Here is a 217,167-nt window from a genome sequence, read left to right on the forward strand (position 1 = left end):
AGAATTTTCTAGAGAAATGATAGGAGCAATGCCAACAGAAATGTTTTTTCATTTTTTTAAATCATTTACAGATGGAGCCAAAGCAAACCTTAATATAAAAGCAGAAGGAGTTAATGAGCATCATAAGATCGAAGCAATTTTTAAGGCTTTTGCCAAAGCAATAAAGGTAGCAGTAAAACGAGATCCTGAAAAAATGATTTTGCCTACTACAAAAGGGGTATTATAGATCTGCTTTTGATTAAAATTAAGATTAGAATAAGAGTAAAAAAATAATTAATACATCCCTAAATTAGTTGGGAATATGATAAAATGAAAATAGTAATTATTGATTATGGGGCAGGAAATATCCAATCCATAAAATTTGCAATAGAAAGGCTGGGATATACAGCAATTCTCAGTTGTGATCCAGAAGAAATTATGAGAGCAGATAAAGTTATTTTTCCTGGAGTAGGAGAAGCAAGTAGTGCTATGTATAAGCTAAAAGAATCGGGTTTAGATCTTATTGTTCCTAAGCTAAAACAACCAGTTCTGGGAATTTGTCTGGGAATGCAACTTATGTGTAATCATACAGAAGAAGGAAATACCAAAGGGTTGGGGATATTTGATGTAAATATCACTCGTTTTGGTACAAATGTCAAAGTGCCACAAATAGGGTGGAATCAAATAGAATCATTAAAATCACCATTATTTGATGGAGTAGAAGAAAAAGAATATATCTATTTGGTACATAGTTATTATGCTCCTATTATAGATGATACAATTGCACAAACAAATTATGGAGTAACCTATAGTACGGCCTTACATAAAGATAATTTTTATGGAACCCAATTTCATCCAGAAAAAAGTAGTGATATAGGTTCTAAAATAGTAAAGAATTTTTTGACATTATAAAAATAACAACAATTAAGACTCTGAAAATAAATTAACCAATGAGAATAATACCAGCAATAGACATTATCGAGGGGAAATGTGTACGACTTTCCAAAGGAGATTACGCCACCAAGAAAATATATAACGAAAACCCATTGGAGGTAGCTAAAGAATTTGAAGCACATGGAATAGAGTATCTTCATTTGGTAGATCTAGATGGGGCAAAATCTAAACATATAGTAAATCATAAGGTTTTGGAACAAATAGCTTCAAAAACAAATTTAAAAATAGATTTTGGAGGAGGGTTAAAAACAGATGAGGACCTTAGGATTGCTTTTGAGAGTGGTGCTAATCAAGTAACAGGAGGAAGTATTGCTGTAAAAAATCCAGATACTTTTATAGCATGGATACAGAAATATGGAGCAGGTAAGATTATTTTGGGAGCAGATGCTACCAATGAAAAAGTAGCTGTAAGCGGGTGGCAAGAAGAAAGTGATAAAGAATTGATACCGTTTATCAAAGAATATATAGAACAAGGGGTTTCTTATGTAATTAGTACAGATATAAGTAAGGATGGGATGCTATCTGGTCCTTCATTTGATTTGTACCAAAGAATATTAAGTGAAACAAAGAGTCTTAACTTGATTGCTTCAGGAGGTATCTCAGAATTTGATGAATTACCTAAACTAGAAGAAATAGGTTGCGAAGGGACAATAATAGGTAAAGCGATTTATGAAAATAGGATTACCCCGAAGCAGTTAGAAAATTATATTGTAAATCAAAAGCAGTAAAGCTTTTGTAACCCCCTTGACTAATTAAAAAGTAGGGGTAAAAGATAAAATAAAGCATATGTTAACAAAGAGAATTATACCTTGTTTAGATATCAAAAATGGGCGAACAGTAAAAGGAGTGAAATTTGTAGGGCTACAAGATGCTGGAGATCCAGTAGAGCTTGCAGAGGTGTACTCAAAAGCGGGGGCAGATGAATTGGTTTTTTTAGATATTTCGGCCACCGAGGAAAAGCGCAGAACCTTGGCTAATCTAGTACTTAGAGTGGCAGAAAAAGTAAATATACCTTTTACAGTAGGTGGTGGGATTTCTTCTATTAAAGATGTTGATGTTTTGTTGCAAAACGGTGCAGATAAAATATCCATAAACTCCTCAGCCGTCAAAAATCCTAAATTAATTAATGATCTGGCAGGGAAATATGGTTCACAATGTACTACTGTTGCTATTGATGCAAAGCAGATCAATAATAAATGGAAAGTACATTTGGTAGGAGGAAAAGAACAGACAGAACTGGATTTATTTATTTGGGCAAAAGAGGTGCAAGAAAGAGGGGCTGGAGAAATATTATTCACTTCAATGGATCATGATGGCACCAAAGATGGTTTTGCTAATAAAGCATTATCTAAGTTGTCAGAAGAGCTTACTATTCCAATAATAGCCTCTGGAGGAGCTGGAAATATGCAACATTTTGTAGATACATTCAAGAAAGGGAAATCTGATGCGGCATTGGCAGCAAGTGTTTTTCATTTTAAAGAAATAAAAATAATGGATTTAAAAAAAGAATTGAAAGACAACAAAATTCCTGTAAGATTATAAATCAAGAACATCTTATTCAAAAAATGAATGAGTTGACTAATAAAACTATAGTACAAAAACCATCAAGATAATTTTATAACTATTATGAAGATAAATTTCAACAAAAATAATGATGGATTAATTCCTGCAATTATTCAGGATGCATCTACCAAGAATGTACTTATGCTTGGGTATATGAATCAAGAAGCATATGATAAGACAGTAGAAACTAAAAAAGTCACTTTTTTTAGTCGAACCAAGAATAGATTATGGACCAAAGGAGAAGAAAGTGGTAATGTTTTGAATTTGGTGACTATAAAAAATGATTGTGATCATGACACACTATTAATTACTGTAAATCCCAATGGACCAACCTGTCATAAAGGTTCAGACACTTGTTGGAGTGAGGAGAATAAATCTTCATATGGATTTTTATCAACGCTTGAAGAGGTAATAAAATCAAGAAAAGAAAATTCGGATGATTCAACATCTTATGTAGCCTCATTGTTTAAGAAAGGAATAAATAAAGTAGCGCAAAAAGTAGGAGAAGAAGCAGTAGAAGTGGTTATAGAAGCAAAGGATGATAATGAAGACTTATTTTTGAATGAAAGTGCAGATTTGTTATTTCATTATTTAATACTTCTACAAGCAAAAGGCTATACATTAGAAGATGTTGTTAAGGTGTTAAAATCAAGATCGTAACTTTTGTATTTGCAGAAACGTTAAAAAAAAGTTAATGCATTATGAAGGTAGAATGTAATATATATATTTGCGGCCATATTATCCCACCCTAATTATACATCTTACAAGTATACTGTAAAATGTAAGAATGTATCTGTATGTCATTTTTTTTATAATTTAAAATAAAGTACACAACGTTGAAATATTTTGTAAAACTGCTACTGGCCATACTAGTTCTATGTCTTGTTACCCAATTGGGATATGCTCAATGTAATCTTGGTTTGATTACTATAGAACAATGTGATATGGAAAATGTTGATTTTGATACTGATGGATCTCCAGACGGTATTATTAATTTGTATCAAAAATCAGGAGTTACTCCTCAAGCAGGAGATGAATGGGAGTCTACTGGTATGGAATCAGCCTCTTTTGCCCTTGATAATATATCTGGAGAAGTCCGATTATGGAAGCTTAGAAATGCTTCCGATCAATATTTCTTCACTTTAAAAAATAATTCTTGTGTATCAGGAGAAAGAGTTGTTGTACAACTTTTTTTAGGACCGTATGCAGGGATTCCTGCCACCACTGGTTTTTTTCCTGTTTGTGATACCAATGACGATTGTTCTGTAGGAATTGAAATCGATTTGGATTTATTTGACACCTTAGAATCTAGGCAAGGAGAGGCGTTACCTCATTTGAATGGAGTATGGGAGTATACAGGTAGTTTACCTGCTTCTGAGTATATCTTAGATGGTTCTAGTTTTGGAGCTACTATAGCAAAGAATAATGGTTTTCCTATAGATAGTAAGGATTTTACTTTTAGATATACTGTTGGTGGTGTGGGTACTTGTGCTACAGAAGTAGTAAATGTAAAAATAACCATAGTAAGACCTGTGTCTGCAGGTTATGCTTCTGAATATAATATTTGTGAAAGTGATATAAGTACTTGGGATCAAGTAATTGATCTTAGAGATGATCAATATCTTAATCAAGAAGATGATGGAGGAGAATGGGATCAAGATGGTCAACAAATTACAAGCCCAACAGATTCGCAAATTAATGTAAAAGAGGTGTATGATGCTTTTTTGGCCTCACCACAAAATACGCCAGGCTATGGGTGTGTAGCTTTTTTATATACTTATAGAGTAGGTAGTAGGTCTCCAGTTTGTCTAAGTTCAGAAGCAACAGTAGTATTCAGAATATTTGAAGAATTAAAACCATTTCAACAAAAATCTCCTCCTGAGGAGGTTTGTCCAGCTTCAGATACAAGAGAACAAATGGACTTGTTTGATTTACTTGAGTTTACTCCTAATTATATATATACGAATTATTCTGCTTGGACCTTAGAAAGTAGGCCTGTAGGAGCTACAGATTTAAATCTTCAGCTTAATACAGATGGCGCTCTAAGTACTGAAGAACATTTAGGTAAGATAGACCTTAATGATGCTATTCCAGGAAGGTATGAATTTAGATATACTGTTACTCCTGATAAAGATTGTAGTGCATACGGGATTCAAACGCTATACGGAGGTTCGGTATGTAGTCCTTCGCTAAATGATTCTAACCCGTGCTCTAGCTTGTCTACATTGGTAATCTTAGATGTTCTTGATTTTAATTATGCAGGAGAAGATACTTCTGGAGTTCATTTGTGCGAAACATTTAATAATGGCGAGGTTAGTTTACGAAGTCTATTGAGAGATAATGGAAGTTCAATCGCAACAGGTGTTTGGACTGATACTAGTAATGGAGGAGTAGTGGTAAATGATATTTTCACTCTTCCTTCTGGTATGATTACTCCTCAGAATTTTTCGTTTACACATACAACAACTCACCCTTCAGGATGTTCTGATAGTGCAATACTTGAGTTTTCTGTATATAAAGAACCTGATGCAGGAGAAGATGCAACTGGAGTTGTGTGTTCTGATAATCGTAAGGTAACTCTTTTTAGTCTTTTAGAGGGAACCCCTGATCCTACGGGAATATGGACAGGTCCATTCGGGTATGTTTCTACAGATCATTTAGGTGTTTTTGATATAAATGACTATACACTTCCTATTCTAGGAGAAGGAGATTATATTTATACTGTATCTGGTAATTTAGGGTGTAATACACCAGATGAATCTGTTGTCTCGATTTCTATTGTAGAACCTGTTGTGATAGGTAATGATAGAAGTGAAACTTTTTGTAAAATTGATGGTAGTGTGAATCTATATTCTTTGTTGGATAGAGATACGCCAAGAACTGGAGTATTTGAAGATACAGATAATACAGGAGCTCTTAGCCAAGACGGGATAGTTAATTTTGAAACGCTTACCAATAATATTTATAATTACAGATATGTGCTTGAAAATGCATTACCATGCGATCAATCATCGTTGAATGTTGCAGTTCAGATTGTTGATCTACCAATGCCCGTTGTACCAACGCAAGAATTTTGTATTCTAGATGCGGCAAAATTAGAAGATATAGAAGTAGATGTTCTAAATTATAACTGGTATGAAACGCAAGAAAGTGAAATGCCTATAGTAGATAATCCGATACTTTTGGATAATCAAAAATATTATATAGCTACGGTTGATACTGATAATTGTGAATCAGAACGTCTCGAAGTTTGGATAAAAATCCTCAATACAGGAGAAAGATTTACAAATGGAGAGTTATGTACCTTAGATTTTCAAGATGGAGTCTCTCCTAATGGAGATAATCAAAATGATACGTTTGATTTATTGATAGAAGGGGTGTATAATATTCCAGAAGCATTTCCAGAGTATGATCTTAAAATTTACAACCGATATGGTAGCCTTGTCTATGAAGGAAACAATAATACAGATGAATTTAGAGGAGAAAGTAATGTGTCTGTGCGATTAGGAGATGACTTACCATCTGGAATATACTTCTATATATTCACTCCCAATTTTGAAAATAATTTACCAATACAAGGAAGTTTCTATTTAAGTAGATAAAACCAATGAATTTAAAAAGAATTTTTATTATGTGTATGGTTTTCTGTTCAATAACCTATGCACAGCAAGACCCACAATACTCACAGTATATGTATAATATGAGTACTGTAAACCCAGCTTATGCTACTGGTCAGAGTGGTTTGATTTCAACAGGACTTTTGTTTCGTAAGCAATGGACAGGTATAGAAGGGTCACCGCAAACAGCAAATGTGTTTGCTAATATTCCTATGAGTGAGAATATTGAGTTAAGTGTAAATTATGTGAATGATCGAATAGGTGATGCGATACCAGTAAATAACAATTATGTAAATGTTGATTTTGCTTATATAACAAGAATTTCTGAGCAAACTAGATTATCATATGGATTAAAAGCAGGGATTAATAATTTGAAAATAGATCCTTCTGGTTCTGATGTTGCATCAGATCCTGCATTTATTGATAACACATCCACTACGCAATTAAATATAGGGGCAGGATTGTATTTGTTTACACATAATTTTTATGCTGGGATTTCCTCTCCAAACTTGCTTCCTAGTGATATCGATATTGATGGTGTTGGAGTGGCTCAGACCAAAACACATATATACGGTGTAGCGGGGTATGTTTTTGATTTTGTAGATGAGGTAAAATTAAAACCATCTGTAGTAATTAAACAGGTAGTAGATTCTCCTCTAACTTTTGATCTCTCTCTTAATTCATTGATTTATGATAAATTTGAATTAGGAGTGTCTTACAGGTATACAGATTCTTTTATTGCCTTGGCGGGTTTTAATATTACACAAAATCTTAAAATTGGCTATTCTTATGATTTTAGTGTTAGTGAGTTAAGTGGATATAATAATGGTAGTCATGAAGTTGCACTACTATTTAATTTTGATCTCCTTAACCTTAGTAATAAATATTCTTCACCAAGATTTTTCTAGACGATGAAAACCAAAATAATATTCACACTAACCGTATTACTTGCTCAGGTTGTTTTTTCACAAGGAAAAAGTAGGGCAGATCGTTTTTTTGAAAAAGGAGATTATATCAATGCTGCGATGCAGTATGAAGAGGAGTTAAATCAACAAGGATATACAAAGCATATTCTTAATCATATAACGACCTCATATTATAATACATATCAGTTTAGAAAAGCATATAGATACTTAAAGGTGCTTACTTCTGGTAAATTTTATGATAAAGATAAATCATATGATAACTCTTATAATTTTATGATGTTTCATGTGCTCTCTGCACTAGGTGAATATGAAAAATCTATAAATTATCTTTCTCTATATAAAACTAATCTAGGAATACAAGAGTATAATACCTCTAGTGCTATTTCTGTAATAGAAGATTTCAAGTTAAAAGAAGATGATTATACAATAAAAAGAACTCGTTTTAATTCTGAAGCTTCAGAGTTTGGAGCTGTAAAAAAAGGAGATACATTATATTTTACGACAGATAGAAACCCTAATAGTCTTCTGGATAAAAACTATAAATGGACTCATCGTCCTTTTTTAGATATATATAAAGTTGGTGTAGGAAAGGATAATATTTCTACTTCTGAGGTAGAAGCTCTTTCAAAAGAAATCAACTCCAAATTACATGAAGGTAATTTTTGTTTTACTGCAGATGGTAATACGATGTATTTGTCTAGAAGTAATTCTGAAAAAGGAAAAAAGAAATTTGATAGTATTAGACATAATGCCATTCATTTATATAAAACTACAAAAGAGAATGGAAAATGGAGTTCACCACAAAAGTTAGCATTTAATAATGTGAATTACTCTATAGAGCACCCAGCACTGAGCGAAGATGGTTCTAAGTTATATTTTAGTTCAGATATGCCTGGAGGCTATGGTAGTTTTGATATTTATTATGTTGATGTGAATGAAGATGATACGTATGGCGAACCTGTAAACCTTGGTTCTGTTATTAATACAGAGAATAGAGAACAATTTCCATTTATATCTACAGCTGGTAATTTGTTTTTTTCTTCAAATGGTCATCTTGGTTTAGGGATGATGGATATTTTTGTATCAGAAAAACAAGAGACAGATTTTGCTACCCCTATCAATTTAGGGGCTCCAATTAATTCTAGTTACGATGATTTTTCTCTTACGTACTATAATGAAACAGATGGTTTTTTTGCCTCTAATCGTAAGAAGATGTCAGACGATATTTATTCGTTTTCTCAAGTAGGTAATATTTTCCCTCGTGAATATCGAGCACGATTTGAAATCAAAGACTATGCGACAGATAATTATATAGCAAACTCTAATGCTGTTTTATATGATAATGATAACAAAAAAATATATGAGAGTCAATTGGATACAATAGCATCTTTTGATTTACAGATTTTTCCAGGGAGGTATAATTTTAAAGCCTCGGCAGAAGGGTATAAAACAAGAACTAAGCCTTTGGTGATAAAAGAAAAAGAAGAGGAAACTTATGTGATTTATTTGGATAGAGAAATAAATAAAGAAAAAGAAGAAGATGTGTCAATTACTGAAGAGGATAGAAGGGTTTATGATCGGGTAAAGGTAAATGACAGTGTGCGTATAAAAGAAATAACGAGAATTAATGATTCTGATTCTAGTAGTAAAAAGAAAGAGATTGAAAAAATCAAATTAAGAGATGTTCTTTTGGCGGATAAAGATGGGCCACCAGTTATAGAAAAGAATGGAAAGCTTTATTTTGATATGCCACCTATTTATTTTGATTATGATAAATGGAATATTCGAGCTGATTCTAAAAAAGTACTGGATAAATTAGCATTAAAATTAGAACGTTATAAAACGGTTTATATAAAAATAGCATCACATACAGATAGTAGGGGTACAGATTCATATAATCAGGTTTTATCTACAAAAAGAGCAGAGTCTACGCGTAATTATCTCGCTTTGGTAGGGTATGTAAATGCTAGAAGGATGCAATTTGTTGGTTTTGGAGAATCAGAACCTCTTATAGATTGTGATAGTAAGGTCTGTACAGAAGAAGATCATCAAACTAATAGAAGAAGTGAGTTTGAAATTATTAAGTATTAAAAACAACTGAATATAGATGTATATAATCTTTTGTTTTCTAATAAATTAAATTGTATTTTTGCACTCCTTTTTAGCGGATAAGAGGATTAAAAAGGGTGTAGACAAAACTTTAATTAATACTTCTGTATAGTTTTCGTGTTGATCCTCAATAATGTACAGAATACAAACTTTATCTTCAATGTCTGAAGAAACAAAAAACACAGACGTTCAGGAAGTAGAGAAAAAAGCAGAAGCTCAATCTCAACAACAAGCAAATCCTGAGCAATTTTTAAAAGAATTTAACTGGCACAATTATGAGGAAGGGATTGATCCAATCGCAGACTCTAAACTTGAAGAGTTTGAAAAGCTAGTTGCAGAGAACTTCGTAGATACACTAAATGATGAAGTAGTAGACGGAACAGTAATTAATATAACTGATCGTGATGCTATTATTGATATCAATGCCAAAAGTGAAGGTGTTATCTCATTAAACGAATTTCGTTATAACCCAGACTTAAAAGTAGGGGATAAGGTAGAGGTGTTAATTGATGTGCGTGAAGATGCTACTGGTCAATTAATTTTATCTCACCGTAAAGCTCGTGTAATCAAAGCATGGGATAGAGTAAATGGTGCACATGATACAGGTGAAATCGTAAACGGTTTTGTAAAGTGTAGAACCAAAGGAGGTATGATCGTTGATGTATTTGGTATAGAAGCATTCTTGCCAGGTTCTCAGATCGATGTGAAGCCAATTAGAGATTATGATGCGTATGTAGGTAAAACTATGGAATTCAAAGTGGTAAAAATTAACCATGAATTCAAAAACGTTGTTGTATCTCATAAAGCGCTTATCGAAGCAGATATCGAAGAGCAGAAGAAAGAAATTATTGGTCAATTAGAAAAAGGTCAGGTATTAGAAGGTACGGTTAAGAATGTTACTTCTTACGGTGTATTTGTTGATCTTGGAGGAGTTGATGGATTAGTTCATATTACAGATCTTTCTTGGTCTAGAATCAACCACCCTAATGAGATTGTTGAGCTAGATCAGAAATTGAATGTTGTAATCTTAGACTTTGATGAGGCTAAGACTAGAATTCAATTAGGTCTTAAGCAATTGAAGCCACACCCATGGGAAGCTCTTGATAAAGAACTTAAAGTAGGTGATAAAGTAAATGGTAAAGTTGTTGTAATCGCTGATTACGGAGCATTTATCGAAGTAGAAGAAGGAGTAGAAGGATTAATTCACGTATCAGAAATGTCTTGGTCAACTCACTTGAGATCTGCACAAGATTTTGTGAAAGTTGGAGATCAAGTAGAAGCTGTAATTCTTACTTTGGATAGAGAAGAGCGTAAAATGTCTCTTGGTATCAAGCAATTGACTCCAGATCCTTGGACTGATATTACTACTAAGTACCCTGTAGGTTCTAAGCATAGTGGTATTGTACGTAACTTTACTAATTTTGGTGTATTTGTTGAACTAGAAGAAGGTATTGATGGTTTAATTTATATCTCAGACCTTTCTTGGACTAAGAAAATTAAGCACCCATCAGACTTTACAAATGTTGGAGATACACTAGATGTAGTAGTTCTTGAATTAGATGTTGAAGGACGTAAGTTAAGTCTAGGACATAAGCAGACAGAGGATAATCCTTGGGATAAATATGAAGCAGAATTTGCTGTAGGAACTAAGCATACTGCTCAAATTGGAGAGATTGTAGACAAAGGTGCTACAATTGATTTTAACGAGGATATCATTGCATTTGTACCGTCACGTCATCTTGAAAAAGAAGATGGTAGCAAATTGAAAAAAGGTGATGAGGCAGAATTCCAAATTATTGAATTCAATAAAGAATTCAAAAGAGTGGTAGCTTCTCATACAGCTTTATTTAAAGAAGAAGAGGCTAAGATCGTAAAACAAGCGGCTAAGAAAGCTTCTGCTAGTTCAGCAGAAAAGACTACGCTTGGAGATATTGATGCTCTAGCTGACCTTAAAGCTAAAATGGAAAAAGGAGGGAACTAGTTCTCACACTATTTTTAATATACTAAAAAGACCGTTTTTATAACGGTCTTTTTTTTGCTTTAATGTGTAATAAAAAGGTATGTTTTGTAAATTACCAAGTAGGATTAATAGGTATAGAAGAATGTCTTTGGAATGATGTTGATTTTTCAGGTAAAATTTTAAATAGAGAACAATCTCTAAAACACAAATGGATTAAAGAAGTTTTTCATATTACCAGATCATATTGTAATTGATGATAAAAAAGCTATTGAGTTTTTTAAAATTAAAAAGTGAATGGGAATATTTGATAAACTATTTAATAAAAAAAGGAAGCAATTAACTTTCCATCCAAACCGAAATGGAAACCGAATCTATCAATTGATTTGAATCTCATTATGGGAAGCGAAATATTGGTAAAACATTTAATAAATCTAAAATCAGTAACTTAACGCAACAAATATGAACAAACATATTAAATCAAAAACTTTATTATTAGTTTTTTTTTATGGTTACTTATTCTGTTACGGCCAAAAAGAAATAAAAGCAGATTATATAAAAAAAACTATAACTGATTCTCTTTATAATGGTAATGTAATTCTTTTCGAACATAATAGAGGTAAGTTGCATTTGCGCTTTTCAGATTATTTAAAACAAAAAAAATATAAAATTTCTGACATTAAGTTTAATAAAAATACAATTGGAGATTTTAATGATAATGGCATAACTGATTTCTTTGGTACTATACGTATAAAACGTTGGGCTAGAAATGAATTATATATATGTTTATTTGAGTTAAATGATGATACTATTACAATTTACAATTATTTTGAAATGGGTCCATATAGCAAATTATCCATAAAAGGTTATAAGAATGATACTCTAAATATCCATACACAAAAATGGGGAAGAGAAGGCCAGGTATACATAGATAGACTTGTATCTATTGTTCATGATGAAAAAAATATAATAAAGATTGTAACTCCTAGTAAGTTTGACGAAATGAAAAACATAAACATTTTTAAAGACTCAATCAAAAATATAAAAAGAGAATCTTTTATCAATAATTCCATTATTAGAAGTCAATATGAATCATACTTTAAAAAAAATATCTCTATAGAGTCAGAGTTAAGTGGATTTGATAATTTTAACTTAAGATTTACTGTTCTCAATAAGGACATAGTAAAAGATTTTGAGAAAACTAAATTTATTTTACAAACACTTGAATTTCTTGAATCTAATACTCGATTCCCTACTATTTTAACTAAAATTGAAAAGAAAATATTGACAAAAAAAGAAGATAAATTGAGCATCTCTGATAAAATGAGATATAATATTAAAAATTACATTAATTCAAATACTTATTTTATTGTTGGAGAATATAGACTTGCAAATGATTATCTTTTTGACATTATATATGTAGAAGAAAATTGATAATAGAAAAATATTACCCAGCTCCAGTTATCCTATTAAATTTATATGAGCAATTTTTTTTTTTGATTTTTTTAGGTAATATTTATACTATTTCTTGTCTTTTATTTGTGCTTTTTAATTTTAACTAACTGATAATCATTATATGATTTTTTCTTTTACAGTAAATTCAAAGTATAACTGGTATTGTTTCTATTTGAGTTCTGTTGTTATTCTTTAGTGGTGTTGAAGAAATTGTTTTCTTCTTCTGTTAGTAGTCTGGATTTTATCAAAAATCGTAAACCTAATGGGATTTCTAACGAAAAGCTGGCGCCTCTACCTTCTGTTATATCAATGGTAAGATGGGTATGTTTCCAGTATTCAAACTGATCTTGATTCATATAGAATTCTACACCTTCAATTTCGCCCAAGAAGATATCGCTGTCATCCAAATACATTTCTCCTTTTTGAAAAACCATAGGAGAAGAACCGTCACAACATCCTCCACTTTGATGAAATATTAAGTCACCGTATTGTGATTTTAAATGTTGAACTATCTCTGTAGCTTTTTTGGTAATTGAAATTCGTTGCATAAAGTGTTGATATTTAATGAAAAAGGGTCAAAAAATAAGTTTTGACCCTAATTGAAATCAAGTTATTAAAAGAAACCAAGTTTATTTTTGTCGTAAGAAATTAGCATGTTTTTGGTTTGGCGATAATGACCAAGCATCATAGCGTGATTTTCTCTTCCAAATCCAGACTTTTTATATCCTCCAAAAGGAGCATGTGCAGGGTATGCATGATAACAGTTTACCCATACTCTACCTGCTTTTATGGCACGAGGAATTTTATATAGTTGATGAGCGTCTCTGGTCCAGACTCCAGCTCCTAAACCATAAAGAGTGTCATTGGCTATCTCTAACGCTTCAGCTTCATCTTTAAATTTTGTAACGCACAGTACGGGGCCAAAAATTTCTTCTTGAAAAATGCGCATTTTATTATGCCCTTCTAAGATGGTTGGTTTTATATAGTATCCTTTAGATAAATCACCATCTAATATAGAAGCCTCTCCACCAGTTAATATTTTTGCTCCTTCTTGTTTACCGATATCAAAATAAGATTTAATTTTTTCGTATTGATCATTAGAAGCTTGTGCTCCTATCATTGTATTGATATCATATGGGCTTCCTTGTATAATTGCTTCTGTTCTAGCAATTACACGTTTTATAAAATCATCGTATATGTCTTCCTGTACCAATAATCTTGAAGGGCAGGTGCAAACTTCTCCTTGATTAAAAGCAAAGAGTACAGCGCCTTCGATTGCTTTATCAAGATAGTTGTCATCATGATCCATAACACTATTAAAGAAGATATTTGGTGATTTTCCACCTAGCTCCATAGTTACAGGGTTAAGGTTTTTAGATGAATATTGCATGATTAGTTGCCCTGTTGTGGTTTCTCCTGTAAAAGCAACTTTATCAATCATCGAATGAGAAGCTAATGGTTTTCCTGCCTCTGGACCAAAACCATGTACAATATTTATGACTCCTGGAGGAAAAACATCTGCTATTTTTTCCATTAATAATGTAGCAGAAGAAGGGGTCTGTTCTGCTGGTTTTAGTACGACGCAATTACCGGTTGCTAGTGCAGGTGGCAATTTCCATGATAACATTAGGAGTGGGAAATTCCAAGGAATTATTTGCCCTATTACCCCCAGAGGTTCTTTTATATTCATTGATAATGTATTCGCGTCTAATTCTGTAGCAGAACCTTCTTCAGCTCTAATGCAAGAAGCAAAATAACGCCAATGATCTACGCAGAGTGGTATGTCTGCATTGATTGTTTCTCTAATAGGTTTACCATTGTCACAGGTTTCTACCAAGGCAAATTCTTCTAGATTTGCTTCAATGATATCGGCTACTTTATTAAGTAATGTTGCTCTTTCTGTAGCAGAGGTGTGTTCCCATGCCTCTTTTGCATTGTTTGCAGCCTCAACAGCTAAATCAACATCTTCTTTTTTTGATCTAGGGTATTTGGAAATATGACTTGCATCTATAGGAGATGTGTTTTCAAAGTATTCACCATCTAGGGGTGCAACAAATTTTCCGTTAATAAAATTTTCGTATTTTTCTTTAAATATGGGTTTTGAATAACTCATTATTTTTAATTTTTAGTATTAATAATAGTACCAATGGTTAAAAGGATTCTGAGTTTTTTTAGAAAAAAGAATCCAAACGCTTATGAGGTAAGAAGTGTTTTGTATAGATTGTAAACCTATCTTAGTTTACTAGAGGTTTGTCTCTTAGGTATAAACTGTTTTTGTAGAGAGAAATGGCACTATTGTTTTTGTAGTTAATTTTTTCATGACTGTTTAGTTAATTTATTAACGATTTGATAATTTCGTATAAACAAAATTATCATATAATCAAATTAAGCGATTGAACAGTTCTATATAATTATATAACAATCCTATCTATTCATGGTACATTTCTATTATTAACTTGCACAAAAATATCAATTAAACAAATACTCTTGATTTTTTTGTACATTTAGGTTATGTCACAATTACTAAAAAAACATATAACAAAAAGAAAACTAACTACACTTGTAGAAAATAGAACAACATATAGTGCAGATTATACAGAGCTTAATATATATGAGACACATGCTTATGCACAAGAGGTGTCTTTAAAGTTTGATTTTCCAATTATTGCCAGCATGCTTTGTGGTAAAAAAATAATGCATATTGAGGGGATGCCGTCTTTTGATTTTTTTCCTGGAGAATCCGTTGTGATGCCTACAAATATGGAAATGGTCATAGATTTTCCGTTGGCTACACAGAATGCTCCTACCAGATGTTTAGCTCTTGGTATAGATTCAGATAAAATAAAAGAAGTTGCTAGTAGGTTTAATCAAAGAGTTGCAATTGAAGCTGAAAATAATGATTGGAGTATTGATACAAGTGCTTCGCACTTAACCAATAACAAAGAGGTTAGTGTTTTGATAGAACGATTGGTGTATACTTTTTTAGATAACTGTCAATCAAAAGATGTTTTGTTAGATTTAATGATTCAGGAATTGATTGTAAGGTTGTTGCAGACAAAAGCTAAAAACAGTATTCTAAATGATTGTAATGGAGTGTTTACAGATACTAGAATAGGAATGGTTGTTAAGTATATAAAAGATAATTTGACAAATAAGAATATAACGGTAGATTTTCTTGCGAATAAAGCATATATGAGTACGTCAAACTTTCATAAAAAATTTAAAAATACACTTGGGGTATCTCCTATAGACTATTTGAATGCAGAGAAAATTAAATTTGCAAAAAGGCTGATAAAGCAAAATAAAAAACTTTTGATCTCAGAAATAGCTTTTAAGTCAGGATTTAATAATGTTAGTTATTTTAATCGTCAGTTTAAGAAATTAGAAATGATGACTCCGCAACAATTTAAATTATCTATTTAATTCCTTATCCAAGGAATTTCTTCTTACTCACTTTCAGAAAGAAAGTACATTGGATAAATTTGTTTTAGAGTTTAAATATCAACTTAATTTTCTAATGACATTGTGAATACCTATTTATTTGCGATAAACCATACTTTCTTTGTGGTAAATTTTACATTTCATTTTTGTGTATTTGATTCTTTAAGAGTAATTGATTGGTTTTCAGTTGTTTTTGAGTTGATGGTTGCGTGATAACGATAAAAAATAACCGTTTATCAGATTTTGTGATAGTACCCTTCACTGAAAAAAGGGGGTAGAATTTTCACTGGTATTGGTATGTTAGAAAGAGAGAAGCCTTCTGATATTTGCACTGTAGAAAAAATCTTAATTATTTTTTTAAAATGAAAAATATAAACAAGAAAATAGTATTGGTGCTTAGTTTTTTAATAGCTGTTCAAGCGAATGCCAGAGAAAATAATCTGGTAACTGTTTTGAAAAACATAAAAACAATGTCATCTGTGAATGGAGATGATGAAACAGAACCACAAAATAAAAAAACAAAAAAGATAGCTGAAACTAGAAGTTTTCATTCTGTAAGAAAATGGAAAATAACAGTTGAGTTTGTTGATGGAGGGTTTATGTCTAAGACTATTTCTGTAAAAGAGAATTCAGGTAGAAGTGCTATGGAAACTGCTTTTTCTGAAGCAGAAAAATATCTGGAAACAATAGATGGAATAAGAGAATATAACGTTTCTCCTGTGTCTAATAACTCATTTGTGTTATTGGTAGGCGGAAAATAAGAAGTTATAGATACGATATGAAAGAGCGATTTATAATTATAAACCGCTCTTTTTTTATAGAACAATAATTTGTAGTCTAAGTTTTTTAAATTATTGATTTTATGTAGTATGAAGGATTGATTGATTTTTTAGCACTTAGGTTATTTAAAAATTGGATTGTATAGTTGCAAAATTTCACTACTTTTGTACTCCAGATATCCATTTGGAGATTATGAGTCAAAAACTACTACTTAGTGCAAAAGAGATTGATATAATCCTGCATCGTTTGGCTTGTCAATTAATAGAAAATCATACTCATTTTGAAGATACTGTATTAATTGGGATTCAACCGAGAGGTGTTTTCTTAGCAGATCGTATCAAGAAAATTTTAATTGATGATTATCATGTTAATGATATACAATTAGGTTATCTTGATATAACATTTTATAGAGATGATTTTAGGAGAGGAGAAAAGACTCTTGAAGCTAATAAGACCCATATTGATTTTGTAGTCGAAGATAAGCGAATTGTATTTATCGATGATGTATTGTATACAGGACGAAGTATTAGATCAGCTCTTACTGCGGTACAATCTTTTGGTAGGCCGCAAGAAATAGAACTGCTAACACTTATAGATAGACGTTTTAGTAGGCATTTACCAATACAACCTAATTATAGAGGTCGTCAGGTAGATGCAATAAATCAAGAAAAAGTAAAGGTGCATTGGCAGGAGAATGAAGGAGAAGATGCTATATATTTGATTAATGATTAAAGTTTCTCGAAATGGTTCTTTATTTCAAATTATAAATTTAAACGAATGAGCGAATTAAGTGTAAATCACTTATTAGGAATAAAATATCTGAATAATGATGATATTAATCTGATCTTTGAAACTGCCGATCACTTTAAAGAAGTAATAAATCGTCCAATTAAAAAGGTTCCTTCGCTTAGAGATATAACCATTGCGAATCTTTTTTTTGAGAATAGTACAAGAACAAGATTATCTTTTGAATTGGCAGAGAAACGTCTTTCTGCAGATGTGGTTAATTTTTCTGCAGCGTCGTCTTCTGTAAAAAAAGGAGAAACTCTTATTGATACCGTAAACAATATTCTTTCTATGAAAGTTGATATGGTAGTTATGAGACATCCTAATCCAGGAGCAGGAGTTTTTCTTTCTAGGCATGTAGATGCTAGTATTGTAAATGCAGGAGATGGAGCACATGAGCACCCAACACAGGCATTGCTAGATTCTTATTCTATTAGAGAACGATTGGGAGACGTAGGCGGAAAGAAGGTTGTAATAGTAGGAGATATTTTGCATTCAAGAGTGGCGCTTTCTAATATATTCGCATTAAAACTGCAAGGAGCAGAAGTAAGAGTTTGTGGGCCAAAAACATTACTACCTACTTATATAGAAAAGTTAGGTGTTAAGGTAGAAACAAACCTCAAGAAAGCCTTAGAATGGTGTGATGTCGCAAATATGTTGCGAGTACAAAATGAAAGAATGGAAATCAGTTATTTTCCTTCGACTAGAGAGTATACCCAACAATTTGGGGTGAATAAAAAGTTATTGGAAAGTTTAGATAAAGAAATTGTAATCATGCACCCAGGACCAATCAATCGTGGAGTAGAAATCACGAGCGATGTTGCTGATTCTGATCAAGCCATTATATTGGATCAGGTACAAAATGGGGTAGCAGTGCGAATGGCTGTAATATATCTTTTAGCGTCAAAAATTAAACGATAACGTATGATATTTAATAAAGAAGGTACTACCACAATAGTAACACAAGAGAAAACCACAATTATTGATTTTGTAAAAGGTCTTGAAAACAAGTATGAATCTCTTAAGAATGATAATATTATTATTAATTTATTTACATTAAAACAGATTTCTATCGATGATGTTAATGAGTTTTTGCTATTGTCAAATAAACATAAGAATACTAAACATTCATTTGTGATAGTTACCGATAAGATCTCTTATGATGATGTTTCAAACGATATGACTATTGTTCCCACACTACAAGAAGCATATGATCTAGTTGAAATGGAGGAAATAGAAAGAGATTTAGGGTTTTAAAAAAACATTTACTTTGTAATCATTGTTAATGTTTTTCGTCTGATATACTATGAATAAATTCGCCCCGATTATTATAGTATTATTTTTAGTTCTTTTTTGTAATCATACCAATGCTCAAGATTGGAAATATGATTTTGAAGAAGCGACTACACTTGCCAAAGAAAAAGATCAGAATATTGTATTGCTTTTTACAGGATCAGACTGGTGTCCTCCTTGTATGAGGTTAGAAAAATATATTTTATCTGATAAAGAATTTATAGAATATGCTGGTAAGAATTTTGTTTGGGTAAAAGCAGATTTTCCAAAACGAAGAAAAAATAAGCTGACAGCAATTCAACGAAGTAAAAATAAAGCCTTAGCCAGAAAATATAATAAAAGAATGTCTTTTCCTGTTATTTTGGTTCTAAATAATGATGGTACTGTCTTGGGAGCAACTGGGTATAGAAGAAACCTTGATGTAAAAGGCTATATATCTTTGTTGACATCTTTTGATTCTTTTGGTCGCTAGATAGGTTTATAACTACGATTAGAGTATATTCACGACTTATTTAATAAAGAGGAAAAACAATTTTGAAACTTACGATTTTAGGTTGCTATTCTGCAACTCCCAGAACATTTACAAACCCTACTTCTCAGGTTTTAGATATAAACAATCATATTTTTTTGATTGATTGTGGAGAAGGAACTCAAGTAGAATTACGACGTAATAAAATTAAATTTTCTAGAATAAAGCATATTTTTATCTCTCACTTGCACGGAGATCATTTTTTTGGATTGATAGGTCTGGTGTCTACCTTTAGATTGCTTAAAAGAGATACTCCACTTCATATTCATGGACCAAAAGGAATCAAAGAAATAATTACTTTGCAGTTAAAACTTTCTAACTCTTGGACTGATTTTCCATTACGTTTTCATGAGTTGGATAATCCTGAGTCTGAAATTGTTTTTGAAGATGAAAAAGTAGTAGTGCGTACCATACCATTACAACATAGAGTATATTGCAATGGTTTTTTGTTTCAGGAAAAAGAAGGAGATAGAGTTTTATTGATTGATAAAGTATCTGATTATAATATCCATACAGCATATTACAGATCTATAAAAAAAGGAAATGATGTGGTTTTAGATGATGGTACTGTTATCTCTAATAAAGAGCTTACGGAGCCTCCTAAGGCTACTAAGAGTTATGCGTATTGTAGTGATACTAAATATGATGAAGAAAAGATTTCTTTGATTAAAAATGCTACTGCTTTATATCATGAATCTACATTTTTAGAAAGTCATAAACATTTATGTGCAAAAACAGGGCATAGTTCTGCTATTGAGGCTGCTACAATTGCAAAAAAAGCAAATGTAAAAAAGCTGATTTTAGGACATTATTCTACACGATATGAAAATATTGAGCTTTTTAAAGAAGAAGCGAAAACAGTATTTGATCAAGTTGAAGTTGCTGATGATGGAAAGGTTTTTGAGATTTGAATTTAATTATAGTTTAAAATAGTGTTACTATTGTTGTCTAAAAAATATAAAAGCTTCTTTATTAAGGGGTATTGATTACTTTCTTTTCTTAATAAAGACAATCTTTTAGGTATATCTTCCGTTTTAATTATAAGAGAATGTAAAGACTTATTAATAAATTAATTTATAAATTGCCAAAAAAAATATAACTATATTTTACCATATAAAAAGTTTATAAATGAATAGAGATCTCACTTCATATAGAAAATCATACGAGAAGAGTTTTTTGGAAGAAAAAAATATCCCAACATCTCCTTTTACTTTATTTGCTGACTGGTTTAAAGAAGTAGAAGCGGCAGGAGGAGTTGATGAAGCCAATGCTATGACGGTTACTACTACAGGATTAGATGGTTATCCAAAAGCCAGAATTGTATTATTGAAACAATTTGATGTAGATGGGTTTGTTTTTTACACGAATTATACTTCAGAAAAAGGGAAAGCTATAGCGAATAATAATAAAGTGTGTATTTCATTTTTTTGGCCCAATTTAGAACGACAAGTTATAATTAAAGGAGTAGCAGCAAAAGTAGAAGAAGAATTGAGCTTGCGTTACTTTTTATCGCGTCCAAGAGGAAGTCAACTAGGAGCTTTAGTTTCTGATCAGAGCCAGGTCATAGGTTCTAGAGAAGTACTAGAAACAAGATTACAGACACTTGAAGAAGAATATAAAGATAAAGAAATACAAAAACCAACATCATGGGGAGGGTATTGTGTATCTCCTGTTGAGTTTGAGTTTTGGCAAGGTAGAGCAAATAGGCTACACGATCGTATTCGGTTTTCTTCTGATCAAGAAACAAATAATTGGCTTATTGAGCGATTAGCACCTTAGTAGATATAACTAACTAAAATTTTAAGGTTAAATAAATAATTACATAATTACAAAACTAGATCTCCTATTCTTTTTATACTGATCTTCAGAGCAATCTTGTCCATCTTTGCAATCATTTACGGGTCTAGTTTCTCCAAAACCTACGTAAGAAAGAATTCTATTTTTAGAAATATTTTTGCTCAATAAATAATTGTAGATTGATTCAGCTCTTTTTTGTGATAATGTAAGATTGTAGTTTTTTTCACCACGGCTATCAGAGTGTGTCTCTATTTTGATAACCATATTCGGGTAATCATTATTCATAATATCAACAACCTTATCCAATTCTACTTCAGCTTTGTTGGTAATGTCCCATTTATCAAACTCAAAGTATATTTCATTTAGGTTTATCAAATCGTTAATGGTTTTACTCAATTTCATATCTGATTTTAAATCAGATTCTGGAGTTGTGTTTGTTTGAACAATATCTCCAGGAGTAATCCCACCACTTTCTGTATTATTAGATTTATTTAAATTGTCTATATCTCCTGGTATTACTGCGGTAAATTCACTATTCATTCTTTTTTTAGGAATAGAAGCTAATCTACTAGCATTTGGGCAATTCATTTCACTGATATCAATAGCTAATTTGAACTTATAGTAATCGGGTAATCCACAAGAGTTAATATGATTGTATCCTTTTGAGTATTTTATAGTTTCATTAAGAGTACCATTAAACTCAGCACTAACAGGTTGGTCTACGATCATAATATCATCAATGACATTAATAGATTCGCAACTAGTATCTACAAGTACGTTGTAGCTGATTTTGAAAGGTTCACTATCAGTCTTTACCATTTTATTTGGTACAATAAAATTTAAAGTTCTAGACCCCTTATCATATTTTACTTTAATCTTCTTGGTTGGAAGCACGAGTGATTTTTCTGAAAAAACAACATTTTTTGGTAAAACATCTTTTATAATGGTGTTTTTGGCATTGTCATTACCATCATTATATATGGTTAAACTATATGTTATTTCTTGTTTAGGAGCTAAAACATCATTAGGGTGTATATATGCGTTGTTATCTGCATATCTAGATCTTTTTATAATATTGATTGCAGGCTCATATATTTCTACACTAAAGGCAACACCCATTACAGAATATCCATCATTATTGGTAGATAATCTAAATTTGGCAGCAGTTTGATTATTACCGATAATGCTATTTCGTATATTCTTTATATCAAATAAATCAGCATCATACCCTAAAGTATTTTGACTAGCAGGCACCCTAGTAGTTACATTCTTACCATTTTCGGTAATATTTGCATTAAAGAAATTATTCATAGGGTTCACTCCATCAGCAAGACTTTTGTATTTATTAGTCTCATTAGACATAACCTGAAAGCGGTCTCCTATAATTCCTTTGTCTCCTTCATAAGCGATTACACCAATTTTACCATGTACAGCTCCATTAGGTATAGTTTGAAAATTATTAAAAGAAAAAGCAACAGGTTTAGCTTTGGAGTCAATGTTTACAAATCCATCATATACATAGAATCTTTTTCTAGGTTTTGCATCATCTTCATAGATGACTACCATAGTCCATCCACCAGCAAGACCATTTCCTAAAGTTTGATCGTCATTAATCTCAGTAGTTGTAGCTGGAATATTAGCAACTGTATATGTGCCCAAAGGACTTTTTAAGCGTAAGACATCTTGAGTAATATCTTTGTAGCAAGAATACTGTTTAAACATTGATTCAGCATCTTTGTAATAATCATGTATAATTTCTCCATCAGTAATAGATGTGTATTCTTCTTGCCCAGGATATTTTATTTTTATAGAGGTTATATCATGTTTTCTATCATGATCTGCATATGCAGCAGTCCAGTATAACCCTACATGCTTTATTGCACTACAATCAGAATCAATAGCAAGATCAGCACTACTAGAATTAAAAGTTGTTTGATCTGTATCAATATCAATGAATCCCATCTTGAATTGATTATTCAAACCACCATTGTTGTAGCTTTTATTTGGATCAAATATCTGTGATCCGTCATCATTGCTGACTTTACCTAAAATAGTATTTGAAACAAATTTGAAATCTCCTTTAAGCGTTAACTCGGTTCGTTTTTTAAGAGGTACTTCTACCTGACCATATATAATGGAACATCCAAAGCAATATATGAAGGCAAATAGCCAAAAGCTTTGTAACAACGAATAATCTCTATGTATAGTAATCACTTTTTCCACTTTTTTTGTTTTTTTATAACCCTAACTTGATATTATGATTAGTTTGTGTACATAATGTTTGGGGGAAAACATTCTGATTTAAGGGAAAACCGTACGTAAATTTATATTTTAACATTTAATTACATAAGGAAAAAGTAATGTTTTCGATGTAAATACTGTTTTTATCGATTAAAACCAGTTCTTTATGGTCTTCATTTTCATTATTTTAGATGATATTTTGATAATTATATAATTTCTTTATTAAAAATATAGGATATCAAAATTCTTTACTTGTGTATTGAACTAAAAATAATTTTGTACTCTTATTAGTAAGATTTGTAAAATCGAATTCTTAAACTTGTATAAAATAACTTGATTTTTACAAAAGGTATAAGCTTCATGAAAACTTTATATTTAATAAGACATGCTAAATCTTCTTGGGAGTTTGATGTATCAGATGATAAGAGGCCATTGAATAATAGAGGAATGAATGATGCAGAATTGATAGGAAAAGAATTAAAATCATTGATAAAACCTATAGACAAAGTTTTATGTAGCCCTGCAAAGAGAACACGAATGACAGCAGATATAATCTTAAAACATTTAGAAATCCCTGAAACTAAATTTTTTATTGCACCTGATTTATACGATTTTTCTGGAAATCAGGTAATGGACGAAGTAAAGAAATGCGAGGCTTCTATTGATACATTAATGGTATTTGGACATAATCACGGATTTACTTCAATTGTAAATTTTTTTGGGAATAAACGTATAGATAATCTGCCAACTGCAGGAGTGGTTGCTATAGAATTTGACGTAAAAGAATGGCAAGATATATCTGTCGGAAATACCTTATTAACACTTTTTCCTAAATCTTTGCGATAATGAAGGAAAATGAAAGCAATCAATATATTAATAGAGAGTTAAGTTGGCTACAGTTTAATGCCAGAGTATTACAAGAGGCTGCAGATGATAAAGTACCTTTATTAGAGCGACTACGCTTTATTGGGATATTCTCTAATAATCTGGATGAATTCTTTAAAGTACGATATGCTACCATAAAAAGAATCGATCAAGCAGGCAAAGATGGAAAAAATGTACTTAAGGGGTCTACAGCAAGTGAATTATTGGAAAAAATTACCAATATTGTTATCAAACAGCAAGCTACTAGCCTGAAAACAATTAATAGTATAAAAAATGAGCTAGAGAAACATTATATATATATAATTGACGAAAATCAGGTAACCGAAGATCAAGATGCTTTTATTCGTAATTATTTTGTCACCAAAGTAAGTCCCGCATTAGTTACTTATATTCTTAATGATCTAGAGAAGTTTCCCCACCTCAAAGATAGCGTAGCTTATTTGGCTGTAAAACTTGTACTAAAAGAAAAAGTACCTAAAGAAGGCAGAATATCCAAAATATTACAACAAACTACCAAAGAGAAAATTTATGCACTTATAGAGATTCCTAAAAATACAGAACGATTTGTTGTATTACCAGAAAAAGATGGGAAACAATTTATCATCATGTTAGATGATTTGATACGATACTGTATGCATATTAACTTTAGCATTTTTGATTATATAAAAGCCTCTGCTCATATGATCAAAATTACAAGAGACGCACAGTTAGATGTTGATAATGATCTAAGCAAAAGTTTTATTCAAAAAATATCAAGTAGTGTAAAATCTAGAAGAGATGGTGAACCAGTACGATTTGTATATGATAAAACGATAGAGAAAGATACCCTTAGTTTTTTGATGGAAAAAATGGGAATAGATAATACAGATAGTATTATTCCTGGAGGAAGATATCATAATCGTAGAGATTATATGAATTTTCCTGATCTAGGAAATACAAACTTGGTATATCAACCCATAAAACCGCTGGCGATACCAGGACTTGTTTTACAAGGAAGTTTATTGGATAAAATTGCAAAAAAAGACTTTTTGCAATATACTCCTTATCATACATTCTCTTATGTAGTAAAATTTCTTAGAGAAGCTGCGATAGATCCTAAAGTTAAGAGTATAAAAATCACAATATATAGATTAGCAAATATTTCTCATATTGCTAGTTCGTTGATAAATGCTACCAAAAATGGTAAAAATGTAACCGTTCAAATTGAATTACAAGCTCGTTTTGATGAAGCTGCTAATATAAGATATGCAGAAAAAATGCAAAGAGAAGGAGTGCACCTTATTTTTGGGGTTACTGGTCTCAAGGTTCATTGTAAAGCATGTGTGATTGAGCGAGAAGAAAAAGGAAAATTAAAAAGGTATGGGTTTATAAGCACTGGTAATTTTAATGAATCTACCGCAAAAATCTATACCGATTATACATTATTCACAACCAATGAAGCGATTTTGAAAGAAACCAATAAGGTGTTTAAGTTTTTTGAAATCAATTATAAGATAAATAGATATAAGCATTTATTGGTCTCTCCTCATTATACACGATCTTCACTAGTTAAACTCATTGACAAGGAAATAAAAAATGTCAAAGAAGGAAAAGAAGCTGGTATCAAATTAAAACTAAATAGTTTGAGTGATTATGAAATGATAGATAAATTATATGAGGCAAGTAGAGCAGGAGTAAAGGTAGATTTGATTATTAGAGGGATTTGTTGTTTAATACCTGGTATTCCTGGAATGAGTGAAAATATCAGAGCAATTAGTGTGATTGATAAATTTTTGGAACACCCTCGATTGTTTATATTTCAGAATGGAGGAGAACCAAAAGTATACATTTCTTCTGCTGATTGGATGACACGTAATCTGGATAGGCGAGTAGAAATATCATGCCCTATATATGATAATGATATCAAATTAGAGTTAATGGAGACTTTTGATATTTGTTGGAATGATAATGTAAAAGCTAGAAAATTATCTAAAAACCAAGATAATGCATACATACTTAATGATCAGAAAAAAGTAAGATCTCAAATAGCTACGTATGAATATTATCTAAAAAAACTAGGAAATTAATTATTTTGTTAACTATAGAAAAATATGGAGCTATTGATATTGGTTCTAATGCTGTAAGGCTATTAATCAGTAGTATTCACGAAGAAGAAGGAAAAAAAACAAGGTTCAAAAAAACGAGCTTAGTCAGGGTTCCTATTCGTTTGGGAGCAGACGTTTTTAAGAGCAATAAAGTATCGCAAGAGAATATTATAAGAATGGTTGATACCATGCAAGCTTATCAACTTTTGATGAAAACACATAAAGTTGTACGATATAAAGCTTGTGCTACCTCTGCAATGAGAGAAGCCAAAAATGGTAATGAAATAGTAGAACTTGTCAAAGAAAAAACAGGAATTCAGATAGATATCATTGATGGTAAGGATGAAGCTGCTATAATCGCAATGACAGATCTCAATCAATTAGTTAATACAGATGCAACGTATTTATATGTAGATGTTGGAGGAGGGAGTACAGAATTTACTTTATACCATAATGGTAATACGATAGTGTCTAAATCTTTTAAGTTAGGAACGGTAAGGCTTTTAAATAATTTGGTAGCAGACACAATTTGGAAAGATGTAGAAAATTGGATTAAGGAAAATACCAAAAATTATAATAGAATCTCACTCATAGGATCAGGAGGGAATATCAATAATATTTTTAAAAATAGTGGTAAAAAAATAGGTAAATCTTTGTCTTTCTTGTATTTAAGCTCTTATTATAAACTACTGAATTCTTTGACATATGAAGAAAGAATATGGCAACTTAATTTAAACCAAGATAGGGCAGATGTTATTCTACCCGCGGTTAGAATATATCTTTCTGCAATGAAATGGAGTAGTTCTAGAGAGATATATGTCCCAAAAATAGGGCTGTCTGATGGTATTATAAAATCTTTATATAACGAGAAATTAAATAATCGATAAAAAGTCATAATTCATACAATTCATCGATTTGTAAAGTAATAATTTTTACAGATAGAGATAGTTTAGGCAAAAATCTATTACTTTGCGTCCTTAATAAAAGACAAAAAAACAGGAATTATGAGTAAGGTTATACTATACACTACAATTTTTTTAATGTTTGTAACATTCAATTCTGAGGCTCAAGAAGCATCTTATGGAGTTAGAATTGGTGCAAACTTAAGCTCAATTAGTTCTGATGATATACCAGAAAATTTAGAAGACAGTAGATTGGGAATAGTTGCAGGGTTTTTGGCAGAATTTCCAATTACAGAAAAATGGAGCTTTCAACCTGAATTTCAATATTCAGCTATTGGTAATGATGATGAATCTTTACGTGTAGATTATCTGCAAGTACCTGTATTTATAAAATATAATATTTCAGATCGTTTTAATGTACATATTGGACCTCAAGCAGGAATCAAAATATGGGAATGGGAGGATAACACCTCTACAGAAACTAATTTTAATACATTTAATTTAGCGGCAGTTGCAGGTATTGGGGTTAATATAACAGAGAATTTCTTTGCAGATTTACGATATGGTTTTGGGATATCAAATATGATAGATGATAGCAATATACCTGGAGGAGCAAAAGGAAATACTAGAAATATACAACTTTCTCTAGGTTATAAATTATAAGCAATAGATTTATAGTGCTCAAAAAAATCGTTTTTTAAAACGATTTTTTGTTTTTCATATTCTATTAATGAAGCATACTTGAGTTGGTGTATAATTGTATTAACACTAACTCTAGTTGTTCTTATATAATTAGCAATTCCTTCCTGGTCCAAAGGAGAATTGATTATTATTTCATTCGTATCAGGACATGAATAACCAAATTTCTCTTTGAACTCCAGTAGTACTTCTATAAACCTTAATAAAGTAGATTTAATATTTAAAACCCTGATTCTTTGCTCTAGCATCGTATACTTCTCTCCCCAGATTCTAAATAAATCCCTTTGCAGGTTATGATTTTTTTTGATCATCTCATAGATATCATCCATGCAATAGATTTCAATAACAGTTGGTTCAATAACAGATTTGAAAATATAATTTGTGTCCAAATCACGAAATGCTCCATTGCCACCAAATGTTTGATTTTGATTTAATAAAACCAATATAACCTCTTGCCCATTTCTATGTAAATAACTGATTTTTACACTACCACTTATAATAACATATAAATGTGTGGCAATATCTCCTTTATGTATGATCGCTTCATTTTTAGTATAGCTTGTACTCTTATATGCTCCATTGCTTTTTAGAATGTTCAATAATTCCAAACTCATCAGCCCGTTCTAGTATGTTTTTTTTAGATCATTCGTCAATAAACTGGTCGGTTTGTTAAAATATTGTTATAAAATAATGTAATTTTTTACGAATAACACTCATTTGTTTTGTTATAAAACCATAAAATGAGCATTCTCTTATAAAATATATTGAAGATTTTGTGTTAGATTTTTTATACGAGTATTTTTCCTGTTGCTCTAATTTCGATATTCAAATCAATGTAAATATTTAATAATCTTTTAATTACACACAATCATGAAAAGAATTAATTTGAACAAATCGATTTTTGTTACAGCGTTGGTCATCGGAGCCCTAGTTGTAATTTCGTTCTCTAACTCTTCAAAGTCTAAGAAAGTTACCATAGACTATAAAAGTTCAGTAGTGAGTTATTTTGGAACTAATAGTGTTACCAAAGCAGACTTAGTAAAGCAGGCAAAATTGATAGATATTGCTGATAGACGGTTTGAGACCAAATGGAAGAATAAAAATCCTAAAGGAATATCAGAAGAATATATCGTAGAAGGAGCTGTATTTATGAAACCTGGAGTAAAGCCTAGATTAGGAAGAGCAGATATAGAAAAAGAATTTACAGAAAGTGTAAAAGGAGTAGATCGTGTAGAATTCTATCAGGATGAATTAGAGTTTTATGGTGAGATGGATGTTGCTTTTCAGAGATGTCATATGTTAGGTTTTGTAGATACTAAAAAGGAGCACACTTTTGAGGGGTCTTATATCATTTTATGGAAAAAAGAAAATGGAAAATGGCTTATTCATTATGATATGTTTAATTCTGATAAGTAATCATATCAAATAATTAAACCTGGCTTCTTTTATAAAACAGCGTAGTTTCCTTGTGCTGGAAAATCACAACTTTATAAAAGAGAGAATACTAAAAACTATAGGTGTACATAAAAATGTACTTAATGTAGATGCTTGAAGAGTTGTGAGATAGCACCAAACATCCATCCTTAAAAAAGGATAGCCAATCAAACTATTTATAAAAAGTTGAAAAATATGCCAGATGCGGTAGTATAGCTGCTACCATAAAGAAAAAGAAAAATTATTAACAACAATTTAAAGCTATTATGCAAACACACAAATCAAAAATTATTGCAGCAGTAAAAGAACACGGCACCCCATCTTATATATACGATGGAGAAAAGTTAGTGTCAAATTATCAAAGGTTGGTCAATGCGTTGCCCGACTGTGTAGACGTTTTTTATGCCCTAAAAGTCAATCCAAACGTTTCATTAGTAAAATTATTAAGATCTAAAGGAGCTTGTACAGAAGTTTGTTCTATTACAGAAATGGAGATCGCATTAAAAGCAGGTTCAACACCGCAAGATATTGTGTACCTCGGTCCATGTAAAAAAGATTATGAACTTAAAAGAGCAATTTCGCTAGGCGTTTTTGCTATAGTTATAGAATCAGAAACAGAGCTCAAAAGAGTATCTAGGTTTGCTAATGAAGCGGGAGTAGTGGTAGATGTTGCTATCAGAATAAACCCTGATTTTTCTGCAAAAGGTTCTCCATGGAAAATGGGAGGTAGACCTACTCAATTTGGTATCGATGAAAAACATGCAATAGCCAATTTTGGAACATATCTCAACGTGCCTAATATTAATATTAAAGGAATTCATGTGTATAATGGAACCAATATATTAGATGCACAATCTGTATATGAAAATTCAAAATATATATTAGGGCTATATGAACAGATAAGTCAAAAATATAACACCACCTTTTCTATGGTTGATGTTGGTGGGGGAATGGGAATACCATATTTCCCTAATCAAGAAGAATTAGATATTGTAGAATTCAAAAATTTGATGACACCTCTGTTTAGTGATTTCCATAAAAAATATCCTGATACAAGAATTATTATGGAGTCAGGAAGATTTATTATTGGTACAGCAGGATATTTTGCTGTAGGAGTAAATAACATAAAAATAAATCACGGAAAAACATTTGTAGTGACAGATGGTGGAACGAATTGCCATTCTGCTTCCGCAGGTTCTGGGCGTGTGGTTAAAAGAAATTTCCCTATGGAAAATATTTCGGCTACAGACAATTTAGAAGAGTTTGAATACCAGGTTGCTGGACCATTATGTAGTCCAGATGATATTATCGGTAGAAATATAAAGCTAAAAGAAGTTAAAGAAGGAGATATTCTAGTAATCAATGCCTCTGGTGCATATGGATCGACATCTTCTCCTGGACTTTTTCATAGTCATGGATTTCCCGTAGAAGCGTTGGTTTATGATGATCAGGTACACCTTATTAGACATAAAGATACCTCAGATGATATCATAAGCAGACAAGTAGTAGTAGATTTTAAAAAAGAACCTGTATTAAACTAAAAAAGATGAACACAAATAAAATTTTAGACCTTATAAAAGATGGATTAGTAGACAGTATAGCTAATCTAAAGAAAGAACAAATTCAATTAGATTCACATCTCAAAAACGATTTAGGAATAGATTCTCTTTCATCTATGTTTTTTTTAACATTTCTAGAAGATAATATAGAAGGTTTTGAGGTAAACCCTGATACAATAGAGGCAAGGCATTTCAATACCTTGCAAGCAATTTATGACTATGTACTGTCTGAGTTACAAGTAGCAGTATAGTTAATAATTAAACGTTGATAGTGACTATAGATCTTCTCGGTTAGTGAATAAATAACGCTAAGATTGTGTAGTAATATTAGCTCAATGTGTAAGAGGTGTTCTTAGTAACAAAAAGGGCACTTCTTACTCTTATTATATCAATTCAATTTCTATGTTTTGTAGAATTTAGAATTAGGTATGTGTAAAACATATTCAATCACATTATTTGATAAGAGTATGTGCCTATAGTGTGTCATTTTGTGATCAAAAATGACATAAAATTCTTTCTGATTTTTCATCTTCCTTTTTGCAAGCATCGCAAGGCTTTATTGTTGATAGCATAGCTGTCGCATAAGGAGCTTTTGTGCTTTGTTTTAAGCGTAATGTAAGGATGTAAAGAAAGAATATAAAAAAATAGTAATGATTTAAAAGCAAAAGAAAAATGATTCCCTTACTTCAAAATTTTTTAACCCGAAACTCACAAATATATCCTGATAAAATTGCTGTGTCTATGGCAAAGAATACATATACATTCAAGGATTTGGATGTGTTATCCGATAAACTGGCTAACTATCTTCAAAGTATACAAGTACAAAGAGGAGATAGGGTAGTTATCTTATTGGGAAATACAATAGATACTGTAATCTCATTTTGGGGGATACTCAAAGCAGGAGCTGTAGTTATACCTGTAGGAATAGAGTTGAAATCTGAAAAAATAAAATACATACTGAATGATTCTGGAGCAGTAGCATTGATTACAAATCATGAGATTGTAAGCCAAAATATGGTAATGCTAGAAAGCTCACAATTGCATAAAGTAATTCTGTCAGGCAGCAAAGAAACACCCTCTAAGCAGTTATATACTAATATGGGTACTATACTATCTCAGAAAAAACAAGAGGTGATACCTGTAGAAACAATAAGTATTGATTTATCTGCTATCATATATACATCAGGTTCTACAGGAGAACCTAAAGGAGTGATGCTTACACATCAAAATATGATTGCAGCAACAAATTCATTAAACGGATATTTAGGATATACCAAAGATGATAAAGTACTGTGCGCATTACCATTATCTTTTGATTATGGATTATATCAAATGATTATGTGTGTATCAACAGGAGCAACATTATTGCTAGAAAAGGAATTTACCTGGCCTATCTTTTTATTAAAAACAATAAGAGAACAACAGGCAACAATTCTTCCTGCAGTACCTACTATGGTTATGATGTTGCATGAGCAAAATAAAAAATCTCAATTGGATTTATCCAGTATACGTGCTGTAACCAATACAGGAGCAGCCCTCACAGAAACCAACATTGCTATGGTGAAAGCATTGTTTCCTAATGTAAGTATTTTTTCTATGTATGGTCTTACAGAATGTAAAAGATGTACTTATCTGCCCCCTGCTGATATTGATAAAAAACCAAATAGCGTAGGGATCGCCATCCCGAATACAGAATTATGGTTGGTTGATGATGATAACAATAAAATAGAAGAACCTAATCAAATAGGTCAACTAGTTATTCGTGGAGCTACTGTAATGCGAGGATATTGGAATAAACCAGAGAAGACAGCAGAGAAACTAAAAGAAGGAAATTTTCCTGGAGAAAAAGTACTGTATACAGGAGATTATTGCTCGCTAGATGAAGATGGGTATCTCTATTTTAAAGGAAGAATGGATCATATGATAAAATCCAGAGGAATAAAGGTAAGTCCAAAAGAAGTAGAAGATTATATAAGCGCAATACCAGAAATCAATGCTGTACTGGTAACAGGAGTACCAGATGAGGATTATGGGGAGGCATTGTTTGCTTTTGTAGTGCTTACCGATGGGCAAGTAACTACAGAAGAAGCCATTATTACCTTATGCAAAAGGGATCTGGAGAACTATAAAGTACCAGAATATATAAGGATTATAAAATCCATGCCCAAAACGCCAAATGGAAAATTTAATGTAATTAAGTTAAAAGACATGGCGCTAGAAGAAGTAAAAACCAAAGCAACTGTATAAGTATGGAAACAGTAGCATATACCGAAAAAATTATCGAAATCGATGGTTTTAGAATTGCTATAAAAATATGGGGGGACCAAAGTGGTACCCCTGTATTAGCAATACACGGATGGTTAGATAATGCAAACTCTTTTGATAAATTAATACCACTGTTATCAAATGATATATGCATTGTTGCTATAGATCTGGCAGGACATGGTTGGTCAGATCACAGAACTCAGGATACATCTTATTATTTATGGGATTATGCCGTAGATGCACTCAAGGTTATAGAAAAACTAGGATGGAAAAAGTGTATTATTCTGGCGCATTCTATGGGAACAGGAGTAGCATCTATTATTGCAGGAGCAATGCCAAATAAAGTTACCAAGCTAATATTTATAGATGGATTGGGGGCACCTTTTGTGGTAGAAGAGGAAAATATTGTTACAGAATTCAGAAAATCTGTACAACAGCTAAAAATGGCAAGAAAAACAAAATTATATGGTTTTTCTGACCCCGATGTTGGGTACTTCAAAACAAAAGAAGAAGCTGTGCATGATAGAATGGATAATGTAATAGGTAAAATATCTTATGATGCTTCTCTGTGTTTGGTAGAACGATCATTAATAAAAGTATCACAGGGGTACAGATGGCGATTTGACCCTAGGATTGTATTGTCTGAGTGTTATAGAATGACAGAGCAACAGGCACAATTGTTTATCAAGAATATACAATGTGAAACTCTTATCGTATTGGGTAAACAAGGATTGTTTGCTGATGGAATGTATACTTCGCGAATCAAGCAGTTCAAAAATGCAACAGTGCATCAAATAGATGGAGGACACCATTTACACCTAGAAGAAGCTTATAGGCCAATATCAACATATATAAATCAATTTTTAAAAATATAAACTTCGGTCATGAAAAAAATCATAATCACACTATGTATACTAGTATTGTCTACATATGTTATAGAAGCACAAGAAAAAGAAAAGAAGAAAGCAACTTTTGCTACTCAGATTCTGCATAATAGTGTTGCAGGATTTTACCCTATCTTCTTTGGTAATTTTGAAACCAATAAAAGCTATGATATTACTATATATAGCATCTTTTGGACAAACCCTTCTTTTGGAAATTTAGATTCAGGAAGCGACCTGTTGCTAGAAACAGGAGTAGGTTTAGGGTTTAAAATGTTTAATAAGAAATTGTATCTCAATCCATCTATGGGAATTTCTCATGGTAAGTTTTCATCCAATAGCGAAGGAACAAAAATAGCAGAAGGGTTAGTACCTAATCTATTTGTAGCTTACAATGATGGCCTTTTTGATTTTGAAGGATATATCGCTTATTATAAATCATTGCGAGAAGATGATGATATCGTAACCAAAGATTATTTATTAAACTGGGCGGCGCCAGGAATACAAGTAAGTGATAGGATTGTATTGGGAGCTTTCTATGAATCTTTTGGTATAACACGACAAGAAGATGCATCAGGAAGTGTAAAAATTTATCAATGGCTGGGTGGTTCAGTAAAAATGAAATTTGATAAAGGTATATCTTTTAGAATATCGGCTGGAGCAACATTGACTACAGATGTAGGAACCTCGGATGAATTTTATAAAGTAGCCGCTTTTATTCCGCTCTAAATAAGAAAATATTCAAAAGAAATAATAAGATAAAAAAAGCCTTTTGAAAAAATAGGAGGAATGGAAGTAGTAGAAACACTAGCTTATCGGTAAAGTCATGATAATTGTAGAAAGTACACGATATGATATTGTGATAAACAAGTAATCTTTTATTAGATACTTATTTTAAGTAAAACACATTGCCATTTTATTAAGTAAGAGGTTGTCTAGAAAGGAATATTGATTTTTATGTATTAAATCTTTGTTTTGAAGTCTTTTAATCAAGTGTTATATTATAAAAGAGATTTCTACAAAGAGGATAGACTTATATCATTTTTACAAGAAATAAGTATACTATTATGTAAATTGTATTGAATCAATACATTGCTTTTCTAGAGACCTCTTATCTATTTATAAATCAGGATAGATAAGTTTTAGAAGATAAACCCGTTATTCTCATAAACAATATTATTTAGCTATGAAATTAGTACAAGACCAACTTACTGTTCAGAATTTTATTAATGGAGATTTTGAACAACATCAAGAAGCATCTATTGATGTAATAAGCCCTCTGGATGGGGGCAGTATATCTAGAGTACCCATATCCACCAAGAAACAATTAGATAAAGCTGTTAAATCGGCCTCTACAGCATTTGTAAAATGGTCACAATTAACATTGAAAGAGAGAGTTCAGGTATTTTTTAGATATAGAAACCTATTGGAAGAAAATATAGAAGAATTATCTAATCTTATTCGGTTAGAAAACGGAAAAACTTTTGGTGAAGCAAAGGCAGAGGTTGAAAAAGGAATAGAACTCTGTGAATTTGCAGTTTCGCTCCCACAAATTGTATGTAATGAAATACAAGAAGTAAGTAAAGGGGTAGCGTGTAAGATAGAAAAAAAACCACTGGGAGTTGTAGCTTCTATAACTCCTTTTAATTTTCCTAATATGGTACCTCACTGGACAATCCCAAATGCTTTGGTATTAGGAAATACAATGATTATGAAACCATCAGAGCAAGTTCCTCTAAGTGTAATGAAAATAGCTCAATTACTTAAAGAAGCAGGCTTACCTCAAGGTGTTTTTAATGTTATTAATGGAAGTAAAGAAGTGGTAGAATCAATTTGTGATCACCCCGATATCAAAGCAGTAACGTTTGTAGGATCTACTACGGTAGCTAAAATAGTATACCAAAAAGCAACTTCAAATCTTAAACGCTGTCTAGCTTTAGGAGGAGCAAAAAATCATTTGATTGTATTGCCTGATGCTAATACAGAAATGACAGCATCCAATGTAGTCGCTTCTATGTCTGGTTGTGCAGGGCAACGATGTATGGCAGCCTCTGTAATGGTAGGGGTTGATAAAATAGATCATATCATTGATAAAATGGTAGAAGAAGCAAAGGCAATTATTCCTGGAGAAAACTTAGGTACAGTGATTAGTGCAGAAGCCAAAGAACGTATTGAGCGGTATATAACAGAAGCAGAACAAGCAGGGGCCAATGTCATTCTAGATGGAAGAAATGTAGTTGTCAAAGGTGGGGAGACTGGTTTTTATGTAGGTCCAACTATTTTAGATCATGTAACAACAGATATGTCTGTAGCCAAAGAAGAAATATTTGGTCCAGTTATTAGTATTATCAGAGCAAAAGATCTTGATCAGGCGATCAAAATAGAGAATGGCTCTAATTATGGTAATGCGGCTGCGGTTTTTACGCAAAATGGAGGGTTAGCAAAGCAGGTAATAGAAAGAGCGAGTGCAGGAATGGTGGGGGTTAATATTGGAGTTCCTGTGCCAAGAGAGCCTTTTTCTTTTGGAGGTTGGAATGAATCAAAATTTGGAGTGGGCGACATCACAGGGAAAAGCTCGATTGAATTTTGGACACAAAGTAAAAAAACTACTACCAAATGGAATAAAGAAGATAAAACTAATTGGATGAGTTAACTCTTGATTTCAATAATATAAAAGCTATCGAAGTTTATTTTATTTTAAATTTATAAAAACTTCGATAGCTTATTTTATCTTATAATTACTAATTTATAAATGATAGATTCGTATTAAATTCATCTAGCAAGATTATACTTTTTAGTAGAAATTTTTCTAGTGATGTTTTTTTGAATAATTTATTAAAAAACTATCGGAGTTTATTTTATTTTAAATAATTTCTAATCCCGTAACTAGCTAACACACCTTCTCCTGTTGCAGCTGCTACTTGTGCAATAGCTCCCTCTCTACAATCACCTGCTGCAAAAATTCCTTTTATAGATGTTTCAGCCAAAGCTGTTGTTTGAATAAATCCTCTATCATCTAAATCTACAACTTTTTTAAAAGAAGTTGTATTCGGAATTAAACCAATAAAAATAAAAACACCATCAGCAGCAATATCAAGTTCTTTATTGGTCTCGTTATCTCTAACTTTTAAAGCTTTAAATAATTTGTTTTCTCCTGAAATAAATTCAATAGATGTTTTATTCATATAGGTAGTAATATTATCGATAGAAGAGAGTTTTTCGATATAAGTTTTAGAAGCTTTAAATTCCTTTGATTTATTAATAATCTTAACGCTTTTACAGAATCCTGCTAAAAAAATACCTTCCTCTAACGCTGAATTTCCGCCACCAATAACAATAATATCTTTATCTCTATAAAAAGCACCATCACAAGTAGCGCAAAAATGAATTCCTGAACCTATTAATTCTTCTTCGTTAGGAATACCTAACTTTCGATAAGTAGAACCAGTTGATAATACGACTGATTTTCCAAGAAAGGTGGAACTTTTTGTTTTTATTGAGAAAATATCATCTTGTTTTTCAATAGCAATAACTTCTTCACCAGTTTTAATAGTTGCTCCATATGTTTTTGCTTGCTCTTCCATTTTTTCCATTAATTCTGGTCCAGAAATAGATTGAAACCCTGGATAGTTTTCAATTTTCTCAGTTAAAAAAGCATTACCTCCAATAGTAGATTTCTCTAAAATTAAAGTATCAAAACGATCTCTTTGTGTATAGATAGAAGTTGTTAACCCAGCAGCTCCACCTCCAATAATAATGGTGTCAAAGATTTTATGCTCTTTTTCAATAGCAATAGAAAGAAGCGCCGTTAGTTTTGCATTATCAGGATTTGTATATGAGATATCATCAATTAAAATAGTTGGAATAATTCTTTTTCCATTATTTATTAGTTCCACTTTTTGTGTTGCCCATTCATGCTCATCAACATCAATAAACTCAAAATTAATTCCATTATCTCTTAAAAAACTTTTTGATCTTCTGCAATCGGGACACCAATCGGCTCCAAATAATTGTACCCGACCAGTTTGATTTATTCCCAACACAGATGCTAATTCAGCATTGTCAGGATTTGTATATGATTTGTTTTTAATTATAAGGGTTGGAATGATACGTTTTCCATTATTTATCATTTCTACTTTTGATGTTGCTTCTTTATCTATATCGACATCTATATAAGCATAATCAATGTCGTTTTCTTTTAGATACGTTTTAGCTCTTCTACAGTCTGGACACCAGTCGGCTCCATAAAGGGTTATTATATTCATTTAATATGTTTATGGATTAGATTCCTTTTCTATAAGATACTGTTTTTTTTATGAAAAAGAACGGAATATGTAATATTCCATTCTTTTATATAATGACTTTTATTTATATTATTAATTACTTAGTAGCTTTTTCATTTAATGCTAATCCGCTTAATGTTGATAATAAAGTAATATGTATCATTATATTCATCCAATTACCTGAAGGAATATGAACTAACACCAAGGCCATGAGCATTATAAATGCTAAAAAAGAATAAGAATAAAACACTTTTTTATTTATAATAAGTAAAATACCAGCAATTAATTCTAATAGAGCTATAATGGCTCCTAAAATGTAAGTTCCTGTTTCACCTAAAAAAGCAAGTCCACTGCTTTGTAAAAATGCAGCCATGTTGTTTAAACCAACACCACCTAAAAAACCTTCGATAAATTTCTCAAGACCTCCCCAAATAAAAAGGATTCCAAAACCAATTCTAATAATTAAATTTCCGTTGTTCATGTTCTTATTTTTTTTAGTTAATTATTTTTTATATTGTCGCTTTGTATTGATTAATTTTTTCGTCCAACTCTTTTTCTGTTTGCAAACCAGTAATGTTCTCTTTCACTTCACCATTTTGAATAAAAAATAAAGCTGGAATATTACGAATTGAAAATTTTTGAGACAATTCACGATTCTTATCTACGTTAACCTTTGCGATTATAAAATCTGATTTGTACTTAATAGTCAATTTTTCTAAAATTGGAAGTAAGGTTTGGCAAGGAGCACACCATTCTGCATAAAAATCAAGCAATACAGGCTTATCTCTATTTATAATTTCTTTATATTCTTCGATATTATTTATTTCTTTCATTAGGGTACATTTTTAAACATGATTAATATTTTCTTTCTATAAAGAGCAAGATTTTTTTTATGTTACAGGCTGTGTGTTAAAGGAAAATTAACAGCTGTAATTGGCTCTTCTCTGCATTTTAAGAGAACGTCAAAAAACTAGTTAAAGAGTTACTTGAATAATCTACTTAGTTTATAAATAGAACCACTCCAAATGTGTCATTTAATTGATTAAAGATTTCTTAGGGGCGACCTGTTCTTTTGCTAGTACTTGAATTTCTGTAGTTATTTCTATTTTATATTGTTTTAGTTTCTAATTAATTAACAATACAAAGATGATGAGGTTATACGTGATTTTTCTAGACGATTATTCCTAATCTATTGTCAGTATTTCCTTTTTAATATGACATTCTAGAATAATTAAGAGAAATATCTTATTGATTTTAAAAAAAAACGGTTAAAATATTGAATATCAATAAATCCAATTTCAAAAACTAATTTTAGATATTGTTTTATTTGAATACGTTAATAAACGATGTACCTCCAATAACAATCTGTTTTAGATACATTGAAGAGAGGATTTAGTGGTAATTTTTTAAAATAAGTAAAGAAAGGGGCTTAGGGAAATTATTCATGAGGTTAGTATTTTCCCTGAGACTGTGGAATTCTTTGAAGTGCTTTTCTACTAAAAAATAAATTCTCGTATTATCTGAATATTGGTATAAGTTTGAGAACAACCCTTTATTTATTTTTTTTAAACTATAATTTTTCTGCAAATTAAAGGTGTATAGATAAGGTATTAATTTGGGTTTCATGTAGTATAAGGTATTATGTTATTTTTTGTAAAAAAGGCGATTGTTTTTTAATTAAATCGCCTTTTATTCATTTTTCAAGAAACTAAATTCTCTTGATTTCTAAATACCAGATTTGCATCAAATTCATCCAATAAGATGACACTTTCTGTAGAAACATTACCAGCAAGAATTTCTTTAGATAATTTGTTTAAAACTTCCTTTTGAATGGTTCGTTTTACGGGTCTTGCTCCAAATTCTGGTTGAAACCCTTTTTCAGATAGGTATACAATAGCCTGTTCTGTCGCATCCAGAGTAATGTGTTGCTCTGCCAACATTTTAGAAACGTGTTGCAACTGTAGTTTCACAATTTCGTGTATGTTGGCTTTTGTAAGAGGAGAAAACATGATGATATCATCTATCCTGTTTAAAAACTCGGGCCGTACAGATTGTTTTAGAATGGCAAGGACATCAACTTTGGCGGCTTCCATTGCAGAATCCATATTTTTGATAGTTTCAAATTTTTCTTGTATGATATGACTCCCCATATTACTGGTCATGATAATAATAGTATTTCTAAAGTCTGCAACTCTACCCTTATTATCAGTTAGTCTACCTTCATCCAATACTTGTAATAAAACATTGAATGTATCTGGGTGTGCTTTTTCGATTTCATCCAATAGCACTACAGAATATGGTTTTCTTCTCACGGCTTCTGTCAATTGTCCTCCTTCATCATACCCTACATATCCAGGAGGTGCGCCTACTAATCTACTCACAGCATGTCGTTCCTGGTATTCGCTCATGTCTATTCGAGTCATGGCGCTTTCATCATTAAACAAATACTCGGCTAGCGCTTTTGCAAGTTCGGTTTTACCAACTCCAGTGGTTCCTAGAAATAAGAAAGATCCTATTGGTTTTTTTTGATCTTGCAATCCAGCTCTACTTCTTCGTACAGCATCACTTACTGCCTGTATCGCTTCTATTTGTCCTACTACTCGTTTTTGAAGCTCTTCTTCTAGAACAAGTAGTTTTTCACGTTCGCTTTGTAGCATTTTGGTAACAGGTATACCAGTCCATTTAGCAACTACTTCTGCAATATCATCATTGGTCACTTCTTCTTTAATAAGAGACGATTTACTTTGTTGTTGATCTAGTTGCTCTTGTAATTGATCTAGGTGTTCCTGTGATTCTTTTATTTTACCATAACGTAATTCAGCAACTTTTCCATAATCACCATTTCGTTCAGCACGTTCAGCTTCAAGTTTATACTCTTCTATATTTGTTTTTGCATTTTGTATGGCATCTACAACTTCTTTTTCGCTTTGCCATTTTGAGAAGATCTCATTACGGTCTTCTTTTATATTGGCAAGATCAGCATTAAGAGTTTTTAGTTTAACTTCATCATCTTCTCTTTTTATAGCTTCGATCTCGATTTCTAGTTGCATAATTTTTCTATCTAATACATCTAGTTCCTCTGGTTTAGAATTAATTTCCATTCTTAACTTGGAGGCAGCCTCATCCATTAAATCAATCGCTTTATCGGGCAAGAATCTATTAGTTATATAACGCTGAGATAGTTCTACTGCGGCTATAATAGCTTCATCTTTTATTCGTACTTTATGATGTACTTCATACTTCTCTTTGATTCCTCTTAAAATTGAAATAGCACTTTCTGTATCAGGTTCATCGATGGTTACTCTCTGAAAACGTCTTTCTAATGCTTTATCTTTTTCAAAATATTTTTGATATTCATCTAATGTTGTGGCTCCAATAGCTCTTAGTTCTCCTCTTGCTAGCGCAGGTTTTAGAATATTTGCAGCATCCATTGCACCTTGACCACCTCCAGCACCGACTAAGGTGTGGATTTCATCAATAAATAATACAATATCCCCATCACTTGTAGTAACTTCTTTTACTACAGCTTTAAGGCGCTCTTCAAATTCTCCTTTGAATTTGGCTCCTGCAATCAAGGCTCCCATATCTAAAGAAAAAATTTGTTTGTCTTTAAGGTTCTCTGGGATATCTCCTGAAATAATTCTATGAGCCAATCCTTCTGCGATAGCTGTTTTACCAACACCAGGTTCACCTACTAGCATTGGATTGTTTTTGGTACGACGAGAAAGGATTTGTAATACCCTTCTTATTTCTTCATCACGACCGATTACAGGGTCTAGTTTACCATTTTCCGCCATTTCATTAAGATTTTTGGCGTATTTATTTAATACCTGATATGTTTCTTCGGCACTTTGTGATGTTACACGTTCTCCTTTTCTAATCTCATTAATAGCTTCAGTAAGATGTTTTTCTGTAACCCCTTGATCTTTTAATATTTGAGCTATTTTGCTTTTTGATTTAAAAATAGCAATAACTAGATGTTCTATAGATACATACTCATCATTCATCTTTTTGGCAATGATACTGGCCTCATTCAATGATTTACCTGCTTCTCTAGATAGTTGTAGCTCTCCCCCTGTTACTTTAGGAAAACTTTCTAAAGTACTATCAAGAACTTGTTGTAGAAGGTTGATGTTTACATTTAATTTTTTAAGTAAAAAAGGAAGTACATTTTCATCAACAGTAAAAATAGCTTTAAATATATGCTCATTTTCTATTTGTTGATGACCGAAACTCTGTGTAAGCTGTTGCGCTTGTTGTATCGCTTCTTGTGATTTTATAGTGAAATTATTAAAATTCATTTCTTTTATTTTAGGTTTTACAACAAGGGATCAAATAATATTCCTAGTTTATAAAAGTGTCAAAATGTCTTATTTAGTAATGGGTTTTAGTGACTTTTTGTCTTGATGTAAAGTTACGAGTTTTACAACGACCAATAGGTGGCTATAGTCAATTATTAAAAATCATTTGACTAAGTTTGTAATCATTAAGCATATAGAAAAAAAATGGGAATATTTAATAAATTATTTGGATCAGAAGAAAAAACACCAAAAGAAGAAAAACAAGCTTTGCCTTGGCAGGTGCTTAATTCGGTTTCTCAGTTAAATGCCATAAAAAAGGCTTCAAAAAATAAGACGCAAGCAATCTTTAAGCACTCTACTCGATGTGGAATTAGCAGAATGGTAATGCGTAATTTTGAAAATAGTTTTGATATAGAAAATGATAAAATAGATTTGTATTACCTAGACTTGCTAAATCATAGAGATGTATCTTCTGAGGTATCTGCAAAGTTTCAGGTTTTTCATGAATCGCCACAATTTATCGTTATAAAAAATGGAGTTACGGTACATCATTCTTCGCATAGTATGATTACACCACAGGTATTACATCAGTTTATTTAGATTAAATTTTGTCTTTTTCGTTTAAAAAAGGACATGTTATTTTCTGAGTTACTCTAGATTCATACATTTTTATATAAAGATGGGTTGACATTTTTCTAGCTCTTCTTTTAGCTGTTTCTGCCTTTTCACCATAAAATAATGTATCTAGGGTTTCTATCCATAAATTGAGCCATATACCAAAGTGATTTTGATTGATTGTGCCATTAAATACTCGATCTACAATTTGATGTACTTTGATCGGATTACCTTTATATTTTATGGTAAAAAGAAGATTGGTTTCCCAGAAATCGATTAGTTTTTCTATATGAGTATCCCAATTACTAATCATATGATTAAAGATTGGACCAAGTGATTCCTCATTTCTGACTTTTATATAAAATTGAGTTACAAGAGTTTTAATGTCATTTCTATTTTGGATATCATTTTTGATAGTTGTTTTCATAGATATAAAGATAGGAACCGATATTCTGGTGTATAGTTAGTTTTTGAATCTTTTATTAATGAATTAATTCATTAATAAAATGTCATGTTTAAAACTACAAGTATCGTATTTATTATTAGGCTAAATAGTAATAGATTCAAGATGAATTTTGGTTTCATTTGCGCTAAAATAGAAGCATTAAAAACCATACATGCAATTACACAAACAGATAACTGTATCACTTGAAAAATAGATCTTTCTTGCATCAAAATATACATTGCAGCAATAGAACCTAAACAACTGGAAAGAATAATCATTAATGGAATGTATGCCATATACATTTCCTTGAAATCTTTTAATAGCTTTGAGTACATAAGCTTGAATTTTAAGTTTACTCAAAGATATTTCAAGGACAGGCCTTCATTTTATGATCTTAATCATAAAGTAAGAAGAATGTGTGCTCTAGCGATACACTTTTCTATTTTTGATAGAAAGTTCTCCTTTTTGCTCTAATTTTTTGATACTTCGTATTACAGTTTCTACTCGTAATCCAGTAAGATCAGCAAGTTGTTGCCTGGTAAGTTCTACTTTGTAGCTTAACGAATCTGTTTTATCTGTTGTGTTATTTTTTTTGAAGTAATCCAAAATTCTAAGAATACGGTGTTCTGGTTCTTGTGTTGATATTTCTGATACCATTATCGCTTTGTAGTACAAACGTAAAGCGAGTGTACTGGTAAATTTGTGGTGAATTTCTGGGTTTTCTTCTAAAAGTTTTAAGAATTTATCTTTTGGAAGTTGCCAAACTTTAGAGTCAATAATAGCTTCAGCATTGGCAGGGTAGGTGAAATCTGCAAAGAGGGGAGGTTCACCAAAGCTTTTTCCTTTAGCAAAAATCCCCTGAATATATTCTTTTCCTTCTTGATTATAGTTGTTCATCTTGATCTCTCCTTGATCCACCTGATAATAATACCTAGCAATAGCATCTTCATAAAAGAGGACCTCTCCTCGTTTATAGTTTTTTAATATGGCTCCTGCATCTCGTAATTTTTTTGGATTGATCATCGCAAAATTTTCTGGTATAAGTAAGTTTTCATGAGTGCCTTATATTATTATAAGGTGACCAATATTATTTAAAACGATAATTTGTAATAATATTTTTTAATTTATTTTTTATATCCTCTCCAGAATCATAAACCATTTGTTCATTTGAAGGAAACTGTACTGCTCTTGCTCCTAGATATCCCAATAAACTATCATCTAGTGCGCGTTTATCTCCATTGTAATTGGCATAAATATGTTGAAAAACATGTTCGCTCGCTATCGGAAAAGCATCTAGAAGCTGATTTGTTCTCAGGTTTTTGTATAGCACATTACCAATAACATTTACAGCTTTGAATTGAGTAAATTCATAATATTCACAATGTACTGTTACCATTTTATCTACTTTGACTTTTTCTCCTTTATCATCAACTACAATTTCATCATTTTCATCAAGTAGATATTCCCATCCATCTTTAACCAATTTTTCTTTCTGTAATTGGCGTTCTTTAATTTGTTCTGGTGATATGTTGATTTCTCTTAAATCTACTTCCATAGCATAGTCATATTTGATAGCACGTTGTGGTCGACTATGATATACTGTCCATAGATTATTTAACCCATATGTACCAAAATTAAGTAAATCACTTTCTAATCTTCTAGGAATAATTACATTGGTGTTGTTTCTCATAGTTACCCTTACAAAATCAGTTCCCTTTTTGTGGGCTTCTTTTATCATTTCTACTGTATTTTTGTAATTAGGAGTAACCTTATCAAGGTATATAAGATCCTCATATACTGCTCTGTATTCTTTTTTTCTTTTGGCAGTTGCTAGTAAGTTTTTGGCATTACTATACAGGTATTCAGAAAGTTTATCTTTGGTACTTATAATTTTTTGATCATAATTACGCATATAAAAATCAGCATTACGTCCTTCTTCGATAAGATAGAGAGGTAATAATGGTTTTATACGTTCTTGTCTATCTCTGAGAGTAAGGTATGAGTTATAGATACGTTCTAGGTTTGCTGGATTTCCTTCTTTTTCTAGATAAGTAATAGCATTATGATCTCTATCTATAACTTTTGCATATGCTTGTTCGAGCATATTTATATATGGCTGTTTACCTTTTTTGTTTTTGTTTGTTTTGAGTTTATTTAAGGCAATATTTATTGCTTGATCATAATCACCTGTATTAAGTGCTTTTTCGGTCTTTTTGACGCTACTACAAGACGAAACGATGATTGTAAAAGATATAAGTAGTAGTTTTTTCATATCACTGATATTTTGATTTGGGTATTGAAAACAACTTTGATGCCAAAAGATAATAAAAAACCTCGAAAGTGATTTTTTCGAGGTTTAATAAAACTAAATATTTTATATTTTATTTTTTGAATACTGGAAGTAGTTTTGTCGATACCTCTCCAAATCCAATACGTACTCCTCCTTTTTCACAATGCCCTCTCATAATTACGGTATCATTATCATCAATAAACTTGCGACTGCCTCCTTCTTTAAGAGGTAATGGTTTTTCTCCTCTCCAGCTTAATTCTAGCATAGATCCATATGAATCGGGCGTAGGGCCAGATAAGGTTCCACTACCCATCATATCTCCAGAATTAACGGGGCATCCATTTATAGTATGGTGTGTAAGTTGCTGTGCCATGTTCCAGTACATATATTTGAAATTACTTTTGGCTACAACTGTTTCTACTGATTTTTCTGGTTGAATAGCAACCTCTAAATTGATATCAAAACTCTTTTTTCCTTCGTATTGAAGGTAAGGAAGTTGTTCTTTTAAAGGTTTAGGGCCTTCCGTACGATATGGTTCTAGCGCATCCATTGTTACAATCCATGGTGATATTGAGGATGCAAAATTCTTTCCTAGAAAAGGACCTAGTGGAACATATTCCCATTTTTGAATATCACGAGCACTCCAATCATTAAATAATACCATACCAAATATGTAGTCTTCTGCTTCTTCTAGAGGGATTGGTTCTCCTAATTGGTTAGCATCTGTAGTTATAAATGCCATTTCAAGTTCAAAATCTACTAATCTTGATGGTCCGAAAATTGGTTCTGATGCACCATTTGTAAGTTTTTGACCTTGTGGGCGATGTACAGGAATACCAGATGGAATAATAGAGCTACTTCGACCATGATATCCAACAGGCATATGTAGCCAGTTTGGTAACAGAGCATTATCTGGGTCTCTAAACATTTTACCAACGTTGGTAGCATGCTCTATACTACTATAGAAATCAGTATAATCTCCAATTCTAACAGGAAGTTGCATTTCAATTTCATCTAGAGAAAATAAAACTTCCTGCCTGTGTTTTTCGTTATTTTTTAATGCATTATTTTTAGCATCAAAAATTTCAGCAATTCTGTTACGTACAAGCCTCCATGTTTTTTTTCCATCAGAAATAAAATCATTTAGAGAGTCTTGTAAAAAAATATCATCAGTCAATGGGATTTCTTCAAAATACCCTAATTGATGAAGAGCTCCCAGATCAATTGCTGTATCACCAATTCGAGTGCCAATGGTTATTATATCATCCCGAGTCAAGAATACACCAAATGGTATATTTTGTATAGGGAAATCTGTATTAAGAGGTGTCTCAATCCAAGTTTTTCTATCTGGATAATTTGCAGTTATGGGCATTTATAGTATGTTTAATAAGTTGTCGTAAATCTTATGATCAAATATATAATTTTAGAATGATTATAGGTTTTTAATTTTGTGAAAAAAAATTAAAATAATATACAACTATCTAATTATCGTTGTTTTATTGTCAAATAGATTACTTATTTAGAATGATTATTAGTAAGCTGGTTTGTTAATTAGAGTCATTTATAATTAAATCAAGAAAAGACCAAAAATGATTACATAAAATAACAAAATTTTATGACTTTATAAATAGTTGAAAAATGTGAACAAATTGTTCATATTTATTAGTAATCGTTTAGACTAATTTAAAGAATGTATTTCCTATTTTTACAACATTATTAACTAATTATCAATTCATGCAACGCGACGAACAGATTTTTGATTTGATTCAGGACGAAAAAGAACGTCAAATCAACGGATTAGAATTAATTGCTTCTGAAAACTTTGTGAGTGAACAAGTAATGGAAGCAGCTGGTTCAGTATTAACTAATAAATATGCAGAAGGCTACCCTGGTAAGCGTTACTACGGAGGATGTGCTGTAGTAGATGTTATTGAACAGATTGCCATAGATCGTGCAAAAGAATTGTTTGGTGCTGCATATGCTAATGTACAACCACATTCTGGATCTCAAGCTAATACGGCAGTTTATCATGCATGTCTTAAACCTGGTGATAAAATACTTGGTTTTGATCTCTCACATGGAGGGCATTTAACTCATGGGTCATCAGTGAATTTTTCTGGTAAATTATACCAACCTATTTTTTATGGTGTAGATAAAGAAACAGGAAAATTAAATTATGATAAGATTCAAGAAATAGCAAATACAGAGAAACCACAGATGATTATTGCAGGAGCATCTGCATATTCACGTGAGATTGATTATAAAAAATTTAGAGAAATCGCAGATAGTGTTGGTGCAATTTTATTTGCTGATATAGCTCACCCTGCAGGATTTATTGCTAAAGGAATAATTTCTGACCCTATCCCACATTGTCATGTCGTAACAACGACTACACATAAAACATTAAGAGGTCCAAGAGGAGGTCTTATTTTGATGGGTGAGGATTTTGAAAATCCTTTTGGAATTACCTTAAAGAATGGAAAAAAACGTATGATGTCATCGTTGTTTGATAGTGCTGTTTTTCCTGGAAACCAAGGAGGGCCACTAGAACATATTATTGCAGCAAAAGCAATTGCTTTTGGAGAAGCATTGACAGATGAGTTTTTGCATTATATTGTACAAGTAAAGAAAAATGCTGAGGTAATGGCAGGAGAATTTGTCAAGAAAGGATATGATGTGATTTCAGGTAGTACAGATAACCACATGATGTTAATCGATTTACGTAATAAAGGAGTAACTGGTAAGCAAGCAGAAGAGGCATTAGGGGTTGCAGAAATTACAGTAAACAAGAATATGGTACCTTTTGATGATAAGTCGCCGTTTGTAACTTCAGGAATTCGTATTGGTGTTTCTGCTGTTACAACTAGAGGATTAAAAGAAAAAGATATGATTACAATTGTTGAGCTAATCGATAGAGTGATTCAAAACGTAGAGAATGAAGATGAATTACATACTATTGCTGATGAGGTAACTGAAATGATGAAAGATAAACCACTTTTTGCAGGGTAATCTTTTTATATAATAGTATTTGAAAAGCGCATTGTCTATACTAATATACAATGCGCTTTTTGGTAAAAGTTGTTTTCAAGAAATATGAAGTAAACTCCTGACTTTGATTACATTTGTTTGTATGAATAGAATTAGTCTAAATTTGATAAACACTAGAAAAGTACAGTTAGTACCTGTCATATTTGTAATTATATTCATTATAGGGTGTAAAAAAAATGTATCAGATAGTTTAGACAAAAAGGTTGAGCATAAGAATATTGTTTTAACAACTAATCAAAATAAGAAAGATACCGTAATAAGTGTGGAGGTTCCTAATATAGAAGGGCGATATGATCTTGTAGAAGGATATGGAAAAGGACCTGGGAGCATTCATGATTATACAATATATAAAGGAATATTATTCATAAATCGTATTTCTAATAATGAATTTGGTTTTGTAAAAGTGATTAAGAGGCATCAACTTACTCCTAATGCTATGCACGGTGTTTTATCTTTTTACAATAATCAATTTTATAGAAAAGAAATTAATTATTCAAAAAAGAGTATATATCATGCATTGAGCTGGAGTATAGAAAAGAACGATGATATGTTGTATACTATCGAATATACTTCTAATATGACGACTTATACTATTTGGAAAAAGTCGAATCCAGAAGTAGATGTATATATATCCCTACGTAAAACACTCCAAAAAGAAAAAGAAGAATATACTAAATTTTATAAAAACATATATAATAACTCTGATATTACAGGAAAAGATGGCTTTAGTATATATAAAACCGGTAAAAAGTATATCGTAAACGACTCTGCATTTTTAGAAAAATGGAAAGCATACACTAAAAAATAATACGATCAAATATGTTTTAAATATTTGAATATGATTGTTTTATGGGGAAAATGTTTAAAAAAAGAGAACAGATGCAAACTTTCTAGGTAATTCTTATGAATGACTCCAGTTTTCTGCATCATCACTGTTATTAGGAGAGAGCCCTATTATGTCACCATCAGTATTCACACCTAATCCAACAACAGTTCTATTTACATAATTAAAATAACTCACAACCTGATTAATTTCAAGTATTTCACCATCAGATAAATTTTGTTTTCTGAGTGTATGAATATCAGTCTCTGTAATCGTGTGATGCGCTAATGTTAATTGCTTGGCATATTCTAATCCAGATAGGTATTGAAGCTTAAAATGATGATGTAATTTATCAGAAGCAAGACAAGTAATGATATCTTGAAACTTATCATCATCACCTAGCAAGCGCTTTAGTCCAGCAGAATGATGATCTACGCAATAATTACATTGATTAAGCATACTCACATAGACACCTAAGGTTTCTAGATACCATTTAGGTAATGTATTATTAGAATTATGTAAAACATTTTTGTACAACCCCATATGGCCTATAAGGGTATGTGGGCGTAAACTATGAATGGATAATACATTGTCTATAGTATCATTTGGTCCTTTGATACGGTCATATATTTTTTTTAATTGGCCCGTTGCTTCTTTATATGATATTTCTTTAATCCAGCTCATTCTATTAATTTTTTGTTATTAGAGATTATTTTATTTTTACCAAAAAGTGTAAGAATAAATACCAAAATAGCTCCTAACATAATAGAAACATCTGCCAAATTAAAGATTTCGGTTTTTATCACTCCTATGTCCAAAATTAGGAAATCTGTAACAGAACCGTATATAATACGATCATATAGGTTGCCTATTCCACCACCAATTATAAATGCAAAACCAACTATAGAACCCTTAGAGTAATTGGTTCGAATTAATAATTGTCTTACTAATATTAATAAAATTACTAAAGGGAAAATTTGTAATAACAGGACTTTTAAGATTGGCCCTAGATCTGATCCTAAACTATAAGCAGCGCCTGTATTTTCTATTTTGGTAACTATAAAGTTATCTTTGAATACCTCAATACGTTCATAAGGTTCTATAGTTTGTCGAATTATTTTTTTTGATATCTGATCACAACTGATATTCAAAAAAATTAGAGATAGAATAAGTATATTTCTTAGCTTCATTATGATTCATCAGATTGATAAGTGTTTATCAAATGTAATAGAAACTTTTGACTATTCTGAGATTTACTTTTTTATAAAGAGTTATTTTTAAATGGTTTACCCACTAAGTGAGATTTTAATACTCTGAAGCTTCTTTCAAAATTAAAGGCTGGTTTCAAACAAATACTTCGTGAGATTGTTTTGAGATAGTTTATTTGTGCAACTGTAGTGTGTGATATTTTATTTTCTTTTTTATCAGAAAACAAATAGGGTCAGTTGGTTTTGTATTTTTTGTATAAAATACAGTCCTTTAAGCGGGAATCATCTAATAATTTTGGGTGTGCAAAGGTTTTAACTTGTTGCATTTCAATTTTTTTCATCACCGATTCCGATTTTAAATTAATTTTTGAAGCAACAGAATAGATTGTATTTAAACCAATAGTTTCAAAACCAAATTTCAGGCAAGCTTTGGCACCTTCTGTGGCATATCCGTGATTCCATGAGCTTTTTTTTAATCTCCATCCAATATCGGTAAATGTACCTAATTCTTCTAGATAAGTTTGTTCTGATAATCCTACAAAACCGATACATTCTTTTGTGTCGAGTAAATCGATAGCAAAATAACAAAAGCCTTTCTTTGCATACATCTTTTGCATTCTTACAATAAATGATGCTGTTTCTTCTCTTGAGGGTTTAAACGGAAAAAACTCCATAACATCATCATCGTTATTGATTTGTGTTAATAAATCCAAATCATCCAGTGTCCAAGTACGAAAACCTAAGCGTTGTGATGTAAATATATATTCTGCCATTATTTTTGATATAGTCAATCAAAAATAATATTATTTGTTGTTTTATAAGTTAATCCTTAAAAATTCTTAAGCAATATTTTTGCTTGATTGACAATTACATTATGAAGATCAGGATTATTTTCTTTACCAGTATCTAGAAATTTTAAAAGTTCTACTGTAGCAGATTCTTCATTAAAGGTTATGTAATTAGAATTAAACCTACTGAATTTTTTTTCACAGGTTTTTGTTTCAAATACTTTTAAGACATTAAAATGTCTTTGATCTTTTTGTATTTTTTCGAATAATGTTTCTACCAGATGTTGACTTCCTTCTATAACTTGAAAGAAAGTTTCATTGACATAAATCAATACCCCATTAATTCCTTTTTTATTATTATTTATTTTGGCATTTATTAATACCTCTTCTATTTCTTCAGGTGATAATTGAGAAGCGTTACTTATATAACTAATCGTTTGCATGACCGTCATTGTTTTGTGATATTTAAGTTGGTTACTACTATGTTTTTTTTATTACATTATTACTATCAAATAGTATTTGATAATTAATGATTTAATACATAAAATTAACAGTTGTATTACGGTAAAATTAAAGAAGTATTGTATCTGAATACTATATTTTGTAGTATACTCTTGTATATGGCTTATTTTATAAAATATTAATAAATATAGATGAATACTCTTTGAAAAAACGAGCTACTCAAAAGCTATAATTTTATATACTGTGGTAGTATTTATTTGTTTTCCCTTTTGGTAATAATGTATCATTATAGGTGATGAGATTAGAGGAGTAGGAGGTGTAATAATGGTAAAGTTAGGTTTCATTATAGTGAGTATTGGTTAATAATTTAGAGGTATGATGTCAAACCTAGTCTTTATTGAAATTAATTCCAATAAGTATAAATACGGTATTTATAGAATAAGTTCTTTGTTATGAATATACTAAATATTTTGTAGACTTTCTATTACCTATTATATCACCTATATTAGTGTTTAGTGTCTATTTTGATATCATTTGCCCATTCTGGTAATATATTAGGGTCTATATCAAAAACGACTGTTCCCCAATAGTATGATACTAAAACGATAAAAATGATTCCTATCGTATTTATTATAAAGCCAGCTTTAACCATATCTACCATCTTTAGTTTACCAGTCCCAAAAACTATTGCGTTTGGAGGAGTAGCTACAGGAAACATAAATGCCATTGAGGCGGCTAGAGTAATAGGTATCATTAAGAATAAAGGATTTAATTGTATTTGATTTGTTAACCCTCCTATGACAGGTAGCATCATTTCAGTCGTTGCAGTATTTGATGTAAATTCCGTTAAAAAAGTCATAATAGATGTTACAGTAAAAAGTAAACTCATATCACTCATGCTTCCAGCAAAGACAAGTTTTCCTCCTATATAATCTGATAAACCAGAATCAATAAATCCTTTAGCCAAAGCAAACCCTCCTCCAAAAAGTAATATAATACGCCAAGGGATTTTGGTAACGATGCTCCAAGTAATTAATCCTTCTTTATTTGTTTTATCTGATGATGGAATAATAAAAAGTAGTACTGCTACAAATATGGCAATAGTTCCATCATTTATATACTTTGGTTGAGGAAATAAGGAACTCCATCCAGGAATAGAAAAAGAGCCAATAGTAAGTGTTTTTCTAAAAATCCACATAACTACCAGTAATATAAATAAGGCGAATACTCTTTTTTGTTCAGGAGAGATATTTCCTAATTTTTTGTATTCATCTTTAAAAAAAGATTTGTTTAAAATTTGTAACCCTTTTTGAGCAGGAAATAAATAATATAGAATAACTAACGTAATGATAAACATTATCAGAGTCAATGGTAAAGTAAAAATAATCCATTGACCAAATGAAATTTCAGGAGCACTAGGGTATAAAATTTCAAAAATTCTAACAAGTGCTAAGTTAGGAGGTGTTCCTACTAATGTAGCAGCTCCCCCAATTGAACATCCATATGCTACACACAATAAAATTGCAGTAGTGAATTTTCCTAGTTTATTTGAGCCGTGAGTATCTTCTAATGCTGTGGTTACAGAAAAAGCTATGGGTAGCATCATCATTGCGGTTGCAGTATTAGACATCCACATAGATAAAAATATAGAGGATACCATAAAACCCAAAAGAATTTTAAAAGGACTACCACCTACAACTGATAAAATCTTAAGAGCAATTCTTCTATGAACATCCCATTTTTCTAGAGCTAAAGCCATAAAGAACCCTCCAAGGAAAAGGAAAATAACATAGTTTATATAAACATTGGATACTATTTTACCACTTAGAACACCAAAAACAGGAAATAGGATTAACGGCAATAAGCTTGTTAATCCCATAGGGATAGCTTCTGTAACCCACCATAAGGCCATTAATATAGCAATTGCGGCCGTAATAGTTACTCCAGGATTTCCAGGAACCAAATCAATAAAGAAAACCATCCCAGAAAAAATGATTAACCCTAAAAAAACAATAGGATATTTAATATTTGTTTGTGTACTTAATTTTGCCATAATATTTTGATTAGTTAATTGTTATTTGATATTGCAATACAACTTGTCCTTTACGTTCATCTACTTTTAATTGACCAGATATATTTGGTTGGTAAATAGGTCTGTTTTGATAATTCAATGTTAGTTTATTAGCATGACCTTTTATATACATGTTTATTCCAATATCATAAACTGTGACAGGCTCACCTAATTTTTCAAAGTTTGAATATTGTATTGCAATATTAGGTTGAATCCTATAACTATGTTTCCCTTTAGGGAAAAGATATCCTAACTGGAAAAATACAGTATTTCCAGTTCCCATCATAGGAAAATCATTTCCAGAACCATTGAATGAAGTTCCGCCAGATGTAAAATCATTTGCTCCTAAGTTTCTAATATAGTTTGGACCAAAATCTGTATTGAAGTATCCTAGATATGATGTAATTGCATTTCCTTTAGTCTTATCGAGTTGTTTGTCAACAAAAATTTCTGTAGCCCAGTTTTTAAAGTCGTAAAACTCTTCCTTTCCAGAAACCAAACTAGAGGTCATTTTTGGTTGGTATAAAAAACCAGCTCCAATATTGAAAACATTTTTCTTTCCAACATAAGTTCCTACTCCACCACTGTATGCAGATGTATTGCTTTCATGCTCTAGAAACTGATATTTTATATGTGCTGAAGTTCTTACTCTTGGATTATTTAGAGCAAAGTCTGTAACCTTTTCTTTTGCTTCGACACCAAAAGAAATAGGGTTTTTAAAAGATAGTACATAGTCAAATTTGTTTACCTGACCTTTTAGCCATATTCCTAAACCTCTTGCCAAATCATCATTTTTATTTACAGTCAAAAGTGAGAACAAAGGAGCGTCAAGAGCCATTAAAGTTTTACTACTCCTTGTTGTCCATCTACTTAACCCATCCCAAGAATTTTCTCCAATTCCAATTGCTAAGGTATTAGCAAAAGAATATTCAACATTAAAATCTAAGATATCGAATTGAAAATTCTTTTCGTTTTTAAGGTTTATATTATTACCACCAAATAATGAGTATACATAAATTTTTGGAGTTAATTGTGCAGAAACTCCAACACGCAATCGTCTGATTGAGAAATCTACTTTATTACTTACGTTTTCACCATTTATAGTTGTACCTGGGTTCATGTCTGTATATCTTGACCAAAACTGCCCTCTAATTGCCCCTTTGATATAGGTTTTTCCTGATTTGTTTAAATTTATTTTGAGCTTGTTACTTTGTGAATTGCCTACGGTAATACACATGAATAGTAAAATTAAAAAATAAAAAAAATTCATAATTTAAATATTTAATGAGGATTAGTTTGTTGGAATGCAGTAAATGAGTAGTTATTAGTGAAAAAACACTAAAATTGTTGAGGATATCTTATTTGTGTTTGTGCTAAACTATTAAAATCGTAAAAACAATATGCGGGTTTTTATACTGTTTTACACTGTTTTACACTTTTTTACATGGTATTTGTTAAGCTTTTAAATTATAAATCATCTTAATTTATCTAAATATTAATAACAATGAATGAGCAAGATCTAAAAACGGTTTTTCTAACTAAGGTAAAACTGTTGTATGGTAATTATGAAGAGGTAACATCCAAGTTTGGAACAAATTCATTTGGTAAAGTATCGTCAGATCTTTGTATTAGCGCTAGTCAGTTTAGTAAGTTAATTTCTGGATCAGCTACAGAAGGAATGTATATTAGATCAATTAGAAATTTAGATCAATTACAAGCACATAAAGAACTATTAAAAGAAAAGGATGCTCTAAAAATAGAGATTCATAAACTTCAAAATAAAAAAGTAATAGTTACTAAGCCCAAGAAGAAAATATTACTTTTTGTAATAATATTCAGTTTAATTTTTGGTACAATATTCGGATTGATATTTACAAAAAATAAAATGACTACAGAGGTTAAACTTTTTAAAGCAGAGTATTCAAATCCATTAAATTTATTTTTTAGTGATTATGAAGGAAGAATAGCAGATGTTGGTTTTTTAAATGAAGATGAAGTACAAGAATACTGTCCGTCAAGTGCATTTGAAGGTAAATGGAAACTAAAAAAGCCTTATAAAATACCGCTTCCAGGAAGTAAAAAACCTGGCGTTTATTTATTAGCTAAATCGGCAGATGTAATCATGTTAAGTGCAAAGTATGCAGTGCCCAAAGGAAAAACAGTAATCGGTATGGAATATCTCGTGCATGAAGTTTGGTTAGATAAAGATCGTTTACCGTTAATACCAAAATATTTTGACCCAAAGAAGAAAGAGTTTAATGATAATTTCTACAATTTGGATTTCGAAAATAATTCTAAATTTTTAAAAATTGCAGAATTAAAATCTTTTTACTTGGATGAAATTACAATTTCTAAAGATTCTATAAAAAGAAAAGGACAACCTTGTGGTAGGTATGTGGATTTTCTAGATAAAGAATTGGCCAAAAAATATGAAATAGATATAGAGTATATAGTAAAAGAAGTTATTAGTGATTTAACAAAAACGAAATGCCACTCAAGTATAAACAATTACCATAATCCTAATAATTTAAAAATAGGAAGCACAATTTCTTTTGATTGCTTTTATTCTATACATATTGAAAACTTAGGATTTGGAGGTGGATATCCATACACAAAAACGTTGGAGTTAGTCAACAAAAGTTATTCTGATAATTTAATGTGTCGAAGTAAATAAAAGACCTAAAGAGAAAACGATAAAAGAGTTAGAAAATCAATTATTAAGGTCAAAAACTGAGCTTTCATACGCTCCAATATCAGGAGTTGAAGTATTTCTCAATGTTCCCATAATATCAGTTCCAGATGTTGGTAAAGAAGCTTTTCCGTTTGCAGCAGAGTTTTCACCAATGCGTAGTAGGTTCTTATATGGTTTCTCAAAATCAGGATCTTCATTTAATATGATATTTTGAAATAAAGAAGTAGTAGAAAAATTATACATAGGATTATCAGAGAATTGATTACCTGTATCATCAAATCTGATTAAACAGTTTTTGAAATTGTAATTAAAAGCAGTGCCTTCAACTTTACTGAATAGCAATTCTAATTGCTGATCTCCGTAAATAATACAATTGGTAAAATTTGCTTCTAGTAAATCGGCAGTGATCACTTCGGTTTCACTAACTTGTAGGTGATTGTCAATTAATACCGTAGGGAATTCTCTAAAATTAGCTCCAATTGTACTATAGTTAGTAAATGTACAATGATCAAAGGAGTACGTGCCTCCCAATGCACAGTTCAGAGATACTTGTCCAGCATTATTAATAACCAAATTTTCTCCTGAAACATTGCCGGTACGAGCCAGAAGGCCAATATTAGAACTATTATAAATCTGTGTATTTTTGATTGTTAATGTGGGTGTAGTACTACCATCGTTAGAGTCTATAAATAGACCTACAGTTGCATTTTTTATAGTTGCATGGTTGATTGTATGTGCTGTACTTCCTTGTGTAAGCCATATGGTGCCCCATTGCCCAGGGACATTACTGAATTCTGGTTCTAAACGATCTCCTTCAAAAATTACTTCGTTTTCTAGAAGTTCTGGATCGGTACTTAATTCACCATTTACGGTCAACGTAGCTCCATTTGCAACAATAATTCCTGAATTGGCATGAAAGTGTATTCGTGCTCCAGGATCAATAGTCAATGTTTTTTCTACAGGCACAGCTGCATACCCATATATAACATAGGGTTTTTCATTTGTAAAATGAAGCTGGTCATCATCTAAAAAGAACCCTTCAATTTTTATCTCATTATCTAATCCGAGCGATAAAGATTCTGTTTCTCCAGTCATGGTATCTCGTGACGGAAAAAGAAAAATAGCATCTTTGATAAGAGTTACCAAATCAACTTTTTGTTGATTTACCCCAGTATCAAAAAGTATTTTATCTGTATAAAGGAATTCTACATTAGCTGTTTGATCTGTAATATTAGTAGTAGTTTCTACAAAAACAAAAATACTATCCTTTGCTAATACTTGTATATTTTCAAAAGAATTTGCAGAAACTCCGTCTACATTGATTCTATAATTAGAATTTTCTCCTCGTTCTAATGCAATAGTAGGAATAGTAAAATCATCATTAGAATGATTGTATACTTTGAAACTATAGGTGCTGGATCCAATATTAGTAAAAATGGTATCCAAAAATAAAGTGTCAGTAGAAAACTGTAGATTGCCTGTACTTGGATTTGATTCAAAATCTTTACGGCAGGAACTCCATAAAATTAAGACTATAAGTAAGCTAAGAGTAGTTAGGTAACGCATATTTATAATAAAGATATCTTTGTGTAATTGAGTAATACTATAGTATCAAAATGTAAATTAATAAATATTTTTATTTTTTACAGCTTTGTTATCTTATTCTTTCATGTTTTATTCTATAGATAAGAAGTGGTTTAAATTTTTTTGATTCTGGTGAAAAGAACATTTTTATAGCAAATTGGAAAAAATAAATCAGTTCTAGATAAAAACATAACTTTTTGATTCATCTAATATTGTTTTTTACATAAAATTTAAAAGGTTTTAATTCAGCTATAGTAGATAAGATCATAGTGTAGAAGAGGTGACAATATATGATTTAATAATTTGTTCTTATATAGGTAAGGTTCAGGAAATTTGAATATACTTTTTTTGAGAGTACTAACATAAACTATATAAAAATGAAGAATCTAAATTTGGTAATTGCTTTGATAATCGGTCTATCATTTTTTTCATGCTCAGAAGAAGATAGCTTTGAGAGTTATGAGAATCAAACCACACAGCAATCCATTAAAAAAAAAGCTACAGAGAATTTAACAATAATCAGTTATAATATATATCATTTACCAGGTATTGCATCAATACTTCATTATAAAGAGATCGAGAGATCAAAAGAACAACTGGATGTTTTACGTGATATGGTAGATTCATTAGATGTTATTGTTTTTCAGGAAGGATTTAATCAACAAGTTGAAACACATTTATTTAATCAACTACACGATGATTATCCTTACAGCACTGTATTAGTAGGGTTATATTGTAATCAAAGTAACTATTGGGATTCAATGGGTGGCAACTGTTCAAATAGTCCTTTGGTTGTAAACGGGGGAGTAAGAGTTTTTAGTAAATATCCAATATTGAATAAGCATCAATATGTTTTTAATGCTTCAGGTTATGGGACTCCAGATTATTATTCAAATAAAGGGGCAGTATATGTAGAAATAGAAAAAAATAATAAAAGGTATCATATTGTAGGAACTCATCTACAAGCAGATCATGATAATTATGATGGAACCACAGTAAGATTAAATCAATTAAAGGAGATAAAAAAATGGGTAAATAGTTTTCAAATACCTCTATCAGAACCTTTGTTTTATGCTGGAGATATGAATGTTGAATACACCAATAAGAATACGTATGATACTATGCAAACTATATTAAATGCTAGCATATCCTATCAATTTGACCCTTCTGTTGATATGGGAACATATTCTAATACGAATACATTGGTTCGGGATCAATACCCCGATTATAATGATACATTAGATTATATTTTAATAGATAAAGAGCATAAACAACCTATTTATATTCCTGAGATGAAGGTGCTAAGGTTTATAAAAAATAACGAAGATCTATCGGATCACTATGCTGTAAAGACAAATTATTATTTTACAAAGTAATATCATTGTAAGATGGCTTCTTATTGAATCTATATTGAAATAAAAAAAATGAATAGAATAAGAATTTTTGAGATGTTTAAAATAAGTTTGAGAAATTCAAAGATAATTTCAATAATAAGATACTGTAAAGAAGTGTTTTTAGCTTTTTTAGGAATAATGATTATAATTATTCTTTAATTACTATCATTATTATGCTAATACTTTTAACTTTGTTTTTTCAATCTTAATACACAACATAATAATTTATTATGAGTACATATGATGTAGCCGTTATAGGCTCTGGACCTGGTGGATATGTGGCCGCTATTCGATGCGCACAGCTAGGAATGAAAACCGCAATAATCGAAAAATATAAAACACTAGGAGGAACATGCCTTAACGTTGGGTGTATCCCAAGTAAAGCATTATTAGATTCTTCTCATCATTATGAGCATGCCGTAAAGCATTTTGCAGATCATGGGATTGAAATTCCAGGAGATGTAAAAATCAATTTAGACAAAATGATTGCACGTAAACAGACTGTAGTTGATCAGACCTGTGATGGTGTTAGTTTTTTGATGAAAAAAAATAAGATAGATGTTTTTGAAGGGGTAGGAGCCTTTAAGGACGCTACTCATATTAATATTACAAAAACAGATGGTGCGGTAGATACGATTGAAGCAAAAAATACCATTATTGCTACAGGATCAAAACCATCTACTCTTCCTTTTATTAAAATTGATAAAAAGAGAGTAATCACTTCTACAGAAGCTCTTAAGCTAAAAGAAATTCCAAAACACCTAGTTGTAATAGGAGGAGGGGTTATCGGATTAGAATTAGGGCAAGTATACCGTCGTCTTGGTGCTCAGGTTTCTGTAGTAGAATATATGGATAGAATTATTCCAGGAATGGATAAGGCACTATCTAGAGAGCTACAAAAGGCAATGAAAAAACAAGGAGTAAAATTCTATACTTCTCATAAAGTAACGAGTGTAGAAGCTTCTGCAAAAGAAGTTACTATTACTGCAGATGATAAAAAAGGAAACCCAGTAGAGTTCAAAGGAGATTATTGCCTAGTATCTGTAGGGCGTAAACCATATACAGATGGATTAAATGCAGAAGCTGCAGGAGTAAAACTTAATGATAGAGGGCAAGTAGAGGTAAATGATCATTTACAAACAAGTGCTTCTAATATTTATGCAATTGGTGATGTAATCAAAGGAGCAATGTTGGCTCATAAAGCAGAAGAGGAAGGAGTATTTGTTGCAGAAACACTGGCTGGGCAAAAACCACATATTGATTATAACCTAATTCCAGGAGTAGTATATACTTGGCCAGAAGTAGCAGCAGTTGGTAAGACAGAAGAAGAGCTTAAAGAAGCAGGAGTAAAATATAAATCAGGACAATTTCCGTTTAGAGCATTAGGGAGATCTCGTGCTAGTGGAGATTTAGACGGATTTGTAAAAATACTTGCAGATGAGACTACAGATGAGGTGCTAGGAGTACATATGGTAGGAGCACGTTGTGCAGATTTGATAGCCGAAGCTGTTACTGCGATGGAGTTTAGAGCATCTGCAGAAGATATTTCTCGTATGTCTCATGCGCATCCTACATTTACAGAAGCAATAAAAGAAGCAGCACTAGCAGCTACAGATGATAGAGCATTGCATGTGTAATATCGTTGCTTGGTAAAAGCAAACAATATATAATTAAAATATCCCTTATAAATGCATGCATTTATAAGGGATATTTGTTTATGATCAATCAATAATCATATACTGTAATGTGTGTACTAAATCCTAGCCTGATAGGTGTATAAATCAAAGTATCTTCCTTCTGAAGCTATTAACTCGTCGTGTGTGCCACGTTCTGCAATTTTTCCTGATTCTATAACCAAAATTTGATCCGCCTTTTTGATAGTGCTAAGTCTATGAGCAATAACAAAAGTAGTTCTCCCTTTCATTAGTTCATTAAGACTTTTCTGTATCAAAGCTTCACTTTCTGTGTCTAGATTAGAGGTTGCCTCATCAAGTATTATAATTTTTGGATCTGCCAGAATAGCTCTAGCAATCGCGATTCGTTGTCGTTGCCCTCCAGATAATTTTACACCTCGTTCTCCAATCAATGTATCTAATCCATCATCAAAACGATCTGTAAACTCGTTTACATATGCAGCTTGAACAGCTCTTTGTAATTGTTCTTCGCTAGCATCAGGTCTTGGAAATAATATATTTTGTCTGATAGAACCTTCAAACAAGAATTCATCCTGTAAAACAACTCCCAGATTGCGACGAAAACTGTTTAGCTTCACTTTAGACATATCATGATTATCGATGGTGATAAGTCCAGATTTTGGATTTAAAAAAGTAGCTGATAATCCTGCAATTGTAGATTTTCCAGAACCAGAACTACCTACCAGAGCAGTTACAGATCCAGAAGATGCTTTAAAATTAATATCATGTAGTACATCTTTTCCTTCTTCATAAGCAAAAGAAACATTATCAAAAATAATATCTCCTTTTATATCTTCAAGCACTATCGTTCTATCCTCGATCTCTTCTTCTGGAGTCATATTCATTAATTCCTCTGTGCGATCTAATCCAGCTAATGCCTCGGTAAGTTGACTCCCTATATTACTCATTTGTACAATAGGAGCAATCATAAATGCTAGGTACATAGTAAAAGACAAAAATTGACCAGGAGTCATACTTCCCTCCATCATGTAATATCCACCAATTCCCATTATACCAGTAGAGGCAATTCCTGCTAATAAAAAAGTAGAGGAACTAGTCATTAGAGCAGTAGCTGTAAGACTCTTTTTTACATTTTGAAATAAACGATCGACACCTTTCTCAAATATTTTACTTTCTTGCTCTTCTGCACCAAACCCTTTTATCACTCGAACACCAGCTAATGTCTCAGTTAATCGCCCTTTTACCTGAGCATTAATTTCTCCTCTAATTCTAAAAATCGGACGAATATATTTGAAAGCTTTAAGGGCTACCAATCCAAACAATGTAACTGGAACCAACACAAATAATGTCATCCAAGGATTGATACTGATAAGAATACCAACCGAGATAATTGCTGTAAAAATACCCCCTACCATTTGCACTAATCCAGTACCGATCAAATTTCTAACCCCTTCTACATCACTCATAATTCTAGATACCAAAGAACCAGATTTTGTGTTATCAAAGAAACTAATAGGTAGCGAAAGCACTTTTTTCTGTACTTGTGCTCTAAGTTCAGAGATTAGATATTGAGCTTGAACACTTAATATTCTGGTTAATAAAAAAGAAGTAGTGGCTTGTATAAGAATTGCTATTCCTACAATAAGTAGTAATTCATACAATTGTCCCATATCTTTACTAGGAACGACATCATCTAATAAAGTTTTACTCTTCCAAGGTAAGATAAGCCCTGCAATTCTATTAAATATGATTAGAATAAGGCCTATGAAAACCAGATTTCTTCTAGGCCAAATAATAGTCTTAAAGGCCTTTATCATGGAAATTTTTGGTTTCTTTTTATTTTTGGATGTACTCGTATTTTGAAATTCTCTCATTATTAATTATTGATTTGAAATAGAGCAATGGTATACTCTAATAATTCTTTTCCACCATAAGCTCCATGACCTGGGATTACAATGTTTACTTCAGGGTGGTCTTCTTTGATTTTAGATACAGTATGTGACCACTCATTTGTATTTGCATCTTCAAGGTTTCCTTTTTTAGCTCCTTTTGATTTAATCAAACACCCACCAAATAATATTTTTTCATCAGGAAAATAACTTATAATATTATCAGCAGTATGGCCTTCTCCATAAAACGTATTTATAATTTTTTTGTTTCCTACTTTTAATTCACGATGAGTATCAAAACCATTTTGAGGAGTGATTCTGTTTTTAGTTTGTGCTAGGTGTATTGTTTTATGGCTTGCATATGATGGGATATCTCTTTTATGAAACTCATCTAACCCTCCTAAGCAATCAGCGTGGAAATGTGTTGCCACAACTCCTACAACCTCAGATTTTAAATCTTTCTGAACCCAGTTTATTAATATAGAAGATACAGAATCATTGGTTGGAGTATCAAATATCAAAGCTTCATTAGCATCAATTATAATCATACCATTACAGGGTACTTTACCAAAACTTTCGGTATTTAAGTATGATGTATGAATATAACTATTTTTGTTAAGTTTTGTAATTTGAATTTCTTTAGAAATATTAAAAGTTTCAGGGGTGTAAATCTGGTTACATGATATAAAACAAAGTAAGCCTGCTAACCCTAAAAGTAGTTTAATTGAGACTTTAACTATTTTTGAGCGATTGTATTTTCTGTTTTCTGACATAATTAGTAGCTAAAATATACATAGTTGCTGGTATGGCAATCCAAATTAATTCACTTAATAATACCTTAACTCCCCAAACGCTAAAAAACTTACTAGCACCAATAGGTGAAACCTGAATTGGGCGCCAAGGCAAGAAGTAACGCATATCATCAAAAGGGGAGAAGAATGCAACTCCTAATCCTCCAGTAGTCATAGCATCTAGAATACCATGAGAAGCTGTACAGATACTAAAATATAAAATTAACGCTATTCCCATCTTTGTAAACATCTTTTTGTTATAAAATATAAAGGTGATAGCTATGCCAAGAAGTAAAGCAACAAGTAATGAATGAGAAAATCCTCGATGTCCCCAAAAACTCTTATAAGAAATACCGAATTTAAAACCAATAACATCTGCATCAGGAATGATAGAACATAATATACCTAGTAACCATAGTTTTGTGGTATATACTTCTTTTGAAAAGCTTTTGCTAAATGCATAGGCAGTAAATCCGTGTGCAAAAATTGAAGCCATATCGTGATAAGAGTGTTTTTATTGTTTTTTTACACTTGTTTTATTTCGTACATATATTAATTTAGATCTCCCTTTTGTAGCTTCACGCTGTTCAATTTCAAATTTTTTAATGGATTGAATCAAAGGGGTTAACTTTTGAAAGCCATAGTTTCTGGAATCAAAATTGGGTTGTTTTTTTTGCAAGAGACTCCCTACATCTCCAAGAAAAGCCCAACCATCATCATCTGCAATATCAGATATAGTATATGAAATTAGCTTTATATCCTTTGGCGTTATTTTATCTACATTATTTTTTGCGATAGGTTTGTTTTCTGTGGTATCAGATCTATTTTCAATGGCTTCATGTTTTAAGATTTCGAGATAGATAAATTTATCGCAAGCAACTATAAATGGGTTGGGGGTTTTTTTCTCTCCTATTCCAAAAACTTTCATTCCTGCTTCTCTAAGCCTTGTAGCTAAACGGGTAAAATCACTATCACTAGATACAAGACAAAAACCATTTACTTTTTCTGAATATAGAATATCCATAGCATCGATTATCATAGCAGAATCTGTTGCATTTTTACCTTTAGTATATCCATATTGTTGGATAGGAGTTATTGCATTTTCTAAAAGAATTTTCTTCCACTTCGTAAGATCGGGTTTGGTCCAATCTCCATAGATTCTTTTTATGGTGGGATTACCATATTTGGCAATTTCTTCCATCATTTCTTTTATATATGTAGATGGAATATTATCGCCATCAATTAACACTGCAAGATTTAAATCCATAAAAAAATATATATGCTATAATTGAATAAATATAGAACTATTAGAGAGCGAATTATTAGGGATATATTATTTCTTTCGCTTCTTGTTTTTTAAATTATATGTTTTATCTCCCTTGGTTTTTGGTTTTTTATATTTCTTTTTGATTTCACGTTGATAAGAACCCCCTAGGTTTACTTTTTTATTTTTTTCTTTCTTTTCATGAAAAGAAGCTCCAACTTCGTCATTTGGACGTTTATGAGGATTATTAATTTCTTTGATTTTAGGTTGTTCCTCTGGGGTAAGTTGATCAGAAATTGCTACTTCATTAGGTAGATCAAGTTGTTCGATTTTCATATCCATCAAATTTTCGATGGCATCAAGATATTCTTGTTCTTTTTGAGTAGTAAGTACAAATGAAACTCCTTCTTTTTCTGCACGCCCTGTTCGGCCAATACGGTGCATATAATTTTCTGGATACTCAGGGGTATCTAGATTGATTACTTGACTTACATTTTCTATATCCAATCCACGAGCCATAACATCTGTAGCAATAAGAATTCGATTTTCTCCTTTTCTGAATTGTTCTATACTTCTAAGTCTATAGTTTTGAGTTTTGTTAGAGTGAATAATACAAATCTCATCAGCGTATTTTTTTTCTAATTGCTCAAACAACCGGTCAGCAATTTTTTTGTAGCCTACAAAAATTAATGTTTTATGATATGTTTCTTTATCAGAGAGTAAGTTTTCTAATAGATTAACTTTTGTATAAAAGTTAGGAACTTTATAACCATATTGTTTAATGTTCTCAAGAGGAGTTCCACTTTTGGCAACAGATATTTTATGAGGAGCCACAAAAGTTTCAGAAATCATTTGATCTACTTCATCTGTCATGGTGGCAGAAAACATAATATTTTGACGATGCTGCGGGAGGATATCAAAAATATTCATAAGTTGATGTCTAAATCCTAAATCAAGCATTACATCTACTTCATCAATAACCAATTTTTGTATAGATTTTAATTGTAGCACTCTGCTAACTGCCAGATCATATAAGCGACCTGGTGTTGCTACTATAATATCTAAACCTTGAGAGACTACTTGTTTTTGTGTATTGATATTTGTACCACCATATACACCTGTTATACGTACATTAATATATGTGGAGAGCTTTTCAATTTCATCAACTACTTGTACTACAAGTTCACGAGTAGGAACTAGTATTAATACCCTTGGGTTTTGTTGTACAGAGTATTTGAGCATTCGCAAAATAGGAAGCATATATCCATACGTTTTACCAGTACCAGTTTGCGCTATACCAACAACATCTTTACCAGACATTACAGGAGAAAATGCTTGTTCTTGAATTGGAGTAGGAGTATCAAACCCCAGATCATCAAGGGCATTAAAAAGAGGTGTGCTTAGGTTTAAATCTCGAAAAGTCAATTGATTTGTTTTTTTTTGATGTTACAAAGGTAGTCTTATTTTGGGACTGTAAACATTTTGGTTACTTTTACCCGTCTAAATTATATAGCTATGAAAAAAATTCTAGCCTTTGCAGGCTCTAACAGTAGTACATCTATCAATCATAAACTTGTAGAATTTGTTGCTTCTGAGATAAAAGACCATACTACTAGAGTAATTAACCTTACTAATTATACAATGCCGATGTATAGTGAAGACGAAGAGAAAAATAACGGTTTTCCTGGGATGGCTATGGGATTAAAACAAGATATTACAGATACTGATGCTTTAATTATTTCTGTAAATGAGCATAACGGTAGTTGGAGTGCTTTTTTTAAAAATATAATTGATTGGTTATCTAGAGTTGACCGTAACTTTCTTGAAGGCAAAAAAGTATTATTGATGAGTACTTCTCCTGGACAAAGAGGTGGAGTAGGTGCATTAGAATTTGCAAAAAATGTATTACCTAGATTTGGAGCTGAGATTGTAGAAAGTTTTAGTTTTCCTTCGTTTTACGATAACTTTTCTGCTGAATCAAATAAGGTGACAGATGAAACACTTTCATTGGGATTGAATGAAGTGATTAGTACTTTTGCGCATCAAATTTAAGTAAAAAACAAGTGCGTAGTACAGAACAATTTATTATAAAAAAACCTTTAGAATTCAAAACTAGATTATTACGTTGGGCACAGCAGTTTGATGAAGTAATCTGGTTAGATTCTAATATATATACGCAGCAATACTCTAGTTATGATGCGATATTGGCTGTAGAAGCCTTTACAGCTATTAAAACAGATCATTATAACGCATTTGATCAATTAAAAGAATATCAGGAATCTACATCAGATTGGATTTTTGGATATCTTTCTTATGACCTTAAAAATGATACAGAAAATCTAGTTTCAGAAAATTCTGATGAACTCAATTTTCCTGATTTGTATTTTTTTCAACCCAAAAAGATTTTTTTACTCAAAGAAAATATTCTTGAAGTACAGTATTTGAGAATGGTGGATGATGAAATCAAAAGAGATTATCAAGAAATTAGAACTCTCAAAGGGGATAATGAAGCAGACTCTTCCTGTGGTAAAGTTAAAATAAGCCTTAAAATAACCAAAGATGAGTATAAGGAAAGAGTGAGTGAGATGTTGGCTCATATTCATCGTGGAGATATATATGAAGCTAATTTTTGTCAAGAATTTTTTGCAAAAGATAGTTGTATTGATCCATTACAAACCTATCACCATCTAAATGAAATTTCTACACCTCCTTTTGCTGCTTTTTTAAAAATAGAAGATTGTTATTTATTGTCAGCTTCACCAGAACGTTATTTACGAAAAGAAGGACAAAAAATTATCTCACAACCTATCAAAGGTACTGCCAAAAGATCCTTGGATGTTAAAGAAGATATGCAACTTGCTTCTGATCTAAGTAAGGATCCTAAAGAGAAGTCAGAGAATGTAATGATTGTGGATTTGGTACGTAATGATTTGTCAAGAACAGCAAAAAAAGGTTCTGTGATTGTAGAGGATCTGTGTAAGGTATATTCTTTTAAGCAAGTGCATCAAATGATATCTACAATTGTTTCAGAGGTTGATCCTGCTATTTCTCCTGTAGATGTGATCAAAACGACTTTTCCTATGGGAAGTATGACTGGTGCTCCTAAAATTTCTGCTATGAAAATTATTGAAAATCTGGAATCTTCAAAGCGAGGCTTGTACAGTGGGGCAGTTGGGTATTTTACACCTAATGATGATTTTGATTTTAATGTTGTAATCAGGAGTATTTTGTACAATCAAGAAAAACGTTATATCTCATATACAGTAGGAGGAGCAATAACAGCTAAATCTGATCCAGATAAAGAATATGAAGAATGCCTGATAAAAGCCAAAGCAATGAGGGAAGTGCTAGAAAGTATTGGCTAAGATATTTATGAGAGTATACATAAAATTTCAATTCTAATTGTCTGTAGAGTTCTAACCTTCAAATCACCTTAATAGATGCAGTATTAACAAAAGATTATAGAGTAGTAATCAAGCTTCTTAATAAAACTATAATAAGAGTTAAAGACTCTTATTTTTATAATAATGAGTAGTTTAATTATTTAATTTCGAGAGAATTAAATAAAACAAACTCAATTAATTATGAAAAAAATTATTAGCTCAGTTATTTGTCTCTTATTGGCAAGTTTTTTTTATGCCCAAAGTGGCAATGATATAAAAAAGAAAGATGGTTTAAAAGGACAACTTTATGTTTTGGATGAGGTAGATGAGTATAAACTCATTATCAAATTTCGCTCTAATACAGAGCCTATTGTAGAAAACGGAGAAGTGCATTTTTTGAATCATTCTTTATCCTTAAAAACAACAAAAAGTTTATCAGATTTAACATTTACTCCTTTGATTAACCTTACAGCAGAGGAAAAGCAACGTGCAAAAAAATCATCACAACGTACACAAGCCGATGAAAAAGGGTTTAATATTCTGGATTTTGCAGGTTTGTGTGAAGTGAATACTAAGAATAAAGACAAGCATTATTTGTTGAAATTAGGAAAAGATTTAGAAAAACTTAATGAAGTAGAATATTGTTCTCTCGAACCAGTAAAAACACCGCCACCTCCAGGGTTTTTTGCTTATGCAACTCCTGATTTAACGAATAGACAAGGGTATAGGAAACCTAACCCAGGAATAGATGTTGATTATGCATGGTCACAAGGAGCTATGGGACAAGGAGTAAAAATTTCTGATATAGAATATAGTTGGGGGAAACTTGATCACGAAGAATTTGTGAATCAAGATATTTCTTATGGTACATCTCATAATGCTAATAGCTTTGAAGATCACGGTATTGCTGTTATGGGAATTCTAGTGGGAGACGAGGATAACAATTTAGGAATCAAAGGTACTGCTCCTAAGGCGGTAGGAAGAGTATATAGCGAAATACAAGGGCGCGCTACAGCAATAATAAAAGCAACACAAAACTCGCAAGCGGGAGATGTTATTGTACTAGAAATGCAAACAGGTGGACCAGATGGTAAGCTAGCACCAGCAGATGTAACACAATCTGTATGGGATGCTGTAAAAGCGGCTACAGATGCAGGTGTTATTGTGGTGGCAGCAGCAGGAAATGGATCTGCTAATTTAGATTCATCATCATATAGTGCATATAGAAATAGAGGTGACAATGGGAGTATTATTGTTGGTGCAGGAACATCCAATAGCGCACATAATAAATTAGGCTTTAGTACCTATGGGCAACGAGTAAATGTTCAAGGATGGGGGCATAATGTTTTTACAACAGGATATGGTGATGTAACCTTTGATAATGATTATAAAAAAGAATATACCGCCACTTTTGGCGGAACAAGTTCTGCTACCCCGATTGTGACAAGTGCAGTGGCATGTATACAATCGTATGCAAAAGAAAAATTAGGAAAACTGATTACTCCTAGAGAAATGAGAGATCTCCTTATGTCTACTGGAGTAGCTCAAGGAAGTGGAGGTCATATAGGGCCATTACCAAATATAAAAGAGGCCATAAAAAAACTAGGAAATGTAGGAGGATGTTCTGATGGAGATTCAGTTTCTGTAACGTTTAGCAATACTACAGATTGTGCTTTAGAATATTATCAAAATAATACCCTGAGAGGAACTGCAAATGCTGGTGGAAATTTTAATGCCAATACTACAGTTGGAAGTATTTGGGAGGCTAAGAAAAAGTCTACTGGAGATATCATAGATAACTTTTCTATAGTATGCAATCAAACAACGTATTCTTCTTCTGGTAACTGTAACTCAGGAGGAAATCCTTGTGATGGTGTTGCCCAATGGAGTAATTCAGTACAATATCAACCTGGAGATAAAGTAGTTTTTCAGGGAGGATTGTGGATAAAAACAGCTTCTTCATGGGATTACTTAGGATCTTGTAGTGCAAATAAATCTATAATGCTTGATTCAGACTCTGATCTAAACTTAAAGAAAAAAGATGTTTATTTTAAAGTGTATCCTAATCCTGTAACAGAAGTGTTAAATATAGAAATCAATATGATGAATGTAAACTCTAATCGTATTGAACTCAAGGATATTAGTGGGAGAGTATTAAAAACACAATTATTAAAAACTTCTCCTGATGGAATGTTTAAAGGACAATTTGATGTAAGTGATTTATTGACAGGTACTTATTTCTTGCAAATAAAAACTACAAAAGAAATGATTACTCAAAAAGTATTTATTAAGTAAATATACATGTAGTAATCAACCAAAGGGAAGCTTAAAAACTTCCCTTTGGTTATCTATTATTGATTATAAGATATTTTAGTTGTAGTTTATATTTTACACTGTTTGTGCAATTTCTTTTTGTATTAGGCTAAATGATGTAGGGCTGATGCCTAAAAACGAAGCGATATGATATTGAGGAATACGTTGAAAAACCCAAGGTTGTCGTTTTTTTAATGCAATAAATCGCTCTTTAGCATCCAAATTATTTCGCTTCCCCATTATTTCTAATAAAAAAGTTACTTTTTTCTCTGCCAAAATCCTAAAATAAGACTCAAATCCCTGATGATATGCAAAGAGTTTTTTTTTATTAGTATGAGTTAACCCAAGCACAGTAGAGGGTTCAATAGCTTGAATGTAAGTAGTAGAAGGTTTATGGTTAAAAAAACTATCGATATCGGTTTGCCAACAGTTTTCTCTAGAGAAACTAATATTTTTTTCTACACCATCAAAGTTATAAAAAGATCTGCAACACCCTTTTTTTATTAAAAAAGTTTCTCGCGCAATTTGTCCTTCTCGTAAAAGAAACCCTTTGTTTGGTACTTCTTGTTCTGTAAAGTATTGAGCAATCATTTTCCATTCAGAATCAGGAATAGATACAAGGTGTTCAAATATTTTTTTAACTGTTTTTATAGTAATCGCTTTTATAAAGCTAAAAGTAGTTTTTTTTTGTGATAAGAAGTACGGATTGCCGTTAAATGATACACGATTTAGTATTAAAAATAAGTTAAAAAAATATAAGGAAATCAATCAAAATTTAGAGGTATGTTTTAATGCGTTAGGGTTTTTATACTTTATAAGCAGTTAGTTTCAAAATTTTTATAAACCATTGTACTTGTATTTCTGCTTAAGTTGCATATGCTTTCGGGGATAGAGGTAAATTTGTTATTACGAATATTTAATACCATTAATTTGGTTAAATCTCCTATGGTTTGAGGAATATTTTTTAGTCGGTTATCATTGAGATACAAGTATTCTACGTTGTATAAATTTCCTATTTCTTTAGGAATACTTTTTAAATTATTGTTTTGTAAATTCAATTTTTTTAGATGTTTTAAACCTTCGATTTCAGAAGGAACATTACTAAGTTTGTTTTTATTTAAAAGTAATATTGCCAGATTATCTAGATTCCCTATTTCCTTAGGAATAGCCGTCAGGTTGTTGTTTTGTATGGATAGTTCTTGTAAGTTGTTTAGTTCACCAATTTCAATAGGTATATTGATAAGACTGTTTTTATCAATAGATAATTTTGTTAGTTTTTTTAACTTCTTAATTTCTACAGGGACATTTTTTATTTTATTGTTATTCAGTAACAAAGTAGTTAACTCTTGTAATTCCCCTATTTCTCTTGGGAGGTTGTTTAGTTGATTATCATTGATATGTAAAGTTGTCAAAGAGCTTATTTTTCCTATTGTTGATGGTATTCTTTTTAATTTATTGGTTTGTAGATTGAACTCTTCTAGTTTATTTAAATTCCCTATTTCTACAGGTATGCTATTAAGGTTGTTTTGGGAAATATTTAAATAAATTAATTGCTGTAAATTTCCAATACTTGCGGGAATTGTGTTTAGGTTATTTATGGTGATATTTAGATACTTCAACTTTTTTAGATTTCCTATTTCTAATGGAAGCTTACTCAATTCGTTTTTAGCGATGTTTAAATAATTTAATTTATCAAGATATCCTATTTCGGAAGGAATATTTTTGAGATTGTTAAATGATAGATTTAGAACAGTTAGATTGTCTAAGTTACCTATTGCAGAAGGTATTTTTTTGAGTTTGTTAAATGGTAAATGGAGTTCTTCTAAGCTTTTAAGCTCCCTTATTTCAGGTGGAATATTTGTTATGTTACTACTTTTTAGATTTAATTTGATAACCTTCCCTTTGATATGGGTAACTCCTTTCCAGCTATCCATCGTTTGATCCTGTAGATTCCATTTTAGCTTACTTTCTGGATTAGCCTCAAATAGTTTAATCAAGACCTGCCTGTCTGCAGAGGTAATACATGGGGCTTTATATGATTGATTATTAGTAGATACGATAGTGTTCTTTATTGCTTGTTTGGTTTGTTTATGAGTAACATTGATATTTTTATTTCCATATATTACAAGTAGTAGTGATGCTATAGTAAGAATATAGAGTGATCTTACTATAATGTTCTTTAGAAAGGATGGTATTGAGATATTTTTTGACTGAGAAGATGTTTCCATATTATTATGGTATAATTTAGAGGTAAATTTGGTTAGTATTTAAGATAATGCTAAGTTAGATAGTTATGCATATATACCTTACCCTGTTTGTAGTGAAATGTCTTTACCCCAAAAACAGTGCATATATCGTCAGGGTTATTAGATGAAATTACCTCTTTATAAATAAGATTCTTTTTTATAAAAATAGAAAAATAATAAACTGAAAAGCCGAAAGAAATAAGATTAGTCCTTTCATAATTAATGAAGATGTATCAAAAAAAGAGCTTGTTAAGAATTAAATAAGATTTTTTCTAAAACTTTTTCTTACATTAATAATAATCTCTTTGACCTCTTGTGCGGTTATTTCTTTGATAGTTGCTATTTCTTCAAAGTTTAATTTACCAAAAACAAACAAGTCAATGATCTTAGAAGTTTCTATCGGGAGCCAACTATAAAACTTACCGAGTAACTTTTGTTTTTTATGATAAGAAGAAGGTTCTGATTCTATAATTTTAAGAATCTCTGAGTCTCTGTCATCATAAATAAAATTTTGTTTTTTTTCTTGATTTTGGTGATAGCAAATATCATCTAAATCTTCTTTCATAATGAGATCATTATCTGCCTCTACAGTATAGTTTTCTTCAAGTTTTTCTAATTCTTCTTTAAGAAAATGACTAGTGCTTATGTTTCTTTGATGCCAACCCTCATGAATATATAAATCATCGATAAGCTCATCTGTAATTTTAAAAAGCTGTAATTCTAGCGATAGAGTATCGATATCTGGATCAAATTTATCGTGGTATAATTTTACGATTGCATCATCAATAATCCCATTAGAACAATACATGTTTTGAGGTAAAATACCAATGCTTTCTGCAATGTATAATCTGTGTTTTACATAAGGATGTAAGTGGGGTACAATGGATAATAATTTTTTGCTAAATTCTTTTTGATCATCTGTACCATAAAAGTCTTGTAAGTCGTCTACCCTGTTCATCTATCAGCCATTTATGAGTTGTTTTCTAAAAATAATGAAAACAAATCGTAATTAGTGTTAAAAACTTGATAATCAATGATTAATGGTGGTTTTTGTTGTGAGTTGTGATAGTAATTCAAAATTGTATATTTGAAAAACGAAAATAATACTATACAAAAGCCAAATTGTTACAAGAATTTAAAGATCATATTACCACTAAATTTTCTTTTCTAGAAGGGAGTAAATTATTGATCACCTGTAGTGGGGGACTGGATAGTGTTGTATTGACCAAATTATGTCATCTCTTGAAATTACAATTTAGTCTAGCACATTGTAATTTTGGTTTGAGAGGAGAAGAAAGTGATGCAGATGAACAATTTGTTATTCACTTGGCTAATGAATTTAAATCACCAGTTTATAGAACTAGGTTTGATACAGAAAAATATGCGCAGAAGCACCAGCAATCTATACAAATGGCGGCAAGAGAATTACGGTACTCTTGGTTTAAAGAGTTAGCGAAAACCCATCAATACGATTATATTTTTACAGCACATCATGCAGATGATAATTTAGAAACTTTTTTAATCAACCTTTCTAGAGGTACGGGCATAGAAGGATTAATGGGGATTCCAGAAGTAAATGATACTTTTATTAGACCATTACTTCCCTTTACAAGAGATGCACTTTTAGAATTTGCCAAAAAAAATAAACTACAATGGCGAGAAGATAGTAGTAATAAGAGTACTAAATATCTGAGAAATAAACTTAGAATTGATGTAATCCCTGATTTGAAATCAATTACGCCTCAGTTTTTACAAAATTTTAATACCACTTTGTCATATCTAAAGCAAAGTAATGAGTTTATAAAAAGTCAGACTTCCTATCTTAAAAAAGAGCTATTTGAAACTGTAGATAATGAAACCATTCAAGTTTCTATAAATAGACTGAATACATATGAAAACCCAAAAGCGAGTCTGTATTTTTTGTTAAAAGAATATAACTTCACCGCTTGGAATGATATAGAACATATACTTACAGCACAGTCAGGAAAACAAATCTTTTCGGGGACACATCGTTTAGTGAAAAATCGAGAATATTTATTGATAAGCCCTGTAACAGAGGGAATAACTGACCGCACCTATAATATACGAGAAGACGAACGTATGTTGATGATTCCCTCGGGAACACTTAAGTTCAAAGAGGTAGAAGGTATTTTAGATATTGATCTCAAAACAATATACGTAGATAAAGAAAAGTTAAAATACCCATTGAATGTAAGAAAATGGAAAGAAGGCGACTATTTTTATCCACTGGGAATGCGAGGTAAGAAAAAATTGAGTAAATTTTTTAAAGATGAAAAATTATCCTTGCTGGCCAAAGAAAGAATCTGGCTATTATGCTCTGGCGATGATATCGTTTGGATTATAAATTATAGAGCAGACAACAGATTCAAGATAATACCCCAAACAAAACAAGTACTAAAAATTACAATAAGCTGATGCGATATTTTATATTCTTATTAACTACAATATTATTTTCTAACTCTCTTTTTTCTCAAACACTGGATCCAGTTAAATGGAAAGCTAGTGTTCAAAATGAAACAGAAGATGTGTATACATTATCTTTTGAGGCGACTTTAGAAAAAGGGTGGCACTTATATTCACAAAAGGAAGCCCAAGGAGATGAAATAGCCCCTACACCTACAGAGTTTACATTCAATACTACTCCAGAAACATATACACTTATAGGAGAAACAATAGAACCCAAAGGGATAGAAAAATTCGATAATATATTTGAGATGAATGTAAAGTACTTTGAAGATAAAGTTATATTTACTCAAAAAATAAAACGTATTAATAAAAACCTGAAAGAGGTTAAAGCAGAAGTGTTTTTTTCTGTTTGTGATGATGAGAAATGTTTGGCTCCAGAGACAGTAGATTTTATCATTAACCTATCAGGAAAAGCTGTAGAAAATAAAGGAGACCTTTCTAGTATTACAGCAGAAGATAAACAGAAATCAGAAGCATTATATGTAGCTATAAAAGGAAAAGAGACTTTTCCTTCTGAAGAAGTAGAAGAGAAAGGCTATTTTACCATTTTTGCCTTAGGATTTTTAGGAGGACTTATAGCATTACTTACTCCTTGTGTATTCCCTATGATCCCTCTTACAGTATCTTTTTTTACCAAAGGAGCCAGAGATCGTAAAAAAGGATTGTTTAATGCAATACTATATGGTATTTTTATTTTTGTCATCTATGTATTATTAAGTTTGCCTTTTCATGTATTAGACTCGTTAGATCCAGAAATACTCAATAACATTTCTACCAATGTAACTCTCAATATTGTTTTCTTTATAATCTTTATAGTATTTGCAATCTCCTTTTTTGGGTATTTTGAAATTACACTACCAGCATCTTGGAGCACCAAACTAGATAGTAAAGCTACCAGTATAGGAGGAGTAATAGGAATCTTCTTTATGGCATTGACATTAGCCTTGGTATCTTTCTCATGTACAGGACCTATCTTAGGTTCTTTATTAGGAGGATCGTTAAGTAGTGATGGGGGAGCAATGCAATTAAGTTTTGGTATGGGAGGCTTTGGATTAGCACTCGCATTACCATTTGCATTATTTGCATTATTTCCTAATTGGTTAAACTCATTACCAAAAAGTGGAGGTTGGTTGAATTCTGTAAAAGTAGTTTTAGGCTTTATAGAGCTAGCACTCGCATTTAAGTTTTTATCCAATGCAGATTTGGTAGAACACTGGGGAATTCTAAAACGTGAAATATTTATTGCAATCTGGATTATTATTGGTATTGGATTGACATTGTATCTTTTTGGTAAAATACGTTTTCCACATGATAGTCCAATACAAAAGCTGAGTACAGCAAGAAAAACTTTGGGAGTGATTACTTTAGCCTTTGTTATTTACCTAGTTCCTGGGCTTACCAATACAGCGTATGCAAACTTAAAACTACTTAGTGGTTTTCCGCCCCCGTTATTTTATAGTATCTATGAAAAAGAAGCACATGGCCCATTGGGGTTAAATGCATATACTGATTTTGAAGAAGGAGTAAAAGCAGCCAAGGCACAAAATAAACCTATAATGATTGATTTTACAGGATGGGCTTGCGTAAACTGTCGTAAAATGGAGGAACAAGTATGGAGCTATCCCGAAATTATAGAAATACTTAAAAATAAATATGTATTAATCTCCTTATATGTAGATGATCGTAAAGCATTGTCAGAAAAAGATCAGTTTGAGTTCCTTAAACCAGATGGGAGAGTTAAGAGTATTAGAACAATAGGTGATAAATGGGCAACTTTTCAGACCTTGAATTTTCAAAACAACTCACAACCATATTATGTGTTATTAGATACAGATATGAATTTACTTAATTATACTACAGCATACACTCCAGATACTAATGAGTACTTAGAGTGGTTAAAAACTGGGTTGAAAAATTTTAAAAAATAAATATGCCTCATAATAAAGAGTAATAGATTTTGCTATGTAGAAAGTTGTTAAAATCTCCTTAAAAATATTATGCTCGTATTACATTTTTTTATATTGATCGCTAAACTAAATTATAATCAATGCGATCAGTAAGATTTATTCTTTTAGGAGCTCTTGTTTTCCTTTCTTGTAATACAGGATTCCCTCAAGAAACAAAACCCTATGATGTAAAAGAACATTATACAAAACAAGAAGTTGATATTGTGATGAGAGATGGAGTTAAGCTTCATACAACCATATATTCCCCAAAAGATACCACCAAAGAATACCCTATTTTAATGCAACGTACACCATATAGTTCTAAACCATATGGAAAAGATGAATTTCGATCAAAAGTTGGTCCAAATGAATTTCTTATGAAAGAAGGTAATATTGTGGTATACCAAGATGTACGAGGTCGTTGGATGAGTGAAGGAGTATATGATAATATGAGAGCATATATTCCTAATAAAAAAGGAAAGCAATTTGATGAAGCCAGTGATACATATGATACAATAGATTGGTTGGTAAAAAATGTTGCCAATACCAATGGTAGAGTTGGTATATGGGGAATTTCATACCCAGGTTTCTATTCAACATATTCATTACTAGATTCACATCCAGCGTTAAAAGCAGTATCTCCTCAAGCATGTATAGGAGATTTCTTTTTTGATGACTTTCATCATAATGGAGCTTATTTATTGAGTTATTGGCGAGTTACAGCATTATTCGGACATGAAAAAACAAAACCAGTTTCAGAACCTTGGTATAAGTTTACAGAGTTACCAAGTAAAGATCAGTATCAGTTTTTTCTGGATGCTGGACCATTGCAAAACCTAGATAAATATTATAAAGAAGATAATGTCTTCTGGACACAACTCAAAGAACATCCTAATTATGATGAGTTTTGGCAAAAAAGAGGAATTATTCAGCACCTAAAAAAGGTTAAACCAGCCGTAATGGTTGTAGGAGGATTATTTGATGCCGAAGATTTGTATGGGCCTTTTGAAACTTATGAAAACATAGAGAAGAAGAGCGATAACTATAATATTATGGTTTTTGGTCCTTGGAGCCATGGAGATTGGGCAAGAACCAAAAAACGACAAGCTGTTGGTAATGTATATTTTGGAGATGATTTATCTCGTGGTTTTCAAAAAAATGTGGAAACGACATTTTTTAACCATTTTCTAAAAGGAGAAGCCAACGGAAAAACAGGATTACCAGAAATTCAAATATTTGATACAGGTAAGAAAGAATGGAATTCTTTTGAGAGTTGGCCACCTGCAACTGTAGAAAAGAAAATGTTTTACTTATCAAAAGATGATGTCTTATCCAATAAAACTGGAACAGGTTATTCTGAATTTACTAGTGACCCCAAAAAACCAGTTCCTTACTCAGAGGATGTAAAAATGGTGTTTACTCCTAGAAAATATATGACAGATGATCAACGATTTGCAGCTAGGCGCCCAGATGTGTTGGTATTTGAGACTTCAGATCTTACAGAAGATATAACACTATCAGGAGAAGTATTGGCAAAGCTCAAAGTAGCCACCACAGGTACCGATGCTGATTGGATTATAAAATTGGTAGATGTATACCCTGATGATGCCACAGATACTCAAGAGACACAAGATCATCTAAAAATGAGTAACTATCATATGATGGTACGTAGTGAGGTGATGAGAGGACGTTTTAGAAATGACTTTAGTAAACCAGAACCTTTTATTGCAAACAAAAAAACAAATGTAAATATCAAATTACAAGATATACACCATACGTTCAAAAAAGGACATAAAATTCAGATTCAGGTGCAAAGTACATGGTTTCCACTTATTGATTTAAACCCTCAAACTTTTGTGCCTAATATTTTTAAAGCAGATTCATCTGATTTTACAAAACAAACACATAAAGTATATCACGATTCAACAGTAGAATTTTCTGTATTGAAATAACTAATTAACCCTAATAAAAACAATATCATGAACAATACAAAAATCAGTGTATTATTGTTTTCTTCTTTTCTTGCTTTTACAGCTTGTAAGCAGGAAGTAAAAGAACCCAAACAAGAAGATTTTGCCGTATCAAAGCAAGTAATCGAGGAACGTTCTAAAAATCTAAATGATTGGTTCGAAAAGCAATTTCAAGAAGAATTAGCACAATCCCCAATGATGCAAACATACTTAGGGGTTAAAACCGAAGATTATGGAAAATGGGATGATATCTCGTCTAAAAAAGAAGCAGAAGATCTGGAACAGGCAAAAAAGCGCCTGAATTATTTAAAAGACTCTGTAGATATAACGTTGCTTGACAAAACTACAGTATTGAGTTATAAATTAATGAAAGAAAATCTTGAAAATGAAATCGAAGATTTTAAATATAGATTTTATAACTATCCCGTAAATCAAATGCATGGGCTACAGGCAGACACACCAGCCTTTATGATCAATATGCATAGAATAGAAAGTAAGAGTGATGCAGAAGCATACATTTCTAGATTAAATGGCTTTGATGAAATGTTTACTCAAGCAGTAGAAAATCTGAAAATCAGAGAAAAAAATGGGGTTCTTCCTCCAAAATTTGTATTTGCCAAAGTTTTAGACGATTGTCGTAATATTATATCAGGACAACCCTTTGATAAATCTAATCAAGAAAGCACATTATTAGCAGATTTCAAAAATAAAATCAAAACATTAGAGCTTTCTGAAGAAGAAAAAGAACAATTAGAAACCCTTGCAAAAAAAGCATTATTAGAAGGAGTAAAACCAGCATATACTAGTCTTATTTCTCTATTAGAGGAACAACAACAACGTGCAACTACTGATGATGGAGTCTGGAAATTTCCTAAAGGAGATGCATTTTATAATATAGCATTACAGCGCACTACTACTACAAATATGACTGCAGATCAAATTCATGAACTTGGACTGAAAGAAGTAGAACGTATTCATAACGAAATGCGTGCAATTATGAAACAAGTAAAATACGAGGGGACATTGCAAGATTTCTTTACTTTTATGAAAGAAGATAAACAGTTCTATTTCCCGAATGATAAAGAAGGGAAAGCAGCATATCTTAAAGAAGCAGTTGCATTAATAGATACAATGAAATCTAAATTAGATGAACTCTTTATTACCAAACCCAAAGCAGATATTATAGTAAAAGCAGTAGAGCCTTTTAGAGAAAAAAGTGCAGGAAAAGCATTTTATCAGTCAGGTACGCCAGATGGATCAAGACCAGGTACTTATTATGCTAATTTATATGATATGACAGCAATGCCAAAGTATCAAATGGAAGCGTTGGCATATCATGAAGGCTTACCAGGACATCATATGCAATTATCTATTGCGCAAGAACTACAAGGAATTCCTAAGTTTAGAAAATTTGGAGGATATACCGCATACGTAGAAGGTTGGGGATTATATAATGAATTATTGCCAAAAGAGATAGGAATGTACAGTGATCCATATTCTGATTTTGGTAGATTGGCAATGGAGTTATGGAGAGCTTGTAGATTAGTGGTAGATACAGGAATTCACAGTAAAAAATGGACAAGAGAAGAGGGGATCAAATATTATACAGATAATACCCCTAATGCAGAGAGTGATGCTATAAAAATGGTAGAACGCCATGTTGTAATGCCTAGTCAGGCAACTGCCTATAAAATAGGAATGAATAAAATTCTTGAGCTACGTGAAAATGCAAAAAAAGAACTTGGAGTTAAGTTTGATATCAGAGAGTTTCATGATGTAGTATTGACCAATGGTGCTGTACCACTTACGATTCTAGAAGAATTAGTAGCTGATTGGGTTGCTAGTAAAAATGTTTCAGTAACCAAAACAGAAGTAGAGTCCTAAGATCAAGATATTCGTTTTCTAAGCCCTCATAGGAAGTATTCTTATGGGGGCTTTTTGCACTTAAGGTAAGAAAACCCTAGTTTTAACTCTAAATAAGTTGTAATAACGTTATATGATGAAGTATTTAAGTTATAAAAATTATGTGTTATTTGTATTAATTGTTTTAATAGTATCCTGTAAAGAAAAAGCAATGGATAGCACTTATGCTAATACTACTGATAAGAATCAACAAAAGAAAACAAAAAAATCTCCCGTATTAAAACTTAACAAGAAAAAATTTACAGAGACAGAAAGTCTACACTTTAATCATTCGGTAGGAGGAGATCCTATAGAAGAAGAGACATGGGTAGCTATGAAATATGATAATGATTTCTTGGAAATAAAATTTGAATGCAGAAATAACCACAGGCTAGATCAAAATCATTATGTAAAAGATAATTCAGCAATGTTTAATCAAGAAGTGTTTGAGCTTTTTATTTGCAAAGGCAAAGAAGTACAAGGAAAATATCTCGAAATTCAAATCAACCCAAATAATGCACTTTTTTTAGCAAAAATAACCAATCGTTTTAAACCAAAAAGAGAATATAAAATAGAATATATTGACACCAAAACCTCTGGAGTTACACATACTGTTGAAAAAGATACTATCAATGATATATGGAAAGGAAGTCTTAAAATCCCATTAAAAGTATTAGAGTATCCAAAACCCACTAAAGAAGCCATATATAGGCTGAATATGTTTAGAGTGATTTCTAATGTAGATCATGCAGATAAAAAATGGAGTCATACTACAGAAACATCAACGTTTGCCTGTTGGAATAGTACCATGACTCCAACTCCACAATTTCATATTCCTGATGCTTTTGGTGTTCTTATTTTAGAATAAATTGTTTTTTACCTTCCTTTTCGGTAATCATTTTGTGGAGTAAGACAATTTGACCTAAATGGTAGTAACTATGTTCTATCATACCTTCAATATTTCTCAGATAGGTTCCATATTTAGGATCAACAAAAACTTCATCAAGTTTTGAATCTGGCATTTGTTCTATTTTTTCTGCAAATTGTTCAGCATTATCCCACATATCAGTTAGCAATTGAATCCATTGCTGTTGTGAAGTAATACGAGGGAGGTCAAAACTATACTTATCTCTTATTTCTAATTCCCCACCTTTAACTACATGTAGCACACCTGCAATATAATAGTTGATATGATAGGTAAGTACTGCTATAGTATTTAAAGAGCCTATTTTTGTAGTAGCTTCTTTCCAACTTAGGTTCAAAAGTTGTTTTTTATAATTGGTATTGGCAATCCATAAACCATCTAAAAGAACTTCTCTAAATCTATCGGCAATTTGTTTTGTACGTTTCATAGGTAATAAATTGATCAGAAAACAAACTAAAGATATAAAATTTTGTATTCAATAGGTCATAGAGTCAAAAAGCTATTAAACAGGTGGTATAGATATTATAACTTTAATTTATACCCTTTTCTTTCTAGCCAGCCTGTAAAAAATACTACTAGAAGGGCAAATCCAAATGAAACAAGTAATCCTATTATAGAAGTATTTAAGAAATCAGGTAATTTAAGACCAGTAATATTATAAAGAGGATATAAAAAATAAGGAATCATATAACAAGTTAATGTTGCTGTACCAGCAGCTCCAATTACTGTTGCCCAGCCTGTTTGTTTTTTTACATCGGCAATGTAGTATAATAAAACAAACATAAAAAAGCCAATTCCAGTACATATAGCTAACCAAGAAGGAGTTCCTTGTATTTTTGAAATTCCCCAATAAGACCTTGTTAGTAAACCATAAGCAATATTTACAATACCTAATGATATAAGAAGTACATAACACCATTTAATGTTGTCTTTTGATAACTTTTTAAATATCAAAGTTGCTACTACTCCTGCAGTAGTAAATGCAGGAATGGTTCCTGAATAGAGTGTAGAAAAGATACGAGTAATATCATTTCTGAATATCCCGTCATGTGTTTGATTTAGTACGGATAGTACATTAAAAAGAATCCATGCTATAACCATTACAGAGATACTATTTTTACTGTAGAGATATATTAGAGCATTAATTATATAAGCCCAACCTATCAGTCCCAAAATACCCCACCAATGTGTTCCCATCCAGTTTTCTCCTTGAGAGCCTCCTTTGTATATAACTGCAAGAAAAATAAGAATAAGAAACCCAGTAATTTGAAAATAAATATGCCATTTTTTGGGAACAGGACTTCTTTTCCAATTCATCCAGATAAGTACTACAGCCGTAGCCATAAGGATGCACCATACATATTTACCAAGAAATATACTCTCATGGTGAGCGCTTTCATAATTAACCATAAAAACACCAATAAGTAATAGTGATAGTGATCGTATCACGATATGTTTAGCAATCAGCAGGCGACTTTCTTTTTTTGCAAGTCTGTGTTCGATAGCATATGGTATACTAAGACCTACAATAAATAAAAACAAAGGAAAAATGATATCAGAGAACCCCATATAGTCTTCACTTGCAGATGCATGTTTAAGCCATTTTGGGATATTGATAAGTGACCAAAATTCATTTACCCAAATCATTAATACCATGGTTAGAGCTCTTAAAATATCTATGGATGCTATTCTCATTTTTCCTGTGTCTTTATTCTGCGTTTAGTTGCGATATTTAGGGTAAGTGTAGGGGAGTGGTTATTTTTTTTGAGTATAATCTGTATAGATAGCTTTTTGCAAAGCATCCCAATGAGCGTCTGTCATTCTATTTGGAGTAAACAAGCAAATACCAGTAGCTCCGTTTATCATAGATTCACTAATAGCTGCTTCTAATTCATTAGGTAACAATCCATGATTTTCAGGATCATCTTCATTGGATTTATTGTTAGGTTTTGGACAAATAAATAATCCACTATAGATTGGTTTTTTATGAGCAACGGCAGTTACTTCTTCTTTGGTAAGTTCTCCGATCCATTTGGTATCACCTAAATAAAAATCGTTATAATTCATAGGGTAAACAGCATCTAGGTTCCATTTGTCCCATTCTTGTCTAACAAGTTTTTTTGCAATTGAATTAGGTCCTGGAAAAACAGCAGCATTAATCACTTTATCTTTACTATGTACTACATCGGCTAACTTATTTACGATTTTGGTAATTAAATCATATCGAAATTGTTTCCACTCTAAAACTAGAGATGGGTCTTTTACATTTTTTATATCTATACCCGATTGCGATTTGAAATCATTAACGCATTTATCACAATAGCAATAATCAAATTGAGGGTATTCTTTATCCATAACCAAATCATATTTCTCCCATAATCCTTCTGCCAAAATTACATCAGGAAAACGAATGTAATCCAAATGAATACCATCAACCTCTTTTATATCTGCAATACTACCGTATAGATTTTCTAGAAAATTGTATACTTCTGGCCTGCTAGGACATAAGAATTGATAATGTGATACATAGGCGGGTTTGTCAAATGCAGATTCTCCATTTCTATTTACAGCATACCATTCTGGTTTTAGTTTTGGGTTGTTATTTTGCACCATAGTAGGTATCCAGGTGTGAAATTCCATACCTACTTCTTTTACGATTTTTCCTACTCTTTTATAGATAGCAGGATCATGTCCAGCAGAATACATTAAGCCATCAACTCCTTTGTTCTTTAACTCCTGAAATTCAGTTTTTAATTCTTGGTCTGTTGCACCTTTTGGTAATTGTGCCCATGCATAAAGAGGTGTTTTATAAGTAACTTCTGGTGATTTTTTTTCCTCTTTTTTACAGGCAATCAATAAAAGCGTTGTAAGAATAATAGTAAATACTTTTTTCATCGTTTTTTTGTTTAGTGGTTCAGAAGATAGATCTATATTGAAAATCAATCTGGATCAATATGAAATTAACCAAAAACCGATTCGATTACCAGTTAATCGAATGTGGTAGATTACTTCATAAAATATAATTCCCTTTAATTATCTTAGAAGTAATTAAAAAAAATCAACGATGTAAACTTTTTTCTACAAAACACATGTTTTGATAGAAATACGACTTGTTTTACAGGATGTATGAATTATGGTTGTATCATTTGTGTATTTAAGGAATAGATCAAAAAATAAGAAAAAGGATAAGGAATGCTAGTTGTACTTAAGCTTTTTTTGACGTCTACTTTCTCTTTCTTGAGAAAGCTCATGCTTTCTGATTTTTTTAAGTTCGTAATACTTGTTTTTTGGCCGTTTTCGTTTTGATTTTGCAACGATAAATAAAGAAGCCATTGATAACAATATCCAGAAAAGATCTACGATTAGAATTTCATATTCTTTATTTAGATATGCTTTCCATATCCAGTTTCCAGAGGAAACACCATTTACAATAGGAATTATGAGACCAATAACACCTCCAATCAAGAAAGAGAATTTATTGGTAAAAAAATTATCTCTTTTATACCTGAAAAACAAGAATACAATTGCCCAAAGGCTAAAAAAAACAGTGTAGTATACGTTAAGTCTTCGTTCACCTAGATCGGGGGGGAGTAGTCTAGCTAAAACGAATGAGAAAGCAATTACAGGAAACAGGCTTAGACAAATAGCCATATAGATATGTCCTACATTAATTGTGTATAATTGTTGTTTGGTAGTACTATTTTTTTTGTTTCTACTTTCTATCCAAATAAGTACCCCAGTAATAATTACAAAACAAGTGATAAGTGCTAGAATAGCATAAATAATTTTTAAAGGCATACCGCCATAATCACCAAAATGAAGATGTCTTATCACAAATTCGACATCTTGGTGATAATCATTTTGGTATGGGTTTTTTGTGGAAGTAACTTGTTGCTTAGGTACGTTATATGTGACTCGACCGCTACCAAGAAGTTTATTTTTGGGATTAAGTAAGCCTTCAACTTGCACGATCATATTGGTGGCTCCATAATTTTTTATATATACTTCTGTTGGAGCAAAATCATCCCATGTTGCAGTCACCTCCTTTATAATAGGATTAACGATATATGTGCTATCTGATTTTTGTTCTAAAGGGTATGTCTTTGCTTTTGGGCGTAGGTCTTCTGCTAATTTTTGTTTATTGTTATTGTATATATAATTAGCAGGAAGTAAAACAAAAACAGAAAGTCCAAGAAAACAACTTGTTACTGCATACATGAATTGAAAAGGTAATCCAATCATTCCTAATACAGTATGTGCATCACTCCAAATTGTTTTTAACTTTGATTTTGGGCGAAAAAGATAGAAGTTAGAGATCATTTTTTTCCAATGAACAATAACCCCTGTTATAATTGCAAATAAGAAAAAGAAAGCAACAGATCCAGATAAATATAGTCCTATGCGTGGTATTTGACTAAAAAAATGTAAACGATATAGAAAGTTACCTAATGAGTATTTTTGATAATAACTTGAGATTTCAAATGTATCTGTATCTAGATACATAAAACGTCTTTTTTTTGCTTCTTTAGGAGCAAGAGTATCTTTTGATGCAGTTATTCTTATAGATGCAAGCTGGCTTGCTTGTGGTAGAGTTATATGAATGTCTCTGGTAAATAGGCCGTGTTCTTTTTCTTTTAATAGTGAAATTAGTTGATCATAATCTAAATTTGTGATTTTTTCTCTATTGATAGGAACACCTCTTTCCCATACCTCAATTTCATCTTTGAACAAAGCAAATGCTCCGCAGAGGAAAATGACATATAATGCAACGCTAATTACAATTCCACTAACAGTATGGGTATGAAAAAAAATATTATAGAGCCTTTTACTCATGTTACTATACTAGAGAGTGGGTTTGTTTTCCGAAGTGTATTAAAACCCCAAGAATTGTAATAAGGATACTATATAATGCCCAAATTTTCCATCCATTTTTAAACAAAAAAGGAATAATCATAAATGTTACCCATAAAATATACATACTGTATATTGAGGTGATTAAAACTGTTTTATAATCACTCCAAAATGCCAGAGCAATATGTATAAAAGCAGCTATGAGATAACCACCCAAAATTCCTGCAGATATTTTGGCAAACCGTTGCCAGAAGTTTTGAGATAAATATTTGGGATTTGCTGGCATAACTATATAAATAGTAACTCCAAAACCAATATTAATAATAGTAAAGCTATCCCGTGTTTATAATTAAAAGCCTTAATAGGGCTTAGTATGATTAAGGTTCCTTGTATAATCATTAATAAAAGAGTCCAAATAAAAATGCCAACTCCTAACCCAAAAAGAAATATTGTACTTGCTAAACAGAATACTAATAAAAAAAGACCAATGCTATTACTAGTTTTATTATGTTGTTGCATCCATTTCTCGATCTGAAAATGCGGAGAAAGTATTGCTACTTTTGATGTGTTATACAAGAAAAAAGAACCTGAGAAAATTAAAAAAATAAGTAATGTTATCATAATATGCACTTATAAACTGAAACTATAATCCAGAAAATTTCTCTCTGGAGTTATTTTATATTATAAAATTGAATCTAGCACTGTATTATCTTAATTTAGATTCATTAAAAATAATAAATTCTCGCAAATGTAACATAGAATTCATTAAATAAAAAAACTTATTTGTTAATAATTTAAAAAAATAACACAAAAATACTGCTGTATATAAATAGACTTTTATATAGGGTTATGAATTTCAGGTGTTTATTTTCATTTGGTGATGTGAGTGGGGTACGAGACTATTTATCCATTAAAGTTCTAAATTGATAGAAAAAACGCTCAATAAGACGAAGATCTTCTGTGATGATTTCTACGATACCTCTCATTTCTTGTTTAAAAGGTATCTCCTTATTATATGTTGTAATTAGTTTCTCTGGTAATTCAACATCAATCAGATACAGCCCATTTTTATCTGGTAAAAGAGAAATATGTTTTACTTTACCTTTGATTGTACCAAATTCATTATCAGGAAAATTTTCTAGCCTGATATTAGCGGTTTGACCAATTTTTATTTTTCCAGAGTTTTGAGAAGGTGCTTTGATTTTTGCTAGATATGAAGAATACTCAGAAGGAATTACAATAAACACAAGATCTCCAGAAGATACTGTTTGATTTTCTGTCCAAAAATTAAGAAAAGAAACACGTCCTTCGATATCAGATGCGAGAACGTATTGCAGTTCCCAATCTTTGATACTTTTTTTTAACTGTCCAAAGGATTGTAATACTTTTTTAAACAAGTTAATTTCTTCCTTTCTTTTGTTTATTTCGGTACCTTTTGATGTTCTGTTTGCATTACTAATACTCTCATTGATTTGTGAGAGTTGCACATCATTATTCTCATAATTACGCTTAGCTTGCAGGTAATCTAATTCTTTTCCTTCATATTCCTGCGTAGATATTACTCCTTTTTCAAACAAGTTTTTTTGACGTTGCAGTTCTTTTCTTTTAAACTCTAACTCAGCTTTGCCTAATCTTTTTTGTGCTTTTAGACTTTCTAGTCTTCTATAGAGTTCTGATAATGAAATTTGATTAGCTATAGCTTCATTAGAGAAAGGTTGCAACTCCTTATTTAAAATATATTCTGAATAACTATTTTCAAATAAAGCAAAGCTTGTTTCAATATCTCCTAAAAATAAAACAGGTAAATCATCTAGAGGAAATGCAAATGATTTGTTACTCACTTTGATAGTATCTACAATTGATTTAAGTAGAAATACATCTTTATAATTGGCACTGCTTTGTAATATTGCCAGAGGTGTGTCTTTGGGCACAATCTGACTGTCTTCTACTAATATGGATTCAATTTTACCACTTACTTTGGCATACTCTTTTTGTGGAGGTATTCTAGTTGTAATAATGGCCTCTGCTGGGATTACATCTGGATATTTTACCAACCAAGAGAGAAATAGTAACAGTAAAACTAATAGTAATACCAAAAGGTTTCCCCATCGTATCATCCAATGAGGAACTTTGGTAAGAATTTCCTGCACTTCTTCACTCCGTAATTGTATGTCATCTAAAGTATCTGGCATATTATATATATTCTTTTTGTTCTCAATTTTTATTTTCCTAATTCCAATTGATTTTTCACTAGGTTGTAATAATTACCTCTCTTTTTTATTAATGATTCATGATTTCCTACCTCTGCAATTTTTCCTTTATCTAGGACAACTATTTGGTGTGCATTTTTTACAGTACTCAGTCGGTGTGCAATTACCATTACAGTTTTATTTTTGAAAAAGGTATCTAGTTTTTCCATAATTACCTTTTCATTATTGGCATCTAATGCAGAAGTTGCTTCATCAAAAAATAAGTATTTAGGGTTTTTATATACAGATCTAGCAATAAACAGTCGTTGTTTTTGTCCTGTACTAAGACCTATACCTTCCATTCCTATTTTGGTATTATAAGAAAGGGGGAGAGATTCTATAAACTCTTTGATATTTGCAACATCTACTGCATGTGCTAGTTTTTTCTTATCTACATAATCTTCTCCTACCGCAATATTATTTGCAATAGTATCATTGAAGATATATCCTTCTTGCATAACAACCCCAAAGTGATCTCTCCATGATTTTTGTGAAACATTACGAAGGTCATGTGAGCCTATAAAAATTTGACCATCTTCTGGATCATAAAATTTAAGAAGTAGTTTCATCAACGTAGTTTTTCCACTTCCACTTACTCCTACAATGGCGGTAATTTTCTTTTCAGGAATAGAAAGATTTAAATCTTCTAATACAGGTTTATCAGTTCCTACATATCTAAAACTAAGATTTTTGATTTCAAAACCTGAGTCATCAGGGATTACCTTAATTTTTTCATCTCCAATTTGTTCTTCGTCTTCTTTGTTGTGTATTTCCCCTAATCGTTCTAATGAGATTTGTGCATCTTGTAACTCTCTTAAAAAGTTTATCAATTGAGAAATAGGAGCATTTAATTGTCCAACGATGGCTGTAATAGCCAGCATCATACCTAATGTAATTTCACCATCTATAACCAGTTTTGCAGAAAAAACGGTAATCAAAATATTTTTTAATTCATTGATAAAAGATGATCCTACATTTTGATATTGTTCTAATGCCAGATTTTCTATAGATATTCTGAATAATTTAGCTTGTACAAATTCCCAATTCCAACGTTTTCTTTTTTCGGCATTGTGTAGTTTTATCTCTTGCATTCCATTAACCAACTCAATTACTTTACTTTGCTCTTCACTTATTTGTGAAAAGCGTTTGTAATCTAGCTTTTTTCGTTTTTTGAAGAAAATGAGTATCCAGGTAAAGTAAAAAAAACTTCCTATTGCAAAGATTCCAAAAATAGTAAGGCTATAATAAATTAATACAATACTGAATATAATAAGGTTAACCATCGAAAATAAAACGTTGAGTGAAGACATGGTTAGTATTTGCTCTATACGCTTATGATCATTAATTCTTTGTAAAAGGTCTCCTGTCATTTTTACATCAAAGTAGGAGATAGGCAAGTTCATTAATTTTATAAAAAAATCAGATATCAATGAAATATTGATACGAGTACTGAGATGAAGAAGAATCCAACTACGTAATACATCAATAAGTGTTCGTCCTATAAAAAGAGATAACATGGCAATCAAAACAAGATATACAAAATTGAGGTCTTGGTTTTTGATACCAACATCAACGATACTTTGAGTTAAAAAAGGAGTGATAAGCTGTAATAAACTTCCTGCACAAAGGCCTAATATCAATTGAAAAATAAAAGCTTTGTATTTGAATACATATTTAGAGATAAATTTGAAGCCAAATTTTTCATCCTCATCATCTAGATTGTCATTATAAAATTTTGGAGTAGGTTCTAACAACAATGCTACGCCTTCTTCTGTATTTTCATCAGCATTATTACCTATCCAAGCTTTTATAAATTCCTCTTTGGTATATGTAATCAATCCATGAGCAGGATCAGAAACATATAAAGTCATTGTACCTTTGCGGGTAACTTTAATTTTATACAAAACAATATAGTGTACTTTGTTCCAATGTATAATACAGGGGAGAGGGACTTCGTCTAATTTTGATAAAGAAAGTTTCACTCCAAGAGATCTAAAACCTATTTGTTCTACGGCATCACTCAAACCCAAAAGCGAACTTCCTTCTCTTGTGGTTTCACTTAATGCTCTAAGTTTTTGAGTATTGAGGACTTTTCCATAATGTTTAGCAATAATTTTAATACAAGTAGGTCCACAATCTTTGGATTCTGCTTGTTTGTAAAATGGAAATTTTGGCATTCAACTTTTTTAAATTAGACTGATTGTGTGTGATACTATCTTCTTACAAAGTAAAGTAATTCTTTTTTATAATACTAAAGATAGGTATTTGTTTAAAATAATAATTAGTACTGTTTCTACAAGTTTAAATCACTTCTATAAAAAAAGAGTGCCAACTGGCACTCTTTGATAATAAAATTAGGGGTACTTTCGGGACAAAATCAGTTATTCTTTGGCGATAGACCAGATAGAGTAACTCCCAGCGGGAGCTTGTATACTAGTGTTACCTTCTGCATCTGTAGAAGGAGTTGCTCTAGAATTATCGGTATAATCTACCAAAGTCTTGTTTTTCCAGTTTGTTTTGACAGTACGTTGCTTGGTTTGTTTACTTATGTTCATATAGAGAATTAGTCCAGGGTTATCACCTTTTCCATTTCTTTTCATGATATATTCATCTTTATTGGCCTCAATAATTTCTAGATCGCCAATGGCTAGTGTATTATAAATTTCGATAAGTGTTTTGAGCTGTTTTTTGAAAGCTTCATAATCAAGATAAAAAATAGTAGGGTATCCATCATGAGTTAAAATATAAGAATATGCAAGTAGCTTATTTCCATAACTGATCCTATTATCAGGATTTTCATCTTTTTCAGTATCATGATTAGCCGTAAAAGTAACAGCCATTTTTGGGGCTATTTTACGTAACATATTATCGGCTTCACCAAGAGCGGTAAGATCTTTTGCCCTGTCAAGAGTTTCATCTAACCTGTAAAAACAGGCAAAATCAAATGCAGGAGAACCTGATGCATCTACCCAATCTTTTAAAACCTGAGTATTACCATCAAAGTTTTCTCCAACAGAAAACCCTCCAATTTTATCATTCCAGGCTTTAACCCATTTTGGAGCAAAGCTTTTAACATAATCAAAACGCCAACCATCAAATCCCAATTCATTTTTGTAAAATGCAGCTACAGAGTAATCTTTTTCCCACAACCAATCTTGGACATATTGTTTATGGTGGGATAGATCCGTTTCTGGATAAAATAGGTTGTCTTCATCAAATTCTAGAATGTCATTAGGATGAAAATGTTCATAAGAGCGATTAAATTTTCCTGAAGCATTACCATTTTGTTCATCAAATAAGGTGTATACTTCGGTACCACCTCGGTAAGGGTTCTCTTGCAATCCTCCTCCAGAATTATGGCCCATTACAATATCAGCAATAACCTCGATATCATTAGCATGTGCTTTTTGGATCAAGTTTTCTAATTCTTCTCTTGACCCAAAACGAGTCTCTACAGTACCATGTTGATCAAACTCACCAACATCAAAATAATCAGAAGGATCATACCCCATAGAATAGCCTCCTGATGCTCCTTTGCCAGGAGCAGGCAACCATATTCTATTAATTCCTGACGCTTTATAGTCTTCTATTCTGGTACTTATTTCATCATACCAGCCTCCTTTTGGTTCAACATCCCAATAGAATGCTTGCATAAATACACCAGCATCTTCTCTTTTATATTGAGTTAGATCCATTTTTAATGATCGACTTGTCACAATAGCTTCACTATTGTTTGCATTGTTATCATCCTCAGAACACCCTGTGAATCCAAGAACCATTCCTCCTAGAAGGAGGGTGGTTTTGGATATTCTATTAATTGTTTTTTTCATTTTGACCTTTTTTGATGTAATAAGTTATTCTACAGGAACTAGTAAATAGCGCCCGTCTAAATCATTAAACCAAATGTCATATGTGCCTTGAGTAACTGGTATACCAGGAGGGTCACCATCAGTTATACCAATACCAGTAAACTCGGTAGTACCACCCCAGTTACCTGGCCAGTCATTACTATGCCTGAATTTTAATACTCCATCAAATAATGATTGTCCTTCTATGTACCATATATGAGGGTTGAAAGGAGATTGTATCATATCGGTATCATCACCGCCCCATCCATCGTCATTTCCAGTTCTTGAAGAGCCAATGTATCCTATTGTTGTATATTCTGTAGCCCCTGTAATATCAATAGGAGTTAGAGAGAAACTCATATCATCTAGGTTCATAATAAAGTCATAATAACCAGCAGCTGTAGTTGTAAATGGTGAAGGGTCGCTTGTATCACCAGGGTTTACGGATAAAGTGACTCCATCATTCGTTCCCCATTGTGGTTGCCAAGCTCCTTGTTGCTCTAATACTTTAAATTCATTGAGTGCAGCGTCTGATCCTGCAGCAGGCGTAAATCCAAAAAATCCTTTAAAATGGAATATATTTTCATTATCAGGATCTCTAAAAAGATACGTGTTTTTTGCAGACATAGCTTCACCATTATTCCAGTCATCATTGTTCGCCACACCATCTTTATTTGTATCAACAGTATTACCTACAAAAAATAGATTTTTTACAGCAAGAATTGAGGCGTATGGTGTAACAGTTAAAGCGGTTACATTATTAGAAAGTATAGCTTGACCCCCATTGGAGCCAATAGATGAAATTATACGTAGTTCAATAGCTCCTTCTTTTTCAGGTTCTATCCCTAATCCTATAGCAAGATTATTAAGCTCTTTTATAGTCCATTTATAAAAACGATCGGTAGTGGTTGCAATTACAGGTTTTTCTAATGTAGTTTCAAAATTTGTGCCCCCCAGACCTGCTTCAATAGTATAGGTAATAGGTGTATTGATATTATATGTTGCATCTTCCCAAACTAATGTAAAAACTTGTTCATCCTCCAATTCTTTGATAAGATTAACAGTTGAGTTGGCGGTAACAATCAATGGACCTTCGGTTTGATTTTCTTGAATAACAAATGCAGGGTCTTCATCTTCTATACATGCATTAAAGCATAGTATAGTAGCAAACACAAACATTAGGATTGATATTTTTTTCATGACTGTATAAATTAGATTTGTAATAGTGTTTTTAGAATCCAGTATTTTGTCCTAGATTAGGGTTGGCAGCTCTGCTAGATGCTGGAATTGGAAATAGTTTAAAATGATCAGGAATAGCAGAACCATTTGGAGCACCACCTTTGTACCTCCAGTTGTAGTTTCCTCCAGTATATTTATCATACCTAATTAAATCTTGTCTTCTATGAGCCTCCCAGTATAGTTCTCTAGCTCTTTCATCAAGTATAAAATCTAATGTAAGTTCTGATTCTAGTATATCTCCAGAGTTATCTCCAAATGCTCTTCCTCTAAGGATATTGATATATTCTAAAGCTGTTGCAGGATTACCGCCGCCACCTCTAAGGTGTGCTTCTGCATACATTAAGTATACATCGGCTAGTCTGAATAAAGGAAAATCAGTATCAACAAAACTTACACTTTGACCAGGCTGGCCACCTGATGTTATATTTGAATATTTGTTTACGAGATATCCTTTAGAAAAATCTGTAAAATCGCTACCTATTTCAATAGGCCTGTCTACTGGTGCATCTGTATTGGTAGGATCAGAGCTTATATCCTGAGTTACCAAAGTGTTTCTTTTGTCATTCTGAAAAATAGGGTCAGTAACAAATAGCTCAGAGAATTGTTTTCTTGCTCGAAATAAGGTGGTATACCCTTCAACACCTAAAGAAGCAGGAGTAGGTTTGAATCCATCTGCGTTTTGTTGCCCTTGAATGATAATAGAAGCTCCCCCAAAATTCCTTACGTTTGCACCATCACTTACAATGGGGAAAATGATTTCGGTTTGCGCACCATTGCTATCGTTGTCTGCAATAAAGTTGTATAGATAATTAGAGGTTAATGAATATCCACTATTAATAATCTCTTGGCATGCTTGTAAACAATCTGCATAACGACCTTTACCTTTACCCAGATACACTTCGGCATTCAGGTATATTTTTGCTAGAATCATCTTGGCAACACCTTTATTTGCTCGGGCATAGTTTTGACCTGGGTTTACATCCAGAAGATCAGAATCAACAGCAAGAAGTTCTTTTTCTATATAATCAAATAATTGTTGTCCTTTGATTTCCTGAACTCTTATAAACCCTACAGCATCATTTTCTGTAGCAAAAGGAGCCCTACCATATAAATCCAAGAGGTGATAATATGCCAATGCTCTAAGTACTCTAGCTTCTGCTCTAAAGGTTTTGATTTCATTTCTGAGATCACTAGAAACACCCCTTTCATCTAGCTTAGCACTTGTAGTTTGGCGTAAAAATTCATTTGCTAATGAGATTTCAAAAGTTGCTCTAGCCCAAAAACCAAGTACAATTACATTATTTGCATCCCATGAATTTCTTTGAATTTCGCGAATACCAGGATCATTTTCATAACTCCAAATTACTTCATCCGTAGAAACATCTTGCATATTAAATAAACCTCGTATGTATTGACTTGTACCAGGGTCTATACCTTTTAAGTTAGATTGATCTGGGCTTCCACTGGAATTTGCATCAAGACCAACTAGAGATAAATTGGCATATACACCACCCAAAGCTTTTAAGTAATCTTCTCTGGTGTTAAATACATCACTAGCCAGTAAATCATCGTCATCCTCTAGTTTTATATCTAAATCCCCTTCACAAGAACTAAAGATACTCAAGGATAGAAATGTGTATAAAAAAATCTTATATAGTTTCATTTCTTAATTTTTTAGTATTTATAATTTAACCCAAATAAAAGTGTTCGTCCTCTGGGAAAGATTGTCTTATCAACTCCATTATTTTGAATCTCTGGGTCTAATCCAGAGTAATCTGTGATAATAAATGCATTTTGTACGCCAGTCCATAGACGAAGACTAGATACACCTTTCATAATATTATGAAGTGTATATCCTAGTGTGATATTATCCATTCTGAGAAAAGACGCATCTTCTATATAGTAATCAGATAGGATTACATCAGGAGTATTTTGAAAATTAGTATCTACAATAGAAGAAGGAGTATTACTAAATACAGTTCTAAAAGCATTACCTAATTGCGCATTTTTTGAATTGACGTTGTTATATATTTCTCCGCCTATATTTGACCTCATGCTAAAACTAAAATCGAAATTTTTATAGTTTAAATTAGATTGTAGTCCCATAATAAGATCAGGGGTACCTTTACCAGAGATATACCTATCATTGTTGTTAATGATGCCATCATTATTAAGATCGGCATAGGCTCCTTCTATAGGGTTTCCTTGATCATCATAGATTTGTGCATAAGTAAAAAAGGAATAAGGAGCTTCTCCTTGTCTTTGTATCTGTATAGTATTTCCTGTACCTCCATCAATATCAGTAGTTAATATATCTTGATTGAATGCCAAGTTTCCTATTTCACGATCTATATAAGTGGCATTATAACTTACATTCCAGTTAAAATCACTTTTTTGAATAATATTAGCATTAATAGTGAATTCAATACCTTGTGTAGTGAATTTACCAATATTTTGGAATCCTTGATTAGAAAAGTTTGCTGCATCAGGAATAGGAGCTTCAGAAAGTAAATCGTCTGATTCTTTTCTAAATACATCAATAGCACCACTAATTCTGTTTTTAAAGAAACCATAATCTAAACCGATATTGTATTCTGTTATTTTTTCCCACTCTATATTTTCATTCCTAAACTGAGGTTGTACAATGTTTATGACGTTGCCATCAAGAATATATTGAGTAAGAGGGCTACTTCTTCTGTATCTTTCTAGGTATGCATACGCTTGACTAATATCTTGTTGACCTGTTATACCATATCCTAATCGTAATTTTAGGTTGCTTAGTACAGTAGAATTTTTCAAGAAATTCTCTTCACTTATTTGCCACCCAAAAGATGCTGAAGGAAAATATCCCCATCTATTGTTTTCACCAAATCTAGACGTTCCATCTCTACGTATAGATGCAGATAAAAAGTACTTATCATTGTATTTTAAGTTTGTTCTTGCAAAGTAGGCCAGAAGAACCTGATCAGGGTCAATAGTTCTTTCTGAGGCAGACCCTGGATCACGTTGATTACCAGTTTCAAATCTATCAAAATCAAATTTTTGATAAGAGTATCCACCAGTGGCTTCGATGTCTAACCTATTAAGAGTTTTGGTATAGGTAAGATAAGCATCCAGAAGACGGTTTTTGATTAATAAATCAGTATCTGTCTTAGATCCCAAAAACTCCCCTTGAGTTGCATTGAAACCAAGTGCACTTTGTGTAGAAACTTCTTTGAAGCGGTCAGTTTCACTGTCATCCAATCCCAAATTTACAATAGCTCTCAAATCAGGGAAAAAGTGCAGTTGATAATCGAGTTTTATATTCCCAAAATATCTTCTTACGTTGGCAATTTCTCTAGTTTGTAATAATTCTGCCAATGGGTTTCTTTGTACATTACCAGAAGCAAATCCAGTAGTTGCATCTCTATATTCAAAAAAACCATCATACGGAGAATTTGCATCAAATACTGGTTGTGTAGGGTCAAATGTAATAGCCGCTCCTTCTACTCCTGGGGCAAAACGATTTTTTTCAAAATTCAGATTAGCATTAACATCGATTTTAAGATGATTGTCAAATAACTTTGGGTTTAGAGAAAGAGAAGTAGTTGTTCTTTCAAATTTAGAAGTTTTTCTAAGCCCTTCTTGATCAGCTCTTCCTATAGATATTCTTGTGGGTAATGCATCCATAAGAGAACCGCTTACAGATAGATTGTGATCTGTAGAAAAAGCAGTTCTGTATATTTCATCTTGCCAATCTGTACTGGCAGTACCTAGCTCAGCGACTCTTGCAGGTAAATTTTGGGCTATAAATGCTCTGTACTCATCAGCAGAAAATACATCTACAGTTTCGTTAGCGCGAGTTATACTAGTTTTAGAATTTAAGCTAATTTGTAATTTCTTTTTTCCTTTTTTGGTAGTAATTATAATAACACCATTGGCACCACGATTACCATATATAGCTGCAGCAGATGCATCTTTTAGTATAGAAAAAGATTCGATATCATTTGGGTTGATTGCAGAGAGAATAGATCTAGAACCATTGGCCAAATCTCCTGAGTCATTTAGAGGAAGCCCATCTATAACGATCAAAGGGTCATTTGAAGCATTCAGAGAGGCTCCTCCTCTAATTCTTATTTCAGAATTGGCGGCAGGGCCTCCATTGGTATTGATAGATACTCCTGCAATTTTACCATTGAATAGATTTTCTGCGGTAACATTGTTACCTGTATTAAAATCTTTTGTAGTAATAAGAGCTACAGACCCTGTTAGGTCTTTTTTTCTGGTAGAACCATAACCAACGACTACTACTTGTTCTAGTTCTGCAGCATCTTCTTCTAGAGCAATATCAAGAGAGGTTTGACCATCATAGGGTATTTCTTGAGCTACAAATCCAACATAAGAAAACACAATAATATCTCCAGTATTGATATTGGGTAATGAATAGGCTCCATCAAAATCAGAACTTGTTCCATTGGTAGATTCCTTAACAATGATATTTACACCAGGAATGGGTTGACCATTTCCTGCATCAGTAATTGTTCCCTCAACAACTGACTGTGCAAAAAAGCTCATTGGTAAGAACCAGAATAAAAACAATGCGCTTTTGGTAAATGTTTTCATATAAATTAAATTAGTTTTTGATTGTTTTACGTCTTATATTCTCGCTTTCTGCAACCAAAGTATGTAAATTTTGAGTTAAATTTTTATCAATTTGTAATCAGAATCTTACGCAAACGTTTGCGTGTGGAAAACTTTTGAAATTCTATTAAAATTTTAAGCATTATTCTGGGCATATAGCATATTTTGATGCTTAAATTTGGTTTTTGATAAATAGAAAATACTTGACACGTATGTTGTAATGATCTAAAAAATGCTGTTTTTTTAGTTTATTTCATAAAAAGGAATAAAAACCAGGTAAGGAAAAATAAATGAAACAAAAAGTAACATTAAAACAAATAGCAAAGGAATTGGATGTTTCTATTTCTACTGTATCAAAAGCATTAAAAGATAGTGCAGAAATCAGTTTAGATACCCGACAAAAGGTAAAAGCTTTTGCTAAATTATATAATTACAAACCTAATAATATAGCGTTAAGCCTTAAGAATAGAAAAACAAAGACAATTGGTGTGATTATACCAGAGATAGTACATCATTTTTTTACAACTGTAATCGGAGGAGTAGAGAAGGTTGCTAATGCGAAAGGATATAATGTCATTATTTGCTCCTCTAATAATTCTTTTGATAAAGAGGTGATTAATATGGAAATGTTGGCAAGTGGTAGTGCTGATGGGTTTATTTTATCTGTAGCAAAAGAAACACAACTCAAAAAGGATTATCATCATATTCAGGAAACTATGAGTCAAGGCATGCCTGTTGTTCTTTTTGATAGGATTATTGATGAGATAGTCTGTGATAAAGTAATTATTGATGATGCAAAAGGGGCCCAAATGGCAACAAATCACCTACTATCTATAGGTTGTAGAAATATTGCGATCATTACTACAGTAGATTATATAAGTGTAGGAAAATTAAGGACAAATGGATACTTACGAGCACTTAGGGGGTATGATATACCAGAAAAAGAAGAGTTTATTCTTAAAATAGAAGATGTAGGTAATTGTGAAGCAGAGATTTCTGAATTTTTATTAAATAAAGATATTGATGCAGTTTTTGCGGTAAACGAACTTTTTGCGGTTACGGCTACCAAAGTTCTGAACGAACAAGGGAAAACAGTACCCAATGATGTTGCAATTATTGGTTTTACAGATGGAATTTTATCTAAACATTTTATTCCTAGTTTAACTACTATTAGTCAGCATGGAGAAGATATGGGAATACGAGCCGCCAAGCTTTTGATTGATAAATTAGAATGCGATGATACTGAGGCAGAAGAGTATAGGACTGTTATTATTGATACAAGTTTGGTAGAAAGAAAATCTACAAAAAAATAATCTCAAATCTTTTTAATTAAAAAATTATAATATCTTTGACCCCGATCAAAACTTATATTCTCACTTTCTACATAAAATAAGTTTTGATAAGTCATGCGCTTATCAGTGTAATTATTAAACATTCACTATAATGAACAAGCGTACATTAGGATTCTGGGAAATCTGGAACATGAGTTTCGGTTTTTTAGGAATTCAATTCGGTTTTGCTTTGCAAGGCGGATTTATGTCTCGAATATTCCAAACATTAGGAGCAGAAAAAGATGCGATACCTTTATTGTGGATTGCAGCGCCATTAACAGGACTTTTAGTGCAACCTATAATCGGATATCTAAGTGATCGTACTTGGAGTGCCAAATGGGGGCGTCGTAGACCTTACTTTTTGATAGGTGCTATATTGAGCTCTTTGGCTTTGTTTATAGTACCACATTCTCCCTTTTTATGGGTTGCGGCTGGACTTTTATGGATTTTAGATGCCTCTATTAATATTTCTATGGAACCTTTTAGGGCTTTGGTAGCAGATAAATTACCAGAATCTCAACGCTCATATGGTTTTGTAACTCAGACATTGATAATTGGTATTGGTACCTGGGTAGCTAGTAATTTACCTTGGGTGATTTCACAAATGGGAGTAAGCGATGCTGCTCCTACTGGAGTTATTCCTATGTCTGTAAAAATAGCTTTTGCTATTGGTGCTTTTATTTTTCTGGTAAGTATCTTATATACTGTATTTACTACTTCTGAATATCCTCCAGAAGATATGGAGGAGTTTGAAAAAGAGAAAAAAAGAAAAAATCAATTCATTCCTGATATATTGAATAATATTGGCAGTATGCCAGTTACAATGAAAAAATTAGGATTGGTTCAGTTTTTTAGCTGGTTTGCCTTTTTTACTATGTGGAGTTTGGCAAACCCTGCATTGACAGAGCATGTGTTTAAGACACCAGCTCCCATAGAATCAGCATATAATATGACTGCGAATGAATCTGCTTTGGCATTTGAAAAAGCGAATACAGCATTTCAAAAATCATCTAATGAGGTAGGCAGATATATGGGAACCTATGGGTTGTCATCTATGGCATTCGCATTGTTACTTACTTTTTATACTTCGAGAAAGAGAATCAATAGAAAATGGATTCATTTATGCGCTCTCATCTTGGGAGGAGTAGGATTTATTTCTATGTATTTTATCCCTTCACCAGAATGGTTGCTTCTTTCTTTTACATTAATAGGTTTTGCTTGGGGGAGTATTTTGTCTATGCCTTATGCTATGCTTTCTAGTTCTGTTGATCCCAAAAAAATGGGAGTCATCATGGGGATATTCAATATGTTTATTGTATTGCCGCAAATTATAGCTGCGTTAGGAGGAGTTAATATAGCATATAAAATTATTGGAGAAGAAACAATTAATGCAATGTTGATAGCTGGAATAAGTCTAATCATTGCAGGTCTTTGCAATCTGCTTATAACCAATAAAAACGCAATAACATATAACCCTAAAGAAGCATAACATAATGAGAAAAGCATTTATATTCGATCTTGACGGTGTTATTGTAGATACCGCAAAATATCATTTTTTAGCATGGAAAAACCTAGCAAATAGTTTAGGTATTCATTTTACTGCAGAACAGAATGAGCAGTTAAAAGGAGTAAGTAGGATACAGTCTTTGAAAAAAATTCTAGAATGGGGTGATAAAACCATATCAGAAAAAGAGTTTACGCAATTAATGGCTGTTAAAAACGAAGAGTATCTAGCATATATATCAAAGATGGGAACCAATGAGATTTTACAAGATGTTCCTAGAGTATTGGATTATTTAATATCAAAAAAGCAAGCAGTAGGTTTAGGTTCAGCTAGTAAAAACGCAAGGATTATACTAAAAAGGGTATCACTTTATGATAGGTTTGATACAATTGTAGACGGAACAAATGTTTCTAAGGCAAAACCTGATCCCGAAGTATTTTTATTGGCAGCAAAAGACTTAGGAGTTTCTGCCAAGAATAGTATTGTGTTTGAAGATTCTGTAGCAGGAATCGAGGCCGCAAATACTGCAGGGATGATTAGTATTGGTATTGGTGACAAAAAGATCTTACATAAAGCAGATTACATTTTTACAGATTTTACAGAAATAAAAGAAGAATTTATAAATCAGTTGATCAAAAACAACTGAGATTTAAGGCACTATATAAAGAGATTGTTTAGAGAAAACTTTGATAAAAAGTAGAAAAACAATCGTATAGAGTGGCTTAGTATGAATAAAAAATAACAGATGAATCAGGATTATATAAAGCCAGATAACTGGTCAATTATTGAAGAAGGATTTGATGCAGAGAAAGTTAAATCTTCTGAAAGCCTTTTTAGTTTAGGAAATGGAGCAATGGGACAACGCGCTAATTTTGAAGAAGCGTATTCAGGAGATACTTTTCAAGGAAGTTATATTGCAGGGGTGTATTATCCCGATAAGACCAGAGTAGGGTGGTGGAAAAATGGGTATCCAGAGTATTTTGCCAAGGTGCTTAATGCACCAAATTGGATTGGTATTAATGTAATGGTAAATGGTGAAAACCTAGATTTACATAGATGTACATCGATTACTAATTTTAGGAGAGAATTAAATATGAAAGAAGGCTGGTATCAACGTTCTTTTAATGCGGTTTTATCTAATTCTATAGAAGTATCAGTAAAATCTACTCGTTTTTTATCTCTGGAGATGGATGAGGTAGGGGCTATTCGATACGAGGTAACCCCAATAAATAAAGATGCTGTTATAGAATTCACCCCCTATCTTGATTCAGGAATAACAAATGAGGATACTAATTGGGATGATAAATTCTGGGATACTTATGACCTTGCCCACAATAAGAATTCTGGATATATTCTTTCTAAAACGATGAAAACCGATTTTCATGTATGTACAGCAATGTTGAATCATATTTTTGTTGATGGAAAGCAGCAAGAAATCCATCCTAAAACAGAAATCAATGGTACGTATGTAAATCTAAAATATGCTTTGCAATCTTCTAAAGGGACAACGGTAAGTATTGTAAAATACGGAGGATATACAGTATCTTCTAATCATAGAGAAAGTGATTTAGAATATATAAGTTCTGCAATACTTCAAAAAGCTTCAAAATTAGGGTTTGATGCTCTATTAGAGAAACAGAAAAAAGCTTGGGAAACAATATGGGATATGTCTGATATTGTCATCAAAGGAGATGTAAAGGCACAGCAAGGGATACGATTTAATATTTTTCAATTAAATCAGACATATCTGGGCAAGGATGCCAGATTAAATATAGGCCCTAAAGGATTTACTGGTGAAAAGTATGGAGGAAGTACTTACTGGGATACAGAAGCATATTGTATTCCGTTTTATATGGCTACCAAAAATCAAGAAGTCGCTAGAAATTTGTTGACATATCGTTATCATCACTTGGATAAAGCTATTGAGAATGCTAAAAAACTAGGATTCATTAATGGAGCAGCACTATATCCAATGGTGACCATGAATGGCGAAGAATGTCATAATGAATGGGAAATCACTTTTGAAGAAATTCATCGTAACGGTGCAATGGTTTTTGCGATCTATAATTATGTTAGATATACAGGAGATTATAGGTATATACCAGAGAAAGGGCTAGAAGTAATGATAGCAATTGCTCGTTTTTGGCATCAGAGAGCAACATTCTCTACTGATAAAAATAAATATGTAATTCTGGGAGTTACAGGACCCAATGAATACGAAAATAACATTAATAATAATTGGTATACAAATTACTTGGCAAAATGGTGTATCGAATATTGTGTTAAAAATATAGATACCGTAAAAGAAACATACAAAGAAGACTATGATAGAATTATAAGAAAAACAAATATAAGTCAGACAGAAATTCAAGCGATGTTAGAGGTCGCTAAGAAGATGTATTTTCCGTATTCAGAAAAATATCAGGTATACTTGCAACAAGATGGATTTCTTGATAAAGAATTGATTACTGTTAAAGATCTAGATACATCACAACGACCAATTAATCAAAAATGGAGTTGGGATCGTATATTACGTTCTCCTTATATAAAACAAGCAGATATACTTCAAGGGTTTTATATGTTTGAAGATAAATTTACCAAAGAAGAGTTAAAGCTTCATTTTGATTTCTATGAGCCATTTACGGTACATGAATCTTCACTTTCTCCATGTGTACATAGCATTCTGGCTGCTACATTAGATAGAATGGATCAAGCATATGCATTTTACCTTAGAACATCAAGGCTTGATCTTGATGATTATAATAAAGAGGTTGAAGAGGGGCTGCATATTACCAGTATGGCTGGAACATGGATGAGTATTGTAGAAGGGTTTGGAGGACTTAGAATGAAAGATAATAAACTCTCTTTTGCTCCAAAAATACCTAAAGAGTGGAGCGGATATGTTTTTAATGTAAACTATAGAAATCAAATTCTTAGAGTCGATGTTTCTCAAGAAGGTACTTCTTTTAGTCTAGAAGGAGATCAGGAATTACTAATTTACGTAAATGGTAAAGAGCTTACTATTACTCCTGATACTCTTGTTACTGTCTAATAGAAACTAATAATTAATGTAACCATAGAAAATTTTGAACCATGAAAAAAATTACAATAGGCTTTGTTACTGCTATACTTTTGTTTTCTTGTGGGAAAACAAAAAAAGAAGAAGTAGTAAACAACCAAGAGATAAAGGTTGAGAAAGAAGTGAAAAAAGAAGTGCTTCAGCCAATTGATAACGAAGCGATAGAAAATGCAGTCATTTATGAAGTAAATATTCGCCAATATTCTGAAGAAGGTAGTTTTAATGCATTTACCAAAGATATTCCTGTTTTGAAACAAATGGGAGTCAAGATAGTATGGGTTATGCCAATTTATCCGATTTCTACCACCAAAAGCAAAGGATCACTAGGAAGTTATTATGCGATATCAGATTATACTACGGTCAACCCTGAGTTTGGTACTATTGAAGATTTTAGAGAATTAGTAAAAACTGCTCATGATAATGGGATTTATGTCATTTTAGATTGGGTGGCAAATCATACAGGGTGGGATCATATATGGTTAAAAGAACACCCAGAATATTATACCAAAGATAAAGATGGTAATATAACACATACTGTTGATACAGACTGGACCGATATAGCTGATCTTGATTATAATAATCAAGAGATGCGGAAGCAGATGAAAGATGCTATGATCTACTGGTTACAAGAAGAGGGAATAGATGGTTTTAGGTGTGATGTTGCAGGAATGGTTCCTACTGATTTCTGGGACAATACAGTACGAGAACTTAAGAAGATAAAGCCTGTATTTATGTTAGCAGAAGGATGGGAACCAGAATTGTTAAAGAATGCTTTTGATATGGGTTATGGATGGGATACTCATCATAAAATGAATGATATTGCTCAAGGAAAAGCAGGTGTTAGCCAATGGGATAAAAGGATGACTCAAATAGATTCTATGTATACAAAGGATAATATCTTAATGAATTTTACATCTAATCATGATGAAAATTCATGGAATGGAACGGTACAGGAGAGAATGGGAGAGGCCAAAGAGATGTTTGCAGTACTTTCATATCTTACTCCAGGTATGCCTTTGATTTATTCAGGACAAGAATATGATATGAATAAACGCTTATTGTTTTTTGAGAAAGATACTATTAAGAAAGAAAAAGGAGTGTTTTTTCCTTTGTATGAAAAGTTAGGTAAACTAAAAAATACAAATCCAGCACTACATACAGGAAAGAATGCAGCAACCTATAAAAGGATTCAAACCTCTGATGATACCAAAATTTTGGCATTTGCGAGGAACAAAGAAGAACATAAAATACTTTTTATAGCAAATATGACAAAAGATGTAATGTCATTTAATATAGAATCTACAGGTAAGTTTAAAGATTATTTCTCGGGAAAAATGATAGAAATGGCACCTAATAATGTTTATGAATTTAAACCGTGGCAGTATATGGTTTTGGTTAAATAATAATCAAAACAAGTGTTAATTTGTAAAACGATCTGTTGAAACAGGTCGTTTTTGTTTACATATTATTTATAAAAATAAAGAGTTTATAGATCAGTATTTTTTTGTAAAATGGTTTTATTCTTAAAAATATTTCATGAAAACATGTTAAAAACATGCATTTTACTTTTGTAAGTACCTAATTTATCAACCGAAAACGTTTTAGTTTTTTTGCAAATTAGGTTATTACTATCAATAACGATAGATTTGACTCAATGGCAAAAAAAGTTGAAAATATAGCGGTGCTAACTTCTGGTGGAGATGCTCCGGGGATGAATGCCGCGATTCGTGCGGTTGTTCGTGCATGTAGTTACTATAAGGTAAAATGTTATGGTGTTTATAAAGGATATGAAGGTCTTATTAATAATGAGATCGAAGAGCTAAACGCTCGTTCTGTACGAAATATTATAAATAAAGGAGGAACTTTTCTTAAATCTGCTCGTTCTAAAGAATTTAGAACTATTGAAGGAAGAAAGAAAGCATATGATAACCTTATAAAAAATAATATTGATGCACTTGTTGTGATAGGTGGAGACGGTAGTTTTACTGGTGCATTGAAATTATCTGAAGAGTTTAATTTTCCAGTAGTTGGTATTCCAGGAACTATAGATAATGATATCAATGGAACAGATTATACTATAGGATATGATACTGCCCTGAATACTGTGGTAGAAGCCATTGATAAAATAAGAGATACTGCAAGTTCTCATAACCGGTTATTTCTTATAGAGGTGATGGGTAGAGATGCAGGAGATATAGCTTTGAATGCTGGAATAGGAGCAGGAGCAGAAGAAATATTGATACCAGAAGAAGATATGGGAGTAGAACGGCTTCTGGATTCACTAAAGAAAAGTAAAAAGACAGGAAAAACCTCTAGTATTATAGTTGTTGCAGAAGGCGATAAATCAGGTAAGAATATTTTTGAACTGGGTGAATATGTTGAGCAAAATTTAGATGATTATGAGGTGAGAGTATCAGTTTTAGGACATATTCAAAGAGGAGGCCCCCCTAGTTGCTTTGATAGAGTATTAGCCAGTAAATTGGGAGTAGGAGCTGTAGAAACATTATTAGAAGGTAGAAGTGAAGTAATGATTGGAATCGTACATAAAGTAGTCTCGGTTGTACCACTTAAAACAGCATTGGATAAGAGATTACAAAAACACGATAGATTAATAAAAGTAGCCGATATTACTTCGGTATGATATAACCACAGTCAGTATAAATTAAAACAACTAAATTTTTAAATATGAGTACGTTAAAAATTGGAATTAACGGTTTCGGAAGAATTGGTAGAATTGCTTTTAGAATTGCTTCTAAACGTGATAATGTAGAAATAGTAGCAATTAATGATTTATTAGATGTAGAGCATTTAGCATACTTATTAGAATATGATTCTGTACATGGAAAATTTGATGAATCAATTGAGGTAAGCAATGGTAACCTTGTTGTTGATGGAAGAGAAATTCGTGTAACAGCAGAACGTAATCCAGAAGACCTAAAATGGGATGCTGTTGGAGTAGATGTTGTTATGGATTGTACAGGAATCTTTACAACATTGGATTCTGCAAATGCACACCTAAAAGCAGGCGCTAAAAAAGTGGTTATTTCTGCACCATCAAAAGATGCTCCTATGTTTGTGATGGGAGTAAATCATACTGATGTTAAAGCTACCGATACTATTGTTTCTAATGCTTCATGTACTACAAACTGTTTAGCTCCATTGGCAAAAGTTATTGATGATAATTTTGGAATAGAAGAAGGGTTGATGACAACAGTACATGCTGCTACTGCCACGCAAGCTACAGTTGATTCGCCTTCTAGAAAAAACTATAGATTAGGACGTAGTGCATTAAATAATATTATTCCTTCTACTACTGGAGCAGCAGTAGCAGTTACCAAAGTAATTCCTGCTTTGCAAGGAAAATTAACAGGAATGGCATTTAGAGTTCCAACAGCAGATGTTTCTGTAGTAGACCTTACTGTGAAGACTAAAAAATCGGTGTCTTATGAAGATCTTAAGGCGGTAGTAAAGAAAGCTTCAGAAAATGAATTAAAAGGTATTTTAGGATATACTGAGGAGGCTGTAGTTTCTCAAGACTTTGTAGGAGAATCTCAAACTTCTGTTTTTGATGCTAATGCGGGAATTTCACTTAATGACAATTTCTTCAAATTAGTATCATGGTATGATAATGAATACGGATACTCTTCTAAGTTAGTTGATTTGTCAATTCACGTAGGAAATTTATAAAATTTAGATATAGTTATGTCAGCTTGAGCTTGTCGAAGATTTATTTTTGTAAATAAAAATTTTCAACAAGCTCAGTCGTCTGACTTTCAAAATATTTTTAAGAGTATTGTATATACTCTATGCTAACAACAAACAAAATTATAAATGATTTTATTAGCAGACGGCGGTTCTACCAAATGTGATTGGATTCTTCTTGATGATTCAGGAGAAATCGTTTTTAAAACTCGTACAGAAGGATTAAACCCTGCTGTATTTGAGAAATCTTTGCTAGAGGAAAGAATAAATAAAAACGAAGAGCTTTATGCATATCGAGATAAGGTTGATATCGTAAACTTTTATGGAGCAGGATGTGGTACTATAAAGCCTACGATGGTATTAAAAAAAGTTTTTGAAGAGTTTTTTACCAATGCTAACGAGATTGTAGTCAAAGAGGATATGGTTGCCGCAGTATATGCAGCTACTACAGAACCAGGGATTGTATGTATATTAGGTACAGGTTCTAATAGTTGTTATTTTGATGGCGATGATATTCATATGTCTGTAGATTCTCTAGGATATATTCTTATGGATGAAGCAAGTGGAAATCACTTCGGAAAAAGATTAATCCGTGATTATTATTATAAGAGAATGCCACCAGAGGTTGCATCAGAGTTTGAAAAACAGTTTGATCTCTCATCAGATGCAATAAAAGAAAATTTGTATAAAAGAGAGAACCCTAATACATATTTGGCATCTTTTGCAGAGTTTATTTTTACGAGTGAACGCAATGGGTATTTTTATAAAATTATAACAGAAGGTATTCAAGAGTTTATAGAAACTAGAGTATTGTGTTTTCCTGAGGCTCAGAATGTTCCTGTACATTTTATAGGGTCAATAGCTCATTTTAGCGAAGATATTATAAGGGCAGCAGTTTGGCCATACCATCTTACAGTTGGTAATATCGTAAGAAGACCCATCGACGGAATTATTGATTATTATCGTAATGAAGTAATTAAAAAAAAAACTAAGGTGATATAATACTACTATATAAATTAAGATAGAATTAAGCCAATGCCTGCTTGATTAGATCCAAAGCTTTTTCTGAATATGTAATTTTTAGAGCGGATTCATGTCCTTTCTCAGACATCTTATGCCATGTTTTTTGTAGAATGGTGATTATTTTATCATCAGTATGTTTTAATAAAAAATCTTCATAATAAAAGTCGAGAAAAACTAAACAGATTACATCTTCAAGAGTTTGAGTATCTGTATCTTTTTTTAGTTTTTTCTTTTGAATTAAAAAAGAAACTCTATCAATTGTTTCTGTATCATACCCTATTTGAGTAAGAATTTCTGAAGCTTTTGAAGCATGAAATTTCTTTAACTCTTCTCTCCATTTTAGATACCCGATGCGATCCATAGGGTAGCTATTTCTTGGTATTTCCCATCTGCAAATATGTTGAGATCTAGCAGCAAGTTTGAGAGCTTCTGATGCATTTGGATCAAATTGTTCTAGCGTAGTAGTCATTCGCTGTCCATAGATTAATTCTTTGGCTACTATTTCATTATTTACTTCTTCTTTATTAGGATCTTTTGCATTAGCCTTATCAATATCTGCATAAGCTCTGGTTAATTTATCTATAGACATAAATGGATTATTTTATAAAGAAACAAATGTAGAATTTTTATAGTACTAAACATAATATTGTATTTTGAATTCATGCTTACTCGATTTAAAAATATAGTAATACTATAATTGTTAATACATATGTGAAAAAGTATTCTTTGCTCATATTTTTTTAGTTGTTTTTAAACTTAATTTTACAGTTGTATTTGATAAACTTATACAGAGCTATTATTTGATGTAAAAAGTTTAAGAAAAATGAATTACTAGTATGACAGAATATGTACTTCTAACAGATGATCAAAGTTACTTTGTTGAATATCTCATCGGAGAATTAGTATTGTCTAATAGTATCAGTGAAGCAATGAAATTTAATGATGAACATCTTGCTCAAAGATTCAAGAAAATGCTACATAGCTCTTGTGAATTAATAACTAGTGTAAATACTTATATAGGATAAATATTTGATATATAATCTTATTTAGTACTATCCACGAATCAACCTGAATACATAATCTAGTTCAGGATCTTTACCCTCAATCAAATCATCTAGAGTATATATGATATGTTTATCAGGAGGTATCCCTAATCCTTTAGGAATAGTTGTATCTTTTACATAATGACTAATTTTTTCCATAGGTAATACCATACTTATTTTAGAATTAGGCAATTCATAATATATGATAAATCCACCGTTATGAGTATAATAGCCTCCTCCAGTTTCTTCTCCTATTAATGTGATTTTAGGGTTGTTTTTAATATTTAAAGCAAATATAGCACCAGCATCAAATGTAGTACCACCAGCCAAAACATAGATGTTTCCTTGAAATCTATTTCTATCAGGAACCATAATTACTTCCATATCATCAAAATCAAGTTTCCATCCATCATATATAGGATGGTGATAAAATTTATCTTTTAAGAATTCTTTTTCATTCAAAAATGTTTGAGTCGCATATTTACGCTCAGGAACAGAGAGTGATGCGACATACTCACTAGTAAATTGTTTGAATATAGAACTGGTAATAAAAGAATACAGATGAACTGCATTAGACCTGAACCCTCCATCATTATGCCTAATATCAATGACAAGGTTTTTAATTTTCTTTTTATTAATTTCTTTAAAAATCGTCAATAGCTTTGATTTAAAAAGTCTTACATCACTTTTAAACGAATTAATTACTAATACAGCTGTATTTAACTCTTTGTTGTAATGTACAAAAGGGGTTTTATTACCGACATAGGTATTAAAAAAATCAAAACCATTTTCTTTATTGTGATATTTTGCAAAATAAGAATTACGTTTTGTGTTTCTGTGCTTAACTTTTATGAAAGATTCAGCAGCAATCGTATTACTTTTTGTGGCTCCGGTGGGTTCTGTGTAATCGATATCAAATTGTTTAGAAATACCGTATTCATATCCATAAAACAATCCAAATCTAAGTTCTATATCTCTATATTTTTTGGTGAGATTATACCCATCGCAAGAAACATATTTTTTTAAGTTATCTAAGATTATAGAAGCTTTCTCTCCATTGATTCTATTTATTTTTGATCCAATAGGGATTCCGTAATCATTAGTGTCTGTATATAAATCTGTATGTATTATTTTTAGAATTAATGGAAAATAATATTGATCAGTTTTTATAGAGTTAGGAGCAAACAATAAAAGATGTCCATCCTTAATTTTGTCTGTAATGGTAAGCATTTTTTTATATAAATCTATATCAGATTGTTTTGACGAAATAGATTCTTTTGTGGTATTAAAAATATAGTTCAGAGAATCACTATCAATGTATTCATATAGATTGGGGTGCCCTTTTTTGAGTATATTTTCAAAAATCTCAAAATCTTCTCTACTAGATAGAGAATCCATTGGTTTTTGAGCATAGAGCACACAATTGAATATGCAAAAAAGTACAATAGACTGTATTTTTTTCATTTTATAACTTTTGAAAAGGTATTATAATTGACTGATTAAGATTGGTAACTGTTGCAATCTTCTGTTTTTCCCAGATGTAAAAGTAATAAAATTGTGAAACGAATTCAGGTATTGATACGTATTTAATTATAAGCTATGTATGACCAAAAGTAGTGGTGATAGTATTCTCTTTTGATTATTTATATTTTTAATTTAATCTTTGTAACTGTTTTTTAATTTTTTTGATGGCAGATTCTATAGACTTTTCAGGTTCTATAACATTGTATTCTCCCCAAAACACTGGATCAGAAAACCCAGAAGCTTCATCACTAATAATAATGGAAGGCTTTAGTTGATTTCTTTGTTTAATAGATAGGTTATCAGTGTTTTTCTTCCAGTCGGTAACCGCCATTTCGACATTCAATTTATATAAAGAATTGAATAATTTCTTTTTCCAATTAACTTTTACATTCATATTAACCTTACCGTAGCTATAATACCATTTTCCGTTTTTTTGCCGATAATCGATGGCGTAACTAACTTTAGTGAGGTTAACTTTTGCTTTTTTAGGTTTTTTACGAACAAACATTTTACTTACTTCTTCTTTATTTTCCATATTTAGGCTATACACAGCTTTGGTTACAGCAAAACTTTTGGAATCGATATATAGTTTACCAAAATACAATGGCTCTTTTATATGTGGATGTTGTTTGAAATTAAGTACGTAGATGTCTTGGTCATTAATTTTTGTAGAGGTATCAAAACTAAAACTATATAAGTTTGGCATATTGTCAGTAAAAAGAATATCTGAATTCTTCATTAGATCAATATATAATGTAGTTGTAGGGCCTCCTTGTAGTTTTAGGGTTAGCGTGTCTAGCTTTTTATAGTCTGCACTTTTTCGGGCTTTGAATAGTTTGAGTACATCTGTTTTTTTAGATTCATATGGATTTTTATAGATATCTACAACGGCTTCAGAAAGCGATACATATGTTCTTCTTTTTTTGATGGTTTCTCTATAAAATGCAGTCATGATTGTATGCTCATTTAGATAGTTACTTCCTTTTTTTTGTATTACTTTTTTTAGGAGTTGGATTGGATCTATTGGGGTAATGCTGACTTCAGATAATTCTGTAACCGATACATTTAATTTTATTTTTAATTCTTTTCCTTCAAACTCAGAAAGCGCTATTGTTTTATCCCTATATCCTAAATAAGAGATGGTGATAGTGGTAGTATTCATATCTGCGGGAACTTTTAATAAAAACTTTCCTTCTGTATTGGTAACAGTAGATATATTAGTTTGATTTACAGAAATAGAAGCAGATATAAGCGGTTTGTTGGTTTTTTTATCAAGTATTATTCCTTTGTATTCATTATAATCAGAATTGGATGTAATATCTTGTATATAAGTATATGCGTGTGTTTGCGAGGAGAATCCTAAAACTAAAAAAACAAGAAGTATAAAAGAAATATATTTTTTACGGAATAGTTTGTTTGTTTGTTGCATCACCCAAAGTTTTTAATTGTATTTTAATAAAGAGTTTAGTGTACCTTACAAGGTAAGAAATTTTGCTGAACAAGAACGTTGTTGGTTTCTTAAAACAAAGCGTTTACTTGTAATTATATGTTTCTAGTGGTTTTGAGAATGGTTTCCGAACCAATTTTTTAATTTAATATTCAATATTTCTGTAGTATAAGGTTTTGTGATATAATCATCTAATCCTTTAGCTATATATCGTTCTGCATCACCAGGAAGCGCATTAGAAGTAATTGCAATTATAGGAGGAATTGTATTATAAGTTTTGCGTAGTATTTGAGAGGTTTGTACACCATCGATTCCTGGTAAATTGATATCCATTAGGATTAGGTCATACATGTCTTCTTGAAACATTTGTATTGCTTGTCTTCCATCTTTTGCTATATCTGATGTGCATCCTAAATATTTCAAAATTTGTTGAGATACAAGAATACTGGTATCAGAGTCTTCTATAAGTAAAACATGTAAATTGTATTTTTGTTTTTTTAAATTAGGTAAAGGTTTGTTTTCTTGAGATATAGGAGTACTCACCTTGGTTGTTTGAAAGGTAAACCAGAAGTTACTTCCTTTACCGATTTCACTTTTTACACCAATTTCTCCTTGCATAAGCTGAACTAGTTTCTCACAAATAGAGAGACCTAAACCGCTACCTTCTCCAGCTATTATTGAAGCTTGATGAAATTGACTAAAACGATTAAAAAGTGTTGCCTGATGTTTTTTATCAATACCAACTCCAGAATCAATAATCTCTACTTTAACTGTGAGGTGATCGTTTTTTTTTGATACCAAAGAAGTGTGTATTTGTATTTGCCCTTGATCTGTGAATTTTATAGCGTTACCAATAAGGTTTGAGATAATTTGAGTTAACCGCTTATTATCTGACATGATATTCTCGGGCAATTCATGAGAATAATTAGATGTTAATTCTATTTTTTTTGAAGTAGCAGTTGCCATAAATAGACCTATGTTTTGATGAATCACATCTTTAAAGTTAGTTGGCGTTGGGGAAAGACTAAATTTTCCAGCCTCCATTTTTGAAAGATCTAAAATTTGATTCAAGATATCTAATAAGTTATGTGAAGATTGATGAATAGTACTTACATATTGTTTTTGAAGGTTATCTAATTTGGTGTTTTTAAAAAGTAAATCTATCATACCAATAACACCTACCATAGGAGTTCTGATCTCATGACTCATATTTGCAAGAAAATCTTCTTTGAATTTTGAAGCTTTTAAGATTTGTTTGTTTTTTTCTTTTAATCTATCAAGATTTCTACCTCCAAACATAGCAAAGAGACCAAGAAATAAGGGGGCAGTATCTATGATATAATGAATAGGTTGTTGGTGTTGTACCCATATTACAGATTGCCATGAGAACTCTATCCCTAATCTGGCAATATCTATGCTTGTAGCCAAAATAGGAAATAGGAACCCAAATAGGATTCCATAAAATGCGTATCTAGCCGCCTCAGATTTGAACCATGATGTTCGCAACATATAGTTAGTTAAGTTACACTCTTTAATTATAAAAGAGAAGAATGTATTGGAGAATGAATTTTGGGTGTTACCATTAAATATAAGTTTTTTTAGCAAATTAATAGCTAATAGGAATCTTAAAAAAGTCCACGATAACTAGTTATCGTGGACTTTAAACCTTACTTTTATTGATCGGATTATGGCTTAAAAATGATTCTTTTAAGCTTGTATCCGTCTATTTTTATTAAATATGTTTTAGGGTCCATGTAATTTTGAATGTAGTCATCAACTTCTCCTTTGTCTAATAGTCTTCCAGACATGTTGTAAAGACTATAATTAAGGCCTTGAGGAACATCTTTTATGTGTTTAAATGTTTTTTCATCGGTACTTTGCTGGCAGGTATTGTCTGCAAGAAATCTATCAACAAAAGTGATTCTTCCTTGCTCTTCTCCTTCTAGTGTTACAGTAGCAGTATGATCGATATCGATAATGCCATTACCTGTTAAGTCTCCAAGAATAATAAGGCATGCGTTTCTTACTTTAATACGTACACCATCTTCAAGATGTAAGCTTTCTGTAATAAAAATAACACCTTCTTCAGTGTTTTCATCCAAACCATCAACGACAGTATTTTCTGTAACCGACATTAACTTATATGAAATATCGATTTTTGAGTTTGCAAATGTTAAGCTTGTTATGAACAAGAGTAGTAAAGGTAGAATTGTTTTCATAAAGTTTGGTTTTGGGGTTGAACTTTTATTTTGTAAGTTAAAACTTACTTGATGTGATTTTAAATCGTTGTAAAACACAAAATCAACGACAATATACACTTTTTTATGTTAAAAACGTAATTTTATTGAGTTTAATATAGATGCTAATAGGTAGTTTAAGAGTCATAATATCTCAAAACCCTAGTTAATACAGGAGTTTTAGGGTTTTATTTATTTTTGTTTTTTTTAACACTTTTTTTAAAGAATATACTAATTGATTGATTTTTAGTTTTTAATACGATAATAAGACTTGACTTCTCCTAAGATAAAAACACCTTTTCATAAAGAAACTATATGCGCTTATTTTGATAGTATTAATTTACTAGATAATTTAAAGAATATTACCAGAGAGTATTCGTTTTATTCATTAGATTTATTGTATTATTCTTACAACCTAATTACATCTAAAAATGGTAAAACTGCTGTTATTTTTTCAACGATTTAGTATTTGGTTTAAAATATTAATAGGGGAGTTGTATAATAACATAATTAGTCTTTTTTTTATTTTATCCTTGTATTTTGCGTTATGGCATTTCCCACAGACTTTGGATTTGTTATTAATATTAAATCAAGCAGATGCTTTTTTGTTTGAAGTCCCTTTGTATTTCTTTTTACTGATGGCTTCCGCATTTTTGATTTGGAATATCCCTAAATACTTTTACTTTTATAATTATAAGGATATTACATTTTCTAACCTTATTGGTTTTGTACCAAATCAGCATTATAAATTTCAGAGAAAGAATAAATATGCGAGATACCATTATAAGGTAAGAGTACATATGCGAAAAGTAGTTCCCAGAATTTTAGCTTTATTTTTATTGATAATATCTGCACTTAGTATCCTTAATGCGATGAAAGTGTTTGAGCTAGAGAATGTATATACAAGTTTTTTTGACCCTACCAATACATTGATCTCTAGTATATTTTTTTTACTTTTTTTTACTGAGCCTATATTTTATGAACATTTAAAAAGTTTTGTAACCAAAATTCCAAAAACCAATACTTTTATTGTGTTGTTATCAGTAGGGTTGGTGATTTTTATAATCTCTCTTGGTACTTTGAATACTCAGACAGAAAAAGATTTAGGTAATCTCTTTTTATCAAATTATGCGTTGGTATTATTTTTCTTCACATTATCATTTAATAGTTATAATTTCTTAAAGGAATTTCCCGAAAAATTATTTTATGGAATTGTTCTCGTTGCAGGCTTTATTTTATTACTATCTTTTTTGGTCCTTAATTTTATTCCAGAATGGGCTGGTAGAATAAATCCTTTATCTATTTTGATATTGTCATTGGTAAGTTTATTCATGATTAGTTTTATATTGATCTTATGCGGAAAAAAATTAAAAATGCCATTATTTACTATAACTGTCATTTTAAGTTTGTTTTTTGGTAGGCTCTTTTCAAAAGAATCAGATCACTATCAACTAGATTTAAAGAAAAGTACAGTAGTTAGAGCTACTATGGAGGAGTACATATATCAATGGATAAAAAGTCGAGAAGAAATTATCAAAAGTCAAGAAGGGTGTTTTCCAGCAATTATAGCCTCTTCAGAAGGAGGTGGTTCTAGAGCTGGATTATGGTCTTTTTTGGTACATAGTTATTTGTATGAAAAGTCTAAAGGGGAATATTTTGAGGAAAATTTATTGTCTTTGACAGGCGCTTCAGGGGGTAGTGTTGGTAATGCACTATTTTTTGCTGAAGCACAACGTGCAATGAAGAATGATACAACAGCTAATTTTAAAATAAAACAAAATAAAGAGAATAAGTATCCCGTTTTAAAATATAAAGCAAGTGCTATTTATAAAGAAAATTACTTATCAGTTGCATTATTATCATTTTTGGGGAGAGATCTTTTTAAAGAGGTAACAAGCTTATTTAGATTTAAAAATAGAGGGCAACTATTAGAAGAACAATGGAGCACTTCATACAAGAACTATTTTTCAGAAAATAATAATGGGGAAGATATTTTGCAAAGAGAATTTTTGTCTTTTTATGAAAATATCACAGACGCAAAAGGGAAGATAATAAAGAAAACTGTTCCCCCTCTTTTGTTTATAAATACGACACATACACAAACAGGAAGTTATAATATGATAAGTCCTGTAAAATATTCGCATCTAAGGGAACTTACAGGAATGAATGATTTTATAGATAATCTGCAAAAGCATTATCCTAATACTTCTATTGGATTGTCTACAGCAATGAGAATTAATGCTAGCTTTCCTTATATCACTCCAGTTGGAGAGGTGAAAAAAGTTTCAGAATCGGGTAGGATATATTCAGATCAATATGCAGATGCTGGATATTATGATAATATTGGTGGTCGAGTGTCTAAGGGAGTAGAAGAGGTTTTTAAACAGATACTGAAAGATTCTTTTCCTGATCTACAGGCAAAAATAAAATTAAAACATTTGGTCATTGCAAATGATGAGGAGCGTAAAATAATAAAAACACAAACACAACTACAAGCACCTTTGACTACTTTACAAAATGTAAGATATGGTCATACCCGAGAAATCACAAAAAAACTTGGAAGTAATTACTCTATTATGCTAAAACCTACTATGATCCCACTATTGGATACTGAAGTAGTATCAAAAGACACAGAGAAAGAAACTCTTTTAATAAAACCACTCTTGCCCTTAGGGAGGTATTTATCTACTGTAGCCATAAGATCTATAGAAGCCAGATTGAATGAGGTAAAACCAGAATTAAATTCTATTTTAACCATAAATTAAGACAGTTGTCATTTTTTTTTGTATATTTGTCAAAAATATAAAGGTATGAGTGCAGTATCTCCACTAGATTTTGATAGTTTTGAAAATAAAGGACTATTACGTTATTTAAATATCGATATCCCGTTACGTAATATGTATGATTTTATAGAATTGTCTAGAAACGGAATAGATAAAAAAGCGCTATTGCATCTAGCTAAGACAATTAGTATTGATCTTAAAGAATTAGCACATATACTTCATATGTCTGAGCGAACTATTCAACGATATGATTTGAATAAAAAGCTAAACACAGAAGCAAGTGCAAGAGTATTACAATTAGCAAAATTGTATGCCAAAGGAGAAAATATATTTGGAGATCTTACTCGTTTTAAAAATTGGATGGAACACCCTAGTGTTGCTTTGGCTATGAAAAAACCAAAAGAATTATTAGATACAACTTTTGGTTTTCAGTTATTGAATGAAGAATTAGTTCGGATAGAGCACGGAATTTTTGCATAATGCAAGTATATCGAATCGCAAAACAAAAATATATTAAAGACCTTACTGGTATTGGAGCAAAAACAGTAGGGGGTAGGTGGAACCCAAAAGGAGTAGCTGTATTGTATACAAGTACCTCTGCTGCACTGTCTGCACTTGAGGTTTTGGCACATTTACCAGCAGCATATTTCCCAGATGATATGTCTATTGCTACCATAGAAGTACCAGATACATTGATTACTACTGTAGATACAAAAAAGTTACCAAATGATTGGAACGAGATTCCAGTACCAATCGAAGTTCAGAATTTTGCAATGCAGTGGATAACAGAAGAACAATATTTAGGACTTAAAGTGCCTAGTATTATAATTCCAAAAGAACAAAATCTTCTAGTAAACCCATTACATCCAAGATTTAATGAAGTGAAGCTTATAGATGTAGAACCTTTTTGTTTTGATACTAGATTATTAAAATAGAATAATCATTTTTTGAACTAATAGATTTATAATATAACTACTACCGTCTTTTAGAATTCCTATTTTTTCGTTAAAAATTTACTCAAAAATGGGTATCATGTTTCGTTTTGTATAAATTACGAGCTTCATGTACGTAACGAATTCTTAATTTAGACGTCATATTGCTAATAACTAATCTTAATTTAATAATAGAATGTATATAAAAATGAAAAATGTATATTTTTTGACTGTATTTGTTCTCGCTTTTGTAAGTTGTAAAGATGAAGCGAAAAAAAATGACAGTGAGAATAAACAAGTTGCCGAAGTTGAAAAAATCCCAGGAATAGTGTTGGAGAATATGGATTCAACCTTAAGTCCTAAAGAAGATTTTTACAATTATGTAAATGGTAGCTGGATGAAAACAACAGAAATCCCTGAAGATAGAACAATTTGGGGAGGTTTTGGTGTTTTAAGAAAAAAAACAGATGATGATGTACTTGCTATATTGAAAGAAGCAAAATCTAGTGGCAAATATGCAAAAGGAACAGATCAATACAAAGCATTGCTTATTTTTGAATCTATTATGGATACAGTTGCAAGAAATAAAGCAGGTGTTACACCATTACAACCAACATTAGATAAGATAGCTGCTGTAAAAAATATAGCAGATATTCAAACATTATTAGCAACAGAAACAGCTGTTAATGCCCCTTTTTTAGGATTTACTTCTTTTCCAGATTTAAGTAATAGTGATATCAATGCGCCATATGTATCAACAGGAAGATTAGGATTACCTGATAGAGATTATTATTTGGATCAAGATGAAAAATCAAAAGAGATAAGAGGACAGTATGTAGACCATATAACAAGAATGCTTCAGTTTATAGGAGATACAGAAGTACAAGCTCGTAAAGCTGCTGAGACTATTTTAGCGATTGAAACTAAATTAGCAGAACCTAGATTTGATAAGGTGCAGAGTAGAGACATGCGTAATTTTAATAACCCTAGAAGTATAGCACAACTTTCTAAGATAACTCCAGCGATAGATTGGTCTAAATTAATCAAAGATGTAGGAGTAGAAAAGCAATTAGATACTGTAATTGTTTTAGAGCCAAAGTACATGGAAACATTGCAAGAAGTATTGGCTAATACAAATATAGAAGATTTAAAAACAGTGGTGCGTTGGTCTACATTAAATAGTGTAACAGGGTCACTCTCTACAGAAATAGAAAAAGCAAATTGGGATTTCTTTAGTAAAACGCTTAGAGGAGCAAAAAAACAACGCCCAATAGAAGAAAGAGCATTAGCAAGAGTTAATAATTCAGTAGGAGAGGCTATTGGTCAATTATATGTAGATGCAAAATTTCCGCCAGAAGCTAAAGTGAAGGCAGAAAAAATGATAGCTAATGTAATCAAGGCTTACCAAAAAAGAATTGAAGCTCTAGATTGGATGAGTGATAGTACAAAAATCAAGGCGATAGAAAAATTAGATAAATTTACTGTTAAGATTGGATATCCGAATAAGTGGGAAGATTATTCAAAATTGGATGTAAAAGAAGGTAATTCTAATTTTGAAAATACTATAGCAATATCAAAATGGTCATTTAAAAAATCAATCTTAGAGATAGGAGAGACTGTAGACAAAACAAAATGGGGAATGCCCCCTCAGCAAGTAAATGCATATTTCAATCCATTGTTTAATGAGATTGTGTTTCCTGCGGCAATACTTCAACCGCCATTTTATAATTATTTAGCAGATGATGCGGTTAATTACGGTGGTATAGGAGCAGTGATTGGTCATGAGATATCGCATGCTTTTGATGATTCGGGAGCACGTTTTGATGCAGAAGGGAATCTTTCTAACTGGTGGACAGAAGATGATCTTACTAAATTTACAGAAAGAGGAAATGCATTGGCAGAACAATATAGTGCTATAGAAGTATTAGACAGTGTTTTTATCAATGGTAAATTTACTCTAGGAGAGAATATTGGAGATTTAGGAGGTGTATTAGGAGCTTATGATGGGTTACAAATGCATTTTGAAGAAAATGGTAGACCAGAAGATATAGATGGATTTACAGCAGAACAACGCTTCTTTATGTCATGGGCAACTGTGTGGAGAACCAAAATAAGAGAAGATGCTTTGAGAACAAGAATCAAAACAGACCCTCATTCTCCAGGAAAAACAAGAGCGATCCAGCCATTGTTGAATGTTCAAGCATTTTATGATGCATTTGATATCAAAGAAGGAGATAAAATGTATTTAGCTCCAGAAAACAGAGTGCATATCTGGTAAATTGATATTGTCTAAATAGAATATTTAAACCCCCATGCAATTGTATGGGGGTTTTTTGTAGAACTTTTACAAGGTATAATGGGCTTTCTTAATGCATAAAGCAGGTTTAGCATTATTAGATAGTTACATTAGTATTACTCTTCTTTTATTTCGTTCATTAATAAGAAAGCCTTATTTACATATTCTTTTTCTAAAAATAAGGTAAAGTAATTTGAAGTAGAGATCACTTCAAATACTGGGATTCCATCATAGGCCAACAATTTAAAAATGTAAAAATACAAACCAATAACCTTTGAGTTATCTTCTGGCAAAGCAATAGAAATAGAAGACAAATTATCAGTAACAGAAATACAAGTCTCGTTTTTAAAATGCTTGTCTACAATAGGTTTTAATGATGAGGTAACCAGTATATTACTTTCTTGGAAATTGCTAGAATAAGTAAAATATGCCTTTGCTTCATTTTTTACACTATCCAAAAGATTACTTTGGCTAGTTAGAATATTATTAGAATTGAGGAATGTATATTCTGTTATTCCTGATCGAACTACAATATCACCTAATTCTCTTAGGTTATTAAGGTGTTTGATTCGCCTTGGATGATAACGCCTTAGAGCCATTACTATAGAACCTGGCTTTACAGGTTTCTTCATGATCTTTTCTACTTTTGGAAGAAGATCAACAGCTAGAGAACTAAAATTGATAATATCTCTAGATAAAGCATCCTCCAAAAAAGGTTGGTGCCTAAGTATATTGTGTACACAATCAGTAATAGTTTTCATTGTTACATATTTAACATTTTGTACAAATTTATATTTTTTATTTTAATTTTTTTATTATCTGTAGACTATTAATTAATTATGTAGTACCAAAAACCACTAAAACCTAAATTGATGAAAATTTTAAAATTCGGAGGTACATCCGTTGGATCTGTAGAAAACCTGAATAGGGTAAAAGAAATTTTGACTTCGGATCAAGAAGATAAAATAGTAGTTTGTTCTGCAATGTCTGGCGTAACGGATCAATTAGTTCGTTTGGTAGAGAATATAAAGTTTAATGATACAGATGCCATTACTAGAAACTTACACCAATTAGAGAGTAAACATAGTGATGTGATAGATGCTTTGATAGAAGATCAGGGGATTAGAAATACACTCAAAGATGGTTTGTCTTCTATGGTTACAGACATGTTTGAAATAGCAAGTCAAGAATATTCAGAAGTTGTAAACTCAAGAATTATTACTTATGGAGAGACTATTTTGACATATATTTTCTCAGGATTTCTAAACTTTGAAGGCGTACCAAATACATTATTAGATGCAAAAGAATTTATGCATGTAGAATCTGTAGATAAACCAAATATTGATAAGGTAGGTGCGCGCTTGCATACAGTTATAGAAAAAGGAGTTCAATCTTCATTATATATTACACAAGGGTTTGTGTGTAGAAATGATAAAGAAGAGATCAGCCACTTAAAAAGAGGTGGTAGTGATTATACAGCTACAATTATAGGAGCTGCATTAAACGCAACAGAAATACAAATATGGACAGATATTGATGGGTTACATAATAATGACCCAAGATATGTTGATGATACGCACCCAATATCTCATCTTACCTATAATGAAGCAGCAGAATTAGCATACTTTGGAGCAAAAATCTTGCACCCACAAACAGTTTCTCCTGTTGTAGGTAAAGATATTCCAGTACTTTTAAAAAATACTTTTGACCCCGAAGCTACAGGTACTATAATTTCTAATAGGATCCATCAAAAAGGATTAAAAGCAATCTCAGCAAAAGACGGAATTACTGCTATCAAAATTAAATCCAATAGAATGTTGATGGCACATGGGTACTTAAGAAGAATTTTTGAAGTTTTTGATATATATCAAACATCAATTGATATGATTACAACTTCAGAAATAGCTATCTCACTAACAGTTGATAATACAAGTAATCTAGATGAAATTGTAAAAGAAATAGAAACGTATGCAGAAATAACGGTAGAACATGATCATAGTATTATTTGTATAGTAGGAGAATCAGTGATCGATGATAAAAAATCATATAGACTTTTTGAAATATTGAATTTTATACCTGTACGTATGGTATCCTATGGAGGTAGTAATAATAATGTTTCTATTTTGGTAGATACCAAAGATAAGATACCAACTCTAAAATTTTTAAATAAAAAACTGTTTCAGGTTTATGAAGAAGCAGTCGTATAATTTGTTTGTTATGTATATGCAATATGCATAAAATTAAGTAGGAGGTATATGAAAGCATTAAATATAGAATGTTTTTAAGTATACCTCTACTTTCTTTATTAATATACAACTAGCACTATAAAGTGTAATTCTTCCTTAAAAAGTAAATAAGCCTTCTCTTGATTTTAATAATAGCACACTTCTCGTTATTATAAAGGTGGATATTAGTAAAGACAATATTAATAAAAGACCTAGGTATTCTGTTTTTCAGAAGCTTATTTACCAACTTTAAATTATCAGTTTCTTTTTTTGAAACTAACTATCCTTATGTTTGTATGAATGTAAAAAAATAACACATGCTTACAAAAGTTTTCGGGAGTGCTGTATTTGGAGTAGAGGCAACAACAATAACAGTAGAAGTAAATATTGACAAAGGGATAGGCTATCATTTGGTAGGATTGCCAGACAATGCAATAAGAGAAAGTAGTTACCGTATTGCGGCTGCTTTAAAAAATAATGGCTATAAATTGCCAGGAAAGAAAATTACAATCAATATGGCACCTGCCGATATGCGAAAAGAAGGGTCAGCTTATGATCTTACTCTAGCATTAGGAATTCTTACGGCAAGTTCGCAGATCAAAGGAACATCAATAGAAAAATATTTAATTATGGGTGAATTGTCTTTAGATGGTACTTTACAACCCATAAAAGGAGTATTGCCTATCGCGATCAAGGCTCGAGAAGAAGGATATAAAGGGTTTATTTTACCAAAACAAAATGCAAAAGAAGCGGCAATAGTTGATCGACTAGAGGTATATGGAGTAGATTCTATAAAAGAAGTTATCGATTATTTTGATGATAAGGGAAATCTTGAGCGCACTATTGTCAATACAAAACAAGAATTTTATACAGCTTTAGAGAATCCAGAATTTGATTTTGCAGATGTAAAAGGGCAAGAAAGTATAAAACGATGTATGGAGATTGCTGCTGCCGGGGGACATAACATTATATTGGTAGGTCCACCAGGTAGTGGAAAAACAATGTTGAGTAAAAGATTACCAAGTATATTACCGCCAATGTCTTTGCAAGAAGCTCTAGAGACAACAAAAATTCATAGTGTAGCGGGTCGTATAAAAGAGAGTGTAGGGCTTATGGCACAACGTCCTTTTCGTAGCCCTCATCACACTATATCAAATGTCGCATTAGTAGGAGGAGGAAGTTATCCCCAGCCTGGTGAAATTTCATTGTCTCATAACGGTGTTTTGTTTTTAGATGAATTACCCGAGTTTAAAAGAGATGTGCTCGAGGTAATGAGACAACCCTTAGAAGATAGAGAGGTAACTATTTCTAGAGCAAAATTTACAGTTACTTATCCCTCTAGTTTTATGTTGGTTGCTAGCATGAATCCAAGTCCAGGAGGGTATTTTAATGATCCAGATGCACCAGTAACCTCTTCTCCAGCAGAAATGCAGCGATATCTGAGTAAGATATCTGGGCCATTACTGGATAGAATTGATATTCATATAGAGGTAACACCTGTACCCTTTGATAAATTGAGTGAAGAAAGAAAAGGAGAATCTAGTATTGATATTAGAAAAAGAGTGATCATGGCTCGAGAAATACAAACAAAGAGATTTTCTGAAGTAAAAAATATACATTACAATGCACAAATGGGAGTGAAACAGATAGAAGAATTCTGTGTATTAGATAAAGTTTCAAAAGAATTGCTCAAAACCGCTATGGAAAAATTAAACCTCTCCGCTAGAGCTTATGATAGAATTCTTAAGGTTTCTAGAACGATCGCAGATATAGAAGGAGTAGAAAAGGTACAAAGTGATCATATTTCAGAAGCAATACAGTATCGAAGTCTAGATCGTGACGGGTGGTTGGGGTAGTTTTTTTGCCGTAATCATAAATTTATAAACTATTTATTGTTATTATCAACAATCATATTCATACAATTTAAGAAATTAATATTTTTAGAAAATATCATTTTGAACTCAAAATGAGTTCTTTTAGAAATTTTTAATGTAATTATATATGTACCGAATATTTTTTATTGCCTCACTATTGATTTTTATAGGTTGTAATCAAGTTGAAAAAGTAGATACCAGTAAACAATCTGTAGAGACAGCTGTGAAGGAGGTGTTGCCTGCAAATCCAATTCAACCCCCATTACAACTTACACTAGAGCAAGCTAATAATTTAGCAGAATTGCCATTAGCATGTTTACAAGTGGAATACCCTAATAGATTAGGACAGACTCTTGGTGGTAAAGAAAGTATCGGTGAACCTCACGAACTACACCCTGCGTTTTATGGATGTTTTGATTGGCACTCTTCGGTACATGGGCATTGGTCTTTGGTAAAACTACTCAAAGAATTTCCAGAATTAGATAAAAAAGAAGAAGCAAAAGCCAAATTACTTAAAAACATATCCAAGAAAAATATAGAAGCAGAAATTGCATATTTTAAAGGAAAACACAATAAAGTGTACGAGAGAACCTATGGTTGGGCATGGTTACTTAAATTAGCAGAAGAGTTACATACCTGGAATGACCCTTTTGCTAGAGAACTAGAACAAAATTTACAACCATTAACCAATATTATTGTTGAGCGATTTATTGAGTTTTTACCAAAACTTAAATACCCAATTAGAGTAGGAGAGCATACCAACACAGCCTTTGGATTATCCTTTGCCTGGGATTATGCAAATACAGTACAAAATCAAAAACTAAAGAGCCTTATAGAAACTCGAGCAAAGGATTTTTATAGCAATGATCAAGGTTGTCCAATAACATGGGAACCTAGCGGATATGATTTTCTATCTCCTTGTTTTGAAGAAATAGATTTGATGCGTAGGGTATTGGCAGAAAAAGAATTTGATAACTGGATATCTACGTTTATGCCTCAGTTAAAAGCTAAAAATTTTACAATCAGTGTAGGAGAAGTGTCTGATCGTACAGATGGTAAGTTAGTTCATTTAGATGGACTTAATTTTAGTCGAGCATGGGTGTTGTATGGTTTAGCAGGACAATACAAGGAATATGAGCATCTTTTTTCTGTAGCAAATACACATATCAACTATTCTTTACCTAATTTGGTAGGAGATAGTTATGAAGGAGGGCATTGGCTAGGATCGTTTGCTATTTATGCACTTGATAGTAACGCTCAGTAAATAAAAGAGTATTCTATATAGTAATCAAAAATAGTAAGTAAGAGAATGGTAGTGTAAAGCCACAGAAAAAATTAAACAAATGAAAAAGTTCTTTAATATTGGTCCAGGTACATGGGTAACAGCCGCTTTTATAGGCCCTGGTACTGTAACTGTATGCACTATGGCAGGTGTACAATTTGGGTATTCACTACTATGGGCACTAGTGTTATCTGTAATAGCCTGTGTTATTCTTCAGGAAATGGCGGCTAGATTAGGAGTGGTTACTCAAAAAGGACTTAGTGAAGTAATAAAGTCGCAGTTTGATAATAAAATAGTAAAAAGCATTCTTGTTATCTTAATTTTGTCAGCTATTTTTATAGGAAATGCAGCCTATGAAGCAGGGAATATAAGTGGCGGAGTACTTGGATTAGCTACAATACTAGAATCCTCAAAAGATACAATACATATCCCTAAATACTACTTAAGTATCAGTATTGGTATCATCGCATTTACTTTACTGTATATCGGTAATTATAAAGTATTAGAACGTAGTCTTATTGTATTAGTATTGTTGATGAGTATAGCCTTTGTGGTAACTGCAATTGTAACCAAGCCTGACCTCTCTATGCTTTTCAAAGGATTTATACCTAATTTCTCAGAAGACAATGTATTAACTATTGTAGGGTTAATAGGAACTACAGTAGTACCTTATAATCTGTTTTTGCATGCCTCTATAGTTAGCGAAAAATGGAAAACTACAGAAGATTTACCAGCCGCAAAAAAAGATACCATCGTAGCAATTGTATTAGGTGGAATTGTATCAATGGCTATTATTGTAGCAGGAGCCGCCATACAACAATCAGAAATAAATAATGCAGCAGATTTGGCAAAAGGTTTAGAGCCCGTTTTTGGTGTTACTGCAAAATATGTACTCTCTTTGGGGTTATTTGCCGCAGGAATCACTTCGGCAATTACAGCGCCCCTTGCTGCCGCATATGTAGTAAAAGGCTGTTTAGGATGGAAAGATGGACTCAAAAGTACCTCATTTAGAGCAGTATGGATGTTTATCTTATTTTTGGGAGTCTTATTTTCTTCTCTAGAGATTAAATCTATAGTGATTATCAGATTTGCTCAAATAGCAAATGGACTTCTATTACCTGTAATTGCAATTTTTTTAGTGTGGGTTATGAACCAACAAAAAATATTAGGAAAGTATACCAATACATGGAAACAGAATTTAATAGGGATTTTTATCATAATAATAACCTGTTTTTTGGGGTTCAGAGGTATCTGGAAAGTAATCGAAAATTTGTAGGATTTTTCGTAGTTTAATGTAAGAATATGAAAAATATAATACTCAATGCAGATGTAGGAGAGGAAGCTGGTTTTGATGCAGATATAATGCCGTATATCTCATGGTGTAATATAGCATGTGGTAGCCATGCAGGAAACGATTTGGTGATACAAGAAACCATCAGACTAGCAATGCAACATGGTGTGAAAATAGGAGCACATCCTTCGTATCCCGATCGTCAAAATTTTGGTAGAGTGAAAATGGAGATAGCGTACAAGGATTTGGTAAAAACAATAACAGAACAAATACAATTAGTAAAAGCATATACAGAAAAAGAAGGAGGGCAAATCCATCATGTAAAACCTCATGGAGCACTTTATAATGAAGCGGTAAAAAATAAAAGTGTTGCTATGGCTATTATTGAATCTATAAAAAATGTCGATAAAAGTTTGTCTGTAGTGACCTTAAAAAATGATAAATTTTCATATCTTTCAGATCAAGGAATTGAGGTGAAATATGAGGCCTTTGCAGATCGTAATTATAATGATGATATAGCATTAGTTTCGAGATCAGAAAATAGAGCAGTACTTACGGATCCCAAAGAAGTTTTTGAGCATGTAAAAAGAATGGTGTGTGATAAGAATGTAAAAACAAAAAACGGAGTAGTAGTTCCTATTTTTTTTGATACAATCTGTGTGCATGGAGATAACCCCGAATCAGTTCGTATTTTGAAATATTTACATAAAGAATTTTCACAGATGGATCTATTGTAAAAGAATGAAAATGAAGTATGAATTACAATATAAACAATATTCTGAAAATGCTATTTTAATACAGTGGCCTCAGGAAATTAATGAAAATATTCTTCAAGATGTACTCAGCTATAAAAAAAACATTGTAACTTTTTATGGTGAACTTATTGTTGAGGTAATCCATTCATATAATTCATTGTTAATTGTTTATGTGTCAACTATAGAAAACATCTATACTGCTTTTTTAGAATTAAAATCCTTATATGATATTACAGGTGAATTTGTAAGTGAGGAAACAAGAGTATGGAAAATTCCAGTCTGCTACTCTTCTACATTGGCTCCAGACTTAGAGGTATTTGCAAGTAAAAAAAAGCTAACAAAAAAAGAAGTAATTCATTTGCACACTACCCCAGTATACACCATTTATTTTATAGGATTCTTACCTGGTTTTTTATACTTGGGGGGACTTGATGATGTATTGTCTACTCCACGAAAAAAAACTCCATCCTTACATGTTAAAAAAGGAGCAGTAGCTATAGGAGGAAATCAAACAGGAATATATCCCATGGATAGCCCTGGTGGATGGCATGTAATTGGTATGTGTCCATTGAATTTTTTTGACCCAAATAATAGAGATTGTTGTTTTGCTTCTTCAGGAGATAAGATACAGTTTACAGTAATAGAAGAAGAAGAATATAACGCAATAAGTTCACTTGTAGAGAAGGGAATGTATGCACCAGAATGTGTTATTTTATGACAGGAAGTGTTACAGTAGTACGATCAGGTTTTTTTACTACCATTCAGGATGAAGGGCGTTTTGGGTTTTCAAAATATGGAGTTCCTTCTAGTGGAGCCATGGATAAAAAATCCTATGGATATGCAAATTTGATAGTAGGGAATAAAACAAATGCAGCTTGTATAGAGTGGACATTGCAACCTCCCGTATTACAATTTTCAAAACCCACATTGATTGCTTTGTCAGGAGCCAAAATAGATGCTTTTTTGAATGACAAAAAAGTAGATATGTATAAGCAAATTCAAGTCAATGCAAATGATGTTTTAAAATTAAGTGCTTGTAGGAAAAATATGTATGGGTATATAAGTATAAAGCAAGGTTTTTTATCTCCTGTAGTACTTGATAGTAGCTCTTTTTTAAAATCAATAACTAGAAAACAAAGAATAGAAACTGGGGATACAATATCATATAATGAGATAGAATATTATAATAATCAATTTGCAACTATTTCTATACCTGCTATAGAGAGAAACACAAAAGAGTTAGAAGTATACAAAGGAATAGAGTTTGATTTGTTATCGCCAGCGCAAAAATCTATTCTATTAAATTCAGAATTTACCATATCGAATACCATCAATAGGATGGCAATACAGCTCGAAGAAAATATTTCTAATACGATACCGCCTATTTTTACTTCTGCGGTATTGCCAGGCACTGTACAACTCACCCCATTGGGTACAATGATTGTACTAATGCGGGATTGCCAGACTACAGGCGGATACCCAAGAATCCTACAGTTGACAGAAGATTCAATTAATCAGATTGCTCAAAAAAGAATGAAAGAGAAATGTAGTTTTAAGCTAGTTAAATTCATATAGATTAACTCTTTTCTTTTTTGTAATAAGTATATTAATACCGTAACAATATTGCTTGTAAGAAAATACATACGTGACACAGGGGAAAAACCCCTATTTTACTATAGGGGATTTTTCCCCTGTACGTTTTTTTTGCAACATTATTTTTGATGCTTAATTGCTTGTTTAATAGTTGTTTATGATGTATTTGAAGTTCTTTTGTTTTGATAAGAAGGGTAGGTGTGTTTGTTTTGCTCATAGATTTTTAGATATCTTAGTACAGTATTAATATTAAAAATCATAAATGTTATGGGGAAAGATTTACCTAAAAAAAAGAAAAAAAAACCTGAAAAGTGTATCAGTGTTGAGAAAGCAAGAGCATTGGAGAAAAATTGGTGTAATACAAGAACACCAGAGATTGATAAGTGTTTAGGGTTTGTTGATTCTAGAGAGTTTTATTGGAGTGTAGCAGAATTACAGGAATATTTAAAGTATGTAAAAAAACAATCTAGGAAACAGGGGATAGATAATCCAGGAATACGAGTTTACCTAGGAGCGTATCCTAAAGAAAAGTGTGAAATGAATAGAGGGTATGCTACCGTATTTTTAGCACCTACAGGTGCTCCTGCAGGAGAGCAAGGTAAAGGAGGAGCTTATGCACCAAATAATTATAGTATTGCGCCTTTTAATTTTAGTAATGGAGGAGGGGATCCACCACCAATTTATTAATCAAATAATTTTGTGAATATATACAATCTTCCTCTTTTTTTTGAGCTAATGGCAGCTTTATTTGGAGTAATTTATTTAATAAAATGCCGAGATCTTTCTTCTCGGTATTTTGTTGCTTTTCTTTGCTTTACTTTTATTCTTGAACTTGTTGGACATTTTATTAATCTTGCAAATGATAATTTTTTGTCTTTCATTGTAGGAACAAAGTTTGAAAATAACTACTGGTTATATAACCCATTCATTATTTTTAATTTTATATTCTACACTTATTATTTCAGGGAACATATAAGGTTATTAAGAGTGAAAAAAATATTACTTTTTTTCCTTTTATTATATTTTTTAACGTCAGTGATAAACCTAGTACTGTCAGATGTTTATTTTGTGAGTTATTCTAGATATTCTTTTATACTAGGTTCCATATTAATTTTGTTTGTTGTTTTATTTTATTTTTTTGAAATATTGAAAAGTGATGAGATACTTAATTTTACAAAAGTGTTATCTTTTTATGTGGCTATTGGAGCTTTAGTTTTTCATTTAGGAGTTACACCTTTATTTATTTATACTAAATACTATAGCAGTGCAAAAAGTCCTGAATTTGTTCAGGTTTATAGAATAATTCTTACAGCGGCCAATATTTTTATGTATACTTGCTACACCATTGGATTTATAGTATGCTCCCGAAAGAACAAATCTTACTAATTATATATTTTATCATTATTATTCTTTTTTTTATAATTTTTGGTATCATATTTTTTGTAGCTTTTCAACGTAGAAAAAACAAATTGATTTTAGATAAATTAAAAGCAGAACAGCGTTTTGAGGATGAGATTTTTAAATCTACCATAGAGATTCAAGAACAGGCCCTAAAAAATGTAAGTTGGGAACTACATGATAATATAGGGCAGTTGTTATCTACTGCTGTTATGCAGATCAATATTATGGGAACTACCATAGATGAGAAAACATCAGAATCCCTACAAGATGTTAGAAAACTAGTAGGCGATAGTTTACAGGAAATACGTAGCTTGTCTAAAACCCTTAATCATGAAGTAATTCAAAATGTAGGACTAGAAAAATCTATTCAGGTTGAGCTCAAACGATTTGAGAAACTTAATTTTTTAACTCCCGTATTAACCGTAAAAGGAGATGAAGTATATATTGATCCCAAGGATGAGATTATTTTATACCGTATCATTCAAGAATTTTTCTCTAATACAATTAAGCACGCAGAAGCCTCTCGATTAGAGGTGACATTAGATTATACTCCAGAAGCTTTATTAATAATAATAAAAGATGATGGTGTAGGGTTTGATATGCAGTCTGTTCAGTCTAATTCTGGGTTATTAAATATGAGAAGCCGAGCTTCTTTGCTTAAAGCTTCATTAGATTATACCTCTTCACCAGGAAAAGGAGTTTCACTTACCTTGTCATATCCTATACAACATAAGGATTGATTTAATACATTTGTCTTATTAAATAAAGAAACGATAGTTTCTATACAACCTGTTGATAAAGTGGGTTTGTGATAAAGATCGATTGAGATGATAAATGAGGATGTTTTGATCAGTATTGTATAGCACATTTTAGAAAACAATAAAAAAAAACAGATGAAAAAGAAGACAGTTGTCATTGTTGATGATCATCTTTTGTTTGCACAATCATTAGAAGGGTTGATTTCAAAACTCGAAGGATATAAAGTTTTAGCCATTTTAAAAAATGGAAAAGAGCTCACGCAGTATTATTTGCATAAAAGGAGGATACCAGATTTGGTACTTCTTGATGTGAAAATGCCAGTGATGGATGGGGTGCAAACTATGCAATGGCTCAAAGAAAATCAACCAGAGCAAAAAGTATTGGCACTAACGATGGAGGATGATGAAGACACTATTATAAAAATGCTTCGATCGGGGGCAAAAGGATATTTGCTGAAAGATGTGCACCCAGAAAATTTTCAATTTGCGATGAAGATGGTTTTAGAACAAGGTTTTTTCTATTCAGGAAAAATACAGGTAGCATTGCAAAACTCTGATAAGAATAAGAAAAGAGAAGAACTACATAAAAAACTAACGGATAAAGAAAAATTGTTTTTAAAATTTGCTTGTTCAGAGCTTACATATAGAGGGATCGCAGAAGAAATGAACCTAAGCCCAAAAACAGTTGAGAATTATAGAGAAGCAATTTTTAAAAAATTGGAAATAAAAACCAGAGTAGGATTAGTGATTTATTGTATAAAACATAAGCTCATTATGATCTAATGAACATATTCACCACAGTTTTATAGAATAAAACGTTGTTTTTCTTATTTCTTAAAGTGATAACGATCTTAAGTCTTTCGTAAACGGCATTAATTTTTTATATTATTTTTGTATATCTAATAAATATTTTTCTATATTTGAAAACATAAATGAACAACAGAAACATACATATCAATATTGTCATTAACATTGAGGTGATTATTTCACCTTGATAAGGGATAGTATTGTAAAAATATAAATAGACAATCCCTTTACCAGAAGTAAAGGGATTTTTTTTTGAAATAGATTAAAGAAAGAGTGAAAATGCAAGTAACAAATATTCGTATCAATGTCATTAACATTATTGTGATTAGTTCACCATAATGAAGGGTCTTGGTATATCAAAAAAATATAAACTCCCTTCAGTATTTGAAGGGAGTTTTTTTTGGCCTAATACCAATTTAACTTAACGCGTCATTAGAAAGTTGAATCGATATAAAGCCTTCCGAAAATAAAAAAATAACAAATAGTGATTGTAAATATAGTAAATGTAAGTATTTGAAAATCAATATTTAATGATGCTTTAAAGCACATTGGATATTGTAAGGATATTGAATAATGTATAAAGATTTAGTTACAACGAAATAATTTTATATCGTGGTTTATTTTATAAGATAGATATATCGCAAAATAAAAGTTAAAATTTTAAATAATTCACAAAAACTGACATTCAAAAAGGATGAGCATCAATAAGTTTAGTAAACAAGTTACCCAAGATGACACACAGCCAGCGGCACAAGCAATGTTGCACGCAATTGGTCTTACAGATGAAGATTTTAGTAAACCATTGGTTGGAATTGCTAGTACAGGCTACGAAGGAAACCCATGTAATATGCACCTTAATGATCTGGCAAAGCTAGTTAAGAAAGGTACATTAGAAGAAGATGTAGTAGGGCTTATATTTAATACCATTGGGGTAAGTGATGGGATTTCTATGGGAACTCCAGGAATGCGTTTTTCATTACCCTCGCGAGATGTGATCGCCGATTCTATGGAGACCGTGGTGCAAGCAATGTCATACGATGGTATGGTAACTGTAGTAGGTTGCGACAAAAATATGCCAGGAGCGTTGATGGCAATGCTTAGATTGAATCGTCCTGCAATACTGGTATATGGAGGAACGATAGCTTCAGGGTGTCATGAAGGAAAAAAACTAGATGTAGTTTCAGCTTTTGAAGCTTGGGGAGAAAAGGTAGCAGGAACCATAACGCAAACAGAATATAAAAGTGTTATAGAAAAAGCTTGTCCAGGAGCAGGAGCTTGCGGAGGAATGTATACGGCAAATACAATGGCATCTGCAATAGAAGCATTAGGAATGTCATTACCATATAATTCTTCAAACCCTGCAATTAGTTCAAATAAAGAAGAAGAGAGTATTGCGGCAGGTCGTGCAATGCGAAATCTTCTTGAAAAAGATATCAAACCCAAAGATATAGTAACCAAAAAATCACTAGAGAATGCAATACGATTAGTAACCATTCTTGGTGGGTCAACCAATGCCGTACTTCACTTTTTGGCAATTGCCAGAGCGGCCGATGTTGATTTTACGTTAGCAGACTTTCAAAGAATTAGTGATGAGACACCGTTTTTGGCAGATTTAAAACCCAGTGGAAAATATCTGATGGAAGATGTGCATGAGGTAGGAGGTATACCAGCAGTATTAAAATATTTACTAAAGAAAGGATTAATTCACGGAGATTGCCTCACAGTAACAGGAAAGACAATAGCCGAAAATTTATTAGAGATACCAGATCTTACAGAAGGACAAGATGTAATAAAACCTTTAGAAAACCCAATAAAAGAAACAGGGCACTTGAGAATTATGTTTGGTAATCTGGCAGAAGACGGGTGTGTAGCAAAAATTACAGGAAAAGAAGGACTACGTTTTCAAGGAAAAGCAAAAGTATTTAATGGAGAATATGCAGCCAATGATGGTATAAGAGATGGTTTGGTAGAGAAAGGAGATGTCGTTGTAATACGATATGAAGGCCCAAAAGGAGGGCCAGGAATGCCTGAAATGCTAAAACCTACTGCTGCTATTATGGGAGCAGGTTTAGGTAAAAATGTAGCCCTAATTACTGATGGACGGTTCTCTGGGGGAACACATGGATTTGTAGTAGGACATATTACTCCAGAGGCACAGGAAGGAGGTCTGATAGGGTTGGTAGAAGATGGCGATATCATTACCATTGATGCCGAAACAAATTCTATTACCGTAGCTATTGATGAAAATGAAATAGAAAAACGAAGAACAGCATGGAAACAACCGCCTCTTAAATTTAGCAAGGGAGTATTGTATAAATATGCTCATACAGTTTCGTCTGCATCACAAGGATGTGTAACAGACGAATTCTAAAAATGTTTTGGAATACTGTAAGTTTAATATAATTGTTTTTCAGCAAATGCTGGAATCAAAAAAGATAGCATTTGATGCTGATAACGATAAATTATCATTCTGGTGTAGATCAGAATCTAAAAAAAGCCTAGACTCTAGTTTCTAAAAGTCTGGTCTCTAAAAAAAGAGTGTATGGAAACACAAACGGAAACATTAAAAAAAGAAACAAAAGTGTCAAACAAACGCATGACAGGTGCCGAAGCAGTAATCCAGTGTCTATTGGCAGAAGGGGTAGATTTAATTTATGGATATCCTGGTGGAGCCATAATGCCTGTGTATGATGAACTGTATAAATATCAAGATCAGTTACATCATGTATTAACCAGACATGAGCAAGGAGCAACACATGCAGCTCAAGGATATGCCAGAACTAGTGGTAGAGTAGGGGTCGCACTTGCTACCTCAGGACCAGGAGCTACCAATTTTGTAACAGGGATTGCAGATGCACAAATCGATTCTACCCCTATGGTATGTATTACAGGGCAAGTAGGGTCTCATCTTTTAGGATCAGATGCCTTTCAAGAAACAGATATTATAGGAATCTCAACCCCAATTACCAAATGGAATCATCAGATTACCAAAGCAGAGGATATCCCTTCTGTATTAGCAAAAGCTTTTTATATAGCACGCTCAGGTAGACCAGGACCCGTATTGATCGATATAACAAAAGATGCACAATTTGGAGAATTGGATTTTATATATGAAAAATGTGTAGGAGTACGAAGTTATAAACCTGTGCCAAAAACAGATCCAAGTACAATAAAAGAAGCGGCCAAACTTATTAATAGTTCCAAAAAACCTATGATTGTTTTTGGTCAAGGAGTAATCCTTGGAGAAGCAGAAGAAGAATTAAAGGCTTTTGTAGAAAAAGCAGGAATACCATCTGCATGGACTATTTTGGGGCTTTCTGCATTACCAACAAAACACCCTCTTAATGTGGGAATGGTTGGAATGCATGGTAACTATGGCCCTAATAAGTTGACAAATGAATGTGATTTGTTATTAGCCATAGGAATGCGATTTGACGATCGAGTGACAGGTAATTTGGAAACCTATGCAAAACAAGCCAAAGTCATACATTTTGAAATTGATCCAGCAGAGGTAAATAAAAATGTAAAAGCAGATGTAGCAGTTATGGGAAATGTAAAAAATACCCTAGCTCAATTACTTCCTTTGGTGCAACCCAACACACACGATTCTTGGCTACAGGAATATAGAAAATATGATGCAATAGAATATGATAAGGTGATCAAAAATGAGTTGTTCCCTGATAAAGATGGATTATCTATGGGAGAAGTCATAAGAGGAATTAATCAAGAAACAGGAGGAGATGCTGTTATTGTATCAGATGTAGGGCAACACCAGATGATTGCTTGTAGATATGCAGAATTTACCCAATCCAAAAGTAATATAACCTCAGGAGGATTAGGCACAATGGGATTTGCATTGCCAGCAGCTATTGGAGCCAAAATGGGAACTCCAGAGAGAGAAGTAGTGGCAATTATAGGAGATGGTGGTTACCAGATGACAATACAAGAGCTAGGAACTATTTTTCAAACTAAAATACCAGTAAAAATTGTTGTTTTAAATAATGATTTTCTTGGTATGGTACGCCAGTGGCAACAATTATTTTTTGATAAAAGATATGCTTCTACAGAAATGGTAAATCCAGATTTTGTAAAAATAGCAGAAGGGTATCATATCAAATCAACCAGAATAACCAAAAGAGAAAATTTGCAAGAAGCAATAGCAGAAATGATTGCATGCAAAGAACCGTACTTTTTAGAAGTATGTGTAGAGAAAGAAAATAATGTATTCCCTATGATTCCAACAGGAGCATCAGTTTCAGACGTAAGATTAGAGTAATAAATGAGGTGTTCCGAATAGAACCGGAATCCATATACAATGATACAATATACCAGTAATGAAAAAAGAAAATTATACCATATCAGTATATACCGAGAATAATATAGGACTGTTGAATAGGATTTCTGCAATATTTTTGAGGCGTCATATCAACCTAGAAAGTTTTACTGCATCGGTATCAGAAATCAAAGATGTTTTTCGTTTTACAATTGTAGTAAGTATTACAGAAGAACAAGTAAAAAAGATAATCGGTCAAATAGAAAAGCAGATAGAAGTAATCAAAGCTTTTTATCATAAAGATGATGAAACGATTTATCAAGAAACGGCATTGTATAAAATTGCTTCAAAATTATTATTTGAAGAACGTAAAATCCAAAACGTAATTAAAGATAGCAATGCTAACATCGTTACAGTAACCCCAGAGTTTTTTGTATTAGAAAAGACAGGAAGACGTAGAGATGTAGAAGAGTTATATAATCAATTAGAACCATATGGTTTAATGCAGTTTGTAAGATCAGGTAGAATTTCTATCACAAAACAGAAAATGCATATTTCTAAAATACTAGAGAACTTTGGAATAGAAGAAGAACTTGTATAAAGAGATATAAGTTCTCAAAAAATAATTGATATATACAATTAAAAATAAAACAACTAAAATCAAAATTAAACCAAATTTCCTCGCGGAAATCACAACAAATTAAAAGCAATGGCAAATTATTTTAATACGCTATCATTAAGAGATCAATTAACCCAGTTAGGAAAGTGTAGATTCATGCAACCAGAAGAGTTTTCTGGCGGAGTAGAAGCACTAAAAGGAAAAAAAATAGTGATCGTAGGATGTGGAGCACAAGGATTAAATCAAGGATTGAATATGAGAGATTCTGGTTTGGATATTTCATACGCATTACGTGAAGCAGCGATCAAAGAAAAAAGACAGTCTTTTAAAAATGCATCAGAGAACGGATTCAATGTAGGAACCTATGAAGAATTAGTTCCTAAGGCAGATGTAGTTATTAATTTGACACCAGATAAGCAACATACACAAGTAGTAAATGCAGTAATGCCTTTGATGAAAAAAGGAGCTACATTATCATACTCACATGGCTTTAATATTGTAGAAGAAGGTATGCAGGTACGTGATGATCTTACTGTAATTATGGTCGCACCAAAATGTCCAGGATCAGAAGTAAGAGAAGAGTACAAAAGAGGATTTGGAGTACCTACATTGATAGCAGTGCATCCTGAAAACGACCCTCAGGGACATGGTTTTGATCAAGCAAAAGCCTATGCTGCTGGAACAGGTGGACATAGAGCAGGAGTACTGGAATCTTCGTTTGTTGCCGAAGTAAAATCTGACCTTATGGGAGAGCAAACCATTTTATGTGGATTATTACAAACAGGATCTATCCTTTGTTTTGATAAAATGGTAGAAAAAGGTATTGACCCAGGGTATGCCTCTAGATTAATTCAATATGGATGGGAAACCATTACAGAAGGAATGAAATATGGAGGAATAACAAATATGATGGATCGATTGTCAAATCCTTCAAAAATTAAAGCATTTGAACTTTCTGAAGAGTTAAAAGATATCATGCGTCCTTTGTTTCAAAAACATATGGATGACATTATGAAAGGGTATTTTTCTAAAACAATGATGGAAGATTGGGCGAATGATGATAAAAACTTATTGTCTTGGAGAGCCGCAACGGGCGAAACAGCATTCGAAAAAACGCCAGCAGGAGATGTTGAAATCTCTGAACAAGAGTTTTATGATCATGGAGTATTGATGGTAGCTTTTGTAAGAGCAGGGGTAGAGCTAGCTTTTGAAGCAATGACAGACTCAGGAATTATAGAAGAATCAGCATACTATGAATCATTACATGAAACCCCATTGATAGCAAACACCATTGCTCGTAAAAAATTATTCGAAATGAATCGTGTTATTTCTGATACAGCAGAGTATGGATGCTACTTGTTTGATCATGCTTGTAAACCATTATTAGCAGATTTTATGAAAAAAATTGATACAGATGTTATTGGTACTGCATATGATAAAAATCAAAGTAATGAAGTAGACAATGCAAAGCTCATAGAAGTAAACACAAGACTTAGAAATCACCCAATAGAAACCATTGGAGATAGGTTGAGAGCATCTATGACTGCGATGAAACCAATAGTGTAATTGAAATTATTTGTCTGGCCGAATCTGTTGAAGTTTTAAGATGTGTATTGTGTAGTCTTTGATAGATTCTGGCTGGCCAGAAATTAAAAATAATAATGTAGGGAGTAACCAACCAGACATGAATAACAATATATAATAGTAAGCTTAGGATATGAGTACTATAACCACCACATATTTCCCTCAATTGGAAGATATACAAAAAGCGGCTTCTACCATAAAAGAAGTGGCAATGGTTACTCCACTTATGAATAGTATTAGATACTCTCGTAGATATGAAGCCAATGTTTTATTGAAACGAGAAGATCTTCAGCGTGTACGCTCCTATAAGATTAGAGGAGCATTTAATAAAATAAGTTCTTTAAGCAAAGAGGAACTGGCAAAAGGAGTGGTTTGTGCTAGTGCAGGAAACCATGCGCAAGGCGTTGCATTTGCGTGTAACCATTTAGAGATAGAAGGTACCATTTATATGCCTTCTGTTACACCAAAGCAAAAAGTAGCTCAAACTCAAATGTTTGGAGGAGATCATGTAAAAATTGTACTTGAAGGAGATACATTTGATGATTCATATAAAGCCGCAATGGCAATATGTAATGCCGAAGGAAAAACATTTGTACACCCTTTTGATGATCCTAAAACTATAGAAGGACAAGGAACAATAGGGTTAGAAATTATAGAACAATCAGAGAATTCAATAGATTATATATTTGTGGCTATTGGAGGAGGAGGATTGGCTTCTGGTTTATGCGGAGCAATACATGCATTATCACCGCAAACAAAGATTATAGGTGTAGAACCAGAAGGAGCACCTTCTATGTTTACCTCATTACAAAATAATAAGAATACAGAACTAGCAGAAATTGATAAGTTTATTGATGGAGCAGCAGTGCAAAAAGTAGGAGACTATAATTTTGATATCTGTAAATCTGCTTTATCTGATATGTATACAGTGCCCGAAGGGTTGGTATGTCAAACAATTTTGGATTTGTATAATAGAGACGCAATTGTTGTAGAACCTGCGGGCGCATTAACGCTAGCTGCATTAGAGTTTTATAAAGACAAAATCAAAGGAAAAAATGTAGTCTGTATTGTAAGTGGGAGTAATAATGATATTACTCGTACCGAAGAAATCAAAGAACGAGCATTGTTGTATGCAGATTTAAAGCATTATTTTATTGTTCGTTTTCCACAACGGGCAGGAGCATTAAAACAATTTGTAGGAGAAGTACTGGGGGCAAATGATGATATCACTCATTTTGAATATTCAAAAAAATCAAGTAGAGAAAACGGACCAGCTGTAGTAGGAATAGAATTAAAAGATAAAAAAGATTTACAACCGCTAATTACCAGAATGAAAGAACTTAACTTTTTCGGGGATTATCTAAATGATAAACCTGATTTGTTTCAATTTTTGGTATAACAAAACATAGTTATTAGCTGTAAATAAAGCGCCTCTATTCTAGAATAGAGGCGCTTTTGTATTGTATTCAATAAATATTATTTGGAAATGACAAACTTCTTAGTAGTAGAAGAATTATCTTCTTTAGTAATTTTTAAAAAATAGTTGCCTTTCGGTAATTTTTCTACAGAAATTTCTAATTGAGTATTAGAGGTTGGAGTTTTACTAACAGGAACTTTTTTGATTATTTTCCCTGTAATATCAAGAATGTATATGGTTTTAATTTTGATATGTTCTGTTACAGTGTTTACAAATAGGGTATGTTGTGCTGGGTTTGGGTGAATTGTAACAGTATTATTGGAAGTTTTGTGTAATGTTCTCCTTCTTGGGTCAACACCATTTGCACTACCTTTTCGCCCATTAAGTGATGTTATATTTTGAGTTGGTGCTAACCATTTTTTTAAGAAAGGATAGACCCTGTTGAATCGTAAATAAGAGTCGTTAGTTTCAAAAGGAAGATTACAACCAGATTCCCCTCTTTCTAAATGCCCAACAAAACGTTTATTTTGATTGAATAAAGGAGATCCAGAAGAACCAGATTGTGTGATCCCCATGTCCTTATCCCACATAATTTTAAAATGATCTTTGTTTTTAGTATCAAAAGGTGTAGGTGAACCTATTGTAGCAGGGTCTCTATCAATCGATATCTTTTTTATATCTCCTACTGGATGATGTATCCCTACCGATTGTGTTGGAACATTTGTTGAAGCATCCCAACCGTTATAATATACATTATAGCTAAGTGGTGGAGTTTTTGATAGTTGTACTAATAAATAATCTTCTTTATGCCCAATCTGTCCCAATTTATCTTTTTTACCATTAGCCAATACCGTAGAACCAGATATAGAATAATCTCTAAATGCGTTAGGAGCATCAGTACTGTTACAATTAGGAGATTGATAATTAAATACAAATACCCAGGATTTTATATTAGTGGTTTGTTGAAAACTATCAGAACAGTGATAAGCGGTTATAAAATATGGAGTCCCATCATTTTTTTCATTATTAAGTAGAGAACCAGAACAAAACCGTTTCCCTTTATCAGTTACAACAAGGGCAACAGAATTAATTTGATCTTTCCATTGGCTACCTTGAGGGCAGTTTACATTAATATTACAATCACCAGAGCTATTAAAATCTTTTGCTTCTGAGCGACCTATCGCTTTTGCAATACCAAAAATATCCATGTAGTCATGAGCTACCGATTCTATTTGTAATGTTGGAATTTCTACGACAGTATTAGGTTGATAATATTCTATAGTAATTTGATCACCCTTGATTGGCGCTGTACTAAAAATCCTGGACTCATGATTGTTTTGAGAGGTAAAAGCACCTCTAATATCAGAACGATCCTTGTTGTAAATAAATAGTTTTGCACCTTCAGGGATGTAAAAATCAGAAAAAGTAAAATTGAGAGATTTAGCCCCTTGAGAATAAATGGTTAATAACCAAAACTTATTACCTTGAGCATCTGTATACCATTTCCCCGAGTTCTTTGTGTTGAAATGTACATCATGTCCATAAGCAAATCGATAAGCAATGTTTTTACCTTCATCTCGCAGATCTTCTTCCTGTAATTTCTTAAAATCAATTTTGGGCATGGTTACCTTAGGTATACCACTTGATTTTGAAACATTTTCTGTAGCAAAGCGTGGAGTGCCACCTTCACTAATCTGGGCCTTGATGCTCATTCCTAAAAGTAAGGAAAGTGCAATTGTGAAACATTTTTTTTTCATTTGTGAGTATATTTAATTTGAGTTAATAAGCTTAAAGCTACTGAAGGTTTAGAGTTAATTATTTGATAAGTAGTATATTAACTATAAATTATGTTTTTAGTCGTTAATAGTAACAAAATTTTAAAAGATGTTTTTTTTGTAAAATTCTGTTTTTGAGTTGTTTATATTGGTTTTTTATGGGTGTTAACTTTAGGAGAGTTCTTAATAAATTGGTAATAAAAAAGATAATGACCAATAAAATTAATAAAAGAAAAGATCACTTCAAATAAGGAAAGTGATCCTTATTAGGGTTGAGTTGTTTTAAAAAAACAAATTTTACAATGTGGAGCTTCCTAATTTTGTAAAAAAAATAAAAATAATTTGAGTTAAGTAAGATTTTGTTTTATAATGTGTTATGTGAATTCTAGTAGTTTTTTGTATAAATTTAATAGTTAATACACCAACTGTATTTCAATTTTGGTCTGATAATTGGTTAGTACGATACTCAACATAAATTAATAGTTCAATTATGAGAAATTTTTTATTATTAGCAGCAGTAACTTTATTAGGAATGACTGCTACAAATGCACAAGTTAAATTAGGTTTTGGTCTTGGATATGCTATCCCTTCAGGAGATATTGCAGATATGACTGATGGAGGTTTTTCTGGAAATTTAGAAATAGGATACGGTGTAACTGAAGACATCGATGTTTCACTTGTGTATCAGGGAGATTTTCTAGTGGGTGGTGATCTCAATACAACTGCTGGTGAATTGTCTTATGGAGCTGTAGCTTTAGGAAGTTACTTAGTGAATGGGCGCTATTATTTTAAGAAAGAAGGTTTCAGACCTTATGGAAGTCTAGCGCTTGGTCTTACAAGTGTGGGGTCTGTAGACATAGAAACAGCAGGTACTGATGTAGAAGTGATTGCAAGTACATCTAATTTTGCTTTTCGTCCCGCTCTAGGTTTTAAATATGGAGTTCTTAATGTAAACGCAACATACTTAAATGCAGGTAAAATAGGAAGTGGAGTAAATGAAATTAATGTAAGTGATTTTACCGTAAATGTAGGTCTTCTATTTACTATTGGTGGATAAGCAATAGAATATATCAACGATAATTATAGTAAAGGTAGCTTTTATAGCTGCCTTTATTGTTTTATAGGATGATGATCAGCTTTTTATATGATAAAAATGAGTAATAAAATATCATATCAGTAATCAAAACTATATTTTTTTAGTAAAACCTTAAAAGTTATATAGTTTTTACATATAATTAATCTTAGGTATTACTTTTTTATGTAATATTGTATCATCTAGTTAACGAAAGGGGCTACGGCCGACGATTTAGAGTTACTATTATGAAAACGGTACAAAATATTTATTTAGAAGTTAATGTTCAATCAGTGAACAAAGTAGTATGGAGTAGAACTATTCCTACACGCCGCTTTCGTCGCCCCTTGGGGGTCTAATCTTCTTTTGAAGTAGGTGCGCCCTACTTCCCCTAGAGACATAGAATTCATTTGATAAAAATCATTTATTAGAAAAACTGTTATAGCAGTTTCTTTTATACAAAATGGTATCAATACATATCATTAGTAAGATGATTTGTAAATCATATCTATCAATAAGAATTCAAAACAATCAAAATCAATTTTAATAGGTAAGCTTTTTTGGTAAGCGTAATTCGTTTATGAAATGAGATGTAAAAATATATTTGATAGTGATCAAAAAGTGCAATACAACAAATTTTATCTGTGCATTAAAAAACAAGTAAAGGCGAGCAGATGAAAAAAGTAGAAATCATAATTGCAAATGAGACCCATTTCTGTTATGCTGAAGAAATATGCAAAGTAATTGCAGATTCAGCTAAAGTAAGAGGTACAGGTATTGCCAAACGTACTCCAGAATATATTCAAACTAAAATGCAAAATAGAAATGCGATTATAGCAATATCAGGAGGAAAATTTGCAGGCTTTTGTTATATCGAAGTATGGGGGCATGAGAAGTATGTGGCTCATTCTGGATTAATAGTACATCCAGATTTTAGAAATCAAGGATTAGCAAAAAAGATTAAAGAATTTACATTTAATTACTCATTAAAAAAGTATCCTGAATCAAAAGTATTTGGGATTACAACTGGATTAGCTGTAATGAAAATTAATTCAGATTTAGGGTATAAACCAGTGACGTTTTCAGAATTAACAGATGATCCTAAGTTTTGGGAAGGATGCAAAACATGTACAAATTTTAATATTCTGACCTCAAAAGATCACAAGATGTGTTTATGTACAGGAATGTTGTATGATCCATTACAACAAGCAAAGAAAAAAGTAAAATGGTATAAAAAACCAGTATTAAAAAGATTAAAAAAAATTAAGCAAACAATGCTTGCAAGCAATAGACAATTGTTATGGAAAAAGTAGTATTAGCCTATAGTGGAGGATTAGACACCTCATATTGTGTAAAATATCTTATGCATGAGAAAAAACTGAAAGTACATACCATTTTGGTAAATACAGGAGGTTTTTCTGAAAAAGAATTAGAGGATATAAAAGAACGAGCATATGAGTTAGGGAGCTCATCTCATATCAATAAAACCATATTAAATGAATTTTATGAAAAAGCAATCAAATATCTGATTTATGGAAATGTATTAAAAAATAATACATATCCTTTATCTGTGAGTGCCGAAAGAATTTTTCAAGCAATAGAAGTAATTAATTATGCCAAAAAAGTAGGAGCAAAATATATAGCACATGGTAGTACAGGAGCGGGAAATGATCAGATTAGATTTGATGTAATTTTTCAGACTTTGGCTCCCGATATTGAAATTATTACACCTATACGAGATTTAAAACTCTCTAGACAAGATGAGGTTGCCTATTTAGAAAAACATGGAGTACATTATAGTTGGGAAAAAGCACAATATTCTATCAATAAAGGTATTTGGGGAACCAGTGTAGGAGGCAAAGAAACCCTTACTTCTCATAGTGCATTACCAGGAACTGCATATCCAAGTCAATTAGAAAAACAAACAGAAGAAACAATTACTTTAAATTTTGATAAAGGTGAACTGGTAGGTTTGAATGGAAGTAAAGATACTCCAGTTAAGAATATACAAAAATTAGAAGAAATAGCAAGTGCTTTTGCTATTGGTAGAGATACTCATGTAGGTGATACCATTATAGGAATTAAAGGAAGAGTAGGATTTGAAGCAGCAGCACCTATGGTTATTATCAAAGCGCATCATTTATTAGAAAAACATGTATTAACCAAATGGCAGCAATATTGGAAAGAACAATTAGCCAATTGGTATGGGATGCTGTTGCATGAAGGAAATTATTTAGACCCCGTAATGAGAAATATAGAGGTATTTATGGAGGATGCCCAAAAATCTGTTACAGGCGATGTAACAGTAAAATTAAAACCATATCATTTTACACTAGAAGGAGTGGCATCGGATCATGATATGATGAAATCTGATTTTGGGCAATACGGGGAAATGAATAATTCGTGGACATCTGATGAAGCCAAAGGGTTTATAAAAATCTATGGTAATGCAAATAAAATTTATCACAACGTAAATGAAAATCAACTATGATAAACGTAGGAATTATAGGAGGATCAGGATATACAGCAGGAGAATTACTGAGATTATTAATACATCACCCTCAGGTAGTATTAGATTTTGTATACAGTACTACAAATGCAGGGAGTAGGGTTGATAAACAACATCCTGATTTGATAGGAGAAACGAATCTAATATTTACAGATACAATAAACCCTTCTATAGATGTATTGTTTTTGTGTTTGGGGCACGGTAGGTCAAAATCATTTCTAGCAAATCACACATTCTCTACCACTACCAAAATCATAGATTTGGGAAATGATTTTAGACTGAATCAAGATAAAGAATATTTAAATAGACATTTTGTATATGGACTTCCTGAATTGAATAAAGAAAAAATTCAATCTGCACAGAACATAGCAAACCCAGGATGTTTTGCAACAGCAATTCAACTAGGGATATTACCTTTAGCTTTTTCTGGGCAGTTAACTGATACAATACATATCAATGCAACAACAGGAAGTACTGGAGCAGGAGTGATGCCAGGAGCAACAACCCACTTTAGTTGGAGAGATAATAATTTTTCTAGCTATAAAGTATTTTCTCATCAACATTTAGGCGAAATAGAACAAAGTATCAAGCAAGTACAATCAGATTTTGAATCCCCCATTTTCTTTATTCCTAATCGAGGAAATTTTAGCAAAGGTATTTATGCTACTATGTATACAAAATATAAAGGAACTGAAGCAGAGGCAAAAGAATTGTATACCTCTTTTTATAAAGATGCAGAATTTACTATAATCTCTGATCAAGATATTCACCTGAAACAAGTTGTAAATACTAATAAATGTATACTACATATCAGTAAAAAAAATGAAATGGTATTAATCACTTCAGTAATCGATAATTTGATTAAAGGAGCATCAGGGCAAGCTATTCATAATATGAACTTAATGTTTGGACTTGAAGAAAAAGTAGGATTAGGGTTAAAAGCAAGTGCATTCTAATTATAGAGAATATCAAGCTTATTTAAGTATGTATTTAAAACATAAAAATTTGTCATACTGAGAACCAAAAAATAAGAACTAAGATGAATAAAATAACAATTATTGGAGGAGGGAATCTAGGTAAATCAATAATCTCTGGATTAGCAGATAGTGATTTATTTGAAACTAATAATATTACCGTAGTTGATAAATCAAAATACAATCTAATAGAAGTTAAAGAAAAATTAGGAGTATCCACATCACAAAATATAATTGAATCTATAGAAGCTGTAAAATGGATAATACTTTGTGTTCAACCAAGACAACTTAACGAAGTATTAAAAGAGATCAAAGATAAAATTACGCCAAATCAGATTTTGATATCGACAGTAACAGGTACTTCAATAGAAGAAATAAACGCTATTGTACCCAATAATAAAGTTGTAAGGGTAATGCCAAACACAGGAGCCTCCAAAAAATTATCAATGACCTGTATTGCAGCAAATGAAGATGTAAAAGCAGAGTTAGAAACGGTACAGAAAATGTTTGATACCATAGGTGAAACTTTGGTTATAGAAGAAAGATTAATGCAAGCAGCAACAGTATTAGGAGCAAGTGGCATTGCTTTTTTTCTAAGGTTTCTCAGAGCAATGATACAAGGAGGAATACAAATGGGGTTTCACCCTCATGAAGCACAAATAATAGCTGTACAAACAGCAATAGGAGCAGCAACATTAGTAGCAGAAAACGGAACACATCCTGAACGAGAGATTGATAAAGTTACAACACCTCAAGGATGTACTATAGAAGGATTAAACGAAATGGAACATCAAGGGTTGAGTTCCTCTGTAATAAAAGGAGTTATGGCCTCCTATGAAAAAATAAATACGATAAAATAAAAGATTATTTATAGTCGTCAGTTGATCAATACTTATATACCTATTTATTATTAATTATTAACCAACAAAACAACAATAGTATGAAACCATTTGATGTATACCCATTGTATAATGTAGAACCAGTGAATGCATTTGATTGTATTGTAGTAGATAAAAACGGCAAAGAATATTTAGATATGTATGGAGGTCATGCAGTAATCTCTATAGGTCACTCTCATCCATATTATATAAAAAAAGTAAAAGAGCAATTAGAAAAAATAGGATTTTACTCAAATGCTGTTCAAAACAGTTTGCAAAACAAGTTAGCCAATAAGTTAGGCAAATTATCAGGGTATGAAGACTATCAGTTGTTTTTGTGTAACTCTGGAGCAGAAGCAAATGAAAATGCATTAAAACTAGCTTCTTTCTATACAGGGAAATCAAGAGTTATTGCATTTAACAATGGTTTTCACGGAAGAACCTCTGCCGCCGTTGCTGCTACAGATAACCAAAGTATCAATGCCCCAATAAATTCGCAACAAGATGTCACTTTTTTACCATTAAATAAAATCGAATTGGTGAAAGACGAGTTACAAAAAGGAGGAGTATGTGCAATTATAATAGAACCGATACAAGGAGTAGGAGGACTCGATGAAGGAACTACTGAATTCTTTAAGGAATTAGAATTCTTATGTAAGGAATTTGATGTGATTCTAATCTTAGATGAAATACAATCGGGGTATGGACGAAGCGGTAAATTTTTTGCACATCAATATCATGAGATTACACCAGATATTATAACTATAGCAAAAGGCATGGGTAATGGTTTTCCTATAGGAGGAGTATTGATAGCACCGCATATAGAACCTAATCATGGAATGCTGGGAACAACCTTTGGGGGAAATCATCTTGCCTGTGCCGCAGCACTAGCAGTTTTAGAGGTGATCGAATCAGAAAACCTTATTGATAATGCAAAGTTAACAGGAGAATATTTTATGTCACAAATAGGTCAATTGCCAAGAGTGCAAAAAGTAAAAGGGAGAGGACTGATGCTAGGAATAGAGTTTGATTATGAAGTCAGCGAACTACGAAAAAAAATGATTTATGAGCAACGTATTTTTACAGGAGGAGCTATGAATAAAAAACTAATAAGAATACTACCGCCTTTGACAATAGGGAAAAAAGAAATAGATCAACTTATCCAAGCATTACAAAATGTAACGCAAGCAGAAAAAGTCGAATTATGAATATATCATTAAGCATATCACAAAGAAACTCTGTATTAGAAAGTATGATCACTCTTGTGAATCAAAATAGAGATTCAATTATTAGAGCAAATATAAAAGACATACAAAATTATTCTGGTGATGATCTAGCTATGCAAGATCGTCTCAAAGTGAATCAAGATAAGATAGAAGGTATGATTGCAGCATTGATGCAATTATCAAAACAAGAAGATCCAATAGGAGTAGAGCGATTTCGGTTTATTCATGAAAATGGTATGGAAGTGTTTAATAAGACTGCCTCTTTTGGTACTGTATTAATTATTTATGAATCCAGACCAGATGTAACTGTTGAGGCGGCTGGAATTGCTTTTAAATCAGGAAACAAAATTTTGCTTAAAGGAGGTAAAGAATCAGTAAACTCTAATCTAGAAATTGTAAACCTTTGGCATCAAGCTTTATCACAGAATAATGTGACTACTGAGTGGATTGAGTATCTTGATTACAATAGACAAAGAACTCAGGAGTTTTTAGAAAAACCAACTCAAAAGATAGATTTGATTGTCCCTAGAGGAGGAGAAAAACTAATCCATTTCGTTAAAAATCATGCCTCTTGCCCAGTTATAGTAAGTGGTAGGGGTAATAATTTTGTGTATGTGCATGAGGAAGCAGATAGAGGATTGGCTCTTGATAATATAATCAATGGTAAAACCAATAAAGTTTCTGCGTGTAACGCTATTGATAAAGTATTGATTGATAAAAATCTGCCTAATAAAGAAGACTTTGTAAATAACCTTATTACTACACTTAAGAATTATAAGATTGAAATACTAGGAGATAGCTCTTTATCAAAATATGAAGAAGTAAAGCAGATAGAAAAAGATACCGTATGGAATGAAGAATTCTTAGGTTATAAAATTGTAATAGGAGAAACAGAAGATACTCCAGAAGCAATTTCAAAAATTAATACGTATAGTGGAGGGCATTCGGCTGCTATTATAACCAGAAATCAATCTGTAGCACAAACCTTTATGTCTTCTGTAGATTGTGCCGCGGTATATCATAATGCATCTACTCGATTTACAGATGGTTTTCAGCTGGGCCTAGGGGGAGAACTAGCAATAAGCACAGATAAATTACATCAAAGAGGACCAATAGGGCTCCAACATTTGGTAACCAATAAATGGTATATACATGGCGATGGGCAAATTAGATAAAAAAAGAATTGTACTTAAGTTGGGATCCAATGTCTTAACCAAAGAAACAAACCATATCTCTAGAGGTAAAATAGAAGATATAGGGCGTCAAATTATGGTTTTGCAAGATACTTATGAATTTGTGATAGTAAGCTCTGGAGCAATTGCAGTAGCAAAACAATTTGTAAATCTAGAAAGTAATGGCGTTGCTATTAATGTAAAACAAGCATTGGCATCAATAGGTCAACCACATTTGATGCGCATATTTCAGGAAAGCTTTAGAGATTTAGGATTGTTGACATCACAATGTTTATTATCATATTCAGATTTCGAAAAAGAACAATCTCAGCAAAATATAATAAATACAATCAATGTGCTACTGGCAAATAATTATATCCCAATTATCAATGAGAATGACACGGTTGCTACAGATGAGATTCAATTTGGGGATAATGATAAACTAGCAGGGCTTACAGCTTCACTATTAGATGCCGATTTATTGGTTATAGCAACAAATACTGATGGAATTTATACAAAAGAATCAGTACATAATAACGCATACCAAACTATTAGTCATGTAGTTGATGTAGCGTCATTAGAAGAAGAAGTAGTAACCTCTATTTCTACTCATGGCACGGGGGGAATGAAATCTAAAATAGAAGCCGCGCAAATTGCTCAAAAAGCAAATATAGAAACATGGATAGTAAATGGAGTGAATGATAACTTTATAATAGATGCCATTCAAGATAAAAAACCGTTTACAAAAATATCTTTTGAGAGCAATCTTAAACAGCACCCCGAAAAAATAATAATACCAATAAAATAGAAGAAAAATAAATGAATAATTACTTTTCCATACAAGATATTGATTCATTACCTGATTGGGTAGACGAAGCTATAAAAATAAAAAAAGATCCTTTATCAGGTAAAAACTTGGGAAGAGATAAAACCATTGGATTATTATTTTTTAATCCCAGTTTACGTACTCGACTTAGCACGCAAAAAGCAGCATTAAATTTAGGAATGAATGTCATAGTAATGAATTTTACGGGAGAAGGATGGTCGTTGGAGTATGGAGATGGGATCGTTATGAATCAAGGAAATTCTGAGCATATAAAAGAAGCAGCACAAGTAGTATCTCAATATTGTGATGTATTAGGAATACGTGCATTTGCAAAACTAGAAAATAGAGAAGATGATTATAATGAGAAAGTTCTTAAAAGTTTTATAAAACACAGTACAATTCCTGTAATTAATATGGAGAGTGCTACAGGACATCCATTACAAGCATTGACAGATGCTATAACAATTACAGAGAATCAAAAAAATAAAAAACCAAAGGTTGTACTATCATGGGCACCACATCCAAAAGCCTTACCACAGGCAGTTGCTAATTCTTTTGTAGAGATGATGCAACATATGGATGCAAATTTTGTAATCACCCACCCTGTGGGATTTGAGTTAGCCAGTCATATTACTAAGCAGGTGCCTATTGATTACAACCAGAAAAATGCATTAAAAGATGCAGACTTTGTATATATCAAGAATTGGAGTTCTTATCAAGACTACGGTAAAACATTGGACAACGATCTCTCATGGAAAATGACTCAAGAAAAGATGGAGTTAACTAATGAAGCAAAATTTATGCATTGCTTACCAGTAAGAAGAAATGTTGTTGTAGATGATGCTGTAATTGATAGTAAAAACTCTTTGGTTATTGAGCAAGCTAATAATAGAACGTATGCAGCACAATTGGTACTAACAAAAATATTAGAAAAATCATAAAATGAAGAAGGAAACATTATTTGTAGCCAAAATAGGAGGTAATATTATAGGTGATAAAAAAGCGTTAACTTCTTTTTTAGAAGGTTTTTCTAAAATAGAAGGGCCAAAAATATTGGTGCACGGAGGAGGAAAATATGCAACCCAATTAGCAAATAAATTAGAGGTGAAAACTGAAATGATTGATGGACGAAGAATTACCTCGGCAGAAAACCTAGATATTGTTGTAATGACATATGCAGGATTATTAAATAAAACCATCGTTTCAGAATTACAAAGTAGTGATTGTAATGCTTTAGGATTAACAGGTGCAGATGCAAATAGTATTCTGGCAAAAAAAAGACCTGTTAATTTTATTGATTATGGATATGTTGGTGATGTGGTAAAAGTAAATGATAGTTCTATTAAAATGTTTTTGAATCAAGGGATTACCCCCGTTTATTGTGCAGTTACACATGACGGAAAAGGACAATTGTTGAATACAAATGCAGATACCATAGCATCAGAAATAGCCTCGGCAATGAGTAAAGAGTATGAGGTATCTCTGTTTTATTGTTTTGAATTACAAGGCGTATTAGAAAATATAGATGATAAGAACTCTGTAATAGAACACATAAATTTAAAAAAATACACAGAATTAATAAACGCTAATATTATTTCTGAAGGAATGTTACCCAAGCTTCAAAATTGTTTTGATGCATTACAAAAACAGGTAAGCAAAGTACATATAGCCAATGCAGATTTTATAAATGATAGTAGAACCAAACATACAACATTGAGTTTATAAGCGATGATTACAAAACTTACACAACAGGCAATAGAGCTTTTGCATCAGCTGATAGAAACGCCTTCTTTTTCATCAGAAGAAGATAAAACAGCTACATTGATCGAAAATTGGTTTATCAAAAATGAGATTCCTTTTACAAGAGAAAACAATAATATCTGGGCATACAATAAATATTTTGATGCGTCAAAGCAAACAATTTTGTTAAACTCACATCATGATACCGTAAAACCAAATGGTAATTATACCAACGACCCTTTTAAAGCATTTGTAGAAGATGGAAAATTATTCGGTTTAGGAAGCAATGATGCAGGAGGTTGTCTGGTTTCTTTGATAGCTACCTTTACATATTTATATGCTAAGGCAGATCTGAAATACAATATTGTAATTGTTGCTTCTGCAGAAGAGGAGAGTAGTGGACCTCTTGGGTTAAAAAGTGTATTAAAATACCTTAAAAATGTTGAATTTGGTATTATTGGAGAACCTACACTTATGCAATTAGCAGTCGCAGAAAAAGGACTTTTGGTACTTGATGTTTCTGTAAAAGGAACAGCGAGCCATGCTGCACATCCTAATGAAGATAATGCGATATATAATGCTATAAAGGTAATTCAATGGTTTAAAACTTATGAATTTGAAAAATCATCATCAACATTGGGTAATGTAAAGATGACAGTAACACAAATCAATGCTGGGAAACAGCATAATGTTGTACCCGCTAGTTGTAACCTTGTGATCGATATAAGAGTAAATGATAAGTATAGGAATAAAGAAATTCTAGAAGTAATAGATAAAGAATTATCTCAATTTGCTGAGATAAAACCAAGATCATTACATCTAGGCTCTTCATCTATTCCAATAGCTCATCCTATTGTGCAATCAGGAATCGCATTAGGTAGGAGTACATATGGATCTCCAACTTTATCAGATCAATCTGTATTGAGTTGCCCATCATTAAAATTAGGACCAGGAGATTCAACACGATCACATTCTGCAGATGAATTCATCTATATAGAAGAAATCAAAGAAGGAATAGCATTGTATATAAAAATTTTAGAAGGAATTCTGTAGAATAAACAAAACCTTACAATAAGAATTCAAAGAACCAAACATAATAAAAAAAAAGAATGAAACTTTGGGATAAAGGACTACCAACAGATCAAAAAATTGATGTATTCACTGTAGGTAATGATAGACAGTTGGATTTAGTAATAGCTAAATATGATGTGCAAGCTACATTAGCTCATGCCAAAATGTTATATAAGATTAAGTTACTTTCTGATAAAGACATCACAGCGATAGAAAAAGAGTTGAATGTATTAACGAAAGATATAGAGCAAGGAACATTTATAATTGAAGATCATTTTGAAGATGTGCATTCTAAAATAGAGTTTGTTTTGATAGAAAAAATAGGAGATGCAGGAAAACGAATTCATACAGCAAGATCGCGTAATGATCAGGTTTTGGTAGCAATGCATTTATATCTCAAAGATGAGTTAATACAAATCAAATCTCAGATTAAGGAGCTGGCACATGACTTATTAATCAAGGCAGAAACCTATAAAGATATATTGCTTCCTGGGTATACACATTTACAAATAGCAATGCCATCTTCTTTTGGTTTATGGTTTTCTTCTTATGCAGAAAGTTTTATAGATGATTTATATTTTATAAATGCAGCAATAAAAATTGTAGACCAGAATCCTTTAGGAAGCGCAGCAGGGTATGGTAGTTCGTTTCCGATAGATAGAGAATATACAACTCGAGAATTAGGTTTTGAAACTTTAAAATATAATGTGGTAGCTGCACAAATGAGTAGAGGGAAATCAGAAAAATCTACTGCTTTTGCTATGAGCAGTGCGGCAGGAACGCTCTCTAAGTTAGCAACAGATGTTTGTTTGTATATGAGTCAGAATTTTGATTTTATGAGTATCCCTTCAAAATTTACAACAGGCTCTAGCATTATGCCACACAAGAAAAACCCTGATGTTTTTGAGTTAATTAGAGGCAAGTGTAATAAAATTCAAGCATTACCCTATGAATTAAGTTTATTAATAAATAACTTACCTAGTGGTTATCATAGAGATTTTCAATTGCTTAAAGAAGGAGTAATACCTGCTATTCAAAATTTGAAAGCATCTTTAGAAATGGCCTCATATGCTCTTAAGAATGTTGAGGTAAACAAGAATATTTTGGATGATGATAGATATGATTATTTATTTAGTGTAGATACATTAAATGAATTGGTAATGCAAGGAATGTCTTTTAGAGATGCATATGTAAAAATTGGTCTTGATATTGAAAAAGGAGAGTATACTCCAGAAAAAAATACAAAGCATAGTCATATAGGTAGTATTAACAATCTATGCCTCAAAGAGATTAAAAAAAAATTAGAACAAGTATAGTATAATAAAGAATGCTTTTTCTCTGATTATATCGTTGTTGGACGATTAAATTTTGACAGTATAAATAAAAAAAATATATTACCCATATTGAAAAGAAGCTGAAGCATGTTTAATTGAGTGTAAGTTGAGTTAGTTTAATTTTTTTGCTTCGGCCTAGACCCCCAGAGGAGTTGTTAACCACTGGGGGTTGCTTTTTCTTTTAGGGCACCATACTTTCAAATAGAAGAATGATTAGTTGATAATTTGGGTGAGATCATTAACGACACTAATATTATGTCTGAGACTCGCAAAAAGAATAAATAAAATAATTATCGCAACAAGAAATCCTAATAAAGTACCATTATTAGTACTTGATAGTTTTTTAGATGTCTTCAAATAAGCTTTAGATAGTTTTTTGGTATAATTGGATACCAATGCAAAAGCAGGAGCAAAAATTAATATAACTACCAGCATATCAATTAATACCAATAGATACCCCTGTTGGTCAATATGTTTTTTTACATATTTTAAGATAAATTCATTAATAAGTGTAGCAGATAAAACAGCTACAGTATAAATAGCATATTTGGTAATTTGTCTATTATTCATAATAAAGGGGGCAATTATTCTTATATATAGATTAGTTATGGCGGTTAAGATAAAATGTTAGGTATTATATTCAAAGAAAAGGGTACACAAAATGCTATGAATTTTGGATAGAGAAATATACTAGTAATAAAAAACAATCATCAAATTAAAATATCTAAAAACCAGATATACTTTTCTGCCACATTTTTGTATTTTTAGTTTTAAAATTTACATTAAGACAAGATCTATTGTTACCCCCTCTATATTTTATTTATTAACCATAATTTTAGAGAATTTACGGTATTAAGAACAAGCGGCAATATTTTAAATTGAATTTATTGAAGCACGGTAGCAATTCTAAAGTACACAAAAAATGAAGCTATCAATTGTTTTTAAAGTTTTTCAAATAACAATAATCATTATGTTGATTATTATTATTGTACTTACTCTGTTTTTACAGAAAAACCATAAAGAATTACAAAAGGCAGAGAACATACGATATAAATCCTATGTTATTGCAGAAGAGTTGAAACAAAGTTCAGATGATTTAACTCGTTATTGTAGATCTTATGTCTTGACCAGTGATAGTATATGGGAAAACAAATATCTAAAAGTACTTGATATCAGGAATGGTAAACTACCACGGCCAGATGGTCATACTATTTCCTTACTAGATAGCATGAAAAAATTAGGATTTACAAAACCTGAATTTGATAAATTAAAGGTAGCCGAAAATAACTCTAATGAATTGGTATGGACAGAAAAAGTAGCATTTAATGCTGTAAAAGGATTGTTTGATGATGGTAGTGGTAAATTTTCTATTAAAGCTAGTCCAGATATTGAAATGGCTAGGCGTATCATGTTTGATAAAAAATACCATGATGAAAAAAAAATGATTATGGCACCTATTCGTGATTTTTTTAAGATGTTAGACAAAAGAACTCATGATGCGGTTATAGCGTATAAAGTTTTTAATAACAGTTTATTAAGGGTAGTAATTGGTTTAATTTTTTTAATATTAGTAATTGGCGTCATTTCATTTTTTATTGTACTTAAAAATATTATACAAAAAATGAATGTCTTAGAAGCATCAAACAAATTAGTAATGACCAAAAATGATGAACTATCGCGGTTTACTTATATAGCATCACACGATCTACAAGAACCATTAAATACAATAATTAGTTTTTCAAAATTATTAAAAGAAGGGTATCATGATAAATTAGAAGGAATAGGACAAAAAAGTATTGAAATTATTGATGAGTCAACAATGCGAATGAGAAGTCTTACTACAGATTTATTAGAATATTCGAGAATTGGCAGAAAAGTAAAACCAGAAATAATAGATGTAAACAAACTCCTAGAAAACATAAAATTAGATTTAACAGAATTGATTGATAAAAATAATGTAACTATAACTTATAATAACTTGGCTGAAGTATCAGCCTACAGAAATGAATTAAGGATGTTATTCTTAAACTTAATTACCAATGCTATCAAATACAGAAAAGAAACTGTAGCTCCCGAAATTACAATTGAGTTTGAAGAAGGGAAGGATGAGTATACGTACGCTGTGATTGATAATGGTATAGGAATAGATATGCAGTTTAAGGATAAGATATTTGAAATTTTTCAACGCTTGCATACAAATGACCAATACAGTGGTACTGGAATTGGTTTAGCTAATTGTAAAAGAATTGTAGAACTACATAAAGGAGAAATCTGGGTACGTTCTGAAGTAGGTAAAGGAAGTAAGTTTTTGTTCACCATAAAAAAAGATTTAATAAATGGATAAGAAATTAAATACAATAATGTTGGTAGATGATGATAGTAATACAAATCTATATAATGAGTATATTATTAATAGGTTGAATATTTTTGAAGAAATAAAGATTTTTCAGAATGGTAAACATGCATTAGAGTTTTTGATAACCAAAGATGAGAAAGGTAAATTCCCGCAACCTGAAATTATATTTTTGGATATAAATATGCCAATAATGAATGGCTGGGAGTTTTTAGATGAATACAAAGAATTGACAAAAGGGCAACAAGCAGATATCTTGATAGCAATGCTAACTTCATCAATGAATACTGAGGATAGTGAGAAAGCGCTCAGTAGTGGAGTTGTCAAAGAATTTATTCATAAACCTCTGATTGAAGATAGAATTAAAGAAATAATAGATAAATATTTTTTAAAGGATTAAAACTAATGGAGCAGGCTATTGTTTTAAACCTGCTCCATTGTTTTTTAATACCTATACAGTCTTGGTTAACTAATTTGTTTTACAAAGGAATATTTCCATGTTTTCGGTTAGGTCGCTCAACTGTTTTATTCTCAAGCATACTAAACCCTTTAATTAGTTTTCTTCTGGTATTTTCTGGTAATATGACTTCATCTATAAAACCACGTTGGGCAGCTCTATATGGATTGGCAAATTTCTCTGCATACTCAGTTTCTTTCTCTGCTAGCTTGGCAGCAGGGTCATCTGCAACTCCAATCTCTTTTCTAAAAATGATTTCACTAGCTCCTTTAGCTCCCATTACTGCAATCTCTGCAGATGGCCAGGCAAAGTTAAGATCTGCTCCAATATGCTTAGAATTCATTACATCATAAGCACCACCATAAGCTTTACGAGTAATCACTGTTACTTTGGGTACCGTAGCTTCACTTAGCGCATACAGTAATTTGGCACCATGTACAATGATACCATTCCATTCCTGATCGGTACCAGGCAAGAATCCAGGTACATCAACCAGAACCAATAATGGGATATTAAAGCAGTCACAAAAACGTGTAAAGCGGGCTGCTTTTTTAGAACTGTTTACATCCAAAACACCTGCCAAAAATTGAGGCTGATTCGCAACGATTCCGATACTTCTTCCGCCAAGACGGGCAAAACCAACGATAATATTTTCGGCGTAGTCTTTATGAATTTCATAGAATGAATCGGTATCGATAATCCCACCGATAACCTCATGCATATCATAGGGTTTATTAGGATTATCGGGTACAATGCTAGAAAGGTTATTTCTTACTTCATAAGTAAGCGTGTATTCTAATTTTTTAGGCTGTTCTTTATTGCTTTGTGGTAGGTAACTCAGTAGTTTTTTTACGTCTTCTAGGCATTCTATATCATTTGCAGAAGTAATATGTGCTACGCCTGATTTTGTAGAATGAGTACTGGCACCTCCTAATTCTTCAGAAGTAACCTCTTCATTAGTTACTGTTTTTACTACATTAGGTCCTGTAACAAACATATAACTGGTATCTTCTACCATCATAGTAAAATCGGTCATTGCAGGTGAATATACGGCTCCACCAGCACAAGGCCCCATAATAGCTGATATTTGAGGGATCACTCCAGAGGCTTGTACATTTTTATAGAAAATATCTGCATATCCGCCTAAAGAGCGTACTCCTTCTTGAATTCTGGCACCACCAGAGTCATTAAGACCAATGATAGGAGCTCCTGTTTTTACTGCCATATCCATTACTTTGCATATCTTTTCGGCATGTGTTTCTGATAATGCACCACCAAAAACTGTAAAATCTTGTGCAAAAATATAAATTAACCGTCCATTTACGGTTCCGTAGCCCGTAATGACACCATCCCCATAATAGATTTCTTTATCCATTCCAAAGTCAGTGGTACGATGAGTTACTAGAATACCAATTTCTTCAAAAGAGCCTTCATCAAGTAGATATTCAACGCGCTCACGAGCAGTTAATTTTTTCTTTTGATGTTGTTTTTTGATACGTTTTTCACCACCACCTAATTTTGCTTGTGCAATTTTATCTTGTAACGTTTTTATTTTTGAATCCATATATTTTATAGTGTTGGTATGCGTACTGTTTTTTGATCTTCGATATATTGTTTCATAGCAATTAGGGCAGCAACTTTGGCTTCTTCTCTTGCTTTTGACTGTATAGTATCGGTATTAAAGTATTTTTTTACGAAGTGAGTATCAAAACTACCAGATCTAAAGGCTTCATGTTCAAAAACAAATTTGCCAAAGGGTAATGTGGTTTGTACTCCTTTGATATCGTAGTTGTTAATTGCTTTTATCATTAATTGTATAGCTTCTTCACGAGTAGCTCCATACGTAATAAGTTTAGCGAGCATAGGGTCGTAGTAAATAGGGATATCCATACCTTCTTCAAAACCATTATCTACCCGAATTCCTTTTCCAGTAGGTATTTTATAAGTTTCTAAATGACCTACACTTGGTAAAAAGTCATTTAGAGGATCTTCTGCATATATTCTTAACTCTACAGCATGTCCTTTTATTTTTAGGTCTTCTTGTTGTATAGGGAGTTTTTCGCCTCGGGCTACTTTTATTTGTAATGCTACAAGATCGGTTTCGGTAATTAATTCTGTAACTGGATGTTCTACTTGCAATCGAGTATTCATTTCAAGAAAATAGAAATTATGATTTTCATCCAAAAGGAATTCTACTGTTCCTGCGCCAAGGTAATCACATGCTTTTGCAACTTTGATAGCTGCTTCACCCATTTTTGCACGTAGTTTTGTAGAAAGAACTGCAGAGGGAGCTTCTTCTACGACTTTTTGATGTCGTCGTTGTACACTACACTCTCTTTCAAAAAGGTGTACTACATTTCCGTGACTATCAGCCATCACCTGTATTTCTATATGTCGTGGTGAGGCTACATATTTTTCTATAAATACAGAGCCATCTCCAAATGCAGAAGTAGCTTCACTAATGGCTCTATTCATTTGAGATTCGAGGTCTTTTTCTTCTTCTACCACCCGCATTCCTTTTCCGCCACCACCTGCGGAAGCCTTAATCAAAATTGGAAATCCTATTTCTGTGGCAATTTTTTTAGCTTTATCAACATCTGTAATGGCTTCATCAATACCAGGAACCATAGGAATATTATAGGCTTTTACAGCTTCTTTTGCCGCTAGTTTACTACCCATAACTTTTATAGCCTTGGATTTAGGGCCAATAAAAATGATATTGTTTTTTTCGACCTCTTCAGCAAAGTCAGCATTTTCACTCAAGAAACCATACCCAGGATGTATAGCATCTACATTTAATTGTTTTGCAACCTCAATAATTTTGGAGCCTAATAAATAAGATTGATTTGATGGAGCTTCACCAATACAGACTGCTTCATCAGCAAATTTTACATGAGGAGCATTTCTGTCTACGGTAGAAAATATAGCCACTGTTTTGATTCCCATTTTACGAGCAGTGCTCATTACTCTAATTGCAATCTCACCTCTGTTTGCTATTAGTATTTTTTTCATATGATAGATTATTCAAACTCGATTAATAATTGACCTTTATCTACAGCATCTCCTGTAGTTGCAGAAATAGATTTTATGATTCCATCTCTAGGAGAGAGAATGATATTTTCCATTTTCATAGCTTCAAGAATAAGAAGAGGGTCATCTTCTTTTACTTCCTGTCCCGTTTTTACTTGAATATCTAGTAATAAACCTGGCATAGGAGCTTTGATTGCATTTACTTGTTTTGAAGATCCTATAGAAAAACCCATTTCTTTGATCCTAGCATCCAATTCATCAGCAATATTTACCTGATAAGTGTTATGATTAACTCTTATGGTGTATTGTTTGGCGTTAAAATCAGATTGTACGATTTCTGTATGATATGATGTATTGTCGAGAAGTACGTGATGGGTTGTATCTAAATTAGATGTAATATCTGTTTTTAAAATATCTTCTTCGGTAACATCAAATTCAAAAACCTTATTTACACTAACTTTATATGTGCTATTCATAGATGAGAATGTTTGATTTTTACGATAAATATAAATATTAAAACGACCAGATAATAGTGTAAGGTTTATTTCTTTATAATTTTATGGGTATATTATAATGATTTAAGCTAAAATCCTCTTCACACAGACGATTATAAAAACTTGCTATTAAACCTTTTGTGGTTTTTTTATGTTTGGTTGAAAATGACTAAGAGATATAATGATTATGAAAAAAGGAAGAATCATAAACTTTATGATTTATTACCAAGTATTCTGTGAAATAGTTTTTGCAATAAAGGAGAAGCTTCACCCATTTTTCTTTCTCTCTCTTTTGCAACAAGAATACCATCTTTGTCATAAAATAACTCATAACTGAATGCAAATTTTTTTGACTCAGAATCAATTTCTAATTGTCCAAACCTTAGATCATTAAAAAATAAATGATCATCATGTTTTTCGATGGTGTACCAACCTTCAGATAATTTAATCAACCTAATAATTAGAGGGTCATTTTTCATAGCACCAAGAAAGTGATGATTTTTAGGGAATTCAGAAAAATTGATATAGTCATCTTTATCAAAAAGAGAATAATATCCAATCAGGAAGGAGTCTTTTGTTTCAATATTAGCAGACCATAAAATACTGTTTAGAGGAGTAGGTCTTGTTTGAATCTCTTGATATGTAATGTGTTGATTTTCTAGATTTGTCCAAAAGGTAAACCAAGCATTACGTTGAAGTACTAATGTGATAATCATATATAGGCTACTAATCAATATTCCTAAATTGTTAAACAACTTTCTCTTGGGATGCGTTCTATTGTAGAACATAGCAATAATGACAAAAACTAAAAAAGGGATCGTATAGAGTGGATCTATAACAAATATATTTTTGAAAGATACTTTATAGTCAAAGGGCCAAAATAATTGGGTTCCCCAGGTTGTAAATGCATCCAGAATAGGGTGTGTGAAAAGGCCTAAAAACATAAGCCAACTCCAACCTTTCCAGTCAGCTTCTTTATTCTTGTATATCTTGGCAATCATCCAGCCTAGTATAGGGGCAGCGATTATACAAAAAATGATAGAATGAGAAAAACCACGATGTAACTCATTGGCAGTAATAGGATCAACAAAAAATTTGGATAACACATCTAGGTCGGGAATTGTACCAGCAACAGCACCCCAAAGCATAGCTTTATTACCTACTTTTTTTCCTAGTGCGGCCTCTCCCATAGCAGCACCCAATACAATTTGAGTTAACGAATCCATTCGTGTAATTAAATATTAAATCAATATTTTTTAATACATATGCTACATCTCTCAACTAGGCAAATAGATATGTATACCCCATCTGACATCAAACACTACTATTTATATTATAATACTGAGTATTTTCTAGTGATTTTGATATGTTTCAAATGTACGTTTATTTTTAAAGTCTTTGTTGCTGTAGTATGAAATCTAACATATGAAAGTCGTTGTTTGAGTTAAGTTTTTGATATATAGAGACTTCATTCTTATTAATTAATTGTACGTCTTACCGTTTAATATGTGTTTTTAAACGAAAACTATTTCATAAAGTTTAGTTTTATTATGGTCATTTCAAATAAGTTTATTTTCTTTGGGTGTAATTGGGAAATTAAATGAATACATTGGTGAATTGTGTTTTGTTAATCGATGATGACAAAGCCACAAACTTTTTTAACGAAAGAGTTGTTACCAAACATAAAGACTTTTATCAGGTAAATACTGTACAAAGTGGTATGGCAGCACTCGAATATTTAAACGAAGTAGAAAATAATAAGGCAACAAAGCCAGATCTTATTTTTCTCGATATTAATATGCCGGCTATGAACGGTTGGGAGTTTTTGGTTGAATTCTCTAAGTTAAATCAAAAAGTAACAGAGGGAATTAAGGTAATCTTATTATCAACGTCTTCTAATCCAGACGATGTAATGGCATCTGCAAAAAATCATTCTGTAGACGATTTTATTAATAAACCTTTATCTCTGGATTTACTAGATAATGTATTGACAAATCATTTTATTGAGTAATAGATAGTAACACTCTTTAATTGATTTAATTCTTTCTTTTTTACTAAAAATCAAATACTTTGATTAAGAATATTCGTTGTTTTTTTAGTTAAAATAACGAATATATGTTATTTTGTCGTTTATTTATGTATTTTGACGTAAAGTAATTCTGTTTTTTTATTTTTTTAATTTAGTAATTTGTTTTTTTTAAGTTGCTTTGTAATAGATAGTTGTGGTTTACACAAATTCTATTTAAAAAGTGATGATGAAAAATTTATTTATCAGAATTATGATACTTGGTAGAATATGAAAAAAGCAAAATATTTTCTTTTAGTGGATGATAGTGTTTCTACTAATTTCTTTAATAAAGCAATACTACAGAAAACTGAATGTGTAGAAAAAGTACTGCTTGCAAGAAATGGTAAAGAAGCACTAGATTATATAAAATCAGGAATTACCCCAGAAGTGATTTTTCTTGATATTAATATGCCTATAATGGATGGGTGGGAGTTCTTAGAGGAATTTGAGAGATTAGACAAAAAATTAAAAAAGAGTGTAATCATCTTGATGATAGGAGCAGAACTAAGTAGAGAAGATAGAGAGAAAGCAGAAAAAATAAAGGAAGTAAAGGAGTTTCAGGAAAAAATGTTAACCAAAGAAATTGTCTGTAAAATAGTAAAGAAATATTTTAACGAGGCAACTTCAGAGGTATGTAAACAATTGGATAATGTAATAGCTTAATACAAGCATATTATAAAATTTGTAGTTGATTTGAATACAAGCATAAACAATTCATTTAAATTAATAATTGATAAACAAAGTAGTGTAATAACTAAAGAACAAATAGATAGAGAAGTAAGGTCTAAAACATACCTTATTGGTTTTCTATTTCTTTGTTCTATTTCTTTATCTTTTTCTCAATCTAGGGCTGTATTATCAGGAAATGTTTCTGATCAATTTGGCAATTTACCAGGAGCCAAAGTAGCTATTGAAGGTACTGATAAAAGTACTACAACAGATGTAAATGGTAATTATAATTTTGATGTTGATGAGGGGGAATATATTATAACTTCAAGTTTTGTTATGTATAACCCTGTTTCCAAAACAATAGATATAAAGGTAGGAGATACAACAAAGGTTGATTTTGTTTTGGAAACAGGATTCTCTATAGATCAGCCAGTTTCATTAGGGTCTAGAGCAAAACCAAAATCCCTTCTTAAAAATACAGCAGCGGTAGACATCATATCTCCGCAACAATTGACAAACTCATCAGAAGTAGAATTAAGCCATATTCTTCATTATTTTATCCCGTCTTTTCATTCTACAAATCAAACGATAGCAGATGGAACTGATCATATTGATCCTGCAACATTAAGAGGTTTAGGCCCTGATCAGGTGCTAGTTTTGGTAAATGGTAAACGTAGACATAATAGTTCGTTACTTAATGTAAATGGTACAGTTGGTAGAGGATCAGTAGGAACTGATTTTAATGCAATACCTATTGCTTCTATAGAAAGAATAGAGATATTAAGAGATGGAGCTACATCACAATATGGATCTGATGCCATTGCTGGAGTGATTAATATCATACTCAAAAAGCAAATAGAGATAATTCAATTGGATAACCGAGTAGCTATAAATACAAAAGGAGATGGATTTAATGTCTATTCATCAGCTAATTTTGGCTTAAAAATAGGAGAAGAAGGTTATATAAATGTAACTGCAGAGTATAGAGAAAGAGAAGCTATAAATAGATCAGGAGATTATACTGGTACAGTATATTCTGATGATAGTGATGCAGATCAAAGACTGATCGAAGAAAACAACTTTTTTGATCAAACAGGGTATTCTGGTAAACAAGTAATGGAGATAGGTAGTGCCGCAACACAGAACCTTGCATTATCGTTCAACGGAGAAGTTACTATGTCTGATTATGCAAAATTTTATATGCATGGAGGAAGAAATTATAGAGAAGGAACCTCTAAAGGTTTTTATCGTTTTCCTAAAGATCAAGATAGAGTTGTTTTAGAACTTTTTCCAAATGGTTTTTCACCTGAAATACTTACAGATATTCAAGATGATGCTATTACTGGTGGTATTAGAGGAATAAAGAATGAATGGAATGTAGATTTTAGTCATTCTATAGGAGTTAATAGATTAGATTATACGGTAAATAATTCTAATAATGCATCTATGGGTATAGCTTCTCCTAGAACCTTTTATGCAGGAGGGTTTATTTATAAGCAAAATACTACAAATCTTGATATTTCAAGAACTTTTGATTGGCTCAGTGGGGTTAATGTTGCTTTTGGAGCAGAGTTGAGGGTAGAAAATTATGAAATTATAGCAGGGGAAGAAGCTTCTTATATTAATGCGGGAAGTACATACATTAATAATATAGGAGAAGAACTACCTAGAATCGCAGGAGCTCAGGTTTTTCCTGGTTTTCAGCCTGAAAATGAATTAAATCGTTTTAGAACTAACAGCTCAGGATATTTGGATATAGAAGCCAATATGACTGATAAATTATTAATAAGAGGGGCCGCTCGTTATGAGGCATATAATGATTTTGGAGGAAATGGTATTTGGAAACTCTCGGGCAGATATAGAATAAAAGATGGTATTAGTGCCAGAGTAGGTTTCTCTACGGGGTTTAGAGCACCTTCTCTTCATCAAGTTTTTTTTCAGAATGTAAGCACCCAGTTTATTAATGGAGAGAGTGTACAAGTTGGAACTTTTAATAATGAAAGTGCTGTTGCTACAGAAGCTTTTGATATAGGAAGATTAAAACCAGAATTATCAAGCCATTTTAGTACAGGATTAAGTGGTAAGATTCGTGATAATCTTACCTTTAGTATTGATTATTACTTGATTAATATTGAGGATAGAATTGTTCTTTCAGGAAGATTTGAAGAGGGGTATGAAGCAATTTTAGAACCTTTTAATGTTAGTGCAGCTCAATTCTTTACTAATGCAATAGACTCTAAGACTTCTGGAGTAGATATGTCTTTATTTTATAAAACCATAGTAGGAACAGGAGAACTCAATGCTTCTTTGAGTGCGAATATGACAAAAACCAAAGTAAAAGGACCAATAAAGGTTTCTCAGGCATTGGCAGGGCAAGAAGAAGTTCTTTTTAATAGAGAAGAAATAGCAAGAGTAGAATATGCACAACCCAATTATAAAATAAACTCGATACTTTCTTATGATGTGGGGCAATTTGGATTTCAAATGGTAAATACACTTTTTGGTAAAGTAAAATTTATTCACCCAGATGATGCAGACCCACAAAATTGGATTGTAAATGATTTTACTGGAAATATAGAGACCAGGGATCAAACGTTTTCTCCAAAATTGGTTACGAATGCAGTAATATCATATCAAATTAATGATTATATAAAATGTTCAGTAGGAGGTAATAATATCTTTAATGTATACCCCGATAAGCATACACATGCTGATAATACAGAGAATGGTAATTTTAGATATAGTAGGAGGGTTCAACAATTTGGAGTAAATGGTGCTAATTATTATATGAGATTATTGTTAAGGTTATGAGTAAAAGGCATCAAGATATATCAATATTGCCTGTTAATTTATTGAGATTTGTATTGATCTCAGCTTTCCTTGTTTTTTCTTCTCAAAGTATAGCTCAAGAAACAAATAATGAAGAAGTAAAAAGGTTACAGCGGGCTATATTTATATTCAATTTTGCACAACAAATAGGCTGGCCAGATATAGAGCAACAACAAGACTTTAATATTGGAGTACTTGGACCTGATAGAACAATACTAGATCTTCAGGCAATGGCTCAAAAACGTAAAATTCATAATAAATCCGTAAAAATAACTCGTTTTCAATTTGTAAAAGAAATAAAAAATGTTCACGTACTGTATGTAAATAATAAATATAGCTATGACATACACTATCTTTTGAATAAAGTTTCTGGTAAAAAAATATTATTAATAACAGAAGATTATAATTTTAATGCTTCTATGATTAATATGGTTAATGTAGGGAATTCTTTTGAGTATGAAATTAATGCAAACCGTATAAAAAAAGAAAAGTTTCTTATGATACCTGCTTTAAAAAGGCATGCTGTCACTTCTTCAGAGAAATGGAAACGATTGTATCAAACAACAGAAAAAACCTTAAATCAAGTACAGGAAGATAAAAATAAACAAGAAACACTACTCAAGAATAAAGAAAAGCAGATACTGGATCAAGAAGAAAAAATAACTAACCAATTAAATAATATTGATAGTAAGAATATAGAAATTCTTGAAAAAAATAGAAGAATAAATAAACTGTATACAGAGAGTGATATTCAACAAAAAAAATATGAGGAAAAAGTAATTATAGAAAAAGAATTAGAAAAGAATATTCAAGAACAGATTACTTTTATTAAACATCAGGAAGAAAAAATTAAACATAGCAATACTGAGATCGATAATCAGAATAAAACCTTACTAGAACAACAAGATAGAATCAATGAACAAGAAATTGTTCTAGATAAACAAGTATCAGAAATTAATGCTCAGAAAAAGATACATATATTATTGATTAGTGTTATCGGTTTGGTTCTGGGAGTCAGCTTTTTTATGTATAGAGGGTATTTGGCTAAGAAAAAATATAACAAAGAGCTCAAACGTAAGAATTTAGAGATTTATGCTCAATCAAAAGAATTAGAATCAAAAAACAAAGAACTTGAGCAATTTGCCTATATAGCTAGTCATGATTTACAAGAACCTCTCAATACAATATCAAGTTTTATAGGATTAGTCAATGAGGAGTATGGTGATCGTTTTGATGATGCAGGAAAAGAGAGTATGTCTTTTATCAAAGATGCAAGTATTAGGATGAAAAACCTTATTGATGCTTTACTAGAATATTCGAGATTAGGAAGAAGTAGAGAATATAAAGAGGTAGATTGTAATAGCCTTATTGATGAATTGAAAAAAGATCTAAAAACGGTTCTTGAAAAAACAGAAACCCAACTTATTATAGATGATTTACCAAAAGTAAATGGTTCTGCAATTGAGCTTCGTTTATTGTTTCAGAATTTAATTAGTAATGGTATAAAATTTTGCGCAAAAGGGGTTTCTCCAGAGATTGCCATCTCTTGTACCAACCATGATTCATCAAATGAGTTTTGGCAATTTTCTGTAACTGATAATGGTATTGGTATCCCTTTGAAACATCAAGAACGTATTTTTGCTATTTTTCAACGATTACACTCTAGAGATCAATATGAAGGTACAGGTATTGGGCTTGCACACTGTAAAAAAATAGTAGAAGCTCATGGTGGAAAAATATGGCTAGCATCTGAAGAGAATGCGGGAAGTACTTTCTATTTTACGATTCCTATTACTCAAAAAACACCTTAAACGGTTTTTGTTATTCGCTTTTATTTGAGAGACAAGCATTTTGTTTGTTTGATTTAGCTCCATAAAATTTATTAAAAATTAAGCAAGCAGTAAGATCACCAGTTACATTGACTGCAGTTCTAAACATTCCTAAAATACGATCTATACCAATAATAACGATAAGACCATCAATTGGAATTCCAGCACTTTGTAATACCGATGCAAGAATAATAACTCCACCTCCAGGAATGGCTGGTGTACCTATGGAAGCAGCTACAACAGTAAAGGTAATTAATAGTAGATTCATTATAGATAATTCAATACCATAGGCTTGTGCCATAAATAAAGTCGTCACACATTGAAATAATGCAGTTCCGTCCATATTAATTGTAGCTCCAACAGGAATAACAAAATCACTAATATTAGAAGATATACCTAATTTTTCATCTGCTGTTTTCATAGATAGAGGCATAACAGCAGCAGAACTTGCGGTGGAGAATGCTAATAATTGTGGTTCCTTGATTACTCTCAAAAACTTGAAGGGATTTTTCTTTGTGATCGTTAAGACTAATATTAAATAGAATATCATTAAAATAATTAGACCTAGTATGACCACTACCATATAGTAACCCAAACCAAGGAATATTTCAATGCCAGTCCTTGATAATAAAGCCGCTATTAAACCAAAGACGGCGTAGGGTACTAACATCATAGCCCATGATACTATAATCATACAGATTTTCTGAATAGCTTCTGAAAAACGAATAATAGGCTTAGCTGTTTCTTGACGGAGTTGAGTGATTGCTACACCAATTATAATGGTAAAAATTACAACACCCAACATTTCACCTGTTAAGATAGACTCTAGTGGATTATTAGGGATAAGGTTTGATATCGTATTAGGAATGTTCTCAATAATGTTAGTTTGGTTATTAATAGGTATTTGGTTTTCTCTGCTGTTTGGGAATCCGCCAAGCGAAAAAATATATTGACCAGGTTTCAAAATAAGTGTTACTATCAGACCTATTATGATGGCAACAGCTGTGGTAAAAACGAAATACAGTAATAACCGAAGACCAAAGCTTTTTAGGTTTTCAGAAGTATTACTAACAATCCCCATAATAATTGATGTAAATATCAATGGAATCATAATCATTTGAGTCAACCGCATAAAAATTTGACCTGGTAGATCAAGCCAATCGGCCAGTCGTAAACTAATATCCTCAGGAACTAGCCCTGTAGATTGATTAAGTAAAATTCCCACTCCTGCTCCTAAAATAAGCCCGATAATTACTTTAAGCCATAAACGCCCTTTTATAAGACGATCTAAATGAATTGATAAATTATTAAGAGGTCTAAATTCTATCATGGTAGTAAGTACGGTTATGATTTATATGGGATTAATAGGTAATCATTTTGATCAAACCCTTGGGGATGTATAGAGTGAAACGAAATTACACAATAGAGTACAGAGGAAGAAGAGTAGTATATAGAAGAAATATGCATAATGTGGTATGTCAAGAAGCTCTTAGAAAAGACTTACATAGAAATCATTTAACTTGTATTATTTGATTGCCTTGAAATGTTGATTCTACCCTTTTATTATTCACTTCAAGTTTATCAATATTGTATTGAGATAAGTCATTAAAATCGATTTTAAGTTCAGAAACTCTTGATGTTTTTATCGATAATTTATTCTTTGTAACTGTTGCAGTCAGCTTGGCTTTTGAATACTCATTTTTAAAAATATCATAAAAATAACCGTTGTTAAAACGTCCTTCAATTACTTTTGTTTTTCCATTTCTTTCAATCAAGATTGCTGTATTATCTCCTGCCTTCTTTTTATGTACATAAAAGTAAGGAGAATAAGGAGAGGTAATTGTATCTTTTTCCATCATTAATACAATATCATCTTTTTTCAACCCCATCCTCTTAGCACTAGAAGAGTCAGATACAAAATGGCTTATTTTAAGTCCTTTCCCTTGATATGAATAATCGTATTTTATTCCAAAATTGGCTTTGTTGTTAAATACCTTTAATTGATAAGGTTTATGCCATGATTTTTTGGCTACCAGTGTATCAATATTTACTATCGATATTCCGTTGATAGTAGTATTAATTGTACCAGAGCTTTCCCAAGAAATTTCATTATATGGTGTGCGATCAGTGTTTTTAATAAAGTTTATAATATTATCTTGCTCAGTCTTTAAATAACTCATTTCATGATTACCTTCTAATTCTCTATAGGTAATACTCTTATTATATTTCTTTAAATAATCAATAGTAGGTGCGATTTGTTGAATATCATATAACATATCATCTTTTGTATTGATTATATATAAAGGTTTGTGATTAGAATTTGCGGGAAAAAGACTGTGATTTGATAATTTTGAGGCAACTTTTAGACTACCATTCATAGAAATAAAACCCGAAAATTCAGTAGGTTTTATAAATGAAAAATAAAGAGCTCCAGAACCACCATCAGAAAAACCACTCAAAAAAACTTTATTTTCATTAATGTTAAAGTCTTTTTTTACCAATTCTATTTCTCCCATAACCATATCAATTCCAACTGAATCAAACCAAGTAGCCCCTTTTTGACCATAAGAAAATAACAAATAGAACTCTCCTTTATCTGCCAGTTCAATAAGTTTTGACTTTTTAATATAGCTTAAAGGATCTTTTTTTAGATTTGGATTTGAGATTGATCCATGTAGGTATACTAAAAGTGGTTTTGGTGTTTTTATATCTAAATTTTTTGGAGTATATATAATAAATGGACGATCCATATTATCAGAACACTTATAAGTTAACTGATCATATTTTCCATTTTGTGCAAATGAGATATTTGTGATTAAAATTAAAAAGTATATTATTTTTTTCATTGTTTAATTTTTGATGTGTGATAGCAGCAGTTTTTTAATAAACTGAAAATTATGAATCTGTATTGTAACAAAGAATATTATAAAAATGTAGACAATCATACTATGACCTTATCGTTTTTTTGACTAAAGTTTTATGCCATAATAGCTATTGATTTCTATTTTGTGTAAGCTTCAAAACAGTGGTGTTTATAGAGAATATATTTGTTACATAATTCTGTGATAAAGATAGGAATTACGTATAAAAAAGAGGAGTGTATTTTCTTAACTTTAACTATGTTCTATAATATCAATTATACATTAAAGAATAGTGGTGTAAGAGATATTATGAATAAAAACAGTTGTGATTTTTTGTTAAGTAAATGTATGATTTTATTGCAATTTTGATACCTTAAAGTAAAATGATAATACTTAAGGTACTGTCTAAAGTATGGTTTTGGGCAAAACGAATAAAAATACTGGATAATCAGAGAAATATTTATTGACTTAATTTCCCATATTGTTTTTTAATTTTGAGATAGTTACTGATTAACATGTATATTGCTTGAGGTAGCATAAAAAAAGTTATTCCCGAATTAGGAACCATATAGCAACCAAGTAACACTACTATAAAATAACTAACAGTAAAGTAGTGTGGTAATGCTAATTTTTGTTTTTCGATTGAATGTACTAATAATCCTAAAGTAATAAGAAAAAATCCAAAATATAAAAACCAAAATGTAGCAAAATGCTCAAAATTTGTATGTTCTATTGATGCAGGTAACTCTTTCATTCCTTGACTAACTTTATAGAAGTTAGATTCTGAAAAAAATAGTATTTGTTTTTGAAATCCCCCAGAAGAAAAGGCAAATAGGGTATGCATAATTCCAATTATAATGAGTAGTAAACCATTGGTGATTTTTTTTATAATTCTCATACTATATTTGTTTTAATAAGTAAGAGACAAAACTACTTGTTTATACGGTGAGATTTTTTGATCTAAATCAAATTATGTTTTTGCGGCTCTTATTCTACTCAAAGTTTCTTGAGTGATTCCTAAAAAAGTAGCAATATCCCCTAAAGGTACGATGAGTTCAATTTTTGGATGTTGTTTTATTAAGCTTTGATAACGTTGTTTAACGGTTCTAAATTGAAGAGAAAACATTCTATGTCTATATAGAACAATCACTTTGGATAATACTAATCTAAATAGATGCTCAAAATCATGATGGAGGCTACACAAATTCTCTACATCTTCTTTATTAGTTTCTAAAAGGATATAATCTTCCATTGTTTCAATATAATGAAGGCTGGGTTCGTCTGTAAAATAACTACTACTAGAAGTAATAAACTCACTTTCAAAAGCAAACCAATCAATAATTCGTTTTTCATCACGAATGTAATAAGCTTTTAAGGAACCTTTTAAAATAAAATATAGTTTATGATGATGCTGTCCTTTTTTTACTAAACAGGTCCCTTTTTTATATTTTGTGATTGTAGATTTAGCACTCCAATAAGTAAAAGTAACATCTTTTAATTTACAATAATTTAAAATTATTTGTTGTTTGACTCTATTCAATTTTTAACTTTTTAAATATGTGATTAAGAAAGATGTTTTAAAATATAATAGATTCTTTTTCTTTTTGTAAGAATCTATCTTACTTAGATTCTGATTTTTTGATGTGAATTTCTTGGTGTTTTTTCTTCATAAACATGTATACCACCTAGTCAAATACGATACTATATTTTTAATCAATACTAATTTTTATTTTTTTTGAGTATTATTATATGATTTACCTAGCTGTTTGAAATCGTATTTTAGCTATTGACAAATGTTTTACCACAATAATTCTGTTTCATTCTCTGAGCCCCAAAATGTTCCGCTTTTAAAATCTTTTTTTATAAAGTTGTAAATGTTTTCTGCAGATTGTTTTGAAGTCAATCTACCATTTTTACTACTATTTTCTGAGATGTTTGTTACTACCCAACCAGGATGAATGGAAGCAACTTTGATTCTATTTTCTAACCTATTCGTTAGTATTTTTGAATACATATTTAATGCACTTTTAGACATTCTATAGGCTACAGAATCAATATGTTCACAATGTTCTATTGAGCCCATTTTTGAAGAGATATTCAATATTTTTCCATTTGTATTGATTAAGTCAATTAAGGGTTCGGTGAAAAAAACTGTTCCAGTAACGTTTACTTCAAAAGTTTGTTTAAAAGATTCTTTTTGAGGGAGTACAGTGTCTAAATCTGGTCCAATTCCAGCATTATTAATTAAAATATCGATCTTCTTAAAATTGGTAAATATTTCTTTGTGAGCATTTTCTATACTTGAAGGTATTGATAAATCTAATTGCATAGCGTGAAAATTCATGGTATCAAACCCTTCAATTTTCCCACTTCTGTTTGTTCCGATAACGTAGAAGTCGTTATCAAGCATCTTTTCAACTAAAGCTCGTCCAATTCCTTTGCCAGCCCCAGTTATTAAAGCGATTTTATTCATTTTTTTAAGTGATTCTAGAGGTTTTTATTATGATTCTATACCAAAATTTGCCGTTGATTAAAATATCCTATTTTCATAGAAGTAAATTCAAATCAGAAATAGTTTTGTCAATAATTTTCAGATAAACTCTTTAAAACATTAATTGTTTTCTCCGAATCTTTTCTATCAACAAAAATGTGGTCATGATAATATCCAGCAATAACATTACAACTAATGTCGTTTTTTGCTAATTCTGTTGAAAATATTGCTGTTAAGCCAACAGCATCTAGAGATGAATGAATCATAAGAGTAATCCAGGAAGCTATATATTCATAGCGCAAATTTAGTTCATCTGCCTTTTTTTTCTCAATAACAATTGTTGTTCCTTCCTTTTCTTTGAATTCACAGATAATATCTTTTCTGTTAATGATACCAATGTCCTTTACTGTAGAGAACACGTATTCTCCATCATTTAGCTTAGGGGTCATTCCCTTTATTAATTCAGATAAATTTGTTTCTCCAGCCATTTTACATTCCCTTTTTAATTTTATGTAATAAATATAGATAATTACCCTGAGTAGAATAGGGGAGTGAAATTTTAATTATTTGGAATATCTTTTTATAAAAGCCTACATTATATCGCTATGCAACGTTTTTGTCCAGATTAAAGAATCTATTTATTTGGCTTAAAAAATCGTTTTTTGGTTTATTCAAATTCAAAATGTTATAAAACGGATTATTTATGGATTTATCAATTAGTTGTCCATTCCTAATTTTTAATAAGTGAGGAAATCGATTGTAATTTTTTAGATTATAAAGAGCTTCCGAGATAAATTCAGTTGTGTAATCGGATTCAATTTTTTTTCCATTTAGATATACGATATCAATTTCTTTAGGCAGATTTAGGAGTATATTTTCTTCAATATACTTCTTTGAGTTTTTTCGGTTATTGTAGCAGAAGAAATTTTTCCCATCATTTTTGATCAAAAACTCAGCATATTTTTTCTCAAATCTTTTTCGGCAAAAGCTTTTAATAGGAATAAAAATAATCATCGGAATTGAGAGTGCCAATAAAGGAATCCCAATGATAACCATTCGTAATATGTCTCTTAATTTTATCAAGGTTTAAGTGTAGTCTAATGTCGTTTTATATAAAATACTGTTTTAATTAGACAGGTTATTAAATTTAAGAGGTTTAAGTTTCTATTTGACAAAAGGTAAATCTCTCAATTTGATAGACCTAAAAACTTATGCAAACATATTTTCTTCTGTATTATTTCTAACAAGATTTATTGCTTCGCAATATTGCTCTTTACAGAAATGAAATTCAAGGTCTTTATAATTTATCTCAAATGGAATTATTTTAGAGAAATTTTTAAAGTCATACCAATATATATCTTTGGCTCCAATAGATATTTTGCATGTAAGACTATGATCTCCAGGAATACCAGAGTACTTATAATCATATAGCGTATATCTCTGATCTTGATAGATATAATCATGTAAGGTTTCACACAAAAAGTGATTCTGATTATGAAATGCTATAAAGAATGATATTCCTTCATAACAACCATTTTGAATATGTAAGCCTTTCTGTTTAAATTGTTTTACTTCTATTTCTTCTATTATATTCTTAAAGTTAATTCCGTTTAAATATATAACGGTAGTCATGTAATCCTCAAGTTCAGATTTTATAGACCCAAAACTTATTTTATCTCTTTGCATAACTTTAACCTTAGTATTAAAGTGATTTAACTTTTTCGATAGTATCAAAAAAATTAAATCACTTCAATATTTAAAAAATTAATAAGAAATCTTATGTGGCGGTAATGGCTTCGAAGTTAATTTCTTGAGAGGAGGCGCAAATTGTGTTAATTTGATATCTTTTACTGCAGCTCTATACTCTTCAATTGTAGGGGTTCTTCCAAGAATAGCTGAAAGAACTACGACTGGTGTAGATGCTAGTAATGATTCTCCTTTCTTGCGATCTGTATCTGCTACAACACGGCCTTGAAACAGACGTGTAGAAGTGGCCATTACAGTATCACCTTTTTCTGCTTTTTCCTGATTACCCATACATAGGTTACAACCAGGTCTTTCTAGATATAGTATATTGTCATATTCTGTACGCGCACTGCTTTTAGGAGCAGTATCATCAAACTCAAAACCAGAATATTTTTGAAGTACTTCCCAATCTTTTTCTTCTTTGAGTTCATCAATGATATTATAGGTAGGAGCTGTTACTACCAAAGGAGCTCTGAACTCAACCTTACCATGTCTTTCTTCTAGGTTTTTAAGTATTTTGGAAACAATCTTAATATCACCTTTGTGAACCATGCAAGAACCTACAAAACCTAAATCTACCTTTTTCTTACCTTCGTAGTAGGTAAGCTCTCGAATGGTATCATGTGTATATCGTTTAGATACATCCTCATTATGTACATCTGGATCAGCAATCATTGGTTCATCAATGATATCCAGGTCAACTACAAATTCTGCATAATATTTAGCATTGTCGTCAGGAGTTAACGCAGGTTTTTCTCCTGATTTAATTTGATCGATTCTTTTATTGGCTTTATCTATAAGTCCTTGAAGTACTTGTTTCTCGTTGTCCATACCCTTATCGATCATGATTTGAATCCTACCTTTGGCTATTTCTAGGGATTCGATTAGGGTATCATCTTGAGAGATACAAATAGAAGCTTTAGCTTTCATCTCTGCTGTCCAATCTGTAAAGGTAAAGGCTTGATCAGAAGGTAGTGTTCCAATATGTACTTCAATAATTTTACCTTGAAATACATTTTCTCCACCAAACTCTTTAAGCATTTGAGATTGGGTTGCATGAACTACATCACGAAAATCCATGTAGTCTTTCATTTCTCCTTTGAAAGTCACTTTTACTGATTCTGGAATAGGCATAGATGCTTCTCCTGTTGCCAATGCAAGTGCTACTGTACCCGAGTCTGCTCCAAAAGCTACACCTTTTGACATTCTTGTATGAGAGTCACCACCAATGATTATAGCCCAATCATCTATAGTAATATCATTAAGTACCTTGTGTATAACATCGGTCATTGGATGATATTTGTGTTCGGGATGACGAGCGGTAATAAGCCCAAAGTCATTCATAAACTTCATTAACTTTGGTATATTTTCTTGAGATTTAAAATCCCATACTGAGGCTGTATGACAACCTGATTGATAACCACCATCTACTATGGGGGAAATTACAGTTGCAGCCATCATTTCTAGTTCTTGAGAAGTCATAAGCCCTGTTGTATCTTGGGAACCTACAATATTTACTTCAACTCGTACATACGAGCCAGCGTGTAATGTTGCTCCAGAAGTTCCAACGGCATTTTTATTAAATATTTTTTCTACAGCAGTAAGTCCTTGCCCTTCATGAGAAACTTCTTTAGATGTTGCAAATACTGGTGAAATAGCGATACCTAATGTTTTAGCTGCAAACGCTTGTAATTTTTTACCAAATACGATTGCATAGGATCCTCCAGCTCTCATAAATTCCATTTTCTGTGGAGTAAGCGCTGAAGAAATATCAATTAACTCCTGATCACCATTGTAGAGCTTCTTTGTTTTCGTATTGATTGTAAGTACAGTACCCGTATCGACCGAGTATGTTTGCTCAAGAATCGGTTCTTCATCTTCATCTACTAAGAGGTTACCATCTGCATCATACTTTTTTACCCAGTTTTTGAGATCTAGACCAATACCACCTGTTACACCAACAGTAGTAAGAAAAATAGGTGAAATACCGTTTGTACCAGCAACTACTGGAGCAATGTTGATAAATGGTACATATGGACTTGCTTGTTTACCGGTCCAAAGTGCTACGTTATTTACACCAGACATTCTTGAAGAACCTACCCCCATAGTACCTTTTTCAGCAATTAGCATAACTGATTTGTCAGGGTGTTTTTCTTGAAGCGCCAAAAGTTCTTTTTGTCGATCTTCGTTATGTTCAAATAAACATTTACCATGTAGTTCACGGTCTGATCTAGAGTGAGCATCACTACCAGGAGAAAGTAAATCTGTAGAAATATCTCCTACACCAGCAATAAAAGTGACTACTTTAATCTCTTCATCTACCTCTGGAAGTTTGGTGAAAAAATCAGCTTTAGCATAACTTTCAATAATATCTTTAGCTATTTTGTTATCCTTTTTAAAAGCCTCTTCCAAACGATCCATATCTGCTTCATAGAGAAAAACCTGTGTCTTCAAAATCTTGGCAGCTTCTTCTGCGATAGCAGTATTGTCACCCAATGCAAGATCGAGAAGCACACCAATAGAAGGTCCCCCTTTCATGTGAGATAGCTGTTCAAAGGCAAATGAAGGTGATATTTCTTCTACGAGAGATTCACCAAGAATAATTTCTTTTAAAAATTTTGCTTTCACACCAGCAGCACTCGTTGTTCCTGGTAATACATTGTAGATAAATAAGTTAATGGAGTTTGATCGATGTTCATTATTTACATCTTTGATTTGTTCAATGATTTCGCTTAACAATTCCGAACCATCAATTGGTTTCGGGTGAAGCGCTTGATCTTTTCTTTCTTCAACCTCCTTAAGGTATTCACTGTATCTGCTCATAAATATTTTTTTCTTTAACCTAAAGGGGTTTATAAGTCCTCTTTAGAAAACAAAAAGAGAAATCTCTAGATTCTCTCAATAAAACAAAAATAAACAATTCTTCTAATTTAAAGTAATATCATTTATTCTAACTTAATTAAAGTAAGATTTAATTTAATCTATTTCTGAGTGTTATAAAGAAAAACCTCTGTATAGAGGTTTAAAATGGGGAGTTTTTCTAGAATTCATGTCTTTACCAGAGAAAGTATCAAAACAATAAAATATCTTAGGTTATAGCTGGTAAATTTGAATTTTAAACTGTCTTAGCTATAGAGAAGCCTACAAGTTTCATTTAATGGTTTTAGGTAGAGGCTGTCATTTTACCTAAATTAATTTTTTCTGCACTGGTAAACTTTATATCTCTTACATACTCCATTTTCTTCCATAAATAAGAATTGCCTTTTAAACCATTTGTTAATTTCATCCTTCTATCCAACCTTTTTATTTCTTTTGATGTTGCTTTTCTTTTCTCTCCTAATTCACCATATAATTTAATTGCAGGTGGAGTAGAGAATTTTTCTTTAAATAAAGATTTAATCCAAAAAAGGGAATTACTGTTTACTCCTAAAACACAAATGTTTTTATTGATGTTTGCATGAATAGGAAGTTTTGAAACAAATTTCTCAAAATAAAACCCTGTCTGGTTGTCATTTAAAAAAAGTGAGCCAATAGGTGTTATCGTTGGGGTATTGTTAGGATCAACAGAAGCTATCGATACATGAAGGCTTGATTTAAAGCTTTTATTAAAATGTATTCTTATACTTTTCCACTCTGTGACGATATTCATTATTTCTCTTTATTTACCAATCACAATATGATATTCTGTGGGAATTTCAATTCCATTAAACCCATTTGTTAATCCATATAGTAGTATAAATGATAATATTATTCCTGAAAACAGAATTATATATGCTTGTTGACTTGGTTTGACTTCTAATAAAATACTTTTTACTTTCATTCTATGAATAGAAGAAATATGTCCAAAAAATGAAATTATAGCTAGCCCATAATAGGGAGCAAAAAACAGATAATGAGGAAATGTGTTTAATCCCGCTACTCCAAAATATACATTTGTATCTAAATTTAAAATGAGCCTACCTATGAATACTGCACCAAGGTGAAAAACAAAAAAAAAGGCTAAATACACTCCACTCCACAGTTGTAATTTTTCGAAGAATGTTTTAGCCACTTTTTTCTTTATTAAGAATAATTTTACTCCAGAAATAACTTGAATTAAAATTGCAAGCAATAGTATAGATTCTACAATTATATTTCTATAAAATACTCGAAGGGTATTCATTAATTCGATATGTTCTTCTACACCAAAAAGGCCGTAAAGGTGATTGAATAAATGAAGATTTATAAAAAGAAAAATTAGTATTCCAGAGATATAATGTATTTGTTTCACCTTTGTTTTTGTTTACAAAGGTAAAATCAATATTAAAGTTAGCATTTGATATAAATCAAATTCGAGTTTTTAACTTTCGTATTCTACTCAATGTTTCTAGAGTAATACCAATGTAAGAAGCTAAATGAGTTAATGAGACTCTTTGAGTAATGTTTGGATAGGCTAACAAAATATTTTGATATTTCTGTTCGGCAGTTTGAAACTGCATTGATACAATTCGCGCCTGAAGTTTTAACATCGTTTTGGTTGCAACTCTGTTTGTTAATCGTTCATAATCATGATATTTATCTGATAGTTTCATTATATCATCTTTAGATATAACCAGCAATGTAGTTTCTTCTAATACTTCTATATAATGTGGACTTGGAATATTTTGAAAAAAGCTATTTATAGCACAGATGAAATCATTTTCAAAAGCAAACCAATCAGTAATATCTTTTCCATCTTTTAGGTAGTATGCTCTTGTACTTCCATCAACAATAAAATAAGCTTTATCAGAGATTTGGCCTTCTTTGACTAATACTTCCCCTTTTTTTAAAGTTAATATTTGAGAGTAATTTGAAAATTCTAATTTGCACTCATCATTTAGATGCGCATATTTATCACTCATTATATTTATTATATCTTCCTTATTCATCGTAATAATTGAATTCTATTTTTGCAATAGTATTTAATAAACCTGTATCAATTTTTGTTACGTTTTGTTCAATAGTTTGGTTAGTTCCGAAAATAAGAAATAAAATATAAAACTGATATTTTGTTCAATGTATTTTTACAAATGATTTAGGTTATACTTAATCTAGTAAAACCATATGGAAACATTGACCTGTATTGTTATAGTAAGTTCTCTACGGTTTTTAGTATTGTTGAGAGTATATTTTTATTTAATTGTGTTTAGGTACAGGTAATTCAAAGTAGTCATTTTTTGTTTTATCCAGCATATCCGATACTTTACTTTGGTTTTTTCTTGTAGGTTTTAGATTAATGAATTTTCCAATTATATTTCTATACCTGTAAATGATTATTGTATTTTCTACTTTTGGATTTATCTTATTTAAATGAACTTCTGATTGGATGTCTGAAAATGAGGGAACAAAAGTTAGCGCAGTATTTTCAATCTTTAATTCTTTTCCAAGTTGCTCTAATTCTATTTGTCTATTTGATTTACTGTACTCAATTTTATTTCCATATACGAAATAGACTTTTAAATATTTTTTTCGTTTGTTACTTTCTTGCTCTAAAAATGTTATCCATTTTTTAATTTCACTCCAATTAGGGTGATTACCCACAAAATAGATAACCCCGTGATAACGTCCATATTTACAAACAGGGCAAGTTTTTTTTCCTTTGTCTGGCCCCCAAGCATGAAAGGGTGTAAAAGAAGGAGCTTCTTCTCCAATTTCTCGCCCAGATTCAATTCTATTACTTATATATGTGGGGTAATTTGGAATATTTAGCCCTAAAATAATATTGTGCTCTGCAACTTGCATTTCTTTATCAATTAACACTCTTAAAATCCCATTTCCTCCACGATTTTTGAACTTCTTTCTTTTATTGCTTGTTAATGTAATATCATCAGCAAATACTAAATTATCAATATAGTATTCATTATCAATTTCAGGTTCTTTAATAGATAAATGAATATGTGCAGGTATATCTGAATTAGGATAATTAGCTGGTCGAATTGTATAAATCGAGTAGTTTCCTTGTTTGTCTGATTTTACCCAACCACGAATATGCCCGTGTTTTTTAGTTTTTCCTTTACCATTAGAATAATAGCCATTGTTATCTGTTTGCCAATAATATACTATTACATTATTTGCAGGTGTAACTCCATCTAATTCCAGTATTTTTCCAGTTACCAGTAACCTTTGTCCTTTTTCATTCCATGCAGAACTTGTATCAACTGATTGAATATTTTTTGGCATTCCAACATACATTAATTCACAACCATCGCAACCACCGCCAACAATTTTATTAGTATTCTTTGTAGATGTTTCCTCTTTTTTTGTCTGACTATTACAACTTGTTAATGATATTAGGAATAGAAAAAATAGTCCAATGTTTAGTATTCTTTTCATTATTTTAATTTTAGTGAACATCAAATGTCCAAGAAATCTTATGTATGAAAAAGGTAATTACTTGTAAATAGGTTAGTAGGAGTGTTTTTATTGCTTAGTGGTTTAAGAGTTCATTCCAATTTTGACGATAATGTCTACTAAGTCTTATAGATTGGCCATTGGTTAAAATGCAATCATAATCACCATTCTTTCGTGATTTTAATTCTGTAATGTGATTTTTATTGGCAATTACTGAGCGATGTACTCTTATAAAGGTTTGAGGATCTAATAATTTTTCAAGCTTTTTTAAGCTCTCATCGTGTAAGAATTTTTGATTATTAGCGTATATCATTGTGTAGGGTCTATCTGTTTTAATAAATAGAACGGTAGAAATATCAATCTTTATTCGTCGGACTCCATTTTTAACGGTTAGGGTTTTAATGTTTTTTTGAATTGTAATTTGTGCTTTTCTTTTAAGGTAATCAAAAATGAAAGGGCTAAATAAATATGCAATAATTGTTATATATAATTGATTTGAAATAGCATTTTTAAATATTCTAGAAAATCGATGTGGAACTGGAAAAATGATATTACTTGCTAAAATAAAAACCGAAGTGAAAAGAAATATATGTAATAAGCTAAATACAAAACCTGTACATAAAGCATAAAATATTTTGTTTGTTGTTGATTTGGGTTGAATTTTATCGTAAAAAGAATTGGCAATTTTAATAAATGGAATAAATAAAAGCCAATATGTATTGTAGAGCATTGTATCTGACCAATAAAAGCCAGTAATTTGAATTTTAGAGAAAACATAGTCTTGAAAAATGGCCAAACCATATAATATAATGCAGAAGAGAACTAATAAACTAAAACTTGAATTTAAGAGCTTACTGTTTGTTTTATAAAGTTCCTGAGTTCTCATTATTTTTTTTAAGTTGCTATCTACCTCTCGGCAATGGGGTTATAAAGTCTAGTGATTAGCTTAGTTTGTTCTTGTTGTATTATTGTTACTTGAATGTAAGCTTAATTCCTTCAGTAACCATTCCTGTTCCAATTATGGCAAGAATTAATCCCATTAACTTACCAATTACAGATATTAAGTTATCTCCTATTTTTTTTACTATCAAATCACTTAAAGAAAAAGTTAGATAAGTTAGAAAGATCATTATCGCAAAGACCGATATTACAATTGCAATATGAATGTATGTAGCATTAGTAACAAAATTCATTGCCGTTACAATAGTTCCTGGGCCTGCTAGAATAGGAATGGCCAAAGGGGAAATAGCAAGGTTACTTCTATCTTCTGAATCTGCATTATTATGTACTTTAGACTTCTTAGACATTAGCATTTCAAACCCAACATAAAATATTAGTATTCCTCCAGTTATTTTAAAAGCAGGGATTGTAATTCCAAATAATTGAAAGATATATTTTCCAGCAATAATAAAAGCTACGACGATAATAAATGCTGTAATTGAAGCTGTTTTGGCAATCTTTTTTTTCTTTTCTTTATTTTCTCCTTCTACAAGTCCTAAGAAAATTGGGGTATTAGCTATTGGATTCATAATAGCAAAGAAACCCATGAATACTGTTAACCCATAACTAATTAAGTTTTCCATAATTTATATTTTTAATATTTGGTAAGATACATAATTGATATTGAGTATATACCAAGTAGGGGAGTAGAAAGCGGTAAGCTAGTCAAAACGATATATTATGTTACCCATTCAGTACTTTTATCCTATTATTGTGAGCATTTTTTTCATCTTTTTCAAACATGCCTACATGAGTTCCATCATCGTCATAATCAATGATTTTTCCGTTTTTGATGATTATACTGATTAAATTATCAGTAGCTGTTTCGACTTTAATTTCAGCATATCTTCCATCAAGTTTATCACTTTCATAATGAATTTGAATTCCCTTTACATTACTTTTTGCAAGAGCATCTTGTTTGTCGTTTAGTTCAAATTCTCTAAAATGAGCTTCTTTTATTGTTTCTCCATCTTTTGGCTCACATCCATAATCTGCAACGGTAAAAGAGAAGTTACATTCTTCCCAGAGTAAGTCCTTAATTTTTTCAATTGAAAGGGTTGGTAAATTCAATACATCTTCAATTGTTGTAAACATCGTATCAGAAATGCTTGGATTCTTATCATCTTGTGAGAATAATTCAAATTCAATTTCTTTATCAAAAATTGTAACATAAATATTTACATACCCGATCCCATATTCATCCCAATTAATTTTATTCTCGATTTCTTGTTTATTCATTTATAAGAGGTTGTTCATCTGTTTCCCTAAATTCCCTTTTTTCTCCAGGAATATAATATTTAGATTTTCCTTTTGATTTAGCACTTAAAATTTATTTAATTTTTAATTCAAATTCTTTTTGTACACTATTTTTTGGCATGTATAGAAATAAGTTTTGTACTCTATCGGTTGTTACAAACATTACATATTCCTTTCCCCATACTTTTTCTATCGTTTCTTTTTGATTTTTTGATTTTAAAATTTCTATAAATTTACCATGTACATTTTTTTTATATTCATTAAAAGATAAATCAGGTTTAGATTTAAATAAATCATAATTGGCCTTATATATTGCCTGAATTCTTTCTGGTATAGAAGAGGCATCAGAAGTGTTGTTACTGTCTTTTATTTTTAATTTTTGAAAATTGAAGTATGGAATTTGAGAAATTTTATATCCTTCATCATTAACATTTACAAAGGAAAATTTTACACCATCAATATTTTGTTTAAAATCTAAAACCACCTTATTATCAAAAAAATCTATTATTTTAAAATCAAATCTTCCAATATGAAAAGATGCTCCTATATTTGATTTATCAATTTTCACATAATCATAATCTAGGGTAATACTACTTCTAAATAATACTTTACCTTTTAATTTTTCTTGGTTCTTTTTAGAAAGGATATTGAAAGATTTTTTTATAGTTTTCGAATTATAAGAATGCGATTTTCCGTTTTTATATCTAGATGAAAATTTTAAACTAAAGTTAGTACTACCATCTTTATCTATTTTAATACTTGTATCATTTGAATTTTTAATTTGATAGGTGTTGATTTTTAATTCAAAAAGATCAAGTACCTTTTTATTTATATAAGCAGGAAAAGACGTATTTAATTCAAGAATTAAATTTGAAAATCCTTTATATTTAATTTCAATTTTTGCATTTTTTGCTATTGTGTCCAGAGCACTTTTTAATTGTTCTGGAGTATGCTTTTTCTCTATCCAAGGAAACGTATAATCCTTATCTAATTTTGAATAATACTTTTGTTTTTTAAAAACTTCAGAACTCGTTTCATACATTGTTTTTTCATACATTCTTATTTGTTTAGCTATAGCTTCATGAATTTCTTGTCCAAAAAGAGTAGTTGAAAAAATGCTTAGTATAATAAAGATTACTTTATTCATTTTGATATTCATTGTTTAAATATAGAGACTATTGATGCATAAGATTAGTTGAGTGGTTTAAACACTAAATTTAACAAATACAAATTGAATACAAAATTTTAAAATCTTTTAGTGAGTAGATTAGTACTAGTAATTAATTTATAATGAGGGTCGCTTGAACGGTAACTATAATCTATGAGTTGGCAGTATGGCAAAGTCAGTTGAAGTTATAGTACTTATAAAGAAACAAATTATGTAGTTTTACATGAGGTTTATGAATGTAAGTGGTAGAACTTTATAAAAGTTATGACGTGTTATAGCAAGTTGTCTTGTTTGCCAATTATAATCATAGAGATGTTGGTGGATTCTCTGAAGTAGATACACATATAGGGTGCAGAGTTAACAAGGGGTGAGTATTGAAATATTGACAATGATTTAATGGCTTTGCCAATATTCTAACACTCTAAAATCACCATTATTATGAAATAAAAAATATCGTATTTTATAACCTAAGATTAAGAAAAGGCTTTACATAAGTTTTTTTGTTGCAATAGCTACTTTTTTGTCAATGCCAATTTAATTCCTAGAGCAATAAAGATTCCTCCAGTTGTTTTATCTAGCCATTTTTTTATTATATAATTTTTTCTTATTGTATCAGACAGTTTAGATGAGAACATTACCAAAGTTAAACACCAAATTGTCCCAGTTGTAACAAAAGTCAAACCTAAAATTAAAAAAGGAAGAAAACTTTGTGAATATTCAGGGTTGATAAATTGAGGTAAAAAAGCAAGAAAAAACAAAGCTACTTTAGGATTTAGTACGTTTGTTAAAATTCCAGAAAAATATATTCTCTTATAATTTACTCGTCCATTATTATTTTTTAGTTCAAAATTTTCATTTGTTTTTGAAATCAACATTTTTATTCCTAAGTAAATTAGGTAGGTAGCACCCACATATTTTACAATTTCAAAAGCTAATGCAGATTTAGCAAGAATTGCAGAAAGCCCTAATGCAGCAAAAAGGCAATGAACAAGAGCTCCAGTAGCAATTCCTAAAGCAGATAACGTTCCTGCTTTTTTTCCTTGAGGTGGTTATTTAATTGTCACCAATTTACACGGTTGTCTAATATTACAATCATTCTGCTAATTCTTTTGCTTTGTTCCAGAGGCTTTTTCCTTTATTTTTTATCTCATCCCCAGTTTTCTTTAAATTTTCTGTACTAGAGTATTTCTCCAAATTTTCCAAGAAATCCTGTAGATTATCAATGGTTTCAAAAATTTCTTCGGTATGAGGTATATTCTGTTCTTTCATTACTTTTTTCCAATCTACTTTAGATAAAATCGAAAACATATATTTTGTGGCTATTTTACTTAAAAAGTATTTATCGTAGAATCCATTAAGTACTTTTCCTGGCTTTCTGTTCTTTACATATTCTATAGACTCGTCTATTTTTTCTTTATCTCCATAAGAAAGTAATTTACTAGTCCTTAATTTGGTTAAAGCAGTAATAGCTTTTTCGCTTTCCTCATTCTTTAAATATAAATAGGTTTCAATAGACCATACAATTTCATTATCTAAACCAATTTCTTTAGTATCTTTTAAAAACATTTCAAAATCTTCCAGGGCACGCTTTTCATCAATTTCTCTTTCCATCATTAACCTGTCAAACCCTCTGAATAAATGATTTAAAGAATGAAAACCTATATAAGTCTGCTCATTATTGAGGTTACCCCATTGAAACATAGCTCTTGTATACGGTAAGTCTACTCCTTTATTATTGTTTAACCAATCTATGTTTCTTGAAATTTCATCTTCGGATAAATAATAGAGGCCCTTTTCAAAAAATAAAAATCCTCTGAAGTATTGTAATAATGTTTTTATTTCAGAATCTGGCAGTAATTCTGGATGTGTTTTAGAGCATTCATAAAGAGACACTTCTTTTCCTAAATCCTTACTTAAAATTACAATAGCACTTAACACAGCATGTTCTATATTTTGAACATATACTTTTTCTTTTCCTTTTAGGTATTCTCTTTGTTTGCTAATAGAATCTCCATAAGTCATATTGAAAGCATCTATTAAAGTTGGAAAAATATCTTCATCAGTCTTCATTATAAAATCTTCCATTTTTTTATAATCGCGATAAATTGATATGTAATCTAACACAGATAAACTTTCTGTATTCTTTACATCATATTTAACTACTTTATTAAAAATTTTATCAAGGTCAGATTTAAAAGATTGAAATTCTGGTGAGATGGTATTTTTTTCTGCGGAAGCTCTAATTAGTATTTTTCCAAATTTGTAAATAGCAATTTTATAAGAATCTAAGTTTTCAACTAGTTCCTTTTTGTCTTTTTCTAGTAATTCTTTATCTGTTTTTTTATCGTCTGAACAACTTAAAATTAGGGTTAATAGGAAAGCTAAAATTATATTTTTCATTTTTGATTTAGACTAATGTTTACTAACAGTACATATAAATATGGTGGTGGCTTAAAAGTATTGCACTTTCAAACTGCTACCAAGTTAGTTAATTGCTTCAACATTTCAATAAACTTGTTACTTACTATTGTTTTTATAGAATGTTAGCACAGGTTTCTTTTTTTGCTTAATAAGAGTATATTTTATTTGGAATAAACATTCTGTTATTCGTACATTCGTAAACGGAACAATCGTTCTGTTATTATTAACTAATACGAAACTAGTATAATGAATAAATTAAATGGAAAAATAGCCATTGTTACAGGAGGTAATAGTGGTATTGGTTATGCTTCTGCCAAAGAATTCATAAGTCAAGGTGCAACAGTAGTAATCACAGGAAGAAATTCTGAGAAAGTTCAAGTAGCTGCCGAAGAACTTGGTGTTACAGGTATTGTAGCAGATGTTAAAAGTATTTCTGCTATTGAAGATTTGGTAGAACAAGTAAAAAATGATTTTGGAAAAATAGACGTTTTGTTTGTCAATGCTGGTGTTTTTCAACCTGCTCCAATTGGTCAAATAAGTGAAGAGTTGTTTGATAATCAAATTTCAATAAATTTTAAAGGAGCTGTATTTACAACAGAAAAATTTCTTCCTATTTTTAATGATGGTGGGGCAATTATTAATTTGTCATCGATAAATGCGTATACAGGAATGCCAAATACTGCAGTTTATGCTGCAACAAAAGCTGCATTAAACTCTTACACACGTACGGCAGCCACAGAACTAGCACCTAGAAATATCCGAATTAATTCTGTAAATCCAGGTCCAATTGCCACACCGATATTTGAAAAAACTGGCTTAGAAGAAGAACAATTAAAAGGTCTTGGTGAAGCTATGCAAAACCGTATTCCATTGAAACGTTATGGGCAACCAGAAGAAATTGCTAAGCTTGTTTCGTTTTTAGCATCTGATGATGCTTCTTTTATTACAGGAAGTGAGTATAATATAGATGGAGGTGCTAATATTAATCCACTTTTAGGGTAATTTTTTTGTAAATATTAGGAATGAGAATTCCAATAAGCTAATTTTGTGGAGGCGTAAAAATACGCTTCCACACTTTTTTGCTATGCCTAGGGTAAAATTATTTGATGAAAAAGAAGTCTTGACCAAAGCAATGAATTTGTTTTGGAAACAAGGATATTCTGCAACTTCTATTCAAGACTTGGTCAATTATTTAGGTATTAATCGTGCAAGTTTGTATGATACTTTTGGTGATAAGGAAAAACTTTTTAAAAAATCCTTTGAGCTTTATCGTAAGCAAAGTATAGATAAAATTTGTCAGTTTTTTGAAAGCCATCCAAATGTTAAAGAGGGGTTTTCTGAACTTTTTAAAGAAGCTATACTAGATAAAGATAGAAAAGGTTGTTTTGCAGTAAACAATACTACAGAGCTTATCCCTAATGACGAAAGCTGTCTAAAAATTTTATCAGGTAATAAACTTGATTTTGAAAACTTATTTTATGAATACCTTAAAAAGGGGCAAATGGCAGGTCAATTAAAGGAATGCAAAGACTTACAGGCATTAGCATCTTTTTTATTTATAATTTATAATGGTATTCTAGTCGTTTCTAAAATCCAGACAAACAAAAAGGAACTAACAAATTCTATTGATTTAGCCTTATCTTTGTTGGCCTGACTCAATGCGTGCTAACGGTTTAAATAAATGTTCATTTTAATGACATTTTTTCAAACAAGAAGTAATAAAGTGATGGATTTATCAGCTATTACTTATAATCTAAAAAAGTACTTGAAATTTATAAACAAAAGGGCACAAAGCGGGATAGCTACCTCTATTTTCTTTGAATCTATATGTTTTACTTTTAACTTTCAAATAAGACCTTGAAAATTATATTTTAATAGGGAACATAATAAAGAAAGCTTCCTTAGAGAGGCTTACATAAAATAAAGTCGTTTTCTTTAAAATTATGGGCTTGCACAACGGTTACCATTGTTAGTGGTAGTTTTTATTCATCTATTAGTCTCCTATGATAATTTATTTGTCCGAGATGATAAGTCAAATGTTTTATCAAATGAACTAATAAGTATTCATTTGTTTCTACTTTAGAGAATTTCAAAAGAGGATAATCGTTTTTCAATTCTTCGTTTGTAATAGAAATCAGTGATTTTTTAACCATTTCTATTGTGGTATTTATACTATTAATCAATTCAATTCTTGAAACATTTCTTTGAGTAAATTCAAGTCCTCTATTTCTTACATAGTCTGTTTTTCCAATTTCTTTTCCAATAAATGTATGTAGATTTCCAATTAAATGTAGCGTTAAATTTCCTGCTGAATTAGAAATATTTTTTTCGATTCTCCAAATATTTTCTTCATTCTTATAAAGTTCTATTTCAGTTATTAACTTGTTTAGTTCACTTTCAAAAAAGGTAATTAATTCGTTTTTTTTCATTTGTTAAGTCTATCAATTTTCATTAATACTCTAGATTCATTTTTTCTCCTTAGTTCTAGGAATTATTCAGAATCTGATAAGTAAATTACTGCTACCGACTAGTGTAAAATATATTTTAATACATTTTTACACATTGTGTCTGTAGTTTTCTATTTTTAAATCCATAAATCATCTTCTTTGTAAACGAAAAAATGTCTCCGATTTATCCAGTAATATACAGCTGTCTTCGATTCTTTTAGTTGATATTCAAGATGTTTTAGACCAGAAAGATTTACTTCTTTTAAACGTGGTAAAGAATTTAAAATTCTAATATCAGAAACAGTTCCTCTTAATAGGTTCAAGTATTCTAATTTTTTTAATGGTTTTAAAACCGTTAAATCATCCTGTTCAAATTCTTCAAAGTCTAAATGTGTTATGTTTGGAGTTTTTTTGAAAATTTCTAAAAAGTTATTAGTTTTTGGAAGATATAATCTTTTAAGATTTGGCATTTCTACTTGAAAATCAATATTGTTAATATTTGGGATTTCTAAAATTTCTAACCTTGGTAGGTTCAGTGAGAGATTTACATCTAATCCTTCTACTTTCAACTCCCTCAAATTCGGAAATTGTTCTAAAGAAATATCAATTCTTCCTTCTCCTTCAATATTTAATCGCTCCAAACTTTCCATTCTCGGAAATGAATTTATTACGTTAATTCCATATTCTATTTTGAGTGATTTTAATTGTTTCAAATATTCATATCCTGTAGCATTTACTTGTTCATATGAAATGTTAAGACTCTCTAATTTGGTGAGATTCTTTAAATCTAAAACAAGGTTTTCTTTATTGTCATCTTCTCCCAAGTCAACATAGAGATATAAGTGTTTTAAATGTATTAGCTTTAAGATCTGAATTGCAGCAGAAATTTCCACACTTCCAATTTGCAAATACTCTAATGCCGAAAATTCATTAATATATTCTAAGTCTTTGAATTCTTCGTCCCAAGAAACCAGTGATTTTAATTGTTTTTTAAGCGGAAATAATTCTTTTAAACTTTGTATACCTAGATCATCAGAATTTGTTTCAATCGTTGACAATTTTGTAAATTCCTTTAAATGTTTGGTTTCTTTAAAGGATGAATCTTGTATGCTTAACGTTTCAATCTGTGAGGCAATAGGTAAAAATGCATCTAAATAAATATCGGATTTTTCAAATATCAATGAAGTTACTTTTGTGAAATTTTCTATAAAATATAATTTACTTTCTTTAAAAGAGTGAAAACTTAGCTTATCAATATAGTTTATAATCGGAAAGAGCTTTTGTAAATCAATAGGTTGCTTACCTTGAGTGATTTCACAACAGATATTTTGATGATTATGTTTTGTAAATTCAGTATTTTCTATTGTTGAATCTGAATCGATTTCAAATCGTTGAAGCTTTTTAAATTTGTGTAAACTGCTAATTGATTTAATATGACAATTAGAGATTCTAAGGTTTTTGATATTAACAAATGGAAGGAAAAAATTAATATTTTCAAATGTCATATCTGAAATATCAAAAATGCTATGGTTTTCAGCTGGGGTCGAATCTACGATTCCTATTTTACCAAATTCTATATTTCTAAAATGAAGTTGATGTAGTTTTGGAAAACAACTTATTTCATATACATTTTCAATTTTACAATCGTAGAAAAAAGCAAATTTTAAACTAGTGCACTTACTTAAAGACTTAGCGTTAAAATAGGTGCTTTCAATTCTAAAGTTAAGTAAAGTGTCGTTGACGGTTATTGGATGATCAATGTTGTTGAAAATTATATTTTCTATTGTTAAACGATATACATTTAATTTCAATAATTCAGACAAGCTTCGAACTCTTGAATTTTTAATGGTAAGACCATAGATTTCTTTTATTTCTTCAAAAGATTCAATTTCAACATCATTTAGGTATAATTCGTGAATTTTTCCTTGACGAATTTCATAAGCATTTTCTTCTCGCTCTCTGTATTGATAAGGTTCAAGTGTTATGCTTAATTTTTTTTCTATTTTTTTTATTATTTGGTTCATTCTTCAATTACAACCAACGTGGTAGTAAACTCAATCTTAGCGTCGTTGATTAAATTGTTTGTATAGCGCTAGCGAAAGCAAACTATTTAATCAATGGAGTTTACGAAGTGTTATGTTTAGTTTGTTTATCCAAAGCTAAGGAATTTTCTTCTTCCATCTGGTGGAGAAAACAAACGGTGTTTCAAAAAAGCACCTGAACTTGGAATTTTGCTAGTATTTTATCAATTGGGAAAATCCGTAAGCAATGTTTTTTAGGTTTTGTTAGATACTTTTTATTTTTTCCATATAATTTCCCCATTTAAAAAATTCAGCTTTGCCTTTGATCAAAATAGTACATTCAGGCAATTTATTTATACTTGTTTCATGGATTTGTAAATTAATTAAACTCTGAAGCATATTTAAGTACTTAACACAAGTATTATTTAACTGTTCATTTTCTTTAAAGCTTAAATATTTAAGCTTTTTTAGTTGTGATAAATATTCAATTCATTGTTGGTAATATTAGTATCCTGTAGATCTAGATTTTCAATACCTATGTTTTCAAAAATATATTTTAAACCAAGATTGTTAAGATTTGTACTTCCAAAACTTTTACATAATTCTATGATGGTATATTTTTCTGTTCGCCATTCACAGATAAGTTCAATTTTCTGTTCCATAGTTGTGGTAGTTTTCTGAGGCATGATAATTTGATTTTTCTTTCAAATTATACCTTAAAAAGTGTAAACGATGTGCTTTTAACATTGTTGTGTATCGTACTTTTTCTGTCTATTCCAAATTTCTACGAACTATTTCTTCTCCTAGTTCTCCAAAATATTCTGATAAGATTTTTTGCCATATGGCCATTCCATTCTCTGAATTTGCAAATAATACTAATCCGTTTTTTGAGTTTTTAAAGATTACAGCTATTGTTTTTGTACCATAATCCCCACCAGTATGCATAAATGCAGTTTCATTATTTGGTAAGTTAGATAACATTTGCATTCCTAAACTCCAATCAATCCCATCTTTTTCATTTGCTTGGACTTTTAAAAATTCATTATAAGTTTTTTCATACAAGCCTGCGCCATTTAAAACATATATTAAAAATTTAGAGTAATCTTCTATTGTCGTTAATAAGTTTGCAGAAGCATTTGCTACATTATACTTTTTATATTCTATTGGTTTTCCGTTTTCATCGTGTTCAACTGCATATTGTGTTTCATCAATTTCATTAGTCCAATAAAAATGAGTACTATTCATTCCAAGTAAGGCAAACAATTTTTCTTGTGCAATTTCTTCAAAATTGCGTTTAAATTTCTTTTCAATCGCTTTACGTAAGTATTCGAAGCCTTCTCCTGAATATTGCCATTTTGTTCCTGGTTCAAATTGAAAAAATAGCTTATTATCATCTGTTAAATACCTCCAGTTAGGGAAACCTGATTGGTGAGACAAGATATGTCTTGTTGTTAGTTTATTTAAATATTTATTATCCTTTATATCTTCATCTATAAAGTATTTTGAAACAGGTTCATCCAAATTCCAGATACCTTCATTAATCAGTTTTAATACAACAAAGGTTGTGATTGGTTTTGTTAAGGATGCAACTTTATATATACTGTTATTGGAAATTGGTTGACTTGATTTTTTATTTCCAAATGTTCGTATTTGTTGAAGACTACCATTTTTAATTATTCCTAACGCTATAGATGGAATTTTGTGTTTCATTAATAGCTCTTCTATTTTTTTGTCTTTATCAAACAGAGGAAGTGCATAATCAGCCTTGAATCTATTACCATAACCTTTTGCAGGTTTATGGTCATAACTCAAAATTCGTTTAGCTTTCCATTCTCCATTTTCTAAAATCCAAGTAGTTATAAATTTTGCATAACCCGTTATATAAATCTCTTTATTTGGTTCTTTAATATGAAAATTATGTTCGCCTTTTTGAATAGCACCATATAATTGCCCATTGTTTTTTAAAGGATAGACTTCAAGGGTTTCAGATAGTAATTTTCGTATTGGTTTATAATTAGAATTATTGCAGATATTTTTTGAAAAAGCGCCATAAAACTGTTCTAAATTTTGAGTACCACTTACGTCATGAAAAAACTCTAAATCTTTGTGAAGTACCTTTTTTAATGCAATGTAGTTACATTTGTTAAAGCCTTCATCAAAAATAAGACTATCCATTTTTTTTAGTTCAATAAATAAGTATGAATTATTTTTGACTTGTGCAATACTGTTTTTAAATGTTAGAATTAATACGATTGCTAAAATTAGTTTGTAGAATTTCATTTTAATTTTGATTGATATTTGAAATTACAAATCTCTTGATACCAATTAAAATATAAGTAAAAATATTACCGACAATTATATGACAAACTCCTGACAAATATTATAAAAAACTGAAATTTAATTTTATATACAGTTTTTGGTTTTTATCTAATTCTCTGGTGTTTCTAACAATTATAAATAGATTGACAATAGGGAAACTGATTAATGACATTAAAAATAATTGCTTGGTGATTCCAAACCATTTAGGGATAAATAGACTTAAAGCAATCACTACAAAAGCAATAATTGTATACAAAATTTGTACAGAAACAATCTGTTTATTCACTTCATTTACTTGTTTTTTATACTTCATAATAAAAAAGGGTAGTAAAATGTTGAGTGGTGGAAAAATGACACCAACTATAGATGAAAGATTAATAAATTTTGAATGTTGATAATTTATAGTTTTTGTATCTAATTCTGATTTAGATGTTCTTAATTCACCTTCTGAAACTCCCAAAGCCTTTGCTAAAACTTTTAAAGTATGTCCTTTGGGTTCTGTTCCTTTTTCAATTCGCTGAATTGTTCTAGTAGAAACACTTGCTTTTTCAGCTAATTCCTCTTGAGTGAGATTTAGTTTTTCTCGATATTTTAAAAGTTTATTCAATCTCTAAAATCTTTCTTTCGTATGGTAGACAACATTTTGTATATGAAAAGTTGCAGATTTGTGGGTACAATTTTTCAGTAAAAAACAAAGATAACAGAAAAGAACTGAACTTTAAGTTTAGCACTTAACTACTATTTTTTATATAGGTTGTGGCTGTTGTACAAGTTAATAAAAATGCAAGATATGGTGCCAGTAGTTTTTTATTTCATTCGTTCAATTAAAATTGGATAAAACTCACTAAATTTCGAATATTTTTCTCTGTTGTTTTCATATTCTTTTAAAATTTCTACAATATTACCTACTAATGAAAATCCAATAGTTTTTTCGTAATCTAAAAGTTCTTTAGCTTTTTCTATTCCAAAATTTCTATTTGCTATTCTTATTGTTATTGCTCTTATTATAAGTTCGTTAAAAAGATATTTCCATTCACTATAAGCTTGGCTTTGTCCATCTTTTTTTAAACTTTCAGTGTAATATTTTTCTTTAATAGTTTCTATTTCATCATGAAATTTTTCCATTAAAGGATTTACAAAAGAATGACCAAATTCATGTAAAATCATATCCATTTCAAGGTATTCTTTTTCAAAATATGGGAGATGTTCAATTTCTCCATTCGGTCCAATTATAGCATAAACTTCTTTTTTTTCATCTGCTATGAATTTTGAATTGAAACCTCCTGAATGAACTAATGGTGAGAGAATTAAATTATAGGAACCTAATTCGCTTCCGTAATATTTTTCTAAATAAGTTGGAAGATGTTGAATAGATTTAGATTGTTTAACTTGATTAATGACTTTCTCATTCAATTCTTTTACTTCGATTAAATATGCTTGAAATAAGGAATCTTGATTAAAGGAAATAAACTCTTTTTTGAATTTTTTAATTAGATAGTCTCCTTTGCTTTCATCAAAAGAATCAGGATTTATGACTTCTCTTACTTTATTCAATTCAGGAAATTCCCCGAATTGTAGAACCCAATCTGTAACGTTATTAAAATTAAAATCGTGTTTTTTAGATAATGTGTCAAATAAAGCTACTGCCTTATGGTTCTTCAGAGCTTTAAAATTATTTTTCAGCTTTGATTTGTAAAGATTGTCGTGATTACTGACTAGAAAGTAATTATCTAAAAATGCTATTGAATAGATGGTTTCTACCCTTTCGTCAATTGTAATGTTTAATTTCGATTTTTGTCCGATACTTGTTAAAGAAGCTAAAAGTAGAATTAGCAAAATAGTTTTTTTCATTAACTGTGTTTTCATATAAAGACTACTTTTTTTAAATTGTTACCCTACTTTTCGATTTATTTGCGCATTGGTTGCTAACTTTTACTTCTGGCAAACATTGTGCCTTACCAAAAATACAACAACCATTCGATTCATCACTTAACTGCTATGACATCATAATATAGTGTTGCTATACGTTTTTAATCTATTCCCAAGTCATTCGTAAAAGAATGATGCATTTCAATTTCACTTAATGGAACTCCAGTTTGATATTCTACTAGTCCACAAATAATCCTTTCAATTTCATATTTACTTGAAATATCTTCGATTGAGATTAATTCATCTGAATTCATTGAAATTATCCAATCCGTGAATTTCCTCAAAGTGTTTTCTGCAACAGGTTCAGTTCGATCAAATATTTTAAACCCTAGAAATTTCACTTCCTTATTAAGAGTCTTGTCCAAGTCTAGGTCAACTAATTCGGGTATTTTGAGTCCAATTTTAATTTCCAATCTTTTCCAGTCAGATTGTAAATCCGTTTTGCTTAGTAAATCCGACATTTTTGTGTTCGGAGTAATATTCGCTTTTTCATTACCGAACTCTTCAAATGCTTGCCTTGTCCGATAAAATACTATTTGAGATAAACACTTGTCATTTGGCTTCAACTTTATTTTTTCGAAAATCGAATCCGCCATTTGTTGAAGAGTAGCAATATTTTCAGCCTCCGCGTCTGGAATCGAAACACCGAATTTATCTTCAAAAGACATTAACAATTCTACTGAGTCTAGTCCCATTATTTATATTTTAGCGCTTTTTCTAATTCAATATCATAACCAATTCCGAACTGAAAATATTTGATTTCTCCATTTTTTAGATCAGTAGCGAATCGTTTTTCCATTTCTTTACAAGTTTCTATTTCAGAGTATTCAGAGTACCTTATTGTTAATCTGAACATATTCATAAATTTGGACAAACAGATATAAGTTTAGAGTAAGACAAATTCCAAACGCTCCTAACATAATTTTAGTCAATACATTCTGCCAATTGCTATTGGAAAAATATAGTCCAACACATAAAATTCCAATTCCAAAGAACCATTTAGAATATTTTAATTCCACTGGATCAAAACTCGCTTCAGTCAATGCATTATTGTGGTTATAATACAACAACACAAAGCCTAAAATAGCTAAAGTCAGAAGTGTATATTTAGTCTTTGAATTCAATTTTTTGAATGTTCGTTAAGATAAATATATGTGTCGTAGCAGGGCAAAATGTTACCTAGCTTTTCGATTTTTCTTGTGCATTGGTTGCTTCCCGAAGCGTCGGGATTCTTTTTGCAAGTATTGCGCCTTACCAAAAATACAATAACCTTTCGATTGTTCACTTAGCTGCTATGATAACATGATACAGTGTTACCTGCTTTATTCTATTCATTGATAACTAATTCCAAAAATGATTTAGCAAAATCTGATGATAATACATCTCCTTTTCCCAATTCAAAAGGTGCACTTAATCCTTCACTATTAGCCAATAGAACTAATGTCAAGTTTTTTTCTAATACTTTTAAATAAAGTCCTGAATATGAATTTGGTTGCCATCCATTGTGCCAAATCAAAGTATAACCTTTATATTTTTGAGTGAACCAACCAAGTCCATATGGTGATATATCTCCATTATTCAATATTAATGGCTGGAATTGTTCTTTTTTAGTACTTTCTTTTACCAATAAATTTTGGTTTATCGCATTGTCAAATTTCATTAAATCTGTAACGGTTGATATTATTCCCGCACCAGCATTTAATTCAAGGTCAGGATATTCTCCAATTTCGAATGTTCCATTACTCTTTATAATATATGGCTTAGCAAGAGATTTAATGACATTTGGTTTAGAAGTGTCTAATTGAGATGATAAAGAATTTTTCAGATTTAACTTTTTTATTATCAAATTATCAACCAATATGTCAAATTTTGATAGAGTAACTGTTTCAATAACGTCAGAAAGCATTCCAAATAAGAAACCGTTATATTTATAGCTTTCTCCAGGTACTTTTTCAGCCGTATGAGATAGATGATGTTTTAAAGTTATGTCATCTCTATTTGGTTGATATTGATTTAACAGGAAAGAGTATTCTGGCATATCTGTATTAAAATATCCTAAAATCCTTTCACAGGAACCTAAATAATCTGGATAATAATCTTTAATCTTCCAATCAAGATTAATTTTACCATCTTCCACAAGTTTCATTAAAACTGCTACGGTAAAAGGCTTAGTAATTGAAGCAATTCTAAAAGGTGTATTTGGTGTTACTTTTATTTGGTTTTCTATATCAGAAAATCCAAAGCCTTTAGAGTAGATTAAAGAATCATTTAATGAAATTCCTACGGCTAATCCTGGAATTGAATATTCCTTTTGGAATAATAAAATTTGCTTTTCATATCTCTTAATTTGATTGTCTGATATACTTTCTTTGTCTTGAAATTTGCAAGATGTTATAAGAGAAACTGTTGTTATTAATAAAATTGTTTTTAGGTTTTTCATATTGTCCTTTTATTGCAGGTAACGGTCTGGTGTATGAGTAGTAGAGGATTTTTAAGCAACTGCCTTCGGATAACAATATACTTTATTTAAACGCAAAAACGGTTCGAGTTTGCACTCAAACCGCTATTGCTGATACACATTGTGACTGTTGCGCGACTCCAAACCTTTTTAGAATCATCATTTCTTATTTTCTAAACAAACACAACTCACTGATTATTAATACTAATTATTTAGGGTTTCGTTCAAGGTTTTAATTTTTTATCAAAAAAGATAGTTGTGCAGCAGTCACCATTGTTGTGCATTGGCTTTTATTGACAATTATTAATTTTTTCATCTATTTGTTGCATCAAAGCCCATAAATAGATATGATAATCTTTTGTGTGGTAACCGAAATCTGCATAATTAGGACTATTTTGCTCTCTTTCTAAGTCGTTAGGCCTTTGGTCGTTCATCAGCGGGTTATGGTCAACACTCAATACAACTTTTTGAACATCATCTCTTTTTTGTCTTACATTATATAAACCATTAAAAGCTATAAAATTAGCTCCATTTCCTAGGCTATAGTTTGCATTTGGTGTTATGTAGTTTTCCAAAGGTTCGCTAGTCTCTCCGTAATAGCTGAAATCTTGCACGAACCAATCTTGGTTTTCATCAAAAGCACGGTAAACAAGCCCACTATTAATCAAGTAAGGGTTAAATTCAGGTAAACTAGGGTTATATCAATAAAATCCTGTTCTTCATCAAAAGAGGCCCAATTATTTATGCAACCACACTCATCTGTTGTAGTACATAATGGAATGTTTTGCCACCATCCACCTTGGTATTTCCCTTCTTGAGCATAAACATAACCCATACCTCCCAGAGCTGCCGTTACTAGTTTATTTCTTAAGTCAATATCATTGTCAAACAAATCACGTAATAACATTCCTAATAAGTATGAGCCTTGAGAATGTCCTGCCAAAATTATTTTATTCCCGTTATTATGATTATTAAGATAATCTAGAAATGCTGCTTTTACATCACTATATGATGTCGCAATTATATTTGCTTGAAATTCTTTATCAATGTTTTCATCACGGTAAACCAAACCTATCGATTGTCTGTATCTTGGGGCATACATTCTACCATATTTTGATAACAGACCACCTTGAGCCAAAATTGTTAGTGATATTATTGTTCCTGGCTGTTCTGCAATGTCTACATTTCCAGCAAATGAGTTATCTATAATTTGGGTAGGATGTACCCAAAAAACATCAATGCCAGTATTAGTATTTGAATTATTTGTTATTTGAATGGTTTGTTCAACTTGTAAATTTTCGTCAATAACATCAATATCCAAATTGTAATTAGATAAAATAGTCGTCTTATTTGGGTGAAATGCCCAATTATCTAAAGAATTATAGTCAATAGAAGACGATGGGATTTGGATTGTTTCAATTTCTTCTTGTTGCTCTGGTTCTGCGGAATCATTTTTTGAACAAGAAAACAATAAAAAAACTAACAATATTAAAACTATATTTTTCATTTATAAATGTTTTTCTATTAGACTCTCTATTATCTAAATGGTTTAACTCAGCTTGTGCACAATGTCTCTTGTATGTTGCGTGCCAGTCGAAGACGGCATATGCACTATATAACTCTTTGTTGTGGGTAGTTTTTATTCAAGTATTCGTTTTTTTAAATCCATTCTCTCGTGTAAAATCCTTGTGATTTCTACATAATTTTCGTCAACAGTTCGATAGAAAATAATATGTCTATTTGCTTTTACTCCAAAGAGATTTTTAGTAATTCCGCTGTAGTTCTTTCCTAAATCAGGATTATTAGCTATTTCTTGGCAATTAGAAATCAACATTTCATAGTATTTGTCGGCTTGTTTTTCTGACCAAACCTCAAAAGTATAATCCCAAATCTTTGATAAATCCTCAACCGCTATATTAGTCAGCTTAAATTTAGCCATTCGAGTGTTTTTTTGCTTTTAGAGATTTAAGATGCTCTTTGGGATTAAAATCGTGAGCAATTCCGCTGTCAATTCCTTCTTGAATAGCATTTTTTAAGGCTACAGTTTTACTTTCTTCTTCCTCTAGAAGCCTTAATCCTGCACGGATTACTTCACTTACATTTTTAAACCGTCCTTCACGTATTCGACTCTGAATGAATTGATCAAAATAATTTCCGAGTGATATTGATGTATTTTTACTCATTTTAATATTATTTATTTCAAAAATACCAAAAATTGGTAAAAAACACAAGTTTAGTGATTACACACAACGTTCTTGTGTATGATTTCGTTGCGTGTTTAAGCAATTAATTTAGCAAATACAAACCAAATAGAAAATCCGCGAGGATTTTCGTAAGTAGGCAAGTACTAGCAATGAATTATACACGTTGTGGCTGTTGCACAAGTTAACAAAAATACAAGATAGAATTAACTGCTTTTAAGTTTGTTAGTTTTTATCTTGAGTTATGCAAGGCAAAAAAGTATACCAAGAGAAGCTTTTTCATGATTTTAAGCTTAGTTCTCGTGTTGCGAAAGAGAATTTTTACCGTCGTTTAAAAGAGGTATTGAATCTAGATTTTTTATATCACCGCACTAAAAAGTATTATGGTTATTCTGGCCAAAAGAGTATTGATCCAGTAGTTTTTTTAAAATTATATTTGGTTGGTTACTTAGAGAATATCATCAGTGATCGTAAACTTATTGATCATTGTAGTATGCGTTTGGATATTCTTTATTTCTTAGGCTATGCTATTGATGAAGAATTACCGTGGCATAGTACAATAAGTCGAACTCGACACTTATTTCCAGAAGCTGTTTTTGAAGAAGTTTTTACTAGAATTCTTGTATTGTGTATTGATAAAGGCATGGTAAGTGGTCACACTCAAGCTATAGACTCTGCTCCTGTAAAGGCAAATGCTAGTATGGATAGTCTAGCCTTAAAAGTACCTGCTCAAGATTTGGAAGGTCATTTGGCAGAGGTTCGTCATATCAGTCAGCGGGATAAGGAAGTTTTTCGTAAAGCAAAGATTGATAAATCTAGTCCAGAACAACAAACAATTACAGCTAGTAAAAAACAGTTAGATAGTATAGGATCTAGGCAAAAAAAATGGTCTAAGGATCAAGATCAAAGACCAGGTGCAGGTAATAAAGGGAGTCGATATACCAGTAACAAAACCCATTACAGCCCTACAGATCCAGATGCTCGTATTAGTGTAAAATCTGGCAAAGCCAGAAAGCTTAATTACCTAAGTCAATTAACGGTAGATACAGCCCATCATGTGATAACAGATATCAAGTCCTATCATGCAGACGGTAAGGATAATCAACAATTAGAAGATATTGTATTACGTGTTAAACAGCGTTTATGGCAACAAGGATTGTTCTGGCAAAATTGTGTAGCAGATACAGGATATAGCAGTGGGGAGAATTATGCATTTTTAGAAGCGCAAAGGTTGCAGAGTTTTATACCACCACATGGCACTTATAAAGGAGGACCAGAAGGTTTTACTTACATTAAAGAAGGAGATTATTATGTTTGTCCAAATCGAGAGGTTATTCCTTTTAAAAAGGTCTTCAAAGATTATCGTACTCAGACCTTAAAGAAAGAATATCGAAGCTCTAGCAAGCAATGTAAAGGATGTCCTTTGGCTGCTAATTGTTTGGGTAAATCAGCAAAGGAAAAGAAATTTAGTGTTACGTATTTTCGTGAAGAATATGAACGAAATATAGCTAGAGTAAACTCTAAACAAGGGAGGTATATGAAAGCAAAACGCCAAAGCACCGTCGAACCTGTTTTTGGTACGCTTACCCAGTTTATGGGATTAAGAAAAATAAATACTATAGGGATACAACAAGCAAACAAGGTGATGCATTTATCTGCTATTGCTTATAACTTGAAAAAGTACTTGAAATTTATCAATAAAAAGGTAAAAAGTGGGGTTGCTACCTCTATTTTCTTTGAATCTATATATTTTACTTTTTATAGACTCATTAATTTTTAAATAAGATCTTGAAAATTATATTTTAATAGGGGAACATAATAAAGAAAGCCTCCTTAGAGAGGCTTACATAAAGTCGTTTTCTTTAAAATTATGGGCTTGCGCAACGGTTACCAGTGTTGGCACACGTTTAATTTTTAATAATCTTATCAGTTAATATTTCAAACATCAACTTTTCATTATCGAGTGTTTTTATTAAAATATGACTTTCTAATTTACTACCCCAAAATCCGTGAGTAATAACTAATGTTGAGTCAGAAGTTTTTTTCCAGATTCCATCATAATTTTTATATGTTATTGGAGGAGTTGCACATGATCCAGAATTCGTTCGAGCAATTAAAATTCCATCTTTTTTAAATTCCATTCCGCTTTTGTCGAGTTCGAATTTTTTGACTTTTTTCCAAGCTCCAGTTTTATTCATTTCAGAAAAGTAACTCCATTTTCCAAGTATTTTATTTTCAAGGTTAAATTCAGAGACTTTACTAAATGAAACAAAGAGAAACAAAATTCCAATTGTCAATATTTTGGAAGTAATTTTCATTTTTTATTAATGTGTTACAACGTCTCTTGTATGGTGCGTTTGCTTCCGAAGGGAGCATATGCAATATACAAATCTTTGTTAGCTGTGGTATTCCTGAAGTGCTTTCAACTTGTTATTTTTCTACCGATACCACAAAAAACCAAGTCGGTAATAAACGTACTTTGGTTTATGACACGTTCTTCTGACAATCTTTTCTCTAGAGTTTCAAGCCCTATTTCAGATACATCATTTATAACTTTTTGTTCTAACATTCTGTCTTTCATCATTTTACCAAGATATGCCCACGGGGTAGGTTGGTTTGGAGTGCTAATAGCTGTTTCTACCCAAACTTTTTCCACGCTTAACCCTACATCGGTTAAAATTGTATTTAATTCTAATCCCATTTTGAGATTTACATTTTCTTTTTCAAGAGTCTTTTTTATTAAACTGATTATTTTAATGTGTTCCGGCATTGATTTCAAGCCGATTGGGGTAAGTGAAAGGTCATTCTCCTGTGCCAAAAATAACCCCTTGGGCTTTAAATAGTTCAATGTCGTTTGAATTGTTTTTTTAGGGTTTGGTAAATACATCAACACTCGCCTAACGATAACAGCATCAAAGCCCGAATAACCAAGTTTAAAATCTTGGTCAAGATTTCCTAAATGAAAGAAAATATTAGAAAGTCCTAGTTTTTTTGATTTTAATTTTGCTTCATTTATAGCATTTTCGTTACTGTCAATCCCAACAATTAATCCGTCTTGACCTATGTAATCGGCAAGTAAAAAGGTTACATTTCCATTACCACATCCTAAATCCAAGACCTTCATTCCGTTCTTTATACCACTGGATTCAATTAGTTTCCTTGTTATGTCTTCTCCAATGCTTGCCATTTTATCTTTATCGTCTTATTCTTGAGTTGATTATATTACAGCTAACGTTAAGTACATATTTTGGCGCAAGCAGAAGTTCTGGGAACTTCGATTTAGCACGAGCGTATAATTTTTTGTTTATTGCTAATTTAATTCAAAATGCAATAAATCAAAATGATATGCGTGGAAAACCAAAAAAGAACAGGCTTTTCGATTGATCACAATTTTAGCATGAAATATAGCAACAATGTAAAAGCAGTATCCCGAGTTAGTATAATAAAAATCTTTTAACTTATTTATTATGAAAACAAGGGATACTGCAGACTCAAAGTTATTTATTGGCATCGACGTACACAAGCGAAGTTGGAAAATTCATACAGCTACAGACCTGTTTGACGGTTCTACCCTGACAATTCCCCCTAATGCTTTTGCATTGCAGAAGTATGTGGATAAACATTTTAAGGGATATACTGTTTATTGTTGTTATGAATCGGGTTGTTGTGGTTTTAGCCATCATCGTTTATTTGAATCATTTGGATGGCATTCTGTGGTAGTTAATCCTGCAGATGTTCACAGACCCGCCAAGGCTCAATTTCAAAAGAGTGATAAGATTGATGCTCGATTATTATGTAGAGAGTTAAAAGATGGTCGTTTGCGAGGGATTCATGTTCCAGATATAGAACGAGAGCAATTACGATGTTTATTTCGTAGGCGTAATGATCTGGTAAAAGAGCTTCGTAAGATCAAAACGCAGATCAAGATGCAACTTTTGTATTTGGGAGTAGATATTCCCAAAGAGTTGGATCAGCCCCATTGGTCACATAAATTCAGGAGTTGGTTAAAGGAACTATTGTTTGATTATAAGACGATGGATTATTGTTTACAGACCCGATTAGAGTCTTTTGATTTTGTAGACAAACAACAACGAGGAGTTAGTGTTAAGTTACGTGGGTATTGTCGCAAACATTACAAGAAGGATTACTATTTGCTTAGATCTGTTCCAGGAGTAGGTCCAATTGTCGCGTGTGGTATTCTATGTGAGTTGGGCGATTTACGCAGGTTTAAGAACTTCAAACAGTTGGCTAGTTATGTTGGTTTGATTCCATGTGTTCATCAAAGTGGTGATAATTTGACTACTTCTGGTTTAACACCACGAGCTAACCGGATCATGCGGAGTCATTTGGTAGAGGCTAGTTGGGTTGCCTTACGATTTGATCCTGTTATGCAAGCGTATTATCGATCTCATCAGGGTAAGGATGTGAAACGTATATTAGTCAAAGTAGCTAGAAAACTATTGAGTCGTATTCATGCGATTATTAAAACAGAGACTCCATATGAGATAGGAGTGATAAATTGAAAAAACAAGAACTATAAGCCTAAAAACTCGACAATACTTTTGGCACAGAAAAGGACAACTAAACACGGTAGGTGAAACTTTATAATAGTTATCACATTTTATAGCAAGTTGCCTTGTTTGCCAATCATAATCATAGTGATGCTGGTGGATGATTTTATATCATACCACATATAGGATGCGGAGTTATAATGGGCTATCGTTGAAATATTGACAACTTTTATTGAAGTTGCCAACAATTCAACAATATAAAATCATTATTATGAGCTAATTAGAATATTAAAATATCGTATTTTTAACCTAGGACTTGGGAAAGGGCTTTACATAGGACACATTGTTGTGCGTAGTTTTTATTTCCGTTCAATTATTTCTCCGTTTAGTTTAAATCTTTTACAAGGCCATTGTACTCCAGCGTATTCATTTCCAAAAGCTTTATACTCATAATCCAAAACTTTCTGTCCTTGCATTAAATACAATAAAACAGTATCATCTGGAAGTAAAAACCAAACAGAACTATCTTTATCTTTATTTCTTATCTCAAAAAATATCGCTTGCTCTATGAACTTTCTATCGAATCTATAATTACAACCACAATTATTTTTTTGTGAAGTTTTAATAGCTTTTTGAATATCAAAACTTGGTTCAATATCAGCAGTTTTATACCAATCTAAACTTTTCACATAATTATCTTGCTTTTCCCAATCTTCAGGACTTTTATTTACTCCGTCAATATTGTATTCGTTTATTGTTTTGTTATTGAAGAAGTATATATCTAAAGTGCTTTGAGTATGATTTTTTAGGTAATCTGTAATGAACTGAATATTTTGAATTCTTTCTAATGGTTTGCGATAATTATGAATTATCGAATCTCTCGAATAAATAGATTTCCCTTGTTTTGAAGCCATAAATACCAAATCCACATTTGTTAACATTTCATCATTGTGAAGTTTGATTTTGAAGGTTTGTGGTTCATTCCAGATATATCTCCCTCGACCATATACTTCTCCAAAGTATTTTATTTCAAATTCATTTTCTAATTCCTTAATCTCTTTGTAATAAGTATATGCTGATAATTCATAAAGCTTAGTTATGTTATAGTCTATTATTTTGTTTGTTAGATATTTTTGAAGCTTATTTCCTTTTAGAGGCTTTGACCTTTTTTTTGAATCAAGAAATACATTCTCAATCTCAAAATTGTAGTTTTTTGTTCCAGTTAATGAATTTGTCCAAGGTATTTTGAAACCTCCAATCGATTTTCTTGAAGTGATTTCATTTACCAATAGATTATTTTCAAAAATTCTAATTTGGTATTCATCTCGATATCTTTGGTGCATTGTTATACAACAGCCATTGTTTAGATAGTCCAGATAGTATTTTTTATAGATATTTAAATCTTTAAGTTTTGGTTTAATAAACTTTTGCTGTTCATTATTCCAATCGACTTTTGAGCGTTTATACTTCTTAATTAATTCTAAAGGGTTATTTAATATTTTTAAAGTATCTATTTTCGAGTTTTTAAAAATGTCGTCTACTGACTGAACATTTGAAATTGCATTTAATAAGTCAGATACTTTACTATTGTTTTCAATTTTGATGCTGTCAGTCGAATATAAATATTCATCATTATCAAATCCAGATGCATAAAGGTTATGAATTAAATAAACTTCTTTTTCTATATTTTGAGAAATCCCTAATTGATAAGTTAAAAGGAAGAATATTATTAGTCTATTCATTGATTTGGTTTTAGTTTCTCAAATGTATTTTACTTTTCAGATTCAGAAAAGTCATATTGAGTGAACTATACTTTTGGTTGAGTAACGAGGTTTTCTCAAATTACGCACAACGGTTAGTATATGCGTAGTGCGACCGTTTAGGGAGTATTATCGCATATACATTGTTGTGCATAGTTTTAATTTCAATCTGTAATTCCTTGCATATAGAGATTAGCAATTGACATATTAATATCATCTGGTGTCCTTAACCAGCTTTCAGCACCATTTGTTAATAAAATGACTGTCACGGTATTGTCAGAATCAACTTTCCAGTAATGTCTTACTGACGAAATTCCTGCACCACCATGTCCAGTCATCCAAATATTATTTTTCAATTCGTAAGTTTCCCATCCTAAACCAAAAAAACCAGAGTTGCCATTATTTAAAGCTATTGGTTTCCAAATGGTGGATAATTCTTCTTTGCTTATGATTTTCTCATCTAAAACTGCTTGAACCCACTTTGTTAAATCTTCCATATTAATATTTAGCCCAGCTCCGGCATACATACTTGAGGAATAATCCAGAGGGAATACTTCTAATTGTCCATTAACAGTTCTGTAACTTGTTACTCTGTTTGGAATGGTCTTTTTAAAGCCACCATATTCAGCACTTACAAGATTGAATTTGTTAAAATAATTCTCTTGCATATAAAATTCAAAAGTCTGCCCTGAAAGCTTTTCAATAATCAGGCGAATGAGTAAAAAGCCAGTGGCATTATATCGAAAATCATCACCTGATTTGAATGCAAAAGGTTTGTCTTTTAATGCATTAATAACGAATTCATCACTTTCTGGATTTAGAAAAATTTGGTAATCTATTTGGTCGGGAACTCCAGAAGTATGAGATAATAACTGTTTTAATGTTAATTCTTGCCATGATTGTGGTAAATCGGTTCTTTCTGGGAGGAATTTTCCTATATTTTCATCAACACTCCTATTTTGCATTTTTAAAAGTTCATGTAAAGCGGTTGAGCTAAATAATTTAGAAATAGATGCTACAGCAAAAAGATTGTCATGTTTCATTGGAACTTTTAAGTCTAAATTTGCATATCCGAATGTATTTTTATGAACCATTTTATTGTTTAGAAGAATGGCGTAATTAAGTCCTATTATGTCAAGGCTATCCATCATTTGAGTAACATAGGTATCCGTTTGTTCATAAACTGATTTTTTGGTTTGCACTTTGAGGTTGTTTTTAGTTTGGTCTTTACAAGCTATAAAGGTTATGAACACAAATAGATAAAACAGTCTTTTCATAATGAGATAATTTAGTCTTTGTAATATGAATTGTTTGTAAATGGACATTGTTCTATGTTCTGATAATTCATGGTCCAGAGAACACTGGCAATTTTCCAATTATTTTCTACTTTTAGTATTGTCCAATATTCTTTTCCCCAATTTTGTATTTCATCTTTTTTTTCGAATGTGTATTCAAAACTAACCGTTGCGTGATTATTGTCTAAATTTATTATTAAGTTGTAGAAATTTTCTTTATAGTCCCCATCTTTTCTAATCCATTTATAGAAGTCCTTAAAAGAACCAGAAAAAATTGGTTTATAATTATCTTCAATTTCAAGATACTCCTTTGTTTTCCCTTCATAGACGGAAGCCCAGGTAATAGAGTCATGCAAGAACAAATCATAGAACTGTTGCTCTTTTGTCGAATCGACAAATGCAGTTTTGAATACTTCAATAACATCGTATAGTTTTTCAACATCTGATATCTTCTGGGCTTTGGTGGTTAAGCACATGAGAATCATAAACGTAATAGAAGCCAATTTATATTTCATTATTTATTGATTTTAATTATGCACAACGGTCTAGTATAAGAAAAGTAGGGCATTCATATGCGTTACTTTTCGGATTAAACTAAAGCCGAATTTTTAAATTTTGTTAATTATCTTATTCTTTTTAATTAAGCCAAATTTTAAATTTGGCGACTTGACAAACACGCACAGACCTTTCGATTAAGCACTATTCGCCCTATTTTTTTATACATTGTTAGCACACGTTATTTTATTCATTTTCGAGTTCTTCTATTCTTTTTCTCAATTCCTTATTTTCTGGAAGTAGGTCTAGGGATTTCTTGTAGGCGATAATTGCTTTATCTTTTTCACCCATTTTTTCATAGGCTTTCCCCAAACAATACCATGCATAGTTAGATAGCGGATAGTTCTCCGTATTGTATTTATAGTAAAATAGAGCTTTATCCCTATCAACATGTGAGTACATAAACTGATTCCCAAAAAAGTTCATCAAATCCTCTCGAGGTACAATTTTCCATCCTAATCTATCAGATAAGTGTTCAAATCGGATTTTAATTTTATTTGGGCTGTTATACATTTCATCATAGTTTATCATATACCCACGAAATAGATATTTTATACCATCTATAAAAGAGATTAGCGGCACGGAATGATGGTTCTCTAATTTGTAGCCATATTTTTTATAACTAAAATCAATATTTTCAGGATGATTTTGGTCAAACATTTGAATGAACTTCCATGTTTTGTTTTCCTTTTCTGGATAGACTACATTATTTACTCTATCTATTGTAGAAATAAAGATATCTTTATATACACTATTATAACTTGTATAGAATGTGTGCAAATTCTTTAGCGAGACTTCTTCGTCCCACCAAGCACTAAAGTCGATTGCTAAAAATGAATTAAACAATTCTGGTTTTGAAAATAATGCATGTAACACGGGTAATCCAGTAAAGGAATATCCCGTAAAAATTCGATGGCCATTTGGTCGATAATTCTCGTTGATATATGGGATAAGTTCTTTTTCTATAAATTCAATAAAATTGTTTGCACCACCACTTACTTCTAATCCTTTTTCTTCTTGTCCAGTATAACCTATTAATGAATTCGTTGGTGAAGAGTCTTTAACTCTGTCTTGACTTGAAATTCCTACTACAATCATTTCGGGAATCTGAGGGCTAGCATCACTACTCATTTGAGCTATTGCTCCCGTAAATGAATGAAAAAACTTCCTTCCATCAAGTAGATACATTACTGGATATCTAACGTAGTCATTATAATTATAGCTTTCTGGAAGATAAATGATAATCTCCCGATTTGCATCTAAAATTTTAGATTCTATAGTATGAATTTTTCCGATTACAAAGTTTTGTTGAGAATCATTTTGACTATACAGTAGTGTGCAAATGAAAGATGCAAAAAGTATTAAAATAAATTTCTTCATATTTGTTTTTAATGTGTGCTAACGTCTCGTATAAGAAACGTAGGGCAGGTAATAAGCAATACGTTTCGGATTGGTACTAAGCCAAATATAAATATTTTGCTTTTATCATTTTTAGTAAATACCAAATTTTATATTTGGTGACTTTACAAATAAACACAGACCATTTGGTTAAGCCCAAAAGCCCTATGTTTTCTTATACATTGTTACCTGCTGGCTTTTTTATTTTATTTCGAGAGACAATATTTATTCCGATTTTGGTTAAAATTAACAAAAAGGCTAATACCGCAGAGAACCAAGATGTATTATAAACACCAAAGTAAAAGTCCTCTATTGGGATTATTCCAGAAAATTGAGTTCCAAGAATTATGCAAACCAAGAATACTCGCACGAAAGTTTTAAATAAACTGGGTTTAGTTGTCATTTCATAAATTCCAATAATCAAAACAAATAAAAATAAACTGTCATAGGTAGTTCTATAGCTAATTAATTCCCATAGGTCTGGATTTTCAGTTTTCAATTTTTCCGTGGACCTTATATAATCAAAATGAGTCAATACAGATAAGCTTAATTGAATGAGAATTATAATTACTGAAAAAAGAGGTTTGTAGAATTTCATGAATATTTTTATTCTATTAGTTCTTTTACTTGTTTTTCTAAGTCAGCTATTCCGTTAAATTTTCTAAAATTCAAATCCTTTCCGATTGATTTTAATTCAGTGGATAAGTCTATTATTAATTCCAAAGGCTCTGCTTCAAATCCGAACATATTTTGATCAAATTGTGTTCCGATTAACAGTCCGTCATTTTCCATTCCGACACACCAGTTTTCCATAAATTCAGATAATGGAATTTCAGTCGGCTCATATTTTTTCCATCCGTCTTTCATACAAGACTTGGCCCTTGTTTTTTCTCCCCAAAAACAGATCATTCCGACAGGCTCTCCATTTTCGTCATCATAATGGACAGAACTTGAAGTTGCAAGTCCTTTTTTATTTTTCAGTCCGTAAACTATTTCTGTTTCGCATATAGTTTTTATGAACTTCTTATGTCGATTTTTAACAGTTATATGATTTTGATACATAGCTTTAGGCTTGCAGGTAACGTTTTGTATAAGATTAGTTACTTATTTTTTAGGTACCTAAAAATAACAAATATAAACTAGATATAGAATTTGCGAAGATTTTATTAAGTTGGAATTACACAAGTAATTAATTTTATACGATGTTACCTATTGGCTTTTTAAGAATTAGTTAATCTGTTAATTCTAACTGAACGCTTGAATAAAAAATATGCAATATTCAAATTCAGTAACCATGGTAACCATGAAGATAATTGATAAATAGGCATAAACGGAACTTCTGTCATCAGTGGAATCAGTAATAAAGTTCTTTGGGTAATGGCGGCAAAGGTTAGTCCATAACTTAAGAACATCCACTTTTTATGATTCAATACATCTCCACATCTTATTGTTTTGATAGCCATTGCGGTAGTGAAAAACCATACCATTGATAAAACAGAAAAACCAATTGCAGTTATCCAACCTCCCATGGAAAATTGAGCTATAATTAGCCCAGTTAAACTGCTAAAAAGTATACTCACACTATAAACATATCCTACGACCTTATGTGCATATTTATACCTGTTCCTTAATTTTTTGATAAACTGAATTGGACCAACACTAATAGATACTAGTCCCAAGAATATATGTATTCTAAAACTAAAAAGATACCACAAGTTATCTGCAATTTCTTTTCTTTCAAGTATTCCAGCATCATTTGACTGAAAGTAATTTGTTGACATAACTATCATACTGATAGCGCCAATACATAGAAATGTAGTAAAAACGTTTTTTTTCATACACCAAATGTAACAGGGTATTTAATGCTAGATTGAAATATGTTTTGAATGACAAAGAAATGATTTGAATGTCAAAAGCGTTATTGATTCTCTTGAAAAAATTGTTTGACAATGGGAATGTATTTTCTGGATACAGGAACTATTTCTGATTGATTTTCAAGTTTAAGCTTAAGACCTTGAGCATTACCTGAGATGCTTTCTACTTTTTTAAGGTTTACAAAGTAGGAACGATGACACCGTACCAATTTTTGAGCTTCTTTAAGTTGAGTTTCAAATGAAGAAAGTGAAACTCTGTAGGTAACTCTTTTTAAAGTATTATCAATTGAGACAAATACATCAATGTAGTTTCCAACGGCCATGGCATAGCTAAAATCATTTTCTTTTAAGCAGAAGGTTTTACTTTTTAAATCAGTCAAAATGTTATAAGTCCCATAACTTGGTTTTGTTACTCGTTCTTTTTGTGCATTCGAAAGATTGTTTGCAACGGCTATATTTAAATTAACTTTTTGCCTATAATCAAGAAGTGTTAAAAAGGCAAAAGGTATTCCTCCTAAAACAAAAGTTTTGTTAATAATCCACCAATAGTTAGACCAATTAAAAGATAAGTGATTTATGTAATTTGTATAAAATCCATTTAAGGTTGCAATTACAAATAAAGCAATTAAGTAAAGTATAATTTGATGTTTTACTTTCCAATGTATATCAGAAAATATTTTAGGAAATAGTAAAGGGAAAACATAAAGAAAAACTAGTAGAACAACAGTGGTAATGCATCCAAAGAAAAGTAATTGATAATTTTTGTTTTCGTTAGTGGATAAGTTTATGTCGAATGGCTCAAAAAATATCAAAAACAACCCTATAAATAACCCAAAAAGTATGGCTTTTGCAACACTCTTTAATTCTGGAATTGGGGCGGTATATTTTTGGTTAAATATTGATAACATTTGTTTTCTGAGCTTGTAGGTAACGTCTAGTATAAGGCAAGTAGAGCAGGAAAAAGAAAATGACCTTTCGACTTTGCACTAAGCCAAAACAAACGTTTTTACTTTTATATTTTCTTAAACGTCAAAACTTTGTTTTGGCGTGATTGCTTAAAAATACAAAACTTTCGGAAATCACAAACGCCCTATTTGCTTTATACATTGTTATGCTCTTTTTCTTTCCTCACTGTTATTATCAGTTTACTATTTTTCTGCTCGATTTGTACTTCATTTCCTTGTTCAAATCCTAGCTGTTCCAACCATTGTCCCTCAAGTCGAATTTCAGGTACAGTATAATTGTTCCCCCATCTGCGATAACGGAACTTACTGTATATCTTTAAAATCCTGAATTTGCTCAACTGTCAACTATTTATATGACAAATATAAGAATTCAAATTGAGTTGTCAAACTTTTGTATGACAAAATTGTCGTATAATTAATTGACATTTGTTCTGTGAATAAAGAGCAACTTAAAAAGAAAGTCGGTCAGCGTATTGTTGAGTTAAGAAGTCAGAAGGGTTGGAGTCAGTCTGATTTGGCTCGTGCTTGCAATAAGGATAGGCAAGCACTTGAAAAGTTGGAGAATGGAAAAGTCAATCCTACGATTTATTCACTTTTGGAAATTGCTAAGGCTTTAGAGGTTTCTTTAAAGAAGTTGGTTGATTTTTAATCATTGGCTTTTTTACCATAGTCATCTTTAGCTTTTCTTCTTTCTACATTTTCTCCTAATTCTATTTTAAGTTGTTTTATTACTCTATCAAGTTCTAAAGAATTACTTGTATGACGATTGTAAACCTCAAAATCATCTATTTCATAAAAAAATGGTTTGAATATCTTTATTGCAATATCTATAGCTAGAAATAAATCTATACTATAAAATTCACGATTCCCTTGAAATCTATAATCCGAGAGTTTGCTATGAAGCATTTTTTCAGCTATATGGCAGTCTGGTAGAATAATATGCCACTCAACAACAAATTCTCCTATTATTCCAGTAGGTTTAGATAACTGTTTTGCTCTTTTTTCAGGCATACTTTGTTCAGTTTTTCCAATTTTTAGAAGCCCGTTATATTCAGGGTTACTTAAAATATATACATATCCTTTCTTCATAAGTTTAATTGAGCATAACGAGTTTGTGTATGGTTAGTTGCGATTAGCAACTAAGATAGCAAAAGGGTACGAGTCTGAGGGAAATTCGGAGAATTTTCCGATTGGCACTTACCAAGCTCAAGCAATTAATTAGCAACAATGTAAAAGCAGTATCCCGAGTTAGTATAATAAAAATCTTTTAACTTATTTATTATGAAAACAAGGGATACTGCAGACTCAAAGTTATTTA

General features: G+C 31.4%; 187 protein-coding genes and 1 pseudogene (1 of these 188 cut by a window edge). 94 read left to right on the top strand and 94 right to left on the bottom strand.

Annotated features, from left to right (window positions below; translation table 11 throughout):
* The 10 genes from hisB to DG508_RS12235 all read left to right on the top strand — a co-directional run.
* Positions 1 to 226, top strand: partial view of a bifunctional histidinol-phosphatase/imidazoleglycerol-phosphate dehydratase HisB gene (gene hisB / locus DG508_RS12190; RefSeq protein ID WP_108868588.1) — the final stretch only. Its footprint begins 911 nt before the window's first position; the window shows 226 of its 1,137 coding nt (coding positions 912–1,137); the start codon falls outside the window, past its left edge; its stop codon occupies positions 224 to 226.
* A gap of 83 nt (positions 227 to 309) precedes the next feature.
* Complete coding sequence (gene hisH / locus DG508_RS12195; RefSeq protein WP_108868404.1) at positions 310 to 891, top strand: imidazole glycerol phosphate synthase subunit HisH; 582 nt, start codon at positions 310 to 312, stop codon at positions 889 to 891.
* Positions 892 to 929: 38 nt separating this feature from the next.
* Positions 930 to 1,661, top strand: coding sequence for a 1-(5-phosphoribosyl)-5-[(5-phosphoribosylamino)methylideneamino]imidazole-4-carboxamide isomerase (gene hisA / locus DG508_RS12200; protein WP_108868405.1), 732 nt, complete (start codon positions 930 to 932; stop codon positions 1,659 to 1,661).
* Between the two features lie 58 nt (positions 1,662 to 1,719).
* Positions 1,720 to 2,475, top strand: a complete 756-nt coding sequence (hisF, locus tag DG508_RS12205; protein WP_108868406.1) for an imidazole glycerol phosphate synthase subunit HisF — start codon at positions 1,720 to 1,722, stop codon at positions 2,473 to 2,475.
* An 84-nt stretch (positions 2,476 to 2,559) separates the two neighbouring features.
* Complete coding sequence (hisIE, locus tag DG508_RS12210) at positions 2,560 to 3,156, top strand: bifunctional phosphoribosyl-AMP cyclohydrolase/phosphoribosyl-ATP diphosphatase HisIE (protein WP_108868407.1); 597 nt, start codon at positions 2,560 to 2,562, stop codon at positions 3,154 to 3,156.
* Between the two features lie 176 nt (positions 3,157 to 3,332).
* Positions 3,333 to 6,098, top strand: a complete 2,766-nt coding sequence (locus DG508_RS12215) for a gliding motility-associated C-terminal domain-containing protein (RefSeq protein ID WP_108868408.1) — start codon at positions 3,333 to 3,335, stop codon at positions 6,096 to 6,098.
* 5 nt (positions 6,099 to 6,103) lie between these two features.
* Entirely contained in the window at positions 6,104 to 7,021 is a 918-nt protein-coding gene (locus tag DG508_RS12220; RefSeq protein WP_108868409.1) for a PorP/SprF family type IX secretion system membrane protein, read from the top strand.
* Between the two features lie 3 nt (positions 7,022 to 7,024).
* On the top strand, positions 7,025 to 9,130 hold the full coding sequence (locus DG508_RS12225; protein WP_108868410.1) for an OmpA family protein: 2,106 nt from the start codon (positions 7,025 to 7,027) through the stop codon (positions 9,128 to 9,130).
* A gap of 178 nt (positions 9,131 to 9,308) precedes the next feature.
* Complete coding sequence (gene rpsA, locus DG508_RS12230; protein WP_108868411.1) at positions 9,309 to 11,129, top strand: 30S ribosomal protein S1; 1,821 nt, start codon at positions 9,309 to 9,311, stop codon at positions 11,127 to 11,129.
* 438 nt (positions 11,130 to 11,567) lie between these two features.
* Positions 11,568 to 12,539, top strand: a complete 972-nt coding sequence (locus DG508_RS12235) for a hypothetical protein (RefSeq protein WP_108868412.1) — start codon at positions 11,568 to 11,570, stop codon at positions 12,537 to 12,539.
* Positions 12,540 to 12,745: 206 nt separating this feature from the next.
* On the opposite strand, the gene DG508_RS12240 is transcribed toward DG508_RS12235, so the two are convergent.
* Both DG508_RS12240 and DG508_RS12245 read right to left on the bottom strand, forming a co-directional pair.
* Positions 12,746 to 13,108: a DUF779 domain-containing protein gene (locus tag DG508_RS12240; protein WP_108868413.1), complete on the bottom strand. Its 363-nt coding sequence runs from the start codon at positions 13,106 to 13,108 to the stop codon at positions 12,746 to 12,748.
* 65 nt (positions 13,109 to 13,173) lie between these two features.
* On the bottom strand, positions 13,174 to 14,673 hold the full coding sequence (locus tag DG508_RS12245) for an aldehyde dehydrogenase family protein (protein ID WP_108868414.1): 1,500 nt from the start codon (positions 14,671 to 14,673) through the stop codon (positions 13,174 to 13,176).
* 398 nt (positions 14,674 to 15,071) lie between these two features.
* Between DG508_RS12245 and DG508_RS12250 the strand changes: the two genes are divergently transcribed.
* From DG508_RS12250 to pdxH, 8 genes are all read left to right on the top strand, one after another.
* Positions 15,072 to 15,983 (top strand): AraC family transcriptional regulator, encoded by a 912-nt coding sequence (locus DG508_RS12250; protein WP_108868415.1) that lies wholly within the window; start codon positions 15,072 to 15,074, stop codon positions 15,981 to 15,983.
* Between the two features lie 380 nt (positions 15,984 to 16,363).
* Entirely contained in the window at positions 16,364 to 16,762 is a 399-nt protein-coding gene (locus DG508_RS12255) for a hypothetical protein (protein ID WP_108868416.1), read from the top strand.
* 211 nt (positions 16,763 to 16,973) lie between these two features.
* Positions 16,974 to 17,513: a bifunctional pyr operon transcriptional regulator/uracil phosphoribosyltransferase PyrR gene (gene pyrR / locus DG508_RS12260; RefSeq protein WP_108868417.1), complete on the top strand. Its 540-nt coding sequence runs from the start codon at positions 16,974 to 16,976 to the stop codon at positions 17,511 to 17,513.
* Between the two features lie 45 nt (positions 17,514 to 17,558).
* Positions 17,559 to 18,488: an aspartate carbamoyltransferase catalytic subunit gene (locus tag DG508_RS12265; RefSeq protein ID WP_108868418.1), complete on the top strand. Its 930-nt coding sequence runs from the start codon at positions 17,559 to 17,561 to the stop codon at positions 18,486 to 18,488.
* Positions 18,489 to 18,491: 3 nt separating this feature from the next.
* Positions 18,492 to 18,824, top strand: coding sequence for a ribonuclease Z (locus tag DG508_RS12270; RefSeq protein WP_108868419.1), 333 nt, complete (start codon positions 18,492 to 18,494; stop codon positions 18,822 to 18,824).
* A 49-nt stretch (positions 18,825 to 18,873) separates the two neighbouring features.
* Complete coding sequence (locus DG508_RS12275; RefSeq protein ID WP_108868420.1) at positions 18,874 to 19,332, top strand: thioredoxin family protein; 459 nt, start codon at positions 18,874 to 18,876, stop codon at positions 19,330 to 19,332.
* A 62-nt stretch (positions 19,333 to 19,394) separates the two neighbouring features.
* Complete coding sequence (locus tag DG508_RS12280) at positions 19,395 to 20,300, top strand: ribonuclease Z (RefSeq protein WP_108868421.1); 906 nt, start codon at positions 19,395 to 19,397, stop codon at positions 20,298 to 20,300.
* A 217-nt stretch (positions 20,301 to 20,517) separates the two neighbouring features.
* Entirely contained in the window at positions 20,518 to 21,168 is a 651-nt protein-coding gene (pdxH, locus tag DG508_RS12285; protein WP_108868422.1) for a pyridoxamine 5'-phosphate oxidase, read from the top strand.
* Between the two features lie 39 nt (positions 21,169 to 21,207).
* Here the strand turns inward: pdxH and DG508_RS12290 are convergent, their stop codons facing one another.
* On the bottom strand, positions 21,208 to 23,409 hold the full coding sequence (locus DG508_RS12290; protein WP_108868423.1) for an OmpA family protein: 2,202 nt from the start codon (positions 23,407 to 23,409) through the stop codon (positions 21,208 to 21,210).
* 378 nt (positions 23,410 to 23,787) lie between these two features.
* On the opposite strand from DG508_RS12290, the gene DG508_RS12295 reads away from it, so the two are divergent.
* The 4 genes from DG508_RS12295 (at position 23,788) to DG508_RS12310 (ending at position 27,961) form a co-directional block, all read left to right on the top strand.
* Positions 23,788 to 24,273, top strand: a complete 486-nt coding sequence (locus tag DG508_RS12295; RefSeq protein WP_108868424.1) for a SixA phosphatase family protein — start codon at positions 23,788 to 23,790, stop codon at positions 24,271 to 24,273.
* Complete coding sequence (gene ppk1, locus DG508_RS12300) at positions 24,273 to 26,378, top strand: polyphosphate kinase 1 (protein WP_108868425.1); 2,106 nt, start codon at positions 24,273 to 24,275, stop codon at positions 26,376 to 26,378. Before DG508_RS12295 ends, ppk1 begins: the two co-directional genes overlap by 1 nt.
* Before the next feature lie 5 nt (positions 26,379 to 26,383).
* Positions 26,384 to 27,283, top strand: coding sequence for a Ppx/GppA phosphatase family protein (locus DG508_RS12305; RefSeq protein WP_108868426.1), 900 nt, complete (start codon positions 26,384 to 26,386; stop codon positions 27,281 to 27,283).
* A 117-nt stretch (positions 27,284 to 27,400) separates the two neighbouring features.
* A complete protein-coding gene (locus DG508_RS12310) occupies positions 27,401 to 27,961 on the top strand; it encodes a porin family protein (RefSeq protein WP_108868427.1) in 561 nt (186 codons plus the stop codon).
* Here the strand turns inward: DG508_RS12310 and DG508_RS12315 are convergent.
* Positions 27,949 to 28,611 carry a Crp/Fnr family transcriptional regulator gene (locus DG508_RS12315; protein ID WP_108868428.1) on the bottom strand — a complete coding sequence of 221 codons (663 nt, stop codon included), beginning with the start codon at positions 28,609 to 28,611 and terminating at the stop codon, positions 27,949 to 27,951. The two genes, DG508_RS12310 and DG508_RS12315, sit on opposite strands and share 13 nt — an antisense overlap.
* Before the next feature lie 256 nt (positions 28,612 to 28,867).
* Here DG508_RS12315 and DG508_RS12320 point away from each other — a divergent pair, with 256 nt between their 5' ends.
* The 7 genes from DG508_RS12320 to DG508_RS12350 all read left to right on the top strand — a co-directional run bounded on the left by DG508_RS12320 (position 28,868) and on the right by DG508_RS12350 (position 36,789).
* The gene (locus DG508_RS12320; RefSeq protein WP_108868429.1) at positions 28,868 to 29,413 is read left to right on the top strand and encodes a YybH family protein; all 546 of its coding nucleotides are present in this window, start codon (positions 28,868 to 28,870) and stop codon (positions 29,411 to 29,413) included.
* A 284-nt stretch (positions 29,414 to 29,697) separates the two neighbouring features.
* Complete coding sequence (locus tag DG508_RS12325) at positions 29,698 to 30,972, top strand: type III PLP-dependent enzyme domain-containing protein (RefSeq protein WP_108868430.1); 1,275 nt, start codon at positions 29,698 to 29,700, stop codon at positions 30,970 to 30,972.
* A 5-nt stretch (positions 30,973 to 30,977) separates the two neighbouring features.
* Positions 30,978 to 31,241 (top strand): acyl carrier protein, encoded by a 264-nt coding sequence (locus DG508_RS12330; RefSeq protein ID WP_108868431.1) that lies wholly within the window; start codon positions 30,978 to 30,980, stop codon positions 31,239 to 31,241.
* A 421-nt stretch (positions 31,242 to 31,662) separates the two neighbouring features.
* Positions 31,663 to 33,237 carry a class I adenylate-forming enzyme family protein gene (locus DG508_RS12335; RefSeq protein ID WP_108868432.1) on the top strand — a complete coding sequence of 525 codons (1,575 nt, stop codon included), beginning with the start codon at positions 31,663 to 31,665 and terminating at the stop codon, positions 33,235 to 33,237.
* Between the two features lie 2 nt (positions 33,238 to 33,239).
* Positions 33,240 to 34,130, top strand: a complete 891-nt coding sequence (locus DG508_RS12340) for an alpha/beta fold hydrolase (RefSeq protein ID WP_108868433.1) — start codon at positions 33,240 to 33,242, stop codon at positions 34,128 to 34,130.
* Positions 34,131 to 34,139: 9 nt separating this feature from the next.
* Entirely contained in the window at positions 34,140 to 34,865 is a 726-nt protein-coding gene (locus DG508_RS12345) for a DUF6733 family protein (protein WP_108868434.1), read from the top strand.
* 457 nt (positions 34,866 to 35,322) lie between these two features.
* Complete coding sequence (locus tag DG508_RS12350) at positions 35,323 to 36,789, top strand: CoA-acylating methylmalonate-semialdehyde dehydrogenase (RefSeq protein ID WP_103864194.1); 1,467 nt, start codon at positions 35,323 to 35,325, stop codon at positions 36,787 to 36,789.
* A gap of 205 nt (positions 36,790 to 36,994) precedes the next feature.
* Here the strand turns inward: DG508_RS12350 and DG508_RS12355 are convergent, their stop codons facing one another.
* From DG508_RS12355 to clpB, 4 genes are all read right to left on the bottom strand, one after another.
* Positions 36,995 to 38,401 (bottom strand): FAD-dependent oxidoreductase, encoded by a 1,407-nt coding sequence (locus DG508_RS12355; RefSeq protein ID WP_108868435.1) that lies wholly within the window; start codon positions 38,399 to 38,401, stop codon positions 36,995 to 36,997.
* Positions 38,402 to 38,516: 115 nt separating this feature from the next.
* Entirely contained in the window at positions 38,517 to 38,900 is a 384-nt protein-coding gene (locus tag DG508_RS12360) for a DoxX family protein (RefSeq protein ID WP_108868436.1), read from the bottom strand.
* Positions 38,901 to 38,928: 28 nt separating this feature from the next.
* Entirely contained in the window at positions 38,929 to 39,252 is a 324-nt protein-coding gene (gene trxA, locus DG508_RS12365) for a thioredoxin (RefSeq protein WP_108868437.1), read from the bottom strand.
* Between the two features lie 867 nt (positions 39,253 to 40,119).
* Positions 40,120 to 42,720: an ATP-dependent chaperone ClpB gene (clpB, locus tag DG508_RS12370; protein ID WP_108868438.1), complete on the bottom strand. Its 2,601-nt coding sequence runs from the start codon at positions 42,718 to 42,720 to the stop codon at positions 40,120 to 40,122.
* A gap of 204 nt (positions 42,721 to 42,924) precedes the next feature.
* Between clpB and ytxJ the strand changes: the two genes are divergently transcribed.
* Complete coding sequence (gene ytxJ / locus DG508_RS12375) at positions 42,925 to 43,320, top strand: bacillithiol system redox-active protein YtxJ (protein ID WP_108868439.1); 396 nt, start codon at positions 42,925 to 42,927, stop codon at positions 43,318 to 43,320.
* Between the two features lies 1 nt (position 43,321).
* Here ytxJ and DG508_RS12380 read toward each other — a convergent pair whose 3' ends face one another.
* The 5 genes from DG508_RS12380 to fahA all read right to left on the bottom strand — a co-directional run bounded on the left by DG508_RS12380 (position 43,322) and on the right by fahA (position 47,442).
* Complete coding sequence (locus tag DG508_RS12380; RefSeq protein WP_108868440.1) at positions 43,322 to 43,762, bottom strand: group III truncated hemoglobin; 441 nt, start codon at positions 43,760 to 43,762, stop codon at positions 43,322 to 43,324.
* Positions 43,763 to 43,833: 71 nt separating this feature from the next.
* Entirely contained in the window at positions 43,834 to 44,115 is a 282-nt protein-coding gene (locus DG508_RS12385; RefSeq protein ID WP_103864191.1) for a hypothetical protein, read from the bottom strand.
* 88 nt (positions 44,116 to 44,203) lie between these two features.
* Positions 44,204 to 44,803, bottom strand: coding sequence for a Crp/Fnr family transcriptional regulator (locus DG508_RS12390; protein ID WP_108868441.1), 600 nt, complete (start codon positions 44,801 to 44,803; stop codon positions 44,204 to 44,206).
* Positions 44,804 to 44,867: 64 nt separating this feature from the next.
* Entirely contained in the window at positions 44,868 to 46,052 is a 1,185-nt protein-coding gene (locus tag DG508_RS12395) for a hypothetical protein (protein WP_108868442.1), read from the bottom strand.
* Between the two features lie 109 nt (positions 46,053 to 46,161).
* Positions 46,162 to 47,442 carry a fumarylacetoacetase gene (fahA, locus tag DG508_RS12400; protein WP_108868443.1) on the bottom strand — a complete coding sequence of 427 codons (1,281 nt, stop codon included), beginning with the start codon at positions 47,440 to 47,442 and terminating at the stop codon, positions 46,162 to 46,164.
* 362 nt (positions 47,443 to 47,804) lie between these two features.
* Here fahA and glyA point away from each other — a divergent pair, with 362 nt between their 5' ends.
* Positions 47,805 to 49,079 carry a serine hydroxymethyltransferase gene (gene glyA / locus DG508_RS12405; RefSeq protein WP_108868444.1) on the top strand — a complete coding sequence of 425 codons (1,275 nt, stop codon included), beginning with the start codon at positions 47,805 to 47,807 and terminating at the stop codon, positions 49,077 to 49,079.
* 121 nt (positions 49,080 to 49,200) lie between these two features.
* Positions 49,201 to 49,926, top strand: coding sequence for a hypothetical protein (locus tag DG508_RS12410; RefSeq protein WP_108868445.1), 726 nt, complete (start codon positions 49,201 to 49,203; stop codon positions 49,924 to 49,926).
* Between the two features lie 93 nt (positions 49,927 to 50,019).
* Here the strand turns inward: DG508_RS12410 and DG508_RS12415 are convergent, their stop codons facing one another.
* From DG508_RS12415 to DG508_RS12440, 6 genes are all read right to left on the bottom strand, one after another.
* A complete protein-coding gene (locus tag DG508_RS12415; RefSeq protein ID WP_103864185.1) occupies positions 50,020 to 50,625 on the bottom strand; it encodes a carboxymuconolactone decarboxylase family protein in 606 nt (201 codons plus the stop codon).
* Positions 50,622 to 51,131, bottom strand: coding sequence for a signal peptidase II (gene lspA, locus DG508_RS12420; protein ID WP_108868446.1), 510 nt, complete (start codon positions 51,129 to 51,131; stop codon positions 50,622 to 50,624). Before lspA ends, DG508_RS12415 begins: the two co-directional genes overlap by 4 nt.
* Before the next feature lie 251 nt (positions 51,132 to 51,382).
* Positions 51,383 to 51,922, bottom strand: coding sequence for a GNAT family N-acetyltransferase (locus DG508_RS12425; RefSeq protein WP_108868447.1), 540 nt, complete (start codon positions 51,920 to 51,922; stop codon positions 51,383 to 51,385).
* Positions 51,923 to 51,978: 56 nt separating this feature from the next.
* A complete protein-coding gene (locus DG508_RS12430; protein ID WP_159090807.1) occupies positions 51,979 to 52,380 on the bottom strand; it encodes a BLUF domain-containing protein in 402 nt (133 codons plus the stop codon).
* Positions 52,381 to 52,904: 524 nt separating this feature from the next.
* Positions 52,905 to 54,452, bottom strand: a complete 1,548-nt coding sequence (locus tag DG508_RS12435; protein WP_108868449.1) for an SLC13 family permease — start codon at positions 54,450 to 54,452, stop codon at positions 52,905 to 52,907.
* A 10-nt stretch (positions 54,453 to 54,462) separates the two neighbouring features.
* Complete coding sequence (locus DG508_RS12440; protein ID WP_108868450.1) at positions 54,463 to 55,707, bottom strand: porin family protein; 1,245 nt, start codon at positions 55,705 to 55,707, stop codon at positions 54,463 to 54,465.
* 267 nt (positions 55,708 to 55,974) lie between these two features.
* Here DG508_RS12440 and DG508_RS12445 point away from each other — a divergent pair, with 267 nt between their 5' ends.
* Positions 55,975 to 57,144 (top strand): hypothetical protein, encoded by a 1,170-nt coding sequence (locus DG508_RS12445; RefSeq protein ID WP_108868451.1) that lies wholly within the window; start codon positions 55,975 to 55,977, stop codon positions 57,142 to 57,144.
* A gap of 36 nt (positions 57,145 to 57,180) precedes the next feature.
* On the opposite strand, the gene DG508_RS12450 is transcribed toward DG508_RS12445, so the two are convergent.
* Complete coding sequence (locus tag DG508_RS12450; protein ID WP_108868452.1) at positions 57,181 to 58,728, bottom strand: hypothetical protein; 1,548 nt, start codon at positions 58,726 to 58,728, stop codon at positions 57,181 to 57,183.
* A 395-nt stretch (positions 58,729 to 59,123) separates the two neighbouring features.
* Between DG508_RS12450 and DG508_RS12455 the strand changes: the two genes are divergently transcribed.
* Both DG508_RS12455 and lpdA read left to right on the top strand, forming a co-directional pair.
* A complete protein-coding gene (locus DG508_RS12455) occupies positions 59,124 to 60,122 on the top strand; it encodes a sphingomyelin phosphodiesterase (protein ID WP_108868453.1) in 999 nt (332 codons plus the stop codon).
* 248 nt (positions 60,123 to 60,370) lie between these two features.
* On the top strand, positions 60,371 to 61,777 hold the full coding sequence (gene lpdA, locus DG508_RS12460; protein WP_108868454.1) for a dihydrolipoyl dehydrogenase: 1,407 nt from the start codon (positions 60,371 to 60,373) through the stop codon (positions 61,775 to 61,777).
* A 116-nt stretch (positions 61,778 to 61,893) separates the two neighbouring features.
* Here lpdA and DG508_RS12465 read toward each other — a convergent pair whose 3' ends face one another.
* The 5 genes from DG508_RS12465 to DG508_RS12485 all read right to left on the bottom strand — a co-directional run bounded on the left by DG508_RS12465 (position 61,894) and on the right by DG508_RS12485 (position 67,164).
* Positions 61,894 to 63,612 (bottom strand): ABC transporter ATP-binding protein, encoded by a 1,719-nt coding sequence (locus DG508_RS12465; RefSeq protein WP_416354247.1) that lies wholly within the window; start codon positions 63,610 to 63,612, stop codon positions 61,894 to 61,896.
* Positions 63,613 to 63,671: 59 nt separating this feature from the next.
* Positions 63,672 to 64,457 carry a subclass B1 metallo-beta-lactamase gene (bla, locus tag DG508_RS12470; RefSeq protein ID WP_108868456.1) on the bottom strand — a complete coding sequence of 262 codons (786 nt, stop codon included), beginning with the start codon at positions 64,455 to 64,457 and terminating at the stop codon, positions 63,672 to 63,674.
* Positions 64,417 to 64,971, bottom strand: a complete 555-nt coding sequence (locus DG508_RS12475; RefSeq protein WP_108868457.1) for a metal-dependent hydrolase — start codon at positions 64,969 to 64,971, stop codon at positions 64,417 to 64,419. The genes bla and DG508_RS12475 overlap by 41 nt, the downstream gene beginning before the upstream one ends.
* Before the next feature lie 18 nt (positions 64,972 to 64,989).
* Positions 64,990 to 65,742 carry an NYN domain-containing protein gene (locus DG508_RS12480; RefSeq protein ID WP_108868458.1) on the bottom strand — a complete coding sequence of 251 codons (753 nt, stop codon included), beginning with the start codon at positions 65,740 to 65,742 and terminating at the stop codon, positions 64,990 to 64,992.
* A 66-nt stretch (positions 65,743 to 65,808) separates the two neighbouring features.
* Positions 65,809 to 67,164, bottom strand: coding sequence for a DEAD/DEAH box helicase (locus tag DG508_RS12485; RefSeq protein ID WP_108868459.1), 1,356 nt, complete (start codon positions 67,162 to 67,164; stop codon positions 65,809 to 65,811).
* 90 nt (positions 67,165 to 67,254) lie between these two features.
* Between DG508_RS12485 and DG508_RS12490 the strand changes: the two genes are divergently transcribed.
* The 3 genes from DG508_RS12490 (at position 67,255) to DG508_RS12500 (ending at position 71,417) form a co-directional block, all read left to right on the top strand.
* Positions 67,255 to 67,791: an NADPH-dependent FMN reductase gene (locus tag DG508_RS12490; protein ID WP_108868460.1), complete on the top strand. Its 537-nt coding sequence runs from the start codon at positions 67,255 to 67,257 to the stop codon at positions 67,789 to 67,791.
* An 11-nt stretch (positions 67,792 to 67,802) separates the two neighbouring features.
* The gene (gene pabB, locus DG508_RS12495) at positions 67,803 to 69,104 is read left to right on the top strand and encodes an aminodeoxychorismate synthase component I (RefSeq protein ID WP_108868461.1); all 1,302 of its coding nucleotides are present in this window, start codon (positions 67,803 to 67,805) and stop codon (positions 69,102 to 69,104) included.
* A gap of 219 nt (positions 69,105 to 69,323) precedes the next feature.
* Positions 69,324 to 71,417: a S8 family serine peptidase gene (locus DG508_RS12500; RefSeq protein WP_108868462.1), complete on the top strand. Its 2,094-nt coding sequence runs from the start codon at positions 69,324 to 69,326 to the stop codon at positions 71,415 to 71,417.
* Between the two features lie 93 nt (positions 71,418 to 71,510).
* Here the strand turns inward: DG508_RS12500 and DG508_RS12505 are convergent, their stop codons facing one another.
* From DG508_RS12505 to DG508_RS12515, 3 genes are all read right to left on the bottom strand, one after another.
* Positions 71,511 to 72,203: a Crp/Fnr family transcriptional regulator gene (locus tag DG508_RS12505; protein ID WP_159090808.1), complete on the bottom strand. Its 693-nt coding sequence runs from the start codon at positions 72,201 to 72,203 to the stop codon at positions 71,511 to 71,513.
* Between the two features lie 44 nt (positions 72,204 to 72,247).
* Positions 72,248 to 73,663, bottom strand: coding sequence for a leucine-rich repeat domain-containing protein (locus tag DG508_RS12510; protein ID WP_108868464.1), 1,416 nt, complete (start codon positions 73,661 to 73,663; stop codon positions 72,248 to 72,250).
* Between the two features lie 274 nt (positions 73,664 to 73,937).
* Positions 73,938 to 74,639 carry a hypothetical protein gene (locus DG508_RS12515; protein ID WP_108868465.1) on the bottom strand — a complete coding sequence of 234 codons (702 nt, stop codon included), beginning with the start codon at positions 74,637 to 74,639 and terminating at the stop codon, positions 73,938 to 73,940.
* 164 nt (positions 74,640 to 74,803) lie between these two features.
* Between DG508_RS12515 and tilS the strand changes: the two genes are divergently transcribed.
* From tilS to DG508_RS12540, 5 genes are all read left to right on the top strand, one after another.
* Entirely contained in the window at positions 74,804 to 76,117 is a 1,314-nt protein-coding gene (gene tilS / locus DG508_RS12520) for a tRNA lysidine(34) synthetase TilS (protein ID WP_108868466.1), read from the top strand.
* The gene (locus DG508_RS12525) at positions 76,117 to 78,096 is read left to right on the top strand and encodes a protein-disulfide reductase DsbD family protein (RefSeq protein WP_108868467.1); all 1,980 of its coding nucleotides are present in this window, start codon (positions 76,117 to 76,119) and stop codon (positions 78,094 to 78,096) included. The genes tilS and DG508_RS12525 overlap by 1 nt, the downstream gene beginning before the upstream one ends.
* Positions 78,097 to 78,215: 119 nt before the next feature.
* Entirely contained in the window at positions 78,216 to 80,066 is a 1,851-nt protein-coding gene (locus DG508_RS12530; protein ID WP_108868468.1) for a CocE/NonD family hydrolase, read from the top strand.
* Between the two features lie 27 nt (positions 80,067 to 80,093).
* Positions 80,094 to 81,968 carry a DUF885 domain-containing protein gene (locus tag DG508_RS12535; RefSeq protein ID WP_108868469.1) on the top strand — a complete coding sequence of 625 codons (1,875 nt, stop codon included), beginning with the start codon at positions 80,094 to 80,096 and terminating at the stop codon, positions 81,966 to 81,968.
* Positions 81,969 to 82,080: 112 nt separating this feature from the next.
* Positions 82,081 to 82,854: a carbohydrate-binding family 9-like protein gene (locus tag DG508_RS12540; RefSeq protein WP_108868470.1), complete on the top strand. Its 774-nt coding sequence runs from the start codon at positions 82,081 to 82,083 to the stop codon at positions 82,852 to 82,854.
* Here the strand turns inward: DG508_RS12540 and DG508_RS12545 are convergent.
* The 12 genes from DG508_RS12545 to DG508_RS12600 form a co-directional block, all read right to left on the bottom strand.
* Positions 82,841 to 83,338: a DUF1572 family protein gene (locus tag DG508_RS12545; protein ID WP_108868471.1), complete on the bottom strand. Its 498-nt coding sequence runs from the start codon at positions 83,336 to 83,338 to the stop codon at positions 82,841 to 82,843. The two genes, DG508_RS12540 and DG508_RS12545, sit on opposite strands and share 14 nt — an antisense overlap.
* A 95-nt stretch (positions 83,339 to 83,433) precedes the next feature.
* A complete protein-coding gene (locus DG508_RS12550; RefSeq protein ID WP_108868472.1) occupies positions 83,434 to 84,606 on the bottom strand; it encodes a heparan-alpha-glucosaminide N-acetyltransferase domain-containing protein in 1,173 nt (390 codons plus the stop codon).
* A gap of 60 nt (positions 84,607 to 84,666) precedes the next feature.
* Entirely contained in the window at positions 84,667 to 85,806 is a 1,140-nt protein-coding gene (locus DG508_RS12555) for a glycoside hydrolase family protein (RefSeq protein ID WP_108868589.1), read from the bottom strand.
* A gap of 300 nt (positions 85,807 to 86,106) precedes the next feature.
* Positions 86,107 to 87,744 carry a PepSY-associated TM helix domain-containing protein gene (locus DG508_RS12560; RefSeq protein ID WP_108868473.1) on the bottom strand — a complete coding sequence of 546 codons (1,638 nt, stop codon included), beginning with the start codon at positions 87,742 to 87,744 and terminating at the stop codon, positions 86,107 to 86,109.
* A gap of 4 nt (positions 87,745 to 87,748) precedes the next feature.
* Positions 87,749 to 88,048 (bottom strand): hypothetical protein, encoded by a 300-nt coding sequence (locus DG508_RS12565; protein ID WP_108868474.1) that lies wholly within the window; start codon positions 88,046 to 88,048, stop codon positions 87,749 to 87,751.
* Positions 88,049 to 88,050: 2 nt separating this feature from the next.
* Positions 88,051 to 88,383 carry a hypothetical protein gene (locus DG508_RS12570; protein WP_108868475.1) on the bottom strand — a complete coding sequence of 111 codons (333 nt, stop codon included), beginning with the start codon at positions 88,381 to 88,383 and terminating at the stop codon, positions 88,051 to 88,053.
* A gap of 278 nt (positions 88,384 to 88,661) precedes the next feature.
* On the bottom strand, positions 88,662 to 89,954 hold the full coding sequence (locus DG508_RS12575) for an HlyD family secretion protein (protein ID WP_108868476.1): 1,293 nt from the start codon (positions 89,952 to 89,954) through the stop codon (positions 88,662 to 88,664).
* 29 nt (positions 89,955 to 89,983) lie between these two features.
* Entirely contained in the window at positions 89,984 to 92,188 is a 2,205-nt protein-coding gene (locus DG508_RS12580) for a peptidase domain-containing ABC transporter (RefSeq protein WP_108868477.1), read from the bottom strand.
* A gap of 204 nt (positions 92,189 to 92,392) precedes the next feature.
* A complete protein-coding gene (locus tag DG508_RS12585) occupies positions 92,393 to 93,841 on the bottom strand; it encodes an alpha-amylase (RefSeq protein WP_108868478.1) in 1,449 nt (482 codons plus the stop codon).
* A 24-nt stretch (positions 93,842 to 93,865) separates the two neighbouring features.
* Positions 93,866 to 95,059: a SusE domain-containing protein gene (locus DG508_RS12590; protein WP_108868479.1), complete on the bottom strand. Its 1,194-nt coding sequence runs from the start codon at positions 95,057 to 95,059 to the stop codon at positions 93,866 to 93,868.
* 31 nt (positions 95,060 to 95,090) lie between these two features.
* The gene (locus DG508_RS12595; protein ID WP_108868480.1) at positions 95,091 to 96,761 is read right to left on the bottom strand and encodes a RagB/SusD family nutrient uptake outer membrane protein; all 1,671 of its coding nucleotides are present in this window, start codon (positions 96,759 to 96,761) and stop codon (positions 95,091 to 95,093) included.
* Between the two features lie 11 nt (positions 96,762 to 96,772).
* On the bottom strand, positions 96,773 to 99,700 hold the full coding sequence (locus DG508_RS12600) for a SusC/RagA family TonB-linked outer membrane protein (RefSeq protein WP_108868481.1): 2,928 nt from the start codon (positions 99,698 to 99,700) through the stop codon (positions 96,773 to 96,775).
* 308 nt (positions 99,701 to 100,008) lie between these two features.
* Here DG508_RS12600 and DG508_RS12605 point away from each other — a divergent pair, with 308 nt between their 5' ends.
* The 8 genes from DG508_RS12605 (at position 100,009) to DG508_RS12640 (ending at position 110,336) form a co-directional block, all read left to right on the top strand.
* Positions 100,009 to 101,031: a LacI family DNA-binding transcriptional regulator gene (locus DG508_RS12605; protein ID WP_108868482.1), complete on the top strand. Its 1,023-nt coding sequence runs from the start codon at positions 100,009 to 100,011 to the stop codon at positions 101,029 to 101,031.
* A gap of 130 nt (positions 101,032 to 101,161) precedes the next feature.
* Positions 101,162 to 102,538, top strand: coding sequence for an MFS transporter (locus DG508_RS12610; RefSeq protein ID WP_108868483.1), 1,377 nt, complete (start codon positions 101,162 to 101,164; stop codon positions 102,536 to 102,538).
* A gap of 1 nt (position 102,539) precedes the next feature.
* Entirely contained in the window at positions 102,540 to 103,199 is a 660-nt protein-coding gene (gene pgmB / locus DG508_RS12615; RefSeq protein WP_108868484.1) for a beta-phosphoglucomutase, read from the top strand.
* Positions 103,200 to 103,298: 99 nt separating this feature from the next.
* Positions 103,299 to 105,605: a glycoside hydrolase family 65 protein gene (locus DG508_RS12620; protein WP_108868485.1), complete on the top strand. Its 2,307-nt coding sequence runs from the start codon at positions 103,299 to 103,301 to the stop codon at positions 105,603 to 105,605.
* A 41-nt stretch (positions 105,606 to 105,646) separates the two neighbouring features.
* Positions 105,647 to 107,035 carry an alpha-amylase family glycosyl hydrolase gene (locus DG508_RS12625; protein WP_108868486.1) on the top strand — a complete coding sequence of 463 codons (1,389 nt, stop codon included), beginning with the start codon at positions 105,647 to 105,649 and terminating at the stop codon, positions 107,033 to 107,035.
* A 251-nt stretch (positions 107,036 to 107,286) separates the two neighbouring features.
* Positions 107,287 to 108,273, top strand: a complete 987-nt coding sequence (gene pfkA, locus DG508_RS12630; RefSeq protein ID WP_108868487.1) for a 6-phosphofructokinase — start codon at positions 107,287 to 107,289, stop codon at positions 108,271 to 108,273.
* Positions 108,274 to 108,317: 44 nt separating this feature from the next.
* Positions 108,318 to 109,319 carry a type I glyceraldehyde-3-phosphate dehydrogenase gene (gene gap / locus DG508_RS12635; protein ID WP_108868488.1) on the top strand — a complete coding sequence of 334 codons (1,002 nt, stop codon included), beginning with the start codon at positions 108,318 to 108,320 and terminating at the stop codon, positions 109,317 to 109,319.
* A 144-nt stretch (positions 109,320 to 109,463) separates the two neighbouring features.
* Positions 109,464 to 110,336: a BadF/BadG/BcrA/BcrD ATPase family protein gene (locus DG508_RS12640; RefSeq protein WP_108868489.1), complete on the top strand. Its 873-nt coding sequence runs from the start codon at positions 109,464 to 109,466 to the stop codon at positions 110,334 to 110,336.
* 25 nt (positions 110,337 to 110,361) lie between these two features.
* Here the strand turns inward: DG508_RS12640 and DG508_RS12645 are convergent, their stop codons facing one another.
* Positions 110,362 to 110,946 carry a DUF4202 domain-containing protein gene (locus DG508_RS12645; protein ID WP_108868490.1) on the bottom strand — a complete coding sequence of 195 codons (585 nt, stop codon included), beginning with the start codon at positions 110,944 to 110,946 and terminating at the stop codon, positions 110,362 to 110,364.
* Between the two features lie 247 nt (positions 110,947 to 111,193).
* On the opposite strand from DG508_RS12645, the gene DG508_RS12650 reads away from it, so the two are divergent.
* A complete protein-coding gene (locus tag DG508_RS12650) occupies positions 111,194 to 111,382 on the top strand; it encodes a hypothetical protein (RefSeq protein WP_103866015.1) in 189 nt (62 codons plus the stop codon).
* A 27-nt stretch (positions 111,383 to 111,409) separates the two neighbouring features.
* Here the strand turns inward: DG508_RS12650 and DG508_RS12655 are convergent, their stop codons facing one another.
* The 4 genes from DG508_RS12655 to DG508_RS12670 form a co-directional block, all read right to left on the bottom strand.
* Positions 111,410 to 112,864 carry a S41 family peptidase gene (locus tag DG508_RS12655; protein WP_108868491.1) on the bottom strand — a complete coding sequence of 485 codons (1,455 nt, stop codon included), beginning with the start codon at positions 112,862 to 112,864 and terminating at the stop codon, positions 111,410 to 111,412.
* A gap of 187 nt (positions 112,865 to 113,051) precedes the next feature.
* Positions 113,052 to 114,353 carry a carboxypeptidase-like regulatory domain-containing protein gene (locus tag DG508_RS12660; protein ID WP_108868492.1) on the bottom strand — a complete coding sequence of 434 codons (1,302 nt, stop codon included), beginning with the start codon at positions 114,351 to 114,353 and terminating at the stop codon, positions 113,052 to 113,054.
* A 123-nt stretch (positions 114,354 to 114,476) separates the two neighbouring features.
* Positions 114,477 to 115,880, bottom strand: a complete 1,404-nt coding sequence (locus DG508_RS12665) for an ATP-binding protein (protein WP_108868493.1) — start codon at positions 115,878 to 115,880, stop codon at positions 114,477 to 114,479.
* 176 nt (positions 115,881 to 116,056) lie between these two features.
* Positions 116,057 to 116,590 (bottom strand): hypothetical protein, encoded by a 534-nt coding sequence (locus DG508_RS12670; protein ID WP_159090809.1) that lies wholly within the window; start codon positions 116,588 to 116,590, stop codon positions 116,057 to 116,059.
* A 590-nt stretch (positions 116,591 to 117,180) separates the two neighbouring features.
* On the opposite strand from DG508_RS12670, the gene DG508_RS12675 reads away from it, so the two are divergent.
* The 4 genes from DG508_RS12675 (at position 117,181) to DG508_RS12690 (ending at position 122,601) form a co-directional block, all read left to right on the top strand.
* Positions 117,181 to 119,373 (top strand): patatin-like phospholipase family protein, encoded by a 2,193-nt coding sequence (locus tag DG508_RS12675; RefSeq protein WP_159090810.1) that lies wholly within the window; start codon positions 117,181 to 117,183, stop codon positions 119,371 to 119,373.
* Between the two features lie 45 nt (positions 119,374 to 119,418).
* Positions 119,419 to 119,871 (top strand): type II RES/Xre toxin-antitoxin system antitoxin, encoded by a 453-nt coding sequence (parS, locus tag DG508_RS12680; RefSeq protein WP_108868496.1) that lies wholly within the window; start codon positions 119,419 to 119,421, stop codon positions 119,869 to 119,871.
* Positions 119,871 to 120,326, top strand: a complete 456-nt coding sequence (locus tag DG508_RS12685) for an RES family NAD+ phosphorylase (protein WP_108868497.1) — start codon at positions 119,871 to 119,873, stop codon at positions 120,324 to 120,326. The genes parS and DG508_RS12685 overlap by 1 nt, the downstream gene beginning before the upstream one ends.
* A gap of 205 nt (positions 120,327 to 120,531) precedes the next feature.
* Entirely contained in the window at positions 120,532 to 122,601 is a 2,070-nt protein-coding gene (locus tag DG508_RS12690) for a M13 family metallopeptidase (protein ID WP_108868590.1), read from the top strand.
* A gap of 134 nt (positions 122,602 to 122,735) precedes the next feature.
* Here the strand turns inward: DG508_RS12690 and DG508_RS12695 are convergent, their stop codons facing one another.
* Complete coding sequence (locus DG508_RS12695; RefSeq protein WP_108868498.1) at positions 122,736 to 123,380, bottom strand: hypothetical protein; 645 nt, start codon at positions 123,378 to 123,380, stop codon at positions 122,736 to 122,738.
* 111 nt (positions 123,381 to 123,491) lie between these two features.
* Here DG508_RS12695 and DG508_RS12700 point away from each other — a divergent pair, with 111 nt between their 5' ends.
* The 15 genes from DG508_RS12700 to ilvA all read left to right on the top strand — a co-directional run bounded on the left by DG508_RS12700 (position 123,492) and on the right by ilvA (position 142,480).
* Positions 123,492 to 124,826 carry an aspartate kinase gene (locus tag DG508_RS12700; RefSeq protein ID WP_108868499.1) on the top strand — a complete coding sequence of 445 codons (1,335 nt, stop codon included), beginning with the start codon at positions 123,492 to 123,494 and terminating at the stop codon, positions 124,824 to 124,826.
* A gap of 335 nt (positions 124,827 to 125,161) precedes the next feature.
* Positions 125,162 to 126,700 (top strand): YifB family Mg chelatase-like AAA ATPase, encoded by a 1,539-nt coding sequence (locus DG508_RS12705; RefSeq protein WP_108868500.1) that lies wholly within the window; start codon positions 125,162 to 125,164, stop codon positions 126,698 to 126,700.
* Positions 126,701 to 126,845: 145 nt separating this feature from the next.
* The gene (locus tag DG508_RS12710) at positions 126,846 to 127,982 is read left to right on the top strand and encodes a DUF2891 domain-containing protein (RefSeq protein ID WP_108868501.1); all 1,137 of its coding nucleotides are present in this window, start codon (positions 126,846 to 126,848) and stop codon (positions 127,980 to 127,982) included.
* A 79-nt stretch (positions 127,983 to 128,061) separates the two neighbouring features.
* Complete coding sequence (locus DG508_RS12715) at positions 128,062 to 129,276, top strand: Nramp family divalent metal transporter (RefSeq protein WP_108868502.1); 1,215 nt, start codon at positions 128,062 to 128,064, stop codon at positions 129,274 to 129,276.
* 26 nt (positions 129,277 to 129,302) lie between these two features.
* Positions 129,303 to 130,028, top strand: coding sequence for a 5-oxoprolinase subunit PxpA (gene pxpA, locus DG508_RS12720; RefSeq protein WP_108868503.1), 726 nt, complete (start codon positions 129,303 to 129,305; stop codon positions 130,026 to 130,028).
* A gap of 10 nt (positions 130,029 to 130,038) precedes the next feature.
* Positions 130,039 to 130,764, top strand: coding sequence for a 5-oxoprolinase subunit PxpB (pxpB, locus tag DG508_RS12725; protein ID WP_108868591.1), 726 nt, complete (start codon positions 130,039 to 130,041; stop codon positions 130,762 to 130,764).
* The gene (locus DG508_RS12730; protein ID WP_159090811.1) at positions 130,761 to 131,621 is read left to right on the top strand and encodes a 5-oxoprolinase subunit C family protein; all 861 of its coding nucleotides are present in this window, start codon (positions 130,761 to 130,763) and stop codon (positions 131,619 to 131,621) included. The genes pxpB and DG508_RS12730 overlap by 4 nt, the downstream gene beginning before the upstream one ends.
* A 285-nt stretch (positions 131,622 to 131,906) precedes the next feature.
* Complete coding sequence (locus tag DG508_RS12735; protein WP_108868505.1) at positions 131,907 to 132,326, top strand: hypothetical protein; 420 nt, start codon at positions 131,907 to 131,909, stop codon at positions 132,324 to 132,326.
* Positions 132,327 to 133,108: 782 nt separating this feature from the next.
* Entirely contained in the window at positions 133,109 to 133,780 is a 672-nt protein-coding gene (locus tag DG508_RS12745) for a sensor histidine kinase (RefSeq protein WP_234418226.1), read from the top strand.
* Between the two features lie 153 nt (positions 133,781 to 133,933).
* Complete coding sequence (locus DG508_RS12750; protein ID WP_108868508.1) at positions 133,934 to 134,581, top strand: response regulator transcription factor; 648 nt, start codon at positions 133,934 to 133,936, stop codon at positions 134,579 to 134,581.
* Between the two features lie 718 nt (positions 134,582 to 135,299).
* Positions 135,300 to 136,976 carry a dihydroxy-acid dehydratase gene (gene ilvD / locus DG508_RS12755; protein WP_108868509.1) on the top strand — a complete coding sequence of 559 codons (1,677 nt, stop codon included), beginning with the start codon at positions 135,300 to 135,302 and terminating at the stop codon, positions 136,974 to 136,976.
* Between the two features lie 171 nt (positions 136,977 to 137,147).
* Positions 137,148 to 138,881, top strand: a complete 1,734-nt coding sequence (gene ilvB, locus DG508_RS12760; RefSeq protein ID WP_108868510.1) for a biosynthetic-type acetolactate synthase large subunit — start codon at positions 137,148 to 137,150, stop codon at positions 138,879 to 138,881.
* A 58-nt stretch (positions 138,882 to 138,939) separates the two neighbouring features.
* Positions 138,940 to 139,479 carry an acetolactate synthase small subunit gene (gene ilvN / locus DG508_RS12765; RefSeq protein WP_199185067.1) on the top strand — a complete coding sequence of 180 codons (540 nt, stop codon included), beginning with the start codon at positions 138,940 to 138,942 and terminating at the stop codon, positions 139,477 to 139,479.
* Between the two features lie 108 nt (positions 139,480 to 139,587).
* Positions 139,588 to 141,063 (top strand): ketol-acid reductoisomerase, encoded by a 1,476-nt coding sequence (ilvC, locus tag DG508_RS12770; RefSeq protein ID WP_108868512.1) that lies wholly within the window; start codon positions 139,588 to 139,590, stop codon positions 141,061 to 141,063.
* Between the two features lie 151 nt (positions 141,064 to 141,214).
* The gene (gene ilvA / locus DG508_RS12775; protein WP_108868513.1) at positions 141,215 to 142,480 is read left to right on the top strand and encodes a threonine ammonia-lyase IlvA; all 1,266 of its coding nucleotides are present in this window, start codon (positions 141,215 to 141,217) and stop codon (positions 142,478 to 142,480) included.
* A 77-nt stretch (positions 142,481 to 142,557) separates the two neighbouring features.
* Here ilvA and DG508_RS12780 read toward each other — a convergent pair whose 3' ends face one another.
* Positions 142,558 to 144,255, bottom strand: a complete 1,698-nt coding sequence (locus tag DG508_RS12780; RefSeq protein ID WP_108868514.1) for a T9SS type A sorting domain-containing protein — start codon at positions 144,253 to 144,255, stop codon at positions 142,558 to 142,560.
* A 508-nt stretch (positions 144,256 to 144,763) separates the two neighbouring features.
* Here DG508_RS12780 and DG508_RS12785 point away from each other — a divergent pair.
* The 12 genes from DG508_RS12785 to argH all read left to right on the top strand — a co-directional run bounded on the left by DG508_RS12785 (position 144,764) and on the right by argH (position 157,057).
* The gene (locus DG508_RS12785) at positions 144,764 to 145,330 is read left to right on the top strand and encodes an outer membrane beta-barrel protein (RefSeq protein ID WP_108868515.1); all 567 of its coding nucleotides are present in this window, start codon (positions 144,764 to 144,766) and stop codon (positions 145,328 to 145,330) included.
* Between the two features lie 689 nt (positions 145,331 to 146,019).
* Positions 146,020 to 146,658, top strand: coding sequence for a GNAT family N-acetyltransferase (locus tag DG508_RS12790; protein ID WP_103865949.1), 639 nt, complete (start codon positions 146,020 to 146,022; stop codon positions 146,656 to 146,658).
* A complete protein-coding gene (locus DG508_RS12795; RefSeq protein WP_108868516.1) occupies positions 146,646 to 147,836 on the top strand; it encodes an argininosuccinate synthase in 1,191 nt (396 codons plus the stop codon). The genes DG508_RS12790 and DG508_RS12795 overlap by 13 nt, the downstream gene beginning before the upstream one ends.
* Positions 147,833 to 148,810, top strand: a complete 978-nt coding sequence (gene argC / locus DG508_RS12800; protein ID WP_108868517.1) for an N-acetyl-gamma-glutamyl-phosphate reductase — start codon at positions 147,833 to 147,835, stop codon at positions 148,808 to 148,810. The genes DG508_RS12795 and argC overlap by 4 nt, the downstream gene beginning before the upstream one ends.
* An 83-nt stretch (positions 148,811 to 148,893) precedes the next feature.
* Positions 148,894 to 149,688: a pyrroline-5-carboxylate reductase gene (gene proC / locus DG508_RS12805; RefSeq protein ID WP_108868518.1), complete on the top strand. Its 795-nt coding sequence runs from the start codon at positions 148,894 to 148,896 to the stop codon at positions 149,686 to 149,688.
* A gap of 80 nt (positions 149,689 to 149,768) precedes the next feature.
* The gene (locus DG508_RS12810; RefSeq protein WP_108868519.1) at positions 149,769 to 150,914 is read left to right on the top strand and encodes an aspartate aminotransferase family protein; all 1,146 of its coding nucleotides are present in this window, start codon (positions 149,769 to 149,771) and stop codon (positions 150,912 to 150,914) included.
* A complete protein-coding gene (locus DG508_RS12815; protein WP_108868520.1) occupies positions 150,911 to 152,107 on the top strand; it encodes a glutamate-5-semialdehyde dehydrogenase in 1,197 nt (398 codons plus the stop codon). The genes DG508_RS12810 and DG508_RS12815 overlap by 4 nt, the downstream gene beginning before the upstream one ends.
* A complete protein-coding gene (gene proB, locus DG508_RS12820) occupies positions 152,091 to 152,912 on the top strand; it encodes a glutamate 5-kinase (RefSeq protein ID WP_108868521.1) in 822 nt (273 codons plus the stop codon). Before DG508_RS12815 ends, proB begins: the two co-directional genes overlap by 17 nt.
* Before the next feature lie 11 nt (positions 152,913 to 152,923).
* Positions 152,924 to 153,871 (top strand): N-acetylornithine carbamoyltransferase, encoded by a 948-nt coding sequence (locus DG508_RS12825; RefSeq protein WP_108868522.1) that lies wholly within the window; start codon positions 152,924 to 152,926, stop codon positions 153,869 to 153,871.
* A gap of 1 nt (position 153,872) precedes the next feature.
* Positions 153,873 to 154,655, top strand: coding sequence for an acetylglutamate kinase (gene argB, locus DG508_RS12830; protein ID WP_108868523.1), 783 nt, complete (start codon positions 153,873 to 153,875; stop codon positions 154,653 to 154,655).
* Between the two features lie 3 nt (positions 154,656 to 154,658).
* Positions 154,659 to 155,723: a M20 family metallo-hydrolase gene (locus tag DG508_RS12835; protein WP_108868524.1), complete on the top strand. Its 1,065-nt coding sequence runs from the start codon at positions 154,659 to 154,661 to the stop codon at positions 155,721 to 155,723.
* Between the two features lie 56 nt (positions 155,724 to 155,779).
* Complete coding sequence (gene argH, locus DG508_RS12840) at positions 155,780 to 157,057, top strand: argininosuccinate lyase (RefSeq protein WP_108868525.1); 1,278 nt, start codon at positions 155,780 to 155,782, stop codon at positions 157,055 to 157,057.
* Positions 157,058 to 157,288: 231 nt separating this feature from the next.
* On the opposite strand, the gene DG508_RS12845 is transcribed toward argH, so the two are convergent.
* On the bottom strand, positions 157,289 to 157,645 hold the full coding sequence (locus tag DG508_RS12845) for a hypothetical protein (RefSeq protein WP_108868526.1): 357 nt from the start codon (positions 157,643 to 157,645) through the stop codon (positions 157,289 to 157,291).
* 352 nt (positions 157,646 to 157,997) lie between these two features.
* Between DG508_RS12845 and DG508_RS12850 the strand changes: the two genes are divergently transcribed.
* Both DG508_RS12850 and DG508_RS12855 read left to right on the top strand, forming a co-directional pair.
* Positions 157,998 to 159,419, top strand: a complete 1,422-nt coding sequence (locus DG508_RS12850; protein ID WP_108868527.1) for a sensor histidine kinase — start codon at positions 157,998 to 158,000, stop codon at positions 159,417 to 159,419.
* Positions 159,412 to 159,828 (top strand): response regulator, encoded by a 417-nt coding sequence (locus DG508_RS12855; RefSeq protein WP_108868528.1) that lies wholly within the window; start codon positions 159,412 to 159,414, stop codon positions 159,826 to 159,828. The genes DG508_RS12850 and DG508_RS12855 overlap by 8 nt, the downstream gene beginning before the upstream one ends.
* 79 nt (positions 159,829 to 159,907) lie before the next feature.
* Here DG508_RS12855 and DG508_RS12860 read toward each other — a convergent pair whose 3' ends face one another.
* The 4 genes from DG508_RS12860 to DG508_RS12875 form a co-directional block, all read right to left on the bottom strand.
* Complete coding sequence (locus DG508_RS12860; protein WP_108868529.1) at positions 159,908 to 161,449, bottom strand: acyl-CoA carboxylase subunit beta; 1,542 nt, start codon at positions 161,447 to 161,449, stop codon at positions 159,908 to 159,910.
* A 5-nt stretch (positions 161,450 to 161,454) separates the two neighbouring features.
* A complete protein-coding gene (gene accC / locus DG508_RS12865) occupies positions 161,455 to 162,897 on the bottom strand; it encodes an acetyl-CoA carboxylase biotin carboxylase subunit (RefSeq protein WP_108868530.1) in 1,443 nt (480 codons plus the stop codon).
* Between the two features lie 8 nt (positions 162,898 to 162,905).
* A complete protein-coding gene (locus DG508_RS12870) occupies positions 162,906 to 163,391 on the bottom strand; it encodes an acyl-CoA carboxylase biotin carboxyl carrier protein subunit (RefSeq protein ID WP_108868531.1) in 486 nt (161 codons plus the stop codon).
* Positions 163,392 to 163,621: 230 nt separating this feature from the next.
* Positions 163,622 to 164,635, bottom strand: coding sequence for a metal-dependent hydrolase (locus tag DG508_RS12875; protein WP_108868532.1), 1,014 nt, complete (start codon positions 164,633 to 164,635; stop codon positions 163,622 to 163,624).
* Positions 164,636 to 165,009: 374 nt separating this feature from the next.
* Here DG508_RS12875 and DG508_RS12880 point away from each other — a divergent pair, with 374 nt between their 5' ends.
* The 4 genes from DG508_RS12880 to DG508_RS12895 all read left to right on the top strand — a co-directional run bounded on the left by DG508_RS12880 (position 165,010) and on the right by DG508_RS12895 (position 170,786).
* Positions 165,010 to 165,420 carry a response regulator gene (locus DG508_RS12880; RefSeq protein ID WP_108868533.1) on the top strand — a complete coding sequence of 137 codons (411 nt, stop codon included), beginning with the start codon at positions 165,010 to 165,012 and terminating at the stop codon, positions 165,418 to 165,420.
* 285 nt (positions 165,421 to 165,705) lie between these two features.
* A complete protein-coding gene (locus DG508_RS12885) occupies positions 165,706 to 166,140 on the top strand; it encodes a response regulator (RefSeq protein WP_108868534.1) in 435 nt (144 codons plus the stop codon).
* A 30-nt stretch (positions 166,141 to 166,170) separates the two neighbouring features.
* Positions 166,171 to 168,957: a TonB-dependent receptor gene (locus tag DG508_RS12890; protein WP_234418227.1), complete on the top strand. Its 2,787-nt coding sequence runs from the start codon at positions 166,171 to 166,173 to the stop codon at positions 168,955 to 168,957.
* Positions 168,954 to 170,786 carry a YfiR/HmsC family protein gene (locus DG508_RS12895; protein WP_108868535.1) on the top strand — a complete coding sequence of 611 codons (1,833 nt, stop codon included), beginning with the start codon at positions 168,954 to 168,956 and terminating at the stop codon, positions 170,784 to 170,786. Before DG508_RS12890 ends, DG508_RS12895 begins: the two co-directional genes overlap by 4 nt.
* A 10-nt stretch (positions 170,787 to 170,796) precedes the next feature.
* On the opposite strand, the gene DG508_RS12900 is transcribed toward DG508_RS12895, so the two are convergent.
* The 19 genes and pseudogenes from DG508_RS12900 to DG508_RS12985 form a co-directional block, all read right to left on the bottom strand.
* Positions 170,797 to 172,134 (bottom strand): dicarboxylate/amino acid:cation symporter, encoded by a 1,338-nt coding sequence (locus DG508_RS12900; RefSeq protein ID WP_108868536.1) that lies wholly within the window; start codon positions 172,132 to 172,134, stop codon positions 170,797 to 170,799.
* 181 nt (positions 172,135 to 172,315) lie between these two features.
* On the bottom strand, positions 172,316 to 173,650 hold the full coding sequence (locus tag DG508_RS12905; RefSeq protein WP_108868537.1) for a phospholipase: 1,335 nt from the start codon (positions 173,648 to 173,650) through the stop codon (positions 172,316 to 172,318).
* Between the two features lie 475 nt (positions 173,651 to 174,125).
* Positions 174,126 to 174,563: a DUF6463 family protein gene (locus tag DG508_RS12910; protein ID WP_108868538.1), complete on the bottom strand. Its 438-nt coding sequence runs from the start codon at positions 174,561 to 174,563 to the stop codon at positions 174,126 to 174,128.
* Between the two features lie 72 nt (positions 174,564 to 174,635).
* On the bottom strand, positions 174,636 to 175,205 hold the full coding sequence (locus DG508_RS12915; protein ID WP_108868539.1) for a Crp/Fnr family transcriptional regulator: 570 nt from the start codon (positions 175,203 to 175,205) through the stop codon (positions 174,636 to 174,638).
* 258 nt (positions 175,206 to 175,463) lie between these two features.
* Complete coding sequence (locus DG508_RS12920) at positions 175,464 to 176,138, bottom strand: SDR family NAD(P)-dependent oxidoreductase (protein ID WP_108868540.1); 675 nt, start codon at positions 176,136 to 176,138, stop codon at positions 175,464 to 175,466.
* 107 nt (positions 176,139 to 176,245) lie between these two features.
* The gene (locus DG508_RS12925) at positions 176,246 to 176,644 is read right to left on the bottom strand and encodes an ACT domain-containing protein (RefSeq protein ID WP_108868541.1); all 399 of its coding nucleotides are present in this window, start codon (positions 176,642 to 176,644) and stop codon (positions 176,246 to 176,248) included.
* 115 nt (positions 176,645 to 176,759) lie between these two features.
* Entirely contained in the window at positions 176,760 to 177,239 is a 480-nt protein-coding gene (locus tag DG508_RS12930) for a hypothetical protein (protein WP_159090812.1), read from the bottom strand.
* 126 nt (positions 177,240 to 177,365) lie between these two features.
* Positions 177,366 to 177,842, bottom strand: a complete 477-nt coding sequence (locus tag DG508_RS12935) for a hypothetical protein (RefSeq protein WP_108868543.1) — start codon at positions 177,840 to 177,842, stop codon at positions 177,366 to 177,368.
* Between the two features lie 78 nt (positions 177,843 to 177,920).
* A complete protein-coding gene (locus tag DG508_RS12940) occupies positions 177,921 to 180,725 on the bottom strand; it encodes a bifunctional aconitate hydratase 2/2-methylisocitrate dehydratase (protein ID WP_108868544.1) in 2,805 nt (934 codons plus the stop codon).
* Positions 180,726 to 181,065: 340 nt separating this feature from the next.
* Positions 181,066 to 181,551 (bottom strand): pyridoxamine 5'-phosphate oxidase, encoded by a 486-nt coding sequence (locus tag DG508_RS12945; RefSeq protein WP_108868545.1) that lies wholly within the window; start codon positions 181,549 to 181,551, stop codon positions 181,066 to 181,068.
* A 9-nt stretch (positions 181,552 to 181,560) separates the two neighbouring features.
* Positions 181,561 to 182,172 (bottom strand): hypothetical protein, encoded by a 612-nt coding sequence (locus tag DG508_RS12950; protein ID WP_108868546.1) that lies wholly within the window; start codon positions 182,170 to 182,172, stop codon positions 181,561 to 181,563.
* 55 nt (positions 182,173 to 182,227) lie between these two features.
* Positions 182,228 to 182,809: a Crp/Fnr family transcriptional regulator gene (locus DG508_RS12955; RefSeq protein ID WP_108868547.1), complete on the bottom strand. Its 582-nt coding sequence runs from the start codon at positions 182,807 to 182,809 to the stop codon at positions 182,228 to 182,230.
* 247 nt (positions 182,810 to 183,056) lie between these two features.
* Entirely contained in the window at positions 183,057 to 184,253 is a 1,197-nt protein-coding gene (locus tag DG508_RS12960) for a dioxygenase family protein (RefSeq protein WP_108868548.1), read from the bottom strand.
* A gap of 94 nt (positions 184,254 to 184,347) precedes the next feature.
* The gene (locus DG508_RS12965) at positions 184,348 to 185,157 is read right to left on the bottom strand and encodes a LytR/AlgR family response regulator transcription factor (RefSeq protein WP_108868549.1); all 810 of its coding nucleotides are present in this window, start codon (positions 185,155 to 185,157) and stop codon (positions 184,348 to 184,350) included.
* 85 nt (positions 185,158 to 185,242) lie between these two features.
* Complete coding sequence (locus DG508_RS12970; protein WP_108868550.1) at positions 185,243 to 185,854, bottom strand: MarC family protein; 612 nt, start codon at positions 185,852 to 185,854, stop codon at positions 185,243 to 185,245.
* Positions 185,855 to 185,954: 100 nt separating this feature from the next.
* Positions 185,955 to 186,509 carry a hypothetical protein gene (locus tag DG508_RS12975; protein ID WP_108868551.1) on the bottom strand — a complete coding sequence of 185 codons (555 nt, stop codon included), beginning with the start codon at positions 186,507 to 186,509 and terminating at the stop codon, positions 185,955 to 185,957.
* Between the two features lie 91 nt (positions 186,510 to 186,600).
* Entirely contained in the window at positions 186,601 to 187,674 is a 1,074-nt protein-coding gene (locus tag DG508_RS21190; RefSeq protein ID WP_199912784.1) for a hypothetical protein, read from the bottom strand.
* 533 nt (positions 187,675 to 188,207) lie between these two features.
* Positions 188,208 to 188,723: pseudogene (locus DG508_RS12980) on the bottom strand (LysE family translocator); the annotation flags it as partial.
* 64 nt (positions 188,724 to 188,787) lie between these two features.
* On the bottom strand, positions 188,788 to 190,095 hold the full coding sequence (locus DG508_RS12985; RefSeq protein WP_108868553.1) for a short-chain dehydrogenase: 1,308 nt from the start codon (positions 190,093 to 190,095) through the stop codon (positions 188,788 to 188,790).
* Positions 190,096 to 190,362: 267 nt separating this feature from the next.
* Here DG508_RS12985 and DG508_RS12990 point away from each other — a divergent pair, with 267 nt between their 5' ends.
* The gene (locus DG508_RS12990; RefSeq protein ID WP_108868554.1) at positions 190,363 to 191,118 is read left to right on the top strand and encodes an SDR family NAD(P)-dependent oxidoreductase; all 756 of its coding nucleotides are present in this window, start codon (positions 190,363 to 190,365) and stop codon (positions 191,116 to 191,118) included.
* A gap of 82 nt (positions 191,119 to 191,200) precedes the next feature.
* Positions 191,201 to 191,770 carry a TetR/AcrR family transcriptional regulator gene (locus DG508_RS12995; protein WP_108868555.1) on the top strand — a complete coding sequence of 190 codons (570 nt, stop codon included), beginning with the start codon at positions 191,201 to 191,203 and terminating at the stop codon, positions 191,768 to 191,770.
* A gap of 328 nt (positions 191,771 to 192,098) precedes the next feature.
* Here DG508_RS12995 and DG508_RS13005 read toward each other — a convergent pair whose 3' ends face one another.
* From DG508_RS13005 to DG508_RS13060, 12 genes are all read right to left on the bottom strand, one after another.
* On the bottom strand, positions 192,099 to 192,545 hold the full coding sequence (locus tag DG508_RS13005) for a DUF1572 family protein (RefSeq protein ID WP_108868557.1): 447 nt from the start codon (positions 192,543 to 192,545) through the stop codon (positions 192,099 to 192,101).
* A 155-nt stretch (positions 192,546 to 192,700) separates the two neighbouring features.
* Positions 192,701 to 194,587 carry a leucine-rich repeat domain-containing protein gene (locus tag DG508_RS13010; RefSeq protein ID WP_108868558.1) on the bottom strand — a complete coding sequence of 629 codons (1,887 nt, stop codon included), beginning with the start codon at positions 194,585 to 194,587 and terminating at the stop codon, positions 192,701 to 192,703.
* Between the two features lie 464 nt (positions 194,588 to 195,051).
* A complete protein-coding gene (locus tag DG508_RS13015; RefSeq protein WP_159090813.1) occupies positions 195,052 to 195,246 on the bottom strand; it encodes a hypothetical protein in 195 nt (64 codons plus the stop codon).
* A gap of 109 nt (positions 195,247 to 195,355) precedes the next feature.
* Entirely contained in the window at positions 195,356 to 196,864 is a 1,509-nt protein-coding gene (locus tag DG508_RS13020) for a serine hydrolase (RefSeq protein WP_108868560.1), read from the bottom strand.
* Positions 196,865 to 196,964: 100 nt separating this feature from the next.
* Complete coding sequence (locus DG508_RS13025; RefSeq protein ID WP_108868561.1) at positions 196,965 to 197,510, bottom strand: helix-turn-helix domain-containing protein; 546 nt, start codon at positions 197,508 to 197,510, stop codon at positions 196,965 to 196,967.
* A 200-nt stretch (positions 197,511 to 197,710) separates the two neighbouring features.
* A complete protein-coding gene (locus DG508_RS13030; RefSeq protein WP_108868562.1) occupies positions 197,711 to 198,769 on the bottom strand; it encodes a DUF4932 domain-containing protein in 1,059 nt (352 codons plus the stop codon).
* 164 nt (positions 198,770 to 198,933) lie between these two features.
* Positions 198,934 to 199,527 (bottom strand): acyl carrier protein, encoded by a 594-nt coding sequence (locus DG508_RS21460; RefSeq protein ID WP_108868563.1) that lies wholly within the window; start codon positions 199,525 to 199,527, stop codon positions 198,934 to 198,936.
* Positions 199,528 to 200,159: 632 nt separating this feature from the next.
* Positions 200,160 to 201,272 carry a serine hydrolase domain-containing protein gene (locus tag DG508_RS13040; RefSeq protein WP_108868564.1) on the bottom strand — a complete coding sequence of 371 codons (1,113 nt, stop codon included), beginning with the start codon at positions 201,270 to 201,272 and terminating at the stop codon, positions 200,160 to 200,162.
* 308 nt (positions 201,273 to 201,580) lie between these two features.
* Positions 201,581 to 201,904 (bottom strand): hypothetical protein, encoded by a 324-nt coding sequence (locus tag DG508_RS13045; RefSeq protein ID WP_159090814.1) that lies wholly within the window; start codon positions 201,902 to 201,904, stop codon positions 201,581 to 201,583.
* A 50-nt stretch (positions 201,905 to 201,954) separates the two neighbouring features.
* Positions 201,955 to 202,797, bottom strand: coding sequence for a DUF3089 domain-containing protein (locus DG508_RS13050; RefSeq protein WP_108868566.1), 843 nt, complete (start codon positions 202,795 to 202,797; stop codon positions 201,955 to 201,957).
* 132 nt (positions 202,798 to 202,929) lie between these two features.
* Complete coding sequence (locus DG508_RS13055; protein ID WP_108868567.1) at positions 202,930 to 203,229, bottom strand: type II toxin-antitoxin system RelE/ParE family toxin; 300 nt, start codon at positions 203,227 to 203,229, stop codon at positions 202,930 to 202,932.
* Positions 203,222 to 203,473, bottom strand: a complete 252-nt coding sequence (locus DG508_RS13060; protein ID WP_108868568.1) for a type II toxin-antitoxin system ParD family antitoxin — start codon at positions 203,471 to 203,473, stop codon at positions 203,222 to 203,224. The genes DG508_RS13055 and DG508_RS13060 overlap by 8 nt, the downstream gene beginning before the upstream one ends.
* A gap of 262 nt (positions 203,474 to 203,735) precedes the next feature.
* Between DG508_RS13060 and DG508_RS13065 the strand changes: the two genes are divergently transcribed.
* Positions 203,736 to 205,271, top strand: coding sequence for an IS1182 family transposase (locus DG508_RS13065; RefSeq protein ID WP_108868569.1), 1,536 nt, complete (start codon positions 203,736 to 203,738; stop codon positions 205,269 to 205,271).
* A gap of 127 nt (positions 205,272 to 205,398) precedes the next feature.
* Here the strand turns inward: DG508_RS13065 and DG508_RS13070 are convergent, their stop codons facing one another.
* Together DG508_RS13070 and DG508_RS13075 are read right to left on the bottom strand one after the other, a co-directional pair.
* Complete coding sequence (locus tag DG508_RS13070) at positions 205,399 to 205,809, bottom strand: hypothetical protein (RefSeq protein WP_108868570.1); 411 nt, start codon at positions 205,807 to 205,809, stop codon at positions 205,399 to 205,401.
* A 104-nt stretch (positions 205,810 to 205,913) separates the two neighbouring features.
* Positions 205,914 to 206,678, bottom strand: a complete 765-nt coding sequence (locus DG508_RS13075) for a class I SAM-dependent methyltransferase (protein ID WP_108868571.1) — start codon at positions 206,676 to 206,678, stop codon at positions 205,914 to 205,916.
* A 280-nt stretch (positions 206,679 to 206,958) separates the two neighbouring features.
* Between DG508_RS13075 and DG508_RS13080 the strand changes: the two genes are divergently transcribed.
* Positions 206,959 to 208,014, top strand: a complete 1,056-nt coding sequence (locus DG508_RS13080; protein ID WP_108868572.1) for an IS110 family RNA-guided transposase — start codon at positions 206,959 to 206,961, stop codon at positions 208,012 to 208,014.
* Positions 208,015 to 208,361: 347 nt separating this feature from the next.
* On the opposite strand, the gene DG508_RS13085 is transcribed toward DG508_RS13080, so the two are convergent.
* From DG508_RS13085 to DG508_RS21380, 8 genes are all read right to left on the bottom strand, one after another.
* Positions 208,362 to 209,744: a hypothetical protein gene (locus tag DG508_RS13085; protein ID WP_108868573.1), complete on the bottom strand. Its 1,383-nt coding sequence runs from the start codon at positions 209,742 to 209,744 to the stop codon at positions 208,362 to 208,364.
* Positions 209,745 to 209,926: 182 nt separating this feature from the next.
* Positions 209,927 to 211,039, bottom strand: a complete 1,113-nt coding sequence (locus DG508_RS13090) for a serine hydrolase domain-containing protein (protein WP_159090815.1) — start codon at positions 211,037 to 211,039, stop codon at positions 209,927 to 209,929.
* Between the two features lie 11 nt (positions 211,040 to 211,050).
* Positions 211,051 to 211,572 carry a hypothetical protein gene (locus tag DG508_RS13095; protein WP_108868575.1) on the bottom strand — a complete coding sequence of 174 codons (522 nt, stop codon included), beginning with the start codon at positions 211,570 to 211,572 and terminating at the stop codon, positions 211,051 to 211,053.
* Positions 211,573 to 211,798: 226 nt separating this feature from the next.
* Positions 211,799 to 212,992, bottom strand: a complete 1,194-nt coding sequence (locus DG508_RS13100) for an alpha/beta hydrolase-fold protein (protein WP_108868576.1) — start codon at positions 212,990 to 212,992, stop codon at positions 211,799 to 211,801.
* Between the two features lie 624 nt (positions 212,993 to 213,616).
* Positions 213,617 to 214,072 (bottom strand): DUF2750 domain-containing protein, encoded by a 456-nt coding sequence (locus DG508_RS13110; protein ID WP_108868578.1) that lies wholly within the window; start codon positions 214,070 to 214,072, stop codon positions 213,617 to 213,619.
* Between the two features lie 158 nt (positions 214,073 to 214,230).
* Positions 214,231 to 214,791: a DUF2306 domain-containing protein gene (locus tag DG508_RS13115; protein ID WP_159090816.1), complete on the bottom strand. Its 561-nt coding sequence runs from the start codon at positions 214,789 to 214,791 to the stop codon at positions 214,231 to 214,233.
* Positions 214,792 to 214,928: 137 nt separating this feature from the next.
* A complete protein-coding gene (locus tag DG508_RS13120) occupies positions 214,929 to 215,792 on the bottom strand; it encodes a LytR/AlgR family response regulator transcription factor (RefSeq protein ID WP_108868580.1) in 864 nt (287 codons plus the stop codon).
* A 191-nt stretch (positions 215,793 to 215,983) separates the two neighbouring features.
* Positions 215,984 to 216,187: a SymE family type I addiction module toxin gene (locus tag DG508_RS21380; RefSeq protein ID WP_108868581.1), complete on the bottom strand. Its 204-nt coding sequence runs from the start codon at positions 216,185 to 216,187 to the stop codon at positions 215,984 to 215,986.
* Positions 216,188 to 216,282: 95 nt separating this feature from the next.
* Here DG508_RS21380 and DG508_RS13130 point away from each other — a divergent pair, with 95 nt between their 5' ends.
* Entirely contained in the window at positions 216,283 to 216,498 is a 216-nt protein-coding gene (locus DG508_RS13130; RefSeq protein ID WP_108868582.1) for a helix-turn-helix domain-containing protein, read from the top strand.
* Here the strand turns inward: DG508_RS13130 and DG508_RS13135 are convergent.
* Positions 216,495 to 216,938: a GIY-YIG nuclease family protein gene (locus DG508_RS13135; RefSeq protein ID WP_108868583.1), complete on the bottom strand. Its 444-nt coding sequence runs from the start codon at positions 216,936 to 216,938 to the stop codon at positions 216,495 to 216,497. The genes DG508_RS13130 and DG508_RS13135 overlap by 4 nt on opposite strands.
* Positions 216,939 to 217,167 lie beyond the last annotated feature (229 nt).

Source organism: Aquimarina aquimarini (assembly GCF_900299535.1).
Classification (GTDB): domain Bacteria; phylum Bacteroidota; class Bacteroidia; order Flavobacteriales; family Flavobacteriaceae; genus Aquimarina; species Aquimarina aquimarini.

Bases quoted from the DNA above. Each gene is read 5' to 3' on its own strand.
- hisH (WP_108868404.1), top strand. From the start codon at position 310: ATGAAAATAGTAATTATTGATTATGGGGCAGGAAATATCCAATCCATA.
- hisA (WP_108868405.1), top strand. From the start codon at position 930: ATGAGAATAATACCAGCAATAGACATTATCGAGGGGAAATGTGTACGA.
- hisF (WP_108868406.1), top strand. From the start codon at position 1,720: ATGTTAACAAAGAGAATTATACCTTGTTTAGATATCAAAAATGGGCGA.
- hisIE (WP_108868407.1), top strand. From the start codon at position 2,560: ATGAAGATAAATTTCAACAAAAATAATGATGGATTAATTCCTGCAATT.
- DG508_RS12220 (WP_108868409.1), top strand. From the start codon at position 6,104: ATGAATTTAAAAAGAATTTTTATTATGTGTATGGTTTTCTGTTCAATA.
- DG508_RS12225 (WP_108868410.1), top strand. From the start codon at position 7,025: ATGAAAACCAAAATAATATTCACACTAACCGTATTACTTGCTCAGGTT.
- rpsA (WP_108868411.1), top strand. From the start codon at position 9,309: ATGTCTGAAGAAACAAAAAACACAGACGTTCAGGAAGTAGAGAAAAAA.
- DG508_RS12235 (WP_108868412.1), top strand. From the start codon at position 11,568: ATGAACAAACATATTAAATCAAAAACTTTATTATTAGTTTTTTTTTAT.
- DG508_RS12240 (WP_108868413.1), bottom strand. From the start codon at position 13,108: ATGCAACGAATTTCAATTACCAAAAAAGCTACAGAGATAGTTCAACAT.
- DG508_RS12245 (WP_108868414.1), bottom strand. From the start codon at position 14,673: ATGAGTTATTCAAAACCCATATTTAAAGAAAAATACGAAAATTTTATT.
- DG508_RS12250 (WP_108868415.1), top strand. From the start codon at position 15,072: ATGTCACAATTACTAAAAAAACATATAACAAAAAGAAAACTAACTACA.
- DG508_RS12255 (WP_108868416.1), top strand. From the start codon at position 16,364: ATGAAAAATATAAACAAGAAAATAGTATTGGTGCTTAGTTTTTTAATA.
- pyrR (WP_108868417.1), top strand. From the start codon at position 16,974: ATGAGTCAAAAACTACTACTTAGTGCAAAAGAGATTGATATAATCCTG.
- DG508_RS12265 (WP_108868418.1), top strand. From the start codon at position 17,559: ATGAGCGAATTAAGTGTAAATCACTTATTAGGAATAAAATATCTGAAT.
- DG508_RS12270 (WP_108868419.1), top strand. From the start codon at position 18,492: ATGATATTTAATAAAGAAGGTACTACCACAATAGTAACACAAGAGAAA.
- DG508_RS12275 (WP_108868420.1), top strand. From the start codon at position 18,874: ATGAATAAATTCGCCCCGATTATTATAGTATTATTTTTAGTTCTTTTT.
- pdxH (WP_108868422.1), top strand. From the start codon at position 20,518: ATGAATAGAGATCTCACTTCATATAGAAAATCATACGAGAAGAGTTTT.
- DG508_RS12295 (WP_108868424.1), top strand. From the start codon at position 23,788: ATGAAAACTTTATATTTAATAAGACATGCTAAATCTTCTTGGGAGTTT.
- ppk1 (WP_108868425.1), top strand. From the start codon at position 24,273: ATGAAGGAAAATGAAAGCAATCAATATATTAATAGAGAGTTAAGTTGG.
- DG508_RS12310 (WP_108868427.1), top strand. From the start codon at position 27,401: ATGAGTAAGGTTATACTATACACTACAATTTTTTTAATGTTTGTAACA.
- DG508_RS12315 (WP_108868428.1), bottom strand. From the start codon at position 28,611: ATGAGTTTGGAATTATTGAACATTCTAAAAAGCAATGGAGCATATAAG.
- DG508_RS12320 (WP_108868429.1), top strand. From the start codon at position 28,868: ATGAAAAGAATTAATTTGAACAAATCGATTTTTGTTACAGCGTTGGTC.
- DG508_RS12325 (WP_108868430.1), top strand. From the start codon at position 29,698: ATGCAAACACACAAATCAAAAATTATTGCAGCAGTAAAAGAACACGGC.
- DG508_RS12330 (WP_108868431.1), top strand. From the start codon at position 30,978: ATGAACACAAATAAAATTTTAGACCTTATAAAAGATGGATTAGTAGAC.
- DG508_RS12335 (WP_108868432.1), top strand. From the start codon at position 31,663: ATGATTCCCTTACTTCAAAATTTTTTAACCCGAAACTCACAAATATAT.
- DG508_RS12340 (WP_108868433.1), top strand. From the start codon at position 33,240: ATGGAAACAGTAGCATATACCGAAAAAATTATCGAAATCGATGGTTTT.
- DG508_RS12345 (WP_108868434.1), top strand. From the start codon at position 34,140: ATGAAAAAAATCATAATCACACTATGTATACTAGTATTGTCTACATAT.
- DG508_RS12350 (WP_103864194.1), top strand. From the start codon at position 35,323: ATGAAATTAGTACAAGACCAACTTACTGTTCAGAATTTTATTAATGGA.
- DG508_RS12355 (WP_108868435.1), bottom strand. From the start codon at position 38,401: ATGAATATAATAACCCTTTATGGAGCCGACTGGTGTCCAGACTGTAGA.
- DG508_RS12360 (WP_108868436.1), bottom strand. From the start codon at position 38,900: ATGAACAACGGAAATTTAATTATTAGAATTGGTTTTGGAATCCTTTTT.
- trxA (WP_108868437.1), bottom strand. From the start codon at position 39,252: ATGAAAGAAATAAATAATATCGAAGAATATAAAGAAATTATAAATAGA.
- clpB (WP_108868438.1), bottom strand. From the start codon at position 42,720: ATGAATTTTAATAATTTCACTATAAAATCACAAGAAGCGATACAACAA.
- ytxJ (WP_108868439.1), top strand. From the start codon at position 42,925: ATGGGAATATTTAATAAATTATTTGGATCAGAAGAAAAAACACCAAAA.
- DG508_RS12380 (WP_108868440.1), bottom strand. From the start codon at position 43,762: ATGAAAACAACTATCAAAAATGATATCCAAAATAGAAATGACATTAAA.
- DG508_RS12385 (WP_103864191.1), bottom strand. From the start codon at position 44,115: ATGTACTCAAAGCTATTAAAAGATTTCAAGGAAATGTATATGGCATAC.
- DG508_RS12390 (WP_108868441.1), bottom strand. From the start codon at position 44,803: ATGATCAATCCAAAAAAATTACGAGATGCAGGAGCCATATTAAAAAAC.
- DG508_RS12395 (WP_108868442.1), bottom strand. From the start codon at position 46,052: ATGAAAAAACTACTACTTATATCTTTTACAATCATCGTTTCGTCTTGT.
- fahA (WP_108868443.1), bottom strand. From the start codon at position 47,442: ATGCCCATAACTGCAAATTATCCAGATAGAAAAACTTGGATTGAGACA.
- glyA (WP_108868444.1), top strand. From the start codon at position 47,805: ATGCAACGCGACGAACAGATTTTTGATTTGATTCAGGACGAAAAAGAA.
- DG508_RS12410 (WP_108868445.1), top strand. From the start codon at position 49,201: ATGAATAGAATTAGTCTAAATTTGATAAACACTAGAAAAGTACAGTTA.
- DG508_RS12415 (WP_103864185.1), bottom strand. From the start codon at position 50,625: ATGAGCTGGATTAAAGAAATATCATATAAAGAAGCAACGGGCCAATTA.
- lspA (WP_108868446.1), bottom strand. From the start codon at position 51,131: ATGAAGCTAAGAAATATACTTATTCTATCTCTAATTTTTTTGAATATC.
- DG508_RS12425 (WP_108868447.1), bottom strand. From the start codon at position 51,922: ATGGCAGAATATATATTTACATCACAACGCTTAGGTTTTCGTACTTGG.
- DG508_RS12430 (WP_159090807.1), bottom strand. From the start codon at position 52,380: ATGCAAACGATTAGTTATATAAGTAACGCTTCTCAATTATCACCTGAA.
- DG508_RS12435 (WP_108868449.1), bottom strand. From the start codon at position 54,452: ATGGCAAAATTAAGTACACAAACAAATATTAAATATCCTATTGTTTTT.
- DG508_RS12440 (WP_108868450.1), bottom strand. From the start codon at position 55,707: ATGTGTATTACCGTAGGCAATTCACAAAGTAACAAGCTCAAAATAAAT.
- DG508_RS12445 (WP_108868451.1), top strand. From the start codon at position 55,975: ATGAATGAGCAAGATCTAAAAACGGTTTTTCTAACTAAGGTAAAACTG.
- DG508_RS12450 (WP_108868452.1), bottom strand. From the start codon at position 58,728: ATGCGTTACCTAACTACTCTTAGCTTACTTATAGTCTTAATTTTATGG.
- DG508_RS12455 (WP_108868453.1), top strand. From the start codon at position 59,124: ATGAAGAATCTAAATTTGGTAATTGCTTTGATAATCGGTCTATCATTT.
- lpdA (WP_108868454.1), top strand. From the start codon at position 60,371: ATGAGTACATATGATGTAGCCGTTATAGGCTCTGGACCTGGTGGATAT.
- DG508_RS12465 (WP_416354247.1), bottom strand. From the start codon at position 63,612: ATGATAAAGGCCTTTAAGACTATTATTTGGCCTAGAAGAAATCTGGTT.
- bla (WP_108868456.1), bottom strand. From the start codon at position 64,457: ATGTCAGAAAACAGAAAATACAATCGCTCAAAAATAGTTAAAGTCTCA.
- DG508_RS12475 (WP_108868457.1), bottom strand. From the start codon at position 64,971: ATGGCTTCAATTTTTGCACACGGATTTACTGCCTATGCATTTAGCAAA.
- DG508_RS12480 (WP_108868458.1), bottom strand. From the start codon at position 65,742: ATGGATTTAAATCTTGCAGTGTTAATTGATGGCGATAATATTCCATCT.
- DG508_RS12490 (WP_108868460.1), top strand. From the start codon at position 67,255: ATGAAAAAAATTCTAGCCTTTGCAGGCTCTAACAGTAGTACATCTATC.
- DG508_RS12500 (WP_108868462.1), top strand. From the start codon at position 69,324: ATGAAAAAAATTATTAGCTCAGTTATTTGTCTCTTATTGGCAAGTTTT.
- DG508_RS12510 (WP_108868464.1), bottom strand. From the start codon at position 73,663: ATGGAAACATCTTCTCAGTCAAAAAATATCTCAATACCATCCTTTCTA.
- DG508_RS12515 (WP_108868465.1), bottom strand. From the start codon at position 74,639: ATGAACAGGGTAGACGACTTACAAGACTTTTATGGTACAGATGATCAA.
- DG508_RS12525 (WP_108868467.1), top strand. From the start codon at position 76,117: ATGCGATATTTTATATTCTTATTAACTACAATATTATTTTCTAACTCT.
- DG508_RS12530 (WP_108868468.1), top strand. From the start codon at position 78,216: ATGCGATCAGTAAGATTTATTCTTTTAGGAGCTCTTGTTTTCCTTTCT.
- DG508_RS12535 (WP_108868469.1), top strand. From the start codon at position 80,094: ATGAACAATACAAAAATCAGTGTATTATTGTTTTCTTCTTTTCTTGCT.
- DG508_RS12540 (WP_108868470.1), top strand. From the start codon at position 82,081: ATGATGAAGTATTTAAGTTATAAAAATTATGTGTTATTTGTATTAATT.
- DG508_RS12545 (WP_108868471.1), bottom strand. From the start codon at position 83,338: ATGAAACGTACAAAACAAATTGCCGATAGATTTAGAGAAGTTCTTTTA.
- DG508_RS12550 (WP_108868472.1), bottom strand. From the start codon at position 84,606: ATGAGAATAGCATCCATAGATATTTTAAGAGCTCTAACCATGGTATTA.
- DG508_RS12555 (WP_108868589.1), bottom strand. From the start codon at position 85,806: ATGAAAAAAGTATTTACTATTATTCTTACAACGCTTTTATTGATTGCC.
- DG508_RS12560 (WP_108868473.1), bottom strand. From the start codon at position 87,744: ATGAGTAAAAGGCTCTATAATATTTTTTTTCATACCCATACTGTTAGT.
- DG508_RS12565 (WP_108868474.1), bottom strand. From the start codon at position 88,048: ATGCCAGCAAATCCCAAATATTTATCTCAAAACTTCTGGCAACGGTTT.
- DG508_RS12570 (WP_108868475.1), bottom strand. From the start codon at position 88,383: ATGATAACATTACTTATTTTTTTAATTTTCTCAGGTTCTTTTTTCTTG.
- DG508_RS12575 (WP_108868476.1), bottom strand. From the start codon at position 89,954: ATGCCAGATACTTTAGATGACATACAATTACGGAGTGAAGAAGTGCAG.
- DG508_RS12580 (WP_108868477.1), bottom strand. From the start codon at position 92,188: ATGCCAAAATTTCCATTTTACAAACAAGCAGAATCCAAAGATTGTGGA.
- DG508_RS12585 (WP_108868478.1), bottom strand. From the start codon at position 93,841: ATGAAAAAAACAATTAATAGAATATCCAAAACCACCCTCCTTCTAGGA.
- DG508_RS12590 (WP_108868479.1), bottom strand. From the start codon at position 95,059: ATGAAAAAAATATCAATCCTAATGTTTGTGTTTGCTACTATACTATGC.
- DG508_RS12595 (WP_108868480.1), bottom strand. From the start codon at position 96,761: ATGAAACTATATAAGATTTTTTTATACACATTTCTATCCTTGAGTATC.
- DG508_RS12600 (WP_108868481.1), bottom strand. From the start codon at position 99,700: ATGAAAACATTTACCAAAAGCGCATTGTTTTTATTCTGGTTCTTACCA.
- DG508_RS12605 (WP_108868482.1), top strand. From the start codon at position 100,009: ATGAAACAAAAAGTAACATTAAAACAAATAGCAAAGGAATTGGATGTT.
- DG508_RS12610 (WP_108868483.1), top strand. From the start codon at position 101,162: ATGAACAAGCGTACATTAGGATTCTGGGAAATCTGGAACATGAGTTTC.
- DG508_RS12620 (WP_108868485.1), top strand. From the start codon at position 103,299: ATGAATCAGGATTATATAAAGCCAGATAACTGGTCAATTATTGAAGAA.
- DG508_RS12625 (WP_108868486.1), top strand. From the start codon at position 105,647: ATGAAAAAAATTACAATAGGCTTTGTTACTGCTATACTTTTGTTTTCT.
- pfkA (WP_108868487.1), top strand. From the start codon at position 107,287: ATGGCAAAAAAAGTTGAAAATATAGCGGTGCTAACTTCTGGTGGAGAT.
- gap (WP_108868488.1), top strand. From the start codon at position 108,318: ATGAGTACGTTAAAAATTGGAATTAACGGTTTCGGAAGAATTGGTAGA.
- DG508_RS12640 (WP_108868489.1), top strand. From the start codon at position 109,464: ATGATTTTATTAGCAGACGGCGGTTCTACCAAATGTGATTGGATTCTT.
- DG508_RS12645 (WP_108868490.1), bottom strand. From the start codon at position 110,946: ATGTCTATAGATAAATTAACCAGAGCTTATGCAGATATTGATAAGGCT.
- DG508_RS12650 (WP_103866015.1), top strand. From the start codon at position 111,194: ATGACAGAATATGTACTTCTAACAGATGATCAAAGTTACTTTGTTGAA.
- DG508_RS12655 (WP_108868491.1), bottom strand. From the start codon at position 112,864: ATGAAAAAAATACAGTCTATTGTACTTTTTTGCATATTCAATTGTGTG.
- DG508_RS12660 (WP_108868492.1), bottom strand. From the start codon at position 114,353: ATGCAACAAACAAACAAACTATTCCGTAAAAAATATATTTCTTTTATA.
- DG508_RS12665 (WP_108868493.1), bottom strand. From the start codon at position 115,880: ATGTTGCGAACATCATGGTTCAAATCTGAGGCGGCTAGATACGCATTT.
- DG508_RS12670 (WP_159090809.1), bottom strand. From the start codon at position 116,590: ATGAAAACAATTCTACCTTTACTACTCTTGTTCATAACAAGCTTAACA.
- parS (WP_108868496.1), top strand. From the start codon at position 119,419: ATGAGTGCAGTATCTCCACTAGATTTTGATAGTTTTGAAAATAAAGGA.
- DG508_RS12685 (WP_108868497.1), top strand. From the start codon at position 119,871: ATGCAAGTATATCGAATCGCAAAACAAAAATATATTAAAGACCTTACT.
- DG508_RS12690 (WP_108868590.1), top strand. From the start codon at position 120,532: ATGAAAAATGTATATTTTTTGACTGTATTTGTTCTCGCTTTTGTAAGT.
- DG508_RS12695 (WP_108868498.1), bottom strand. From the start codon at position 123,380: ATGAAAACTATTACTGATTGTGTACACAATATACTTAGGCACCAACCT.
- DG508_RS12700 (WP_108868499.1), top strand. From the start codon at position 123,492: ATGAAAATTTTAAAATTCGGAGGTACATCCGTTGGATCTGTAGAAAAC.
- DG508_RS12705 (WP_108868500.1), top strand. From the start codon at position 125,162: ATGCTTACAAAAGTTTTCGGGAGTGCTGTATTTGGAGTAGAGGCAACA.
- DG508_RS12710 (WP_108868501.1), top strand. From the start codon at position 126,846: ATGTACCGAATATTTTTTATTGCCTCACTATTGATTTTTATAGGTTGT.
- DG508_RS12715 (WP_108868502.1), top strand. From the start codon at position 128,062: ATGAAAAAGTTCTTTAATATTGGTCCAGGTACATGGGTAACAGCCGCT.
- pxpA (WP_108868503.1), top strand. From the start codon at position 129,303: ATGAAAAATATAATACTCAATGCAGATGTAGGAGAGGAAGCTGGTTTT.
- pxpB (WP_108868591.1), top strand. From the start codon at position 130,039: ATGAAGTATGAATTACAATATAAACAATATTCTGAAAATGCTATTTTA.
- DG508_RS12730 (WP_159090811.1), top strand. From the start codon at position 130,761: ATGACAGGAAGTGTTACAGTAGTACGATCAGGTTTTTTTACTACCATT.
- DG508_RS12735 (WP_108868505.1), top strand. From the start codon at position 131,907: ATGGGGAAAGATTTACCTAAAAAAAAGAAAAAAAAACCTGAAAAGTGT.
- DG508_RS12750 (WP_108868508.1), top strand. From the start codon at position 133,934: ATGAAAAAGAAGACAGTTGTCATTGTTGATGATCATCTTTTGTTTGCA.
- ilvD (WP_108868509.1), top strand. From the start codon at position 135,300: ATGAGCATCAATAAGTTTAGTAAACAAGTTACCCAAGATGACACACAG.
- ilvB (WP_108868510.1), top strand. From the start codon at position 137,148: ATGGAAACACAAACGGAAACATTAAAAAAAGAAACAAAAGTGTCAAAC.
- ilvN (WP_199185067.1), top strand. From the start codon at position 138,940: ATGAAAAAAGAAAATTATACCATATCAGTATATACCGAGAATAATATA.
- ilvC (WP_108868512.1), top strand. From the start codon at position 139,588: ATGGCAAATTATTTTAATACGCTATCATTAAGAGATCAATTAACCCAG.
- ilvA (WP_108868513.1), top strand. From the start codon at position 141,215: ATGAGTACTATAACCACCACATATTTCCCTCAATTGGAAGATATACAA.
- DG508_RS12780 (WP_108868514.1), bottom strand. From the start codon at position 144,255: ATGAAAAAAAAATGTTTCACAATTGCACTTTCCTTACTTTTAGGAATG.
- DG508_RS12785 (WP_108868515.1), top strand. From the start codon at position 144,764: ATGAGAAATTTTTTATTATTAGCAGCAGTAACTTTATTAGGAATGACT.
- DG508_RS12790 (WP_103865949.1), top strand. From the start codon at position 146,020: ATGAAAAAAGTAGAAATCATAATTGCAAATGAGACCCATTTCTGTTAT.
- DG508_RS12795 (WP_108868516.1), top strand. From the start codon at position 146,646: ATGGAAAAAGTAGTATTAGCCTATAGTGGAGGATTAGACACCTCATAT.
- argC (WP_108868517.1), top strand. From the start codon at position 147,833: ATGATAAACGTAGGAATTATAGGAGGATCAGGATATACAGCAGGAGAA.
- proC (WP_108868518.1), top strand. From the start codon at position 148,894: ATGAATAAAATAACAATTATTGGAGGAGGGAATCTAGGTAAATCAATA.
- DG508_RS12810 (WP_108868519.1), top strand. From the start codon at position 149,769: ATGAAACCATTTGATGTATACCCATTGTATAATGTAGAACCAGTGAAT.
- DG508_RS12815 (WP_108868520.1), top strand. From the start codon at position 150,911: ATGAATATATCATTAAGCATATCACAAAGAAACTCTGTATTAGAAAGT.
- proB (WP_108868521.1), top strand. From the start codon at position 152,091: ATGGGCAAATTAGATAAAAAAAGAATTGTACTTAAGTTGGGATCCAAT.
- DG508_RS12825 (WP_108868522.1), top strand. From the start codon at position 152,924: ATGAATAATTACTTTTCCATACAAGATATTGATTCATTACCTGATTGG.
- argB (WP_108868523.1), top strand. From the start codon at position 153,873: ATGAAGAAGGAAACATTATTTGTAGCCAAAATAGGAGGTAATATTATA.
- DG508_RS12835 (WP_108868524.1), top strand. From the start codon at position 154,659: ATGATTACAAAACTTACACAACAGGCAATAGAGCTTTTGCATCAGCTG.
- argH (WP_108868525.1), top strand. From the start codon at position 155,780: ATGAAACTTTGGGATAAAGGACTACCAACAGATCAAAAAATTGATGTA.
- DG508_RS12845 (WP_108868526.1), bottom strand. From the start codon at position 157,645: ATGAATAATAGACAAATTACCAAATATGCTATTTATACTGTAGCTGTT.
- DG508_RS12850 (WP_108868527.1), top strand. From the start codon at position 157,998: ATGAAGCTATCAATTGTTTTTAAAGTTTTTCAAATAACAATAATCATT.
- DG508_RS12855 (WP_108868528.1), top strand. From the start codon at position 159,412: ATGGATAAGAAATTAAATACAATAATGTTGGTAGATGATGATAGTAAT.
- DG508_RS12860 (WP_108868529.1), bottom strand. From the start codon at position 161,449: ATGGATTCAAAAATAAAAACGTTACAAGATAAAATTGCACAAGCAAAA.
- accC (WP_108868530.1), bottom strand. From the start codon at position 162,897: ATGAAAAAAATACTAATAGCAAACAGAGGTGAGATTGCAATTAGAGTA.
- DG508_RS12870 (WP_108868531.1), bottom strand. From the start codon at position 163,391: ATGAATAGCACATATAAAGTTAGTGTAAATAAGGTTTTTGAATTTGAT.
- DG508_RS12875 (WP_108868532.1), bottom strand. From the start codon at position 164,635: ATGGATTCGTTAACTCAAATTGTATTGGGTGCTGCTATGGGAGAGGCC.
- DG508_RS12880 (WP_108868533.1), top strand. From the start codon at position 165,010: ATGAATACATTGGTGAATTGTGTTTTGTTAATCGATGATGACAAAGCC.
- DG508_RS12885 (WP_108868534.1), top strand. From the start codon at position 165,706: ATGAAAAAAGCAAAATATTTTCTTTTAGTGGATGATAGTGTTTCTACT.
- DG508_RS12895 (WP_108868535.1), top strand. From the start codon at position 168,954: ATGAGTAAAAGGCATCAAGATATATCAATATTGCCTGTTAATTTATTG.
- DG508_RS12900 (WP_108868536.1), bottom strand. From the start codon at position 172,134: ATGATAGAATTTAGACCTCTTAATAATTTATCAATTCATTTAGATCGT.
- DG508_RS12905 (WP_108868537.1), bottom strand. From the start codon at position 173,650: ATGAAAAAAATAATATACTTTTTAATTTTAATCACAAATATCTCATTT.
- DG508_RS12910 (WP_108868538.1), bottom strand. From the start codon at position 174,563: ATGAGAATTATAAAAAAAATCACCAATGGTTTACTACTCATTATAATT.
- DG508_RS12920 (WP_108868540.1), bottom strand. From the start codon at position 176,138: ATGAATAAAATCGCTTTAATAACTGGGGCTGGCAAAGGAATTGGACGA.
- DG508_RS12925 (WP_108868541.1), bottom strand. From the start codon at position 176,644: ATGGCTGGAGAAACAAATTTATCTGAATTAATAAAGGGAATGACCCCT.
- DG508_RS12935 (WP_108868543.1), bottom strand. From the start codon at position 177,842: ATGCAAAGAGATAAAATAAGTTTTGGGTCTATAAAATCTGAACTTGAG.
- DG508_RS12940 (WP_108868544.1), bottom strand. From the start codon at position 180,725: ATGAGCAGATACAGTGAATACCTTAAGGAGGTTGAAGAAAGAAAAGAT.
- DG508_RS12945 (WP_108868545.1), bottom strand. From the start codon at position 181,551: ATGAATATCGTCACAGAGTGGAAAAGTATAAGAATACATTTTAATAAA.
- DG508_RS12955 (WP_108868547.1), bottom strand. From the start codon at position 182,809: ATGAATAAGGAAGATATAATAAATATAATGAGTGATAAATATGCGCAT.
- DG508_RS12960 (WP_108868548.1), bottom strand. From the start codon at position 184,253: ATGAAAAGAATACTAAACATTGGACTATTTTTTCTATTCCTAATATCA.
- DG508_RS12965 (WP_108868549.1), bottom strand. From the start codon at position 185,157: ATGAGAACTCAGGAACTTTATAAAACAAACAGTAAGCTCTTAAATTCA.
- DG508_RS12970 (WP_108868550.1), bottom strand. From the start codon at position 185,854: ATGGAAAACTTAATTAGTTATGGGTTAACAGTATTCATGGGTTTCTTT.
- DG508_RS12975 (WP_108868551.1), bottom strand. From the start codon at position 186,509: ATGAATAAACAAGAAATCGAGAATAAAATTAATTGGGATGAATATGGG.
- DG508_RS21190 (WP_199912784.1), bottom strand. From the start codon at position 187,674: ATGAATAAAGTAATCTTTATTATACTAAGCATTTTTTCAACTACTCTT.
- DG508_RS12985 (WP_108868553.1), bottom strand. From the start codon at position 190,095: ATGAAAAATATAATTTTAGCTTTCCTATTAACCCTAATTTTAAGTTGT.
- DG508_RS12990 (WP_108868554.1), top strand. From the start codon at position 190,363: ATGAATAAATTAAATGGAAAAATAGCCATTGTTACAGGAGGTAATAGT.
- DG508_RS12995 (WP_108868555.1), top strand. From the start codon at position 191,201: ATGCCTAGGGTAAAATTATTTGATGAAAAAGAAGTCTTGACCAAAGCA.
- DG508_RS13005 (WP_108868557.1), bottom strand. From the start codon at position 192,545: ATGAAAAAAAACGAATTAATTACCTTTTTTGAAAGTGAACTAAACAAG.
- DG508_RS13010 (WP_108868558.1), bottom strand. From the start codon at position 194,587: ATGAACCAAATAATAAAAAAAATAGAAAAAAAATTAAGCATAACACTT.
- DG508_RS13015 (WP_159090813.1), bottom strand. From the start codon at position 195,246: ATGGAACAGAAAATTGAACTTATCTGTGAATGGCGAACAGAAAAATAT.
- DG508_RS13020 (WP_108868560.1), bottom strand. From the start codon at position 196,864: ATGAAATTCTACAAACTAATTTTAGCAATCGTATTAATTCTAACATTT.
- DG508_RS13030 (WP_108868562.1), bottom strand. From the start codon at position 198,769: ATGAAAACACAGTTAATGAAAAAAACTATTTTGCTAATTCTACTTTTA.
- DG508_RS21460 (WP_108868563.1), bottom strand. From the start codon at position 199,527: ATGGGACTAGACTCAGTAGAATTGTTAATGTCTTTTGAAGATAAATTC.
- DG508_RS13040 (WP_108868564.1), bottom strand. From the start codon at position 201,272: ATGAAAAACCTAAAAACAATTTTATTAATAACAACAGTTTCTCTTATA.
- DG508_RS13050 (WP_108868566.1), bottom strand. From the start codon at position 202,797: ATGAAAAATATAGTTTTAATATTGTTAGTTTTTTTATTGTTTTCTTGT.
- DG508_RS13055 (WP_108868567.1), bottom strand. From the start codon at position 203,229: ATGGCTAAATTTAAGCTGACTAATATAGCGGTTGAGGATTTATCAAAG.
- DG508_RS13060 (WP_108868568.1), bottom strand. From the start codon at position 203,473: ATGAGTAAAAATACATCAATATCACTCGGAAATTATTTTGATCAATTC.
- DG508_RS13065 (WP_108868569.1), top strand. From the start codon at position 203,736: ATGCAAGGCAAAAAAGTATACCAAGAGAAGCTTTTTCATGATTTTAAG.
- DG508_RS13070 (WP_108868570.1), bottom strand. From the start codon at position 205,809: ATGAAAATTACTTCCAAAATATTGACAATTGGAATTTTGTTTCTCTTT.
- DG508_RS13075 (WP_108868571.1), bottom strand. From the start codon at position 206,678: ATGGCAAGCATTGGAGAAGACATAACAAGGAAACTAATTGAATCCAGT.
- DG508_RS13080 (WP_108868572.1), top strand. From the start codon at position 206,959: ATGAAAACAAGGGATACTGCAGACTCAAAGTTATTTATTGGCATCGAC.
- DG508_RS13085 (WP_108868573.1), bottom strand. From the start codon at position 209,744: ATGAATAGACTAATAATATTCTTCCTTTTAACTTATCAATTAGGGATT.
- DG508_RS13090 (WP_159090815.1), bottom strand. From the start codon at position 211,039: ATGAAAAGACTGTTTTATCTATTTGTGTTCATAACCTTTATAGCTTGT.
- DG508_RS13095 (WP_108868575.1), bottom strand. From the start codon at position 211,572: ATGAAATATAAATTGGCTTCTATTACGTTTATGATTCTCATGTGCTTA.
- DG508_RS13100 (WP_108868576.1), bottom strand. From the start codon at position 212,992: ATGAAGAAATTTATTTTAATACTTTTTGCATCTTTCATTTGCACACTA.
- DG508_RS13110 (WP_108868578.1), bottom strand. From the start codon at position 214,072: ATGTATCAAAATCATATAACTGTTAAAAATCGACATAAGAAGTTCATA.
- DG508_RS13115 (WP_159090816.1), bottom strand. From the start codon at position 214,791: ATGTCAACAAATTACTTTCAGTCAAATGATGCTGGAATACTTGAAAGA.
- DG508_RS13120 (WP_108868580.1), bottom strand. From the start codon at position 215,792: ATGTTATCAATATTTAACCAAAAATATACCGCCCCAATTCCAGAATTA.
- DG508_RS13135 (WP_108868583.1), bottom strand. From the start codon at position 216,938: ATGAAGAAAGGATATGTATATATTTTAAGTAACCCTGAATATAACGGG.